Below are 226,680 nucleotides of genomic sequence, written 5' to 3' on the forward strand. Positions count from 1 at the left end.
CACGTCGGGGTCGTTGACGTCGGGGGCCTCCGCCGCTTCGGCGTCGTCGTCGGGCGCTGCGGCCGGGCCGGGGGAGAAGGGCGGAATGATCTGCGCCGAAACCGTCAGCACCGATCCCAAGATCAAAGCGGCCGCCAGCATCGGCAGCCTGGTCCAGCCAAACCCTGTCGCGAATTCCATCGTCCTGCCCGTCAGCCCAGTTCCCGCCGAGGATGCGGAACCATCATTGCGAAATTGTGGCGGTTCCATCAGACGCGAACCAACGGGCCGCGCGAAAGGCGCGCGCCCGATGACGAGCTTCTCCACGATTGCATCGGCGGGGCTGGAGGCCAGGACGCGTCGTGGGGTGCTCAGCCATCGGTCCCGAAGTGCGGGGCCCGTTGGTGTTCCGTTCAGCCGACGCTGGTCATCTTCGGCAGATGAATGGCGCGGCCAAGTGCCTGCTCGACCAGATCAAACGTGTCGATCAGCACGCGCATGCTGGTGAGCTTGCCCGCCCTGAACTGGGCAAACTGCGCCACCCGCAAGCTGATCGGCTTGCTGGAATCCAGTGCGGTCAGCGAATAGCGCAGCATCGAGGCGGCGGAATCGACACCGAGCATGATGCTCTCGCGGTCGAAGCGGCGGACCTGGAAATTGTCGGCGAATTGGCGGATGACGTCGAGCACGGCGTCCTTGCCCTGGCGCGCGCCGAGGAACGGAAACATGTCGATCGGCCCATAGAGCGCCCACTCGACGTCCTCGTCGATCAGGGCCTCGATGTCCTCGAAATGCCGGTCGTTGATCGCGCGGTGCAACGCACGCGAGAAACGCCAGAGGCTGTGCTCTGTCATCTTGGGCAGTCCTGAAGCTGGCTTGCGAAAAAGCGAAAAACAACCCCAAGCGCACAGGAAAGATGCCGCGGGGTCGCTCAACTCATTTGTATACGAACAAAATACGTCAATTCGGCCAAAACGCAATTCACGTTTTCGCAATGCACAATTGATTCCGGCGTGTGAGATTTACAATAGAACCCCGTATTTTCCCGGTCCGGGCCGGTTTGGGAGAGAGCTAGCCCCCGTCCACCCGCTCGCCCACGATCAGGGGGCCGATCTCACGTTCCAGCACCTGCTGCACCAGGTCGTAGGAATCGATGATCTCGCGGATCTGCGCCACCTTGCCGCGGCGAAAAGTGTAGAAGACGGCCATGTCGACCTGAATGATGCGGTCGTTGCTGCGCTTCCTGAAGAACACGCGCAGATAGGCCGCGACCGTGTCCCCCTCGGCGACGATCTGCGGCACCTCGTAGCGGATCTCGGCGTATCGCTCCTGCACGGTGCGCCAGAATTCGCCGAGCTCCTGCTTGCCGTGGCAGGGGCCCATGTGCGGCAGCACATCGATCGGCGCGTGGGTGAGGAAGTCGACGTCGTCGGTGCAGCACGACAGCGCGGCAGCGAGATCGCTGCGCGAGATGGCGTCGAGCAGATGCAGCACGCGCTGGCGATTGAGCTTCTCGACCGTCATTCCGCCCGCCCTCATCGGCCGTGTGGAGTTCGCGCAAGGCTAACGCGCTGCCTCGGACACCGGCAATCCGCAAACCACAGGGGATATTGCTGACGTATGACGCGCCAGCGTAATGCCAGGTTCATGACTGCAATTTATGGTTGAGCAAGCGCGAGCCTTCACGAATTCGTGCAGGCGTTCGGCTGCATGGTCTAGCGAAGCATCGCGTGCGCGCGCGGGAACCGGGACGGGCCCGTGCCTGTTGAGAGTGCGACACCGCATCCGGAGACATTGATCCATGAAATCCCTCGCCGCCATCGCCGTACTTCTCATCTGTGGCGCGACGTCCGCCGCCAACGCCAAGGGCTGCATCAAGGGCGCCGTCGTCGGCGGCGTCGCCGGCCACTATGCTGGCCATCACGGCGTCCTCGGCGCCGCCGCCGGCTGCCTCTACGGCCGCCACCATGCCAAGGAACAGCAAGTGCAGGAGAGACAGCGGCAACAGCAGAGCCAGGTGAACGGGCAGGGCAAGCTGTAACCCCTGGTCATTCGGGGGGCGCGCGCCTTGTTCCCGCAGAGGAAATGGGCGTGACGCATCTCACATCAGGTCCCCCTGATGGCGGCTGGATTCATCCGCATGTCCTCAGGGAGACGTGCCATGGCCGCCATCGCCAGAGTCAGAAAGTCCAGCCTGCATAACGCGCTCGAAGGCCTCGCGCTGACCGCGACGCTGCAGAGCTTCCCGACCTTCGCCGCCGCCGCATTCCTGCTCAAGCTGGTCGGCAATCACGACCTGGTCGGCGATCCCGGCGTCGCCATCTTCGTCGCCATCGCCTCGCTCGCCCATGCGCTGCTTGCGGTGAGCTTCCCGCATTTGTTCAAGACCGTCTACGAACCGAAGTTCTTCGAGGCCCATCTGTCGCTCGCCGACAAGATCACGGCATGGCGCACCCAGCGGTCGCCTCGCTGCAACTGATGACCACCGTGCTGCTGCTGTCGGTGATGGCGGTGGTGACGGCGAGCCTGGGGTGAGTTCGCGTTCTCATGATTCTCCGACGCCGCCATGAACAACCATGGGCGGCGCCGGCGCTCCGCGCCCCCTTACCTCTTCTTCCACCCACCCCTATGCCCCGGCGCCCCACCGCTCGACCTCGGCGATGGCCCGAACTCCGGCCCTGACTGCCTTGAATCCGTCGGCTGGATGATGCGGCTCTCGCCACCGAACGGCTTCGACGGCAGCGCGCGGTCGCCCCGATATGGCAACGATTCCGGGCCGTGCATCTCGTCGAGATGCGGCTTGTGGATTCGCGAGCCCTTGCTGCCGCTGGCCTTGAGCGCTGTGGCGGCGCTCTTGTTCTTCAGCGCGCTGACCGGCAAATTGGCGGCGTCGCCGTATTTCTTCGCGCCCGCATAGGCTCCGGCCTTGCCCTGCACCGTGCGCTGCTTGACGGTGGGATCGTCGACCACCGCGAGCTCGGTGGCGCGCAGGCGCTTGACCTCGTCGCGCAGGCGCGCGGCTTCCTCGAAGTTCAGATCGGCGGCGGCCTCGCGCATCCTCGTCTCGAGATCGCCGAGCACGGCTTCAAAATTGTGGCCGATCGAGATGACGTCGTCGGTCATGTCGTGGCCGCCGATCTCGACCAGCACGTGATCGCGCTCGTAGACGCTGTTCATGATGTCGCCGATCGACTTCTTGATGCTCTCCGGCGTGATGCCATGCGCCGTGTTGTACTCGACCTGCTTCTCGCGGCGGCGGTCGGTTTCGGCGATGGCGCGCTCCATCGATCCCGTCATCTGGTCGGCATAGAGGATCACCTTGCCGTCGACGTTGCGCGCGGCGCGGCCGATGGTCTGGATCAGCGAGGTTTCGCTGCGCAGGAAGCCTTCCTTGTCGGCGTCGAGGATCGCGACCAGCGCGCATTCGGGAATGTCGAGGCCTTCGCGCAGCAAATTGATGCCGACCAGCGCGTCGAACGCGCCGAGCCGCAGATCGCGAATGATCTCGATGCGTTCGATGGTGTCGATATCGCTGTGCATGTAGCGAACGCGAATGCCCTGCTCATGCAGATATTCGGTGAGATCCTCCGCCATGCGCTTTGTCAGCACCGTAATCAGCGAGCGATAGCCGGCCTGCGCCGTGGCCCGGACCTCGCCGACGAGATCGTCGACTTGGGTGCGGGCCGGGCGGATGTGGACCGGCGGATCAATCAGACCGGTCGGGCGAATCACCTGCTCGACGAACACGCCGCCGCTCTCGTTGATCTCCCAGGCGCTGGGCGTCGCGGAGACCGCGATGGTCTGCGGCCGCATCATGTCCCATTCCTCGAAGCGCAGCGGGCGGTTGTCCATGCAAGAGGGCAGCCGGAAGCCATATTCGGCGAGCGTCGCCTTGCGGCGGAAGTCGCCGCGGAACATGCCGCCGATCTGGGGAACGGTGACGTGGCTCTCGTCGGCGAACACCAGCGCGTTGTCGGGCACATATTCGAACAGCGTCGGCGGCGGCTCGCCGGGCAGGCGCCCGGTGAGATAGCGCGAATAGTTCTCGATGCCGGCGCAGCTTCCGGTTGCCTCCATCATCTCGAGGTCGAAGGTGGTGCGTTGCTCCAGTCTTTGCGCTTCCAGCAGGCGGCCCTGGTCGTGGAGCTGGTCCAGCCGCATCTTCAATTCGGATTTGATCGACTTGATCGCCTGCACCAGCGTCGGGCGCGGCGTCACATAGTGCGAGTTGGCGTAGATCTTGATGAATTCGAGCTCGTCCTGCTTGTGGCCGGTGAGCGGGTCGAACTCCTCGATGGTCTCGACGGTGTCGCCGAACAGGTTCACGCGCCAGGCACGGTCTTCATAGTGCGCCGGGAAGATGTCGATGACATCGCCGCGCACGCGAAATGTGCCGCGGGTAAAATCGGCCTGGGTGCGCTTGTACTGCAGCGCGACGAGGTCGGCGATCAGCTGGCGCTGGTCGATGCGCTCGCCCTTCTTCAGGGCAAAGGTCATCGCGGTGTAGGTTTCGACCGAGCCGATACCGTAGATGCAGGACACCGAGGCAACGATGATGACGTCGTCGCGTTCGAGCAGCGCGCGCGTCGCCGAGTGGCGCATGCGGTCGATCTGCTCGTTGATCGAGGAGTCCTTTTCTATGTAGGTGTCGGTGCGAGGGACATACGCTTCCGGCTGGTAATAGTCGTAATAGCTGACGAAATACTCGACCGCGTTGTCGGGGAAGAAGCTCTTGAACTCGCCATAGAGCTGGGCGGCGAGCGTCTTGTTCGGTGCCAGGATGATGGCGGGCCGCTGCGTCGCCTCGATCACCTTGGCCATGGTGTAGGTCTTGCCGGAGCCGGTCACGCCGAGCAGCACCTGCGAGCGGTCGTTGCGGTTGATGCCCTCGACCAGCTCGGCGATCGCGGTTGGCTGGTCGCCGCGCGGCTCATAATGCGACTTGATCTCGAAGCGCACGCCGCCTTCGGACTTTTCCGGGCGCGGCGGCCGATGCGGGGTCCACACCCTGGTGGAGCCGTCGTCCTTGCGGAACTCCGGCCGGCCCTCGCGGATCAGCGATTCCAGCGCGTCGGCGGTGGCCTTGACGCCGAGCGCCTCCATCTTGCTGCGCGGCGGACGAGCCAGGGCTTCGGCATCGTCCTCTTCCGTCGGGAGGCCGAGCTGACGCGCCAGTTCCGGATCGAGCGTCGGTATCGTGGCCGCGGTTCCGTAATTGGCCTGCGGCGCCTCGTCGAAGCCCGCGTCGCGGGCGCCGGGCGGCTGCGGATTGGGCCGCAGCGGCATTGGCCTCGTATTGTCCTGCGGAAACTCTTTCGGCGTCGAGGCCCGCGCGCGATGCGCGGCGGCCTCGCCTCCGGAGCGGCGATCGCGCGAATTGTCCGGCGGCGGCTGCAGTCCGGTGCCCGATCCGAGCCCGGCACCGCCGCGATTGATCGCGGGATTGAGCAACTCGGCCAACGCCGGCCCGATCGGCTGCACGTCGGGGCGAGACGCCTTGGAATTCGGCGCCTTCGCGTTCGGAGCCTTGGCCTTGGGGGATTTGCCGGATTTTTCGGAGGATGCAGGTTTCTTCGCCATGCTCCGAATATGGGGCGAGTCCGCCTCGCAATAAAGAGCGAATGCCCGGCAATGCTCAGACTGCTGACAGCAGGTTGGCAGCAGGCCTTGGGATCTTGCGATCAGGCCGCCGGCAGCGGTCCCTCATCGTCCCCGGCTGCCTGACGCGGCTCGAGGATGTCGAGATGGATGCCGCCGCAATCGGTGCAGCGCATGGTCCAATACTCGCATCCGGCACGGCCGCCGATCACGCGGAGCACCGTGAGATCGCCCTCGCATTCCGGGCAGCTGGACAACACATTGCGGGTGTAAATCCTCGGCCGCGTCGTGTCTTCGAATTCGATGACTGACATGACCGATTTCCCCCTTTGACCCTGCGCCGTTCCTTGGTTCGCCTGCAGTCCCGCTCGCTTATTCGTCGTCGCTGTCGTCGGCCCGCCGGCGGAAGCGATCGATGTGGTGCTTGGCATGGGCAATCGCGGCATCGGGATCAGGCCAGGCGAAGCCGACTTCCATGGCCGGAAACAGCACGCCGTCGATGGCAACCGGGCTGAAATCGGCACGCCGGATCCGGGCGTGCCACAGCCCCTGGCCAGCTTCGAAGGATTCGATGTCAAAGCCGTCGTAAAGGGTCGTCATTGCAGTCCCCAAAATGTTTTATTCGAGCGCCTTGTTGGAGGGTCAGGGGACCACGTTTGCGGATTCTGGGATGTGAAGCCGTTCACAAGCGGCGGGCTTTTTTGCCAAAGTCCGATAGCAGCGTCAGTTCCGCGCGCTGGTGCGGCCGGGCCGCCGGACGGGACGGGCGGCGGGTTCCGACGCCGCGCGCATGATCCACCGGCGGAACGCGGCAAAGTCGCGCTGCTCGGTCTGGAAGCTGCGATAGAGCAGGTACCAGCGCATGCCCTTGGGCACCGAGAGCTCGAATGGCGCCACCAGCCGGCCGGCGGCGAGGTCGTCGTCGATATAGGGTCGGATGCCCATGGCGATTCCGAGCCCGTCGGCGGCAGCCTGAAGCGCCTGGCCGTAGAACTGGAACTCCGGTCCCCGCGCGTTGACGCGCGCGAGGTTTGCGGCCTTGAGCCAGATCGGCCAGTCCTCGGGCGAATGCGCGACGCGGATCAGGCTCGGTGCCTTGAGATCGGCCGGGCGCTTCAGCGAGGAGGCGAGGCGGGGCACGCAGACCGGCGTGAGGTCGCCGGCGAACAGCGGCTCGGCCACCAGCCCCGGCCAGTCGCCGGTGCCGAGCTGGATGCCGCAGCTCCAGTCCTCGCCGAACGGCACCGACGCGCCGCCGGTGGTGAAGCGCACCTCGATGTCGGGCTCTTCGCTGCGAAACTCCGACAGGCGCGGGATCAGCCAGCGCATCGCAAAGGTGTGGCCGATGCCGATGGTGAGCACGCGGACGCTCGAGGGCGCCGTCACCTGCGCGGTGAGGCTTGCGAGCGCATCGAAGATCGGCGTCAGCCCGCTCTGATAGGCGCGGCCCGCCTGCGTCAGCAGCAGCTTGTTGGCCTTGCGCTCGAACAGCGCGACGCCGAGCCGTTCTTCCAGGATGTGCACCATGCGGCTCACGGCGGCTGCCGATACGCTCAGCTCGAGGCCGGCCGCGGCAAAGCTGCCGGCCCGCGCCGCGGCCTCGAATGCCTTGATGCCGTTGAGAAACAGCAAGCGCCGCAAATGACCGACCCTCAGGAAAGCTGATGCCAGGCCAAGATAACTCAGTTTGCGTAGACGGGGCAAGCGGGGCACGTTTCCTTCGCTTCGCGCCGCGAGCGGGGAGAAGGTCGGGAGATTTTTACGTGACGCCCATCATGATCGCTGCCCTTGGATTGCTGATGGTCGGCACCGCGTTCCTGTCGGGGCTGTTCGGCATGGCGGGCGGGCTGATCCTGATCGGCGTGCTGCTGGCCTTGATGCCGCTGCCGACCGCGATGGTGCTGCATGCGATCACGCAGATGACCTCGAACGGCTGGCGCGCCTTTCTCTGGCGGACGCATATCCGCTGGCGCCCGGTAGCGAACTATATGGTCGGCGCGGCCGTCGCGCTCGCGGCGTGGTCGCTCACGCGCTACGTACCGGACAAGCCGGTCGCGCTGCTGCTGCTCGGGATCACGCCGTTCATGGCCCGGCTGCTGCCCGCCAACATCAAGCCGGATCCCGACCGTCTCTGGCAGGGCACCGTCTACGGCACGATCTGCATGGGCCTCATGCTGATGACCGGCGTGTCGGGGCCGCTGCTCGACACCTTCTTCCTCGGCGGCGATTTCGGCCGGCGCGAGAAGGTGGCGACCAAGGCGATGTGCCAGCTCGTCAGCCATTTCAGCAAGCTGATCTATTTCGGCGGCGTGATCGACCAGGCGGCGACGCTCGATCCCGTGCTCGCGGCCGTCGCGATCGCAGCATCCATGCTCGGCACCACGCTGGCGCGGCGCATCCTCGAAGCCATGACCGATCAGCAATTCGTGGCCTGGTCGATGAAGCTGATCACCACCATCGCCTGCTACTATATCGCCTATGGCAGCTGGCTGCTGGTCCGCACGCCGGTGCTGGCAGCCTTCGACAAGGGAGGTTTGCAATGAGCGAGACTGCCGACCCGCTGGTGCTGGACTTCGTCGAGTGGGTTGCGCGCGAGCCCCGCGCCTATGCCGAGGTGATCGCGACCTGGAAGACGTCGTGCCCGCGCCTCACCATCTGGGAAGACGCCGCCGACCGCGGCTATGTCGCGCGCGAGACGCTGCCCGGAATGGGGCTGGTGATCGCGGTGACGGAGGACGGCGAGAGGCTGCTGCGCACGAACGGGCGCTAGCTCTCCACATCCGTCGTTGCGAGCGCAAGCGAAGCAATCCAGAATGCTTCCGCGGCGGCAGTCCTGGATTGCTTCGCTTCGCGTGCAATGACGGAATACCGGGAGACCCTTTCATGTCGCTCAAACTCTTCGAACTCGTCGGCACAGACGCCTCGCGACCGTTCAGCCCGTTCTGCTGGCGCACGCGAATGGCGCTGGCGCACAAGGGCCTTTCGGCGGAAACGTTGCCCTGGCGCTTCACCGAGAAGAGCGCGATCGCGCCACATGGCTCGGAGAAGGTTCCGGTGCTGCTGCATCACGACCAGCCGGTGGTCGATTCCTGGACGATCGCGATCTATCTCGAAGACAAGTTTCCGGATCGTCCGTCGCTGTTTGGCGGCGAGGGCGGGCGCGCCATGGCACGCATGCTCAATGTCTGGGGCGACATCGCCATCGTCGGCGGCATCTTTCCATTGATCATCGCCGACATTCCCAACAATCTGGATGAGGTCGACGCCGCCTATTTCCGCCAGTCGCGCGAGGCCCGTTTCGGCGGCAAGAGGCTGGAAGAGATCATGGCCAGCCGCGATGCCGGCGTGGTCGCCTTCCGCAAATCGCTCGAGGTGATGCGGCAGACCCTCAAGAAGCAGCCCTTCATCGGCGGCGCCGCACCGAACTATGCCGACTACATCGTGTTCGGCGGTTTTCAGTGGGCGCGCGCGACGAGCCCGTTCAAGCTGCTGGAAGCGGACGACCCGGTTTACGCCTGGCGCGAAAAGCTGCTGGATGCGTTCGACGGCATGGCACGGAAGTCCCCGGGGCATCCAGTGTAGTTGTCGCGAGCCGTCTCTCCTCAACGTCGTCCTGGCGAAAGCTAGGACCCATACCGCGGACGCGGAGGGTTATGTTGCCTCCGCCGCCGCACGCAAGCACGCCCGGCACAAGCAATCCTCGCCCTTGACCGGCATCGGCAGCCGCGCCGTTTCTTCCGCGCACCAGCAGGTGCCGGAGAGGTCGCAGCCGAACTCGGCGCCGCAACGAGAGCAGGCGAGGCGGCGGGGTTGCTGCGCCGGAATGTCTTGCCGATTTGTCATGATTTGCGCAAAAGCCGGGCTGTCGTTTTCATGCCGGGTTCATCTCCCGCTGCGGTATATTAGGCCTCGCGCACGTATCGGGAAAGCGGTTGGCAGCGCGCGAAGGACATATCGATGGCCCGCGATTCGCAAGCCGCGCTCGTCGCGCTCAACCGTTTCGGCTTCGGCGCCCGCGGCGGCGCATCCGGCGATCTCATCAACGCGGCCTCCGATCCTCGCGGCTTTGTGAAGGCGGAACTCACTCGTCCCAACGGTGTGCTGCTGGAGGCGCCGGGCCTGCAATCCGCGCCGCAGCTCGGGCAGGCCGTGTTCGCCTATCAGGATCAGGTCAAGCAGGCGCGCGAGGCCGCCGCGAAGGCCGGCGCGCCGACTGAAGCGCCGTTGCAAGCGCCGGCCGATCAGAGGCCCGGACCGCGCCGCAATCTCTCGCTGAACGCCGTGGCAACCGAGATCGCCGGCCAGATGGCCGAGGCCAAGCCCGGTAACAATAAGCCGGCTGACAACAAGCCGGCGGACAATATGGCCAAGCCGGACACTATGCAGCCCAACGCGGCCGCGCCGCCTGCCGCAAAACCCGCCCCGCAGCCGCTCAACGTCATCCAAAAAACCTTTCGCGCCGAGGCACTGGCGCGGTTGCAGCGCGCGACGCTGGTCGAGTGCGGCTTCACCGAACGGCTGGTCGTGTTCTGGTCCAACCATTTCTGCATCTCCGCCAGCAAGGGCGAGCTGGCGCGGATCTGGGCCGGTGCGTTCGAGCGCGAGGCGATCAGGCCGCATGTGCTCGGACGTTTCGCCGACATGCTGAAAGCGGTGGAGCAGCATCCGGCGATGCTGTTCTTCCTCGACAACCAGCAATCGCTCGGACCGGACTCGCGCGCGGGCCAGAACCGCAAGCGCGGGCTGAACGAAAATCTCGCGCGCGAGATCATGGAGCTGCATACGCTCGGCGTCGGCGGCGGCTATACGCAGGACGACGTCACCTCGCTCGCGCGCATCATCACCGGCTGGACCTTTGCTGGCCGGCAGGGACAGCTGGGAGCGCCCGGTTCGTTCGTGTTCAACGTCAATGCGCACCAGCCCGGGCCGCAAATGCTGCTCGGCAAGACCTACGAGCCGACCGGCCTTGCGCAAGGCGAAGCCGCCCTCGCGGACATCGCACGCCATCCCTCGACCGCGAGCTTCATCGCCACCAAATTCGTCCGCCACTTCGTCGCCGACGATCCGCCGCCGGCGCTGGTGGCGCGACTGCGCGATGTCTTCATCAAGACCGACGGGGATCTCAAAGCGCTGGCAACCGCACTGGTCGATTCCGACGAGGCGTGGAAGGCGCCACTGACGAAGATGCGCAGCCCTTATGATTTCCTGGTCGCGAGCGGCCGGCTGCTCGCGCGCGTGCCGGAGGATCCCGGCGCCTATCTCAACAACCTCAATCTGCTGGGCCAGCCGCTGTGGTCGCCGGCCGGCCCGAATGGTTTCGCCGACACCAATGCCGCCTGGGCTGCGCCGGAAGGCATCAAGCTCCGGCTCGACATTGCCGCGCAAATGGGCGCGCGGCTTGGGCCCAACATCGACCCGCTCGATTTGTTGGAATTTGCCGCCGCGGATGCGGCCTCGATCGAAACGCGGCGGACCATCGAGCGCGCGGAGTCGCGGCAGCAGGCGCTGGCGCTGCTGTTGATGTCGCCCGAAATGCAGAGGAGATGATGATGATCGACTGCGTCGAGAACCGGCTCCTCACCTCGCGGCGCGGCCTCCTGCTTGGCGGCGCCTCGTTCGCGGCCTGGGCTTACTTGCCGAAATTCGCGCGCGCCGCGGATGGCCGCGATCCTCGCCTGATCGTGGTGATCCTGCGCGGCGCGCTTGATGGGCTTTCGACCGTCGCGCCCGTCGGCGATCCCGATTATGCCGGCCTGCACGGGGCGATCGCGCTCACGGCGGACGGTGCGCATCCCGCGATCATGCTCGATACTTTCTTTGCGCTGCATCCGGCGATGCCTGAGTTCGCACGCATGTATCGCGACAGGCACGCCGCGGTGATCCACGCGGTCGCGACGCCCTATCGCGACCGCTCGCATTTCGACGGCCAGGACGTGCTCGAAAGCGGCTATGCCGGCCCGGGGCGCGTGCAATCCGGTTGGCTCAACCGCGCGCTGGAAGCGCTGCCGCGCGGCGAGCGGGTGTCGAGTGCTCTTGCCGTCGGCCCGACCACGCCGCTGCTGCTGCGCGGCAATGCGCCGACCGTCGGCTGGGCGCCGGTGGCGCTGCCGCAAGCCGATGACGACACCGCAATGCGTCTGGTCGAGCTCTATCGTCACCGCGATCCCGCGCTGGCGGCTGTGCTGTCGCAGGGCCTTGCGCTGGAAAAGGCCGCGAGCGGCGACGACATGAAGCCGAAGCCGGGCAACGCGGTCGCGCAGATGCGGCAGGTCGCGCGCGGCGCCGCAAAACTGATGGCGTCCGACGACGGCCCGCGCATCGCGGCGCTCGCGTTCGATGGCTGGGACACGCACGCCAATGAAGGCGGCCCTGTCGGTCGCCTCGCATTCCTGCTCGGCGGGCTCGACGGTGCGCTCGCCGAGTTCGAAAGCGGCTTAGGGGAACGCTGGCGCGACACCGTCGTCGTGGTCGCCACCGAATTCGGCCGCACCGCGCGCATCAACGGCACAGACGGCACCGATCACGGCACGGGAACGATCGCGCTGCTCGCCGGCGGCGCGGTGAAGGGCGGCCGCGTCATCGCCGACTGGCCCGGCCTCAAGCCCGCCAACCTTTTCGAGGCCCGCGACCTCAAGCCCACCACCGATCTGCGCTCCGTGATCAAGGGCGTGCTGCAGGGCCAGTTCGGCCTGTCGGATCGCGTGCTGGCCGAGACGGTGTTTCCAGATAGCGCAAGCGCACGTCCGATGAAGGGGTTGGTTGCTTAACCTACGATTCCGGGGCCCGCACCTTGCGGCGCGTCCCGGAATGACGACATGATCGGCCGAACGTCAGGAGACCATCACCCATGTACATCGCCATGAACCGCTTCCGCGTCGCCAAGGGCTCCGAGGCTGCTTTCGAACAGGTCTGGCTTTCGCGCGATACTCATTTGGACAAGGTGCCGGGCTTCGTCGAGTTTCATCTGCTGCGTGGCCCCGAGCTCGAGGATCACACGCTGTACGCCTCGCACACGGTGTGGGCGAACCATGCGGCGTTCGAGGCCTGGACCAAATCGGATGCCTTTCGTGCCGCGCACGCGCGGGCCGGCGACACCAAGCCGACCTATCTCGGCCATCCCCAGTTCGAGGGCTTCGAGGTGATGCAGACGGTGGGGCGCGGCGCCAAGTAGCGCGCGCCGCCGCAAAGATCAGCCCAGCGTGATCTTGTCGATCTCCGCCATCTCCTCCGCACCGAGTTTCCACGCAATCGCCTTCACGTTCTCCTCGACCTGCGCGACGCGGGTGGCGCCGGCAATCACGCTCGACACTTGCGGGCGCGCGGCGAGCCAGGAGAAGGCGAGCTCGAGCATGCTGTGCCCGCGCGCTTTCGCAAATGCCGTGAGCTTCTCGACGATGTCCTCGTTGCGCGGCGTGACATAGCGGTCGCGTAATGCCGGTACCTTGCCGAAGCGCGTATCGGTCGGGGCGGCCGCGCCGCGCTGGTACTTGCCGGTGAGCAGCCCGCTTGCGAGCGGGAAGAACGGCAGCAGGCCGAGCTTGTACTCTTGTGCCGCCGGCAGCAGATCCTTTTCGATGTCGCGCACCAGCAGGCTGTATTCGTCCTGGCAAGAGACGAAGCGGCTGACATTCATCGCGCGCGCGGTGAACTCGGCCTCCGCTAGGCGCCAGGCCGGAAAATTGGAATTGCCGATGTAGCGCACCTTGCCTTGACGGACGAGATCGTCGAGCGCGCGCAGCGTCTCCTCCATCGGAGTCAGCGGGTCGTAATCGTGCTGCTGATAGAGATCGATGTAGTCGGTCTTGAGCCGCGTCAGGCTCGCCTCGACTGCGTTCATGATGTAGCGGCGCGAAGCGCCCTGCTTGGTTCCGTCGGCCGCCATCGGCTTGGAGAATTTGGTGGCGAGCACGATCTCCTTGCGGCGGTCGCCGAGCACGGTGCCGAGCACCGTTTCCGAACCGCCCATGCCGGCATAGATGTCGGCGGTGTCGAACAGCGTGATGCCGAGATCGAGCGCGCCGTGGATCACCTTGCGCGAGGTCTCCAGGTCCGTGCGCTGGCCGAAATTGTTGCAGCCAAGCCCGACCGCAGACACGCGCAGGCCGGAGGCGCCGAGATTGCGAATTTCCATGGGAGATCCCCGTCGGAGATGGGCAGGGGCGCATTGTGACCGCGGTGCCCCGCCGCAGCAAGCCGTGCGCCGCGTTGCTGCCATGCTGACAAGGCTGCCGACAAGGACTGCCGACAAAAAAATGCGGCCCCTGTCAGACGCGGCGACTGACGGGGACCGCTTTGGGGCGCTTGATCGGTGACGGGGGGCTGACCAGACGCAGCTGCAGCCTAGTCCCGCTATGTTACGCGCAGGTGACAGACAGAGTTATCCACAGGCGGCGCGATCGCGAGGATCAGAAGATCTTGCGATAGACGATGAACCCGGAACGCTCGGCGACCTTGTCGTACAGGCGCTGCGCCGTCACGTTGGTCTCGTGCGTCTGCCAGTACACGCGCGGCGATCCCATGAGCTTTGCGCGCTCGTAGACGCCGTGGATCAGCGCCGAGCCGACGCCCTTGCCGCGCGCGGCCTCGGTCGTGAACAGGTCCTGCAGATAGCAGGACGGCTCGATCGCGGTGGTGCTGCGGTGAAACAGGTAATTCGTCATCCCGAGCAGGCGGCCGTCACTCTCGGCGACCAATCCGTGCACCGGCTCATAGGCATCGAAAAAGCGCTGCCATGTCACGCGCGTGATTTCGGGCGAGAGCGCGGTCGGACCGGAGCGGCCGTAGAAGGCGTTGTAGCCGTCCCACAGCGGCAGCCATTGATCGTAGTCCTGCCTGGTGACGGGGCGAATGGTGAGCGACATATGAAATTCCCGCGATCGATGAGGCGTCCTTCATACGTGATGATGGACGTGCTGATCAATCGCGCATCACTCCGCGACGCGCAGATACCGGATCAGCTTGCGGCCCGCGGGATCGCGCAGCGAGCGGTAGTAGTCGGCGCGGGACGGCGCATCGGTGTGGCGCACGAGGTCGGTCACCGGCGTGTAGCTCAGCATGCGGCCGCCGTCGGGCAGCGCGGCACAGACGAAGCGCAACACCTCGCCATTGCGCAAGGCGATGTTGATCGGCGTGGCATCGCCGATCCGGACCATCTCCATGCGCTGAGCGATGAAGGTGCCGAGTTCGTCCTCGGGCAATTCGAACGCGCCGGTGTCGCGGCCGTGATACATCAGCGCGACGAACGGCGGCTTGCCGTCGGCGATGTCGTCCGGCACCGCAAAATAATCGCGGAACGCGCGGTTGATGAATTCGGCGCGCGTCTCGGCATCGAGCAGCACGATGCCGATATCGACCTGGTCGAGCGCGGCCGACAGCCGCGCGGCGATGGCGTGACTCCGACGCTCGGCGGCAAACGTGCCGAGCAGCCGCTGGCGCATCAGGCCGGTGATGCCTGCGGTGCCCGCGGCCGTCGCGGCCAGGAGGCCGAGCTGGATCATATCCGCCGTGGTAAGGCCTGCAACGCCGTGCCGGCTGAGGAGCAGCAGTGCCGCGCCGATGACGGCGATGGCTGCGCTGGCGACGGCGGAAGCGGGACCCGAGAGCGCGCCGGCGAGCGCCACGATGCAGACGAGCAGCGGCGCGGGCCAGGGAGTGGGGACGAAGCGATCGAAAAACACCGTCAGCAGCAAAGTCGCTGCCGTCAGCGCCGGACCGGAGATCGCACGCCATCCCAACCGCATGGGGCTGTCTCGCTCCTTCCTGAACGAGGTAAGGCGGCAACACTGACCGAACATTGCGCCATTGCGATGCGGTTTCGCGCGGTGTGCTTAAGGTGCGCTTTGGGTCTCGCGCAAAGCTTTCGGATGATTTTAGACCAAGTGCGCGTGCTTGAGACGTTGTTGCAGCGCGGGCGCATTCAGCTTCGACGTCCCCTGGCCCTTGCGCGTGCCGACGAAGATCAACAGCGATGCCGCGACCAGGATGGCCGCGGTCAGGGTGATTGCAACGATGACCACAGGTGATTTCATCGACGTCCTGTCGCGATGCCGGTCGGCGCGGGCCATGCGGCGCCTTGAAGGCGGGTCCAGGATGAAGCGGGAATCAGACCGGCAGGCCCATCGCCATGGTCGCCTTGGTCGACAGCACCGTCAGGGTGACGATCAGGCACAACGAGAGCGCGGCGACGGCGAGCGAGGCCGCGACCGCGTTGGTCAGCCGGGAAGACGAAACGGTAGCGGGTGGGCCCTGAAAGCCTGCCGTGCCGGACGCCCGAATCATGGTCTAAATCCTTCAACGCGCGAGCGAATCACCCGCGACATCGAACAATTTCACTGTTGCAATCGGCAATATTGCGGCGGCCAATCGAGCGAAAATGGCGAGATTGCGGCAATGGTGACCTTTATGCCCGCTATTTGCCAGAGCTCGCCCCTCAGGCACCAGCGGCGATGCTGGCGGGGTCCTCGATGTCGGCCGGCCGCCAGTCCATTGCGACGTAGCCAGGCGCCGCTTCCACGCGCTTCAGCCAGTCCCGGATCGCCGGGAAGGTCGAGAGGTCGAAGTCGCAGCGGTCGGCGAGGTGGGTATAGCCGTACAGCGCGATGTCGGCGACCGTGAGCTGGCGGGCGGCGAAATAGGCGTTGGTCCTGAGATGATTCTCCATCACCTGGAGCGCGCCATAGCCGCGCTCCATCCAGTCCTCCAGCGAATGAGTCTGGAGGTCGCGGCCGCCCCTCACCAGCGACAGCCAGAAATAGGCCGCGCCGATGTTCGGCTCCAGCGCGTGCTGCTCGAAGAACATCCATTGCAGCGCGTCGGCGCGATCGATGCGGTTCTCCGGCGCGAGCGGCGTGCCGACGGCGACGTACCAGAGAATGGCGTTGGACTCGGCGAGATAGCGATCGTCGCCGACCTCGAGCAGCGGCACCTGGCCGGATGGGTTCTTGGCCAGGAAGTCCGGGGTGCGGCTCTCGCCGCGCAGAATGTCCACCTCGACCGCTTCGTACGGCAAGTTCAGCAGCGCCAGCGCAAGGCGGACCTTGTAGCTGTTGCCCGAGCGCTGCATCGAATAGAGCTTGTACATTCTGGGGATGATTCCGGACGACGGGAGGGCGCGGCGCTTGTTGCCCCGCAACGCGGCTAAACAATGATGCCGATGCGAATCCGCCGCAAGACCCGGCCAATAGAAAAACTCGAAAACCCTACCGCATTGCAATGCGGCGGAAGATCATTTCCGTGCGACCATCCAACTCAGTTCACGCTTGCGTCAACGCGCAAGTGCGTTGCTCGACGCGATCGTGTGCGAGCACCGCGGTCGCGTCTTGGGCACTGAAGCTTCCGCATCGTCATGGCCCGCAAAATTGCTCCGAGGGCACGCGTTGTCGGATATAAGGGGTTTGCGCGGCAAAGTTACGGAATATTGCGGGAAATCGCGGCTCGAAACGCCAGACACGTAAACTTTTGCGGGATCGGACCGAAGTTTCTTGCGGTGCAACGGCACTCGTTTTAGGGTGGTTCATTCCCACAATCGGAGTCGTGAAGCCAAAGGGCTCACGACGCTTGTCAGGAGATGACGATGTCCTTCCTTGCCGCTGCGCTCGACCGTGTGAAGCCGTCCGCGACCATCGCGGTCACGGATAAAGCACGTGCGCTGAAAGCGGCGGGCCGCAACGTCATCGGTCTCGGCGCCGGCGAGCCCGACTTCGACACGCCCGCGAACATCAAGCTGGCCGCGATCCACGCCATCGAAGCCGGCAAGACCAAGTACACCGCGGTCGACGGCATTCCCGAGTTGAAGGAAGCCATTATCGCCAAGTTTCAGCGCGAGAACGGCGTCGTCTACAAGGCGAACCAGATCATCGTCGGCACCGGCGGCAAGCAGGTGCTCTACAACGCGCTGATGGCAACCATCAATCCGGGCGACGAGGTGATCATCCCCGCGCCGTACTGGGTCAGCTATCCCGAGATGGTGGCGCTCGCCGGCGGCGAGCCGGTGCCGGTGGTCTGCACCGCCGCGACCGGCTTCAAGCTCCAGGCCGAGGCACTCGAGCGCGCGATCACGCCGAAGACCAAATGGGTGATCCTGTGCTCGCCGTCGAACCCGACGGGAGCTGCCTACACCAGGACCGAGCTGAAGGCGCTCACCGACGTGCTGGTCAAGCATCCGCATGTGTGGGTGATGACCGACGACATGTACGAGCACCTCGTCTATGACGACTTCCAGTTCACCACGGTCGCGCAGGTCGAGCCGAAACTCTACGACCGCACGCTCACCGTGAACGGCGTGTCGAAGGCCTATTGCATGACCGGCTGGCGCATCGGCTATGCCGGCGGTCCGGCGCAGCTCATCAAGGCGATGTCGACGATCCAGTCGCAGTCGACCTCGAACCCGTCGTCGATCGCGCAATGGGCCGCGGTTGAGGCGCTGAACGGTCCGCAGGACTTCATCCCCGCCAACAACAAGGTCTTCAAGGAGCGCCGCGATCTCGTCGTCTCCATGCTGAACCAGGCCAAGGGCATCGAGTGCCCGCGGCCCGAGGGCGCCTTCTACGTCTATCCGTCCTGCGCCGGCACCATCGGCAAGACCGCGCCGTCGGGCAAGGTGATCGACAATGACGAGACGTTCGTCACCGAACTGCTGGAGACCGAAGGCGTCGCCGTGGTGCAGGGTTCGGCCTTCGGCCTCGGCCCCGCGTTCCGCATCTCCTACGCGACCAAGACCTCGGACCTCGAAGACGCCTGCAAGCGCATCCAGCGCTTCTGCGGCAATCTGCGCTGAACTCACAGACATGAAGTGACATCAAAGGGCCCGCGCAATGCGGGCCCTTTTTCTTTCAAGTCTGCACGATCTGGCGCCACCGGAACTGTTGTGGCATAGACCATCGCGCGGCGTGTGCCGCGCCTCCATGCTCGCATCACATTCATCGCCGGAGATATTCATGCGCCGTTCACTCCTCCTCGCCGGGCTTGCCGTTGCGAGCCTCGTCGCCTCCGTTACGGGCGCCAGCGCGCAATCGCGGATGGTGCAGGTGGGCGTGCTCGAATGCCGCGGCGGCGCCAGCGTGGGCTTCATCGTGGGATCGGTGACCCATCTCGGTTGCGTGCTGCGCGTCGATGGTTTGCCGGACGACCGTTACGTTGCGACGATCCGCAAGGTCGGTCTGGATATCGGCATCACACAGGAGACGGCTTTGGCGTGGGGCGTGTTCGCGCCGGTGAACCGGCTCGGCCCGGGCGACCTCGCCGGCAACTACGCCGGTGCGCAGGGCAGCGCCTCGGTCGGTGTCGGTCTCGGCGGCAACGTGCTGGTCGGCGGCTCCAACAATTCGATCGCGCTCCAGCCGCTCAGCGTGCAGGGCCAGGTCGGCCTCAACGTCGCCGCCGGCCTCGAGAGCCTGGAACTCCGCCCGGGACGTTGAGACTCGGCGCCAGCCGAAGCGCTCCTCCTCAACCTCTCTCCGGGAGAGGAGGAAATACCGACGACGCACCGCAGCGATTTTTGATGCTTGCCAAATCTCGGGGACGGGCAGAGCATCAGCGTTTGCCGACCCAATCATGGGCCGAGCTCCACACCAAGGAGGCGGCGAATGGGACAAGACGTCAGAAGTCCCCGAGGTCCACGGTGCATCGCGCTGGTGGGCCCTTTCCAAAGCGGTAAAACCACACTTCTCGAAGCCATCCTGGCGCGAACGGGCGCAATCCCGCGCGCCGGCAGCGTCGATGCCGGAACCTCCGTCGGCGACGCCACGCCAGAGGCCCGTCATCACAAGATGACCGTCGGGCTGACTGCCGTCACCACGAGTTTCATGGGCGACAGCTACACCTTCCTCGATTGTCCCGGTTCCGTCGAATTTGCCCACGACATGCGCGCCGCGCTGCCTGCGGTCGATGCCGCAATCGTGGTCTGCGAAGCCGACGAGAAGAAGCTGCCGCAGCTTCAGATCATCCTGCGCGAGCTGGAGGAGCTGGAGATCCCGCGTTTCCTGTTCCTCAACAAGATCGACCGCGCCAACAAGCGCATCCGCGAGACGCTCGAGATGCTCCAGCCCGCCTCGCGCGTACCGCTGGTGCTGCGCCAGATCCCGATCTGGAAGGACGAACTGATCGAGGGCTTCGTCGATCTCGCGCTGGAGCGTGCGTTCATTTACCGCGAGCACAAGGCCTCCGAAGTGGTCGCGCTCCAAGGCGGCGATCTCGATCGCGAGAAGGAGGCCCGCTTTTCGATGCTGGAGAAGCTCGCCGATCACGACGATGCGCTGATGGAGCAGCTGCTCGAGGACATCCAGCCGCCGCGCGATGCCGTGTTCGACGATCTCGCCCGCGAATTGCGCGACGGGCTGATCTGCCCCGTGCTGCTGGGCGCCGCCGCACGCGAAAACGGCGTGCTGCGTTTGATGAAAGCGTTGCGCCACGAGGCGCCCGGTATCGCGGAAACGGCAAAACGTCTCGGCGTTCCCGAAACGAGGGACGCCCTCGGCTTCGTCTTCAAGACGTTGCATTCGCAGCACGGCGGCAAGCTGTCGCTGACGCGCATGCTCGCTGGCCATCTCGACGACGGTGCCACGCTGCAAGCCTCCTCCGGAGGGGCCAGCCGCATCTCCGGCATCCTCGCCGTCACCGGGGCCTACGACACCAAGCGTACCGCGGCGGAAGCCGGCGATACGGTGGCGCTCGCCAAGCTCGACCCGATCAAGACCGGCGACACGGTCTCGAGCGGCAAGATCCAGCCGGCAGCGCTAACCGCCGTAGAACCCACTCCGCCGGTGCTCGCGATCTCGGTTGCGGCCACCGACCGCAAGGACGACGTCAAGCTCGGCCAGGCGCTGATGCGGCTGCACGAGGAGGACCCCTCGCTCGTCTTCGTGATGAACGCGCAGACCCACGACACCGTGCTGTGGGGTCAGGGCGAGATGCACTTGCGCGTCGCGAGCGAGCGGCTGCGCGATCGTTTCGGCGTCAAGGTCGCTTCGCATCCCCCCGCGATCGGCTATCAGGAAACCATCCGCAAGCCGATCGTCCAGCGCGGCCGCCACAAGAAACAGTCTGGCGGGCATGGCCAGTTCGGCGATGTCGTGCTCGACATCAGGCCGCTGCCGCGCGGCGAGGGCTTCAAGTTCGCCGAGAAGGTGGTCGGCGGCGCGGTCCCGCGCAACTACATCGGCGCGGTGGAAGAGGGGGTCATCGACGGGCTCGCCCGCGGCCCGCTCGGTTTCCCGGTCACCGATTTGCAGGTGACGCTGACCGACGGCTCCTATCATAGCGTCGATTCCTCCGACCTCGCCTTCCGCACGGCGGCGCGGGTCGGGCTCACCGAGGGCCTGCCGCAATGCCAGTCGGTGCTGCTGGAGCCGATCCATGTGGTCGAGATCGTCTGCCCGACCGACGCCACCGCCAAGATCAATGCGATTCTGTCGGCACGGCGCGGCCAGATCCTCGGCTTTGACACCCGCGACGGCTGGAGCGGATGGGACTGCGTCCGCGCCATGATGCCGGAAGCCGAGATCGGCGAATTGATCGTTGAGTTGCGCTCGGCCACGGCAGGCGCCGGCAGCTTCACCCGCCAGTTCGACCACATGGCCGAAGTCACGGGGCGCGCCGCCGACCAGATCATCGCAGCGCATCAGCACGCGGCGTGATCGGTCTGCCGAAGTAAGGGACGCATCACTGTCTCACTCCCTCTCGCCGTTCTTACGGGGAGAGGGGTGGGGTGACGGGCTTCACAATGGGCGTGGCGAAGGTTGGACTCACGCTGCTCCTCCCAACCGTCAGTGTGAGCGCAGCGACTTGTCCGCCGAAGCTTTAGCGAAGGCGGAAGCAATCCAGTCTTTCCGCGGAGGAATTCTGGATTGCTTCGTCGCTTCGCTCCTCGCAATGACGGTGGAGACGGATGGCTCGCATGGCGAGCTTCCCCTTGCGTTCGGTCGTTTATGATGTATTTTACATCATTGTGCATGCTCCAGACATCATTTATAATCTTTCATACGTGAGGCCAAGGTGATCACGTCGTTCCAGATGCGGGCAGCGCGTGCGCTGCTCGGCATTGACCAGAGGGCCTTGGCGGAGCTCGCAGGCGTTTCGCTGCCGACCATTCAGCGGATGGAGGCGAGCACCGGCAATGTCCGCGGCGTGGTCGAGACCTTGATGAAAGTGGTCGAAGCCTTTGATCGCGCCGGCGTCGAGCTGATCGGCGAACAGGCGCGCAGCGAAGGCGGCGGACGCGGCGTTCGGCTCAAGGAGCCGGGGCCGCCGCGTCGGGTGGGAGCATGATCCCGCAATGATCATGCTCGGGAGCAGTCTTAACTAACGCACCGTCGCGCCCCGATACGCGGCCGCACGATGCATCGGAGCGTTGTGGGCAGCGGAGCATTTTGCTGAAATGAGCATCACAGGCGAACACGCAGGCAAGCTGCACCAGCCTCGTCGGCCGACCTTTACCGAACTCTATCTGCCAAAGCTCGTCACCGTATGGCGCGAGGGCTATGGCTTATCGGATTTCCGTGCCGATGTGTTCGCGGGCCTCACGGTCGCGATCGTCGCGTTGCCGTTGTCGATGGCGATCGCGATCGCTTCGGGCGTGACGCCGGACCGCGGACTCTACACCGCTGTTGTCGGCGGCTTCATTGCGTCACTGCTCGGCGGCAGCCGATTCCAGATCGGCGGTCCGGCCGGCGCCTTCATTGTGCTGGTTGCGGCGACCGCCGACCGTCACGGGGTTGACGGCGTGGTCCTGGCCACGCTGATGGCGGGCCTGTTCCTGATCGCTGCGGGCTTCCTGCGGATCGGCACCTATATCAAGTTCATTCCATATCCTGTGACGGTTGGCTTCACGGCCGGCATCGCCGTCATCATCTTCGCCAGCCAGCTGCGCGATCTCGGCGGGATCACGCTCCTCGCGAAGGAGCCCAGCGAATTCGTCCCGAAACTCGTCGCGCTTGCCGGGGGCCTGCACACCGTCAATCCGTCGGCCGTCGCGGTTGCGATCGTCAGCATTGCCATCATCGCCGGCCTGCGACGCTGGCTGCCGTCCTGGCCCGGTATCCTGATCGCGGTCGTGCTCGCGGCGGTCGCATGTGCCGTGCTGTCGCTGCCGGTCGAGACCGTCGGATCGCGCTTCGGCGGCATTCCGCGGGAACTGCCCTCGCCAGCCTTGCCTGCATTCTCGCTCGCGAAGGCGACCGCCGTGCTGCCCGATGCGATCTCCTTCGCACTGCTCGCCGCCATCGAATCGCTGCTGTCGGCGGTGGTGGCCGACGGCATGACCGGACGCCGTCACCGCTCCAATTGCGAGCTGGTGGCGCAAGGTGCCGCCAATGTCGGCGCGGCGGTGTTCGGCGGCATCTGTGTCACGGGGCTGATCGCGCGCACGGCGACCAACATCCGCGCCGGCGCGCGGGGGCCGCTCGCGGGCATGCTGCATTCGGTTTTCCTGCTGCTGTTCATGCTGATCGCAGCGCCGCTCGCGAGCTACATCCCGCTGGCCGCGCTCGCCGCCGTGCTCGTCGTGGTGGCCTGGACCATGGCGGAGAAGCACGAATTCGCGACGCTCCTTCGCTCGTCATGGGGCGATGCCGTCGTGCTGCTCGCAACCTTCCTGCTCACCATCTTCCGCGATCTGACCGAGGGCATTCTGGTTGGCTTCGCGCTTGGCGCGGTCCTGTTCATCCATCGCATGGCGGAAATGACGGGCATCGAGGAACGATCGCCACTGGTGGCCGCCGATCGTCCCGATGACGATAATGGCGGGCGCGTGCCTTACGACCCCGCACTCGCGGTCGATCGCGACGTGCTGGTCTATCGCATCACCGGCGCGTTCTTCTTCGGCGCGGCCTCGGCGATCGGCAGTGTGCTCGACGGCATCGCCGACAAGCGCAAGGGTTTTGTGGTCGATTTCGCCGACGTGCCGTTCCTGGATTCGACCGCGGCCAACGTGCTCGGCCGCGTCGCCGCCAAGGCCCACCGCCAGGGCATCCGGCTGTTCATCACAGGGGCGTCGCCTGCGGTCCGCCGTGCGCTGCTCACCCATGGCGTCACGCCGCCACGCGCGCGCTATCGCGAGACCATCGCGCGTGCGGTCGCCGACATCAAGGGCGGCGCGGCGCTGCCCGCGGGTGGTGAGGCGGGCACGACCTGACGTCGAGCCTCTCCCGAGACGCCCCGCGCGCTTGACAGCGCCTGCGGGACACGAAATGGATCGCCTCCGAAACGACCCTAGGGGAGGACGACCGTGACCAAGGCTCCCGCAGCCTGTCTGATCGGATGGCCGGCCGCGCATTCGCGCTCGCCGCTGATCCATCGATACTGGCTGCGCACGCTCGGGATCGAGGGCGGCTATGTCATCGAGGCGGTTCCACCCGATAATTTGCGTGACTTCGTCCTGCGGCTGTCGTTGCGCGGGTTCGTCGGCGCCAACGTCACCATCCCGCACAAGGAAGGCGTGCTCGAGCTGTCGACGCCCGATGCCCGCGCGCGCGCGGTCGGTGCGGCCAACACGCTGTGGTTTGCGGACGGCGAGCTGCGCTCGACCAACACTGACGTCGAGGGCTTTATCGGCAATCTCGATGCCAGCGCGCCCGGCTGGGACGCAGCCGAAGAGGCGCTGGTGCTCGGCGCCGGCGGCTCCTCGCGCGCCATCGTGTTCGGGTTGCTTGAACGCGGCATCAAGCGCCTCCATCTCGCCAATCGCACCGTCGGCCGGGCCGAGATGCTTGCAAGGCAGTTCGGGCCGAAGGTGCATCCTGTTGCGTGGGACGGCATCGACCACATTCTGCCGCGTGCAAAACTTCTCGTGAACACAACCTCGCTCGGCATGCACGGCCAGCCTTCACTCGACCTTGAAGTGGCGCGCCTGCCGGATGGCGCCGTGATCGCCGATCTCGTCTATGTCCCGCTGGTGACGCCGCTGCTGGCGGCCGCACAGGCGCGCGGACTGAAGACCGCCGACGGGCTCGGCATGCTGCTGCATCAGGCGGTCCGCGGCTTCGAGCTGTGGTTCGGCCAGCGGCCGCAGGTCACGGCCGAGCTGCGTGCGCTGGTCGAGGCCGATCTCACAAAGACTTGAGAGAATAGCGCGTAATCTCCGGAGTTCTATGTCCGTAGGGACAATAGGGCGCAATCGGAGACCATCATGTCTGTTCAACGTGCAACTTTCACACGTCCGCTCATCGCCGTCGCGATGGTGGCCGTCTCGACCCTCTCGGCCCTTGCGCAAAGGGCGCCGGTGCCGACGCGCGTGCGAGGCACGATCGAAAGCGTCAATGGCGACACGATGCAGGTCAAGGCGCGCAGCGGCGAGGATGTCAAGCTGCACATCGCCTCCGACGTGAACGTGTCGGGCATTACGAAGATTTCACTTGCCGACATCAAGCCCGGCTCCTTCGTCGGCGCCACCACCGTGCCGGGACCGGACGGCGGCGCGAACGCGGTCGAGGTGCACGTGTTTCCGGAGAGCATGCGCGGCACCGGCGAGGGCTCGCGACCCTATGACCTCAAGCCCAATTCCAGCATGACCAATGCGACCGTGTCGGAGAGCGTGGTCGGCAATGACGGTCATACGCTGCTGGTCAAGTACAAGGACGGCGAGAAGAAGGTGTTCGTCGCCGACAATACGCCGGTGGTGACCTTTGTCCCCGGCGACAGATCCGATCTGAAGGCCGGCGCCAAGGTGATCGCCTTCATGAAGCAGCTGCCGGACGGCTCATTCGAAACCAACCGCGTCAGCGTCGGCCGCGACGGCCTGACGCCGCCGATGTAAATGGAGAATAACAACATGTCGAAGAGAACCTGGATATCACGCCTCGGCGTGGCCGCGTTCGCCGCCTGCATCGTCACGTCATCCGCCCTGGCGCAGCAGACGCCGACGGTCCGCATCCGCGGCACCATCGAGAGCGTCGACGGCAACACGCTCGGCATCAAGACCCGCGAAGGAACCGACGTGAAGGTGCGCATGACCGACAACGTCGCCGTCTTCGCGGTGGTGAAGACGTCGTTGTCGGAGATCAAGGACGGCTCCTATATCGGCGTCACCGGCCTGCCCGAGCCCGACGGCACCCAGAAGGCGATCGCGGTGCACATCTTCCCCGAAAACCAGCGCGGCGCGGCCGAAGGTTTTCGTCCCTGGGACGCGCGCGCCAACTCGACCATGACCAACGCCACCGTGGCGCAGACGGTGAAGGGCACCGACGGCCAGAACATCACGGTCAAGTACAAGGACGGCGAGAAGAAAGTCGTGGTGCCGCCGGACACGCCGATCGTCACCTTCGTCGCCAGCGACAAATCCGAGCTCAAGCCCGGCGCCAAGCTGATCATTTTCGGCGCGGTGAAGAAGGACGATGGTTCGCTTGAGGCCAACCGGGTGAATGTCGGCCGCGATGGGGTGACGCCGCCGATGTGAGGGCGAACGCTGAAATCTTAGGGTGGGCAAAGGCGCGAAGCGCCGTGCCCACCCTACGATTTGCGAATTGGTGGGCACGCTTCGCTTTGCCCGCCCTACGGCACTGCCGCTGCGGTTCACATCGCGATGATATGTTCGTCGATCTCGTCAATCCTGTTGACGCCGCACAGGCCCATGGTGGTGAGCAGCTCCTTCTGGATGATGTCGATCGCCTTGGCGACGCCGGCCTGACCGCCGGCGCCAAGGCCATAGGCGTAGGCACGGCCGATCATGCAGGACTTCGCGCCGAGCGCGAGTGCGCGCATCACGTCCTGGCCGGAGCGGATGCCGCCGTCGAACATGATCTCCATCCTGTCACCGACCGCCTCGGCGATCTCGGGCAGCACCTCGATCGATGACGGCGCGCCGTCGAGCTGACGGCCGCCATGGTTCGAGACGACGAGAGCCTGCGCGCCGGTCTTGGCGGCTTCCTCGGCGTCCTCGACGTCCAGAATGCCCTTGATGATCAGCTTGCCAGGCCAGATGCTGCGGACCCACTCGACGTCCTTCCAGTTCAACGACGTGTCGAACTGCGAGGCGGTCCATTCGGCGAGGCGATTGAGGTCCTCGGTGTTCTTCACGTGGCCGGCGATGTTGCCGAAGGTACGGCGCTTGCCCCGCAGCACGCCGGAGACCCACGCGGGCTTTGTGGCGAAATCCAGAAATTTAGACATCGTCCACTCGGGGGGGATCGTCATGCCGTTCTTGATGTCCTGGTGGCGCTGGCCGATGACCTGGAGATCGACGGTCAGCACCAGCGCGGAGCATTTCGCCGCGATCGCGCGCTGGATCAACTCCTTGATGAAGCCGCGGTCCTTCATCACATAGAGCTGGAACCAGAACGGCTTCTCGACATTGGCCGCGATGTCCTCGATCGAGCAGATCGACATCGTCGACTGCGTGAACGGGATACCGGCCGCTTGCGCGGCACGGCAGGCATGGATCTCGCCATCGCCATGCTGCATGCCGAGCAGGCCCACCGGCGCGAGGATCAGCGGCATGGTCGAGGGCTCGCCGAGGATCGTGGTCGCGGTGTCGCGTTTGGAGACGTCGACCAGAATGCGCTGGCGGAACTTGATCGCCTGCATGTCTTCGCGGTTGGCTCGCAGCGTTTCCTCGGCGTAGGAGCCGCGGTCGCAATAATCGAAGAACGCCTTCGGCACGCGGCGCTGATGCAGTGTGCGAAGATCGTCGATACAGGTGATGTGCTTCATGAACGTTTCCCGGCCCGTCTTGTCGGAAGAGTCTTGTATGGGAAGACTCTTGCATCGGAAGATCGAGGGGTCATCTAGCATGGTTGGATGCACAGCCAAATCGTTTGCAAATCCTTTGTGGAGAGGAGGGCGCCATGACCAGGCCGCACACCGGACCGACGCCGGAGGAGATCAAGGAGAAGCATGATCTCGAGGAAGCGCTGGAGGAGGGTCTGGAAGAGACCTTTCCGGGCTCCGATCCCGTCAGTGTCACCCAGCCGGCGCCGAGCCGCGCGGACGGCCATGTGAAGCGTTCGGACTAGGTGCCGGTTCCGCCCTGTTCCAGTATCTTCAACGGAAATATAATGTTAACAAGACGTTATCGGGGCCGGGAGCCGCCCGGTTCCGTAATGATTCATCATATTTTTTGAAGCCAAGTTAGCCGTGATGGCTCTATAAGACCTCAGCAAATCAGGGATGCGGGTCCCGCTTGGGCACCCGGAGGTTGCGCTGGGGATCCCTGGTTGTTGCGTGGGGGACGATATGAGCCGCAAATATTTCGGGACGGACGGGATCCGGGGCCGCGCCAACGGACTGATCACGCCGGAGCTCGCGCTCAAGGTCGGCCAGGCCGCAGGCCTGGCGTTTCAGCGCGGTGACCACCGCCACAGGGTCGTGATCGGCAAGGACACCCGCCTGTCCGGCTACATGATCGAATACGCGATGGTCGCGGGCTTCACTTCGGTCGGCATGGACGTGCTGCTGGTCGGCCCGATGCCGACGCCCGCGGTCGCGATGCTGACCAAGTCGATGCGCGCCGATCTCGGCGTGATGATCTCCGCCTCGCATAATCTGTTCGAGGACAACGGCATCAAGCTGTTCGGGCCGCAGGGCTTCAAGCTCTCCGACGACGTCGAGAAGCAGATCGAGCAGCTGCTCGATGAGCCCATCGACAAGCGTCTCGCCCAGAGCGCCAGTCTCGGCCGCGCCCGCCGCATCGACGGCGTGCATGACCGCTACATCGAATTCGCCAAGCGCACGCTGCCGCGCGATCTGTCGCTCGACGGCCTGCGCGTCGTGGTCGATTGCGCCAATGGCGCCGCCTACAAGGTGGTGCCGGAAGCGCTATGGGAGCTGGGCGCCGACGTGATCCCGATCGGGGTCGAGCCCGACGGTTTCAACATCAACAAGGAATGCGGCTCCACCTCGCCGGAAGCGCTGTCGAAGAAGGTGCGCGAGATGCGCGCCGACATCGGTATCGCGCTCGACGGTGACGCCGATCGCGTCATCCTGGCCGACGAGCGCGGCCACATCGTCGACGGCGACCAGCTGCTCGCGGTGATCGCGCAGAGCTGGAAGGAAGACGGCCGGCTGTCGCGATCGGGCATCGTCGCCACCGTGATGTCGAACCTCGGGCTCGAGCGCTTCCTTAATGCGCAGGGGCTCGATCTCGTGCGCACGCCGGTCGGCGATCGCTACGTGCTCGAGCAGATGCTGAACGGCGGCTACAATCTCGGTGGCGAGCAGTCCGGCCACATCATCCTGTCCGACTACGCCACCACCGGCGACGGCTTCGTTGCCGCATTGCAGGTGCTTGCCGTCGTGCAGAAGCTGCGCCGGCCGGTGTCGGAAGTCTGCCACCGCTTCGATCCGCTGCCGCAGATCCTGAAGAACGTCCGTCACAAGGGCGGCAAGCCGCTCGACAATTCCGACGTCAAATCGGCGATCTCCGACGGCGAGCAGCGGCTCAACGGCCATGGCCGCCTGCTGATCCGCTCCTCCGGCACCGAGCCGGTGATCCGCGTCATGGGCGAGGGCGAGGATCGCATCCTGGTCGAGGACGTCGTCGATACCATCGTCTCGGCGCTCGGGAACGCCGCGGCCTGAACTCGCAGCCATCCTTCGAGATGCCCGCTGTCGCGGGCTCCTCAGGATGAGGTTTTGTTTCCAGGTGAAGACGTAGACCCTCAGGGTGAGGAGCCCGCCACAGGCGGGCGTCTCGAACCATGCAGGCCGCAGTTTGGCCGCGAAATCTGGCGAAGCGCATTCCAGCCATGGGCGTTTGGCGGTGGATCGGTCGCCGCGCGCATCGTAACTAGCTTGTCGCGGCAATCTGCCGCGCCCGTCGGGATGCTCCAGTGAACAAGCCTGTCGTCGTCTCAGAGGAAACACTGACGGAGCCCGTCCTCGTCAGCGACGTCGCACCCGGCGCCAAAAGTGCCGCGGGGCCGGCCTATGTCGTGCTGGCCGGCATCAGCTTCTCGCACTTCCTCAACGACACCATGCAGTCGCTGATCGCTTCGGTGTATCCGATCCTGAAGGACACCTACGCGCTCGACTTCGCGCAGATCGGCATGATCACGCTGGCCTTCCAGTTCACGGCCTCGCTGCTCCAGCCGGTGGTCGGCCACTACACCGACAAGAAGGCGCAGCCCTATTCGCTGTCGATCGGCATGGCCTCGACCTTCTTCGGTCTGTTGCTGCTCAGCGCCGCCCACCAATATCTCGTCATCCTCGTCGCCGCCGCTCTGGTCGGCCTCGGCTCGGCGGTGTTTCACCCGGAGTCGGCGCGCATCGCGCGGCTCGCCTCCGGCGGCCGCTACGGTTTTGCGCAATCGGTGTTCCAGCTCGGCGGCAGTTTTGGCACCTCGATGGGACCGGTGCTCGCCGCGCTCATCGTCGTGCCGTTCGGGCAGGGCAGCATCGCCTGGTTCTCCTCGATCGCCTTCCTTGCGATCCTCATCCTCTGGCGCATCGGCCGCTGGTACGAACCGCAGATCAAGGCGAAGAAGACGGCGGTGGATCAAGCCCATCCCGACGCGCCGAATTCGCGTCGCGTCGTCGTTGCGCTCCTCGTGCTGGTCGCGCTGCTGTTCTCGAAGCAGCTCTACGTCTCGAGCCTGTCGAGCTACTACATCTTCTATCTGATCGACCGCTTCGGCGTGTCGACGCAAGCCGCGCAGATGTATCTCTTCATTTTCCTCGCAGCGAACGCGGTCGGCGCTTTTCTCGGTGGTCCCCTGGGCGATCGCTTCGGCCGCAAGATCGTGATCTGGATCTCGATCCTGGGGGCGCTGCCGTTCACGCTGGCGCTGCCCTATGCCGGGCTCTATGCGAGCACGGTGCTGTCCGTGCTCATCGGCCTGATCATCTCCTCGACGACGTCGTCGATCATCGTGTTCGCGCAGGAGCTGGTCCCGCACCGCTTCGGCATGATCTCCGGCGTGTTCTTCGGTGTCGCCTTCGGCATCGGCGGCCTGGGCGCCGCCGTGCTCGGCAAGCTCGCGGACCACACCTCGATCGCGTTCGTCTACCAGGTTTGCGCCTATCTGCCGGCGATCGGCCTGCTTGCGGTGTTCCTGCCCAAGCTGCCGCGGCACGCGCGTTAACATATCCTGACTTGCTGCAACGCGGCTTCATACATCGTTAGGAAATGCGGCGACGGCGTCGCATTTGGCGCTGCATTTTTGCAACGCTCGCGCCGCCCGCGCGTCCGAGTTGAGAAAAAATCAACCTTAAAAATTAGGGTTAAGTGGCGCTTAAACATTTGCTGGCATCGTCCGGGCCGTGAGTTTCCAGAACGTGAGGCGCCGTATTGCCTCACCGGCCAAAAGGACGAAGCCAATGCGTAGCGTTAAGTCTCTCCTTGCCGCGGGTGCGGCAACCCTGATCTCCTCGATGGCGTTCGCCGCCGACATGCCGATCGCGGCGCCCCCTCCGATGTACGCGCCCCCGGCTCCGCCCGCCGACTTCGGTGGCTGGTACCTGCGCGGCGACGTCGGCATGACCAACCAGAGCGCCAAGCGCATCGACGGCGCGGTAGCGCCTGGGTTTACTAAAACGACGGAGGGGCTTGGCTTCGACTCGTCACCGCTGTTCGACCTCGGCGTCGGCTATCGCTTCAACAACTGGTTTCGCACCGACGTGATCGGCCAATACCGGGGCAAGGCCAACCTGCACGGTGCTGATAACGTCATTGGGACGGGCTTCGTTGGCTCGGACAATTATAGCGGCAGCAAGTCGGAGTGGGTCGTCATGGCCAACGCCTATGTCGATCTCGGCACCTGGTGGTGCATCACGCCGTTCATCGGCGCCGGTGTCGGCGGCTCCTACAACAAAATTAGCGGTTTCCGTGACGACGGCGTTGCATATCTCGCCGCGCTGACCCCGACCCCGAGCGCCAGCGTCGCCTACTTCGCCGACAGCGGAAAGTGGAACCTGGCTTGGGCCGCACACGCCGGTCTCGCTTACAAGGTCAACCCCGGCTTCACGGTCGAACTGGCCTACAGCTACATGAACCTCGGCGATGCTGCGCCCGGCAACTACCGCTTGTTCGACAACAGCGCCTCGGGTCCGTCCACAATCAAGATCAAGGAGCTCACCTCGCATGACGTCAAGCTCGGTGTGCGCTGGGATCTCAACAGCCCGCCGGCCTACATGCCGCCGCTCGTCACCAAGGGCTGATCGTCAGCCTCATCGCTTAATCTCTCTTAACGGCGCGGGATCATCCCGCGCCGTTTTGCTTTGCGTATTTTTCATGGCGGGCGGCGACGAAAGCCTCCGGCGCAACCATTGGTTAAGGTTAACGGGCCATGATCACGAGCGAAAGTTCGAGTTCGATGGAGCGTTCGATGCGTAGGCTTTTGTTGGCGGTGGCGATGTTGGGGACGGTCTCTGCGGCGCACGCGGCCGATCTCTCCGATCTTCCCATCCTCCGAGGCAGCTTCACCGACGGGCTGTCAAAGAGGTCCCACAACTGGGACGGTTTTTATGTTGGCGGCCAGTTCGGGTTTGCCACGACCGATGTTGATTTCAGTCATGCTCCGAAGACGATGACCGACTTCATGCTTCGCAACAGCATCCTTGAGGCGCCAGTCGGCGGCTGGTCGCTGCTGCCGAGTAACCACGTGCAGTCGACCGGGTTTGGCGCCTATGTCGGCCGCAATTGGCAGCTCTACGATGCAGTGTTCGGCGTCGAGGCCAATTACAGCTACATGAAGAATATATCGAGCTCGGCAAGTGATTCCATGACACGCATTCTCGACGGTGAGACGGCGCCAACGGGCCATACCTATACCTACGTCACTTCACTCGGTGGTGGTGCTGCGCTAAAGCTGAAGGATTACGCCACCTTCCGCGGTCGGGTCGGTTGGGACGGCGGCGACTTCATGCCCTATGCCTTCGCCGGTCTGGCGATTGGGCGCGCTGAAGTTTCGCGATTCGCGACGGTGTCCTACATCAAGCATGACGACTATGACGAGTCGATTGTCCTGGGCGGTGTTACGGCGACGATCCATCGACAGGACACGATTGACACGGGTACGTTTAACAAGACTGAGCTGCGCACCAACAGCTTCATGTACGGATGGACGGCCGGTATCGGTGTCGAGTACGCGATCTGCAACAACATCCTGGTTCGCGGCGAATGGGAGCATGTCGGCTTCTCGGACGTGAAGGACATCACTGTCGGCCTGAATAACTTCCGCGTCGGCATTGGCTACCAGTTCTGAGTCGCCCGCTTCCTGTTGACAGATTCCTTCCGTCCTGATGCTCTGTCGCCGAATGCGCGGGGGCACCGATGCGGATCTACGGCGATAGCAATTCCGGCAATTGTCTGAAGGTGAAGTGGGTCTGCGACAAGCTCGCGGTGCTCTACGAGTGGATCGAGATCGACACCCGCAAGGGCGAGACCCGTACGCCGCAATTCCTCCAGATGAACGGTGCCGGCCAGGTGCCCACCGTCGCTTTCGACGACGGTCGCACGCTGGCGCAGTCCAATGCCATCATCCGCTATCTCGCGCGCGACAGTGCGCTCATTCCGGGCGACGCCTTCACTGCCGCCAAGATGGACGAATGGCTGTTCTGGGAACAATACAGCCACGAGCCCTATATCGCAGTGTGCCGCTTCCAGCTCGTCTATCTCGGCAAGGACGCCTCCGAGCTCGATCCTGAAAAGGTCAAGCGCGGCTACGCGGCGCTCGATCGCATGGAGCAGCATCTGGCGGCAAACCGCTTCTTCGCCGGTGATGACGTTTCGCTTGCCGACGTCTCGCTGCTTGCCTATACGCGCGTCGCGCATGAAGGCGGCTTCGATCTCGGTCGCTATGCCGCCATCCGCCGCTGGATCGGCGAAGCCGAGACCTTTCTCGGGCTACCCAAGGTGCGTTAGGCGCGCTTGAGGCAGGAGTAACTTTATGAACGCCGAATCTGTCTCCATTCGTCCCGCGCGCCGCGAAGATGTTGCTGCGATCGTGACGATGCTCGCCGACGATCATCTCGGGAGCGCACGCGAGCGCGTGGAAGACCCGTTGCATGCGTCCTATTACGAGGCATTCGCGCGGGTCGAGCGCGATCAAAATATCCAGCTTGTGGTTGTCGAGAGTGAGGGCAGGGTGGTCGGCTGCCTGCAGCTCGCGATCCTGCCGGGTCTCAGCTCGCAAGGCGGCTTGCGCGGTCTGCTCGAAGACGTCCGCGTCGCTTCCGATTGCCGCAGCCGCGGCATCGGCGAGCAATTGGTGCAATGGGCGGTGACGGAAGCGAAAGCGCGCGGTTGCAATCTCGTCGAACTGCTGACGCATCAGACGCGAACAGATGCGCAGCGCTTCTACAAGCGGCTTGGGTTCACGGCGAGTCACGTCGGCATGACTGTCCGCTTTTGACGCAGCACGCTATGAGCCTTGCGCGATCAGCGAAATCGGATCGCGCGTACGTTCATATTAAGAGCTGATAAACCACCGTCACGGCGTTCACGTTGGTGAAGGAACGAACGGTGCTACGGGACGTCGAAACCGGGCTCGATCGGTTCGGGGATTTCGATGACAAGCTATTCGATGATCAAGGTCGGCAACGACTACGTCGTGCAGGCCAATGACAAATGCATTTTGAAAGTCGGCAGCCGCCGCCGCGCCGCGCAATTGATCAGCGATGCCACGGGCTTGCTGAACGCGCTGGCGGTGGTCGATTCCCCCAAGATCGCACCGGAGGCGCCATCACCCGCGCGTGAACCGCCGGAACTTCCTTGACGACTCTTCCCGTTTCCCGTATCAGCCGCGGCGGGACACCTCCCCCCAACGGGAGGCTTACTATCTGGAAGGGTAGACGATGACTGTAGCGAAGCCCGCTTCGCGGCCGAACGTGCCGCATTTTTCCTCCGGCCCCTGCGCCAAGCGCCCCGGATGGAATGCCCAAAATCTCAAGGACGCAGCGCTCGGCCGTTCGCATCGCGCGAAGGTCGGCAAGACCAAGCTCAAGCTCGCGATCGATTTGACGCGCGAAGTGCTCGAAGTGCCCGCTGATTATCGCATCGGCATCGTGCCGGCCTCCGATACCGGCGCGGTCGAGATGGCGCTGTGGTCGATGCTGGGTGCGCGGCCCGTCACCACGCTCGCCTGGGAATCCTTTGGCGAGGGCTGGGTCAGCGACATCGTCAAGGAATTGAAGCTCAAGGACGTCACCAAGCTCAACGCGGCTTACGGTGAGATCCCCGACCTCTCCAAGGTCGATCCGAAGTCCGACGTCGTCTTCACCTGGAACGGCACCACCTCGGGCGTGCGCGTGCCGAACGCCGACTGGATCAGCGCGACCCGCGAAGGCCTGACCATCTGCGACGCCACCTCGGCCGCGTTCGCGCAACCCCTCGACTGGGCCAAGCTCGACGTCGTCACCTTCTCCTGGCAGAAGGCGCTCGGCGGCGAAGCCGCGCATGGCATGCTGATCCTGTCGCCCCGCGCGGTGGAGCGGCTCGAAACCTACAAGCCGGCCTGGCCGCTGCCGAAGATTTTCCGCATGACCAAGGGCGGCAAGATCAACGAAGGCATTTTCGTCGGCGAGACCATCAACACGCCGTCGATGCTCTGCGTCGAGGATTATCTCGACGCACTGAACTGGGCCAAGTCGATCGGCGGCCTGAAGGCGTTGATCGCGCGCGCCGACGCCAACACCAAGGTGCTCGCCGACTGGAAGGCTAAGACGCCTTGGATCGACTTCCTCGCCAAGGACGCCGCAATCCGCTCCAACACTTCGGTGTGCCTGAAGTTCACCGATCCCGCGATCACCTCACTCTCCGAGGACGTGCAGGCCGAGTTCAGCAAGAAGCTGGTGGCGCTGGTCGAGAAAGAGGGCGCGGGCTACGACTTCGCCTACTATCGCGATGCGCCCGCCGGCCTGCGTATCTGGTGCGGCGCCACCGTCGAGGCCAGTGATGTCGCGCTGCTGACCCAGTGGATCGACTGGGCCTTCGCCGAGACCAAGGCCACGCTCGCCAAGGCGGCGTAGTTTTTTACCTCTCCCCGTTCTTACGGGGAGAGGTCGGGTCGCCCCCGGCGATGCGAAGCATCGTCCGGTGCGATCCGGGTGAGGGGCCTCTCTCGGCTTGCTCCTCGCTTGTGGCTGCCCCTCACCCCGACCCTCTCCCCGTAAGAACCGGGAGAGGGAGAAGTGCTCCGAGACATTCACCCAATCCGGTCTAAGGCCCTTCCCTTAGGAAGGCAGAGGACACATTCCCATGACCAAACCCAAAGTTCTCATTTCCGACGCGCTCTCTCCCGCCGCCGTACAGATCTTCAAGGACCGCGGTGTCGAGGTCGACTTCCAGCCCAACCTCGGCAAGGACAAGGACAAGCTCGCCGAGATCATCGGCAATTACGACGGCCTCGCGATCCGCTCGGCGACCAAGGCGACCGCGAAGATCCTCGAGAAGGCGACCAATCTCAAGGTGATCGGCCGCGCCGGCATCGGCGTCGACAACGTCGAGATTCCCGCCGCCACGGCCAAGGGCATCATCGTGATGAACACGCCGTTCGGCAATTCGATCACGACCGCCGAGCACGCCATCACCCTGATGCTGGCGCTGGCGCGCGAGATTCCGCAGGCGGACGCTTCGACCCAGGCCGGCAAGTGGGAGAAGAACCGCTTCATGGGCGTCGAGATCACCGGCAAGGTGCTCGGCGTCGTCGGCTGCGGCAACATCGGCTCGATCGTCGCCGACCGTGCGCTCGGCCTGCGCATGAAGGTGATCGCGTTCGATCCGTTCCTGTCGCCGGAGCGCGCCAGGGACATCGGTGTCGAGAAGGTCGAGCTCGACGACCTGCTCAAGCGCGCCGACTTCATCACCCTGCATACGCCGCTCACCGAGAAGACCAGGAACATCATCGACGCAGCCGCGATCGCCAAGATGAAGAAGGGCGTGCGCCTGATCAACTGCGCCCGCGGCGGTCTCGTCGACGAGCAGGCCGTGGTCAACGCTTTGAATTCCAAGCACATCGCCGGCGCCGCTTTCGACGTCTTTGTCGAGGAGCCCGCCACCGCGAATGTGCTGTTCGGTCATCCCAACGTGATCTGCACGCCGCATCTCGGCGCGTCCACCACCGAGGCGCAGGAGAACGTCGCGCTCCAGGTTGCCGAGCAGATGTCGGATTACCTGCTCACCGGTGCGATCTCGAATGCCGTCAACTTCCCCTCCATCACGGCGGAAGAGGCGCCGAAGCTGAAGCCGTTCATCGCGCTCGCTGAAAAGCTCGGTTCGTTCGCGGGACAGCTCACCGAGAGCGGCATCCTTAAGGTCGAGATCACCTATGAGGGCCACGTCGCCGAGATGAAGATCAAGGCGATCACCTCCGCCGTGCTATCCGGCCTGCTGCGGCCGATGCTGGGCGAGGTCAACGTCGTCTCCGCGCCCGTCGTCGCCAAGGAGCGCGGCATGGTGGTCGACGAGATCGTCCGCGCCGCTCAGAGCGACTATGAAAGCTTGATCACCGTCACCGTCACCACCGAGCGGCAGGGGCGGTCGGTCTCGGGCACGGTCTATGCCGACGGCAAGCCGCGCCTGGTCGACATCAAGGGCATCCGCGTCGACGCTGAATTTGGCAAGTCGATGATCTACGTGACCAACGAGGACAAGCCGGGTTTCATAGGCAAGTTCGCGAGCCTGCTCGGCGATGCCAAGATCAACATCGCGACCTTCCATCTTGGCCGCGTTGCGCCGGGCTCCGATGCCATCGCGCTGATCGAGGTCGACGGCGCGGTGCCGGCCGATCTGCTTGCCAAGGTGCAGGCCCTGCCGCAGGTCAAGCAGGTCAAGGCGCTGACGTTCTGATCCCCCGACATATTCCGACCCGCGGAACAACGCCGCCCTCTCGCGAGGGCGGCGTTTTTATTTCTCCCGCGACCGCCGGACATTGTGTACCAATGGCGCCGAGAAACCTCGACCGATGCTCCGGTCAAAATCGTTCGAAAGGGAGAAAACAATGCGTGAAGCCGTCATCGTTTCCTATGCACGCACGGGCCTCGCGAAATCCGGCCGCGGCGGGTTCAACATCACCCCGCCGATGTCGCTCGCGGCCCACGCCATTCACCACGCAGTCGACCGCGCCGGCGTCGAGAAGGACTATGTCGAGGATTGCTATCTCGGCAATTGCGCTCATGGCGCGCCGAACATCGGCCGCCAGGCCGCGCTGCTGGCGGGAATGCCGAAATCGACCGGGGGCGTCTCGGTGAACCGGTTCTGCTCGTCCGGTCTCCAGACCATCGCGATGGCCGCCAATTCGATCCGCTCGGACGGTTCCGACTGCATCGTCGCAGGCGGCGTCGAGAGCATCTCGATGCCGGGCGGCGGCACGCCGAAGGAATCGATCGATCCCGAACTGCTCAAGACGGCGCCGGCGATCTTCATGGCGATGATCGACACCGCCGACATCGTCGCCGAGCGCTACAATCTCAGCCGTGAATATCAGGACGAGTATTCGCTGGAGTCGCAGCGCCGCATGGCTGCCGCGCAGCAGGCCGGCAAGTTCAAGGACGAGATCGTCCCGATGAAGACCAAGATGAAGGTGGTCGACAAGGCGACCAAGGCCGAGTCGATCGTCGATTACGTCGTCGACCGCGACGAGTGCAACCGGCCCGAGACCACGCTGGAAGGTCTCGCCAAGCTCGAGCCCGTCAGGGGCCCCGGCAAGTTCGTCACGGCCGGCAACGCCAGCCAGCTGTCGGACGGCGCCGCGGCCGTGGTGTTGATGGAAGCCAAGGACGCGGAGAAGCGCGGCCTCAATCCCATGGGCCGCTTCGTCGCCTGGGCGGCCGCGGGTTGCGAGCCGGACGAGATGGGCATCGGCCCGATCTTTGCCGTGCCGAAGCTGTTGAAGCGTCATGGCCTGAAGATCGACGACATCGACCTCTGGGAGCTCAATGAAGCCTTCGCCAGCCAGTGTCTCTATTCGCGCGACAAGCTCGGCATCGATCCCGCCAAGTACAATGTCAACGGCGGATCGATCGCGATCGGCCATCCGTTCGGCATGACCGGCGCGCGGCTCACCGGCCACATCCTCCAGGAGGGCAAGCGCCGCAAGGCGAAGTGGGGCGTCGTGACGATGTGCATCGGCGGCGGCCAGGGCGGCGCGGGACTGTTCGAAATCTACAGCTGAGATCGAGCTTCATGAATGCGGAAGGCACGGCGTCGCAAGCGCCGTGCCTTGTTGTTTGAGCACCAGGTCAGGCGTGTACTCTTTGGGTCATCGGTTTTGTGGGATGAAGCGGCTGAAGGATGGTAGTCTAAGACAAAGCTTGATGATGAGGGGAAGCGCGAGGACCGGGATGACGCACGCAGCGACATAACCTTCCGCCAGCGACGGCAGACCGAAGCTCGCCGCTGCCCACACGAGCGTGACGTTGCGGTTTCCGCTCACGAGACCGATGGTACCGGCGGTTTGCCACCCCAGTCTCGCGAACGTCATGGCAGCGAGGACGCACAGACCGAAATTGAACACGATCGCCGCGGCGAGCATCACGTCGAAACGCAGGGCGTTGCTGGTCCATTGCGCCCGTATGCCTTGCGAGGTGGCAAGCCCCACGATCATGAGCCCGACAACGGCGATCCCGGTGGCGGCGCTTTGATCGGGCAGAACAGGAATCACATGACGACGAAACCTCATGGCTAAGAAGGCCACCAGGCCTGCAGCGCCGATAATGCTGAAGAGCCGGATCGCCAGCCTGCCCATGTCGAATGCAATTCCAAGTCCGAGCACCGTGGCAAAACTCGGAATCGAGATCGGCGTGAGCAAGGTCAGTGCGATGGAAACGAGCAGTGCGAGACGTGGTCGCAAACCGAGCATTCCGGCGATCGCAGCGGCGCTTCCGACCGGCGGCGCCAGCAATGAAAGCAGAACGCCGGCCCGCAGCGCAGGATCAAGCGGAGCAAAGGACAGCAGAATCGCAGCAGCGAATGGCAGCACCAGGCCAACCCAGGCAAGCACCACGCCCATCAGGAGCGGACGAATGCTGGCTTCAGAGGGGGCAAGACCCGCCGTAAGAAACGAGCCCAGCGTCAGAAGAAATGCCGAAAAAGGCAAAAGATCGTAGCCGAGATGAGCGAAGGGAGTGATCACCAGCCCTGCGCAAAGCGAGATCACCAGGAGCATGGGTCCTTGTCCGCCAAGCGTGGACAATATCCGGCCAACGTACATATCAGCTCCTCTGGACTTACGCATCGACGACGATGCGTCTTCAGATTTCAGTCATGTCGGCCGCCATTGCGAACGTCAGAAGAATCCGGCGCTCAAATCCAGGCCGTAGGTTCGTGAGAGCACGAACACAAAGGCGCACGCTGCGCACAACAGGAGGGCGTGCTTCGCCAATTCGGCACCGATGACCGAGAGGACCGTGCGGGAAATCGTGCGTATGATTGCTGGCATGTTGCCTCCTGGTTTTTCAAATCCCATGAACCGGCTGCATGTGGCGGCCGTCAGTCGGTGTGCGAAGCGAGGATCAGGGGCGGATCACCTCGCTCGGTCGACGCGCGCTGAATCAGGATCGCGCCGATCACGTGAACGAGGCCGAATCCCAGCAGAACGAGAATCATCAGGCGCGTCTCGCCGCCTGTTCGCTTTCTGTGGTGCGATGCCGGAGATCTGGCCCGAATTGGAGACGCAGCACGGTTGTGATTGTTCACGATTGTCCTCATATGCTTTGCTGTCGCTCGTCCCGATCGCCTACGGCGCCGGCGGGTTCGAAATGTAGTGGGTAACGAAATCGTCGGAGGCCAGGTTGGCTTGGCGCTCTCGGGGCGCCTTGCTCATTGCCGCGAAGGCAATCACCAGCGCCAGGAGCGAGCCATAGAAGGCGACCACTCCAAGTCTCCACATCGCAACCAATCGCTGTTCTTGATCGGACGCGAGAAACCTCTGCGATTGTCTTCCCTGCTGTGCGATGTCGGTCAATGCGACCTCCTGTTTGATGGCTGTTGTGATGCCGGCGTGCGATCAGTCGCCTCCGAAAAGGAGCGGTGCGACGGGCGGCGCCGACTGCGAAGCGGCCCTGAGTGTCGGGTGTGCAAAGGTCGTCAACGCTGCGTCGAATCCGGCGAGGACCACGAACAAGCCAACGACGATCATGATGAGGTGATGCGCGCGCACGCTGACTTCCGGATGAAATTGCTCCGCGTCGATCAACCAACCGGCATCTCGTCGCGATGCGATCTGAACCCACTGTCGTCGTCGCCGGCGTCACTCGGCCGTCACTGCAGCGTTAATATTGTTCGCTAAGGCGGCAATTCGTGTAGGATGTATATCCGTGAGCGCATCTGCTTATTTTTGAGGCGGAATGACCGAAACTGCACCCGCTCCCAGCCCAAGTTTTACTCTCGCACTTCTTGGACGTTTTGAACTGATCGGGCCGGACGGTGCCGTCAGCTTACCGAACAAGAAGCTCGCGGGATTGCTGGCCTATCTGGCCTGCACGGCACCTCAGCCTCAGCACCGTGAAAAACTCTCGACCTTGCTGTGGGGATCGCACTTCGAAGCGCAGGCGAAGCAAAACCTGCGACAGGCGCTGTTCAAGCTGCGTCAAGTTCTTGGTCAGAGTGCTCTCAGGAGTGACGGCGAATTCATTTCGTTGAATGCCGTTGTGATCACCTGCGATGTGCCGCAATTCGAGCGGCTTGTCAGAAAGGGCAGCCGTGACGCGCTGACCGCGGCGGCAGATCTCTATCGCGGGCGCCTCGTCGATGACATCGCGGTCAACGCTGAGGGCTGGAGCGAGTGGCTGGCCGGCGAACGCGAGCGGTTATCGGAGCTGGCTGTCGGCGCGATGGTAGCGCTCGGCGACCAGGAACTGTCCGACGGACGTGCCGGCGATGCCCTGCTCGCCGGCCAGCGCGCCAATGCACTCAACAGCATGCGCGAGGATGCGCACCGCCTGATCATGCGCGCGTTGTCCGCGGCCGGCCGCAACGCCGAGGCGCTCAAATATTATCAGGCCGTCGTTGCCTTGCTGAAGCAAGAGCTCGGCACCGCGCCCGATGCCACAACCAGCGCGCTGGCTGCGGAATTGCGCAAGGTCCAGGAGCATAAGATCGTTCTGCCGGCAGCGGAGCCGACGGCAGACCTTTCGCACCAGGCGGAGCACGTGTTCGGCAACGACAGGCCCTCCGTGGCGGTGCTTCCGTTCCGCAACATGGGTGATGAAACCGAACAGGACTACTTCGCCGATGGCGTCACTGCAGACATCATCACCGCTCTATCGCGCTTTCGCGAGCTGGTGGTGATCGCGGCCGGATCGAGCTTTGCCCTTCGGGACAAGGGAATGACCAGCCGGCAGAATGCGCAGCAACTCGGTGCGCAATACGTCCTGAGCGGTCATATTCGCAAGGCGGGCAACCGCATTCGCGTCTCGGCCGAGCTCACTCATACCGGAAGCGAGGCCCAGGTCTGGTCCAATCGCTACGACCGCCCCCTGGTCGACATCTTCGACCTGCAGGACGACGTCAGCAGCAGTGTTGCCGCAGTCGTCGATCCCGCCGTTCGTAGCGCCGAGATCGAACGCGCACGCCGCAAGCCGCCAACTGATCTTTCGGCCTATGATCTGTATTTGCGCGGCCTTCACCATTTATGGGGCGGCACCCGCGAAGGTATCGTCAAGGCCATCGATCTGCTTCGGCGGTCTCTGAGCCTCGATCAGGAGCGAACGGCGACGCTGGCGGCGCTGGCTTGGGGACTCGTGATGGCTCCGCCGCTCGGCGCCAACATGTCTGCGGATGCCGCGTCCGAGGCGGTCGGTCTGGCGCGCCGCGCCGTCGAGCAGGATAGTGGGGACGCTTTCGCCCACGCTGTCTATGGCTTCACGCTGTTTGGGCCCGCCGGCGACAACGATCAGGGGCGCATTCACGCCAGCGAAGCCGCAAGGCTCAATCCGAGTTCGGCTTTCGCATGGGGTGTACTCGGAATGATCGACAGCATGGGAGGCGATTATGCCAACGCACTCGCATGCCTGCATCGGTCTCTCGTCCTCAGCCCCGAGGACAGCATGCTCCATATGTGGATGACGGGATTGACCGCGTCCTACTTTGCCCTCGGGCAGTACGAGGAGGGCGTTGCCTGGGCGCGCAAGTCGGTTCGGCACAATCCGAGCAACGGCACCGGACATCGCATGCTCGCGGCCAACCTGGTCGGGGTCGGCCGGCTGGAGGAAGCCCGCGAGGTCACCCGGGTTCGCGATGCGGCACAAAAAACGACGATCCGCGATCTGCGCGCCATGCGCTTTTTCAAGCAGCACGAGGCGCTTGAACGCTACCTTTCGGCCCAGCAGATCGCCGGCGTGGCCGACTGAGCCTCAAGCGCCGAGTGCAACGAGCAGCGTGCGCACGGTCATGAAGACCAGGATGACCGAGCCGACGGTCCACAGCATTGCGCGAATGTCGTGAATTTGCCCGGTGAGATAGGCGAGAAAATGCAGCAGGCGTGAGGCAACGTAGCCGTAGAGCAGGCATTGCGCGAGAAGCAGCGACGGCTTTGTGAGAACATAAAGAAAGCCCGCGACCAGGAAATACGGCAGGCTCTCGAGATCGTTCATCTGGATCCGGCGGATCCGCTCCACATCTTCGTTGGGAAGAAGCTGCGCCGGATCGGGTGCGGGATTCAGTGGCGTCTTCTTGATGTCCTCCGGCGAACGGTAGCCGCCCTGGGCCCTCACCATCCGGACCACGGTGAGCCACGACATCGCCACGGCCTTGAGGATGATCAAGCTGGCGGCAACGACATAGGTGGCGAAGAGGGGATCGTGAAGATTGATTCCGTCCAATTTGGTACCCCGCTCCGGCAGGGCCATACTACATGTCCGAGCGGGTTGCGCCACTACGTAAAGGCAGCCGCCAGTCCAGTCCCAGCCTGATCTCGCCTTATGCCTTCGCCAGCGCCGATCGGCCATCCGTTCGGCATGACCGGCGCGCGGCTCACCGGCCACATCCTCCAGGAGGGCAAGCGCCGCAAGGCGAAGTGGGGCGTCGTGACGATGTGCATCGGCGGCGGCCAGGGCGGCGCGGGACTGTTCGAAATCTACAGCTGAGATCGAGCCTCATGAATGCGGAAGGCACGGCGTCGCAAGCGCCGTGCCTTTTGCTTTCTGGCGTGTGCTTGGGGATACGCCCGCGGCAACTCAACCGTTCTTCTCGGGCGCGACAGGTCGGAACACCCACTCGCGCCAGACCACCAGCAACGCCGACATGATCACCGGGCCGAGAAACAAGCCCAGAAGGCCGAAGGCAGCCAAGCCTCCGAAGATCCCGACGAACGCGAACAGAAACGGCAGCCGCGCGGAGTCGCCGACCAGGGTCGGCCAGACGAAATGATCGCCGGCCAACATGACGATCGCGCCCCAGAAGAAGACGCCCGCGGCTGCGAAGCCGCTGCCTCCGCCAGAGACCAGCACCACCGCCGCAGCGGTGAAAGCGAGCCAGGCGCCGAACGGAAGCATGGCGAAGGCCGTGGTCAATATCGTGAATACGATGGCATGCGGCACGCCCGCGACGAAATAGGCCACGCCGATCAATAATCCCTCGCCTGCGGCGACCAGCACCGTACCGTTCACGGTGCCGCGGATCGCATCGACCATTTGCTCGGCGAGACCCTCTCCCGCCTCACCGAAAAGCCGATCGCAGGTTTCCAGCACGCGGTCCGAGATCGACCGGCCGTTGCGCAGCAAGACGAACAAGGCGATCAGCGAAAAGAACAGAAGAAACAGGCGATGAAGCAGCTGTCCGCCGAACGTTCGAAACAGTTCCGATGCGTTGTCTGCGTTGACGCTTTTCAGCCATGCGGTCGCGGCTTTGGGATCGGAAAGATTGCTGCGCCACCACTGCTCGATGCTCTCTGCGGCGATCGGAAGGCGGGCGAGCCAATCAGGCACTTCGATCCCGCTCTCTCCGGCCTGTTTCATCCAGCCCACGAGCAGATCGCCTTGCTGCGCGATCTGATAGACGGCAAGCGACATCGGCGTAAACAGGATGAGGGCGACGACGAGCGTGAAGACCAGCGGGGCCAGGCTGGAGCGGCCGGAGGTCACGCGTGCCGCAAACTTGGTGTAGAGCGGCCACAGGCTGGTTGCGAGTATCGCGGCCCAGATCACTGCGGGCAGAAAGCCCGCCGCCGTCCACAACGCGAGTGCGACCAGCGCAAGGGCAAGCACGACCCGTGCGTTCATGCGCGCGCCCGCGCCGGTAGGCAGCGGCTTTCGCTCAGTCGTGGTCGGGCCGCCCTCGCTCCGCGCCGCCTCGCTCCGCTTGGGCGGACGCTGCTTCGATGCCACGGATTTCGCTCGTTCGGTCATTTGAAGTCGCTGGGTGCGGGAGCTGCAGTGTCGAACTGATCAGCAGGAGAAACGCTGGGTCCAGGCTTCAAGCCGCAACGAGGGGCTTCGGTTCCGCTCGGGAAGAAGTCGCAATGGCGCCCTTCGTCGGGCGCGGCTCGGCCGAAGCCGCCCGTGCACCGCGGGCAGGAAATCGCGTTCGCCGCTTACGCCTGCGCCAGTGCCGGTGCGAACACCACCTCGATCAGCGAGCCGGAGTTCGCCGCGCTCTTGATGTTGAAGCGGGCGCGGTTGGCTTCGACCAGGGCCTTGGTCAGCGACAAGCTCAGCGCCGAACTGTCTTCGGCGTCGCCGGGCGGCGGCGTGCGGAACGGCTCCATCGCGGCGGCGACTTCGCGCTCGCTGAGGCCGTGACCGGTGTCGCGGATGCGAAGTGCGACCTCGCCGCGCTCGGTGAGCGCGGTCGAGACGATGACCTGGCCGCCGGCGCTGGCGAGCCGGATCGAGTTCGAGATCAGGTTCATGGTGATCTGCCGCATCGCGCGCGCATCCGCGCTCACCTGCGGCAGGGCATGGCCGAGCGAGGTGCGGATGATGATGCGCTCGCGATTGGCCTGCGGCTGCATCACCACCACGCAGGCCTCGACGAGATCGTTTAGGTTGAGGTTGGCGAAGTTGAGGTCGAGCTTGCCGGTCTCGATCCGCGACAGCTCGAGCAGGTCGTCGATGATGGCGATGACGCGCTCGCCGGAGGCGCGGATGTCCTTCATGTACTCGCCGTAGCGCTCGTTGCCGAGCGTGCCGAAGCGCTCCGAGATCATCACCTCCGAAAAGCCGATGATGGCGTTGAGCGGCGTGCGGATCTCGTGGCTGATCCGCGCCAGCATGTCGGCCTTGGCGTTCGCCGTGCCTTCGACCAGGCGTCGCGCCTGCGTCAGCTCGCTCTCGCCCTGCTTGCTGTGCGAGAGGTCGCGGAACACGGCGAAGAAGTTCGGGCCGTCGGGCCGGGTGCGGCCCATGATCATGGCGAGCGGAATGACGCCGCCTTTCTTCTCGCGTCCCAGCACCTCGCGGCCGTGGTCGAGCAGGCTCGCGATGTCCTGGCTCTTGAGGTTTTCCAGATAGTCGATGACCACATGCTGGCTCTCCGGCGCGAACAGCGTCACCAGATTCTGCTGCATGAGCGTCTCGCCGTCATAGCCGAACAGCGCCTCGGCGCTGCGGTTGCAGGCGTGGATGTTGCCTTCGGCGTCGAACATGACGATGCCTTCGGCCGTGGTGTCGAGGATCGCGGCGAGATCTTCCGCGGCCGCCTCGCCGGCGTCGGGCTCCGGCGCGGTGGGGAAGGTCTCGGGGACAATGGTCTCCGGGACAACGGCCTCGGCGACCATGGTCTCCGCGATGACGGGCGCAGCCTGCGGCAGCGCGCAGATCAGCGCATGCGCGCTCTCGCCGTTCCAGTCGATCGCGTGCAGATGCGCTTCGGTGGTCGGCAGCGGCGCTTCGCCATTGGCGAGCGTCGCGCTGATCGTGACAGGCGTGCCTGCCTGCGACGTGCTGCTGGCCGCGGACACGCCAGGCTCGACATAGAGCGCGTCCAGCCCGCCGGCATTCTCCAGTGCGCTCAGGCTGGCATAGCCCATGCGCGCGAGGAACGCGGGGTTGGCGTAGAGCAGGCGGTCGAGCCGGTAGATCAGGATGCCGCTCGGCAGCAGGTCGAGCAGCGCGCGGTCGCGCCTGCTGTGGCCGTGCGCGGGCGGCGCGGGCGCGGTCAGCCATTCGGCGGGCGCGTGCGGCGTCTCAGGCTCCGGCGTGGGCGTCGGCGCTTCAGGCGTGATCTCGGCATCCGGCGGCTCGGACGATGCCGCGATGGTTTCCTTGTCGCGTTCGAGGCGCTCGGACAATTGGCGGGCGAGCTCGTTGAACGCGCTGTTCTCGACCGGCGTCAGCGTCGGCGATCGCGTGTCGCCGGGCGCTCGGAACGGCAGGACATTGGGAGGCGTTTCCACTGGCGTTTCCGGATCGGTTGGATGTGAATTCGCGTCGGTTGTGGGGTCGGTCAGTTCGGCTTCAGGCTCGGGCTCAGGCGCGGGCGGCTCGATCGGCGGAGGCGGCGGCTCGGGCTCTGGCTCGGGTTCGACCACATTGGCGGACAGGCTTTGCGGCGCCGCCGGTTCGGCCAGCAGCTCAAAACGCCTGAGCGCATCGAGGCGGTTGAGGCCGTCGAGATCGCGGCAGACGCCAAATCCCCTGAAGCCCGCGAAATTGCGGTCGCCGTCATAAACCGGAAGCCCGGCAAGCTCGACCGGCAGATGCTCGCCGCCATCGGCCGGCCAGTTCAAGGTGATCCCGGCCCAGGTGTCCTTGCTGGCAAGCGCCTGCGCCACGCGGCCTTCAGGGTCGAGCGCGAAGGCGTCGGCGATCTCGCGCCAGGGGCGGTCGAAGCCGGCGGCCGTGCGCGGCCCGATCAGGTGGATGAATTCGTCGGAGAGAAGCACAAAGCGGCCCTCTGCATCCACCTTCCAGAGGAAGCGCAGCGGATGCTGACGCGGTGCGGGCGGCTCTTCGTGGCCCGACGGCGGCTCGACCATGCCGGTTACGGTCGGCGCGGCCTGCGGCGACACCATGGCTTCGGCCGAGTTTTCAACCGGAGTCTTCGGTTCGACCTCGGCGCGCGCTTCGGCCGCTTGCTCGACGGCTTGCTGGATCGAGACGATCTCGGTCGCCGGCTCGCTTGCAGGCGGTTCGTGCGCGATCGTTGCTTGCGGCGCGTCGACCGGCTCGGCAAAGGCGTCGAACAGCGCGATCTCTGATGGCGCCTCGTGCGACGGCGCGGCTTGCACATCCTGCGGCACGGCGGCTGGAGCAGCGGGCGGCGCAGCCTCATGCTGAGCGATGTCTTCTCGGGCGATCTCTTCGCGCGCGACCTCTTCAGCGGCCTCGGACTCGACCTCATCAGTCACAGCCGCCGCCTGCTGCACGGCAGGCTCGATCAGCGCGACCAGGCCGACATCGGCCCCGCTGCCGACCCGCTGCAGCACCATCTGCCCGATGCCGATCGGCGTCTCGGCGCGGCCAAGGCTGAGCGCATCGCTGCGCGCCTGTTCGAGGCCGCCCTCGGTGAGATCGCGGAAGCCGAGCAGGGTGCGGGCCGTTTCGCTGGCGCCGACGAACAGGCCGTCGGGTGCGAACGCCGCCATCGGCGTCTTGGCGCCGTCGACCAGACGAAGCAGCCGCTCGACCAGCGGCATGGTGCGCAAGCCGGGGTCCATCGCGGTGACGAGCACGGCGCGGCCGCCATCGGCGAAGTCGAGCCGGCCGCAGGCGCAGGTCATCAGCATGCCCAACCGCGCGCCGAAGCCGCGCAGCCGTTCGAGCCGGATCGCGCCGTTCGGAGGCAGCCGGCCGGCAAGCCGGATGATCTGGCGGCGGTGGCTGTCGGCGGGGCCAAAGGTCTTGTCCGCGAGCGCCGTGGCATGGGCCGCGCCGAACAGTCTTGCCCCGACCGGATTGGCCCAGAGCACGCGCGTGCCGTCGATCGACCAGAGCCAGACGGGCAGCGGCGAGGTCGCGTGCACGGCCAGCCGGGGATCGCCCACGCCTCGCAACTGGAAATCCGAACTCGTCATCCGACCGGCTTCGCGTCTCGCTTGTGCGCATCAGGCTGCCGGGAATGACAGCCTTAAGAAAGGGTTAGTATCGCCCGCGTGCGCGGGCAGGTCCACGGCCGAAGCCTAGGCGCCAAGGCCTAAAGCCGCGATAACCTTAATGTCCCCGACCCCGCAAGCCGTAGCCCGTTCGCATCCCCATCCTTCGAGATCCCCGCGTCCGCAGATACCCATGCCGCCCAGCCTCATCCTGAGACCGCGCAGCGGTCGTCTTGAAGGACGAGGCGCGGGCTCAGGCACCACCTGATTACCTCAACCACCGGTTCCCCATCCCGGGAACCTCATCCTCCCCGCGATTAAATTTGCGCAATGCACCCCAAAACCCGTTGCGTTGCACAATGTTGACATCTTAGGCAGGCATGGTCTCCGCGCTGGGCGAGCCATCATTCGTTTTGTGTTTCCAGTCTTCGCACCCGTCACCCGGTTGGCCGGCGGGCGCGCCTGAAGGCTCACTCCGTTTTTTCATTAGTGTGAGGGACAAAGCATGACAGGTACGACTGATCCATTCTCCGCCTCCGTCATTCCGTTCGAGGTTCCGGAGCAGATGCGTGCGTTCGCCGAAAAGGGTGTGTCGCAGGCCCGCGAGAACTACGCCAAGTTCAAGGACGCCGCCGAGACCCACAACGGCACCGTCGAGGCCGTGTTCGCGTCCGCCCACAAGGGCGTGAGCGAATACACCGCCAAGCTGATGGAGTTCGCGAAGGCCAACACCAAGGCCCATCTCGACTTCACCCAGGAGCTGTTCAGCGTGAAGGCGCCGCAGGATGCGTTCGCGCTGTGGACCAACCATTCCAAGACGCAGCTCGAAACCTTCCAGGCCCAGGCCCGGGAGCTCGCCGAGATCACCCAGCGCGCTGCCACTGCCGCCGCCGAGCCGATCAAGGCCTCCGCCGCGAAGCTCTACCCCGCCGCCTGATCTGGCGCAGCCGTCTCGATTAAGAAACCCGGGCCTAGAGCCCGGGTTTTGCTTTGGAAATAACCTCGTTTGCGGGGCGATTTGACGGTGTTGCGGCCTTGCCAAAAACGCCCGTTGCACCTAGTTTCCGCCCCGTCCAGCCCCCCTCGATACCGGCCCTTCCAGGGCGACCAGAGGCGCGGCTCGCAAGGATGCAGTTGTAGCTCAGTTGGTTAGAGCGCCTGTCTGTGGAACAGGAGGTCGGTGGTTCGAGCCCACCCAACTGTACCAGCGGCGCGGACGGCCCTCATTGTCAGAATCTCATTGATAGACACTTCTATTTGCGTCGTCTGAGAGGGCGAAACATGTCAGCGCAAGTGGAATGTACACTGAATCTCCAAGATTTCCCCTTGCATAACTGCGCCTCCTGCGCGTCTCCCCCGTCCCAAATAAACTCCCGCGTGTACCATTCTCGAAATCACCCGCGGGGAAGAGCTGTGGCCATCGACCTTCATCCAAACGCAAAAGCTAGAATTGCGGAGATTGTCGCGCGTGCGCTCCCGTTGATCGAGATGGATCACGGCAAATTCCTTAGACGAGCATCAGGAGGCGTCATGTTGCTTTTAATGGCGGACGAGGCGCTGCCTCAACGTGGGCCGATCCACGACGCCCTGCTGGCGTATGTCGACGACTATCCATTGGTCGAGTTCATCTTGGACACGCTCGCGATCGAGCTACAAAGCGCCGAATATGAGAAAGAGCCGGCTCGAAAGAAACTAGTTGAAGTCGCTGGCTATGAAAATTCCGCTGCGGTCACAGCGCGGCTTATTGGTCAATTTGAAACTCTACCCAACCAATACAGGACAACGTGCCCGTTACCGAAGGCGCTATGGGGATGTCTGCCCGACGAGAGAAATCAATGGACGTTCGAGACGACTTCCTCACGCTTGGTGCGTACCTCGAAAGACTTGTCTGATTTACTTCCGCTGCACGTGCAGGAAGATGCGGAGAAAGCGCAGCGCTTCGGAGGCGGGTTACTGTCTTCGCTTCTTACGGGGCCGCTGACTTGGGAAGAAAATGCAGTGCACATCCAGCGGGACGTCGAAGGATTTATTGGTCCGTATGGAGGTTCAGCCCCTGACCTAATCGCACGAGCCGGACGCGGTCTGGAAGTCCCCGGTAATCTCGAAGCTCTCCTCCGGGAAAAGAATAGAGCGATCGCCTAGGCACTTGCATAGAATGCCCGAAAATACAGCCCAACTAGATGGCATCACGCGATTCTTAAGCAGGATTGATGATCGCGCACCTGACTAAATCATGATGCGTCAACCTTAAACGGCTAACAGAGATTTAGATCGAATTGGCTTTTCGCAAATTGCTTAAATTCATCCATCGTTTCCGCTGGCAGCTTACGGCATGGTTCCGTATCTCCAGCAATCATAACGAACCCAACTTTGCCTGCAACGTAGTAGATACCAACTCCGCGCTTCCCTGAATTGGATGCTAAGAGCGAATAGCCCGCCTTTCCCTCTGCCTGCGTAATACTCGCTTCGTGCGTCCGTAGGTATTCCAGCTTACGAGAGTTTCTCGCGTCCACGACTCGGATGATATTCCCGGCAATCGCGCCGATTCCCTCACCTCGTCGCTGCTCCACCAGCGCTTGAAGGGCCAATCCGATTTCTACGAATTCTACTAGTCCTGCACTGTTCACGATGGGTTCGATTGTTGTTGTGCCGTCTAAGTGCACTGTCGTCTGCTGTTTCGGGCCGACGTATGGCTTCTTCAGCTCTAAAAGTCTCCTATATTGGGCAGGGTCGCCAATATAGGCTCGTTCAACATATTTGAGGACGCCGTCTGTGATGTGTGCAAGGCGTTTGCGATCACCATCAATCCGGAGCACGAGAAACTCACAGTCTGGTGGATCGCTTTTTTTTGAGGCTAAGAGTTCGGCGTGACGCTCAGCCAGTTGGGTCGCCGGGTCGAATTTTGCGTTCTGCACGAGTTCTTGTGCAAGCTGGCCAATCAGTGTGAGTGCCGCATCAGCTGCATTTGATGATGCAAACGCAACGGCCGTGTTATCGTCGATGATCTGTATCTTTAGGCCGTGAAACTCGCCACTCACTGGCCCGATCGGATTACTTTCACCTCCATAGAGGAGTTAAAAGAGTCTCCCCCACTAGAAAGCCGATTTCTTCATTCGCATAGCCCACGATCAACGTCATGAATTCCGTCCTATAGAAATGAAGGAAGCAAAAGCAAATTATCCGGTTTGCGGCGACAGCACGATCTAGGCCGGCCGCGACCTGAGCCAAACCGAGCAGCTTGGCTAGCACGAACCAGCCGCCGGCATCGCCGGCAGTTCTAACGCGCATATCACGGATGCCCGGGCGTCTATCCCTGCGCGAGGACGATACAATCCAACCTCATCCCCCTCAGGAGATCATCGCCTTGATCTGCGCAGTGTCCGCGAACTCAATCAATTCAACGATCTTGCCGCCCTGAAATCTGAACAGGTCCAGGATCTCGGTGCCGGAAGCCTGCCCGGTCGGACGGTATCGAACGTTCACGCGGGAATGGACAGCAACACGATCTCCGTCGACCAACTCGGCCAGGATTTCGCGACCTTCGAAACCGAACTCATCAATCAATTTACTGAAGGCTCCACGCAGGGTGGGGTGCCCCTGCATACTCCCTGTCAGTTCGAGCGCGCTCTTGTCGCCCATCAAGGTGAACAGACCCTCGGGATGAAAGGCGGTCACCAAGCCCTCGGCGTCACCGCCGTCGCGTGCGGCGTAAGCGCTTCTGATCAATGCCAGCATCTCTTCACGCTGTCCCATGTCACCCTCCCTGCAGGACGTATCAAGGCAGCCTAGCGACCTTTGCGTGTAAACGCAAAATCATCGAGCTGAGGGGGCAAGGGCTCAGCACGCCACGAAGCAGGGTCGTTCGCTTTCGTTCCCCGAGTTCAGGAGAAAACGGTGTCAGGCTACGCCGAACCTTTTCACGACCTTGGGTGTTTGTGTTGCGGCAGGACTGACAACGCTGAGGAGCTGAGACATGAATGGCATTATCTATCTGGTCGGACTCGTCGTCGTGATTGGCGTGGTGCTCTCGTTCCTGGGGCTGCGCTGATTGGATATTTGGCAGGTGGTGCGGCGCACTCTCCACCATTACGGTGACAATGCAAAAAACTCTCGACGCGGGGAGTGCCCGCAACTCTGCTCAAACCAATTCTGGCCGCGGTCGCCGTAGCTCCTCGGTCCGCAATGCGCTATCGGTAGCTTGCCAAAGTCATTCATGCACAAGCAGGCCGGGCAGACAAGATCGTGAGTTTCTTCGAGCGTCTCAAGACAGAAGCGTCCGTCGAGTGGCGGGCTTACACCGAGCATCCCTTCACGAACGGATTGGCGGACGCCTCGCTCCCCGAAGCGGCGTTCCGTCACTATCTCGTTCAGGACTATTTGTTCCTCATCGAGTTTGCTCGCGCCTACGCGCTCGCGGTCTACAAGTCGCCCCGACTTGCCGACATGCGTGAAGCCGCGGCCGGCCTTTCGGCCATCCTCGATGTCGAGATGAACCTGCATGTGAAGCTCTGTGCCGATTGGGGCCTGTCCCCGACCGACCTTGAACAGGCCCCTCCGGCGGCCGAGATGCTGGCCTATACACGCTACGTGCTCGACGCGGGAATGCGCGGCGATCTGCTGGCTCTCAAGGTGGCGCTTGCCCCCTGCGTGATCGGGTACGCGGAGATCGCAACGCGGCTCGCCTCGCGTCCCCTCGCGGGCGCCGCGACGAATGCCTATCGCGTCTGGATCGCCGAGTACGCCGGCGCCCCGTACCAGGAGGTCGCCGCCAAAGCGCGGGAGCACATGGAGCATCTCGCCGATCTCTACGCCACGCCGGCGCGCGAGACAGAGCTGATTGCGATCTTCAAGGAAGCCACCCGACTCGAGGCAGACTTCTGGGAGATGGCCTGGCGCGAGGGCCAGCGTGTTCAATAATTCTTTCGGCCGGCCAGCAGCGTGCCCGGAGCCACCGCAACTGACACCGGGTTCACCCGCCGCTGATACTGCACCGTGAAGATGTACGTTTTCGCGCAGGTCGGCACCTGCAGTGGCTCGAGCGCGCATACCACCGGGATGCTCGGCTTCTCGCCCCCTTGAAGCACGAAGCCACAGCTTCGTCGGGAAATCAGTCTGCCAGCTACCCGCCCCATCACGGCGTCGGGGCGACCACATCCTTGAAGTCAGACAAAGCGCGAATGGCTGCCGTTCTGTTCAACACAAATCGCTTCACTTCCTCTTGCTGGCTCGAACTCAAATCCGTCCAGTGATGTTTTTCAGTTGGGAAGCTGATCAGAAGGCCTTCGCTGCGGTGCTGTGCGACTTGGACAGGAACGACGTCATCAGGTGTGTCGACGAGATACTGGTCTGACGGATGATTTTCGGCTTTGAGTGTTCCGGATTGCACCTGATTGGATACCTCGGGAATACCCAACGAGAAACCGAGCGCCTTCAGATCGAAGACCAATGAGCCGGGATGAGTATCGACGCTGACGAACTGGAGAAAGCTGGTCTGCGACTTGGTCACGCCGGTTTTAAGATGACCGTGAACGACCCGCACGAGCTGGCCTTCCGATCCGTTGATCCAGTCTTCGAAGTCCATGAGCGGCGTCGTGAACACGACCGGTTTGCCCACTTGCGCATCCCGCAATTGTTTGGGATCGAACTTGTCGAAGCTCACGGGCGACACCTTGGGCACCTTCTTGAACATGCCGGCACCGATGGTCAGATCACCGCCGATAATCGGCCCAAAAAGCGAAAGTTCGCGCCCTGTACTCAAGTTCTTGATCTTCACGCGGAGCAAGCTCGATTTGACGCCGATACCCGAGGCGCCAAAGAGCGCTGCGATTTTCATCTCCCAGAAGGTGCTCGGCGCATAAACAAGCCGAGGCGGACGGTGCACCTTCTTGTAACCGCCCGTACCTGTCCAAACCAGGTCGACCATGAGGACGACACTGCGATCGATGGCGGCGTTATCTTCGCCGGCCGTCGGAAACGGTTCCGTGCTCCCGACTGCCTTTTGGCCAAGCGCGACGGGCAATCCCGGCAGCTGCATTTTGACGATGGGATCGACCTGGTCGAAGATCGTTTTCGCCCTGAATTCCGACAGGCGTTGATTCAGTGCGGATGCCGCCGCCTTCGTGCGGGCACCTCTCCAACGTCGGCTGGCGTGACCAACGCATGTGATGCGGACCGAAACCGTCCCATCTTTGGGAATGCCCATGGAACTGCTCCTATATTGCAGATCTCTTTTTGGTCAGTTGAGCGTTCGGACCGGTTCAATGCGCCGAAATGGATTTATCACGCGTGTGCTGTCAGGGGTTCCACGCAGATCACACAGCTTTGGACAGCGACGACAAGGTGTCGCCACGAACGCTGATGTGCGGATTGCGTTCGGTGCCAAACAGCTGGACGACATCAAAGAAGTTTTTGCTCCAAAGCGAGTTATCGCGCACAGCCTGCCTCACCTCGCCACCACCCACACCACCACCGGCAACGTCACCGCCGCCAGCAGCGTGCCCAGCGCCACCGCGCCCGACACCGGATTCACCAGCCGCTGACATTGTACCGCGAAGATGTACGCATTGGCGCCGGTCGGCATCGCCGCGAACAGCACGACGACGCCGGCTGCGAGCGGCGGCAGGTCGAGCAGCTTTGCCAGCACGAAGGCGGCCGCCGGCATCGCCAGCAGTTTGAGCGCGCTCATCACGACCACGCTCAACATCTCGCCCTTGACCTCGAACCTGAACAGATTGATGCCGAGCGCGATCAGCGCCGCCGGTGATCCCGCCTGCGCCAATAGCTCGACGGTCCGGTCGACGACGGGATGAAGGCCGAGGCCGGTGAGGCGCCAGACGAGGCCGAAGCCGATCGCGAGCATGATCGGGTTACGGGAAAGATCCAGCAGCACCGGCACGATCAGCGACGCGGCCGAGGCGGTCTGCTTGCGGTCGACCAGCTCCATCTGCAGCGTGCCGCAGAGCCAGAGCAGCGGCGTGTTCACCGACAGGATCAGCGCCATCGGGCCTGCCGCCTCATTGCCGAGCGCCGAGAGCGTGAGGGGAATGCCGAGCATCACGATGTTGCCGTAGACCGAGCCGATCGCGAACACGACGCCGTCCTCGCGATCCTCGCGCCGTTGCCGCAGCAGCGCCGAGAGGATGAGCGCCGCGATCCAGGTCAGCGCGAGCGCGCCATAATAGGCGCCCCACATCCGCCAGGGGCTGACGCCGGAAAATTCCGAGACGACGATGGTGCGGAACAGCAGCGCGGGAATCGCGATGCTGAAGGCGAATTCGGAGATGCCCTTGTGCGCGGTCTCGGAGACGAAGCGAAACAGCACCGCGGCATAGCCGGCCGCGATCAGCGCAAACACCGGCGCGACGATCAGCACGGTCGCCATGCGCCGCTACGACCCCATCTCGATGATCCGGCGCGCCATCCGCACATTGGCATAGTCGATCATCTTGCCGTCGAGCGTCACCGCGCCCTGGCCCTGCGCCTCGGCCTGCTCCATGGCTTCGACGACCCGCCGCGCGTGCGCGAGCTCGGTGTCGGACGGGACGAACGCCCGCAGCGTCGGCTCGATCTGGTCGGGATGGATCACCTGCTTGCCGTCAAAACCCATCGCAGCCGCCTTGAGCGCGCTGCTTTCCGTCAGTCTGCCATCCCGGAACGCGCCGCACGGACCGTCGATGGCGCGCAGGCCGAACGCGCGCGCGGCCACCAGCAGGCGCATCATCGGATAGGCGAACAGATCGAGCGGGGCGGAGGCATAGCCGCTCTGGGCGGAGCCCACGTGGCGGTAGCCGTCCGGCGACGCGCCGATTTCCGAGGAGCGGGCGCCGATCGACGCCGCGAAATCACCGACGCCGAGATGAAGGGCGGCGACGCTGTCGCGCGCGGCCGCGAGCGCGTCGACATTGACGAGACCGAGCGCAGTCTCGATCAGCAGTTCGAGCGCAACAGGCGAGGGGCGATCGGGCGCGGCGGCACGCAGCTGATCGGCAATGGCGGCGATGTCGCTCGGGCGCTCCGCCTTCGGTACGATCACCGAATCCAGCCGGGGCAGTGCGGCGAGCTTGCGGATTTCCTGCGCGATGAAGGGGCTGTCGACGGCGTTGAGCCTGACCGCGACGACCTTGCTGCCCCAATCCAGCGAGGACAGCGCCCGCGCAGCTTCCTCCAGCGCCGCGCCCTTCTCGGACGGCGGCACGGCGTCCTCGAGATCCATGAACACCGCATCCGCGGCCGAGGCAGCCGCCTTGGCGACGAGACGGGAGCGATGCGCGGGAACGGCCAGATAGACCCGCGTCGGCCGCTGAGGGGCCATCGTCATGTCTCCTTTGCGAGACCGAGCTCGCTGAGGATGGATTGGTTGTGCTGCCCGACGTCAGGCACCGGATCCATCCGGGGCGACAGGCCGGGAATGGTGAGAGCCGGCAGGAAGCTCATCACCGGGCCGCACGGAGATCCCACCGTTTGCACCCGGGAGCGGGCGCGGAGCTGCTCGTGCTCCAGGAAAGCCTCGACCGAATTCAGATGCGCGTTGGCGATCGAGGCCTCGTCGAGCAGCCGCAGCACCTCGTCGCTGGTCATCGCTGCAAAACGCTGCTCGATATGGACCTGCAAATCGTCCCTGTTCTGCATGCGCAGCGGATTGCTGCGGAAGCGGGGATGGTCGGCAAAGTCCGCGTCGCCAAGCACGATGGCGCACAGCGATCGCCATTCCCGATCGTTCTGGATGCCGAAGAAGATCGTGTTGCCGTCGCCGACGCGGAAAGGGCCATACGGTGCTATCGTTGCGTGCCGTGCCCCGGTGCGCGGCAGCGGCCGGCCCGTGCTCTGCGTGTAGAAGGCGGGATAGCTCATCCAGTCCGTGATGGAATCGAACAGCGAGGCCTGGAAGGCGGTGCCCTTGCCGGTTCGCTCGCGGCGATACAGCGCCATCAGCACGCCGTTGAGGATGTACATGCCGGTGGCGATATCGACCACCGACAGCCCAACCTTGGCGGGCTCCGCCTCGGTGCCGTTGATGGCGAGAACGCCGGCCTCGCACTGCACGAGGAGATCGTAGGCCTTCTTGTCGCTGTAGGGACCGCCCGCGCCATAGCCCGACACGTCGCAGGCGATGATCCGGGGAAACTTCTGCAGGAGCGAAGCGGCATCGAGGCCCAGCCGCTCCGCCGCACCGGGCGCCAGGTTCTGGATGAAGACGTCGGCCTGCGGCAGCAGGGCCTCGAGCACCTTCTGGCCATCAGGGCTCTTGATGTCGATGGCGAGGCTTTCCTTCGACCTGTTGGTCCAGACGAACTGGCTCGACATCCCGTTCATCACGTGATCGTAGTCGCGGCAGAAATCGCCATCGCCCGGCCGCTCGATCTTGATGACGCGCGCGCCCCAGTCCGCAAGATGCCGGCTGGCCAGAGGAGCCGCGATCGCCTGCTCGAGCGAGACCACCGGCACGCCCGACAGCGGCAGCTCCGCCTCATGTCGCTCCATGCAATCGTCTCCGCTCCCGCTCACGCTTTTGTCCAGCGCAGGAGACAAGCCGACCACCCCACGCACGTTCTGTGATGATGGCATCATGCTCCTGTTTTGCCCGACGAGTCAAACCTCATTTCGTAAAATCCGCAGAAATGCGATCCGCAAAGTTCAATCGCCACATGGACTTGGCTACTGTGCATGGGGTTGTTTTCGCGGTTTTTGTTTTTAGGGGGCCCTGTTGCCGAGACCGCACACGTCGCGGCTTTCGCATCTCCCCTCGTTGCCAACGAACGCCCGTTCACCCACTATCGTCTCCGACTCGACATTTGGGGGGATCGATGCCGGCGTTCCGTTTCAAGAAAACCTTGGCTGCCGCGATCACGGGGATCGCCCTGGCCGTCCTGATCCAGCCGGGTGAAGCCTTTGCCTACTCCCAGGAGGAGCAGCAGGCCTGCACGCCGGATGCGATGCGGCTGTGCGGCGAGTTCGTTCCGAACGTCGATGCCATCACCGCCTGCATGATCCAGAAGAAGTCGCAGCTCTCGCCGCAGTGCCGGGCCTTCTTCCGGCCGGGACCGGAGCCGGGCATGGCGGCCGCGCCCCGCGCCGGCAAGCCGACCAGCATCGCGCCCAGGAGTTCGGCCCGGACGGCGAAGAAGAGCACCAAGCCGGCCAAGAAGAAGAAAGCCAGCGAAGGCTGAGCGCGGGCGCCGCGTTCCCTTTTTGGATCATGCCCGGGCCACAGCGCGCAGTGCGTTTGAAGTCCCGGGCATTTGCGTGTCTGACTCCTCGCTCGCTGTCTTCTGAGTCAAACTGACCCAGGCATCAGCCCCACACCAGCCCCCCGGACTCCTTTTGTTCGCCTCCGCGTGCGGACGCTTGCGATAAGGCGGGATGGAAACGGCTAGCGAAACGGATTGCGCGGCGAGGTTGCATTCCGCTTCGTCCTGCCAAGGCTGCTCAAAAAACGCACGATTGCTGGCGCGAAAGGTGTTGCGATGCAGCTCGCAGCCGTCGTCGCACGCAGTAGTGTGACTCAAAAGCCAACGCGCTTTGTTATTTCATGGCGCCAGCATAACTTATGATAAATTTTTCTTTCCCGAATCACCGCGGTGATTCATTTTCGCCGCCTGGGGTCAATCTGGAGGCAGAGGTATGAACGTTATTGTTTTTGCATCGCGTAAAGGTGGCTCAGGCAAGAGTACCCTGGCCGCGCATCTCGCCGCGCAGATCAAGGCGACCAAGCCGATCCTGCTCGTCGATGCCGATCCGCAAGGCTCGCTCACGCTGTGGCACAAGCTGCGTGGCACCAACGAGCCGCCGATCAAGTCCGCGGTGAACTCGGTCAGCGGCATCGTCTCCGCGGCCAAGCGCGACGGTTATGAATGGGTGTTGATCGACACGCCGCCAAACCTGTCGGCCGTCGTCGACGACGCCATCCGCAATGCCACCATGGTGGTGATTCCTGCCCGTCCCGGCGTGTTCGACGTCAACGCGGTGCAGGAAACCATCCAGATGTGCCGTGCGGCGCGCAAGCCCTACGCGGTCGTGCTCAACGGTGCGCCGGCGCGCCGCGACGAGTCCGAAAGCCCGATCGTCACCATCGCCCGCGAGGCGTTGGCGAAGTTCCGTGCTCCGGTGTGGGGCGGCCAGATCACCAACCGTTCGGATCTGCTGATGGCGCTGAGCCACGGCGAGGGCGCGCGGGAATATCAGGCCGAGAGCCGTGCGGCGCAGGAAATCGCAAGGCTGTGGGCGGCGATCGAACGTTCGGTGAAGGCTATTCGCGGCACGGCGTCGGCGTCCGGCGCAATGCACAAGCAGGCGGCGTAATTTTCATAAATCATTCCCCGGACGAAAAACGCGCGGACCTCCGCGCGTTTTGCGTTTTCGGGCGAGCACGATCCGGAAAAGTGTGAAGCGGTTTTCCGATAAGATCGTGCTCAAGAAAGTGGATGGAAGTTACGCCACCATCAGCATGTAGAACACGATCACCGGCGACAGAGTGAGGATCACCGACCAGATGCCGGCGGCCCAGAGAATGTCCTCGGTGGTAAAGCCCTGCTGTCCAGCGTCGTAATGCGACGCCATCTCGTTATGACTATTCACAAACGCCCCCGCGATTTCTTCGCTTATGGGCATGAACGCTACACGGGATATTTTAAAATTCCGGGTCGCAGTTTCGCGCGCTTTTGAACACAGCTGCTACCACGAGTCAACCATCGCGACGCGCTGGCATCATGCCAGCCAGACCCGAAACACCAGCACCGGCATCAGGCCGAGCATCACCGCCCAGAAGCCGAACGACGACACCACCACAATTCCCCGCAAGAAATCAGCCGACGCGAACATGTCTGCCGCCGTCGGGCGGATGCGTTGCCCCATGATCATTCCCCCATTTGAAAAGACTTTGAATGAAGACGATAGGCGCGTTTGCGTAAACGAGCCGTGGATGCGCCATGCGGCAGCAGCGAAGGCCGTTGGGGCGGGGTTAACCACGGGCACGCTCTATCAATCCCTCTCCCCCTGCTTACGGGGAGAGGGTGGGGTGAGGGCTATCAGCTAAGCCGCGACTTGCATCCGCCGTTCGATCTCGCAATCGAGCTGCACGGCGAGTTCGCTGCCGATCTCGACCATCGGCAGGCGCACTTCGGGGCTGTCGATCAAACCCGTGCGCCACAGCCAGTATTTTGCCGGCGCGGGACTGGGCTCGGTGAACAACAGGCGCGTCAGGTCCGCGACCTCCTGCCAGCGCGCCAGCGCTGCATCGTGATTGCCGCGCTTCAGCTCGGCATGGACAGCCGCGAACGTCGCGGTCTCGAGATGGGCTGACAGCACGATGCCGCCATCGGCGCCGTCGCTGAGCGCCTCGAAATAATTCGCATCCTCGCCGGTCAGCACGCGAAAGTCCGCAGGCCTGTCGCGCAGCAGCGCGATGGATTGCTCGCGGCTTGCGCCGCAATCCTTCAGGCCGATGATGTTCGGATGCCCGGCAAGCCGCAGCAGCGTCTGGTTGGTGATGTTGACCGAGGTGCGATAGGGGATGTTGTAGAGCGCGAGCGGCCAGGCGGCGTGATCGGCGAGCGCCTCGAAATGCGCCAGCAACCCGCGCTGCGACGGCCGCACGTAATACGGACTCGCGATCAGATAACCGTCGATCGGCCAGTCCGCGGTCTCGTCGAGACGCTCCTTCAGCCGCGAGGTGTCCGCGCCTGAAAGTCCGAGGCAGATCGGAAGCTTGCTGTGGCCGGTGGTCAGCTCGTCGCGCACGATGGCGACGAGGCGTTCGAGTTCGGCTTCGCGCAGAGTCATGCCTTCACCGGAGGTCGCCCCCAGGATGAAGCCGTCGACGGCCTGCCCGCTGTAATGCCGTGTCAGCCGGCGCAGCGACCTCTCGTCGAGGGCACCGTCGCGAAACGGCGTGATCAGCGGCAGCCAGAGCCCGTGCAAATGTTCCTGTAGTCCGGTCATGTTCCATCTCCTTCTCGGGAAAAATCCTGAGACGGGGCACATGAAAAAACCCCGTCCAGGCGGCGGGGTTTTCGAAGTTTCGGCTCGCGATGACGAAGGCTGTTAGCGCGCGCAAAAATCCGAGGTCCCCGAATGGGGGCCTTTTTTCGAGGCGATTGCCTGCGACGAGATTGCGCACGACTTCGTGATCATTCGCAAATGATGCGGGGTAAGCATGGAACTGTCAATACACGTGGAGGGCGAAGGCCGGATTTGCCAAAAAAAAGCCGGGCTCGATCGAGCCCGGCTTAAGGTATTGGCCACGTGAGGCCGACACAATCACCTTCCAAGAGGGATTACTGAACTCCCGCGCCACTGGAGGAGGGGGACAAATGCGCAACGCGAAGGCTCAGCGTAGAAACATTATGGGCTAGCCTCGCGCCATGCATCAAGCGTCCAAGCCGCATGTCAGACATGCGGAAATCAGGACGGCCAGCGCTGCGCTTTGCTCACCACGAAGTCGCGGAACACTTGCACGCGCGCGACCGTCTTCAGCTCTTCCGGATAAACAAAATACGTATCGAGCTGGATCGAATCCGATTCGCCGAACAGCTGCACGAGGCGGCTCTGTTCTTCGATCAGATAGTCCGGCAGCGCCGCGATGCCGAGGCCCTGCTGACAGGCGCGGACGAGGCCGAGAATGTTGTTGACCCTGAAATAGGCTTCGCGCGGACCCGAGCCGTTGCGCCCCGCTTCGACCAGCCAGTTGCGGTTCTGAAGATGCGGGGCGAAGTTGCCGTCAGAGAGCGTGATGATGCGGTGGGAGTCGAGCTCCTCCAGCGTGCGCGGCGTGCCGAAGCGCTTGATGTAATCAGGCGAGCAATAGGCGTGGAAGCCCATCGCGAACAGCTTGCGCTGAATGAGATCCGGCTGCGTCGGCTTGCGGGTGCGGATCGCGACGTCGGCCTCCCGCATCGACAGGTCGAGCTCCTCGTCGGTGACGATCAGCGAGATCCGGATTTCCGGATAGAGCGCGGTGAATTCGCCGAGCCTGGGGATCAGCCAGTTGATGCCGACGCCGGGCGTGGTGGTGATCTTGAGATCGCCGCTCGGCCGCTCGCGGCTGTCGGTCAGTTTCGCGCGCGCCGCCTGCAGCTGCATGAAGACGTCATGGGCGGTGCGGAACAGGAGGTCGCCCTGTTCGGTGAGGATCAGGCCGCGGGCGTGGCGGTGGAACAGCGAGACCGAGAGCTCCTGCTCCAGTGCCGAGACCTGGCGTGACACCGCCGATTGCGACAGGCCGAGCTGCTCGCCCGCGTGCGTGAAGCTGCCCGCTTCCGCCGCGGCGTGAAACACCTTCAGCTTGTCCCAGTCCATATCCGTAAATCCGTCGCGTGTTCTTGCCATGATGTCTATTCCGCTGCCGCGCGCTCGCTGGCGCGCAGGGCCAAAAATCGTTCCGCCTCGAGCGCCGCCATGCAGCCGAGGCCGGCCGCCGTGACCGCTTGACGATAGGTCTCGTCGGCGACGTCGCCGGCGGCGAACAGGCCGGGGACCGAGGTCGCGGTCGAGTTCGGGGCGACCTCGACATAGCCCGACGGTTTCAGCTTGACCTGCCCAGCCACGAGCTCGGTCGCCGGGGCATGCCCGATGGCGATGAAGACGCCGTCGGTCGGCACATCGGTCAACGCGCCGGACTTGACGTTCTTCAGTCGCACATGGGTGACCTTGTTCGGGTTCTCGGTGCCGCAGATCTCGTCGACGGCTGAGTCCCAGACCACCTTGATCTTCGGGTGCTTGAACAGACGCTCCTGCAGGATGCGTTCGGCGCGGAAGTGATCGCGACGATGCACGATGGTGACCTGCGAGGCATGGTTGGTGAGATACAGGGCTTCTTCGACCGCGGTATTGCCGCCGCCGACCACCACGACTTGCTTGTTGCGGTAGAAGAAGCCGTCACAGGTGGCACAGGCCGACACGCCGCCGCCCTGGAATTTCGCTTCGGACGGCAGCCCGAGCCAGCGCGCCTGGGCGCCGGTGGCGAGGATCACGGTGTCGGCGAGATAGACGTCACCGCTATCGCAGGTGAGGCGAAAGGGTCGCTGCGAGGTGTCGAGCTTCGTCACCAGATCGGTCTTGATCTGGGTGCCCACATGCAGCGCCTGCTTCTCCATCTGCTCCATCAGCCAGGGGCCCTGGATCACGTCGGCGAAGCCGGGATAGTTCTCGACGTCGGTGGTGATGGTGAGCTGGCCGCCTGCCTGGATGCCCTGGATCAGGATCGGCTCGAGCATCGCGCGCGCGGCGTAGATCGCCGCCGTGTAGCCTGCGGGGCCGGAGCCGATGATGACGACCTTTGCATGGACAGCGGCGGACATTTCGACAGATGCCTTTCACGGGGGACTGCAGCGCGGGCGCGGAACGTGCCGGGAGGCCTCGCGGAGGCGCTGAAATATCAGAGGTAATCTAAGCCTTCTGGTGAGCTATGCAAGAATTGCATTCCCTATCGGCGGATTTTTCCAATAGGGAACAAAAGTCGATTGCGCTGCACGCGCAATAAAATTGCGCCGGTCGTGCGGTCTGGGCTATGAGGATTGCGACAAAGCCACCGATACCGCCGCAAGACCAGGAGTTCCAATCACGTGTCGCGGAACCTAGACGAGATCGACCTGAAGATTCTCACCGAGATTCAGGCCGACGGTCGAATCACGAATGTCGAGCTGGCCAAGCGCGTCGGCATTTCGCCCCCGCCCTGCCTGCGCCGCGTGCGGGCGCTGGAGGAGGAGGGGTATATCCACGGCTATCGCGGGCTTCTGGATGCACGCAAGCTCGGCTTCGACGTCACGGTGTTTGCCGCAGTGCACCTCTCCAGCCAGGCGGAGGCCGATTTGCGCGCCTTCGAGGAGTTCGTCCGCGCCGAGCCGCTGGTGCGCGAGTGCTGGATGCTGTCGGGCGAAGTCGATTTCATCCTGAAATGCGTCGCACCCGACATGGCCACCTTCCAGGATTTCGTCACCCACCTGACCGCCGCCCCGCACGTCCGCAACGTGCGGACCTCGCTGGTGCTGCACAATTCGAAATACGAGGCGGCCGTGCCGCTCGACGTGAGAGGAAGAAGGTAGTTCGTCCTCTCCCCGCAGGCGGAGCGAGGTGGAGTAAGCCGCACCCCCTCGGCAACACTAGATACAAAAGGCCGCGCATCGCGCGGCCTTTTCAAATCACGCGCGACGGCAAATCGTTACCGCCACTCCACCTTGGTGATCTCATAAGCCTTGGCGCCGCCGGGTGCGTTGACCTCGACTGTTGAGCCCTTCTTCTTGCCGATCAGCGCGCGCGCGAGCGGCGAGGTGATGGAGATGCGGCCCTTCTTGGCGTCGGCCTCGACCTCGCCGACGATCTGCCACACCGTCTTCTTTTCGGTGTCCTCGTCGACCAGTGTCACGGTCGCGCCGAACTTGATGGTGTCGCCGGACAGCTTCGAGATGTCGATGATGTCGGCGCGCGCCAGCTTGTCCTCGAGCTCGGCGATGCGGCCTTCATTGTGGGACTGCTCTTCCTTCGCGGCGTGGTATTCCGCGTTCTCCGAAAGGTCTCCGTGCGAGCGCGCCTCGGCGATATGCTCGATGATCCGCGGACGGTCCTCCGACTGGCGCTTCTTCAGTTCTTCCCCGAGTGCGGCAAAGCCGCCCGCTGTCATCGGTACCTTTTCCATCTCTTCTCTCGTCCTTCGGTCGCGCGCGCCCTGAAAAGTCAGCGCGCACGCAACTTGATTCGTCAGTCTGTCCGGGGGCTCAACGCGCGTGCCGCCGAACGTTCATATGGGCTTGGCACCGGAACAGAACAACCATATGGCCGGACAGTTCCTCCGGCCATAGTGGCTTCACCGCCAATCACTTAACAGAAGGTTGGGCCTTCCGCTCGCGATCAGGTTTCCGAAAAGTAGCTCTGCAGGGTCCGAACCTCAAGGTCCCCGCCCAGATAGGCGCGGATGCCCTGCGCGGCCGCCACGGCCCCGGAAAGAGTGGTGTAATACGGCACTTTATGCAAGAGGGCCGCGCGCCGCAGAGAACGGCTGTCGGCGAGCGCCTGCGGGCCTTCGGTGGTGTTGAAGACGAGCTGGACGTCGCCATTGGTGATGGCATCGACGATGTGCGGCCGGCCCTCCAGCACCTTGTTCACCTTCTCGGTCGGGATCCCCTGGTCGGTCAGGAAGCGGGCCGTGCCCGACGTCGCCAGCACCTTGAAGCCGAGCGAATGCAGCTCGCGAACGGCCTCGGTGATGCGCGTCTTGTCGCTCTCGCGAACCGAAACGAACACCGTGCCCTTGCGCGGCACCCGCGTGCCGCCGCCGAGCTGGCTCTTGGCGAACGCCACCGCAAAGGAGCGGTCGATGCCCATGACCTCGCCGGTCGAGCGCATCTCGGGGCCGAGCACGGTATCGACCCCGGGGAAGCGGGCGAACGGAAACACCGATTCCTTCACGCCGACATGATCGAGGTTCGCCTTCTTCAGGTTGAAATCGGCGAGCTTCTCGCCGGCCATGATGCGCGCCGCGATCTTCGCCACCGGCGTACCGACCACCTTGGCGACAAAGGGCACCGTGCGAGAGGCCCGCGGATTGACTTCGAGCACGTAGATCTCGCCGTCCTTGATGGCGTATTGCACATTCATGAGGCCGACGACGTCGAGGCCGAGTGCCAGCTCGCGGGTCTGCCGCTCCAGCTCCTCGATCATCTTGTCGTCCAGCGAGTGCGGCGGCAGCGAGCAGGCGCTGTCGCCGGAATGGATGCCGGCTTCCTCGATGTGCTCCATGATGCCGACGATGAAGGTGTCCTTGCCGTCGCAGAGGCAGTCGACGTCGATCTCGGTCGCATCGGACAGATAGCGGTCGAACAGCAGCGGATTCTTGCCGAGCACGGTGTTGATCTGGCCGGTCTTGTCGTTCGGGTAGCGCGCCTTGACGTCGCCCGGCACCAGCTCCGGCAGCGTGCCGAGCAGGTAATCGCTGAGCTGGTTTTCCTCGCGGATGATTTGCATCGCGCGGCCGCCGAGCACGTAGGACGGGCGCACCACCAGCGGCAGCCCGAGATCGGTTGCGACCAGGCGCGCTTGCTCCACCGAATAGGCGATGCCGTTCTTGGGCTGCTTCAGCCGCAGCTTGTCGAGCACCCGCTTGAAGCGGTCGCGGTCTTCCGCAAGGTCGATGGCGTCGGGCGAGGTGCCGAGGATCGGCACTTCGGCGGCTTCCAGCGCACGCGCGAGCTTGAGCGGGGTCTGGCCGCCGAACTGCACGATGACGCCGTGCAGCGTGCCGTTGGTGCGTTCCTTCGCGATGATCTCCAGCACGTCCTCGGCGGTGAGCGGCTCGAAATAGAGCCGATCGGCGGTGTCGTAGTCGGTCGACACCGTCTCCGGGTTGCAGTTGACCATGATGGATTCGTAGCCGGCGTCGTGCAGCGCGAAGCAGGCGTGACAGCAGCAATAGTCGAACTCGATGCCCTGGCCGATGCGGTTCGGTCCGCCGCCGAGGATGATGACCTTCTTCTTGTCGGACGGCGAGCTCTCGTCCGCAGGCGTGCCCGCGAACGGCGCCTCATAGGTCGAGTACATGTAGGCGGTGGGCGAAGCGAACTCGGCCGCGCAGGTGTCGATGCGCTTGTAGACCGGGCGAACGCCGAGCGCGTGGCGCTTCGCCGTGACCTCGGCCTCCGTCGTCTCCGCGATCACCGCGAGCCGGGCATCGGAGAAGCCCATGGCCTTGAGCGTGCGCATGCCGAAGGCGTTGCCCGGCAGGCCGTTCTTGCGGACCTTCGCTTCCATCTCGACGATGCCGCGCATCTCGCTGAGGAACCACGGATCGATCTTGCAGGAATTGAAGATCTCCTCGTCCGACCAGCCGAGCCGCATCGCCTGCGCGACCTGGAGCAGCCGGTTCGGTGTCGGCGTGCCCAGCGCAGCGCGGATCGCATTCTTGTCGTCGTCGCGGCCGAGGCCTTCGATCTCGATCTCGTCAAGTCCGGTGAGGCCGGTCTCGAGCCCGCGCAATGCTTTCTGAAGGCTTTCCTTGAAGGTGCGGCCGATCGCCATGACTTCGCCGACCGACTTCATCGACGTAGTCAGCGTGGTGGAGGCACCGGGGAATTTCTCGAAAGCGAAACGCGGCACCTTGGTGACGACATAGTCGATCGTCGGCTCGAACGAGGCCGGCGTGGCGCCGCCGGTGATGTCGTTGGCGATTTCGTCGAGCGTGTAGCCGACCGCAAGCTTGGCGGCGACCTTTGCGATCGGAAAGCCGGTAGCTTTCGAAGCCAGTGCGGAAGAGCGCGACACGCGCGGGTTCATCTCGATGACGACCATGCGGCCGTCCTCGGGATTGACGCCGAACTGCACGTTGGAGCCGCCGGTCTCGACGCCGATCTCGCGCAGCACCGCCAGCGAGGCGTCGCGCATGATCTGGTATTCCTTGTCGGTCAGCGTCAGCGCCGGCGCCACCGTGATGGAATCGCCGGTGTGCACGCCCATCGGATCGAGGTTCTCGATCGAGCACACGATGATGCAATTGTCGTTCTTGTCGCGCACCACCTCCATCTCGTACTCTTTCCAGCCGAGCACGGATTCTTCGATCAGCACTTCGTTGGTGGGAGACGCATCCAGGCCGCGCTCGATGATGTCGAGGAACTCTTCCTTGTTGTAGGCAATGCCGCCGCCGGTGCCGCCCATGGTGAAGGAGGGGCGGATGATCGCGGGCAGGCCGATCTCGGACAGCGCCATCAGCGCCTGGCCAAGCGCATATTCCTGGTAGCGCTTGCGGCGGTCGCTTTCGCCGAGTGCCCATTGCCGCTCGAGCTCTTCGAGTGCAGCGCCCGATGCCTTGGCGCGTTCGGCCTGGTACTTGTCGCGGAAGGACTTCTTCAGGGCGGAGGCGTTGGCGAGCCGCGACTTCGGCGTCTCGAGCCCGATCTTGGTCATGGCCTCGCGGAACAGCTGGCGGTCCTCGGCCTTGTCGATCGCGTCCGCGGTGGCGCCGATCATCTCGACGTCATACTTTTCCAGCGTGCCTTGCTGGCGCAGCGAGAGCGCGCAGTTCAGCGCGGTCTGTCCGCCCATGGTCGGCAGCAGCGCGAAGCCGCCCGGAATGACGTGACGTTCCTTCTCGATGATTTTCGCGACGATCTCGGGCGTGATCGGCTCGATATAGGTCGCATCGGCCAATTCGGGGTCGGTCATGATGGTGGCCGGATTGGAATTGACGAGGACGATGCGATAGCCCTCTTCCTTCAGCGTCTTCACCGCCTGGGTGCCCGAATAGTCGAACTCGCAGGCCTGGCCGATCACGATGGGACCGGCGCCGATGATCAGGATGGTGGTGATGTCTGTACGTTTGGGCATCAACTCTCGCCGAAGTGGAATTTGGGCACAAAAAAAGGGCGCGCCTGCTGCGCGTCCCTTTGGCCGAGAGCGCGGTGGTCCCCCCTCGCGCGCGGGGTGGGTCTTAGACCAGTTTTCGGGGCGGCGAAACCCCGAAAAACGCCCATCAACCGGCAATTTTGACCGGTTTTGGCCGGGCCTGCCAACCGCGGGCGAGATGGACCAGAAGAGCGGCCGAAACGCTCAATCCGCCGACCCAGCCGAGATCGGCGGGGCTCCACGCCGCAAGCACGGCGCCGCCCAAGGCTCCGCCGATCGCAAAGCCGAGATACATGGCCGAGGCGTTGAGTGAGAGCGCGATCATCGAGGCGTGCGGCTCGATCCGGATGATGCTGGCAACCTGGGCCGGGTAGAACGCCCATCCCGAGATGCCCCAGAGGAAGATCGCACCCAGCACCGCGTAATGCGTCTGTCCCGGCATCAGCTTCAGGACCAGCGAATGCAGGATCAGCGCGCTGGCCATGCCGGCAAGTCCGAGACCTGCTGTGGCAAGCGTGCCGAGCCGGTCGGCCAGGACGCCACCGAGCATATTCCCGATCGCGGCGGCGCCGCCGAACACCAGCAGCGCCAGGCTGATCTGCGACGCATCGAATCCAAGGCCGCGCAGCGGGACCGCGAAATAGGTGAAGACGGTGAAGCCACCGAGCGCCCATAAAATCGTGATCAGAAGCGCCGTCAGGACATTGCGGTGACGCGCCACTGCCAGCCGATCGCTGAGCGAGGCCGTGTTGCGTGACAGGCCGCGGGGCAGACCGAGCAGGAGGCCGGCGAGCGCAACGGCACCGATCAGGGCGACCATGGCAAAGGTCGCGCGCCAGCCGAGCAGGCTGCCGACGAGATTGCCGAGGGGAACGCCGATGACGGTCGCAACCGTGAGGCCCGAGGTAACCAGCGCCACCGCGCGGCCGCGTCGCTCCGGCGCGGCGACGGCCACGGATACGGCCAGCGCGGTCGGCATGCACAGCCCTGAGCCCAGCGCCATCAGCATGCGCGAGGCCAGCAGCAGGGCGTAATTCGACGCCACCATCGCCGCGAGGTTTCCGGCGATGAAGGTCGATAGCGCCAAGGCCAGCACGGTGCGGCGGTCGATATTGTTCAGTGTCACCGCCAGGATCGGCGAGCCGACCGCATAGGTGAGAGCGTAGGCCGTCACCAACTGTCCGGCGGCGGGGACGGAAATCGCCAGGTCCGTGGCGATCGACGGCAAAAGCCCAGCAATGACAAAGCCTTCCGTGCCGATCGCAAAGGCTGCCAGGGCCAACCAGAATACGCTCATCCGAGAAATCCCTATGTTCAACGTTTATTGAACTATTGATGGGGCCGGGTCAGGAGTCAATTGGTTCAAGAACTATTGAACATCCAGGCCATTTCGCTATGATCTTCGGACCATGAGCCGCACCCCACCCCACCCCACCCGCGAGCAGATCGAGCTGCCGATGGTTCTGGATTGCCTCAGCGATCCGATCAGATTGGCGATCGTGTACCAGCTCGCGCAGCAGGAACGTGTCAGCGGCGAGCTGTGCTGTGGGGATTTCAACGGGCTCAGCGGCAAGTCGAATCTTGCCTATCACTTCGCCAAGCTGCGCGAATGCGGCCTGATGCAGACCCGCGTCGCCGGCACCAACCGATTCGTGCGCCTGCGCCGCGAGGATCTGGACGCACGCTTTCCGGGCCTGCTCGATGCCGTCATCATCTCTGCGGCAAAGGATGCAGACCGGCTGCGGCTTGTGTCGGAATGTGAAGTGGTTGAGGTTGATTGAGGATTGGGCGGCCAGTCCCTCTACGCTTGCGCTTCGCTCCAGCTAGGCCGGACACGCTTCGCCCCTGCGGGTCTTGCGTGGCTGCGCCACGCGTAGCCCCGTGAGGGGCGAAGCGTGGAGACCCGGCCTGGATTTGAACCAGGATAAAGAGCGATGCATCGCCCTCGCGTAGACACTTCCGCCACCGGGCCGCGGCGATCATTACCGATCGGGGTGCGACAAGCCACCTCAGGCAGACGTTATGCTTAACGGATCCACCAAGCTCAACGTACCAGCGGCGGCCGCGCGACGAACGTCATGCGCCAGCTATTGTGGCCGATATTGCGGTGAGCGCGCTGGACCGCGAAGCCGGCTGCCTTGAGCTTGGCGGTGATCTCCTCCTCGCTGTAGCGCTGTAGCCCGATGCGCGTGCGCAGCTGGCGGTAATCCGACAGTGCGGTGCTGATCAGCCCGATCAGCGCATCTTTCAAAAAGCCGTGACGCAGGCCGAAGCTGAGCAGCGCTGTGACGTCCCTGAACATGCCGACATTGGGCTGGAGGATATCGCCCAGCACGAGCTTGCCCGAGGGCTTCAGGATACGGGAGAAGTTGAGGAGCGCGGCGTCGAGCTCGTCCGGCGTCATGTATTGCGCGACCGAGTTCATCACGACGAGATCGATCGACTGCTCCTGCATCTTGCGGACGTCGTCGAGCGAGCGGACGCGGATTTTCGTGTTCGGGGCAAACCGCGCGATCAACCGGCCGCGCACGCCCGGCGCGGGCTCGGCGAGGATCAGCTTGCCGCAGGCCGCCGCGACCTGGCTCGCCGACAGCGCCTCGCCGCAGGCATAGTCGAGCACGGCCGCCTCGGGCGAAGAGATGTAGCCGATGATGTCCCGCGCGATGATCTGGAAGTGCAAGTCGCGATGCAGCTTGCTGACATAGATCGTGTGCGTCGAGTCGTAATAATCGATCCAATCGTCCATGGTCGTCGAGGGCCCCGGCCAAACGGTTCCGCTGCAGGAACCGGCGCTGCCCGCCTGCGTTAGGGGTGCGGCGGCGCGCCGTCAATGTCTGCGTCCTAACAGGAAGGTTTCCCGTGAGCAAAGCTCCACAAAAGGTCTCGCCCGACCTCGACACGCCCACCGATCTGTCGTCCCAGGCGGTCAACAAGGTTTCGGAGGCACTGAACGTGCTTCTGGCCGACGCGTTCGCGCTGTATCTGAAGACCAAGAATTTCCACTGGCACATCAGCGGCCGGCATTTCCGCGACTATCATCTGCTGCTCGACGAGCAGTCCGACCAGATCTTCGCCACCACCGACCAGCTCGCCGAGCGCGTCCGCAAGATCGGCGGCACCACGCTGAAGTCGATCGGGCAGGTCGCGAAACTCCAGACTATCAAGGACAACAACGAAGACTACGTCCCGCCGCGCGAGATGCTGCGCGAATTGATGCAGGACAACAAGCATGTCGCCGCCGCTATGCGCAAGGCGCACGACGTGTGCGACGAGGCCGGTGATGTCGCCAGCGCCAGCATCCTCGAGAACTTCATCGACGAGACCGAGCGCCGCACCTGGTTCCTGTTCGAAGCCACACGACAGGAAGGTGCGAACGAGGCGTAACCGGACCGCATCAACACCCTCGTCCCGGCCTAGTGCGCAATTGCGCACTAGGCCGGGACGACGCCGTAGTGCGCAGCTAGCGTTCGCGACTCATGGCTGCCACAACCGCATCAACGCGCCATTCTTGCCAGTCACCGGATCGGCGGGCGGCCGCGCGACGTTTGGAATCGTCTTCAGCGCCTTGGCGTGGTTCTCCGGTGTTGCGCGGGTGACCTCCATCTTCGCGCCCGGCGGATAGGCGCCGATCACGCAGAAATCCGCGCTGGCCTTGATGCGTTGGTGACCTGTGCCGGCGGGCAGGATCGCGACGTCGCCGGCCTTGATCTCCAGCTCCTGGCCGTGGTCGCCGCCGAAGCGGACGCGCGCGCTGCCACGCGCAACGCCGAGCACCTCGTGCACCGTTGCGTGATAATGCAGATAATCGAACACGCCATTGCGCCACGTGCCGCCCCAGCCGTTCGCTTCGAACAAGCGTTCGATCGTCTCTTCCGGCTGTCTGGAATCGAGCTTCACCGCGGCCTGGTAGACCAGGAAGGGGAGGATATTGTTGGGCACGAGCCCGTCATCCTCAAATACGATGGCGAGCGGCTCGGCATTGTCGCGGACGACAGACATAAGAGGCTCCTGCGTGAGCGTAGCAGTGATCAACGAAGGGAGTTAAGCGGCGTTCCTCGTTCCGCTGTCATTCCGGGTTCGCGCTGCGCTGCGCCCGGAACGACAAGAGCCCGGGCGAAGGCCCGGGCTCGATGTCGTCAAAGCAGTTGCAGGAGAGCGCGCGCCCTACACGCTCTTGTTCTGCCGCATCAGATCGGCAAAGCGCTGGAACAGATAGTGCGAGTCGCGCGGACCCGGTGAGGCCTCGGGGTGGTACTGCACCGAGAACACCGGCTTGCCGTCGAGCTGGATGCCGCAATTGGAGCCGTCGAACAGCGAGATGTGGGTCTGCGTCGCGCCCGTCGGCAGGGTGCTCTCGTCGACGGCAAAGCCGTGGTTCATCGAGGTGATCTCGACCTTGCCGGTGGTCTCGTCCTTCACGGGATGATTGGCGCCGTGATGGCCCTGGTGCATCTTCTTGGTCTTGGCGCCGACGGCGAGGCCGAGCATCTGATGGCCAAGGCAAATTCCGAATGTCGGCGTGCCCGACTTGATCACGTCCTGGATCACGGGCACGGCATATTTGCCGGTCGCGGCCGGATCGCCGGGACCGTTCGACAGGAACACGCCATCCGGCTTCATCGCCAGGATATCCTCGGACGACGTCGTTGCCGGCACCACCGTTACCTTGCAGCCGACGCCGGCGAGCAGGCGCAGAATGTTGCGCTTGATGCCGTAATCGATGGCGACCACGTTGAACTCAGGCTTGTCCTGGCGGCCAAAGCCCTTGTCCCAGAGCCAGGGCGTCTCGTCCCAGGTGAAGCGCTGGCCTGAGGTGACCATTGGCACCAGGTCCATGCCCTCGAGGCCGGGCCATTCGCGCGCTTCTTCCTTCAAGCCGTGCAGGTCGAACTCGCCGTCCCTGGCGTGCGCGATTACGGCGTTGGGCATGCCCTTGTTGCGGATCAGCGCGGTCAGCGCACGGGTGTCGATGCCGGAGAGGCCGATGATGCCGCGCGCCTTCAGCCACTGGTCGAGGTGCTTGGTGGCGCGATAGTTCGAGGGATCGGTGATCGCGGTGCGCAGGATCACGCCGCGCGCGCCGGGCGTCGCTGCCATGTTCACCGTCTCGATGTCGTCGTCGTTAGTGCCGACATTGCCGATATGCGGGAACGTGAAGGTGATGAGCTGGCCGGCATAGGAGGGATCGGTGAGGATCTCCTCATAGCCGGTCATCGCGGTGTTGAAGCAGACCTCGCCGACGGCTTGGCCTTCGGCGCCGAGGCCAAAGCCTTCGAGCACCGTGCCGTCGGCAAGCACCAACAGCGCGGTCGGTTTGTGGTCCGGCCAAGCGTGATCGTTATCATGTTGTGTCATGAGCCCGGTTCATAGTCCCCGCGGGCGCTGCCGTCAAAGCGGAGATGCGCCGATTCACATGCGTTTTTGCATATTTGACAGGTCGGCTTGGGCCCCTAAGCTCCGCAGCATAATTTCCGGTAAATTCCGGGGCTCGGGAGGCAATAATGGACCAGACGACGCCGATTCTGCTGGTTCCGGGATTAGCCTCCTCGGCCCGGATCTATGCACCGGTGATCCCGTCGCTGTGGCGGTTCGGCCCGGTGATGGTCGCCAACCATATTCGCGATGACAGCATGGCGGCGATCGCCCGGCGGGTGCTGAGCGAGGCGCCGCCGCGCTTCGCGCTCACCGGCCATTCCATGGGCGGCTACATCGCGCTCGAGATCATGCGCCAGGCGCCCGAGCGGGTGGCCAGGCTCGCGCTGATCAACACTCAGGCGCGGCCCGACACGGAGGAGGCGACCGCACGCCGCCGCGGCCTGATGGAGCTGGCCCGGCGCGGGGAGCTGCGTGCCGCGCGCGAGGAGATGTTTCCCGAACTGGTGCATCCGTCGCGCCGCGACGATGCAGGCATTCGCCAGCTCGTACACGAGCAGGGCGATGACGTCGGCGTCGAAGGCTATCTGCGGCAGCAGACCGCGATCATCGCGCGGGTGGATTCACGGCCGACGCTTGCGACGATCAAATGCCCGACATTGGTGCTGACGGGCGATCAGGACAACACGATTCCCAACGCATTCTCGAAGGAGATGGCGGAGGGCATTGCCGGCGCAAGGCTCGTCGTTCTGGAGAATTGCGGACACCTGCCGCAACCGGAGCAGCCTGCGGCGACGGTGCAGGCGCTGGTCGAATGGCTGGGAACCCCGGTTGTCTCCGGGCTGCGAACGGCCTAGATCAGGCGTCGGATAGTCTAGGGGATCACGATCATGCTGCGCGACGACATCAACAATGCGGTCAAGGAGGCCATGAAGGCCAAGGAAGAGCGCAAGCTGTCCACGCTGCGCATGGTCAACTCGACCATCAAGAACGCCGACATCGAGGCGCGCGGCAACGGCAAGCCGCCGCTCTCGGACGCGGACTTGCTCGGCGTGTTTCAGAAGATGATCAAGCAGCGCCAGGAATCGGTTGAGCTCTACGAGAAGGGCGGCCGTGCCGAACTCGCCGCGCAGGAGCGCGACGAGATCGCGGTGATCTCCGCGTACTTGCCGAAGCAGATGTCGGATGACGACGTCAAGAAGGTGATCTCGGACGCGATCGCCGAGACCGGCGCCGCCGGCATGAAGGACATGGGCAAGGTGATCGCCGTGTTGAAGACCAAGTACGCCGGCCAGATGGATTTCGGCAAGGCCTCTGGTTTGGTGAAGGCTGCTCTGACGGGCTAGGCGGCCGCGCCGAAGGTTTGCCAGGAGCTGACAGACTATCATCCTGGTCATGCCCGGCCTTGTGCCGGGCATCCACGTTCTTCAAAATGGAGAGAAAGAACGTGGATGGCCGGGACGAGCCCGGCCATGACGAGAACCTCCGATGAGCAGGGCCTCTCCCATGACCGCCATCAAGCCGTTCCGCATCGCCATCAGCGACGACGTCCTCACCGACCTCAAGTCGCGCCTCGCCCGCACGCGCTGGCCGGAGGCGGAGCTGGTCGATGATTGGAGCCAGGGCGCGCCGCTGGCATGGATCCAGGAAATCTGCACCTATTGGGCTGATGGCTACGACTGGCGCGCGCGCGAAGCGAAACTCAACTGCTTCGAGCAGTTCACCACCGAGATCGACGGGCTCGACATCCACTTCCTGCATGCGCGCTCGAAGGAGCCGTCGGCACTGCCGCTGATCATCACCCATGGCTGGCCCGGCTCGATCGTCGAATTCCAGAAGGTGATCGCGCCCTTGGTCGATCCTGTCGCGCATGGCGGCAATCCTGCCGATGCCTTCCACGTTGTCTGCCCGTCGCTGCCGGGCTTTGGCTTTTCCGGCAAACCCAAGACCACCGGCTGGGGCGTCGATCGTATCGCCGCGACCTGGGCCCAGCTGATGGACCGGCTCGGCTATACCAGGTACGGCGCGCAGGGCGGCGACTGGGGCTCGGCAGTGACGACCTCGCTTGGCATGCAGGACGCCGAGCATTGCGCCGGCATCCACATCACGCTCGCCTTCAACGCCGCGCCGAAAGTCGAGGGCGAACCGACGCCGGAAGAGAAGCGCGCGCTCGCCGGCCTCAAGCATTACGTCGACCTCGACTCCGGCTATTCGAAGCAGCAATCGACGCGGCCGCAGACACTCGGCTACGGCTTGACGGATTCGCCGAGCGGGCAGGCGGCCTGGATTCTGGAAAAATTCTGGGCCTGGACCGATTGCAACGGTCATCCCGAGAACATCTTCACCAAGGACGAGCTGCTCGACAACGTCATGCTCTACTGGGCGACGGAGACCGCGACCTCGTCGGCGCGGCTCTATTGGGAAAGCTTCGGCAAGCGCCGGACCACGCCGGTCGTCAAGGTGCCGACGGGCGTGGCTGTCTTTCCCAGGGAGATCATCACGCCGGTGCGGCGCTGGATGGAGCCGAACTTCCGCAACATCACGCATTGGAGCGAGATGGAGAAGGGCGGCCATTTCGCCGCATTCGAGCAGCCGGAGCTGTATGTCGGCGAGGTCAGAAAGTTCTTCCGGACGGTGCGCTGAGACGCATTCTCCGTCAGGCCCGGACTTGTCCCGGGCATCCGCGCCCTTAAACTCAGGTCAAACAAGAACGTGGTGGCCGGGACAAGTCCGGTCAGACGACGCTGCCGGGAAACGACCATGCTCACCGAAGCCAGCACCTATGACGAACTCTACGGCAATTTCCGCTGGGAGATCCCGGCGCGCTTCAACCTGGCGGAGGCCTGCTGCGATCGCCACGCCGACGGCACCGGCCGGCTGGCGCTGGTCTATCTCGACGAGAACGGCGCCATCACGCGCACATCCTTCGACGATGTCGCGGAGATGTCGCGCCGCTTCGCCAATGTGCTGAGGGCGGATGGCCTTGTCCGCGGCGACCGCGTCGCGGTGTTCCTGTCGCAGTCGCTGGAGCTGCCGATCGCGCACATGGCCGCGTTCCGTTCGGCGATGATCTCCATTCCGCTGTTCGCATTGTTCGGCGAAGACGCGCTGGAATTCCGCCTGTCGAACTCGCAAGCCAGGGCGATCGTCACCGACGAGGGTGGCTGGGAGAAGCTTTCGAAGATTCGCGACCGTCTGCCGGAGCTGAAGAAGGTCTACATCGTTGGCGAACGAACGCCGGCGGGTACGACATCGTTCTGGAATTCGGTCAAGGCTGCATCGCCCGACTTCAGGCTGGTGGACACGTCTGCTGACGATCCCGCGCTGATCATCTACACCTCGGGCACGACGGGCAATCCGAAGGGCGCGCTGCACGCCCACCGCGTCGTGCTCGGACATCTCCCCAATGTCGAGATGTGCCACAACTTCCTGCCGCGCCCCGGCGATCTGATGTGGACGCCAGCGGACTGGGCCTGGATCGGCGGCCTCATCAACGGCCTGTTCGCGTTCTGGTACCACGGCATTCCCCTGGTCGGTCACCGCGCGCGAAAGTTCGAGCCGCAAGCGGCGATGCAGATGATGGCCGATCTCGGCGTGAGTAATGTGTTCCTGCCGCCGACCGCGCTGAAGCTGATGCGGCAGGCCGGCGTGACGCATTCCGGCGTCAAGCTGCGCAGCATCTTTACCGGCGGCGAGTCCCTCGGCGGCGAGCTGCTCGGCTGGGTGCGCGAGATCTTCGGCGTCGACGCGCACGAGGTGTTTGGCCAGACCGAATGCAATCTCGTGATCGGCAGCAACGCGAATCTGTTTCCGATCCGCCCCGGTTCGATGGGCAAGGCGACGCCGGGTTTCGACGTCCGCATCGTCAATGACAGAGGCGAGGAGCAGCCACGTGGCCAGCGCGGCATCATCGGGGTGCGCCAACCCTGTCCTTGCACGATGCTCGAATACTGGCGCAATCCGGAGGCAACGTCGAAGAAATATGCCGGCGAGTTCCTGCTCAGCGGCGATCTCGGGGTGCAGGACGAGGACGGTTACTTCTGGTACGTCAGCCGCGAGGACGACGTCATCACCACCGCCGGCTATCGTGTCGGCCCGTCCGAAATCGAGCACACGCTGATGAAGCACCCGGCGGTGGCGATGGCGGCGGTGGTCGGCATTCCCGATCCGATCCGCACTGAATCGATCAAGGCCTGGATCGTGCTGCGCGCGGGCTTTGCCGCCAGCGACGCACTCGCGCGCGAGATCCAGGAGTTCGTCAAGGTGCAACTCGCCGCCCACGAATACCCACGGTTCGTGGAGTTCGCGGAGACACTTCCAATGACCGCCACCGGAAAGGTGCTGCGGCGCGAGCTGCGGACGAGGGGTTAGCTTCCTGCAATGGCAAAGACGTCTCAAGCCGCGGGGCTTCACCGCGCTTCACTTGCGAAGCTGAGCGAACTCGATGCGGCGCTGGAGCTCATGTATTACGGCTGGCGCGGGATGACACTCGAAGCCGACGCATATCTCGCCAAGCAAGGACTGTCGCGCCCGCACCATCGCATCCTCTACGTGGTGGCGCGCCGGCCCGATATCGCGATCGGCTCGCTGATCGAGATCCTCGGCATTTCCAAGCAGGCCCTGAACCGGCCGCTCAATTTGTTGCTTGAGCGCAAGCTCCTGACCTCAAAACGCTCGCCCGAGCAGCATCGCTCGAAGCTGCTGCGCCTGACGGCCGCGGGGCAGCGCATCGAGCAGCGCGCATCGGACCACGAGCGCAAGGTGCTGCGCGAGGCGTTCGATCGCGTCGGAGCGACAGGTGCGGCTGCGTGGATGGGCGTGATGGAGGCGATCGCCGACACCAACTGACGATTCCTGAAGTCAACATGGTTGACATGAGGAGCAGGCTTTGCCACTTTCCTGGCCAACGAGCCGTGGGAGGGCTCCGCCATGCGTCTTTCGGATATCGTGCTGCTCCTCAACGCGCTCTGGTTCGGCGGCGCCTTCATTCAGTTCAGCATTGCGCAAGCCAATACACTGAAGATTCTCCTGCCGCGGGAAGAGCGCACCAATCCGATCGCGCCGACATTGTCGGCCAGCGTGGCATTCCTTGGCGGCATCAATCTGCCGATCGGCCTTCTGTCGCTCTACCTTCTGGCAGCCCGTCCGGTCTTCTTCCAGCCGGTCGAAGCGCAGCTGGTGCTGTTCCTGTTCTTTGCCGCCTGCCATTTCAGCCAGTTCGCCTACAACCTTCCGGTCCTGCTGCGCGGAGGACGCGTCGGGGTCGCTTATTGGCCCGTGTTGAAAGGCCCGATGCTCAGGATCTTCGTCATCGACGCGGCCTTGTTCGTGGCCAATCTGGGTGCGGCGCTTCTCCTCGCGTCGCGCTCCTGACTACCGCGACGGCGTCGACAGCGCAGATCGCAGCATGGCGGCGAGGTCTCGCCGCCGGAACGGCTTGGTCAGGATGCGGGCATCGCCGATTGCGTCGGGCGCCGAGACCGGATTTTGGCTGTAGCCGGAGGTGAAGAGCACCTTGAGCCCGGGTCGCAGCTGGATTGCTTGCCGGGCAAGCTCCGGCCCGAACATGCCGCCGGGCATCACGACGTCGGTGAACAGCAGGTCGATATCCCCGGACTGGCGCAACAAGTCGAGCGCCGCCGGGCCGCTCGCGGCCGTGATGACGCGATAGCCGAGCGTCTTCAGCTCGCTTTCGACATAAGTCCGAACCATGTCGTTGTCTTCGACGACGAGAATGGTCTCGCTTCCTTCGCGCGTGACGATCCCTTCGGCGGGTGAGGCGTCCTCGTTTGGCGGTGTTGCCAGGCGGGGAAAGAACAGCCTGACGGTGCTGCCTTGTCTCGGTGCGGACTGCATCTGCACCAGCCCGCCGGACTGCCGCACAAAACCGTAGACCATGCTCAGGCCGAGCCCGGTTCCCTTGCCGACCTCCTTGGTGGTGAAAAACGGCTCGAACGCCCGGCTCGCCACCTCGGCGGTCATGCCGCTGCCGGTGTCGATCACGGCCACCATGACATAGTCGCCTGGTCGCGGTTCGCCATTGATGTCCAAGTCGGATTCACCGAGCGAGACGTTGCGCGCCTCGATGGTCAGCCTGCCGCCCAACTGCATGACATCGCGCGCGTTGAGCACGAGATTGAGCAGCGCAGTCGTGAGCTGGCCGGGATCGACGCTGATCAACCACAGGTCCGGTGCGAGCGCGAAGGTGCATTCGATGTGCTCGCCCAAGGGGCGGCGCAACAAGTGCTCCACCTCCTTAATCTTTTCGCCGATGTCGATGTCTCGCGGCCTCAGGGGCTGCTTGCGCGCGAAGGCGAGCAGGCTCCGCGTCAGGTCGGAGCCGCGTTCGGCAGCTGTCGCGATGTCGCCGGCGATCCGGTGCAACTCCTTGTTCCCCGCCAGCCTGTCGGCAAGGTGCTCCGAATTGCCGAGAATGACGGTGAGGAGATTGTTGAAGTCATGCGCCACACCGCCGGTGAGCTGGCCCATGGCCTCCATCTTCTGGGATTGGCTGAGCTTCTGGTTGAGGTCCGCGATGGCCGCCCGTTGCTGCTCAAGCGACTCGGCGGTGCCGTTGAGCAGAGTCATCAGTCCGCCCAGCTCGCCGCGCGGATGGGGAGGAGGAATTCGCGCGCTGAGATCGCCGAGCCCGAGTCTCTTCGCCATGTTGGCGAGCCGCCCGACCTGGCGCCCGACGCTCACGGTCGCGAGGATCCATACGCCGGCCAGCAGCAGCAGCAAGGCCACCGCGAGGATCGCCATATCCTCATAGAGCCGGCGATTCGCCGCCGCGACCAATCCGTCCTTGGACCGTCCGACCAGGATGTAGAGGCCGGCATCACGGATCGAAGGTGAGTGGGCGACGGCCCAGACCTGCGTGCGGCCGTCGCGATCGGTCACTTCCTGAAATGCCTTTTGATCGGGAGCCGTCGCGAAGCCGAGCAGGTCGGATCCCGCGATCGACGCGCCCACGGGCGCGGTCCAGCCGGCTCCCGAGGGAGCGACGAGAACGGTGCCCTTGCCGTCAATGAGCAGAATATCCTTCTCGGCGAGCAGCCGCTTGTGGTGATACTCGGCGAATTTGCGCAGGTTGAACGAGGCAAGCAGCACCAGCTTCAGCGCGCCCGCCTCCGATCGCACCGGATATGCGATCTGGAGCACCGATATTCCGGTCAGCCGGCCGAATACCGGCTCAACCACGACGTTGCGCGAGACCAGGGCCTGCTTGAAATAGGCGCGATCCCTCAGATCGAGGGTGCGGTTGGTCCGTAGCGAGTCGCAGAACAGGCTGCCGTCCGGATCGATGGTCAGGATTCCCGTGAACTGAGGATATTCCTCGCGCACGTCCGACAGAAACGCCGAGCACGCCGCCTTGTCGCGCGTGTCGAGGTCGCGCGCGCGGGCCAGACCATAGTGAAGCTGAGCGGTGCCCTGAATCTTCCCACCCAGATCGCTCGCAATGTCGTCGGCCGAGGCCGCCAGATTGGCCAGGGCGGCGTTGACTTCACTGCTCCGGTTCTGCACGAAACGCAGCCCGACGAGGCTCGCCGGCACCAGCATGGCCGCGATGACGAGTATCAGTAGCCGGGTACGCAAGCTCATCGGTCGGACGGTCCATTCGGGTCATCGCGCGCTCGTTCAAAGACCCAATTTGCGGCACCACCCGCCGCTCAGTCCATAGGCATCGGGTCGAAAAAGTCCCCGACGGGGAAAGATTTCGAGCCGCGGGCAGGACGGATGAGCTTCCCGAAGGACGCGCGCCGTCGGCGCGGTGGTTTTCCCGGGTTTGCGCCGGCGGCTTCGGGATACTGTCGTCCAGCCAACAACTCGCGCGTGCGCACCTGCCGCGGGGACGCTAAGATCGAGGTCAATCCGCGTGCGACGGAGATCGCGCCGGCGAACGAGGAGGAAGCTGATGTCCATTTCGGGCAAGGTCGATCCGGTGGTGCGTCCTGTCGCGGCGACCGATATCGCCGAGGCGCTGGTCGAAGGCCTGCGGGATTTCCAGGCGCTGCCGCTTTACGGCCTCTGCTTCGGTACGCTCTACGCCGCCGGCGGCATCGCCATCATGCTGTGCTTCACTGCGTTCGGCATGGTCTATCTGGTCTATCCGCTGGCCGCCGGCTTCGCGCTGCTCGGGCCATTCGTGGCGATCGGGCTCTATGAAGTCAGCCGCCGTCGCGAGCGCGGCGAGCCCGTCTCGCTCGGCGCGATCTGGTCGGCTGTGCGCGCGCGCAGCGAGATCGGCTGGATGGCCTTCGTCACGCTGTTCGTGTTCGTGGTCTGGATGTATCAGGTGCGGCTTCTGATCGCGCTGCTGCTTGGCCTGCATGCCTCGTTCTCGAGCCTGCAGGAGTTCATGACGGTGGTGCTGACCACGAACGAGGGCCTGCTGTTCCTCGGCATCGGCAACGCGGTCGGCGCGGTGCTGTCGCTGATCCTGTTTTCGCTGACGGTCGTGTCGTTTCCGCTGCTGCTCGACCGCGAGGTCGATTTCGTCACGGCGATGGTGACAAGCGTGCGCGCGGTCGTGGCCAGCCCGCTGCCGATGATTGGCTGGGCCGCGGTGATCGTGATGGTCCTGATCGTCTCGGCGCTGCCGTATTTTCTGGGGCTGGTGGTGACGCTGCCCGTGCTCGGGCACGCGACCTGGCATCTTTATCGGCGGATCGTGGTGCCGGTGGCGTAGCGGGAAGCCGGACGCAACGGCAGCGAGCTATTCGCCGGTTGCCAGCCGGCGTTCGCCGGATGAGGTCAGTTCGAGTTCGCCGAGGCGCCTGATTGCATAACCGAGGTTGGTCAGGCGCTCGCCGTGCGCTTGCGGGATTTCGCCTTGCGCCTTGCCCTTGCCGATCTCGGCCAAGGACGCAAATTCATCGGCGCTGAGTGCAACGCTGCTGTCTGTCATCAGGCAACCTCGTCGGTCCATACCTTGAAATTGACAAGGGTATTCGGACCGAAGGTTTGGGTGATCGGGACATCCGCGGCATCGCGTCCTTGTGCGATCAACACGCGACCGATCCGCGGCGTGTTGTTGCGCGGATCGAACATGTGCCAGCTTCCGCCGAGATAAGCCTCAAACCAGCCGGCGAAATCTCCCACGGCCCAGGGCTTCGGCGTGCCGATGTCGCTGAGATAGCCGGTGCAGTAACGCGCGGGGATGTTCATGCAGCGGCAGAACGCGATGGCAAGATGAGCATAGTCGCGGCACACGCCCTTGCCTTCGTCGTAGGCTTCCCGCGCCGTCTTGGTCGCGCGCGCGTGCTCATAGCCGAAGGCGATGTGACGATGAACGAAATCGCAGATGGCCTGGACCCGCGCCCAGCCGGGCGGCGTGTGCTCGAACAACTTCCATGCGATATCCGACAGGCGATCGGTCTCGCAGTAGCGACTGCCGAGCAGATAGACGAGCGTGTCGGTCGGCAGCGCCTCGACGGCGTGTTGAGCCGCGTTCGGGAACACTGGGTCGGGCAGGCCGCTGTCGCTCACGACGCCGTCGCCGGCAAGGCGAAAGGCGCCAGCCGGCGCCACGATGCGGCTGCACCAATTGCCGAAGAGGTCGCGATAGGGAGTGATCGGCACCGAGGGTCTGGTGGTCAGCAGGTCGGGCACGATGACATCGGAGGCGCGGGTGAAGTGCGTGCCCAGCACCATGATCATAGGCGTGGGCTGCGGGAATTCGTACAGCATCTCAAACCCGACGCGGAGCTTCATACGATTTTCCCTTGGCTAAGCTCGTAACATGGCTACGAAGCGGCCGATCACAAGGCTTTGACGGCTTATTCGGTCGCGGGCGGCAATTGGCGCCTCAAAAGTGCGGCACGGGCGAGAAAATGATAGCTAATTGCGGCGATTGCGCGCACGGTGCGGGAATGTCGAAAGATCTGTCGTTTCTGCGCCTATGCAGCGCCACGACTATTCGCGCGACGTGAAGCGCCTCATTCCCTCGCACCGGCGGAGCCGACTCGTAGCGACGTCGTAACAGCGGTCGTCGCGCATATTGCCCACTCCAGCGGTGAGTTGGACGCGGCAGGCGCGTGCCGCGGACACCTGAAGGTTTCACCGCGATCGATCATGAGATCGAACGCCAACCGAAAGCACCCGATGCAAACTCAACCGATGCAAGCTCTCTCGCCACGGCACGTCAAGACAGAAGAAGCGCTCCGGCTCGGCGTCGAGTCGGGCTGGTACGCGATCAAGGTCAGCGGGACCTTTGTCTCGGGCCCGCACGACTCGGAAGCGGATTGCAGTCGCAAGATCGACGAAATCAATCCGCCTCCGGTGAAGAAGAAGCGATGACGACACGGAGTTCGCCCGCTACGGCGTCTTGATACCCATCGCCTTCAACGCTTCCAGCATCTGCGCCGGCGGCGCCATCTTGATCTGCGGCGCCTTGCCCGTTTCCAGCAGGCTCTTCAGCCCCGACAGGATTGCGGGCCAGCCGGTGCGGCCGCCGGAAAGGATGTCGTCGCTGAGCGGGCGGTCGTGGCGTTCGCTCATGGTGAGGCGGACGGCCTCGCCGGCTTGTTCAATCTCGTAAGTGACAAGCGTCGCGCCGAGCTTTGCGACGAGGTCGGGCCAGTTGACGTTCCACGTCACCGTCAGCTTGTTCGGCGGATCGTATTCGAACACATCTCCCGAAATGTGTTCCGAGCCATCAGGCGCGCGCACGACGAATTTGCCGCCGAGTCTTGGCTCCATCTCGACCGCAAAGCCGGAAAAGTATTTGCGGCTGAACTCGGTGGAGGTCAGCGCCTCCCACACCTGGTCCGGCGTCGCGGCGATGTAAATCGTGTAGACGGTGAGCGGTTTGAACTGATCGAGGTTCATCTTGCATCGAATCCCTTGTTGAGGGCTGCGTGCGGAATGGCCAGCACCTTGCCGCTTTCCAGCAGGCTCTTGAGCCCGGACAGGATCGCCGGCCACCCGTTGGAAACGGCGTCGAAATATTTGCCGCCTTCGACGAAGCCGTCATGCAGCACCGTCAAACGCACGAGCGAGCCGAACGGTTCGATGGTAAAGACCACCCGCGAGATCGGCTCACCGCGCAGCTCCTCGTATTTTTGGTGCTTGAAGCTGTAAGACAGCCGCCGCGGCGGATCGGCTTCGAGGATCTCGCCGGAATCGGTGGTCTCGCCGTCCAGCAGCAGCGCGAAAGGGGAGCCGATTTTCCAGTCGGACCTGACCTCGGCGCCGAACCAGTATTGCTTGGTGAATTCGCTCGATGTCAGCGCCTCCCACAGCCTCGTTGGCCTTGTCTCGATGTAGGTGACATAGACGAATTGCGGCTTACTCATCGCGCTTCTCCAACTGGCGTTTCAACTCGCCGAGTGCGGCGAGCTTGCCGCGCTCGAATTTTTTGATCCAGCGTTCGCCGATCTGATGGATCGGAACCGGATTGAGATAGTGCAGCTTCTCGCGGCCGTGCCTGATGGTCGTGACCAGATTGGCCTCTTCCAGAATGGCAAGGTGCTTGGTCACGGCCTGGCGCGTCATCGCGAGGCCTTCGCAGAGCTCGTTCAGCGTCTGGCCGTTTCTGGCGTGAAGCCTGTCGAGCAGCGACCGTCGTGACGCATCGGCGAGCGCTTTGAAGACCTCATCCATGGCGGCGATAATAGGCAACCAAATGGTTGCATGTCAAGGGCAAGGTCGTGACTTCCGTTCCCGCCCTCGCCATGCATTAATGCCGCAAACCGCTCCCAGCGAGTCCTCCCCATGATGTCTCTGCAAGCCTATCTCGCCTTCCTTGCCGCCTGCATCGCGCTCGCGCTGTTGCCGGGGCCGATCGTCACCCTCGTCATCGCCAACGCGCTGCGCCACGGCACGCGCGCGGCGCTGACCAATGTGGCCGGTGCGCAGGCCGGCCTCGCCATCGTCATCGGCATCGTCGCGGTCGGACTGACCTCGCTGATGGCGACCATGGGGTATTGGTTCGACTGGGTGCGCTTTGCCGGCGCCGCCTATCTGGTCTGGCTCGGCATCAAGCTGATCTGGGCGCCGGTCGAGGGCGTCAATGTGGATGAGCCGCCGGCGCCGCCGCGCGGCGGATTCTTCCTGCAAGGTTTCCTGGTGCTGCTGTCGAACCCGAAGGTGCTGGTGTTCTTCGGCGCCTTCATCCCGCAGTTCATGGACATGAACCGCGACCACTTCCCGCAGGTCGCGCTGCTGGGAGCCACCTTCATGGTCACTGCGGTGATGACGGACGCGCTCTACGCCATCGCCGCGGGGCGGGCCCGGAAGTTCTTCTCGGCTCGCCGCACCCGCATGATGTCGCGCATCTCCGGCGGCTTCATGATCGGCGGCGGCATCTGGCTGGCGCTGACCAGGGCGAAATAACCGCCGTCGGGCTAATCGACCAGCCTTTCCGCCCGCAGCTCAACCTCGATCTCTGCAAAAATCCGCGCCAGCCGCTCGGCCCATTGTTGCTGGCCAGACTGGTCGGCGATCAGATCCTGGCGGATCTCGATGCCGGTATTGACGAGGCCGCGAGCTTCGCCGTGCACGGGGATGGTGTAGTCGGTGAGGTCGTTCACCGCATAGGGCTCGTTGTCGCCCACGACGAGATCGCCCTCGCTGCGGAGATGCCTGAGCAGCAGCTGCGGCAGCACGGTGTCGCGATTGTAGAGCGCGCCGATGTGCCAGGGACGCGCGACGCCGGCGTAAACGGGGGTGAAGCTGTGCAGCGACACCAGCACCGTCGGCCGCTTGTCGTGCACGCGGCGGTCGATCGCGGCATGGATATGCCGGTGATAGGGCTCGAAAATCTCGCGGCGGCGCGCTTTGCGCTCCTGCTCCGAAATTCCCTCGTTGCGCGGGATCGCGGTTGCTTCGGAAATCAGGGGAATCGAGCTCACGGCGGCGGGCGGGCGGTTGCAGTCGATCACCAGCCGCGAATAGCGCTGGGCGATCAGATGTGCGCCCAGCATCTCTGCCAGCCGGTCGGCGACACCCCCAATGCCGATGTCCCAGGCGATATGCCGCGTCAGCTCGTTCTCGGCGACGCCAAGATCGCCAAGCGCAGCCGGCAGGACCCGTCCGTAGTGGTCCGAGGTGAGCAAAAAAGGCGATGTCCCTTGCGCATTCACCTCGTGCACCGGGGGGACGTCACCCTCGCTGAGGAGTTGATTGGTCGCCCCGATTGTGTCTAAAGCCATCCTGATTGCCTAATGAAACAGCAGTCACCCCGAAGAATCGGGCGGGATTGCTATAGATTGGTCCGCCCGACATCACCATGATTGCCTGACGATGCCGTTGCTGACGATTCATCACAAGACCGAATATCGCTACACCCGCCCCGTGGCGTTCGGCGAACACAGGATCATGCTGCGGCCGCGCGACGGGCATGATCTGCGCGTGCTCGACTCCAGGCTCGAGATATCGCCCGAGCCGATGTCGCTGCACTGGATCCACGACGTGTTCGGCAATTCCGTCGCGATCGCGAATTTCGACGAGCGCGCGGACGCGCTGATCTTCGACTGGCACGTCACCGTCGAGCACAATCCGGTCGAGGAGTTCGCGCTGACGCCGGACGACTCGGCCTATTTCTATCCTTTCGCGTATGACGATGAGGAGTTTCCCGACCTCGTCCACTACATCACGCCGCAATATACCGATCCCGATGGCGAGATCGCGGAATGGGCGCGCGGCTTTCTCGACGAGGACGCGCCGACGCCGACCTTCAAGATCCTGAGCGGCATGACCCACGGTATCCGCGAGCGGTTCAAGTACCGCAAGCGCCACGAGCTGGGCACGCAGCATCCGCTCGACACCTTGCAGTCCGGTAGCGGAACCTGCCGCGACTACGCGCTGTTCATGATCGAGGCGCTGCGTCATCTCGGCATCGCCGCACGATTCGTCTCCGGCTACATCTTCCTGCCGGAGGATATCGAGCAGCGCCATGTCGGCGGCGGTTCGACGCATGCCTGGGTCCAGGTCTACCTGCCCAGCGCGGGCTGGATCGAGTTCGATCCGACCAACGGCATCGTCGGCACCCGCGACCTCATCCGCGTCGCGGTCGCCCGCGATCCGCGCCAGGCAATCCCGCTGCACGGCGTCTATATCGGCCCTGCCGGCGCGTTCGACGCCATGGACGTGACCATCAGGGTGGTGTCGGACGAGCAATGCAGCGGCGAGACACTCGAGGCGGAGGTTTTGTAGATCCGCTGCGATTTGCACGCTGCCGATTGATGGTTATAGAAGGCCATGACCTCCAATCGTCTCTTCGTCTACGGCACGCTGATGCGCGGCTTCGACCATCCGATGGCGCGGTTGCTTGCGGGCCACGCGGATTTTCTGGGTGAAGCGACCTGCCGCGGCCGGCTCGTTCTGGTGAAGCATTATCCGGGGCTGCTGCTCTCCGATGTGCCGTCCGACCGCGTCCACGGCGAACTCTTTCACCTGCGCGTGCCCGACGAACTCTTGCGCGAGCTCGACATGTACGAGGCCTGCGGCGAGGGCTTTCCGGAGCCGACCGAATATCTGCGCCAGCTGGTCGACGTGACAGGTGCAGACGGGGTGACGGCACCGGCCTGGACTTACATCTACAACTGGCCCGTCACCGATCTGCCGCGCATCGAATCCGGCCGCTTTCTTGGGCTCTAGCCCGACAGCACTTCCTTCACTGCGCGCACGTCGACCTCGCGCTCGACATAGCTCCACTCCTCGGTTCGCCTGAGCATCGCGACCAGCTCCTCGAACAGCGAGGCGTGCGCAGGCGCGAATTCGAACCAGGTCAGGAAGTCGAAGGGCCCGCCGAGGTCGCGGCAATGATAGAGCTGCCGCGCAATCGCAGGCAGGAAGCGCAGGCTGTTCGCGATGTGATGCGACTTGTCCTCGAAGATCCTGCGGCGCTCTTCCTGGGTCAGATCCCACCAGGCCTGCGACTTGCGGATCGGGATCAGCGCCCCACTGGTTGCTTCCAGCCGGCCGAGGCCGGCCTGCACGGCAGTGAGCTGCTGCTTCTCCGGGCGCTCGGTGTAGCGCAAGCTGCTCGCGACACCGACCAGGCGCCAGGCATTGCGCGAGGGCACCAGCGGCAACGCGATGGCCTCGCTGTCGGTGACCGACAGCGTTGGCATGAAGGCGAGGGGCTCGCCCGTCACCGGCGAAATCGAGGTGATGCGCCAACCCCCGCTCTGGCCGCCTCGGAAGGTCCTGAACATGGCCCCCATGGAAGCGTGGAACCGGGGCGGGTTCAAGCTTTCCGTCGAATCTTCGACCTGTGAATAGCCGGGAGAAGCCCTAAGTGCATCGTATTTCCCGGGGGCATCCTTATATGCCTATTCGTTGGCAAAACGCCCGACTCACCCCAGAAATCAACCTGATGCGCTTCACGCCCCAATTCCTCGACGAGCTTCGGGCCCGGCTTTCGGTCTCCGAAGTCGTGGGCAAGCGCGTCAAACTGAAGAAGGCGGGGCGAGAGTGGAAGGGGCTGTCGCCGTTCCAGCAGGAAAAGACGCCGTCCTTCTACGTCAACGACCAGAAGGGCTTTTACCACGACTTCTCCTCCGGCAAGCACGGCGACATCATCAGCTTCATGATGGAGACCGACGGCCTGCCGTTCGCGGAGGCCGTGGAGCGGCTCGCCAATATGGCGGGCCTGCCGCTGCCAGCGGTGACGCCGGATGCGGCGCGTCAGGAGCAGCGGCGCCGCTCGCTGCATGACGTCATGGATCTCGCCGCCAAGTTCTTTGCCGAGACGCTGGCCTCTCGCGTCGGCGCCAAGGCGCGCGGCTATCTCGCCGACCGCGCGATCTCGCCGGCGACGCAATTGCAGTTTCGGCTGGGCTATGCGCCACCTGATCGCTTTGCGCTGAAAGAGCATCTCGGCAAGCTCGGCGTCTCCGTCGACGACATGGTCGAAACCGGCATGCTGGTGGCCGGCAACGACATCCCGGTGCCCTATGATCGCTTCCGCGATCGCGTGATGTTTCCGATCACGGATCTGCGCGGCCGCGTCATCGCCTTCGGCGGGCGCGCGCTGGAGAAGGACGTTCCGGCCAAGTACCTGAACTCGCCGGAGACGCCGCTCTTCCACAAGGGCGACAATCTGTACAACCACCAGACCGCGCGCAAAGCCACCCATGACGGCAGCCCCCTCATCGTGGTCGAAGGCTATGTCGACGTCATCGCCATGGTCACCGCGGGCTTTGCCGGCAGCGTGGCGCCACTCGGCACCGCGCTCACTGAAAACCAGCTCGCGCTGCTCTGGAAAATGGCGGACGAGCCGATCCTCTGCTTCGACGGCGACCGCGCCGGCCAGAAAGCCGCTTATCGTGCCGCGGATCTCGCCTTACCCTTCCTCGCGCCCGGCAAGAGTCTGCGCTTCGCCCTGCTGCCGGAAGGGCAGGACCCCGACGACCTCGTGCGCTCCGGCGGTCGCGGCGCGATCGAGGAGGTGATCGCGGCGGCGCGTCCGCTCGCCGAGATGATCTGGTCGCGCGAGCTCGAAGGCGGCAATTTCGCCACTCCCGAGCGCCGCGCCGCGCTGGAGGCGCGCATCAAGGAGCTCTCCAACGGCATCCGCGACGAGGTGGTGCGGCGCTATTATCGGCAGGATCTTGCCGAGCGGCTCCAGCGTGCCTTTGCCCCCGAAGGCGGGCGCGGCGGCTTTGGCGCCGGCCGTGGCAATTTCCGCCCCGGGCCCGGCGGTCGCCAGTTCCAGCCCCGCGGTGGGGGAGGCGCGAATCGATTCGGCGGTCAGGGATTTGGTGGCCGCCGCGGCCCGCCCGGCCCGATCCAGCTGCCCTCCGGGCCCTATCAGGCGGCGAGCGCGCAGCTGGCGGCAAGCCCGATCATGCGCGGCCAACGCAGCGCCATCTCCCGCCGGGAGGCCCTGATCCTGCAAATCCTGATCAACCACCCCTGGCTCCTCCACGATCATCTCGAGGAAGTCGCGGCCCTGGAGCTGGCCCATCCCGAGGTCCATAAGCTCCGGGCCGGCATCATCGCCGCCTTCGCCAACGACCATCACCATTCGCCGGACCCCGGCGAGCTCGCCGAGAAGATGCGCAGCGACCTCGAGAAGGGTGGATTTTCTCAGGCCCTTCAAAGGGTTGAGGGCGGCATCACGACCGCGGCGGTGTGGGGCGCCCGCGAGGGCGCCGCACGGGACGACGTTCTCTCCACCTGGCATCAGCTGGTCGCCTTGCATCGGCAGTACCATTCACTACTTAGAGAGCTGAAAGACGCCGAGCTGGCCTTGGGGGAAGATCCCAGCGAGGCCAACATGGCGTGGCTGCGCGACGTCAAGGCTCGGATAGGCGAAGTCGACGGCACCGAGGCCCTGATCGAGGGTTTTGGCGAGCTGTCGGGCCGGTTCCAGAAGAGCGTGTGATGAAAGAATCATGCGGACGGCCGGGACCGGAACCGCTAAAAGACTCGCCAAATCCGAGGTTTGGCGGCAAAAACAGGGTTAATCGAGGCTTAACGGTCTTGTAGCACTTTGGCCACCAGGCGGCCGCAGGCAGAACAGACGCGTCAGGAATGAATCCGCGCAATTGCTGTTGGCACTACACCTGCATCCGCTGCGACAAAGAGGCTCTACGAAGCGTTAGGCAAATCCGGCGAGTGAAAGGTCGGGGGTGGCGACAAGAGGTCCGCGCCGCCCTTTCCGTGTCGAGATCTGACGAAGCGAGAGCATCGAGCAACAGGTTCAAGTGATTTCACGCGGGCGCGGCGAACGTCTGTGTGAAACGCGTTTAGGAGCAATGGATGGCCACCAAGGCAAAGACGCTGCAGGCGAAGGACAAGGAAAAAGACGACAAGGCAGCGGACGCGCCGGAGAAGGACTCCCAGGACGCGCCCTCGCCGTTGCTCGATCTGTCCGACGCGGCCGTGAAGAAGATGATCAAGCAGGCCAAGAAGCGCGGCTTCGTGACCTTCGATCAGCTCAACGAAGTTTTGCCGTCCGACCAGACCTCTCCCGAGCAGATCGAGGACATCATGTCCATGCTCTCGGACATGGGCATCAACGTCACCGAAGCCGACGATAGCGAAGGCGAGGAGGACAAGGACGAGAGCGGCGAGGACGAGACCGACAACGAACTGGTCGAAGTCACCCAGAAGGCCGTCACCGAGGTCAAGAAGAGCGAGCCGGGCGAGCGCACCGATGATCCCGTGCGCATGTATCTGCGCGAGATGGGCACCGTCGAGCTGCTGTCGCGCGAAGGCGAAATCGCGATTGCGAAGCGCATCGAGGCCGGCCGCGAGGCGATGATCGCAGGGCTGTGCGAAAGCCCGCTGACCTTCCAGGCCATCATCATCTGGCGCGACGAGCTCAACGAAGGAAAAATCTTCCTTCGTGACATCATCGATCTCGAAGCCACCTATGCCGGGCCCGATGCCAAGGCCGGCATGAACAATGCGATGATCGCCGGTCCGAACGGCGAGACCGGTGAAGCGACGGCCGAAGGCGGCCAGGCCACCGGCGCCGCGCCCGCGCATGTCGCGCCGCCGGCCGCACCGCCGGCGCCGACCCCGTTCCGCGCCGCGCCTGCGCCCGGCAATGCCGGCGACGCCGCGAAGGATCCGGCGGAATCCGCCGCCGAAGCCGACATGGACGAGGACGACGAGTTCGAGAACCAGATGTCGCTTGCGGCGATCGAGGCCGAGCTCAAGCCGAAGGTCGTCGAGATCTTCGACAAGATCGCCGACAGCTACAAGAAGCTGCGCAAGCTGCAAGAGCAGGACATCCAGAACCAGCTCGAGAGCACCTCGCACGGGCCCTCGCTCTCGCCGCACCAGGAGCGCAAATACCGCAAGCTCAAGGACGAGATCATCGTCGAGGTGAAGTCGCTGCGCCTGAACCAGGCGCGTATCGACAGTCTCGTCGAGCAGCTCTACGACATCAACAAGCGCCTCGTCTCCCATGAGGGCCGCCTGATGCGCCTTGCCGACAGCCATGGCGTCGCGCGCGAAGACTTCCTGCGCAACTACACCGGCTCGGAGCTCGATCCGCGCTGGCTCAACCGTGTCTCGAAGCTGTCGGCCAAGGGCTGGAAGAACTTCGTCCATCACGAGAAGGACCGCATCAAGGACCTCCGCCACGAGGTGCATCAGTTAGCTGCGCTGACCGGCCTGGAGATCATCGAGTTCCGCAAGATCGTGCACTCGGTGCAGAAGGGCGAGCGCGAAGCCCGCCAGGCCAAGAAGGAGATGGTGGAAGCCAACCTCCGTCTCGTGATCTCGATCGCCAAGAAATACACCAACCGCGGCCTGCAGTTCCTCGACCTGATCCAGGAAGGCAACATCGGTCTGATGAAGGCGGTCGACAAGTTCGAGTATCGCCGCGGCTACAAGTTCTCGACCTACGCCACGTGGTGGATCCGGCAGGCGATCACCCGCTCGATCGCCGACCAGGCGCGCACCATCCGCATCCCCGTGCACATGATCGAGACGATCAACAAGATCGTGCGCACCTCGCGGCAGATGCTCAACGAGATCGGCCGCGAGCCCACTCCTGAGGAATTGGCCGAAAAGCTCGGCATGCCGCTGGAGAAAGTGCGAAAAGTCCTCAAGATCGCCAAGGAGCCGTTGTCGCTGGAGACGCCCGTCGGTGACGAAGAGGATTCACACCTCGGCGATTTCATCGAGGACAAGAACGCGATCCTGCCGATCGACGCCGCGATCCAGTCGAACCTGCGCGAAACCACCACGCGCGTGCTGGCCTCGCTCACCCCGCGCGAAGAGCGCGTGCTGCGCATGCGCTTCGGCATCGGCATGAACACCGACCATACGCTGGAAGAAGTCGGCCAGCAGTTCTCGGTGACGAGAGAGCGTATTCGTCAGATCGAAGCGAAGGCGCTGCGCAAGCTGAAGCACCCGTCAAGGTCGCGGAAGCTGCGGTCGTTCCTGGATAACTAGTTCAAACGCCGCCACTTGGCTGTTGAAACAAGAACGGCGGGCGAAAGCCCGCCGGTTTCGTTCACGCCTAGTTCGACAGCGTTCAGCCCAAAGAGGCTCATGCTTTTCCAATCGAATATACACCCGACGAGAGAGGCGCATCGATTCTGGAATTCCGGGTGGATGGCTCCAGCCTCGACGTCGCAAGGATCGACATCTATGCTTCGATGATGCCGGCTCACCTCACCGTCTGGTACAACACCCGCTGCCCCGTCTGCGATGCCGGCATCGGCTGGCAGCGCAACAAGCTGTTGGCGTTGGTCGCGCGGGCACAATCGAATTCAGGGATATCAACGAGCAACCCGATGCGCTGGCGCGCTTTGGCGCCACACTCGACGACATCAGGCGCCGCCTGCATGCCACCGACGAGGCCGGCCAACTCATCGTCGGTGCGGATGTCGCGATTGCGCTGTGGACGCTGACCCCGGGGGAGGGGTGGCTTGCGGGGTTGTTCGGCAATCGCGTGGCGCTGCCGTTCACCCGGTTCTTCTATGATCGGTTTGCCGATCTGCTGTTTGCCTGGAACAGGCGGAGCGGGCGCTGGTGAGCGCCTGCCTGGGTCGACCTATTTCTTCTTCGCGCCGACCCGCTCGAGGTTCTTGATCTCAAGCGCCGGGCGGCCGGATTTTTCGGCGATCTCGCGGTCCTGCTCCATGATATAGGCGCGGGCCGGCTCGTCGCCGTCGAGGCCGCCGAGCAATTCGGCGGGCACGCGCCGGTTGGAGCGTTGTGAGCCGTCTTCATAGAAGACGTTGAAAAAGGCGAATTCGCCCTTGGGATTGGTTCCGGGTTTTTTGGCCATGGCCGGCTTTTCGTCGATCAGGGGGCCATAGTCAAATGACTTTGGCAGGTTTCCGGTGGCTGGGCGCGGGGCCCTGCAGCGGCAGAACCAGCTGCGCGATCGATCGACGAACCCATTTACGAGGCGCCTCGATGTCGGGCGGAAGCGTCCAACGCTTCGTAAAACCCGATGCGCTCCTTAGGAGATCCTTGCCTCACCCTTGCCTCAACAAACGGCGGGCCGCGAAGCCCGCCGTTTATTTTGGTCTTCAGCGTCGCCCGGGGCTGGCGGGGCGACAACCTAGAATAGAATATTATATCGGCGCCATGCCGTGGCAAGGCAAATCGTTGGCGCTGCGATGCCGCAGCGAGCGCATGAGATATGCAGTGGTCGCGACATCGGACTTCATTCGTCGAGCCAGGATGCGATTGGTTCTGGTGAGGATTTGCCGCTTTGACGCGAATCTGGTTCCCGGGCATGATCGCGCGCCGCTCTCCCGCCCATTCCCTGTAGGATTCATCCGAATGTCGAAATACGCCTTGGCCATCGCCTTCATCGCCTGTCTGGCCGGCGGATCGGCGCAAGCCGCGCGCTGCGGCGGCGACTTCAACAGCTTTGTCGCCAGCATGGCCTCGGAAGCGCAGGCCGCCGGCGTCTCGGCGAGCGTGACCAGCGCGGCGCTCAGCGGCGTGCAGCAGGACGGCGCGGTGCTCGCCTTCGACCGGCGCCAGCGCTACACCTTCAACAAGAGCTTCGAGCAGTATGTCTCGACCCGCGTCGGCCCCGGCCGCATCAATGGCGGCAAGGCGCTGTTGCAGCGCCATGCCGCGCTGCTCTCACGCATCGAGCAGCAGTTCGGCGTGCCCCGCTATATCCTGGTTGCGATCTGGGGGCTGGAGAGCGATTTCGGCAAGGGCGACATCGGCAAGCTGCCGGTGGTCCGCACGCTGGCGACGCTCGCGCATGACTGCCGCCGCACCGAGCTATTCCAGGGCGAGCTCCTCGCGGCGCTGAAGATCGTGCAGCGCGGTGACCTGCCGCTGCGCGACCTGATCGGCGCCTATGCCGGCGAGATCGGCCAGACCCAGTTCCTGCCCTCCTCCTACATCAAGTACGGCGTCGATTTCGACGGCGACGGCCACGTCGATCTCCGCCACAGCGTCCCCGACGTGCTCGCCTCGACCGCGAACCTGCTCCACACCAGCGGCTTCAAGATGGGCCAGCCCTACAGCGAAGGCACCGCCAATTTCGAGGCCATGCGCGAATGGAACAGGGCGGTGATCTATCGCAAGACGATCGGGTATTTTGCCGATCGGCTGGCGGGGCAGTGAGGGGAGCCAAAGAGACGGAGCACTCGCGCACATACTTGGTGTCATCGCCCGCGAAGGCGGGCGATCCAGTATTCCAGAGACCGCGCGAGAATACGGAGAGGCTGCGGCGTACTGGATTCCCCGCCTTCGCGGGGAATGACAACGGAGAGGTCCGTGAACGCTCGCCAGGACGACGGTTTAATTCGACGGCGCCCCTCACTCCGTCCCCTTCGCCATCCTCTCCAGCTTGCGCTGCAACGGCGCCCAGTACGTTGCCGGGCGGAAGCGCTGCAGGAGATCCATGAAGCGGGCGTCGTTGCCGATCAGGATGCGCGGCTCGTTTCTCTCGATGCCCTTGATGATGCGCAGCGCGGCGTCTCGGGGCGTGGTCCTTGCCGCGTTCTCGAACCGCTCGATCGATTGCGACCGGCGTGCGTTGTCGGTGACGCCGACCCCGGTGCGCGAGTTGCGGGCGATGGCGGTGGCGACGCCGCCAGGATGCACGACCGACAGCCTGACAGGGCTGCCCGCCATGGCCAGCTCATGCCGCACGCTCTCGGAAAAGCCGCGCACCGCGAATTTCGCCGCGGCATAGGCCGACTGTCCCGGCGGGGCGATGATGCCGAAGATCGAGGACAAATTGACGATGTGCGCCTCTGGCCTCGTCCTCAGATGCGGCAGGAAGGCGCGCGTGCCGTGCACCACGCCCCAGAAATTGATGTCGAACAGCCAGTCCATCTGCGCCTGGTCGATCTCCTCGAACGATCCCATCAGTGCAACGCCGGCATTGTTGATGACGATGCCAAGTGCGGGATGCGCGGTGGCCGCCTCACGCGCGAATTGCGCGATGTCGTCGGGCTCGCTGACATCGACGCGATGCAAGCTGAGCTTGCTTGCGGCGCCGATCTCGGCCGCGAGCGTCTTCAGCCCGGGCTCGTCGGGATCGGCGAGCGCGAGATCGCAGCCGCGCCGTGCAAGTTCGATCGCCAGTGCGCGGCCGATGCCGCTTGCCGCTCCGGTGATAGCGGCGGCGCCGCGGATTGCAGTCAAGATGATCCCCCCGTCGAGCCACTTGAGCGGAACTATGATTTACATTTTTTCATATTGGAACCGAACCGCATGGCGGTTCCCACCTTAACCTACGTTACTTGATGAAGACAGGCAGCATTGGGAGCCGCCGATGGGACAAGCAAAGCCGTTTCGAGCCACCGCACTGATCGTGGAAGACGACCTCATGCAGAGGGAGATGCTCAGTCTTCTTCTCGAAGAAAGCGGCTACGACGTCATTCAATGCGAGAGCGCCGAGGCGGCCGAGCTTGTGCTGGAGAAGAGCGCCGGCGCGCTCTGCCTGATGATGACCGACGTTCAGCTTGCCGGCCGCATGAACGGCGTCGAGCTCGCGCATGTCGCCAAGGACCGCAACCCGAAGCTCGACGTCGTCGTCACCTCCGGCCGGCCCTTGATGCAGGCCTTGCCGAACGGCGCGAAGTTCTGGGCCAAGCCATGGGCGCCGCTCGACGTGCTCCGCGAGGCCGAGATCGCGCAGCTGTCCTGAGGGTCGATCCGGCAGGCCGGCTTTCGTGGTCCGCGGCGCGGTGATAAGGTCGGTCCATGACCTTGTCCTTCCTGCTCACCTCGCTGATCGTCGTCGCCTCGCCCGGCACCGGCGTGCTCTACACGCTGGCGGCCGCGCTGACCCGCGGCTCGCGCGCGAGCATCGCCGCTGCCTTCGGCTGCACCCTCGGAATCGTGCCGCACATGACGGCCGCGATGCTGGGGCTCGCCGCCGTGCTCCACACCAGCGCGCTCGCCTTCGCCGCGCTGAAATGGTGCGGTGTCGCCTATCTGCTCTACATGTCCTGGCAGGCGCTGCGCGAGACCGGGGCGCTGGCAGTCGACGGCGAGATCCGCGAGCGTTCGGTCGGTCGGTCGGGTGATCGTGACCGGCTTCCTGATCAACATCCTCAATCCAAAACTGTCGATCTTCTTCCTGGCTTTCCTGCCGCAGTTCATCGCCGCGGACGAAGCCCCTGTGCTGGCGCGAATGCTGGAATTGAGCGGCGCCTTCATGGCGATGACGTTTGCGGTGTTCGTGGTCTACGGCCTCTGTGCGGCATCGGTGCGCGAGCGCGTCATCTCCCGCCCGCGTGTCATGGCCTGGCTGCGCCGGAGTTTTGCCGCCGGCTTCGCCGCGCTCGGCGCCAAGCTGGCGTTCGCGGAGCGATAGCTTCTCCAGCCAACAAAAAAGCGGGCCTTGCGCCCGCCATCTTCCAACTCAGAACTCCCACCCGACGCCCGGGCGGAGCGTGCTCCACCCGGGCAAAGAATAAGAAGCCTCGCTACTTCTTCTTCGCTGCCTTCTTGGCCTTCTTCTTCGTCGCCTTCTTCGCCTTCTTCGCTTTCTTAGCCATAGGATCCTCTTCAGGGTTAATGGTGAAACGCGACACGAGGGATGCTCGGCGGAGGGCCAGCCTCGCAACATCCTCGATGACAAGCTCAGCAGATTCGCGCGCTTCTGCCCCGCGCTGTCACATCCGTGTCATCGCGTTATCCACAGCTCAGATGCATTTTCGGGTGATTTTAGCTCACGAATCCGCATCGCCGGCATGCCTAACGATCCGACAATGCGCCAGCCGTTCATGAATCCAAAACCAAAGTCATGCTTTCGCGGATCGCAGTGAGACTCCGTTAAGCGCGGCGGCGGCATTGTCCCCCCAAAGAAAACGGGGACGGGATCATGGACGGTCAGCTGGCAGGGACGGAGGGCGCGACGCTGCGCGCGCCGCGTGCGCCATGCTGAACGTGCCGACACTCTGGACCGTGTTCGTCGTCAACTTCCTGGCGCTCGGCCTGATCTGGGCCTACGTGATGCGCACCTATCCGAAATTCGCGGCCGCGCGGTTCTGGATGGCATCGTCCTTTATCGGCGCGACCGGCGCGATGACGGCCCTGCTGCGCCTGTTCGTCGCGTCTCCATTGCCGCTCCTGCTTGGCGCCGCCGGCGTCATCGCGGCGAGCTGCCTTGCCGCCATGGGCATTCAACGCTTCTATCACCGGCCGGTCTCATGGCGCGTCATGATCGCAACAGCAGGCTTAAGCCTCGCCGGCGTCGTGTTCTTCCTGGTCGGCTTCGACAACATGCAGCTGCGCATGCTCTGCTACACGCTCGGTCAGGCCGTGCCGCTGGTGCTGGCGCTGCGTCTGTTGCTGTCGCCGCCGGAAGGCCGCGTCAGTCCGGGCGCCCGGCTGTCCGGCATCGTCATCCTCGCCATTATCGCGATCCTCGTCGTCCGCACGGTGGGCAATCTGCTCGGCGGCGATTTCTCGGCAAGCGCCGGCGGCCAGGCTCATGGCGTCATGGTGCTGGGTCTCCTGTTCCTGTCCATGACGCTCAATTTCGGCTTCCTGCTGATGGCGATGGACAGCTTGCGCAACGAGGTCGCCGACCTCGCGCTACTCGACGATCTCACCGGCGTCGCCAACCGGCGGCATCTGTTGCAGCGGCTGAGCGAAGAATGCGCCCGCTCGGAGCGCAGCAGCGAGCCGTTCTCGCTGCTGGTCATCGATCTCGACGGCTTCAAGACCATCAACGACACCCATGGCCATGCCGCGGGCGATGCCTGCCTCCAGCACTTCACCCTGATGGCGCAGACGCGCTTGAGGCCCGGCGACATGCTCGCCCGCACCGGCGGCGACGAATTCTGCGTCGTGCTGCCGTCGTCGACCTTGCGCGAGGCGGCTGCGATCGCCCGCCGCGTGCTCGAGGTCTGCCGCCAGGATGCCGTCAGCTGCACCGGCATCGACATTCCGATTGCGATCTCGATCGGGGTGGCGCAGTGGGACCGCGGCGTCGGCCAGTTTCCGGACCGCCTGATCGCGCATGCCGACCACGCCCTCTATGCGGCCAAGAAGAACGGCAAGAACGACTTTGCCGTCCACGATCCAGCGCCACCGCTGATGCCTGACCCGATCGGTTCAGGCGAGGCCTTGCGCAAATTCGCGTAAGGGCGTGCTAACGTCAGGTCCGCATTGGACCCGCATGATGATCTCTCGCCTGCTCGCGGCCGTTCTCGCCGCCCTCATTCTGATCGCACCTGCCGCTGCGACCGACGCCGAGCTCGCAAAGCTCGCGCGCGCCTCCGGCACGCCCGACATTCCCGGCCTGAAGATGGTGTGGCTGGCGCCATGGGGCGATGTCGGCAACGCAAAAGCCTGGCGCAACATCATCGTGCACCAGACCGAGGGACCGGCAGGCTCGGCGCGCGGCGGCGCCGAGATGCAAACGAAGAATCCCACGCGTCGCGGCGTCACATTGTGGGTCGAGACCGACGGCACCGTCTATTGGGCGGTCGCGGAAAACCTGGTGCCGACCCATGGCGACGGCGCCAACCGCAACGACAACAAGTACATCGACAACAAACCGACCTACCGCCAGGTGGTGCGCGACAATTCGATCGGCGTCGAGTTCGCCGGCAACTATCCCGACGTCACCACGGGACCGACCGCGGCGCAGGTCGCGGCGTGGAAGATCCTCGTCCAAATCCTGCGCGCGCGCTACGGCATCCCGCTCGACCACGTCTATGCGCACAACTGGATCGACTACAAGGATGCCCGCTATTGCGAAGGCTGCTGGCTCGCGACGCTGGCGCGGACATGGGAGGAGTGAGCGAAGCGCCGACGATGCGCTCTTCCCTTCTCCCCTTGCGGGAGAAGGTGGCGCGAAGCGCCGGATGAGGGGTTGTCTCCGCGAATGACGATGTGAGAGACGTGCTCGCGGAGACAACCCCTCACCCGTCTCGCCGCTATCGCGGCGAGCCACCCTCTCCCGCAAGGGGAGAGGGGAAGATCAATCACACCGGCTCCGACATCCACCCGAACAGCCGCCGGATCAAGCCCGGTCGCCGCGGCAGTTCCGGCGGGCCGTCCGCGGCCAGCACGCGCTTGAAGAAGTAGTCCAGGAACACCATGTCGTTCGGCTCGGTGACGGTGAATGTCTCCTCGCCGAAATAGACGCTGTAATTGAAGAAGAACGGGCCCATGAGCGGGATCGTCGCGGTCGAGGCATAGTCCTTCGAGATCACGAACTCCGACGGCTCGAGCCCGTGCTCGCGCATCGCCTGCTCGACCAGCGGCAGCTTGCGCATGAACTGGGCGGAGAAGCCGCCCACGGTGGATTGCAGGATGATCGACACGGCGCGTGTCCGTTCTCTTGATGCTGTCGGCCCGATCCCTTTGGTCGGTCAACCGGCAGCGCGGGTTCAAGATGCCTGGTCCGCGTCCCCGCGAACATGCTGCGCCTCACACGCAAACAAAAAGCCGGCGTCGCCGCCGGCTTTCTGTCTCTTGTCGATCCGCCAATCTCTGGCGCCAAAACCTCGCGCTTAGAGCGCGGCTTCCAGCGCGGCCTGTTCGGCCTTTGCGATCGTGCCCTTGACCGCAGACTGCACCTTCTCGAAGGCGCGGACCTCGATCTGGCGGACGCGCTCGCGCGACACGCCGAACTCGGCGGCAAGGTCTTCCAGGGTCATCGGCTCGTCGGCGAGGCGGCGGGCCTCGAAGATGCGGCGTTCGCGCGGGTTGAGCACGCCCATGGCGCCGTTCAGGGCGTCACGACGGTGATCATACTCCTCGTGCTCGGCCAGCATCGCTTCCTGGTTGGGCGAATTGTCGACCAGCCAGTCCTGCCATTCGCCGGCTTCGCCGTCGTCGCGGATCGGAGCGTTGAGCGACGCGTCGCCACCGAGGCGGCGGTTCATGTCGACCACGTCCTGAGCCGTGACGCCGAGACGCTTTGCGATTATGGCCACCTGGTCGGGGCGAAGATCGCCTTCGTCCAGAGCGGAAATCTTGCTCTTCGCCTTGCGCAGGTTGAAGAACAGCTTCTTCTGGTTCGCGGTGGTGCCCATCTTCACGAGCGACCACGAACGCAGGATGTACTCTTGAATCGACGCCTTGATCCACCACATCGCGTAGGTTGCGAGACGGAAGCCCTTCTCGGGCTCGAACCGCTTCACCGCCTGCATCAGGCCGACATTGCCTTCCGAGACGACCTCGGAGATCGGCAGGCCGTAGCCGCGATAGCCCATGGCGATCTTGGCCACGAGACGGAGATGGCTGGTGACGAGTTGGTGCGCGGCGTCGCGATCATCGTGCTCGCGCCAACGCTTGGCGAGCATGTATTCCTGCTGGGGTTCCAGCATCGGAAACTTGCGGATTTCGCCGAGGTAACGGGAAAGGCCGGATTCGCCATTAAGGACCGGCAGGGTAGCTGTACGGGCCATAGTGCGCCCTCCAAACAGGTTCAGGCCCCCGATAGCGGCGGGCCAGGCAGACGACCGCTTGGTTAAAGCCGATCGGTGCTGCGATGTTCCGCGTTGGTCTTCAACGCAAGCGCAATATACTCCATCGGAAGGCAAAAAGGGAAGGATTGCTGACGTCACGTCCCCGTGTGGCAGCTATAACTTTTTGTAATGTAAAGCATTTCTGAAGCGGCCTGCGTCATAGCGCCGCTTTGAGGGCCCCCTGAAGGAGAAGCAAATCCTCCGGCAGAGGCGTCTCCCAGTGAAGTAATTCTCCAGTCCTCGGGTGCTCCAATACCAGCAGGTAGGCGTGCAGCGCCTGCCGCCCCAGCGCGGCGAGGGCGGCCTGCGACTCGGGGCCCAGCTGGTTCGCCTTGGTCTTGAAATGCGGGCCGTAGACGGCGTCGCCCATCAGGGGGTGGCCGATATGGGCGAGGTGGACGCGGATCTGATGGGTGCGTCCGGTCTCGAGTTCGCAGGCGAGCAGCGTCGCGATCGGCTTGCCGTCGCGTCCGGCAAAACTCTCCAGAAGCTCCCAATGCGTCACGGCCTCGCGGCCGCCTTGGCGCACCGCCATTTTCTCGCGCGCATGCGGGTGACGGTCGATCGGCGCGTCCACGGTGCCGCGATGGCGGCCCGGCAGCCCCCAGGCGAAGGCCATGTAGCCGCGCCGCATCGGCCCGGTACGGCCGTGATCGGCGAATTGCGCGGTGAGCGAGGCATGCGCGAGGTCGTTCTTGGCGACCACCATCAACCCGGTGGTGTCCTTGTCCAGCCGGTGCACGATGCCGGGCCGGCGCACCCCGCCGATGCCGGAGAGCGAGCCGCCGCAATGGGCGATCAGCGCATTGACCAGCGTACCGGTCTCGTGGCCCGCCGCGGGATGCACCACCAGCCCCTTCGGCTTGTTGAGGACGACGATGTCGTCGTCCTCGAACACGATGTCGAGGGCGATATCCTCGCCTTTCGGCTCCGGCGCGGCCGCTTCCGGCACGTCGATTGTGATCGTATCGCCGGAGGCGACGTGATAAGCGGGGTCCCGGATCGCGGCGTCCCTGAGGCTCACCGCGCCCCCCAGAATCAGGGCTTTCAGCCTCGATCGCGATAGCTCGGCAAGGTGCAGCGCCAGCACGCGGTCGAGCCGGGTCGAGCCCTCGGAGCCTTCGACGACAACCTCCAACCTTTGCGCAGAGCCAGAATTTTCCATGACGACGTCTGATACCGTTGTTCCCGAACCGAGCCCCGAGCAGGCCGCGCTGTTCGCGCGGGTGCGGCGGATGATGCTGATCGCGGGGTTGACCACGGCGCTGGCAATCTGCGCCGTGCTGATCGCGGTGGGCTACCGCCTTTTCAAGTCCGAGGGAAGGGCGCCCGAGCCGGCAGGCGACGTCACCGCGACTCTCCCGAAGGGCGCCAAAATCGTCTCGAGCGGCGTCGCCGGCGACCGGCTCGTGATCACGCTCGACATCGGCGGCGTCACCGAGATCCGCACCTTCGATGCCCACACGTTGAAGCCGGCTGGAAAGCTGAAATTCGCCAATGAGCCGTGAGTACGGCCTCGGAACTCGCCGCCATCGTCGTCTTGGCGAAGGCCAGGACCCATAACCACCGAATCCGGTTGCACGAACGAGATCGTCGTTCAGATATGCCTTAACCATCCGCATACGGGGTAATGGGTCCTGGCCTTCGCCAAGACGACGATGGCGGCGTTTGAAACCCCGCGATCCCCGCTTGCCGCCGGCAAAATTCGAGGCTATGTCCTCTCCCTCAACGCTCCCTTCGTCTAGCGGTTAGGACGCGGCCCTCTCAAGGCTGAAACAGGGGTTCGATTCCCCTAGGGAGCGCCATTTTTCGAATTTTGCATTGATTTCCTTCGATTTTTTCAAGCCATCGTGCCACCCCGAATAGAGTGGGACAGCGTACGTTCTCCGTTCATCCCCTGCCGGATTTTGCCGAGTGGAAATCGAGCGAGTAATTTTCGAACTACGCAACCTGATCGATACCATGCCGAACTTTCACGGTTCGGCATCCAATACCCCGGAAGGGCGAATGTGGCTCGGTCGAGCCGCGGCTATGGTTGAAGCCGCCGGATCGTCGCTCGATGCAGCGGGGTTCGTACTCGCGATGGATGCGGTTATCGGGGAATCGAACTCCTATAGGCACGGACAAGCGGTCTCTAAAGTGGCTAGCATTCTCTTTCGAGCGTTTGCGCGTGTAGAGTCACAATCGCCTCCTAACTTACAAGGGGCCTATATTCCCGCCGGCAACGCGTTTGATGCACTCGCGGCCATCGCTCGAGTTTTCAGCTCAGCGACGACTGAGTTATTCATTGTCGATCCTTATTCTGACGAGAAGCTGTTGCGTGATTTTGCACCGCTCGCGGCGGAAAATGTTCTGCTTAAGGTTCTCGCCGATCCGTTCTATGTGAAGGCGTCCCTCAAGCCGGCCGTCGAGCGTTGGCAGAGCCAATTTCAAAATCGGCCGCTAGAGGCGCGCCTAACATCGCCTCGCCAACTCCACGATCGCCTGATCATTGTTGACAACAAAGAAGTCTGGATCGTTACTCAGTCGTTCGCTCATTTGGCTGAACGGGCGCCGGCCTCCGTAAGCCGGTTCGAGTCAGAGGCGGCCGATCTAAAATTGAACAGCTACCGCACCATGTGGGCTGCCGGCACAGCCGATATAAACCAACCAGGGTGCGCCATTCGCGTGCGACACTGCAAAACCCAACCGTTTCGTGCGCACGAGCAAGCTTCTAGCGAGACCTGGCGCAGGCGCTCTCCTAAGCGATCGTGCCGTCGATCGAGCGGCGGATCACCCGCTGCACTTCCGCATTCGATAGAAACAGATCGTGGTTGATGATGCCCCAGCCTTCCGCTGACGCATCGACCACGCGTACGCCGAGCCGCGCGATGACGGCTTTTTCGGCGGCGCCGACCCTGGTCATTCCACCTGCGATCTGTCCCGACAGCGCCAGTGCGCGATCGTTCGTCGCGGCGATCACGGTGATTTTGCCCGCAAGCGGACCGATGCGCTGGATCGCTGACGAGAACACGTCCATGTCGATATCGGGCGCGGCAAACACCACGGCGCCGATCTTGCTCGTCACTGTGTCGCCGTATCGCGCATAGAGCTGACGCAGGCTTTCGAGCGACAGCATGGTTCCCATGCTGTGCGCAACGATGTTCACGCGGCCGGTGCCTGGCGCCGACACGAGTGCGGAGAGCACGCGCTCGAACTCGTCGCGGGACCACATCGCACTGTCGCGGTCATAGGCATAGTCGAACAGTCCTGCCTTGGAAGGCCAGGAGAACGCCAAGGTCCGGCCGCGGAACTTGATCCCATCGGAGAGATGAGCAGCATCCAGTATCGCTGTCTCGAATGTCTGCTTGAAGCCGTGCACATAGATAAGCACGTCTCCTCCGCCGGCCTGCGCAACCAGATCGCCAACGTCTGCCGATACCGGTTCGAGCCGATCAAGGCGCCAATCGCCAAATCCGACCGAGGCGAGAGAAAGTCGGCTCTCGTCCGGCGCTACCAGCTTCGCCCGCGCGACCGTCATGTTGGTTGCGCGCTCCGGCCCGAACCAGGGTTTCGTGCGACCACCGTTGACGGGCTTGCGCGTAGTAGCGACGAGCAATGTGGGGTCAAGGGATAGCGATGACGCGTCGAAACGCGCCCCGGTCGCACCCAAGCCGGCGCATCCGCCAAGCGCGAGGGCGGTCCCCGCCGACATAAATCCGCCGAGGAGAGCGCGGCGCGAAATAGAATGACAGGGGTCGCGTTGCAGAAGAGGTCGAGCGATCACACGAAACCTTTGGGAACTTTGTCCACCGTAGCGCCCCATCTAACTTCCTGAATGACAATGGGGGCAAGAAGACGGCGAAGCAGCTTCGCGGGTCCCTTGTATGGTCGTGACGTCCGTCGTCTCCGAGGGTCGGGCGAAACAGGCGCAAACGCAAGTCAATCCCTCTCCGCAAAAATATTCCAGTTTACCGAAATTCGGAAATATCGTATGTGTCGGCCATCCCAGCCCACAAAAGGGGCGGTCGTACGTCGTCACGAACGCGGGTTGGGAGTGGCGGTGGACGCGGGCGGCGTTAAAGGCGGGCTTGTGCGTGCAGGGCGAGATGAACCTCGTGAGCATGGCACGAACCGCATCGACGGACGGCGCTCAAACCTCGCGAAGCCTCTGGCGAAGCAGGGCCATGTCCTGCGAAGCTTGGGCGAAGCAGGGTCAGCCTGCGTACGGCGAAACCGTGTGGTCCTGGCCGTCGTTGCTACGGTCAAGCCTTTGCGAAGGCGTCAGCGCGTCAACCGGCGCGGTGCCGTGCATTTCGCGGGGGTGACGGAGACAAAAAGGAACTCGTCTCCGGGGAGAGCGCGGCATAGGCCGTCAAACCATCGCGCAGGGAAGGCCTGGTCTCGGCTGCCCTGTGTCTCCCCTATGCATTGCGTGTGCAATCAGTTCGCATGGGGGTTTTTATGGGTGCCAGCCTGCGCCCGGTCTTCCCTGCGCCCTTTCTTTTCGAGGGGGTGAAGCGAGAAGCATAGCTCGGGCAAAACATGCCGCGAGGCTGTGAGCGCGTGTCCGCAACCCGCATGCAAACTGACCTCCCTTTCGAGCCTCCCTTTCGAGCCTTCCTTGCGAGCATGATGCGTCAGCATCGGTGGAGGTGGTCGTCCCTCCCGGAATCTGCCTTGATGCGAATTCAGCGCGGAGGAATTTTGACATGAGCGGCTTGGTGATCTCTGGCGGCCGGGTGGTGGATCCCGCCAGCGGAATGGACGCGATTGGGGATGTGGCGGTGGTGGACGGCAAGGTCGCCGCGGTTGGCGCTTCGCTCGGCAGCGCCGAGCGGACGATCGACGCGACGGGGCTAGTGGTCGCCCCCGGCTTCATCGACCTGCACGCGCATGGCCAGTCGCTCCCCGCCGATCGCATGCAGGCGTTCGACGGCGTCACGACGACGCTCGATCTCGAAGCGGGCGTGCTGCCGGTCGGGTCCTGGTATGAGCGCCAGGCGCGGAAGGGGCGCGTGTTGAACTACGGCGCGGCCACCAATTGGGCTTTCGCGCGTATTGGCGCGATGACGGGCTCCAATGCGGAGAGCTCGCTGGAGGCGTTCGGCAACGTCATGCGCGATCGCCGCTGGATGGACAACGTGGCGAGCGATGCGGAGGTTGCCGGCATCCTCGAGCGCCTTTCGCGCGGCCTGAACGAGGGCGGTATCGGCATCGGGATCTTGAACGCCTATGCGCCGGGCGCCGGCGTGCAGGAGCTGACCGCGGTCTGCCAGCTCGCGGCCGCGCAGGACGTGCCGACCTTCACCCATGTCGCCTACATGTCGCGCATCGATCCCGAGAGCGCGGCGGAAGCCTATATCCGCCTGATCGGCTATGCCGGAGCCACCGGCGCGCACATGCACATCTGCCATTTCAACTCGTCGAGCAAGACCGACGTCGAGCGCTGCCGCGTGCTGATCGCGAAAGCGCAGGCGCAGGCCCTGCCCATCACGGTCGAGGCCTATCCCTACGGCACCGGCTCGACCGTGCTGGCGGCCGCCTTCTTCAGCGACCCCGAATTCGTCGAGCGCAACGGCACCGGTTACGATTCCGTGCAGCGGGTCACCGACGGCCATCGCTTCAGCGATCGCGAGGAGCTCCTGAAGGCGCAGGCGGAAGAGCCGTCCTCGCTGGTGCTGTGGCACATCCTCGACACCGAGAACAATGCGCATCACCGCGACCTCCTCGACATGTCGGTGCTCTATCCCGGCGGCGCGATCGCCTCCGACGCGATGCCGTGGACGACGTCGGACGGCAAGACCTACACCGGCGATGCCTGGCCGCTGCCGGATGACGCCACCTCGCATCCGCGCTCGGCGGGCTGCTTCACGAAATTCATCTGCGAATGGGTGCGCGAGCGCAAGACCGTGTCGCTGCTCGAGGGCGTGCGCAAATGCGCGCTGATCCCGGCGGAGATCCTGTCGCAGAGCACGCCCGCGATGCGCGCAAAAGGTCGGCTCGCGAAGGATGCCGATGCCGACATCGTCGTGTTCGACTACGAGAAGCTCTCGGACCGCGCGACCTTCACGGCGATGAACCGTCCCTCCGAAGGCGTGCGGCATCTGATCGTCAGCGGCCAGCCGTTAATCACAGATGGTGTGCTGGACGTCGCGGTGCGGCCCGGCCGTCCCGTGCGCCGTCCCGTCGTCGGGAGCTGAGACATGCCGGTCCCCATTCTCCTGGTGACGGGCTTTCTGGGGGCCGGCAAGACCACTGTCGTGAACCATCTGCTGGCGCATGCGGAGGGGCGGCGGATCGCCGCTGTGGTCAACGATTTCGGTGCGATCAACATCGATGCCGAGCTGATCGCGGGCGCGAGCGACGGCGTGGTCAGCCTCGCCAATGGCTGCATCTGCTGCTCGCTCGAAGGCGACCTGCTGCGCACGCTTGCGACGCTGCTGCGGCGTGATCCGAAGCCGGAATACATCGTCATCGAGACCAGCGGCGTCGCCGATCCCGCCGAGATCGTCCGCAATTTGATGGATCCCGTGATCCTGCGCGAAGCGCCGTTGGAAACGGTGCTCTGCGTGATGGACACGGCGACACCGCCGGCCGCTCTCGACGACGCGCTGCACCGTTCGCAGCTGCGCGTCGCCGACATCGTGGCGCTGAGCAAGCTGGATCTGGCGGATGAGGGTGCGGGCGCGCGTATCCGCGAGGCCATCCGCGCGCAGCGCGTTCCTGCCGTGGTGGTCGAGGCGCAGCACGGCGAGATTCCGTCCGCGCTGCTGTTTCCCGCGACCGTCGATCGTGCGCCCGCGCCGCGCAAATCCGGACCGAAACGTCCGGCAGAGCAACGCTTCGAAACGCTGAGCTGGACCTCGAACCAGCCACTTTCGCTGGCCCGCCTGCAGCAGGCGATCGGCCGACTGGCGCCAAAACTCGCGCGGGCAAAAGGCCTGTTCGAGACCGTCGAGCAGCCGGGGCGCCAGATGGTGTTTCAATTCGCCGCCGGCCGCGCCACGCTGGCCCCAGGCGAAGCGCCGACGCCGGGCGTGCCGTGCGCGCGGATTGTCTTCATCGTCGAGCTAGGCGTGCTCTCGAAGGCGGAGCTCGACGGGATCATGGAGACCTGCGTTGCGGATCGTTGAAGCTGCCGCTTCAGGCGAATTGTGCGATGCCGTTTCCAACGGACCAATTCTCCGCGGGCGCATCGAGGACGTTGACGAACACGTCCTCGGGGCGGAGGCCCGGTTTTTCGCCGAGCAGGTCCGCGATCCGCCGGTACAGGGCCTTCTTCTGCTCGGGGGTGCGCGAGGCGAACACGGTGATCTGGATCAGCACGGCATCGTCGCTGCGCGTGACGCCGTAGGCATTGCCGCAGCGGAAGTTCGCGGGCGAAAGCTCGCTGATGGTCATGAACTCGTCGCCTTCAGGGACGTTCAGCGCTTCGCGCATGGCGCGGTAGAGGCCGTCGAGGATCGCCTGCCGGTAGACTTCCGGCTTTCCGGCGCGCATCGAAATGTGGAGGAGAGGCATCGCGAAATCCTCATTGACGAAAGGGCGCATCGGCCCCAGTTTGTTTTTGACGCGGCGTCAAGAAATCATGTTTTTGACATCGTGTCAAATATGCTTGCTAGGAGCAAAGCTTGAGGCCGCGCGAGTTCGACCACGACGATGTCCTGCGTATCGCCTTCGACCAGTTCTGGCGCAAGGGCGTCCGCGGCACCTCGCTGTCGGATATCGCGCGCGACGCCGGTGTCCAGCGCGGTAGCCTCTACAACGCCTTCGGCAGCAAGGAGGCGCTGTTCCTCCAGGCCTACGAGCGCTACGCGGGCGATTATCTCGTCGCCCTGCAAAAGGCGCTGGGTGCGGGCTCATTGCGAAAACGCCTCACCGCGTTCTTCGACCTGACCATCAGCAACTTCCGCGCCGGCACGCCCCCGCGCGGATGTCCGACGACGCGCGGGCTGATGGAGCTCGGCGCGGCCGAAGGCGAGGGGCTCGACGAGGAGGCGCGGCAGGCCTTCGCGAACCTCATCTCGCGCATCACCGTTCTGGTTCAGGAGACGTTGTCGGCGGGTGCGGCGCGCGGTGAATTCAACGGCAATTCCGCGTCCGCAGCGCTGCACATCATCACGGTGACGCGCGGCCTCGCCGTGCTCGAACGTGCCTTCGGCGACGAGCCCCAGCTGCGCAAGATCGCGTCCCACACCATCGATCTCGTGCTCGGCAGGAAGGGCGGCTAGGGGTCAGCAGACCGCGAGCGCGTTGACCGCCCGCGTCGTCACGGTCTCGTTCTCGTTGCCGACGAACTGGCAGACGACAGTTTGGAGCTCGCCCGGCTGCTTGCCGCGTGCGACCGCCAGCAGCCGCATCAATTCCGCCTCGTCCTTCGACAGGCGCCGGCACGATGGCGGCATGAAGCACAATTGGCAAGGCCGGCCGCTGCGCAGGATTCTGACCAGCGCGGCAACGCGTGCGACCAGCAGCGGACTGTCGGTGATGCCAGGCGCCTCGTCGGCAAAGCGATAGGCCGCCTCCCAGCAATCGGACGCGCCGGTCGCATAGGCGGCAGCGATGAACCGGAACAGCGAGAGCGTGACGCGGCCAAAATCATCGTAACTCTCGACGTCAGGCCGCGTCGCAAGCGCGGCCTGAAGCGGACAGAGCCGCGCCTGGCCGGCTTCCGTGACAGGCACAGAGCCGCAACTATCCTGCATCATGCGCGATCCCGGTCAGTGCAACGTGGGGCTTCCGACCAGCCAGCTCTTCATCGCCATCGTCTGGTCATGGTCCAAAGACGGAACGTGCCGGTCGGGCAGGATGAGACCCGCCATGCGGAAGATCGTTGCAAGCCCCCGCACGGGTGCGAGAGCCCAATCGGCGCCGACCGGCGGCAGCCAGCATTCGAACTGCTCGCGCGCGATATCGTCGCGCTCTTTCTGCGCGGCCGCGATCGCCCGTAACATGCTGTGCTCGCTGTCGGACATGCGGGGGCAGGTCGGGCAGTGCACCGCGATGGCCGTATGCGCCGTGCAGGCAAAGATCTCGATGATGGATTCCAGCGAAGGCACGGCGTCGCCCACGCCAAAATGGTCGTCACTTGCTGGATGTCGGCCGCGGTCGGAACGGCGCTTCCGCTGCGCGCCTTGGCCCGAAATCCCCAAATGAAGAGCCGCTCCGCTGCGCTCAGCGCCGGAAGGTCGAGAGACCCTGTCGATGTCGATTGGTGCATTGAGCCTCTGGCCTCCGGCTGCGCCCATGCCCCGGCTGGCGCCGATGATCTGCGCCGATCGTTCCGTCAGAGCCCCCTGCAAGTCAACGCTCGGAGGGGCGATGTCGAGGTCTTCTAGTTTTGAAGAGTTCGCATCTCGGATGCAGCCAGCCTCGCGAGCCTGCGAGCAGTCTGCGGCATGCCGGTAGGATGCATGGAGTTTTGCGGGGTGGGGGAACCCGAATGCTTAAAGCTTTGCTAAGGGGCGCGGGATAAACTGGCATATCAGCCTTCCAAATCTTGCGAGCACCAATGTTTTTCTCCCGCATCAGTTTCAAGCTGGTCCTGATTGTCGGCATCAGCCTCCTTGGCATGATCGCGCTGGCGCCGATCGCGCTTTCGACCTTGCGCGCGCAGATGATCGCCGATCGTCAGGCCAAGACGCAGCACTTGGTCGACGTCGGCTACGGCATCCTGGCGCACTACCAGAAGCTCGAGAGCGAAGGAAAACTCCCGCGCGAGCAGGCCCAGGCCGGCGCGATCGCGGAGATCAAGAGCCTGCGCTACGACAAGGTCGAGTATTTCTGGCTGAACGACATGACCCCCAAGATGGTCATGCATCCGATCAAGCCCGAACTCGACGGCAAGGATCTCTCCGGGATGAAGGATCCGTCCGGCAACGCGCTGTTCGTCGGCTTCGTCGACGTCGTCAAAAAGCAGGGCGCGGGCTTCTACAGCTACCTCTGGCCGAAGCCCGGCTTCGACCAGCCGGTCGGGAAAATCTCCTATGTGAAGGGCTTTGCGCCCTGGGGCTGGATCATCGGCACCGGGATCTATCTCGACGACGTCGACGCCGTTTTCCGCCAGAATGCGATGACCTTCGCCCTGGTGTGCCTGGTCGTGTTCGTGCTCGTGCTCGGCGCCTCCTTCGTGATCGGCCGCAGCGTGACCCGGCCGCTGGCGAAGATCACGGCACTGACCGACCGCCTCGCCGCCGGCGACAGCGCGTTCGACGTGCCCCATACCGATCGTCGCGACGAGATAGGCGGGCTCGCCAAGGCGCTCGCCGTGTTCAAGGACAATGCGTCGGCGGTCGGCCGCATGCACGCCGAACAGCAGGAGACGAAGCAGAAGGCCGACGAGGAGAAGCGCAAGACGATGACCGACCTCGCCGGCAAGTTCGAAGCGAACGTTCAAGCCGTCGTCCGCGACGTGTTCAAGGAGGCGCGCGCGATGCAGCAGGCCGCGCAGGGCATGTCCGAGACCGCCGACAAGGCGACCGACCGTGCGAGCCTCGTCGCCACCGCCTGCCAGCAGGCCTCGAGCAACGTGCAGACGGTGGCCTCCGCCGCCGGGCAGCTGTCGTCCTCGATCGCCGAGATCAGCCAGCGCGTCGCGCAGGCTGCAAGCGTGGCCGACAAGGCCGCCGCCGACGGTCAACGCACCAACGACACCGTGCAGGGACTTGCTGCAGCCGCGCACAAGATCGGCGAGGTCATCGACCTCATCAACCAGATCGCCTCGCAGACCAATCTGCTCGCGCTCAACGCCACCATCGAGGCGGCGCGCGCCGGCGAGGCCGGCAAGGGTTTTGCAGTGGTGGCAAGCGAAGTGAAGTCGCTGGCGAGCCAGACCGCGAAGGCGACCGACGAGATCGGCGCGCAGATATCGGCGATCCAGGCCGAGACCAACCAGGTGGTCGGCAACATCGACAGCATTCGCAAGACCATCATGGAGGTCAACGAAATTTCCTCGTCGATCGCCGCAGCCGTCGAGGAGCAGGGTGCCGCGACGGCGGCGATCGCGCACAGCGTACGGGAGGCCGCCTCCGGCACCGACCAGGTTTCGCAGAACATCTCGGGTGTGACCGACGCGACGGCGGAGACCGGCCAGGCCGCCGGCCTCGTGCTGCAATCGAGCGGCCGGCTGTCGCAGAAGCTGCAATCGCTGGAAGACGAGGTCAGTGCTTTCGTTGCGGGGGTACGGGCGGCCTAGTATAGCAGGAGAATGAGCGCGCGCATTCTCCTGATCAATCCGAACAGTTCTGTGGCGACCACTGAGATGATGGTCGCCATCGCGAGGTCGGCCGCCGTGGACGGCTTCGACATCGACGGCGCGACCGCAACGCGCGCGCCGCAAATGATCGTGACGCCGGATGCGCTGGATGCAGCTTCCATCGAAGTTCTGGAGATCGCGCAGTCGAACCGGCATGCATGCGACGGCATCATCGTCGCGGCGTTCGGCGATCCTGGGTTGGCCGGGATCAAAGCCGCGGTTAAACGGCCCGCGGTCGGTATCGGTCAGTCCTCCATGCTGGCAGCCGCCCAGAACGGCCGTCGCTTCGGCGTGGCGACCACGACGCTGCTGCTGGAATCGAAGATCGACGCCGTGCCGGACGCGCTGGGGTTGCGATCGCGTTATACCGGCGCCCGCTTCGCCAAAGGCGATCCGCAAGACCTGATGGGCGATCCGGCGCGATTGCGTGCGGCGCTTGCCGGCGCGGTCGAGGCCTGCATCGCACAGGATGGCGCGGAGGCGGTCATCATCGGTGGCGGCCCGCTGGGCGAAGCTGCGTGCGAGCTTCAGCCGATGTTCACCGTGCCGATCATCGCGCCGATCCCGTCTGCCGTGGCGCGGATTATTCGCCTCATCACGGCGCGCGCGACCGACTGAAATTCCGGCCCGCGGGAACGGTCGTCGGGACCGCGTTCTTGCCCTTGACGGCCTCGGTTAAAGTGACGAAGCAGAACCATGGCACCTGCCGACCCGCGCTTGGGCACGCGGGCATGGAGACGCTGCATGTCGTTCAAGAAGCTCCTGATCGCCAATCGCGGCGAGATCGCCATCCGCATCGCGCGCGCCGCCGCCGATTCCGGCATCGCGACGGTCGCTATCCATCCCGCGGACGATGCGATGTCGCTGCATGTGCGGGTTGCCGACGAGGCCGTCGAAATCCCCGGTCGCGGCGCGCGGGCCTATCTCGACATCGAGGCCGTGGTCAAGGCGGCGAAGAGCGCAGGCTGCGACGCCGTGCATCCCGGCTACGGCTTCCTCAGCGAGAACGCTGCGTTCGCGAAGGCCTGCGCCGATGCAGGCATCGCCTTCGTCGGGCCCCAGGCCGCGGCGCTCGAGTTGTTCGGCGACAAGGTGGCGGCACGGCAACTGGCAAAGCGCTGCGGCGTCCCGATCATCGCCGGCACCAGCGGGCCGTCCTCGCTGGAGGACATCGCGGCGTTCTTCACCTCGCTCGGCAGCAACGCGGCGATCGTGATCAAGGCAATGGCCGGCGGCGGCGGGCGCGGCATGCGCGTGGTCGAGCGCGCTGCCGATCTCGCGGAGGCCTATGCGCGCTGCCAGTCCGAGGCCAAGGCCGCGTTCGGCTTCGACGGCGTCTATGCCGAGCGGTTGATCCGGCAGGCGCGCCATATCGAGGTGCAGATCATCGGCGATCGCGACGGCGCGATCTCCCACCTCTGGGAGCGCGAATGCACCATTCAGCGCCGACACCAGAAGCTGATCGAGGTGGCGCCGAGCCCGTCGCTCAGCGACGGCTTGCGTGGCCGTATCATCGCGGCGGCGAAGCAACTCGCCGTGGCCGCGTCGTACGACAATCTCGGCACGTTCGAGTTCCTGGTCGACGGTGCCGCCGAAGACAGTTTTGCCTTCATCGAGGCCAACCCGCGGCTTCAGGTCGAGCACACCGTGACGGAAGAGGTGCTCGGCCTCGACCTCGTCCGCGCCCAGCTCGCGGTTGCTGCCGGCGCCTCGCTTGCCTCGATCGGCCTGGCGCAAGGCTCGATCCCGAAACCGCGCGGCTATGCCATGCAGTTGCGCGTCAACATGGAGACGCTGGACGAGCTGGGGGCGACGCACCCGACCGGCGGCGTGCTCGCCGTGTTCGAACCGCCGTCGGGTCCCGGCGTCCGCGTCGATAGTTTCGGGTATGCCGGCTACAAGACCAGCGCCGCCTTCGACTCGCTGCTGGCAAAGGTCATCGTGCATACGCCCGGTGAAGCCTGGCACGACGTGGTCGCCAAGGCTTCGCGCGCCTTGCGCGAGTTTCGGATCGACGGCGTCATCACCAACATCGCCTTCCTCCAGGCGGTGCTGGCGCATCCCGACTTCAGGTCCAACCGCATCGCGACCGACTTCATCGATTGCAACATGGGCAAGCTCGTCGAAGCCGCGGATGGCGCGGCCAAACCACTTTATTTTGCAGCGACGGAGCGAAACGGCGGTCCCGGCACCGAGGCGCATACGGCACAGACCGTGCCCGAAGGCACAGTGATGGTCGCGGCACCCTTGCAGGGGACCATTGTCACTATTCAGGTGAAGGAAGGCGAGGTCGTGCGCCCGGGCCAGCAGCTCGCCGTGATCGAATCCATGAAAATGGAACATCTGGTCATGGCCGAGCAGGGCGGCCGCGTCACGAAGCTACTCGCCGGCGACGGTATCACGCTGATGCATGGCGAGCCGATCATGTATCTGGAGCCGCTCGACGTTGCGGCGGACGCGTCGGCAACGGAAACCGATGTCGATCTCGACCACATCCGTCCTGATCTCGCCGAACTGATCGCCCGCCAGGCCAACACGCTCGACGAAAATCGCCCTGCCTCGGTCGAGCGCCGCCGCAACACCAATCAGCGCACCGCGCGCGAGAATGTCGCGCAGCTCGTCGACGACGGCTCGTTCATGGAGTACGGCAGCCTTGCGATTGCGGCGCAGCGGCGCCGCCGCAAGCTCGACGATCTCGTCAAGAACACGCCGGCCGACGGCCTCGTCATGGGCGTCGCGACCGTGAACGCCGAGAAGTTCGGTCCCGAAGGCGGGCGCTGCATCGTCGTGGCCTACGACTACACCGTGCTCGCGGGCACGCAAGGCCACATGAACCACAAGAAGATCGACCGCATGCTGACGCTCGCGGAAGACTGGTGCGTGCCGCTGGTGTTCTATGCCGAAGGCGGCGGCGGCCGGCCCGGCGATACCGACCGGCTCGGCATGACCGGGCTTGATGGTCCGTCCTTCGTGCAGTTCGCAAGGCTCTCGGGTCTGGTGCCGGTTATCGGCATCGTCTCCGGCTATTGCTTCGCCGGTAATGCCGCGATGCTCGGCTGCTGCGATGTCATCATCGCGACCAAGAACGCCTCGATCGGCATGGGGGGCCCCGCGATGATCGAAGGCGGCGGGCTCGGCGTCTATCACCCGGCCGAGGTCGGTCCTGTTACGTTCCAGTCGCGGAACGGCGTGATCGACATCCTCGTCGAAGACGAAGAGGAGGCAACATCCGTTGCGCAAAAATACCTATCCTATTTCCAGGGCGCGGTGACGGAGTGGCAGGCCGCCGACCAGCGCCTGCTGCGCCGCGCGATCCCCGAGAACCGACTGCGCGTCTACGACATCCGCAGCGTGATCGACCTCGTCGCGGATAAGGAGGCCGTGCTGGAGCTGCGCCGCGACTACGGTGTCGGCATGATCACAGCGTTGATTCGCATCGAAGGGAAACCGTTCGGCCTGATCGCCAACAATCCGCGCCATCTCGGCGGCGCGATCGACGCCGATGCCGGCGACAAGGCCGCGCGCTTCCTCCAGCTCTGCGACGCCTTCGATCTGCCGATCGTCTCGCTGTGCGACACGCCCGGCTTCATGGTCGGCCCGGAAGCCGAGAAGACGGCGATCGTGCGTCACGTCTCGCGCATGTTCGTGACAGGCGCGAGCCTGACTGTGCCGTTGTTCGGCATCGTGCTGCGCAAGGGCTATGGGCTGGGTGCACAGTCGATGATTGGCGGTGGCTTCCACGCCTCATTCTTCACCGCGGCGTGGCCGACCGGCGAGTTCGGCGGCATGGGCCTGGAGGGTTACGTCCGCCTCGGCTTCCGCAAGGAGATGGAGGCGATCGCCGACCCCGTCGAGCGCGAGACTTACTATCGCAACAAGGTCGCCGAGCTCTATGCCAACGGCAAGGCGGTCTCGATGGCCTCCGTGTTCGAGATCGACAACGTCATCGACCCCGCCGAGACCAGGCGCTGGATCATGGCGGGCCTGCGCTCGGTGCCGAAGCCGCCGGCGCGGACTGGGAAGAAGCGGCCCTGTATTGATACGTGGTGAGGGCGGTGCAGCAATTCTGATTGCGCTTCGCCGCGTTCCCGGTTCCCGATTGACATCCCCGCCTGCGGTGCCAGACTTTGCACAATAATGCAGGGTGGAGACGTCCGCGATGGCCAGCCTTTCGGCCTCGAACCATGTCGCCCGTGTCTTGTCCGTCGCCAATCAGGTTACAGACCGCTTGGCCGACGTCGATGCCTCTTCGCGCATTGCCAATTCCTGGCGGCGCTGCCTGGTCAGCCACAAGCTCGATCCCGGCCGTCAGGGGCCGCCGCAGACGCTCACCGAAGCCGAGATCCGTCACGTCGCCGAACCCATGGAGGAGACGATCCGGCTTGCAACACCGGAGCTCGACGACCTCGCCCGGGTACTGCGCGGTGCCGGTTATTGCGTCAACCTGGCAGACGTGAACGCAACCATGCTGTTCAGCCGCCTGCCCGGCGAGGCCGACGCACGACTATTCATGGACTGGAAGATCTACACAGGCTCGAATTTTTCCGAGGCCTCCGAAGGCACCAATGGGCTCGGCACCGCGCTCGCCGAGCAGAAGCCGATCCTGGTGCATCGCGACGAGCATTTTCGCGCGCAGTGGCACATGTTTTCCTGCGCCGTGACGCCGCTGTTTGACCAGGCGGGACGGCTCGCAGGCGCCGTGAACATCACCTCCTGCCGCGAGGACCTCGAACGCACCGCGCATCAGCTTGCGCTCGCGGTGACGATGGAGGCAACGCGGCGCATGGAGGGCGCGATCTTCCGCAGTCATTTCCGCAACGCCTGGATCGCGACCGTGCCGGGCGACGGCGGCAGCGGCCTGCTCGCCTATGACGACGATCGCCGCATCGTCGGCGCCTGCCGTTCGGCGCGCGCACTGCTGGGTCTCACCGACGGCTTGATCGCAGCCGGCATCGATCTGTCGCGCTATGTCAAATTCGACCATCCCGCCGCGCGCGACGCAGACGATCTCGTCGAGCTGCGCCGGGCCGATGGCAGTTCACTAGGGCACGGCCATGTCGCGCCGCCGCTGCGGGCGAGGGCCTCGACCCGTCCGCTCGCGCCGCGCCGCGATGCACCGGTCGATCGCTTCGATGCGCTGCAGCGGCTCGCCGGACGCGATCCCAGCCTGATCAGGAGCGTGAAGCGACTTAGAAGCATCGGCGATCGCAATCTGCCGGTGCTGCTGCATGGCGAGACCGGCGTCGGCAAGGATGTGTTCGCCCGTGCCATTCACGCAGCCGGCAATCGCGCACGCCACAACTATGTCGCGCTTAACTGCGCGGCGATGCCGGAAAGCCTGATCGATGCCGAGCTGTTCGGCTACGAGGCCGGCGCCTTCACCGGCGCACGCCGCGACGGTTCGAAGGGCCTGATCGTGCAGGCAGACGGCGGCACGCTGTTCCTCGACGAGATCGGCGACATGCCGATCGCGCTGCAGACGCGGCTGCTACGGGTGCTGGAGAACCGCGAAGTCTGGCCGCTCGGCGCGCTGAAGCCCGTGCCGGTCGACATTCGCCTGATCAGCGCCACCCATCGCGATCTCGGCCGCATGGCCGAGGAGGGCGCCTTCCGCACCGACCTCTATTTCCGTCTGCGCGGCATGGAGGTGCGGCTGCCGGCCTTGCGCGAGCGCGCCGACCGCGACGACGTCATCCGCCAGATCGCTCACGAGGAGGCGCCGAATTGCTCGCTCTCGGACCAGGCCTGGGCGCGGCTCGCGGCCTATCCCTATCCCGGCAACATGCGCCAGCTTCGGCATGTGCTGCGGCTCGCCGGCTGCACGGCGGAGGACGACGTCATCACCGATGCCGACCTCGATCTGCCGCCGTTTGGTGGAAGGGCGGAGCCGGATCTCGCAGCGGCGGAGCGCGCGGCGATCGTCGAAGCCTTGCGCAAGCATGGCGGCCGCGTGACGGAAACAGCGCGCGCGCTGAAGCTGAGCCGCGCCACGCTGTATCGCAAGATCAAGCAGTTGAAGATCGAGACGACGCAGTAGCGATCTTTCTTCCCTCTCCCCTTGCGGGAGAGGGCGGCTCGCCGCGAACGCGGCGAGACGGGCGAGGGGTATCTCTCCGCACTTGACTCTCTTGCTTCTGAGTCCGCGGAGAGATACCCCTCATCCGGGGCTTCGCGCCACCTTCTCCCGCAAGGGGAGACGGGAGCGGCAGCGAGCCTGCTGGCGCTCTCTACGAAAAATCGCTCCAGCTCAGATGTCGCGAGTCGAGGTCGCCGACTGTCACGGTGCCGCGGATTTCGCGCGGGGCGTGGAAGCTGCTGCGCAGATACACGAGCGGCGCCGCGCCGTCGGAATGCGATGCGCCGCGCACCTCACCGACGAAGATCGAATGCGTCGTGGTCTCGAATTCCTGCGCCAGCACGCAGTCGAACGCAGCGACTGCGTCCGTCAGCACCGGCGCGCCGGTCACCCCGCGCGTCCATTCCCCGAACGCAAAACGGTCGTCGCCATTGACGCCCTTCTGGCCACTGAAGGTAAGCGCCAGGAGGGCGTGGTCCTCGTGCAGGAAGTTGATCGCGAACGCGCCTTCCTCGCGGATGCGCGCGTGCGCACTGGCGTTGCGGTTGACGCACACGATCAGGGATGGTGGCGAGTCCGACAGTGAGCAGGCCGAGGTCACCGTCAGCCCCGTGCGCTTGCCGTGCTCGGCGCCGACCGTCACCAGCGCGACCGCGCCGGCGCACTGGCGCATCGCCTGCTTGAAATCCTTAGCGTCGAAAGCACTGGCGTCCACCGTCACGCGGAAATCTCCGAAATGGATGCGGGTGCGGCACGATCGCGCTGCACCCGCGTCGGGTCAAGCCGCCTTCTTCGCGGAGCCGAGATGCTTCAGGCGCGGCATCACCTCGTTCTTCAGCAGCGACAGCGAGTGATGCCAGGCTTCAGCCTTGTGCTTGTAGTCGAAGCCGAACACCAGCAGCACGCCGAAGCCGCCGACCTCCTCGTAGATCTTCTCGATTTTCTCGGCGACGGTCGCTGGCGAGCCGACGATCCAGTTCCGCTTGGCGCAATATTCGACGGTGACGTCGCTATCGGGCACGTCGGGCGCGTGCTTCAGATAGTCCTTGAAGCCGAAATGGCCGAGCAGCGGCAGGAAGTACTCGCCCATCATCCGGCCCATCATGTCGCCGGTCGAGAGCCGCCACGCTTCCTCGTCGGTATCGGCGACGAACACCTCGCGCACCAGCCGCCAATCGGCCCGGTCCGGCTTGCGCCCGGTCTTGGCGGCACCGGCTACAACCGAATCCCAATGACTGCCGACATAGGCCGGGTTCAGGTTGAGGCTCATTGGAATGAAGCCGCGCTCGCCGGCGAGCTTCAGCGTGTCCGAGTTCTTCGAGAGCCCAGCGACGCCGATCGGCGGGTGCGGCGTCTGCAACGGCTTGATGTGGGGTTTCAAGAAGTCGAACATCGTGTCCGGCTTGGTCACCGTCCAGAATTTGCCCTTGTAGGTCCAGGGCGCGGGATCGCTCCACATCTTCAGAATGATCTCCAGCGCCTCGCGCGTCATGTCGCGGTTCTGTCCGCTCATGCCGTCGACATTGAACATGGCCCAGTCGCTCGGCAGGCCGCTCGCCGCGACGCCGAAATTGAGCCGACCTCCCGAGAGGTGATCGAGCATGGCGACGCGGTTGGCGAGCTCGGCCGGGTGGTGATAGGGCAGCAGGAAGCCGCCCGGCCCGATACGGATATTCTTGGTCTGCATCAGCGCCTGCGCGATCAGCAGATCGGGCGTGGGATTGGGTTCCCAGGGCGCGGTATGGTGCTCGCCGACCCAGGCCTCCTGATAGCCGAGCTCGTCGAGCCAGCGCATGACCTGCAGGTCCCAGTCGTTCCCTTCCTTCAGGCCGCACTCCGGCGGGTGCGAAGGCATCGTGAAATAGCCGATCTCCATGGGTTTCCTCATCTGATGTTGACGCGTCTTATTGCGCGGTTCACGGACGTGAGCAGGGTTGCTTGAGCAAGCGGTGTGCCACCGCTCCGCAAGCGGTGTGCCAGCGCTACAGCGGCTCAGTCCCGCGAGAAAACGCTGGTTTGCGGCGGCAATAGCCGATATCCCGTGGCGAATTTGCGGGCCGTCGTCTCATTGTCGCGAGACGGCGTCTTGCCGGTGAGACGAGGACGAGAACCGAGATGACCGAACCCGCTTACGTCGCGGTGGACTGGGGCACCAGCAGCTTCCGGCTCTGGTTGATCGATCGTACCGGCGTAGTGCTGGCCGAACGCCGCAGCGGCGAGGGCATGCTGGCGGCGGCAAAGACCGGCTTCGCGGCCGTGCTGCAATCCCATCTTGCCGCCGTCGAAGCACCAGCTCATCTGCCGGTTCTGGTCTGCGGCATGGCCGGCGCCAAGACGGGCTGGGTCGAAGCCGGATATGTCGATACACCCGCGCCGCTCGCGGCCGTCCTGGAGCAGGCCGCGCACGTGCCGGGCGAAGCACGCGATATCCGCATCCTGCCGGGTATCGCGCAGCGCGATACAAGAGCGCCGGACGTGATGCGCGGCGAGGAGACGCAGCTGCTCGGCGCGCTTGGTCTCGATGCCGCAGGTGAGGCGCTGGTCTGCATGCCCGGCACGCATTCGAAATGGGTACGCCTGAAGGACGATACGATCGCGCATTTCTCCACCTTCATGACCGGCGAGCTCTTCAGCGTTGTGTCGCGCGAGACGATCTTGTCGCTTGCGGTCGCAGGCGCCGAAGACGCCGAGGACGTCGCGAGCTTCAAGGCGGCGGTGAGAGCTGCGTATGAGGCGCCGTCGTTCGCGGCCAATTTTCTGTTCGGCGCGCGCTCGCGTCAGCTTCTGTTCGGGAGCACACCGGCCGCGGCGCGCGAAACGCTGTCGGGCACTTTGATCGGCATCGAGCTGGCCGCCGGGCTCTCCGGCGCCGTGCCGAAAGCAGGCATTACGTTGATTGCCTCGGGGCGGCTCGCGATGCTGTACACGTTGGCTTTCGATGCGTTGTCGGTCACCGTGAACCCCGTCGATGCCGATGAAGCGGTCCGCCGCGGTCTGTCGATGGCGGCTGCCGCGATCTGGACGAAATGAGAGGACTGTTGAAATGTGCGTTCCCTTTCCGGCGATGAAGCGGCCACTGCTTGCGATCCTGCGCGGCGTGAAGCCCGAGGAAACGCAGGCCATCGTCGGCGTGCTGATCGAGGCCGGCATGACCGCGATCGAGATCCCGCTAAACTCGCCCGATCCGTTCCGCTCCATCGCCACCGCCGTCAAGCTCGCGCCGGCCGGCGTGCTGATCGGCGCCGGCACGGTGCTGACCACAGCGGATGTCGATCGGCTCAACGATGTCGGCGGCAAGCTGATGGTCTCGCCGAATGTCGATACGCAGGTGCTCACGCGTGCGCACCAATACGCCATGGTCACGTTGCCGGGCGTGTTTTCGCCGACCGAGGCGCTGCTGGCCGCGCGCTCCGGCGCCTCTGGCCTGAAGTTCTTTCCGGCAAGCGTGCTCGGCGCGTCCGGCATCGCCGCGATCCGCGCCGTGCTGCCGGCCGGCGTGATGATCGCCGCCGTCGGCGGCGTCTCCGACCAGAATTTCGCGGAGTACATCGAGGGTGGCGTGACGGCGTTCGGGCTGGGCTCCAACCTCTACAAGCCCGGCATGACGGTAACGGACGTTGCCGCTCGCGCAAAATTGACGATCGCGGCCTACGATCGGGCGATTGCAAAAGACTGAAGCAGCAATAAACAAGCCGTGATGCCGTCACGGTTGCGCGTTATCCTATCTTGCCGCAGAGGCGAGATCAGGAGACCGACATGGCAATCAACAATGTAGCCGATCTGTTCGTGGCAACGCTCGAACAGGCTGGCGTCAAGCGCATCTACGGCATCGTCGGCGACAGTCTGAATGCGCTGACCGAAGCGCTGCGGCGGCGCGGCACGATCAAATGGATCCATGTCCGGCACGAGGAGGTCGCGGCCTTCGCCGCCTCCGGGGAAGCGGAAATGACGGGCAGCCTTGCGGTGTGCGCGGGCTCGTGTGGTCCCGGCAATCTGCATCTGATCAACGGCCTGTTCGACGCCCATCGCAGCCGCGTTCCCGTGCTGGCGATCGCCGCGCAAATTCCGACCGCCGAGATCGGCAGCGGCTATTTCCAGGAGACGCATCCGCAAAACCTGTTCCGCGAGTGCAGCCATTATTGCGAGCTGGTCTCGGATCCGAGTCAGCTTCCCTACGTGCTGGAAAACGCGATCCGCGCGGCGGTCGGCATGCGCGGCGTCGCCGTTGTCGCCATGCCGGGCGACGTCGCGTTCCGCAGCCCACCCAAGCGCGCGCTGTCGACGGCGCGTGGCCTTGCGCTGTCGGCGCCGAAGGTTATGCCGCAGGCCGATGAACTGAAGGCACTCGCGGACCTCTTGAACGGCGCCGAGCGCATCACCCTGTTTTGCGGTCGCGGCTGCACCGGCGCGCATGCGCCGCTGATGCAGCTTGCGGAAGCCTTGAAGAGCCCGATCGTGCATGCGCTGGGCGGAAAGGAGCATGTCGAATACGACAATCCCTACGACGTCGGCATGACCGGCTTCATCGGCTTCTCCTCCGGCTATGCTGCCATGCACGCCTGCGACGCGCTGGTGATGCTCGGGACCGATTTTCCCTACAAGCAGTTCTTCCCGACCGATGCCAAGATCGCGCAGATCGACATCCGTCCGGAAAATCTCGGGCGCCGCTGCAAGATCGATCTCGGCCTCGTCGGCGACGTCAAGCTCACCCTCGAGGCGCTGCTGCCGCTTCTGAAATCCAAGACGCAGCGCAAGCACCTCGACGATGCGATCGCGCATTACAAGAAGGCGCGCGAAGGCCTCGACTCGCTCGCCAAGGGCACGCCGGGCAGCAAACCAATCCATCCGCAATACCTGGCAAAGGTCATCAGCGACCATGCGAGCGATGATGCGGTGTTCACCGCCGATGTCGGCACGCCGACGGTGTGGGCCGCGCGCTATCTCGAGATGAACGGACGCCGCCGGCTGATCGGCTCGTTCGTGCACGGCTCGATGGCCAACGCCATGCCGCAGGCGATCGGCGCGCAGGCCGCGCAGCCCGGCCGCCAGGTGATCTCGCTCTCCGGCGACGGCGGCTTCACCATGCTGATGGGCGATCTGATCACGCTGACGCAGATGAAGCTGCCGGTGAAGGTGGTCATCTTCAACAACGGCGTGCTCGGCTTCGTCGCACTGGAGATGAAGGCGGCCGGTTTCGTCGACACCAATGTCGATCTGGAGAATCCGGACTTCGCGGCGATGGCGCGCGCGATGGGTATCTTCGCAAGGCGGGTCGAGGATCCCGGCGAGCTCCCGGGCGCGGTGAAGGACATGCTGGCTCACAACGGACCGGCGCTGCTCGATGTGGTCACCGCCAAGCAGGAGCTGTCGATGCCGCCGACCATCACGCCCGAACAGATCAAGGGCTTCAGCCTCTGGGTCTTGCGCGCCGTGATGAACGGACGCGGCGACGAGGTCGTCGATCTCGCCAAGACCAATTTGCTGCCGCGCTAACCCCGCTTGACCGACGGCACGGGCAGCCGCTCATGGCGGCGCTGGAAGCGTTGCCAGTGCAGCACGATGCCGATCAGCAGCGCCGGTACGAAGCCGAGCGCGATCACGAAATGCGGCAGCTGCGCCGGCGAGATGAACGCAATGCCGATGTCGGAGATCAGCCAGAGCGCGGCGAACATCACGGCGAAATCGGTGCGCGGGCAGCGCAGATAGTAGAACACGGCTGTGATGACGACGGCGGGTCCGATGGCGATGCCAATCATCACCGTCGTCAGCTCCTTCGGCGTCAGCGCGTCGAGCACCATCGCGGCCAGCAGCCAGAGCGCGGCGAACATGGCGATGATGTCGAGCGGATGCCGCAACCCAATACCTCTCGCGGGAACATGCTATCGTTGTGGCCCAGACCTTGGCCGTCAAGGGAAAATGCGCCTATTCCTCGTCGTTTCCGGGCGTCGGCCGCAGCATGAAATGGCCAAAGGCCGTGGCGATCGGCTTGTTCGCATCGTCCTGCCAGGCCCGTGCCTCGAAGGCGACGATGCGCCGGCCCTGTTTCACGATCGAGACGTTGGCGAACGTGTCGAGCGCGCGGCCGGAGCGCAGATAGTTGACGGTCAGTCCGATCGGCTTGGGCAGTGCGGTGGCGCCGAGTTCACGGGCCACTCCGAAGATCGCGGTGGTTTCGAGAAACGCGCCGGTCATGCCGCCATGGATCGCAGGCAGAATCGGGTTGCCGATGATCTTTGGCGAGAACGGCATCGTCAGTGTGCCGTCGTCGTTGACGCGAATGCCGAGGCAGCGCGCGAACGGACTGTTGGCGAACGGGCCTTCCGGATCGTCCGGCGTCTCCAGCGTCGGAATGTTGCGCGAGTCCATCCTGCGGTCCGCGAGCATGTTGGTGCGGTTGGCGCCGATCATGAAACATGCTGTCGCGGTTGCGACCGGATCGTCCTCGGACTCCTGATAGGCGGTGGAGCGCACGAAGGCGATCGATCGCGTGGTGCGGTAGCAGACCGAATGCGCCTTGATGTCGAGGCCCGGCGTTGCCGGCTTCTGATAGTCGATGCGCAGATCGAGCGTCGCGATCGCGCTTGTGCCGTCCAACGCGAGTTGCACGGCCATGCCGCAACTCTCGTCCAGCATCGCGGTGACGACCCCGCCATGCAGGACGCCGGTCTCGGTGTCACCGACAAAGACCGGCCGGTAGGGCAGGCTGGACCAGGCTTCGCGCGGTGCGAAGCGGTCGAGCTGGAGCCCGCTGATCTGGCCGTAATCGGAGCGGCGACCCTTGATCGCCTCGGCGAGGTCCTCGAACGAAAGTGTGGTCGGTGAGCTGGACATGAGGACGTTCTAGACCAGTGGCGGGCGCGGCGCAAAACCCCGGATGCGCGTCCCACGGCGGGTGCCGGGGGCGGTTTGGCCTCGACAGGGCGGGCCGAAGCAACGATGGTGGGCGCCTCATTCGTTCGACCAGCCGTAAGGAGTGCCCATGGCCGATCCCGAAACGCCCGCCACCAGCCAGGGGCCCGTCATCATTTCGACATCGAGCTCGGAGCGGGCGCCGATCATCTATTTCGACGGTGCATCCTGCTTCGGCCACCACAACGGCGCGATTCAAATCGAGCTTGCGGCGAACCTTCTGATGCCGGTCGGCGCCGCCGTCAGGGTTGACGTGGTCCAGACCGCGCATCTGCGTTGCAGCGTGGCCGCGGCGCTGGCTCTGCGCGAAGCGCTCGAAAAGGCGCTGGCAATGTACCAGCAGGGCCAGCAGCAGCCCCGGTCGGAGGAAATTCCCTCGGTGAAGAACTGAGGCCGTTCGCGGATCGCAAGTTAATGCGATCAACTCGCTCAGCTCACATGCACCTTCGGCTTCCTGCCGTCGTTCCACTTGCCGTCGAGCGCGCGCTCGATCTGGGCGGCGAGTTGCAGCAGGAGGCCGTCATTGGCCTGTTTCGCAATCGCCTGGATGCCGAGCGGCAGGCCGTGGTCCTGCGTGGCCATCGGCATCGAGATCGCCGGCATGCCGCAGAGATTGGCGAGCGGCGTGAAGGCGAAGAAGCGCCAAAGATTGCCGAACCAGTCGAGCACGTCGGGGTTGTCGGAGATGGTGAGATATTCCCGGGTGCCGACCTTCGGCGTCGGCAGCGCCGTGACCGGGGTCAGGATCACGTCCCACTGCTCGAAGAAGGCGCCGAAGGCGCGCGAGGTCGTGTTGAACACGCCTTGCATCTTCGCCCGCTCGGCGAAGCTCGTATGCCGGCCGGCTTCCCAGATCCGGATATTCATGGGTTCGATGAGATCTTCCGGCGGCCGTTCCAGTCCGCGCGCGGCGAGCATGTTGGAGATCACCACGGCAAAATTCGAGATGTAGCAGGTGGTCTGCGCCTCGAACGCGGCGCGGAAGTCGAGTTCGGGCAGGGCGTAGTCGACGTGATGGCCGAGGCCTTCGAGGAAGCGGCCGGCCTTCGCCAGCTCGGCCGCGATCTCGGGCGTCGCGGTGTAGTCGCCCCAGGTGTGCGACAGCGCGATACGAAGCTTTGACGGATCGCGCTTGATCATCTCGGAATAGGGCTGCGCTGTGGTCCAGAACGGCATGAATTCGCCGGGCGCCGCTCCCCTTGCATGATCGACGAAGGCGGCGGTGTCGCGCACCGAGCGCGACTGGCAGCCCTGGATCGAGACGAGGCCGGTGAGATCGGACATGTGCGGTGCGAGCGAGAACACGCCGCGCGAGACTTTCAAGCCGATATTGCCGTTGACGCCGGCGGGAATGCGGATCGAGCCGCCGCCGTCAGTCGCGTGTGCGATCGGCACCACGCCGGCCGCGACCATTGCGGCGCTGCCGGCCGACGAGCCGCAGGTGGTGTAGTCGGTGTCCCAGGGATTGCGCGTGACATAGACGGCCGGATTGTCGGCCGAGCTGCAGACGCCGAACTCCGGTGTCGTGGTGCGTCCGATCAGGTTCAGTCCGGCCTGGCGGAATTTGCCGGTCAGGAACGTGTCGGCGCTGGCGCGATTGCCGCGCATTAACAGCGAGCCCATCTCCTGGAGCCGGCCCTTCATGGTCGGGCCGAGGTCCTTCACCAGGAAGGGCAGGCCTGCGAACGGGCCGGCGAGATTGGCGCCGTCCTTGGCCGGATCGGCGATCACGTCATCGAACAGCTCGACCACGCCCGACAGTGCCGGATTGACCTTGGCGACGCCCGCGGCGGCCTGGCGCGCCAACTCCTTTGCCGTGAGCTCGCCCTTGCGGACGCGCGCGGCCAGCCCCACGCCATCGTGCTGCGCCCATTCGTTCCAGCTCATCGGGAAAGTCATGCGATCCAAACCTCTTCGTGCGCCGCCATCTTAGTTTCGCACAGGAACACTTTAATCAACTGAGCGGCGCGAAGGGCAGGGTTGCGCCGGATGGAGAGGTAATCCCGAATTGCATGCGCGCGCATCAATTGGAGAACTTTGCGATCACCGCGACCGGCCCGCCGCCGGCTGGGCCCTGATGCTCGGCGCCGCCGGAGACGTAGACCGCACCGGTGCCGGCGAGGCCGGCAATCAGGCCGCCAACGGCAGCCCGGGCGTGGCGTGTCGAGCTGATATCGGTATCTTCCAGCATGGTGTGGCGGAAGCCGCGCACGCTGCCATCAGGGGAGGCCTCGGCCTTGGCGAAGATGTTGACAAGCTTGCTGCCGGTCGTCGTCTGTTGCCCGGCACGGAGCCCAACGCTCTCCAGCGCCGCAAGCACCGCGGCGGCGTCGATCGCATCGCTCATCACGGCATGTCCGATCTTCAATTCGCTCGTCGAGGACATCGAATTGCCGAGCACGATGACGACGTTGTGCATCAGCTCGATCCCGGACGACGTCGAGGCGACGTTCGAAAACAGATCGTAGCGCCGCAGCACGTCCTCGTCGTGTATGTCACATGCGATCTCGCCGAGCGCGACCGCAACGCCGAGCGCGGAAGCGCCGCGCGAATAGGCCATCGAACTGTAGGCGCTGGTCGTCGCTGTCTTGTGACCGCGCGCATTCGCCGCTTCGACGCGCTCGCTGGTGAGCAGCGGGCATTTGATCTGCACGAAGTGGACGTCGGTGGGATCGGCGATGCCGGCATCCGCCATCGCGGCCTTCACGGCCTTGGCTGTCTCCGTGATCTGAGCGGAGCGGCCGAGCTCTTCAGGGAGAAAATCCCGCGTGTGCGCCATGCCGATGCTCAGGCGCTTGCCGGAGATGCCTGGCGGGCGCTGTAGAATGTCCTGGCGCGTGAACACGGTGATGTGCGGGCTGAGCACGCCCTCGGTGCCGCCCGACATCACGAAAGCGATGCGTTGCTCGACCTCCTGCGGCGACAGCCCGAGCTGCGGCGCCAGCGCCGTGCACAGCGCGGCAACGGCATATTCCCGCGTAAAGTCGTTGACGCCGCCGTTGCCTTCGGTCTTGCCGAGGATCGCCAGGATGGATGCCGGATCGATCGCGCCGGAGCCGATCATGCTCATCAATCCGGAGACGTCGCCGGGGCCTCTGGTGGCGACCTTGAAGACGCCGACCGATGTCGTCCGCATTATAATCCTCACATGAAGTTCAGGAGTCCGGCGGACAAAACAGCCGCTGAACCGGGGCGCCTGTCAAGGTGTCGAGGCAATCCCCGTCGTCGTCCTGGCGAAAGCCAGGACGACAGCAGGACGTGCGCCGTCTGCGTAGCACCCACGATTGTGGCGAGATCGCATCGCTTCGACAAAAAATCCCTTGTCGACGGTCGTCCGCCGCACCTTGATGAATCAACCCTGATTGGTCCATAAGCGGCGTCCCGCAGCCGGTGGTTCGCCTCCGCGATGCGTGCTTGGATAGAGGGGTTCTCGCGTGGTAAATATCAACCAGAAAATTGCGCAGGAGCTTGGGGTTCGGGCGGAGCAGGTCGAGGCGACAGTGGCGCTGCTCGACGGCGGCGCCACGGTTCCCTTCATCGCCCGCTACCGGAAGGAAGCGACCGGTGCGCTCGACGACGCACAATTGCGCACGCTGGAGGAGCGCCTGGGTTACCTGCGCGAGCTCGAGGATCGCCGCAAGGCCATCCTCGAATCGGTCCGCGAGCAGGGCAAGCTCGATGCGGCGCTGGAAGCCTCCATTCTCGCCGCCGACAGCAAGGCGCGCCTCGAAGACATCTATCTGCCGTTCAAGCCGAAGCGCCGCACCAAGGCCGAGATCGCCAAGGAAGCCGGCCTCGAGCCGCTCGCCAATCAGCTCATGGCCGAGCCCACCAACGATCCGAAGGTGGTCGCCGAAGCCTTCGTCAATGCCGAGAAGGGCGTTGCCGATGCCGCTGCGGCACTCGACGGCGCCCGCGCCATCCTGGTCGAGCGTTTCGACGAAGACGCCGACCTGATCGGTGCGCTTCGCGAGGAGGTGTGGACCAATGCGCGCATGACCTCCAAGGTGCGCGACGGCAAGAAAACCGAGGGCGAAAAGTTTGCCGACTATTTCGAGTTCTCCGAGCCGCTTACGAAGCTGCCCTCGCACCGAATCCTCGCAATGTTCCGCGGCGAGAAAGAAGAAATCCTCGATCTCCAGATCCAGGCCGAGGCCGAACCATCGCCCCCGGGCGTGCCGAGTGTGTATGAGCTGAAGATCATGAAGCGGTTCGGCATCGCCGACCTTAAGCGCGCCGGCGACCGCTGGATGATCGATACCGTGCGTTGGGCCTGGCGCACCAAGATCCAGGTGCATCTCAACATCGACCTGCGCATGCGGCTGTGGAATGCGGCCGAGACAGAGGCCGTGCGCGTGTTCGCCTCGAACCTGCGCGACTTGCTGCTCGCGGCGCCCGCCGGCACCCGCGTCACCATGGGTCTCGATCCCGGCTTCCGCACCGGGGTCAAGGTCGCCGTCACCGACGCGACCGGCAAGGTGGTGGATACCGCCGTGATCTATCCGCACGAGCCGCAGCGGCAGTGGAACGAGGCGCTTGCGATCCTCGGCAAGCTCGCGCTGAAACATCGTGTCGAGCTGATCGCGATCGGCAACGGCACCGCCTCGCGCGAGACCGACAAGCTCGCGGCCGACCTCGTCAAGGGCCTGCCCGACTTGAAGATGACCAAGATCGTGGTGTCGGAAGCCGGCGCGTCGGTTTATTCGGCCTCGGCGTTCGCCTCGGAGGAGTTGCCGGGCCTCGACGTCACCCTGCGCGGCGCGGTGTCAATCGCGCGGCGGCTCCAGGATCCGCTCGCCGAGCTCGTCAAGATCGAACCCAAGGCGATCGGCGTCGGCCAGTACCAGCACGACCTCGGCCAGGCCAAGCTCGCCAAATCCCTCGACGCCGTGGTCGAAGACTGCGTGAACGCCGTCGGCGTCGACGTCAACACCGCGTCCGCTCCGCTGCTCGCGCGCGTGTCGGGCGTCGGCTCCGGCCTCGCCTCGAGCATCGTGGCACACCGCGACGCCAACGGGCCGTTCAAGTCGCGCAAGGCGTTGAAGGACGTGCCGCGGCTCGGCCCCAAGGCGTTCGAGCAGTGCGCGGGCTTCCTGCGCATCCTCGGCGGCGAGGACCCGCTCGACGCCTCCGGTGTGCATCCGGAAGCCTATCCGGTGGTGCGCCGGATTCTCAGCGCCACCAAGAGCGACATCAAGGCGCTGATCGGCAGCAGCGACATCGTTCGCACGCTGAAGCCGAAAGACTTCGTGGACGAGACGTTTGGTCTGCCGACCGTCACCGACATCCTGCGCGAGCTCGAGAAGCCCGGTCGCGACCCGCGTCCGGCCTTCAAGGCAGCTGTGTTCATGGACGGCGTCGAGGAGATCAAGCACCTCAAGAAGGGCATGATCCTCGAGGGCACCGTAACCAACGTCGCGGCGTTCGGCGCCTTCGTCGATATCGGCGTGCACCAGGACGGCCTCGTGCACATCTCGGCGATGTCCAAGACCTACATCAAGGATCCGCGTGAAGTGGTGAAGCCCGGCGACATCGTCAAAGTGAAGGTGCTAGACTTCGAGGTCGCGCGCAAGCGTATCTCGTTGACACTACGGCTCGACGACGAGGTCGGCGCCAAGAAGGACGCGCCCGGCATGCAGCGGGATAACAGCTCACGTAACCCGTCCCGCATGACGTCGTCGGCCCCGCGCCAGCAGGAGTCTTCCGGCGGCGGTGCGCTCGCCGAAGCGCTGCGCCGCGCGGCCGAGAAAAACGGCGGCAAGCGGGCGTAGCTTCTAACCTCTCCCCGCTCTCACCCCACCCTCTTCCCGCAAGAACGGGGCGAGGGAGTGAGAGAGCAGCGTCTCCCTAACTTCCGCGTCAGAATCTGGCGCGTTTGTAAGTTGAAGGCGCCTGTCCCTTCCTCTCATCTGATCCTCCTCGCGCGGCAGAATATTGTCGCGCAGCACGGAGGATGCTTCGATGGACAACAGGATTCTCAAAGGCCTCACCGCGGTGACGATCGCAGCGGTGATGGCGCTCGCTTCACCGGTGCTTGCCAGAGGCGGTGGCGGTGGCGGTGGCGGTCATGGCGGATTCGGCGGTGGTGGGCATTTCGGTGGCGGCGGCATGCACACCGGTGGCTTCGGTGGTATGCGCGTCGGCGGCATGGGCGGCGCCCGTTTCGGCGGCCCGGGCTCTGGCGGTGCACGTTTCGCGCATGCGGCGATCGGGCCGCGCTTCGCTGGCTCCGGCTGGCACGGCAGGCCCTTCATCGGCCGCCATGCCTTCTTCCGGCACCACCATCGCTTCTTCTTCGGAGCACCTTTCATCTATGCCGGCTACTATGACGGCTGCTGGCGCAGGAGCTTGACGCCCTATGGGTGGCAATGGGTCAATGTGTGCGGAGACTCTTGGTACTAGCATCGCCGTACCGCACCATTGTCGCGATCGTCATCGGACGGTTCCGCTCAGCCCCGGAACGGGATAGTCTGGTGGCGATCGTCGCGCGGAGTTTGTCATGACCGGAGCTCACCGCCGCATTCTGGTCGTCGAGGACGACGCGGAAACCGCAGGCCAGCTCGTCGAGGAGCTGACGACTTCCGGCTACGACGTCGATCTCGCCGCCACCGGGCGCGAAGCGCTCAGCCACGGCGCCGCGCGCGACTATGCCGTGATCACCATCGACCGCATGCTGCCCGATATCGACGGCATCAGCGTGATGCGCCAGTTGCGCGACGACGGCATCGCCGCGCCGTTCCTAATCATTTCCGCACTTGGCGAGGTCGACGACCGCGTGCGCGGCTTGCGGGCCGGCGGCGACGATTATCTCGTCAAGCCGTTCTCCTTCACCGAATTGCTGGCGCGGCTGGAGGCACTCGGCCGGCGCAGCGACACCGTCGCCAAGGAGACGATCCTGCGGGTCGGCGATCTCGCCATCGACCTGATCGCACGCAGCGCGAGCCGCCGCGGCCGGAAGATTCCGCTGTTGCCGCGGGAATTCCAATTACTCCAATATCTGGTCCGCAACGAGGGCCGCGTCGTCTCGCGTGCGATGCTGCTCCAGCATGTCTGGGATCTGCATTTCGATCCCTCCACCAACATCATCGACGTCTATGTCGGACGCGTCCGTCGCAAGGTCGATGATGCCCAGGCCTATCCGCTGATCCACACCATCCGCGGCATCGGATATTGTCTCCGTGCTCCTGGCTAAAACGCTCCGCTCCTCGACCTTCCGCCTTGCGCTGATCGCGATCGCGGCGTTCGGGCTGATCGTCGCGGCGATCATGGCCTATGTCTATTTCGGCACGATCGCCTATGTGCAGAGCCGTGTCGGCGATGCCGGCGACCACAGCGGCTTCACCGCGATGATCGAGCTCGCAATGGCCGCTGTCGCCGTGCTGATGCTGGTGCTCGCCGGGCTCGCCGCGGTGCTGGTGACGCGCCGCACGGTCGGGCGGATCGAGGAGATCAACGCCACCAGCCGCGCCATCATGATGTCGGGCCTCGACCAGCGCATTCCCTTGCGCGGCAGTCACGACGAATGGGACCGGGTCGCCGAAAACCTCAACCAGATGCTCGACCGCATCGAGACTTTGATGGGAGAGGTCAAGCAGGTCAGCGACAACGTCGCCCATGATTTGCGTACGCCGCTGACGCGCATGCGGGGTCGGCTGGAAAAGGCTTATCACGCCTCGCGCAATGGCGAGGCCGACGCGGCGCTGATCGGTGACACCATCGCCGATCTCGACGCCGTGCTCGGCATGTTCGCCTCCATCACGCGCATCTCGGAGATCGAGACCCGCGCCCGCCGTAGTGCGTTTCGCACCCTCAATCTCGCCGAAATCGCCGGCGAGGTCGTCGAGCTCTACGATGCCGCCGCCGAACAGGTTGCGACGCGGCTCAGCCTCGGCGGCGATCGCGAGGTGGCGATTATTGGCGATCGCGACCTGCTGTTCGACGCTATCGCCAATCTCGTCGACAACGCGATCAAGCACGGCTGCAAAGGCGGGCAGGTGACCGTCACCTGCAGCAGCACCGACGGCGGTGCGACGATCGCGATCGCCGACGACGGCCCGGGCATTCCGGCGGATCAGCGCGATCACGTGTTCAAACGCTTCTACCGGCTCGAGCAGAGCCGCTACACCCCGGGTAACGGCCTTGGCTTAAGCCTGGTCGCCGCGGTCGCTCGCCTCCATGGTGCCGAGATTGCCCTGCACGACAACGCGCCGGGCCTGACGGTCCAGCTCAGCTTCCCGCCGCACCCGACCTAGAGCTCGATCACGCCGCGGCGGGCCGCATGTGCCACCGCATCGGTGCGGCCGGTAGCGTCAAGCTTGTCGAGCAGCGAGCCGACATGGAATTTCACCGTGTGGACGGAAATGCCGAGCTGACGCGCGATCATCTTGTTGGAGCCGCCTTCCGCCATCAACGCCAGCACGTCGAGCTCACGCTGCGTCAGCGCAATGTCCTCAGGCATGATGCGCGGATCGCGAGTGACAATCGTCGCGACGGCTTTCTCGCCGGGTTCGGCGAGGCGAAGCCCGGCGATATTGCCGAGCAGAGCAGCCAGGCGATCGGCGAGGGCGGGATCGTCGATCTCCAAAGCCAACACGATCTCGGGCGCGATGTCCTCGCTCACGCCGCCGGCCTCTCGCCGATCGTGACCTTGAAGCTGACCGGCTCGCCGCCGCGGCGCGCCGCGATATCGACCACCGCGCCCACGCTCGCCGGACCCAGCGTCCGCGACAGCGCGCGCACGCCGGACAGCTTCTGGTCGTTGACCGCGACGATGACGTCGCCCTGGCGGATGCCGGCCGCCGCCGAAGGGCCGGCCTTGTCGACATTCATCACCATCGCGCCGACGCCGTCGTCGAGCCGGACCGGCTGCAGCCCGAGGCCGAGATATCCGCGTGCGATGCGGCCGCGCGCCTCTAACTGGGCCGCGACCCGCTCGATCGTCGCTGTCGGGATCACTAGCACACGCCTCGGGCCGAGCACGGCCATGCCGAAGGCTTCGCCCGATGCGTCGAGCGCGAGGCCGCCCTGCTGGCTGGAGCGCAAGCGGACGTCGAGCTCGATCCGCGCGTCGATGTCGCCGCCGCGCAGGGAGCGCCAGCTCTTGCCGGACTGCGACACCATCGCGAGCGCGGCGCTCGGCGTATCGCGGTTGGTGGCGACGACGACCGACAACGCGCCAAGGGGCGGCACAATTGTGGCCAGCTTGACCGGGGCAATCGCCGTATCGGCGCGCAGCAGTGCGATATCCGTCGTATGGTCGCGGCCGGCGATCGTGGCGGCCGCGGTGCTGCCGTCGGGGAGGCCGATCTCGACGTCGCCCTCGTCGGCCAGCGCCTCGTCGGCGGTGACGATCAGGCCGGGTTTCCAGACGAAGCCGGTGGCGCGGGAACGATGCGAATGGACGGCGACGACGGACGGCGCGGTGCGGGACACCATATCCGCGAGCGCGGACGACAGCGAAGTCAGGGGAGTTGAGTCGGTCATGGCAGGCTCCTGTAAAGCTGTCCTCAATCTGGGATGTCGCGGGCGATCGCGTAACTGGCCGCATGGCCAGGAAATAAGCAGGGAAGCTGGTCCGTAAGAGCACGGCCGACGAACATGTGATTGGAGCCGCTCACGGGAACGTGTAGCAATCGGCTCGACCTTGTGCCGTACGGCCTCAAGCCTTTTTGCGAGCCCTGATTGATGACCATCGACCTTACCCGCCGCACCCTGCTTCAACTCGCCGGCGCCAGCTCGCTCGCAATGGCGGCTGCGGGCGCGGCGCGCGCCGAGGGCACACCGCAGGGCGGCGGTCCGACCTATGCCAGCCGCACGCCGATGCGCGTCGGCATGGTGACGCTCCGGGTGAAGAATCTCGACAAGGTTGCGAACTACTACCGCGACGTGATCGGGCTCACCGTGATGGAACGCTCGGCGAGCGCCGCCAAGCTCGGCACGGCCGGCATCGCGCTGCTGGTGCTGGAGGCCCGTCCTGATGCCGAGATCGAGCCGCGCAACGCCGCCGGCCTCTATCACACCGCCTTCCTGATGCCGACCCGCAAGGACTTGGCCCGCTGGCTGGTAGCAGCCGCTTCGCATCGCGTGCCGCTGTCGGGCTTTGCCGATCATCTCGTCAGCGAATCCGTCTATCTCGACGATCCCGAAGGCAACGGCATCGAGGTCTATGCCGACCGCGATCCCTCGCAATGGCAGTGGAGCGAAGGCAACGTGAAGATGGCGGCCGACGAGCTCGACATTCCCGACCTGCTGTCGCTGACCAATACGCGCGTGCCTGATTATGCCAAGGCACCGGACGGAATGCGCATCGGCCACATGCATCTGCGCGTCGGCGACCTCGCGCAGGCGCAGAATTTCTACCACGGCACGATCGGACTCGACCCGACCCGCAGCCGCAACGGCGCCGCGTTCCTGTCGTCGGGACGCTACCATCATCACCTCGGCATGAACGTCTGGCAGAGCCAGGGCGCCGGCCAACGCGACGATCAGGCAACGGGGCTCGCCTGGTTCTCGCTGGTGACAGCTAAGCAGGATCTGCTCGCCGCGCAGGAAGAGCGCCTGCGCAAGGGCGGCGCGAAAGTCACGGCGCTAGCGGACGGCGTTGAGGCGATCGATCCCTGGGGCACGCGGGTGCGGCTGATCAGGATTTGATCGCCGGCACGAGCGTTGGTAAGACCGTCAGGCGCTAGCCAGTTTCCGGGATTCACACCTGACATGTCCGATTTTCGCGGCGTCTTCCCTTATCTCGTCTCTCCCGTCGCTGCCGATGGCGCGGTGCGGACGAACGTCCTCGCAAAGCTCTGCGACGATCTGATCGGCGCGGGCGTCCACGGTCTGACCCCGCTCGGCTCGACCGGCGAGTTCGCCTATCTCAACGCCGCCCAACGCACCGCGGTCGTGCAGACCACGATCGAGGCGGCAAGGGGACGTGTGCCTGTTGTCGCGGGCGTCGCCTCCACCTCGACGGCAGATGCGGTGGCGCAGGCGAAGGCGTATCAGAAGCTCGGCGCCGACGGCATTCTGGCGATCCTGGAAGCGTATTTCCCGCTCGCCGACGCCCAGATCGAATCCTATTTCCGCGCCATCGCGGATGCCGTGGACATCCCCGTCGTCATCTATACCAATCCGCAATTCCAGCGCTCCGATCTCACCCTCGAAATCATCGCGCGCCTCGCCGAACATCCGCGCATCGGCTACATCAAGGACGCCTCGACCAACACCGGCCGGCTGCTCTCGATCATGAACCGCTGCGGCGATGCCTTGCGGGTGTTCTCCGCCTCCGCCCATATCCCGGCCGCGGTGATGCTGATCGGCGGCCTCGGCTGGATGGCGGGCCCCGCCTGCATCATTCCGCGCCAGAGCGTCGCGCTCTACGACCTCTGCAAGGCCGGCCGCTGGGACGAGGCGATGGCGCTCCAGCGCAGGCTGTGGCGCATCAACGAAGCTTTTGCCCGCTTCAACCTGGCGGCCTGCATCAAGGCCGGCTTGGCCATCCAGGGGTACGACGTCGGCGATCCTGTCCCGCCGCAGGCCGCTCTCACCGCCGATGCGCGCAAGGTCGTAGAAGCGGCATTGCGGGAGCTGGCGTAGCGGTTTGTCACGCGGCAATGGGCCCCGGCACGGGCAGCGGAACCGTCCTTAGCTGCCCGATTCGAGAAACTTCCATTCATTTTCGACGTTGCTGCGTGAGCTGGCTCTGTCACCTCCCGGCATGTGCATTCGAGAGATCGTCTTCAGCATACGACACGGTGATCACTGATGAATCGTCGCTACGCAATCATTGCGGCGGCTTTTGCCGCCCTGCTGCTCGTGGTAACTGCCGTGAAGGTCCAGCATGCGCCATGGACAACCCCCTCCGCGCGCGCCGTCGAGCAACGTGGTCCGCTGTCCGAGGCCGAAAGGGCCACCATCGACATCTTCGAACGAGTGTCGCCCTCGGTTGTCCAGGTTGCGGTGAGATCGGCCGCTACTCCTGTCATGGGAGAGGAGGGGCAGGGCGGCGCTTCCGGCACGGGATTTGTCTGGGACCGCGACGGGCATCTCGTCACGAACAACCATGTCGTGGCCAATGGCGGCGAGATCGCGGTGCGCTTTGCGTCGGGAGAGGTGGCTCGGGTTGATCTGATCGGCACCGCCCCCAATTACGATCTTGCGGTCCTGCGGATCCGCAGCGTGCGCGAGCTTCCACCGCAGGTGGCTCTCGGCAGCTCGACCGACCTGAAAGTCGGGCAATCCGCGTTTGCGATCGGCAATCCTTTCGGGCTAGATCAGTCGATGACGAGCGGCATCATCAGTGCCCTCAAGCGGAGGCTTCCGACCCATGGCGGCCGGGAGATTGCCAATGTCATCCAGACGGATGCCGCAATCAACCCGGGCAATTCAGGCGGGCCGCTGCTGGACTCCGCCGGCCGGCTGATCGGCGTCACGACTGCGATCATATCGCCGTCCGGCTCGAATGCGGGCATCGGTTTCGCGGTGCCGGTGGACGTCGTGAACCGGATTGTCCCCGAGCTCATTCGCAATGGCCGCGTGCCGACGCCCGGCATCGGCATCGTCGCCGCCAGCGAGGATGTGTCGACGCGGCTTGGCGTCCAAGGGGTGATCGTGGTCCGGACAGCCCCCGGCAGCCCTGCGGAACAGGCGGGGATTCGCGGTGTCAACTTGTCGACTGGAACGGTCGGAGACATCATCACCGCGGTGGAAGGCAAGCCGGTGCGGCGGCTCTCCGACCTGACTGATGCGCTCGAGCAGGCCGGTGCCGGTAAGACCGTTCGCCTCACGGTAAAGCGGGATTCGGACACCCGTGATATCAATGTGGGCATCATCGACATAGAGCGCTCCTGACCCGGCAATCTGCGGCCAAAGCGGGCGTGACACGCAATGCAGATGTGCCGCGGCTCGGTTGTATCGACCGCAAAATCGGCTAAAACCCCCGCGGTCGTTTTCTGGGTTTCAAGGACATGGTGGAATGAACATTCTTCCCGGCAATTTGCGTTTCGGAGCGGGGCAGCCCGTCAAGCGTTTGGAAGATCAGCGACTGCTCACCGGGAAGGGGCAGTTCATCGACGACAAGCCGGAAGATGGCGCGCTGTGGTTGTACCTGCTGCGCTCGCCGCATGCCCACGCGAAGATCGTCTCGATCGACACCGGCGCCGCCACTGCGATGCCCGGCGTGACCGCGGTGTACACCGGCGCCGACCTCGTCAAGGACGACATCGGCGTCATCCCGACCTTGAGCATCTTCAAGCGTCCCGACGGCAAGCCGATGACGGTGCCGCCACGCCGCCTGCTGGCGCACGACATCGTGCGCTATGCCGGCGAGGCGGTGGCCGCCGTGGTGGCCTCCTCGCGTGCTGACGCGCAGAGCGCAGCCGAAGCGATCGTGGTCGAATATGACGTGCAGCCGGCGGTGGTCGATCCGGTCGAGGCGGTCAAGCCCGGCGCGCCCGTGGTGTGGCCGGAGGCACCCGACAACATCGTCGGCGCGATGGCTTACGGCGATGCCGCCAAGGTGGACGAGGCTTTTGCCAGCGCGGCGCATACCGTCGTGCTAGATCTCGTCAGCCAGCGCCTCGTGCCGTCGGCCATGGAGCCGCGCTCGACCATTGCCGAGATCGACAAGACGTCCGGCCGCCTTCTGCTGCATGTGCAGTCGCAGACGCCCGCCTCGACCCGCGACGTGCTGGCCGAGGCCGTGCTGAAGCGTCCCAAGGACAGCGTTCGCGTGCTGGTCGGCGATATCGGCGGCGGCTTTGGCCAGAAGACCAACCTCTATCCCGAGGACGGCATAGTCGCCTATGCCGCGACCAAGCTGAACAGGAAGATCCGCTGGCGCGGCGACCGCACCGACGAATTCGTCGGTGGCACCCACGGCCGCGATCTTACCTCGACAGCTTCCTTCGCGCTCGACGAGAAGGGCAAGGTGCTGGCCTACCGCGTCAGCTCGATCGGCTGCACCGGCGCGTATTCCTCAGGCGCGGCCAACATCATCCCGCTGGTGCTGGGGCCGTTCGTGCAGACCGGCGTCTACGATTTGCCGCTGGTACATTTCGAGGTGAAGTCGGTGATGACCCACACCGCGCCGGTCGGCGCTTATCGCGGTGCAGGCCGCCCGGAGGCCGTGTTCATCGTCGAGCGCCTGTTCGACGCGGCTGCACGAAAAATCGGCATGGATCCGCGCGCGATCCGGAAAGCGAATTACATCAAGCCGGCGCAACTGCCCTATACGAATGCTGCGGGGCAGGTTTACGATTCCGGCGCCTTCGCGCACATGCTCGATCGCGCCGTGAAGCTTGCGGATTGGGACGGCTTTGCCGCGCGCAAGAAGGCGGCGAAGAAGAAGGGCCTGCTCTACGGCCGCGGGCTCACCTCCTATATCGAGTGGACCGGCGGCCGCGCCCACACCGAGAAGGTCAGCCTGCACGCGACCGCGCAGGGCCGCGTCGTCCTGCATTCCGGCACCATGGCGATGGGGCAGGGGTTGCAGACCACTTACACGCAGATGATCTCCGACACGCTCGGCATTGCCATGGACAAGATCGACGTGGTCCAGGGCGATACCGATCTGGCGACGGGCTTCGGCAGCGTCGGGTCGCGTTCGCTGTTCGTCGGCGGCACGGCGGTCGCTGTCTCCTCCAACGATCTGATTCAGAAGGCGCGTGAGAAGGCGGCGAACGTGCTGGAGACCTCGATCGAGGACATCGAATACCAGGGCGGCATGCTCACGGTGGTCGGCACCGACCGCCGCATCAGCCTGTTCGATCTGGCCGAGAAGGAAGGCGGCGCAAAGCTCAGCGTCGATTCCGAAGGCGAGGTCGATGGTCCGAGCTGGCCGAACGGCACCCATATCTGCGAGGTCGAGATCGATCCCGAGACCGGCGTCTCCAAGGTCGTGCGCTACACCACCGTGGACGACGTCGGTGTCGCCGTAAACCCGATGCTGGTCACCGGCCAGATCCATGGCGGCGTGGCGCAGGGTATCGGCCAGGCGCTGTATGAGGGGGTGTCCTATGATGCCGACGGCCAGCTGCTCACCGCGAGCTACCAGGACTATTGCATCCCGCGCGCCGACGACGTTCCGCCGATCGTGGTGACGCTCGACGATTCCGCGCCCTGTCGCACCAATCCGCTCGGCGCCAAGGGCTGCGGCGAATCCGGCGCCATCGGTGGCCCCCCTTGCGTCACCAACGGCGTGATGGATGCGCTCGCCGAGCTCGGCATCACCCAGCTCAACACGCCCCTGACGCCGCAGAAGATCTGGCAGGCGATCCGGGATGCGAAGGTGGGCGGTTAGCGGCCATTGTCGTGCTGGCTGTCGCCACAAATCCAACTCGTCGTCCCGGCCTTCGCCGGGACGACAGTGAGACCGGGACGACAGTGAGAATGTAGCGCCAGTGCCCCTCAGATCCCCAACATCATCTTCGCAATAATATCGCGCTGGATCTCCGAGGTGCCGCCGAAGATCGTATAGGCGCGGCCGTTGAGATATTCCGGCATCACCGTCAGCATCTCCTCCGGCATCGCCGGCTCGTGGTTGAGCTTGTAGAGCGGGCGCATCGGCTCGACCGCGAGGGCGTCATGGCCGATGACGTCGGCGCCGAGCCGGGTCACGGCCTGACGGATCTCGCTGTTGCGCAGCTTCAGGATCGACGACACCGCACCGGGATTCTGTCCGGTCTGCAGCGCCGACAGCACGCGCAGCTCGGTCATCTCCAGCGCGTCGATATCGACCTCGACCTCCGAGATGCGCGTCGCGATGTCAGGACTGTCGATCGCGCGGCCCGTCAAGTCGGACTCGGCGAGCTCCGCGATCGCCTTCAGCCCTTCGCGCAATTTTGCCGACGCAATGCCGGAGCCGCGCTCGAACTCGAGCAGATACTTGCCGTAGGTCCAGCCCTTGCCTTCCTCACCGACGCGGTTTGCCACGGGAACGCGCACATCGTCGAAGAATACCTGGTTGACCTCGTGGTCGCCGCCGATGGTGAGGATCGGGCGCGTCGTGATGCCCGGCGTCTTCATGTCGATCAGGATGAAGCTGATGCCGTCCTGCTGCCGCGGGCCGTCGCTGGTGCGCACCAGCGCGAACATGCGGTTGGCGTGGTGGGCATGCGTGGTCCAGATCTTGGTGCCGTTGATGACGTAGTCGTCGCCATCGCGCACCGCGCGCGTCTTCAGCGAGGAGAGGTCGGAGCCGGAGCCTGGCTCGGAATAGCCTTGGCACCAATAATCCTCACCGGACAGAATGCGCGGCAGGTAGAAGTTCTTCTGCTCGGGCGAGCCGAAACCGATGATGACGGGCCCGACCATCTTCACGCCCATCACATTGACATTGGGCACGCCGGCCCGCGCGCTTTCAGTCTCGAAGATCCAGCGCTGCGCCGGGGTCCAATCCGGCCCGCCATGCTCGACCGGCCAGCCCGGCGCGCCCCAGCCTTGCTTGTGCAGCGTGCGCTGCCAGGCCATGCCGATATCGGGGTCGGAGAACACCGACGGCGTCAGCGCGGTCGCGCGCTTCATCTCCTCGGTGAGGTTTCTGGCAATGAAGTCGCGCACCTCGTCCTGGAAGGCGCGCTCCTCGGCATTGAACGACAGGTCCATGATGCGCTCCTTGTGTCAGGCCGGCACGGTGGGGCGGCCAAGCAGGGCGTGGCGGCCATAATGGTGCGCGCTGCCGCCGAACAACGTGTCGAACGCGACCAGCCGCTTGAAATAAGCGCCGACCTCGAGCTCCTCGGTGACGCCCGTGCCGCCGTGAAGCTGGATCGACTGCTCGCCGACGAAGCGCGCAGATCTGCCGATCTTCGCCTTCGCCCCCGACGCGGCCCGCGCGCGCTCGACCGGATCGGCGTCGAGCTTCAGCGCGGCGCGCAACGCCATCGAGCGCGCTTCGTCGACCTGGACCGCCATGTCGGCGAGGCGGTGGCGGATCACCTGGTTGGCGGCGAGCGGCCGGCCGAATTGCTTCCGGATTTTTGTGTACTCCAGCGTGGTATCCAGCAGTACCTGCATGATGCCGACGGCCTCGGCGCCAAGCGCAGCCATGGCGCGATCAACAGCCCATTCGATTGCCGGCAGCGCGTCATGCCCGTTGCCGAGCAAGGCATCCTCCGGCAGTTGCACGTCCGACAGCTCGATGTTGCAGGCCCGCCCGCCGCCGAGGCGCTCGTAGTCGGAGATCGCAACACTCGGAGTTGTCGCCGGCACCAGGAACAGGCCAATGCGGCCGGAGGAGCCCTGATGATCATGGATATGCGCGGAGACGATGATCTCGTCGGCGGCGTGGCCATCGAGCACGGCAATCTTGCTACCGGCCAGGCGCCAGCCTTGCGCCGTGCTGTGGGCGGTGGTTGCGACCTTGGCAAGATCGAACCGCGCCGCGCGCTCGGAATGCGCGAGCGCGAGCTTCAACGATCCGTCCGCGATCTTCGGCAGGATGGCCTGCTTCTGCGCCATGCTGCCGCATCGCTCGATCAACGCGGCGCCAAGCACGACCGACGCGATATACGGCTCCGACACAAGCCCGCGGCCGAAGGCTTCCATCAAAATGCCGATCTCGACCGCGCTGCCGCCGAGCCCGCCACACTCCTCCGCGATCGGCAGCGCCAGCCAGCCCAGTTCTGCGAATTGTTTCCACACCGCCGGACTGAAGCCGAGCGGATCGTTCGCCATCTTGCGGCGGTGATCGGCATCGTAGCTTTCGGCCACGAAGCGCTCCGCGCTTTCGCGCAGCAGGCGTTGCTCGTCGCTGAGATTGAGATCCATCCTGTCTACTCCGCGGCGGCCGGCGGCTTGCGGACGGAGGGGTGTAGGCCCGATGGATCGACGATCATGCCGAATTCCTGAAGATTATGCGCGTGACAGAGCTGATGCAGCGCAAAGGCCTGGTCGATTGCAGCCGGTTGGCCCATCACGTCAACCGAACGATTCACGGCTTCCTTGGTCAGCTTCAGCGCAAAGGACGGTTTTGACGCGATTTTGCGCGCCAGCGCCAGCACGGCGGATGACAGCTCTGCGCGCGGCACGACCCGGTTGACCATCCCGAGTTGATGCGCCTCCTGCGCGCTCCATGCGTCGGCCGTGAACAGAAATTCCTTGGCCTTGCGCGGGCCGAGCTCCCAGGGATGCACGAACCATTCGACGCCGCAGACACCCATGGTGACCACGGGATCGCAGAACTGCGCATCGTCACTCGCGATGATGAGATCGCAGGCCCAGGCCAGCATCAGGCCGCCGGCGATGCACTTGCCGTGAACCTCTGCAATGGTCGGCTTGGCGAGGTTGCGCCAGCGCCGGGTGATCTGGAGATAGATCTCCTGCTCGCGCGCGAAGCGGCCATGGGCGTTTGCTTCGGCGAAGCCGCCCCAATTTCCGATCGGCGGAAAATCCACGCCCGCTTCATTCTTGCTGCCGGGTCGCAGGTCATGGCCTGAGGAGAAGTGCGGACCATTGCCGGCGAGAATGATCACCTTGACCGCGTCGTCCTGCACCGCCTCGTCGAAGGCGGCGTTGAGATCGTAGGTCATTTGCAGGTTCTGCGCGTTGCGCGCGTCGGGCCGGTTCATCACGACCCGGGCAATCGCCGGCTCCGGCCTCTCCACGAGGATGGTCTCGAACGAGCTCATCGCGTTCCCCTGGCGTTCCCGACCTGGCATTATTGTTCCCTCAAGTTGACTATTACAGCCAGGATTAAGCAAGAGGCTTGCGTACATCGGCTGCTTTTCACAGGCCACGGCCGGGACGCAAGATGTCTGGCATCTCGCGCGCGCAATCTGGTAGCTTGCGCCCGATTCCACCGGGAGAAATTTGATGCGCAAGATCCTGACCGTGCTGGCGGCGCTGGCCTCGTTGAGCCTCACCAATTGCGGCTATAACGCGATCCAGAGCGAGGACGAGCAGATCAAGGCCAATTGGTCCGAGGTCGTGAACCAGTATCAGCGTCGCGCCGATCTCGTGCCCAACCTCGTCAACTCGGTGAAGGGTTTTGCGCAGCAGGAGAAGGACGTGCTGCTCGGCGTCACCAATGCCCGCGCCAAGGTCGGCAGCATCCAGGCGACGCCCGAGGTGCTGAACGATCCCGCCGCATTCCAGAAATTCCAGGCCGCCCAGGGCGAACTCTCCGGCGCGCTGTCGCGGCTGCTCGTGGTCACCGAGAACTACCCCCAGCTCAAGTCGGATGCGCTGTTCAAGGATTTGATGTCGCAGCTCGAAGGCACCGAGAACCGCATCACGGTGGCGCGCAACCGCTACATCAAGGCGGTGCAGGACTATAACGTCACCATCCGTTCGTTCCCGAGCAACGTCACGGCGATGATGTTCGGCTACAAGGAAAAGCCGAACTTCACGGTCGCGAACGAGAAGGAAATCTCGACCGCGCCGAAGGTCGATTTCAATCCGGCGCCCGCGCCGTCGAAGTAAGTGCCTTCGACCCCGATGCATGCCCCACCCACCACCGTCATTCCCCGCGAAAGCGGGGAATCCAGTACGCCGCGGCTTCACGGTTCAATCACTGCTGCCTCTGGAATACTGGATCGCCCGCCTTCGCGGGCGATGACAACGATGTTGTGGCGTGCCGTTTTGGGCTTCTCAGCATTCGTCCTCGTCTTCGCGCTCCTGTTCACCTTTGCGCTCCCCGCCTCAGCCGATGTCGCCGTGCCGCAACTGACCGGCCGCGTGGTCGATCAGACCGGCACGCTCTCCAGCGGCGACATCGCCGCGCTGTCGCAAAAGCTGCAGGACTTCGAGATGCGCAAGGGCAGCCAGATCGCCGTCCTGATCGTGCCGACGACGGACCCGGAGACCATCGAGCAATTCGCGATCCGCGTCGCGGAGGCCTGGAAGATCGGACGCAAGAAGGTCGACGACGGCGCCATCCTCGTTGTGGCCAAGAACGACCGGCATTTGCGCATCGAGGTCGGTTACGGCCTCGAGGGCGCGCTCACCGACGTCACGTCGCGGCGCATCATCGATGAAGCCATCACGCCGAAATTCAGGAGCGGCGATTTCGCCGGCGGCATCACGGCGGGCGTCGACCGCATGATCCGCGTCATCGACGGCGAGCCGCTGCCGACGCCCTCGCGCAGCGTGAATTTCGGCGATTGGAACGACGTCGAGCCGCTTTTCTACTTCCTGCTGTTCGGCCCGCTGGTGATCGGAGGCATCCTGCGCTCCATGTTCGGGCGGCTGTTCGGTTCGGGAATAACGGGAGCGATCGTTGGTGTCCTCGCCTGGTTCGTGATCGGCTCAGCGATCATCGGACTGGGCGTCGGTGTGCTCGGCGCTGTCCTGACGTTTATCGCCGATCTGTTTGGGGCGGGATCGGGCACGGGGTCCTCGCGTCGTGGCTCGTGGTCGAGCGGCTCGTCATCCGGCGGCTGGAGCAGCGGGTCGTCGTCGAGCGGCGGCTTCAGCGGTGGTGGCGGCAGTTTTGGCGGCGGCGGCGCCTCGGGGAGCTGGTAGGTCATGAGCATCAGGCGCATCACCCGGCATCTGCTCCAGCACCATTGGCGTGCCAAGCAGGTGTTCCCGAAGGGCGTGCTCGGCCGCATCGAGCAGGCGATCAAGCGCGGCGAAGCCAGCCATTCCGGCCAGCTCCGCTTCGTGGTGGAAGGCGCGCTCGACGGCGGCCCGCTGTTTCGCAACCAGCCGGCGCGCGAGCGCGCGCTTGACGTGTTCTCGCAACTGCGCATCTGGGACACCGCGCACAACAATGGTGTCCTGATCTATCTCCTGCTCGCCGACCGCGATGTCGAGATCATCGCCGACCGCGGTATCGATGCGAAGGTTGGTGGCGAGCGTTGGGAGAGCATCTGCCGCGCCATGGAAGTCGAGTTCAGGTCGGGGCAGTTCGAGCGCGGCGTGATCGGCGGCATCGAGGCGGTGTCCCGGGAGCTGACAAAGCACTTTCCGTCAAGCGGCCCGCACCCCAACGAGCTGCCGGATGCACCGGTGCTGATGTGACGGACAGTGATGTGGACAGAGCGGGCGTCATCCACGCCCGTCGTTGACCACGTGGGGGCGGCAGACCCTGTCCGTTGCGCGGCCGTTCATCTTCGCCCGGTTACAAATTGCTTCATACCCGCCACACCGGTTCCACGTTCCCGGCCCAATTCGGCCCCGGATGACTCCCTAAAATTTCGGTAAGCGGGTCCCGAAGTAAGGATTTCGCAAGCAATGAAAGTTACCAAAAGGTCAATCCAGAGTGGAGTATTTGAGCTGTGAGCGAACCAATGGCTGAGCAGGCTGCCCAAACGACCGGTGAGCAGACGAGCGTCGTCGAAGCCGCCGCGACCGCGCCGCAGGCCGTCGAGTCTGCGGGAATCGAGGCCCCTTCGATTGCCCCTGACCACGAGGCGCCGCCCAAGCCTGATCCGATCGAGATTGAGCCGCCGCGGATCGAGGTGCCGAAGTTCGAGGCCCAGGTTGAGCCCAAAGCCGAGACCAAGTCCGAGCCAAAGCCCGGCAAGCTCATCGTCATGGCACCCGCAGAGCGGTCCTGGGACCGTGAGGAGTTTGCGCCGCATGTGAAGGCGGACGAGCCGCGCGAGAGCGGCGGCGCGCGCCGCCTGTCGGCGATGGCCGCGGTAGTGGCGATTGCAGCCAGTGTCGGCGCCATCAGCGGCGCGCTCGCGACCGCAGGGATGATGCACTTCGCAAGCTCCGCGCCGGCACAGGTTGCCGACACCAGCGCGCTGGAATCCTCGGTCGCCCGGATTGATGCCGATGTCGTCGCGCTCAAAGCCAACGTCGAGCATACCTCCAAGACCGGCCTCGGCCAGTTCAACCGGACCAACGACCGCCTCGACAAGCTCGAGAAGGCGCAGGCCGAGCCAATGGCCAAGATCGCAAAGCTGTCCGAGACGGTCGACAAGCTCCGCGCCACCCCGCCCGCGGCGCCCGTCCAGGCCGCAGCCGCCGTGCCCGCCAAGGAGACCACTGGTTCGATCGCACCGACCCAGGTTGCAACCGCCGCAGCTGCGCCGGCTCCCGTCGCACCCAAGACCGAGGTCGGCCGGTTGCCGACGGTCGAAGGCTGGGTGCTGCGCGACGTCTCCAACGGCGGCGCACTGGTCGAGGGCCGCGGTGGCCTCTACGAGGTGTATGCCGGTGACCCCATCCCAGGGGTTGGCCGTGTCGATGCGATCCGCCGTCAGGACGGCCGCTGGGTCGTCGTCACCAGCAAGGGGCTGATCGTCGCGCGCTGAGCGGCCCATATCCGATTTCCGAAAAGGCGCTTCACCACGATGTGAAGCGCCTTTTTGCTTGAATAGCCGTCCCTGCGCGGTGTTACCTGAGGCATGAGCCGCGCCTTGCGAATTCTCGTTGCCGCCGCCGTATTTTTCGGCGGCATCGTGTCGTTGTTGGCCGCGGAGAACGCGCAACTGGCACGCGGCACGGCGATCACCGATCCCGATCTCCTGCGCGAGCTCGACCAGCACGATGCGCTCACGATCTCGCGCCTGTTGTGGCCGGAGCGGAACGCGAACTTTCCGCTGACGACCGATCTGATGTTTTCGTGGTTGTCGCAGCTCAAGGAGATTCCTCCCGCGATCGAGGCGGAGATCGATCGCTACGTCGCCCAGCAGAAGGCGGCATATCCGACCGAGACCATCGGCGTCGGCGAGGGCTTCGACGTACAATTGTTCGATCGCGCCAATCTGAAATCCCGCGACACCCGTTTCGTGCTGGCCGGCATCGTCAACCGCATGGACCGGGCCTATGTCTCGGAAGACTCCTGCGGCGAGATCAGGCTGATCTATCGTCTTGTGCGTTTCGAGACCAAACCGGATGGCGGCAGGACAGCCACGCGGCTGCCGATGACGCTCAATCTGGTGATGAAGGCGCGCGACGTGCGCCAGATGGACGGGAACGGCAAGCCGATCACCTGCGCCGAGGTCGCGCGACGCTGGCTCGGCAATGGCGACTGGCAGGGGCTGATCGGCAGCGACTTCTTCCCTTACGATGCGATGCTCGATCGCATCGAGACCAACATTCAGATCTCAGTTGCGGCGAAATCGGCGCTGCACGATTTCCGCTCCGACTATCTGCTCAAGGTGTTCAAGTACGACGCCGCCTCGAAGACGTTCGAGGAATCGACGCTGGAGAACCAGATCGACCGCGACCGCATTCTCGCTGACAATGATCTCCGGCGCGACTTCAGGGATTGGCTGCTCGCGCCCGATCATCTTCGCGACTTCGATCGCGGTACGGTGCTGATCCCCGAGAAATTCCTGGCCAAGGCTGCAATCGTGCCGACGCCAGCCGGCCTCGATGCTTCTCCGTTGCAGCCGGAGTTCGGGATGGTGCAAGGGGAGGGCAACGGAGAGGGACAGGGCGAGCCGGTCTTCTCCGACAACGACGTGGTTGGTGCGTTGAAGCAAGCTGCCGCGCGCGGGGACATGCAGAACGTCCGCTCGGTCGCGGGCTTCCAGCGCCGCCTCAATGACGTCACCTGCGCCGGCTGCCACCAGACCCGCGGCATCGGCGGCTTTCACTTCCCGGGCGTTGATTGGCTTGCGGACAAGCCGTCCAACTCGACCATCGTGCCGGCCTCGCCGCATTTTCTTGGCGACCAGGTCCGCCGCCGTGACATCCTGACCGCGATGGCCGCAGGCAAACGTCCTGATTTCTCACGTGGATTTGCCAGCCGGCCGCAGACCCGCGGCAGCACTGAGCTGGCGGGGACCGAATATCAGGACGGCTGGGGCGCGCATTGTTCCCTGGAAAATGCGGGATCGCGATCGACCGACAGGAGTTTTACGTCATGGAGCTGTGCTAAAGGATTGACCTGTCAGGCTGCCGCGGCTTCGCGCCGCATCGGCATGTGCTTCATCAAGACGCGTTAGGCTGTCTCGAACCGGTTTGGATGACCCATGACGGACTCCAGCGAAGCCAACAAGGAGCGCAATCGCGAGATCGCGCAGAATGAAGAGGCCAAGCAGGTTACCGGCAGCATCCGCGTCAGCACCTGGGCGGTCGCGGTCGTCGTCATCATCGGCGGAATCCTGTTCACGCTCGGCTGGCTGGCGCTGAAGTAGCCGCGCCCTCACTTCGCGTAATTCGTCATCCGCTTGCCGGGCAGCAGCTCGTAGGCCGGCTGCCAGCCGGGCAGTGTGGCCATGCGGCCAAGCCAGGCGTGAATGGCGGGATAGCTTTCCGCGAAGTCGAAGCCGTGCTCGTCGCTCGGATAATGCAGATAGGCCATCATCGAGATATCGGCGACGGTCGGCCTGGTTCCGATCGCGAATTCGTTGTGCTGGAGATGACCGTCGAGAATGCCGAGAAAGTCTTCGAGCCGCCTGCGAAAATGTTTCAGCACCTGCGGATCGTTGCTTTGCGTGAAGGCGCGCATGAAGCGGTAGGTCGCCATGTAGCCGGTGAGCTTGTGGTTGTCCCAGAACAGCCAGCGCAGCAGCTCGAACTTTTCCTCCTCGGTCTCGGCGCCGAAACGCCCGTGCTGCTCGGCAAGCTTGAGCAGGAGAGGCGCGGTCTGCGTCATCTTCACACCGTCGACTTCGAGCACGGGAATCTCACCCATCTCGTTCACGCTCTTGCGCCATTCCGGCGTGCGCGTGACGCCGCCGCCAAAATCGGTCCAGACCGGCTCGAACCTCTCGCCGCAAAGCGTCAGCATCAGCCCCAGCTTGTAGCTGTTGCCGGATTCGGGGAAGTAGTGCAGGCGGTAGCTGGGCATGGGACCTCGCGATGACTGTGATTGTTGAAGCGATCTACGTCGTCGTCCCGGCGAAGGCCGGGACCCATAACCACCGAACGCAGTTTGGCGAAGATTTGGAGTTATCAGCTTCGTTCGACCTCTTCCTCTCTGGGATATGGGTCCCGGCCTTCGCCGGGACGACAGCGTGGATGTATGACCGCTGTCGGCTCCTTACCCCACAGCCCCCTGCGACCGCAGCTGCTTGATCGCGGCGTCATCGTATCCCGCGCCGCGCAAAATTTCGTCACTGTGCTCGCCGACGTCGGGCGGCTTGCGCGGCTGCACTTTCTTGGCGCCGTCGATCCAGATCGGGCTGGAGATGGTGAGCATGGTGTCGTTTTCGAATGGCACTAGAACTTCGTTGTCAAGCATCTGCTTGTCGTTCGGGATGTCGTCCAGGATGCCGACGATGCCGAACACGAGACCGTTGCCGTCGAGGATCTTGCGCCATTCGGCGAGATCCTTGGTCGCAAAGGTCTCGTCAAAGATCTTGATCAGCTCGACGGAGCGGGCGTGGCGGTCGGGCTTGGTGGCAAAGCGCGGGTCGGTGATGAGATCTTCGCGGCCGAGACACCTGGCCAGCGTCGGAAACTGTTTCTCTTCGCTCAGCAGTGACAGGATCAGCCAGCGGCCGTCCTTGCACTGGTAGTGGTTGGCGACCGCGTTCAACGCGCGTTCGCGCGGCCGCCGCTCGGCGAACTTGGCGCCGCAGAGCTTTGCCTGCGCCAGCACGCTCGCAGCCCACACGCCGTTCGCCATCAGATTGGAGGCGACGTGCGAGCCCTTGCCGGTCTTCTCGCGCTGGTACAGCGCGGTGACGATCGCGCCGTAGAATGCCATGGCGCAGGGATGGTCGCCCATGCCGGCGACCGAGCGGGCTGGCGTCGTGTCGGTGTCGGCGCGGACGAGGTCCATCAGGCCGGAGCGCGCCCAATAGGCGTTGCTGTCGAAGCCGGGCTTGTTGGCCTCTTCGCCTTTCTCGCCATAACCGGTGAACGAGGCGTAGATCAGGCGATCATTGAGATGGGCGAGATGGTCATAGGTGATGCCGAGCTTGGTGCGCACCGGCGGCGGCATGTTGGTGATGAAGACGTCGGCCTCTTCGACCAGCTTGTAGAGCACGGCCTGCGCCTCGGGCTTTGCGAGGTCGAGCGCGATGCTCTTCTTGTTGCGGGCCTCCAGCAGCCAGGCGAAATTGTGCTCGCTGGTCGGATAGCCCGGAATGTTGGGCAGATTGCGGTAGGGATCGCCGGCGCCGGGCGGCTCGATCTTGACGACTTCGGCGCCGAAATCCGACAGCACGGTCGCGGCCGCTGGTGCTGCGATGAAACTCGCGCAATCCAGCACCTTGAGCCCTGCAAAAATGCCCTTTTCCATTGCGGCGTTGCTCCCTCACTCGTGTTGTATCCCGCGCGCTGGAATTGGCGAGGGCCACGTCACGGCAGCATTAGACCGATGTTTCGGCGGGATGCAACGCTCCTCGCCGCGCCTCACTCATCCCCTGCGAGCAGGGCAGCATTGCCGCCGGCTGCTGCGGTGTTGATCGTCACGGTCTGCTCGGTCGCAAAGCGCGCGAGGTAGTGCGGGCCGCCGGCTTTCGGGCCGGTTCCGGACAGGCCGTTGCCGCCGAACGGCTGCACGCCAACCACGGCACCGATCATGTTGCGGTTGACGTAGATGTTGCCGATCTGGACGCGGTCGACGATCGCCTCGATCGTATCGTCAATGCGGGAGTGGATGCCGAGCGTCAGCCCGTAGCCGGTGCGCTCGATCGCTTGCAGGACGCGTTCGAGATTTTCCGCACGATAGCGCACGACGTGGAGGATCGGGCCGAACACCTCCTCGGTGAGCTGGCCGGCATCCCCAAGCTCGAAGATGTGCGGCGCCACGAAGCAGCCCTCCGGCGCGGTGCCGGCAAAGTGCAGCCGCGCCTCTCTCTTCATGCGTGCGATGTGCGCATCGAGGCGCTGCTTGGCCTCGACATCGATCACCGGCCCGATATGGGTCGCGACGTCGCTTGGATCGCCGATCTTCAACTCGCGCGCCGCGCCCGCGATCATCTCGATCATGCGGTCGGCTACGTCCTCCTGCACGAACAGCAGCCGCAGCGCCGAGCAGCGCTGGCCGGCGGAACGAAACGCCGAGGTGACGACGTCGTCCGCGACCTGCTCTGGCAACGCGGTCGCATCCGCGATCATGGTGTTGATGCCGCCGGTCTCCGCGATCAGCGGCACGATCGGCCCGTCCTTGGCTGCCAGCGCCCGGTTGATGCTGCGCGCGACCTCGGTCGATCCGGTGAAGACGATTCCACCGATATCGGGGTGCGCGGCCAGTGCGGCGCCGATGCGGCCGTCGCCAGTGACGAGGTGCAATGCGCTTGCGGGGATGCCGGCCTCGTGCAGCAGCCGCACCGCCTCGACCGCGATGCGCGGGGTCTGCTCTGCGGGCTTGGCCACCACGCTGTTGCCGGCCATCAGCGCCGCCGTGACCTGGCCGAGGAAGATCGCCAGCGGAAAATTCCATGGCGAGATTGCCACGAAGACGCCGCGGCCGCGCATGGCCAGCGCATTGCTCTCGCCGGTCGGGCCCGGCATCGCCACATCGTTGCCGAACAGCTTGCGACCCTGCGCGGCATAATAGCGGCAGAAGTCGGTGGCCTCGCGCAGCTCCGACAGCGCATCGTCGAGCGTCTTGCCGCCCTCGCGTTGCAGCAGCGCTATGAAATGGGGCGCGCGGTTCTCCAGAAGATGCGCGGCCTGCTCCAGCGCCGCCGCGCGCGTGGCTGCGGGTGTCCGGCTCCAGGCGGCAAAGCCGGCGCGCGCCGCAGCCACTGCCGCATTGGCCTGATCCGGCGTTGCGTCCGCGATCGGCTTGAGGTCGATCGTCTCGGCTTTGACCTCCGTCAGCAACCGGTCGAGCGCGGCGCGCGCGCCGAATTCGACGCCGCGCGAATTGCGCCGCTCGGGCGCGAACAGGTCGCCCGGCAACGGAATCTTGGGATGGGCCGCGTGCTGCGGCCGGACGATGGCATCCGCCGGGCGCTGCAACAGCGCCGTAACCGGCACGCGATAATCGGACGCTTGCGCCACGAAGGAGGAGTTGGCGCCGTTCTCCAACAGTCGCCGCACCAGATAGGCGAGCAGGTCGCGATGGCTGCCGACCGGGGCGTAGGTGCGGTAGGCGATGTCCGGGTGATCCTTGGCGAGCTGCTCGTAGAGCGCCTCGCCCATGCCGTGCAGGCGCTGGAATTCGAAGCCGCCGTTCGCACCGGCAAGCTCCAGCACGGTCGCGACGCTCAGCGCGTTATGGGTGGCGAATTGCGGGAAGATGCGTGGCCGCAGACTCAACAGCTTTTGAGCGCAGGCGACGTAGTTCAGATCCGTCATCGCCTTGCGGGTGAACACGGGATAGCCGTCGAGCCCGCGCTCCTGCGCGCGCTTGATCTCGGTGTCCCAATAGGCGCCCTTGACCAGCCGCACCATCAGCTTGCGGTCGTGCGCCCGGGCGAGCGCATCGACATAGTCGATCACGTCGCCGGCGCGCTTCTGATAGGCCTGGATCGCGAGGCCAAATCCGTCCCAACCGGCAAGCGAGGGATCGGCGAGCGTTGCCGCAATCACGTCGAGGGACAATTCCAGCCGGTCGGCTTCCTCGGCGTCGACGGTGAAGTTGAGATCATGGACCTTGGCGCGCTGCGCCAGGTCCAGCAGTTGCGGCACCAGCTCGGCCATCACACCGTCGCGGCTGATTGCCTCGAAGCGCGGATGCAGCGCCGACAGCTTGACGGAGATGCCGGGCCGATCGGGCAGGGGATGGCTGCCCGCCGCCTTGCCGATAGTCAGAATCGCGCTGGCATAGGCGTCGAAATATCGCCTTGCGTCGGTGGCGGTGCGGGCGCCTTCGCCGAGCATGTCGAAGGAATAGCGCTGCCTCTCGCCGGAGCGCGGCCGGGCCCGCTCCAGGGCCTGCGCGATGGTCTCCCCCAGCACGAAATGATTTCCCATCAGCCGCATCGCCTGGCGCGTGGCGGTGCGCACGGCGGGTGCGCCCAGCCGCTTCACCAGCCGGCCGATGGTGCCATCGGGCGTCTCGCCGGGCTGGATCACCCGCGCCGAGAGGCCCAATGCCCAGGCCGAGGCGTTGACCAGGAAGGCGGTGGACTTGGTCTCGTGGTGGATGAAGTCGCCCTCGCCGAGCTTGTCCTCGATGAACTGGTCGGCGGTGCGCGCGTCCGGCACGCGCAACAGGGCCTCGGCCAGCACCATCAAGGCCAGCCCTTCCTTGGTCGAGAGCGCAAATTCCCGCAGCATATCCTCGACTCCACCAAGCCGGTCGTCGCGCTTGCGGATGGCTTCGATCAGCCGCGTCGCGGTGCGATCGATCCGCGCCTCCTGCGGCGGGCCGAGATGCACAGATGGCAAAAGGCGCGCGGCGATATCGGCGTCATCGGGCGCGTAGGCGGCGGAGAAGGGAGGCGGAATGTTCGGCATGGCGTGTCCTGTGGCTTCAATTCAGGATAATGCCCACGCTACCTTAGCTCGATAGACAATTTAGCTCATTCGGCTTAGAAAATGAAGTCGCCCAGTCATTTGACCTTACGGAATATGGAATTAGATCGAACCGACCGGAAGATCCTCTCGATTTTGCAGCAGGACGGGCGAATCGCCAATGTCGAGCTCGCGGAGCGCATTGGGCTGTCGCCGACCTCGATCGGCGAACGGCTGAAGCGTTTGCAGCGAGAGGGCTTTATCGAGGGCTATGGCGCGCGGCTAAACCCGCACCGGCTCGGCCTCGGCCTCCTGGTGTTTGTCGAAGTGCTGCTCGACAAGACCACGCCCGACAATTTCGAGCGTTTTGCCCGCGCGGTGAAGCTGGCGCCCGAGGTGCTGGAGTGTCACATGGTCGCCGGCGGCTTCGACTATCTTGTGAAGGCGCGGCTGGCAGACATGGCTGCGTATCGGCGCTTCCTCGGCGAGACCTTGCTGTCGATGCCCGGCGTGCGCGAAACGCGAACCTATGCGGTGATGGAGGAGATCAAGCGCGACGCACCATTGCCGGTGGACTAACGAAGTGCCGTCGCGATTGTCATTGCTGTGGCGTCCAATGGGCGGTCTTCGCGGGCAAATAGTTCTCCCTGTGCAATCGCAACGCCTGTCGTCGAGTGCACTGACCGTTTCTAAAATTTCTTGGCCCGGCTCCCGGATCGATCCGGGAGTTAGCAAAAGCCGGCGGGCTTATACTTTGAGGTTCTCTGCGGAGCTTTTGCCTCGGTTTGCGATCTCTTCATATTCAACCGTCTGTCCTTCGTTCAGGGACGACAGACCGGCTTTCTGCACTGCCGAGATATGCACGAACACATCCTTGCCGCCCGACGCAGGCTGGATAAATCCATAACCCTTCGTCGGGTTGAACCACTTGACCGTACCTTTAGCCATCACGACTTCTCCGCGGGTCTTCCTCCGAGATCTCGAACCGCCAGTCCCCGCCAACCGGCCGGTTCGGTCCTAATACGATACGCGGAATGTGGCTGGCTTGGTAGCTCAAACCACATCGGCATTTCGGCGAATTCCGCTCAACTTCGCGGCGTTTTTGCCGGATTTGCCCTTTTCGCGGTCACTTGGTCGGCGCGCCGCGCGCCATCCGTCAATAAGTCGCGGCCAGATAATCGACGATCTTGCTGACATCGGCATCGTCGATGGGGGCGCCATAGACCTTGATCATCTTGGTCACCTCGGCCTGCCAGAAACCTTTCTTGTCCTTCATCGGCGGCTGCGTGTTGATGTAGTCGGCGGAGTGGCAGGCGCTGCAATTGCCCTGCACGACTTCGAGATTGGGCCCGAGCTTGAACGCCGCGACCTCATCGGGGGTCTTGTAATTGACCGGTGCTGCAAGTGCCGAACCCACCACGGCGGCGAGGGCGAGCGTGATGGCGAGGAAAACGGTGCGCTGCATGATCATTCCCCTCAAGCCACGGTAACGCGGACGGTTTCGACGACGTTGCGCAAGTAACCCGCCGGATTCCAGCGCGGCGTATCCGGCTGGGTTTCGCCGCCATTGCCGGTGGCGCGCACCTTGAGCTCGTGGGAGCCCGCCGCGAGCTTCACCGGCAGCGTCCATTCACGGAATGAGTATTTGCCGAGATCCTTGCCGAGCCTGGCGTTGGTCCAGGTCTTCCCGCCGTCGGTGGAGACCGCGACCTCCTTGATACCCTTGCCGCCGTCGAAGGCGATGCCGCGCAGCGTCGTGCCGCCTGCTTTCAGCTTGGCTCCGTCCGGGACGCTGGTGATGAAGGAACGGATGGTGAAGCGGTTGATCGGGATCGTCGCCTTCGGCGCGGTGCCCGGCTCGACCGCATTGTTCGGCGTGTCCGGAATGCGATAGGCCGACTTCATCCAGAACCCGTCATAGACATTGTCGACGACGGTGATCTCGTTGAGGTGCTTGACCCAATAGGTGCCGAAATAGCCGGGCACGATCAGGCGCAGCGGAAAGCCGTTGAGGAACGGCAGGTCTTCGCCGTTCATGCCATAGGCCAGCATCACCTCACCGTCGTTGGCGTGATCGATATCGAGCGCCTTGACGAAATCGGGCGTTTTGTCGCTGACCGGACCGTCCATGCCGTTGAAGGTGACCTGCTTGGCGCCGCTCTGCACGCCCGCCATCGCCAGCACGGCCTTCAGCGGCACGCCGCGCCAGCGCGCATTGCCCATCGCGCCGTTGGCGAGCTGACCGCCGGCCACGCGCGGATCCAGGAAGCCGCGGCTGTTGCCGGAGCACTGGTTGACGGCGACGATCTCGGTCGCCTTCATCTTCCTTATATCCTTCAGCGACAGCTTGAGCGGCTTGTCGACCTTGCCCTTGACCTCGAGCGTGAACTTGTCGGGGTCGAGACTGTAGGGCAGGTCGGAAAGGTGATAGCGCACGAAGAACGCGTTATTCGGCGTGATCGGGCCGTCGTTGAACACCGCGAACGGCGTCTCGAGCTGCGGCGGGCGGCTGGTCAGGCCGATCATCGGCCGCTTCTGCGGATATTTCACCAAAGGCCGTTCGCCATTGGCAAAGGGCAGGGCGACGGTGTCGAGTGCCAGCGCTTTGGTCGAGTTCAGTGCAGTCGCAACAGCGGCAAGGCCCGCTCCTTTGAGCAGGTCGCGTCGATCGAACATGTGGTCTCCTCCCGGAGCTTTTCGTTGGATCACGGTCATCACCGCGATCTCTCACTCATCTGTCGCAACGACTCAGATGAAGTCAATTCGTGCTTTCGCAGCAGGCCCATGCCGCTGCGTTGCAGCAAGCCGGTGTTACGCCGCGACGCGTTCGCCGGGATCGACGAGCGCCGACAGCTCCCTCGCGTCCGCAACCACACGCACGGCCATCGGTTCGTCGCGGCCGCGGATCGCGACCTCCTGCTGCGGCAGCGCATCGTCGGCAAGGCCGGCGGTCCGGCGGACTTCCTCCGAGACGATCGCTTCGCAGGCCAGCGTCTTGGTCATGTCCTGGAGGCGGGCCGCGACGTTGACAGCATCGCCCAGCGCCGTGAAGACGATGTGATCGCGATACCCGATGTCACCGATGATGACCTCGCCGCCATGGATGCCGATGCCGAAGCGGATCGGCTGGCGTAGATCGTGGGACAGGAGCTCGTTGAGCTCATCGATATGCCTGGCGATGCCGGCGGCGGCCTTCAGCGCCTGCCGGCAGGCGGTTTGCGGATCGGCGCTCAGTCCGAACAGCGCCAGCATGCCGTCGCCGACAAATTGGTTCGGCTGGCCGCCATTCTCGATCACAGCCTGCGAGACGGCGCCGAGGAAGCGGTTGACGATGAACACGGTGTCGAACGGCAGCCGCTTCTCGGCCAGCTGCGTCGAGCCGCGCATATCCACGAACAGGCTGACGAGATAGCGCTCCTGGCCGATTCTGGCAGGCGTCGAGGCCTGTGTGTTCGCCGAAAGCGTATGCGCGGTGAAGAGCTGGAAGAAGGAGAGATCCGACGTCGGCCGCAGCTGGCAGGCCAGCCTGATCGAGGGGTCACTGGTGCCGACACGGGTGAGCACGAACGCCTCGCGCTGCGACGGCTCGGGCAGGGCGCCATGATCGCCGATGATGCGGATGCGGCAGGTCGAGCAGCGGGCGCGGCCGCCGCAGACGCTGGCATGCGGCACATTGTGGCGCAGGCTCGCTTCCAGCACGGAGAGGCCCTTGGGGACGCGCACCGTCTTGCCGTTGCCGTAGGACAGCGCGATCATGCCGCCGCGCCGCTCGCACAGGGCGCGCGCGCCACGCGCCAGCAGCGCCAAAGCGAGCAGTCCGAGATAGCCGGCGGTGAGGCCGCCGGTGATGCGGTCGAGCATCGCGGCCTCTGCCGTGGTGCCCAGCTGGCGGCGCGTGAGATTGTGCGTCCGCCATTCCCCGTCGTCGGCCTCGACCTCGACGCTGCGGCCACCCTGGTAGACACCCAGCAGCGACAGCGTCGGGATCAGCACGGCAGCCGCGAGCAGATAGGGCGCCGCGCGCGTGAAGAACGGTTTGAGGCGAAGCCAGAAATAGATGCCGATGCAGCCGTGCACCCAGGCGATGAGAAGCAGGATCGTCATGGTCCAGATACGGTTCGACGCGACGAAGAACAGATAGAGTTCCTGCGGATAGAGTTTTTGGTGTCCGTAAAGCGTCTGACCGAGCCGCACCCCGATCACATGCGCCATGACCAGCGCGGGGATGCTCAAGCCCAGCACGAGCTGCAGCGGCTCGACCGTCCGCCAACGGAACTGCCGGCGCTGATACAACGCGTAGATGCCGAGCCCCATATGCGTGAGCGCCGCCGTGTAGAACACGATCGCAACCGGCAGGAACTGCCAGAACAGCATGTGGTAGTAGACCCCGATCTCCATGGCATCGACCGAGATGTTGCCGAGCGCATGGTTGAGGAAATGGCTGACCACATAGGCGAACAGGATGACACCGCAAACCAGCCGCACCTGGCGTACGCTGATGGCGCGGGAAAGATCGGAAAATCGTGTGGATGCGGTTGCGGCCATGATTCTGTTGTATCAGTTCATGAAGGAGAACAGCCAGCGTCGCGTTTAATTCCGGGGGTGGATAGCGCGCCCGATCACATGCGCGGCAAGCGGCCGCAATCTCCGTGTCGTCCTGGACAAGCACCCCCGGGGGCGCACGCGGATCCGGGACGACGGTACCCAACATTGACTCCCCCTCCCAGGTTGGCGAAAAGCGCCGCCGTGAGGACAGCTCCCGACATCACGATGCTCCCCGCCGGCGCGGCGCGCCGGCCGCTCGTCATGGCCGCGGCGATCATCGCCGCGATGACGCTGCTGCGCATCGTCTACGCCTCGGTCATCGAGCTGCGCACGGACGAGGCCTATTACTGGACCTGGTCGCAGGAGACGGCGCTCAGCTTCCTGGATCATCCCCCCGGCATCGCCTGGCTGATCCGGTTCGGTACTGCGATCTTCGGCGACACCACACTCGGTGTGCGCTTCGGCGGCATCGTCGCGATGCTGGTGACGCAGCTCCTGCTCGCGGACATCGTCCGCCGCCTCACTCATGATGTGCGCGCCGTCGTGCTCGCGGTGCTGATGCCGGAGGCCGCGCTCTATTACGGACTGCTGATGGCCAAGGTCGCGCCCGATGTCGCCATGATCCCGTTTGCGGTGGCAATGATGTGGTGCCTGGTGCGGCTCGCGCAGGGCGGCGACGGCCGCTGGTGGCTCGCGGCCGGCCTGTTCGCCGGGCTCGCGATGCTGTCGAAATTTACCGTGATCATGTTCGCACCGGCGGTTGCCGCCTTTCTGCTGGTGCCGGATTGGCGCTGGCGCTGGTTGCGCAGCCCCTATCCTTATCTCGCGGTCCTGATCGCAATCGCCGTGTTCTCGCCGGTCCTGATCTGGAACGTGCAGCACGACTGGGCCGCGATTCGCTTCCAGGGTGTGCGCGCCACCACCAGCTACGGCATCTCGCTCCGCACATTCGGCGACTACATCGGCCTGCAATTCGGACTGGTCGGCTTCGTCATGCTGCCGGTGGTACTGACGGGGGTGGTGCTGACGGCGTGGCGCGGCTATAGCACGCGCGAGCCGGTCGCGATTTTGCTGTCGACCGCGGTCCTGGTGCCGTTTCTCTATTTCCTGGCGAAATCGCTGACCCTCCGCGTCGGCGACACCTGGCCGATGTTCATGTGGCCGGTCGGTTTCGCCGCCGCCGCTGTCAACCTCACCATGCTGTCGCGTGAAAAATGGTCGGCGCGGATGATCAGATCGTCGCTGTTCTGGGTCAACACGGCGGTGGTCTCCGGCACCGCCTTTGTCGTCATCGTGTTCCTCTACTACGTCGCCGCGCCCTGGAATTTACTTGGCAAGATCGATCCGATCGGTGCCGAGTCCGGTTACGAGCAGGTCGCCGCGCGCGCACAGGCCGCATTGGACGAGACTGGCGCGACCTGGATCGCCACCACGGACTACCGCACCTATGCCATGATGCGCTGGCTGTTCAGGGGCCGGGTGCCGGTGATCGAGATCAACGAGCGCGGCCGCTTCCAGGACTTTCGCGATCCGGGCATGGACCGGATCAAGGGCCACGTCGGCATCTATGTCGGGCGCGAGCCGGACAATCGCTCATCACTGTGGGAGAACATCCCCGCCAAGCGCGAGCCGCTCGGTCAGGTCGAGCGCCGCTGGCGCGGTCTCGTGATGGACACGTACACGCTGGAAAAGCTCACCGGCTGGACCCCAGAGCTGTCGCCGCCGAAAGACTCGCCGCTGTTCCGGTGGCGCGTGCTGGCGGGCGAGTTTGAGCGGCGTACGCTCGCCTAGCAAGGCGGCCTTCTTCCTTCTCCCCTTGCGGGAGAAGGTGGCGCGAAGCGCCGGATGAGGGGTCTCTATCCGCTAAGACGACTGCGAGAGGCGCGCGCGGAGAGAACCCCTCACCCGTCTCGCCGCTCTGCGGCGAGCCACCCTCTCCCGCAAGGGGAGAGGGGAAAACGAGTCCGCCGCGCAAGATGGCGTTCTACTCTTCCTCGTCCTTCTTCCGCAGCAGATCCGTCGCGAGGTCCGACAGCTTCGGCGGCGGCAGTGCGGCGAACGGCAACGGCCGTGTGACGTCGATTGCGGCGAGGCCGAGCCGCGCCGTCAGTAATCCATTCAGCATGCCTTCGCCCAGCCGCTGCGACAGCTTCGCCGCAATGCCGTGGCCGAGCATCTGCTGCACCAGGCTGTCGCTCGCCGCCATGCCGCCGGTGATGGCGAGATGGGCGATGACATGGCGGAGCAGGCGGATCATGCCCAGCGTGCCAGGCCGGCCGCCATAGAGGAAAGCGAGCTGGCGGATCAGGCGCAGCGACACGATGAACACAAACATCACGTCGATCGCCGCTCGCGGGCTCACCGCCGTGACGATTGAGACTTTTTGCGCGGCTGACGACACCAGCCGCCGCGCCTCGATGTCCAGCGGCGACATCAATTCGCGCTCGGCGAGCCGGATCATGTCGGCGCCGTCGATGATCTCGCCGGCGTGGCTCTCCAGGGCGGCACGGGCGCGCGCGAGCTGCGGGTTCTGATGCGCTATCTTGAGCAGATCCTGCACGATGATGCGGCTCTCCTTGCGATCGTCGCTGGCAAGAACAGCGGCTGCGCGCTGATGCAGCTTTTCGATGGTTGCTAGCCGCGCCAGCCCGAAAGCCTCGCGTCCGGTCACCACCGCGAGCGCAAGCGCGGTGATGAAGGCAAGGGCCACTCCGACGAAGCCGAGGCTGTCGCTGCGCGCAAACAGATCCTCGATCAGACGGACGACGCCGAGTCCGACCCCGAGCAGCGTCAGCCCGGCAACGCCGGACCAGAACATTGGGCCCCAGGGAAAGCCGCGCCGCGCCGGAAGCGTCGCTGCGATTGGCACCGGCAAATTCGCCGGATCGGGCTCCGGCGTGATCTGGATGGTGGTACGGCCGAGCCGGGTCGTCTCGTCGGCCTCGGTGACGACGACGCCGGGGTCGTCGAGCCGGAACGTCGCCGGTCGCCGTGGCTTCGATCGGTCGTTCATGACAATTTGTCTCCGATCAGGAACTGCAAGGCACGGTCGAGGCGGATGTGAGGCAGCGCCGGGTGGTCGGCCCCCTCACGTTCGAGCTTCGGCGGACGGAAGCGCAGGAAGCGAAAATCGCTCTTCCCGGCGGCCTCGGTCGAGAGGCCGCGGAATGCGTCGGTGCCGTTGAACAACGGCTCGGGATCCAAGGGCAGGTCGCCCGGAAAGGTTGCCACCTCGGTGCTGCCGTCGAAGAATTCGCCGCCGGCGCTTTCTCCCGCGGCGGGCGTTCCCAAGATCGACGGCAATTTGTCACGGCCATGCGCGACCTGCGCCTCGCGCGTGGCGCGGACGGCGGCGAGCGCGACGACGTCGATCGCCGCACCGGTATTTTCCGCGCGCGCAACGGCGCGGGTGACCGCGCGGCGCAGCACGGCCTCCAGCCGGTCATGGCTGGAATGATGCAGATGATCCGCCTTGGTCGCCGCGAACAGCACGCGGTCGATCCGCGGCCGGAACAGGCCGGAGAGGAATGTGCTGCGGCCGATGTTGAAGCAGTCGAGAATGCCCGCGAGTGCGGCTTCGAGATCGTGCAGCGCTTCGGGGCCGGCGTTGAACGCGGCGAGCGCGTCGGCCAGTACGATCTGGCGATCGAGCCGAGCAAAATGATCGCGGAAGAACGGCCGCACCACGACGTCCTTGTAGGCCTCATAGCGGCGCACCATCATCGCCCACAGCGATCCCTCCGGCGCCTGGCCACCCGCGGGTACGTCGAGCGGCGCAAAGGTCAGCGCCGGTGTGTCGGCGAGATTGCCCGGCATCAGGAAGCGGCCGGGCGGCAGCAGGCTCATCGCAAACCGCTCGTCGCGGCAGCCTTGCAAATAGCCCCTGAAGAGCTTTGCGGCCGTCAGCGTCGCCTGCTCGTCCTCGCGCGCCTCGGGCTTGAGCGTTGCGAGATGCGCGTGCCAATCCGCGGCAAGATGGACGCGCGGCGCCTCGCGTGACAAGGCGAGACTTTCGGCCGACCATTGCTCAAAACTCTTCTGAAGCAGCGGCAGGTCGAGCAGCCACTCGCCGGGATAGTCGACGATGTCGAGCGTCAGCGTGCGGTCGGCGCCGTTCTGGCGCTGGTAGTCGATGACGAGCCTGAGCTCGCTGATGTCGACAGTCGAGTTCGGCCAGCGCCGCTCCTCGATCAGCGCGCGCAGATGGCTCTCATAGGCAAAGCGCGGCACCGCGTCGTCCGGCTGCGGCGCCAGATGCGCCCGCGCGATCCGCCCGGATGAATAGGCCTCGAACACCGGAAACCGGCCGCCACGGGTGAGGCCGTGGATCAGCGCGGTAATGAACACCGTCTTGCCGGCCCGGGACAGGCCGGTAACCCCCAATCGTACCGTCGGATTGAAGAAATGCTCGCCGTAGTCGATCAGCGCCCGAGCCGACAGGCGCGCCTCCTCGATCATATCCTGGAAACTAAATGCCATATGAACGTTGGGAATCCCGGGCGAGGGCGGATAGGCAAAAAGGACTAATCACAAAAGTGGCAACTGCCTGAGGAAAATCAAGCTTCATACTTCCACCGTCTTTGTCGGCAAATCAGCCGTTTGAACGACGCGCCGATCCCGAAACACCCATACAAGAGGGTATTAACTCACCTTGCGGATTGCCATGACCGTCTTCCAATTGAAACAGCTCGCATCCTCCTCCGTCCACGCAGCCGCCGACGCGGTCGGCTGGCATTACGACCGCGCCGAGTTGATCGCCGACGGCGTGATCCACGCGATCGGCGTGCTCTGCGGCATCATTGCCGCGACCGTGCTGGTGGTGCTGACGGTGCTCTTTGCCGACGCGACCGACATCGTCGGCGTCTCGATCTACGTCGCCGGCCTGCTTTCGATGCTGGTGTTGTCGGCGACCTATAATCTGTGGCCAGTCTCGCCGGCCAAATGGCTGCTGCGGCGCTTCGACCATTCGGCGATCTATCTCCTGATCGCGGCGACCTACACGCCGTTCATCCTGGAGGTGAAGGACAGTGGGTTCGCGCTGGTGCTGCTCGCCGGCGTCTGGTGCGTGGCGCTCCTCGGCATCGTGCTGAAACTTCTCTACCCCGGCCGGTTCGACCGCGTTGCGGTCGGGATCTACCTAGCGATGGGCTGGAGCGGCATCATGCTCTACGATTCCGTGGTCAAGGCGCTGCCTGCGCTGGTGCTGGGCTTCGTCCTTGCGGGTGGACTGCTCTACAGCTTCGGCGTGATCTTTCATGCCTGGCGGCGGCTGCGCTTCCAGAATGCGATCTGGCACGGCTTTGTCTTGGCCGGCGCGGCGTGCCATTATACCGCGGTGCTCGACCTCGTGTTGAGCTGAGCAAGCTCCGCGAAGCGCAATAAGCCAAAACGGTACAAGACAAGAGGAGACGTCGCATGCAGGTGACCGGCAAGGTCGTGGTCGTCACGGGCGGCGCCAACGGCATCGGCAAGGCGCTGTGCGAAGCCTTTCACAAGGCGGGTGCGGCCAAGGTCGTCGTCGCCGACATGGACGCGGACAACGCGCGGGCGGTCGCGGCCACGGTGGATGGCGCGGCCTTCAAATGCGATGTCGCGCAGGAAAAGGATATTTCCCACGTCATCGAGGAGACCGAGCGTCAGTTCGGCCCGATCGAATTGTTCTGCTCCAATGCCGGCATCGGCGGCGGCTTCGACCCGATGTCGGTCAATGCCGGCGGCGCCTCGGATGAGCCCTGGCAGCGCAGCTGGGCGATCCACGTCATGGCGCATGTCTATGCGGCGCGGCATCTGATCCCGCGCATGAAGGCGCGCGGCGGCGGCTATTTCCTTAACACGATCTCGGCCGCCGGCCTGCTGTCGCAGGTCGGCAGCCCGGCTTACTCCACCACCAAGCATGCCGCGGTCGGCTTTGCCGAAAATCTCGCGATCTCGCACAAGGCGCACAACATCCGTGTCTCGATCCTCTGCCCGCAGGGCGTGGACACCAACATGCTGCGTTCGATCCCCAAAGGCCCGCAATCCGGCGACGGCGACCTCTCGCCCGAGCAGGTCGCCAAGGACGTGCTCGCCGGTCTCGATCAGGAGACGTTCCTGATCCTGCCGCACCCGCAGGTGCTCGGCTACATGCGCAAGAAGACCGAGAATTACGACCGTTGGATCGGCGGCATGGCCAAGATCCAGGCTAAGATGCGGGAAGATTTCGGGACGTAGGAAGGGGCCTGCCACGACCTCCGGTGTCGTCCTGGCTTTCGCCAGGACGACGGTCGGCCCTCAATGCTTCTGCCCGTACAGCACCGGCACCGCCGAATCCACGACCACCTCCACCAGGCTCGTCCCTTCGAATGCCATCCCGCGCTTGAGCGCCTCGCCCAGTTCGGCCGCCTTGCTCACCCGCACCGCATGGCAGCCCATGCCCTCGGCCAGCCGCACGAAATCGATCCCCGGCAACTCGAGTCCCGGCACGTTCCTCACCTGCATCACCTGGCTGAACGAGCGCATCGCGCCGTAGCCGGAATTGTTGATGACGATGATGGTGAGCGGCAGCTTGCGCTGCGCGGCGGTCCACAGCGCCTGGATCGAATACATCGCCGAGCCGTCACCGATCAGGCACACCGTGCGGCTCGTCGGCTTGCCGAGCGCCATGCCGACCGCGGCCGGCAGCGAGTAGCCGAGGCCTCCGCTCGCCATGGTGTAAAAACTGTCCTGGCCGCGCATCGGCATGAACTTTTGCATGGCCGGCCGGTGCGAGGGGATTTCCTCGACCAGCGACGCGCCGTCCGGCATCGCCTGCGACAGCGAATGCAGCAGGAATTCGACCGGCAACGGATCGCCGGCTAGCAGGGCCGGCGGCAGCGTTCGCCCCTTCGGTGCCGCGCGCTTGCTCTCCGGCAAGAGGTCGAGCAGCATTGCGAGCGCCGGCTTCATCGTCGCGATGATGCTGGTGCCGACCGGCGTCACCGCCGCGGCATCCGGGTCATCGGTGATCTGGAAGATCGTCGCGCCGCCGTCGAAGATCGCGGCATGGCCCTCGACGTGGAAGGTGAACACCGGCGCGCCGATCACGACGACGAGGTCGTGCTCGCGCAGCGCGTCCGACAATTGCGCCGGCGAGGCATGCAGGAAACCCGCGAATTGGGGATGACGTTCCGGGAACGAGCAGCGCGCCGAAAACGGGCTGACCCAGACGCTGGCCCTGGCCTTCTCGGCCACGCGCACCATCAGGTCGACCGCGCCGGCGCGATCGACGCCGGGGCCGACGACGAGGGCAGGGTGCTTGGCTGAATTGAATGCGGTGACCAGCGCCTTCATCGCGTCAGCTTCGGGCCCGATCTCGCGGCTGACCTTGCGTGCTTCGATGGGAGCGGCCGCATGCGCCCAGTCGTCGACCGGGATCGAGACGAAGGTCGGCCCGCATGGCGGCTGCATCGCGGTGTAATAGGCGCGCGCGATGGCGGCCGGAACGTCCTCGGGCCGCGCCGGCTCCACGCTGTACTTCACATAAGGCCGCGGGAATTCGGACGCACGCTCGGCATAGAGGAACGCCTGCAAGGGGAGGATCGAGCGTGCCTGCTGGCCCGCGGTGATCACCAGCGGCGTCTGGTTGCGATGCGCGGTATAGATGTTGCCGAGCGCGTTGCCGACGCCGGCGGCCGAATGCAGATTGACGAAGCCGGCATTGCGCGTCGCCTGCGCATAGCCGTCGGCCATGCCGACGGCGGAGGCTTCCTGAAGCGCGAGCACGTAGTCGATGTCGTCGGGCCAGTCGCTCAGGAACGGCAGCTCGGTCGAGCCGGGATTGCCGAATACCTTCTTGATGCCGAAGGAGCGTAGCAGGTCGAGCGTCGCCTGCTTGACGGTGACGGATTTGGTTGTGGCTTTGCCGTTCTTCACCATGGTTGCCGTTCCCTGTTGTCCATCGGCGCTGCTACCTCACCCGTCATTGCGAGCGCAGCGAAGCAATCCAGAATGCCGCCGCGGCGACAGTCTGGATTGCTTCGTCGCTTCGCTCCTCGCAATGACGAGGAGAGACCATCACCACACCGCGGTCCCCTTCATCGTCGGCTGCCCCTCCGCGTTCGCGGTCCACAGCTCCATGCCATCAGCGGTCTCGTTGGCGTTGATGGAGAACTCCGAGCCCTCGAACAGCGGCTGGAGGCCGCGATAGGTGAACTTCTTCGGCGGCTTGCCGCCGCGCAGCTTCGCCGCCATCTCGATGATGAAGGTTGCCTGCAACGGCCCGTGGAAGATCAGGCCCGGATATCCCTCGACCTTGGTGACGTAGTCGCGGTCGTAATGGATGCGGTGGCCGTTGAAGGTCAGCGCGGAATAACGAAACAGCAGCACGGGATCGGAGACATGCGTCTGGCGATGCTGCGCCTTCGGCGGCGGAGGCGGCGCCTTTGCCGGCGCGGACGTCGTCGTCATCTCGCGATAGACGATGTCCTGCCGCTCGCGGATGGCGATGCCGCGCGGCGAGGAGATGCTGTGCTCGACCGAGACGAAGCACAGCGTGCCGGTCGAGCCGGTCTTCACCTGTACGTCCGCGATGCGCGAGCTCCGCGTCGATTCGTCGCCGACGCGCAGCGGCTGCAGGAACTCGATCTCGCCGCCGGCCCACATCCGGCGCGGCAGCGGCACCGGAGGCAGGAAGCCGCCGCGGGTGGGGTGGCCGTCGGGGCCGAGCATCGACATCGGAAACACCGGCTGCGCCAGGCACCAATGCACCGTGAACGGCGCCGCGTCGCCCGGCTTGGGCGCGCCGACCTCCTGGAACAGCGTCGCACGCAGGCCCTTCACGAGCTGCGCGGTGACGGTGTCGGTGGCCTCTTCGCTGCGGCCGATCCATTGCCTGAGATGATCGATGTCGAGCTTCTCGGTCATGACGCCTCGCTCTTGTTATTTCTTGGATTGGGGATTTTCGCCGATCGCCGGTACAGCACCATAGCTGCGCGTCTCGCCGACAATGATCGGCGCCGGCGCGGGATAGCTGACGCGTCCCTGCGGCGTGTCCACCTCGATGCGGCGCAGATGCGGATGCTTGGTGAGGTCCGCCATGGTGTTGACCTCGGCAAAGGCGATGTCGGCCTCGGACAGCCGCTTCAATAGCTCATCGCGCGTCATCTTGCCGAAGGCATCCGCGACCGTCTTGTCGGTGAAGTCGCGGTTGCGCACGCGCTCGACCATGTTGGCCACGCGCGGATCGGCGGGCAGATCGGGCTGGTCCAGCACTTTTGCGCAAAGCGTCTTCCACTCGCGCTCGCTTTGGATCGAAATCAGGATGTCCTTGCCGTCGCTAGACGTGAACACGCCATAGGGCGCGATCGAGGGATGGCGCAGCCCCATGCGCTTGGGCGGATTACCGGCTTCGGAATTGAGCAGCGGCACGGTGCACCAGTCCGCCATCACGTCGAACATAGAGATGCGGATGTCGGCGCCCTTGCCGGTGCGTCCGCGCCCGATCAGCGCCTCCAGGATCGCCGCATGCGCGGTGGCACCGGTCGCGACGTCGACGATGGACATGCCGACGCGCGAGGCGCCGTCGGGATTGCCGGTGATCGAGGCAAGGCCGCTCTCGGCCTGGATCAGGAGATCATAGGCCTTGCGGTGCGCATAGGGGCCGTCGTCGCCATAGCCGGTGATCGTGCATGAAATCAGCCTGGGATAATCCTTCAAGAGCCGCTCCCGCGAAAAGCCGAGCTTGTCCATCGAGCCGGGCTTGAGATTCTGGATCAGCACGTCGGCGCTCGCGATCAGTCGCTCCAGTTCGGCGCAGCCTTCCCTGGTGGCGAGATCGACCACCGCCGATTGCTTGCCGCGGTTGAGCCACACGAAGTAGCTGCTCTGGCCCTTGGCCGCCGCGTCATAGCCGCGGGCAAAATCGCCCTCGGGCCGCTCGATCTTGATGACTTCCGCGCCGGCATCCGCCAGCCGCGACGAGCAGAACGGTGCCGCCACCGCCTGCTCGACCGCAATCACCCTGATCCCGTCAAGTGCTCCCATGATGGCTGCCTCAGTACGAGCGGGGCATGCCGAGGACGTGCTCGGCGATGAAGGACAGCACGAGGTTGGTCGAGATCGGCGCGACCTGATAGAGCCGCGTCTCACGGAATTTGCGCTCGACGTCGTACTCCTCGGCGAAGCCGAAGCCGCCATGGGTCTGGACGCAGGCATTCGCCGCTTCCCACGACGCATCGGCCGCGAGCATCTTGGCCATGTTGGCCTCCGCGCCGCAGTCGAGCCCGGCCTCGTATTTGCGCGTCGCTTCCTTCACCATCAGTTCGGCCGCGCGCATCGCGGCGTAGGCCTTGGCGATCGGGAACTGGATGCCTTGGTTCTGGCCGATCGGCCGGCCGAAAACGCTGCGCTCCTTGGCGTAGCTGGTGGCCTTGGCGATGAACCATTTGGCGTCGCCGACGCATTCGGCAGCAATCAAAATGCGCTCGGCATTCATGCCGGAGAGGATGTAGCGAAAGCCCTTGCCCTCTTCGCCGATCAGATTTTCCGCCGGCACCTTCATGTCGGTAAAGAACACTTCGGTGGTGGCATGGTTCATCATGGTGCGGATCGGGCGGATCTCGAGGCCCTTGTTCTTGGCCTCGCGCATGTCGACGATGAACACCGAAAGTCCATCCGTGCGCTTCTTGACCTGGTCCTTCGGCGTGGTGCGCGCCAGCAGGAGCATCAGGTCGGAATGTTCGGCGCGGCTGGTCCAGATCTTCTGGCCGTTGACGACGTAGCCGGCGTTGCCGTCCTTGCGCGCGAAGGTCTTCAGCGAAGTGGTGTCGGTGCCGCTGGTCGGCTCGGTGACGCCGAAGGCCTGCAGCCGTAATTCGCCGCTCGCGACCTTCGGCAGATATTTTGCCTTCTGCTCGTCATTGCCGTGCCGCAGCACGGTGCCCATCGTGTACATCTGGGCGTGGCAGCCGCCGCCGTTGCAGCCCGCGCGCTGGATCTCTTCGAGGATCGCCGCGGCCGCTGAAAGCTTCAAGCCCGCGCCGCCATATTCCTCGGGGATCAGCACCGAGAGATAGCCGGCCTCGGTCAGCGCGTCGACGAAGGCCTTCGGGTAGGCCATCTCACGGTCGAGCTTGCGCCAGTATTCGCCGGGAAACTGCGCGCAGAGCTTTGCGACGGCTTCGCGGATGTCGGCGTGATCTTCGGTGTGGTGTTCTTCACTCATGGGGTTTCCCGTATGTGCGGCAGTTAAGATAACGCCGGCCGATCCTCTGGCGTTGTGAAAACACTGCCAGCCCCCTATGCTCATTTGCTATAGCGTATGGAGTAGCCTTCCAGGATTGGCAAGCATGGATTTCCGTCAGCTCAGGACCTTCAGTTGCGTGGCGGAGCTCGGCAGCCTCTCCAAGGCGTCCGATACGTTGCGCGTGGCGCAGCCGGCGCTCTCCAGGCAGATCAAGCTCCTGGAACACGAGCTGCGCACGGAATTGTTCACCCGCAACGGCCGCGGCATGGTGCTCACGGATGCCGGCCGCCTCTTGCTGGCGCGCACCTCCGGTATCGTGCGGCAGATCGACCAGATCCGCGACGACATCCAGTCGTCCAAGGGGCCGCCATCGGGCCAGGTCGTGCTCGGCCTGGTCCCGACCGTGAGCTGCGTGCTGTCGGCGCGCTTCGCGCGGCGCTGCGTCGAAAAATTTCCCGGCATTTCGCTGCGCATCGTCGAGAGCTACAGCGGCCATCTCGTCGAATGGCTGCATCGCGGCGAGATGGATCTCGCCATCCTCTACGGCCGCTCCGCCGATCTGCATCTCAACGTGGAGAGCTTGGGGCGCGACAACATCGTCGCGGTTGGTCCGCGCGGTTGTGGCCTCGCGCGCAAGAAGAGCGTCGATGTCGGCTGGCTGCTGCGGCAACGGCTGGTGCTGCCCAGTCATTCCCACGGTCTCCGTGCGCTGATCGAGCATGCGGCGGCCCAGCGCAAGATCAAGCTCAACGTCCAGCTCGAGGCGGATTCGTTCCGCGTGCTCACGAGCCTCGTCGAGGAAGGCCTCGGCTTCGCGCTGCTGCCGCCCTCGTCGGTCCACGGCGAGGTCGCGGACGGGCGGCTGGAAACGGCTGTCGTCTCGAAGCCGATGACGCGCGAACTCATATTCGCCTCTCCGATCGACCGTCCGGTCTCGACGGCCTCGCTTGCCGTCACCGCCCTCCTGCGCGAGGAAGTCGCCGCCTGCCGCAAGGACGGCGTGTGGGACATCAAGTTGAGTTAGATGTGGCGGTGCGGTTTAGGACAGAAGGCCGTATGCGACCCATCGCATGTTGCGCGAGCTGTCATGCCGGAATTTTATAGCTGGGGTGGAGTCGCCCGCTCTCAATCCACCCCCGCGTGTCATTGCCCGCGAAGGTGGGCAAATCCAGTATTCCAGAGCCCGCAGTGCTTGAGCCGAGAAGCCGCGGCATACTGGATGCCCCGCTTGCCGCCTACGCTAAAGCTTCGGCGCCCCTGGACCTCAGCCCGGCGAAGCCTTGGCGTAGCCGGGTCGCGGAGCATGACAGCTGAGGTTGAGAAACACCTGCCGTATAGCGAGCACTCTACCCCGGAATCCTCACCGGCAGCGACTCGTACCCCTTGATGAAGCTCGAATAGATCCGCTTGGGCTCGCCGACTACCTCGATGCGGTCGAAGCGCTTCAGCATCTCTTCCCAGACGATCTTGAGCTGGAGTTCGGCGAGGCGCATGCCGACGCAGCGGTGGATGCCGAAGCCGAAGGAGAGATGGGTCCGCGGCCGCGGGCGGTCGATGATGAACTCGTTCGGCTTTTCGAACATCTCCTCGTCGCGATTGCCGGAGACGTACCACATCACGACGCGGTCGCCCTTCTTGATGTGCTTGCCGCCAACTTCAGTGTCCTGCAGCGCGGTGCGCCGCATATGCGCGAGCGGGGTCTGCCAGCGGATCACTTCGGGCACCATGGAATCGATCAGTTCCGGGTTGGCGCGCAGCCTGTCGTACTGCTCCGGATTCTCGTTCAATGCCAGCACCGAGCCGGTCATGGTGTTGCGCGTGGTGTCGTTGCCGCCGACGATGAGCAGGATGATGTTGCCCATGAGATTATCGGGGTCCATGAAGCGCGTGGCGTCGTTGTGCGCCATCAGCGACAGCAGGTCGTTGCGCGGCGCGGAGTTGACGCGCTCGTTCCAGAGCTTGGACATGTAGGCGTAGCATTCGTCCATCTCGCGGCGGCGCTCTTCGGCCGAGGCCACGATGCCGCTCTTGGGCAGCGCGGTCGCGACATCGGACCAGCGCGTCAGCTTGCGCCGTTCTTCCCAGGGGAAGTCGAACAGGGTGGCTAGCATCTGCGTCGTCAGCTCGATCGAGACGCGCTCGACGAAATTGAAGGTCTCGTTGCGCGGCAGATTGTCGAGCACGGTCTGCGAGCGCTGGCGGATCAGTTTTGCCAGTTCGTCCAGATGCGTCGGCGTGAACATCGGCGACACCGTCTTGCGCTGCGACGAATGACGCGGCTGGTCCATGGCGATGAAGCTCGGCCAGTCATAGCCTTCCGGCACGTCGCGGATCCCGATGCCGCCGAGCGTTGAATCCGAGGAGAACAGGCCGTGATTGGTGTCGACATGCATGATGTCGTTGTACTTCACCACCGACCAATACGGCTCGATCGGCGCATTGGTGCAGTAATGCACCGGCTCTTCCTTGCGCAGCCGCTCGAACCACGGCCACAGGGTGTCGTCCTGGAACAGCCTGGGCGCGCCCGGGTGGAATTGCGCCAGCGGCGTCGCATAGGCCTCCTCGCGCGCCCTGCGCATGCGTTCGGCCTTGTCCACTTGAACCGGCGCTTGGATGTTCATGGTGGTTTGCTCCAGTTGCTTGCTTGACCTCTCCCGCGTGCGGGAGAGGGGGCACAGCTTCCTTGTGGACGTGTCGAACTCATCTTTGCGAATCTAAGCCGCGATCTTCACCGGCAAGGTTTCAAGACCCTTCACGAAACTCGAATAGACCCGCTTGGGTTCGCCGACCACCTCGATATGGTCGAATCGCTTGAGGATCTCTTCCCAGATAATCTTGAGCTGGAGTTCGGCAAGCCGCAAGCCGACGCAGCGGTGGATGCCGAAGCCGAACGAGAGATGCGTGCGCGGCCGCGCGCGGTCAATGATGAATTCGTAAGGCTTTTCGATCGCATCGGCGTCGCGGTTGCCCGAGACGTACCACATCACGACCTTGTCACCTTTCTTGATCTGCTTGCCGCGGAACTCGAAGTCCGCAAGCGCTGTGCGCCGCATATGGGCCAGCGGCGTCTGCCAGCGGATCACTTCCGGCACGAAGCTGTCGAGAAGCGCTGGGTTTTCGCGCAGCTTGCGATATTGCTCCGGGTGCTGGCTCAGCGCGTGGAGCGAGCCCGACATGGTGTTGCGGGTGGTGTCGTTGCCGCCGACGATCAGAAGGATGAGATTGCCGAGGAAGTTCTTCGCGTCCATGTCGCGCGTCGCGGCGCCATGCGCCATCATCGACAACAGGTCGCTCTTCGGCGGCTGTTCGATGCGTTCCTTCCACAGTCGCGTGAAATAGCCCGCGCATTCCGTCAGCTCGGCCTGACGCTCGTCTTCGGTGGCGACGAGGCCGTCGGGGCCGGGAATGGTGGTCGCGATGTCCGACCAGCGCGTCAGCTTGCGGCGATCCTCCCAGGGAAAGTCGAACAGCACCGCGAGCATCTGCGTGGTGAGCTCGATCGAGACATGGTCGACCCAGTCGAACACCTCGCCGCGGGGCAGATTGTCCAGGCACTCGGCCGAGCGCTGGCGGATGCTGAGCGCGAGATTGTCCAGATGCGTCGGCGTGAACATCGGCGCCACGGTCTTGCGCTGCGCCGCATGGCGCGGCGGGTCCATCGAGATGAAGCTCTCGCGGCGCAGTTCCGGATCGATGTCGCGGATGGTGATGCCGCCGAGCGAGGAGGCCGAGGAGAATACCGAATGATTGGTCTCGATCTCCATGATGTCGTTGTAGCGCGTCACCGACCAATACGGCCCGAACATCGAGTCCTTGCAATAGTGCACGGGATCTTCGCGGCGCAGGCGATCGAAATAGGGCCAGAACGTATCGGTCCTGAACAGCTCTGGGTCGCCCGGATCGAACTGCTCCAGCGGCAGTGACGTAGCGCGTGCGCGTAACGCGTCGAGCTTCGCCGCGTTTTCGATGGTCCCATGCATGACCGCTCTCCCTGACATCAACCGCGCGTTCTCGTTGAATTCTGCGCTGCGGTATTTGATTTGCAATTACAGCCGGTTGTCTGCGCCGGAGCAAGGGCGAGTTTTGCCACATGGGTGTGATGTAGCCCGGATGGAGCGGAGCGAAATCCGGGATTCGGTCCGCCACTGCCGCTGTCCCGGATTGCACTGCGCTCCATCCGGACTACGAGGCCATTGATCCAACAACGTGATCTCGCGCACGCCCTCGGCCGTGGAATCGTGCCAGAAATCGACCGGAATCGAGCTAAATCGAACCCGCCCATCTTGGGGATCGACTAATCTCTGATCTATAAGTTTGATCGAACCAGGTCCGCACCCCGAGGTTGCCGCCGTGAACGACATGCAATGGGCCCCCATCGGCTCCGAACCCTTACCCCCGCCGCTGCCGCCCACGCGGGTCGATTTCACCGGCAACCGTACCGAGTTTCGCAAATTGGTCACCAAGGGTGCCCTGCTCGAGCTCGTCACCTTCGGCTTCTACCGGTTCTGGCTCGTCACCGACATCCGCCGTCATCTGTGGGCGAACACCGCGGTTGATGGCGACGCCGCCGAATATACCGGGCGGGCCAAGGAGCTGCTGGTCGGCTTCCTGTTCGCGCTCGCGATCCTGGTGCCGATCTACCTCGCTTACTTCCTTGTCGGTATCGAGTTCGAACGCTGGCAGGGCTTTGCCTCGACGCCGCTGTTCATCAGCTTCTACGCCTTTGGTCAGTTTGCGATCTTTCGCGCGCGGCGCTATCGCCTGACGCGCACGGTCTGGCGCGGCGTGCGGTTCTGGATGGACGGATCGGGCTGGGCCTATTCGTTCCGCGCCATGCTGTGGGGCTTGCTCGTGTTCCTGACGCTCGGGCTCGCATTGCCGTGGCGCGAGGCCTCGCTCGAACGCTACAAGATGCGGCACACCCATTACGGCGATTTACGCGGCGATTTCGAAGGCGACGGCTGGACATTCTTCAAGCGCGGCTGGTGGCTGTGGCTGCTGAGCCCGATCGCGATGGTGATCTTCCCGCTCGCGCCGTTCTTCTATGCCGAGTTCAAGGCGCGCGAGTGGCGCTGGTGGCTCGACGGTATCCGCATCGGCGACGTCAGCGTGTCCTCGCAATTGCCGCACAACGCATTCTACGCGTTGTACTGGAAAGTGATCGGCTGGTGGATGCTGCTCTCGGCCATCTTCGCCGCCTATATCGGCGGAGCGACCATGCTCGTCGTCAAGCTGAGCGGTCTTTCGGTCGAGCAGGCGTTGGTGCGGGGCAATGCCGCCAAGAGCATCCCGACGCTGGTGATGATGGTGATCGGCTACTTCGCACTCGCTCTCGCCCTCAACATCGTCATGCGGGTCTATCTCCAGCGCGATCTCTGGGCCAAGGTGCTGGAAACTGTCGAGGTGCACAACATCGGAGCCGCGGCGGATGTGCGCGGCAGCGCCGAGCTCGCCAGCGCGCTCGGCGAAGGCTTTGCCGATGGACTCGATGTCGCGGGATTCTGAGCTGTGAGTGAGTTGTCCACAGAGGTCCCGGCGCAATCCGCAAAGCCGACGATCTTCTTCGACGGCGTGTCGAGCCGCAGGCGGCAGGTGGCGCTGACGCTCGGTGACGCGCTCGAGATCCTCGAAGAGGGTGCGACGCCCGTTCGCTGGGCCTATGCCGACATCCGCCGCGCCGATAGCCCGCCCGGCATCTTGCGGCTCGCCTGCGCTTCCGCTCCGCCGCTGGCCCGGCTGGAAATCCGCGACGCTCTGCTCGCGTCAGACGTGACCGCGCGCTGCATGCGGCTCGACGAGCACCAGACCTCGCGCCGCGGGGGCGCAAAAATCGTCGGCTGGTCGATGGCTGCCGCCGTCTCCATTGTCTGCGTCGTGCTGTTCGGCGTGCCGCTCGCTGCCGACCGCCTCGCGCCGCTGGTGCCGAAACCGATCGAGCGGCGCATTGGAGATGCGGCGGAGGTTCAGGTGAAGACGATCTTCGGGCGCAGCGAGTGCCAGGATGGGGCGGGGAAAGCCGCCTTCGTCAAGCTCGTCAATCGGCTGCGCGATGCCGCCGGCCTCGACGACGATTCCATGACCGCGGGCGTGCTGCCGACCCCGGTGCCGAACGCGTTCGCGCTGCCGGGCGGCAAGGTGTTCGTGCTGAAGGGCCTGCTCGACAAGGCCGAAAATGCCGACGAGATCGCCGGCATCCTCGCCCACGAGCTCGGTCATCTCAAGCATTACGACAACATGCGCGGCCTGATCTACAACGGCGGCACCTCGTTCCTGATCGGCCTGTTGTTCGGCGACGTCACTGGCTCGAGCGCCGTGATCTTCGCCTCGCGCAGCGTGGTTGAGGCTTCCTATTCGCGCGAGGCCGAGACCGCTGCGGATACGTTTGCCATCGAGATCATGCACAAGCTCGGCCGTTCGCCTAAGCCTGCAGCCGAATTGATGTTCCGCATCACCGGCAAGGAAGGCGGCGGCCTCACGTCGATCCTGGCGAGCCATCCGCTGACCGAGGACCGCCTCGCGCGCATGACGAAAGAAGACCGCCCCGCCAGCGGCCCGCCGCTGCTCACGGATGCGGAGTGGCAGGCGCTGAAGGGGATCTGCGGCAGCGGCAAGGTGTGACGGCCCGCCCTCAGCGCATCACTTCGCGGGCGCAGCAGGTGGATTCGATCCGGTGGTGACGCTCGGCGCGTTGTTCGGATTGGAGGTCGTGGTCTGCGGGCCGACGTCGCGTCCATTGTAGAAGAAGACGGCAGCGACCACGGCGATCACGAAGATCGCGCCGATCGCCCAGCCCACCGGGCTGTTGCGGCGTGCTCTGTCTGCCCTGCGGTCATCCTGATAGGTCATCGTGCTCTCCATCGTAGAGCAGGAAAACCTTGCGCGAGCGAACCTGTTCCTAACGTGACGCGGTTTGCAAGCCGGCGCCTATCTCGTCCCGTAGGCGCGGTCGCCGGCGTCGCCGAGGCCCGGCAGGATAAAGCCGTTCTCGTCGAGACCTTCATCGACTGCGGCCGTCCAGATCGGCACGTCAGGATGCAGTCCGCGCAGCCGTTCGAGCCCTTCGGGGGCGGCGATCAGGCAGGCGAGGCGAATATCCTTGGCGCCGCGCTCCTTCAGCCGGTCGATTGCGGCCACAGCCGTGTTGGCGGTCGCAACCACGGGCGTCACCACGATCGCCAGGCGCTCGCTGAGATCGGACGGCGATTTGAAGAAGTACTCGACCGCGGCAAAGCTGTGCGGCTCGCGGTAGAGGCCAATATGGGCGACGCGCGCGGTCGGCACCAAATCCATCATGCCGTCGACGAAAGTGGTGCCGGCGCGCAGCATCGGCACGAACACCAGCTTCTTGCCCGCGATCTTGGCCGAATGCATCGTCGCCAGCGGCGTTTCGATAACGGTATCGGCGAGCGGCAGGTCGCGCGTCACCTCGTAGCACAGCAGCATGCCGATCTCCTTGATCAGCTCCCGAAACGATTTGGTCGAGATCGATTTGTCCCGCACCAGGGTCAGCTTGTGCTGCACCAACGGATGATCGACGATCGTGACGCCTTGCATGATCGGATGCCTTTCTTCCTTCTCCCCTTGTGGGAGAAGGTGGCGCGAAGCGCCGGATGAAGGATCTGTTTCCGCGAACTCGAACGAGAGACTAGAACACCGTACCGTCGCTGATCACCTTGAGCGGCGGCGAACCATCGGGCCGGCGCGCGAAGGCGATGGCGCGGCCCGCGGCCCAGGTGCCGCCTTCGAGAATGCTGGCGAGCGGCAATGTCTCAGGAGTGCGCCCGAGTTTGGCGCGGACCAGTTCGGCGAGCCGGTCCAGCAGCGCCACGGTCAGCGCGCGCCACTCGACGACGAGCAGGGAATCCACCGCATGCGCGCGCTCGGCATCGGCGGCGTCGCGCAGGCGCAGCACCTCGTGATCGACGAACAGCCCGCCATTGCGATATTCGGCAAGCCCGGTCAGGCCGTCGATGTCGGTGACGTCGAATCCGGCGCGCTGCAGCGGCTCGATCAACGAATAGCTCAGCCATTGCGACAGCTTGTGCAGGGGCACAAGGCCCGCGGTAGCGTCATCGGCCTTGATCGCCGGGTGGCGCCAGCAATCGCCGAGCGGAATCCCGGCAAGCTCCAGCCGCGACGGCCAGATCGGTCCGAGCTGATTCAGCACCGCCGAGAGAATCGCGGGCGCGGGAACCGCGCCGCCCTTCGCCTGCGCCGCGATGTGATCGAACAGCCCGCCCGGCCGCGGGGTGTCGTGCGCGCCGAACACGTCCGCCCGCTCCGCCACCAGCTTGCCCAAGCGGCGCAGCAGATCGGTCCGCCCCTCGACCCCGAGCAGCGGATTGGCATCGCTCACCTGAAAGGCCGAAGTGAGCGCGGCGAGTGGCAGTCGCGCGAGCACGTCGGCATCGGTCCTGAAGGGCGCGCGGGGATCGTGGGAAAAAAGGCCGCTTGCGAACATGTCGAGGCTCGCAATCGCGAGTCCCTCGGATCGGCCGATGCTCTGTCCCGTCACCGCGTCGCGGTATCGCCACGCGGCACCCGCGCCGGCGTCGAGCAGCACGCTGACGATGGCAAGGTCGAACTCCGCGCGCGCCCGTGCCGCGCGGTCGGGCCATGACGTCGCGTCCGCGAGCCGCGCCCAACGGTCGACGCCATCAAGCACGAAATGCCGCCAGCGCGCATGGAACGGAATCTCCAGCGTCGGATAGGCCTCGCGCGTCACGGCGAGAACGGCGTCGGCAACGCCATCCATGCGATCGAGATCGATGGTGAAATGCGTCAGCCCGCCGTTCAGACCGATCCCAAACATCTCGCCGGCACGCGCGCGAACCGCTGCTGCGCTAAGCAGCGAACGGGCCTGCAATTCCAAAGCGTCTGCCATCAATCGATCAGTATTTTTCCAGCGAACGCCCGACCACGCCGTCGACGTCCTTCTCCGGCGCAATGTCGGTGGAGTAATAGCCGGCGGCCTTCTTCGCGGCGATCTCGACATAGGCGTCGGCGGGAATGAGCTCGGGCGGGATCGGCACGCGCTCGACGATGTCGATGCCCTGCGAGGTCAAAGCGTCATGCTTCATGTCGCTCATCGAGAGGAAGCGGTCGATGCGCTTCAGGCCCAGCCAGTGGATGGTGTCGGGCATCAATTGCTGGAAGCGCGCGTCCTGGACGCCGGCGACGCATTCGGTGCGCTCGAAATAGGCGGCGGCCGCATCGCCGTCCTCCTGGCGCTTGCGCGCATTGTAGACCAGGAACTTCGTGACCTCGCCGAGCGCGCGGCCTTCCTTGCGGTTGTAGATCACGAGCCCGAGTCCGCCCTCCTGCGCGCCGCGCGCGGATTCCTCGATGCCGTGAATGAGGTAGGGCCGGCAGGTGCAGATATCGGAGCCGAACACGTCGGAGCCGTTGCACTCGTCATGCACGCGGCAGGTGATCTTGGTGCGATGGTCCGGCAGCTTGGTGACGTCGCCGAACATGTAGACGGTGGTGCCGCCGATCGGCGGCAGAAACACCTTCATGTCCGGCCGGGTCACGAGCTCAGGGAACATGCCGGCGGTCTGCTCGAACAGCGTGCGCCGCAGCTCGGTCTCGTTGGTCGCAAAGCGCTCCGCAAGGCCTGGCAGATACCAGACCGGATCAATCGCGATCTTCACCACCGACACGCTGCCATTGGCGTGCACGACGTCGCCGTCGGCGCGCAGGCGCTTGGCGGCGAGCGCCTCGCGGATCTCCGGCAGGTCCAGCCGCGCGCGCGTCACCGCGATGCTCGGCCTGATGTCGATGCCCTCGGCGATGTCCTTGCCGAAATTCTCGGCGACGAGATGCCCCCAGGGATCGAGCGCGACGATCTTGGCGGGATCGCTCCATTGCGGGAACGGCCCGATGGTCGCCGCGGGAAACGTGTTGGTGAGGTCGGGCCTACGAATCGGATCGAGCGCGCCGGCGGACACCGCGAGCGCGCGGTACATCGCATAGGAGCCGCCATGGCTGCCGATCACGTTGCGATCTCCCGCGCGCGACACCGTGCCGATGATCGGACCGCGGGTGCGTGCGTCGGCGGCGCCCCAGTGGATCGGGAAGGCGGCTGTCCTGCCCGGCTCCGGATGGGAGGTGAGGCGGATGTGGTCGGTACGGTTCGCGCGGCTCATGACCAAACTCCTAAAAAGCCAACGGCCCGCCGCTCGGACGGGCCTTGGCTCGTCGCGCTGCCGATGCGGAACACCGGCGGCGCGAGCTCAATCCAACATATTGTAGCGGGCAGTCGCGACAGACAAGTTAATCGTGCTGCGCGGGGGCGGGGCGGTTCGCGGCCAAATTCCTGTCGTCCCGCGACCCGGCAGCGCTTGCCCGAGTCCCACGCTACCGCACTGGCGGAGCTCTCCGCCACCGCAGTAAGATGATGAAGTAATTATGGTTTTCACGTTTTCAAGAGGCGCCACACGGTTGGCGTGCCGGGCGTCGAGTTTCCGGACAAAACGTGTCATCAAACCAAAACGTACAGATCGCCTTTGCCGCATCGCCTTCCTTGGAGACCGCCATGCCCGCCCCCGCCTACATCGACCCCCGCAACGGTAAGCTCTATCCGCTGGACCAGCCGCGCTGGTGCTCGGACGAGCGCACGCCGCTGCTGGTGACGCCCGGGGCAGGGATGTCGCGGGAGGAGATCGAGCCGCGCACGCGTTCGCTCTGGCGCTACCGGGCGGCGCTGCCGGTCGAGATCAAGACTCCGATCACGCTCGGCGAAGGCTGCACGCCACTGGTGCAGCAGGCCTGGGGCGAGCTGCGCCCGTTCTTCAAGCTCGAATGGTTCAACCCGACCGGCAGTTTCAAGGACCGGGGCTCCGCCGTGATGCTGTCCTTCCTTCGGCAGATCGGCGTCGACGCCATTCTGGAGGACTCGTCCGGCAATGGCGGCTCGTCGATGGCGGGTCTCGGCGCCGCCGGCGGCATGCGCGTGAAGATTCTCGCGCCGGCCTCGACATCGCCGGCCAAGATCGCGCAGGTCCGCGCCTATGGCGCGGCGGTGCAGCTGGTCGAGGGCCCGCGCGAGGAATCGGAGGCCGAGGCAATCCGGCAGTCGAGCCAGACCTTCTATGCCAGCCACAATTGGCAACCGTTCTTCCTCGAAGGCACCAAGTCGCTCGCCTATGAGATATGGGAGGACCTCGGCTTCCGCGTCCCCGACAACGTCATCGTGCCCGTCGGCGCCGGCAGCAGCCTTTTGGGTTGCGCCCTTGGTTTCCGTGAGCTGTTGAAAGCCGGCCAGATCACCAGGCTGCCGCGCCTGTTCGCGGCGCAGCCGCTCAACTGCTCGCCGATCGATGCAAGCTTCAAGGCCGGCGTCGACACCCCTGTCGCGCGCGAGGTGAACAAGACCATCGCCGAAGGCACCGCGATCAAGCATCCGCTGCGCCTGCGCGAGATCATCGGCGCGTTGCGCGAGAGCGGTGGCGGCACTGTCGCGCTGACCGAGGACGAGATCGTCGCCGCGCTGCGGCGTCTTGCGCGGCAGGGCCTGTTCGCCGAGCCGACCAGCGCAAGTGCTGCCGCCGCGCTGGAGAAACTATCCGTCACCGGTAGCATCAAGGCGACCGAGACCACGGTCGCGGTCCTCACCGGCACCGGCCTCAAGGCCGCGACCATCGTTGCCGATCTCGTGCAATAGGACCGCCAGGGAGGCGAAGCCGTCGCCGTCATGGGCTTGCGTTGAACCTTTGGCATCCGTCGTCAGCCTCATGAAAAACTGACATTGAGCGAAGGGAGAGTTCCATGGCCGACCAAGACCCGTTTGCTGGTTTCAAGGCAGTCCAGAAGGAAGCCTGGTCGCTGTTCACGCCGATGGAAGTGTTCACCACGCCCTCGGCCGCCAAGCTCGTGAGCTTCGCCGGGGTCGCGACCGGCCAAATGCTGCTCGACGTCGGATGCGGCACCGGCGTTGCCGCGATCACGGCGGCGCGCCGCGGTGCGAAGGTCAGGGGTCTCGACCTGTCGCCGGTCCTGCTCGAGCGCGCCCGCGAGCACGCGCAGCTGGCGAATCTCGATGTCGACTTCGCCGAAGGCGACGCCGAAAGCCTGCCCTATGGCGACAACGAGTTCGACGTGGTGCTCAGCCAGTTCGGCCACATGTTCGCGCCGCGTCCCAAGGTCGCCATCGGCGAGATGCTGCGCGTGCTGAAGCCCGGCGGCACCATCGCCTTCTCCACCTGGCCGCCGCATCTCTATGTCGGCCGGATGTTCGCGCTGATCGGCCGCCATCTGCCGCCGCCCGAGGGCGTGGCCTCACCGGTGTCGTGGGGCGATCCGAAGATCGTCGCCGAACGTCTCGCAGGGAAAGCGAAGGATATCACCTTCGAGATGGACATCATGACGCCGTCCGCACTCAGCCCGCAGCATTTCCGCCGCACCATGGAAACGACGATCGGGCCTTTGATCAAGCTCGTCGCCCAGTACAAGGACGAGCCGGACAGGCTGCGGAGTTTTCGCAGCGAGTTCGAGGCGCTGATCTCCGAATATTACGACGGAAGCAACAACGTGATGCGTCAGCAATTTTTGATGTCGAAGGCGAAGAAGGCGTAAAGCCGCGCCACGGTGCTTTCCTTCTCCCCTTGCGATCTCACTCCTTCAGATCGTTCACGCGCCTTACCCAAATGCGTACATCGGTGAGCACGTCGGGCAGCGCCGCCTTGACCTCAGCCACGGTCATGCCGGCCTTGATGCGGGGATCGTAGAGCAGGTTGAGGATGTACTGGTCATAGACGTCGAAATAGCCCATCGAGACGTTGTCGTTGAACATGGTCCAGGGCACGCTGGCGGTGTCGTTGATCGGGCCGAGCGATTGCAGCAGCTCCTCATAGGCGCAGTCGAGGAAGGTGAAATCGCCGTTGTCGACGGTGAGGATGACGTCGGAATGCTCGATCTCGAAATTGTCGTTCTTGCGGAAGCCGGACAGGCATTGCGGATCGAGCGAGGTGCGGATCTCGCGGGCCTTCTCCGCACCGTAGAAGCTCGAGATGGTGCGGAACAGATCGCGGTCGCGCACGAGCTTCACGCGCACATTCGCCGCTTCGCTGGAGTCGATCATGGCGATGTCGAGATGCTGCACGCGCTTGCCGATGTCGGCTACGACTTTCGCGAGCTGCGCCTTGCGGTCGGCGCGATCGCTCTCGGCGAACACGCGCACCGGTCCGTCGAACTTGCGGATGCGATCGACACGGCCGGCAAGGTGGTATTCGGCGCCGAACGCCGTCTTCAGAAAGCCGTCGACGATCTCGCCGTCGGTAAAGCTCTTCTTCTCGGCGCGCTGGCGCGAAGCGATCGCGGGCAATTCGCCCGCGACGGCGATGGTAGCGGTGTCAGGCGCGAACGCGACGGTGGCGAGCGCCAGCAGCACGATGCGAAAGCCGGACGGAGACGGGGCCAATGCGCTCATTGCCAGGCGACGCTGCCGTATTCGGAACCGACGCACAAGGCCGCATATCCACGCGCCGCCGATTCTTGCTAGTTGTTCAGCACGACCACCGTGGTGCCGACCCCGACGCGGCCGTAGAGGTCGGTGACGTCGTCATTGGTCATGCGGAAGCAGCCCGAGGACACCGCCTGGCCGATCGTCTCCGGCTCGTTGGAGCCGTGGATGCGATAGAGTGTCGAGCCCAGATACATCGCGCGCGCACCGAGCGGATTTTCGACGCCGCCCTTCATGTGACGCGGCAGGTCCGGCCGGCGCGCCAGCATCTGTGACGGCGGCGTCCAGTCCGGCCATTCCTTCTTGGCGGTGATCCGGTGCACGCCGCCCCAGCGGAAGCCGTCGCGGCCGACACCGATGCCGTAGCGCAGGGCCTGGCCGTTCTGGAGCACCAGATAGAGCCGGCGCTCCGAGGTGTTCACCACGATCGTGCCCGGGGCGTAGTTGCCGTTATACATGACGGTGGTGCGGGGAACTGGGCTCGAGCCGCCGCGGAAGAAATTCGGGCCGCCGCCCATGATGTCGCGCGAGTCGAACTCCTCGGCGAAGGCGCCGCCGGCGGTCGCCGACAGCAGTGCGATGGCGGCAATCGGCGCGGCAAAATACCGGATCATTGTTCCCCCAGCAAAAAATCGATTCAACTGAAGTTACAGGCCATATTTGCGGGCTTTCCGCAAGCCACGGCCTCGTGAGACGGGGCATCCTTAACGGTTGGCGTTACCAAACCGGCAACCGCGCCAATTTGCCGGAAAGTATTAGCCAAACCAGCGCATCGCCGCGCGGGGCAGGGCGGCGACGCCGGCTATTGCTTTGACGAGACGAGCGAACAATGATTGATCGGATGGATTGTTGGAACATTGCCGGTTGCGGGAGCTGACGGATGAACGGTGCGGAAAGTCTGGTGCGGACGATGGTCAAGGGCGGGGTCGACGTCTGCTTCTCCAACCCCGGCACCTCCGAGATGCATTTTGTCGCAGCGCTCGACCGCGTGCCCGGCATGCGTTGCGTGCTCGGCCTGTTCGAAGGCGTGGTGACCGGCGCCGCCGACGGCTATTTCCGCATGAAGGGCACGCCGGCCTCGACGCTGCTGCATCTCGGCCCCGGTCTTGCCAACGGCCTTGCCAATCTGCACAACGCCAAGAAGGCGAATTCCGGCATCGTCAACATCGTCGGCCAGCACGCCGTCTACCACATCGACTACAACGCGCCGCTGACCTCCGACATCGAGGGCCTGGCCCGGCCGATGTCGTCCTGGGTCCGCACTTCGCCGGACTCCAAATCGGTCGCCGCCGACGGTGCCGCGGCGATCGCCGCCGCCAAGAGCGCGCCGCCGCAGATCGCGACCCTGATCCTGCCCGCCGACACCGCCTGGAACGAAGCGGACGGCATCGCCGAGGTTCCGGCCGAGCAGCAGCGCGCGAGCTATTCGCCGCAGGCGGTCGATCAGGCCGCAAAGATCCTGCACGGCGACGGCGAGGGCACGCTGCTGCTGATGACCGGCAGTGCGCTGAGCGAGCAGGGCCTGGCGCTGGCCGAGCGCATCGCCGCCAAGACCGGTTGCACCGTGATGGGCCCGACCTTCCGTCCCAGGATGGCGCGCGGCCGCGGCCGCTTCTCGATCGACCGCATCCATTACGTGATCGACAACGCGCTGCAGATGCTGGCCAGGTTCCGCCATATCGTGCTGGTCGAGTCCGACGATCCCGTGGCGTTCTTTGCCTATCCGAACAAGCCGAGCATCCTCAAGCCCGAGGGCTGCGAGGTGCATCGCATGACCTCCTGGGGGGAGAATTCGGTCGCTGCACTGGAAGCGCTCGCCGGCGCGGTGAAGGCCAGCGCGAAGGACGTCAAGCCGCAGGCCGCGGCTGAGCTGCTCAAGCCGACCGGCGCACTGACCCACGCCTCGATCGCGCAATCGATCGCCTATGCGATTCCGGAGAACGCGATCCTGGTCGACGAATCCCTCACCACCGGCCGCGCCTTCTTCCCGCCGACAGCGGCGGCTGCTCCGCACGACTGGCTCCAGAACATGGGCGGCTCGATCGGCTTCTCGACGCCGCTCTCGATCGGTGCCGCGATCGCCTGCCCGGACCGCAAGGTGATCTGCATGGTCGGCGACGGCAGCGCGATGTACACGATCCAGTCGCTGTGGACGCAGGCGAGAGAAAACCTCAACATCGTCACCATCGTGTTCGCCAACCGCATCTACCAGATCCTGCGCGGCGAGTTCGACAATGTCGGCGCCGGCGAGCCCGGACAGCGCGCCAACGACATGCTGCGGCTCGACCGGCCGACGCTGGATTTCGTGGCACTGGCCAAGGGCATGGGCGTGCCCGGCCGCGCCGTCACCAACGCGGACGAGTTCAACAAGGCGCTGGCCGAGGCCGTCGCCGAGCCCGGACCGCGGCTGATCGAAGTCCAGATGTAGGGCACCGCATCAGGAGCGCCGAGGGCCGGGGGCAAGATGCAGACCGAGCTGAACAAGGTGATCGCGGCACTCCGGGACTTCTACGCACACGAAACATTCCTGTTCGAGAAGGACATCGGCGAGCGTGCCATCACGCACCGCTTCGCCGTGCATCTGGAGAAGCAGTTCTGCGGCTGGTCGGTCGATTGCAACTACGACCGGCTAGGCGAGCGTACGCTGCATCTGCCGCACGGCACCATCATCTCGACCGACGATCATCTGGGCAAGTCGATCTACCCTGACGTCGTGGTGCATCAGCGCGAGATCCCGAACAATTTGCTCACCATGGAGATCCGCAAGGCCAGCAATCACACCGCGCTCGACCACGACCAGCACAAGCTGATGGCGTTGACCGATGCGCATGTCTGGTTCGCCTTTTGGATCGGCGTGCTGCTGGTGCTGGACAAGGACAACGTGACGATCTCGGAAGTCTATGTCAGCGGCGTCCTCGATCAGCCGCTGTCGCGCTGGTTCGCCACGCGGCTGGAGGAGGTCGGCCTCGGGATGGCGCGTTAAGGCGTGTGCCGAATTGTCGCCTTTAATTCAGCTATTCCCTTGAGTCATAGCCCAAGCGCGATCTCGGCCCATTTCAGCATGCGGTCGCTATTGAGGAACGCCAGCACCGCCGGCTCGAGCGACGCGGTGGCGCCCGGTGCGAGCAAAGCCGTCGCGGCCACCATGTCGCAGCGTTGATTGAAGGCGAGTGAGAGCGCGGCCTTGGCGTTCCCCTCGACGCGATATGCCCGGCTGCGGCCGCGCATTGGACCGACAAGGATCTCTCGGCCGGCGGCCGTCGGCGTTGCCTTCCCAATCAGCGCCAGGTCGCCCATCTGCTCGAGGTCGCCGTCATCGGCAATGCCGGTGGCGCAATTGCAAAAGCCGAGCTTGGCGCGAACGTAGAGCTGGACTTCGCCGCCGCAATCCGCGGCCTTGCAGCGGAACGCTTTTCCTTTCCCCCAGGGATCCGCACCGAAAGGCCAGTCGATTTCCGTCCACACTGGGCGAACCTCGCCGGAGGTCGCTGCTGCGCGTGCCGGTTCACCGGATCGCAATATCCAGAGCGCTGTGGCTGAGCAGAACAGTGCGATGGCTGCGCTGGTTGCAACGAGCTTGCTTGTCAGGCGCATGGAAGTTGCCGCGACATCTTTGCTAATTCTGAGCCATCAACTTTCGTGCGGCCGCGAGGTCCTCTCGCGATGAGTCGCCATTTCTCGCGGTTTCGACGACTTTCGCGTAGTACTGGCGGGCCTTCACAGGATCCCCCGCTTTCTCGGCCGCGTGAGCGGCGCCGATCGTCGCGCCAAATCGGTTCGGCTCCTTGCGCATGGTGCTTTCGAACGCGACCAATGCCTCCGTCGCCATGCCGCGTTCGAGCAGCATGGTCCCGTAAAGCTCGCGTGCGGGGGCAAGTGGACCCGGCGTCACGATGGATTTTTCGGTCTTGTCTTCGGCATCGGCGGCAAGGCGCATCGCTTCCAACGCATCCGCCTGCTTCCCCAGGGCGTTGAGCTGCCAGGCTGTAGCGACCTGCCGCTGAATGTCCACGATTTCGGCCCAATAGGCGTCCTTGTCCTGCTGCAGCTTGTCCCGCAACTCCGCCAGCTTGGCGATGTCCGCCGTTGCCGCGTCTGCATTGCCGGAGCGCGCGGCGCCAAGGGCGCGGGCGAAATAGGTGATCGCATCGACATAGGCAAACCGGCTCGGCTCGACCTTCAGCGCGGCGGCGCCCTGCCAATCACCGCGCTCGACCATATAGCGCGCTTGGCTGGCTGCTATCGCGTAGGGACCGGCGCGGACAGCCGGCACATAGCCAGTGGTCGCAATCATGTCCGCGATGACCTCGCTGGCTCGGCTGTCCTGCGCAAGCTGGAGCAGCGCGTAGACCATATAATCGTCGGCATGCAGCTGCTCGCTGGGGTCTTTGCCCTCCTTGGCAGCCTTCGCGGAACGGCTATTGGCGTCGATGGATTCGTTCCAGTAGCCGACGCGCGTGAAGATGTGCGACGGCATATGCAAGGCGTGCGGTGCCGCCGGCGCGATCTCGGAATAACGCTTAGCAGCGTCGAGTCCTTGCTCTGCGATCGCCGGATAGTCATAGAGATGGATCAGGTAATGTGCGACGCCGGGATGCCGCGGCTGGCGCTTGAAGATCGGCTCCAGGATAGCGGCGCCCTTGAGCTGGTTGGCATAGGACTTGTCGTTTGGTGACGCCGTGACGTTCAGCGTAATGGCGTAGGCGATCTGCGCCTCGTCATCATCGGGATAGCGCGCGGCGACGGCTTCGGTTGCCCTGAGATAGGCCTGCGCACGCTGTCCAAACGTCGTCTTTTCGTCGCCCGAATAGAAGGCCAGCAGCGCATCGATATAGTCGCGTTCGCGTTCGCTCTTGGCGCCGAGTGCCTTCGCCTTCTGCAGCGCGGCGAGCCCTCCGGTGAGGTTTTCCTTCGGCGCGGCAAAATGCGGATTGTACAGCAGGCTCAGCGCAATGCCCCAATAGGCGATCGCGCATTCCGGATCGGCCTGCAGCGTCTCCTCGAAAATTTCCTTTGCGGGCCGGTACCAGAACGAGTGCTGATAACGCATCCCGCGATCAAAGCGGCGCTGCGCCACCTCGTTGCAGGAAGTCTGGAAGTGCACCTTGCCAAATTGCTCATCGGCCCCGTCTTCCGCGCGTGCGGCGGGCGTGCCGGAAATCGAGCCTAAGGTAGCGAGGGCGAGAAGAGAGACGGTTCTCAAGGCGAGCGCGCGCATCGGCCCCTCCGTTTCTGTTCAGAATAAATCTGGTCAGATGGCGCCGATAAAACCGAGGGCGCCGAAGTTCGTACTGCTGAGATCGGCAATGGCAATTGCGTTGTTGAAGGATTTCTCCATTCGCGATGCGAGTCAACAGGAAGCGGACGGATTTGCGTTAGGGAAGCACGCCTGCCAGGATCCATCCGCCCGCGCGTCGAGGCGAGTGGGTCACAAGGCCGCTCGCACGACGAGCGGCCTTGCATCATCGACCGTCATCCCCTCAATGCAGCGGATCGCCCTGGCCGAGCGCGTAGGCGACGAGGTCCTTCAGCGCGAAGCTGGAGCCGGTCACCGGCGTCCATTGCGGGTCGAGCGACAGCACGGAGGAATTATCTCCGAACATCATGCCGAGGAAGACTTCGGCGACGATGCGACCGCCCACCGGTCCGAGCTGCGGTGTCTTGACCGTGGCGGGCCCACCAGTCGCGGAGATTGGCACGTCGGTCATGTTTTGCCGCGCCTCGGCCAGGATGTAAGCCCACAGCGGACAGTTGCCGGCGAACGCGCCGTTCGCGATGCTCGCGATCTTGACTTGCGGATCGCCCGTCCCGGGCTCGTCGACGGCCTTGCCGATGATGATCTCGTCGTCGCTCAGCGGCGTCAGGTTCATCGCCCTGGCGACGGCCTGGCCCGACGGCAGTCCGAGCCGCCAGCTGCGCTCGAGATTGCGCAGCGCCAGCGACGCCGGATTGGACGCGACTTCCGGCGGCAGCTTGCGCAGCGGGTCCACCAGCGAGGCATCGATGCGATAGGCAAACTGCAGCCGCCTCTTGTTGTCGGGATTGGTGTCGACGTCCTCGACCCCGTAGGGGCGCGTGTCGAGATCGATGAAGCGGCCCCAGTCCATGGCGCGTCCCGGTCCCATGGCGCGGAAGCCGGTCAGTGCGTTGTGGTCGGGATTGTTGGGATCGGGGAAGATCTGCAGCAGCATGTTGGCCGCGTCGTTCAGCCGGTATCCAGGGCGGATCATGGAGTGCCCGAGCCGGTAGGCCGCGACCGAGAACTCGACCGGCATGAACGGATAGGTCTTCCAATGGTAGTAAGCGAGCTTGCTGCGATCGTAGTGACCCGCGGTCTTCAGCTGGTCCAGCACGCTGGCGTGGACGATGCGCGGCAGGAAGTCGTTCAGCACCACATACTGATAGTGGAATCGAACGCGCTGCTGCACGTCTTCGAACGACAGGCTGTCATTGTCGTCGACCATGCGGTTGTGAAAGCGCAGCATCAAGGCCTGGAATTGCGAGACGATGCTGTTCTCGTCGTTGCGGGGTCGCCGATCAGCGCGCGGCCCTTGAAGCGCGGCAAATCGACCGCATCGGGCACGCCCGCGCCGGTGACCTTTTCGCCGAGGCGGAACTTGATGCCGTCATACATGTAGGGCTGGTCGTTCGGACCGCGGCCGTAGACATTGTCCATGTCGAGCGACGGCGTGCGGAAATCGACGAGACCGTCGGGGTCCTGCTGCTTGGTCAGCGAGCTGACCGGATCGAAGGTGATGTCGTGGTCGATGAACTGGCCGAAATAAGTGTAGAGCGAGGGAATGCCGCTCTCTTCCGCGTCCGGTCCGTCCTTCGGCCCGTCGAAGCCGGCGACCATCTTGTCGGCGAGCGCCGACAGGTTTGCGATCGTGTTGGAATCGTTCGGGCCGAATTTGGCCGGTGCGAGCTTGCGGAACATGCGGCCGAAGCGGCCTTGCGAAAGCGGCGAACGCGTTGCGTTCAGACCGCGCGGAACAATTGCGTGGCGGCTGCTCATTGAAACACCTTCCTGAAAAGTCGAATGGAAAGATCGGGCTAAGGTTTCTCGCGCTGGAGTTTGCAGCCTAGGCGCGATCACGCCTGCCACGAGCGAGATGGATCACAATTGCCCGGTATCGAAATTTTCGGAAGGTGCGCCTTGGCCCGCAAGCCACGGCTGCGCATCGTGAATTTCTCGGTGCTGATGACGGATAACATTCTCGTCATCGACGGACGCAAGCGGCTTCGCACAGTTTCAATTCGCCGGCACGTCGGCGAAGCGGGTCGTCTTCACGCAAAAATTGTGGCGGCGCGCGCGTCATACGCGCACGCCGCCAATTCGTCAGTAGTCGCGCTGCTGCGAGAACGCGTAGCGCGGGTTGATGCCGCAATAGGACGACGTGCCGGAGGCGGTAGCGAGGCACTGCTGATAGCTGGCGAACTGGCAATTGCCGGGATAGCCCCACGAGCGGCCCTGGATGCAATATCGATCGTTCGCAGGATGTGCCTGGGCTGCCGGGGATGCTACGGCGAGCAGGGCCGCGAGCGATGCGAGAGTGAGGATCGTGCGACGCATGTCAGTCTCCTTCGAGAGCGAGTGGGTGGGAATGTCAGCGAGCCTGGCTCGTCTGTTGCGCAGTCATGCCTGTATTGGTGTCGCCAGAATGCTTTGCGTTCGCGACAAGGCGCATCATGACGCAGCCTGCTGCCGGCAATGTGATCTCGGCCACAGTTCACCATGGGGTTCGAGCCCATCGTGAACGGACTTGCACGCGTCGATCCCGCAGAAATACGCTTGCCTTATTCGGATCAGGTATTTTGGAGGTTCTAATGCAGAAATCATACTTGCTGGCTGCGACAGCAGCGCTGGCGCTTCTCATGCAGACACCGCTCGCGTTGGCGCAGGGCGCACCAGCCGCCGCCGGAACCGCGGCGCCTGCGGCGACAACCGCCGCGCCGGCAGCGACGCCGGCAGCGCCGGGCGCAACCAACGACACCTCCAGCCAGCCGACCGACTCCAAGAAGAGTGCGTCGAAGAAGCCGGCGAAGAAGAAGATGACGCGGCAGCAGGAGATCGATCACTCGGTCGACAGCGGCACGGTGCCCGCGCGCTACCGCAGCTCGGTGCCGAAGCAATACCAACAATACATTCCGTTCGATAAGCAGTGACGGATCGCACGGCAGCGCGGCGTGATCGGGCATCGCCCCGCCAATGCCATCACGTGAAATAGGATCTTGGCCGGACGGAATCCGGCCATACATCCCCAGTGGCGGTCCGCGCGAGCGGTGCTAGAGTAGGTCGAAGCCTGGGGGGAGTAATGAGTGACGACGTGAAGGATGCTGGCCTCGTGGCCATGATCAGCAGCATCCTGGGAGGCAACAGGCGCGCCGCAGAAAGCATTGCGCCGCCGCCGCTCATCGAGGTTCCGCCGCCGACCGCGCCGACGAACGGATTTGAGCTGGTCGAGCCGCCCGCCGCCGATACGCCGCCGGCCAACCTCGAGGGCAAGCCCGAAACAAATTCCGAGAACGCGCCCGATGCGGCGCTGGCCCCCGCGAAGCCAGTCGAGCCGCCAGCGAAGATCGCCACGACACCTGATGGCAAGCAGTTGCTGCCTGCTGAAGCGATCGCCGATCTCGTCCTGGGTGAGTTGCGCAAGCTCGAGAATTTTCCGGCGACCGGCGCCTCCGTCACGGTCTACGGCTACAGGCACTGGAACGCGATGATCACCTTCGCGCCGTTCTCGACCACGTTCCGGGATGCCACGCGGTTCCGGCAGGCCATGCCGGACATCGTTTTCAAGCTGCGCCGTTTCGTCGTACTTGAGATATGATCCGGGATGATCGCCAGCTTCTGCCCGCCGCGATTGCTTGCGGCGCGAAGGCGCGGGCCGTGAGCCCGAACAGTTCGACAGGATTTTCGACTTGAGCGTTGCCTTTACCAAGGAAGAGAGCGCGGAAACCGCCGCCGAGACGCTGTTGCCGGATCGGCCGATCTCGCCGCATCCAAACCTCGTGACGGAAGCAGGCTTGCAGGCATTGCAAAAGCAGCTTCAGGACGCGCGCGAGGCCTATGAAGCCGCGCAAGCCATCGAGGACGTCAACGAAAAGCGCCGGCAGTCGGCGGTGCCCTTGCGTGACGCCCGCTATCTCACCGAACGGCTGCGCACGGCGCAGGTCATTCCCGCCCCGGCCTCGACCGATGTCGTCGCCTTCGGCAGCACGGTGACCTTCAGCCGCGCCGATGGCCGCGTGCAAACCTATCGCATCGTCGGCGAGGACGAAGCCGATCCCAAGGCCGGCACGATCTCATTCGTGGCACCGGTGGCGAAGTCGTTGATGGGGAAGGCGGTCGGGGATGTCGTGGGGTCCGGTGCGCAGGAGATCGAGATTTTGTCGATTGGGTAGGGGGCGTTTATCGATGGTTTCCGCTGTGTCCGCGCAACAAGGCGCGATAGCTGGATGAGGCGGTTTCTATCGGGAGCATTGCCGTTTTACGCGCTGGCCGGGTTGGCCATGTGCATGTACCTCGTCCTGTACAGGACAAACCTCTTCGACCTGAACGCCATCGTCCAGGATGCGACCGGTTCGGCGTGGTTTCCGGCTTTCATATTCGTCTGCGTGCTGCTGGAGGCGGTCTTCCCGTATTTTGGCTATTTCCCCGGAACCGCTCTCATCCTGATGTCCGTGGCGCTCAATCCAAAGCCCGCGGACGTCTCCGTTTTCATCGTGGCGTGGTTGGCCATCATCCTGGGCGCCGTTCTGAGCTACGGACAGGCTCGTTTTTTCAGACCGCTGTTGCAGCGGATTGCCTCAAAGGCGGCACTGAACCGGTGTGAGTCCCTCCTCGACGCCTACGGTCCTTACGCGCGAATTGCGCTGTTCGTTCATCCCAACGCCTGCGCGATGTATTTCACGGCACTCGGACTCCTCGGCCGCAACCTGACGCGCGAGCTCGCCTATCTCGGCGTGGGCGCAGCAGCCTCTGTGGGCATTCTGTTCGTCGTGGTGACCAGACTTGTGTCGTCCGTAGGCACCACGGACGATGGAGAATTGCAGCTGCTGCTGGCCGCAGCGCTGGTTACTATCGGCACCCTGGTCGGTTTGTACGCAGCCTGGCGACCGGCGCGGGTTGCGTGAAGCTTGATGCGATCGCGCTTCAGGTCCCCCGCGATGATGCCATCATGCCGGTGTTTTGCCCGACGAGTCAAATTATATTTCGGAAAAGTCGCAATCCTGTAACTCATTGATCCGACTGAGGTCGGCTACTGTGCCAGCCAAGCGGGATATTGCTTCTGTGGATCGATCTTGGCTGTGTCGTTGTTGCGAGCAGGATTGACCTTATAGAGCGCTTCAAGAAACGACGTTTTCCCCGACTCGTTTTTACCAACGAGGCACGTCACGGATTCATCTATTTCGACGCTACTCTCTATTACGTTCTTGTAGTGGTTAACCTCTACGCCAATTAGACGCGCCATTCCGCCCCCCCCTGCGTGCAAACTCACGCAATAGGCAGGGAAGCTACTCGACGCTACTTCTTGGTGTAAGCCCTTTTGCTACCTTACCAACAGCTCGCGGGACTCCGCGATTGGGCTGAAAGCGCTTCCCGCTCGCTTCCCCGAAAAACGGTGTCAAACCGGCTATCGAGTAACTGATTGTTTTCTTGAAGTGAAATGGTGGGCGCACAAGGGATCGAACCTTGGACCTCTCCCGTGTGAACCACAACTGGTGGACTGTAGCCAACCTAATCCAGCCATAGTTTTATTGCAAAAGTCCTTGTAAGGTAAGGACTTGTGGCCATATTGGACCATCCGTGGCCTCGGTTGGCCTTACCACATGTTGTATGTCCCTGCTGTGCCCTTCAGAGGATTTCCCTTAGGGCACATTAACTGGGAACGCGAAGGCAATGGCTTGTGGTCCATTTCTTCTAGGATCGCCGCGACCCGTCTCAGGGCGCAAGGAGCGAGAGCACAAACGATGGAAAAGAGTAAAGAATCTCTCAGAGCTGAAGGAACGACGAACTACCTGAGACTCACTGACGCGGCCATCCGTGCGGCGACGCTGCCGCCGGGCAAATCGCAGCACTATCTGCACGACACAGAGCAGCCGGGGCTCGCGATCAGGATGCGCGCGACGGGTGGCAGGACCTGGGTCTTCATGTTCACAAAGCCTGGGACGAAAGGCACCCAACGCAAGACGCTGGGTGCATGGCCCAAATTCAATGAGAAGGCCGCGCGCAGGGCCGCCACCGTCGTCGCTGGGGAGGTGGTCATTGGGATCGATCCCAATGAGGGCAAGCGCGAGGCGAAGCGGCAACCGCTGGCCGAGCGGCAGTGCACGACACTGGCGACCTTGATCGTTGAAGATGGCCCCTACGAAATGTCCCTGACCGGGCGCCAGGTCGTCAACTGGAAACCGGCTATGTCGGCACTCCGACGCGGTCTGAAAGATCATTTCGACCTCGCCATCGCCGAGCTCACGCGACGGCAAATCATGGCGGCGGTGGACAGGATCGGCAAGACCGGCAAGCGCGGCGCAGCAAAGGACTTGCGCAAGCACACGCACACGTTCCTCGAATGGTGCGTCGGCGAAGGCTACGTCGAGCACAACGTGCTCGCCGGCTATCGCGTGCCCAAGGAGACGCGCGCGCAGCGGGTCGGGCGCCGAACGAAGGGCCGGGCGCTGCCCGACGAGGAGATCATCAAAGTCTGGCACGCATCCGGCAAGCTTGGGACGTTTGGGCTATTGACACGAATGTGCCTACTTGGCGGCCCGCGCCGCAGCGAGCCAGCCATGATCGAGTGGCAAAATCACGTCATGGATGACCGCATCACTTTCGAGGCAGCATGGACCAAGATGGGCGTTTACCACGACGTGCCGCGTACCCACCTCGTTGACGAGGTGCTTACGGCCGCAAAACATTTCCAGCGTGCGACGTCGGACTATGTCTTCCCGTCACCGAAGACCGGCGGCCAGATATCGGGCTTCACAAACTTGGTCGACCGCCTGGTCAAGGAAGCGGGTGTCGCCAAGTTCACAATGCATGACTTAAGGCGCAGCTTGCGAACCATCATGTCACGCTGCGGCTATGACAACGAAATCCAGCGGTTGTGTGTCGGGCAAAAGCCGCGCGGGATCGATCAGGTCTACAATCACGACGAACAGTGGATCATCCGCAAGATGGCGTTCGAAGCTGCTCATGACTACATCGCGGAGTTGGTCGGCGCTAAACGGGGAGGCAAGGTCGTGCGCCTGCAGCGGACGAATCCGCTCGATCCCATCAAGGCCGAATTGCTTGGCCGTCTTCGCGAGCATTATGCGGCTGCGACGACTTAGTTGTCTCATCGCGTCCGGCCAGATAGTCGCGCACCGCATCAACTCGGTAAAGCGGGCGGCCATCGATGTAGCGCCATTTCAGCGGGTGGTTCGGATTGCGCCGCCATAGCTCCAGGGCTCCAGGCGTGCGCCGGATCACGGCGGCCGTTTCTAATGCCGTTAAGTTTGAGCTGCCCGGCAGCGAATCGATATCGAACGTCGCGGGCGGCGGCATGCCGCGATTCTTCCGAGGTCGCTTCATGGTGCGGAGCGTCTCCTTCAAGTGGCCCATCGTCAACTCTCACGATTGAAGCGAGCGAGGCTCTTGTGTATTCGCCTGGTCGCTTCTTGGGCGGGGACGTCAAGAGAATCAACGCAGTCGTCGAACTTTCCCTGTCGAGTGCCGCCGATTTGACCATCATGCTCCGGTTGATGTTGCATAGGAACACGTTAATTGCGCGTCGTAGGATTGGATATCAACGCGAATAGAAGAAAAGTTGCTGGTACTAGCCGAGACCACTCCGCTCGCATTGCGGCCCTGCGAGTGGCCACGTCAGCGGCCCGGTCACGCCCGCAGGCTATTGGCTGTCGTGGGAAGCATGTCGAAGAATGAAAAACGAATTGATAGGTAGTTCGACGCTTCGTAGCTACATCGAGGCGGGCCGGCGGACATCGGAATTGATTTGGCAATACGGACTTGCTTGGCGCCAAAGGCGCCTCACGGAAACGACTCGGCACGACGCCACTAGGACGGCGCGTCATGGAAGAACTTCGATGATCCATCTACCGACCGCTTTCAACTGGCGTTCCATAAAAGCGACGCACCGCGTTCCAGGATCCGGTTCGTTCGCTGGCGGCCATTCCTATGCGCCCAATGCACGCGAGCGCCATGGGAATCTGTGTCAACCTGGCGATAAGATCTGGCTCCTTCATCGCGTCAGGCGCATTAGCCCCAAGGGCCATTCTGGCAGCAGGGTCAACAGTTCAGACGACATTGCCGCTGGAACAAGATATGTTTAAGCATCATTGTCGATAAGAAGATCTGTTTACGTTTCGCTTGACTGCGATGTGTGATCTGTTTACATATCATTTCGGTGTTAATGATCCGAGAACATATCATGGCTTCGGCTCCAAACCCGCTGCTCGAGGAACTTGGCCTACACTTTCGCAGAGCGCGAAGGGCTGCTGGCCTCTCCCAGGAGCAAGTCGCCCTCCGGGCGAACATTAGCAGGCCCCGCTATCGCGACATTGAAACGGGTGCCGCTGCAGCGCGCGCAACGACACTCGTCAACGTTGCTCGCGCCCTTGGCATGGAAATGATGCTGATTCCGCAAGCAATGGTACCGGCTATTCAATCAATGCTGCAGCCAGCTACGGGCGATGATGACCATCCTGCGTTCACGTCAGATGTTGAGGAGGAGCATGAATAAGCCTGTCCTCGCGGCTGAACGTATCCAATCGCTCGACATCTCATTAAACGATCTTGCCGTCGGCACGCTCGTGCGGACGCCGGGCGACTACAGCGCATTCAATCTCTTGCCCGCGTATCGGAGCTTGAACGACCCTCCGATCTTCAGCCTGTCGCTTCGCTCGGCGGATGGCAGCCTCCGCCGGGATCCCAAACCCATACGCGGCGCGCTGCCGCCGTTCTTCGCGAACTTGCTGCCCGAAGAGAAACTGCGCGAAGCAATGGAAAAGCACCACGCAGCGTCAGTAAGACCTGGAAACGACTTCGATCTCTTGGCAGCACTGGGGACAAATCTACCGGGAGCGGTACGAGCGTTGCCGAGCGACGGCGTTCCCGTTCCGGCCGGGCCAGAATCAGAAGGCAAGAAGAAGGCGCGCTTTTCGCTCGCCGGTGTCCAGATGAAGCTCTCCGTCATCAAAAATACCGGAAAAGAAGGGGGGATCACGCTCGCCGTCGACGATGAGCAAGGGCAGTACATCGCGAAATTTCCCTCCCTCACCCACATTGGGCTTTCGGAAAACGAATTCGCGATCCTAGCCTTAGCGGAAGCGCTAGGGATGGAAGTGCCTGCACGTGAGCTCGTCGAAAAGACGGATTTCGCCAGCATTCCGGAAGAGTTTAACACCATGTCCACGGGCAAAGTGCTTCTTGTCCGTCGCTTCGATCGCGGTGGCGATGCAGCGCGCGTGCATATGGAGGACTTTGCACAGGTCTTCGGCCGCTATCCGTCCGAGAAATATACCGGTGCGGCGTATCACAATATCGCGGCCGCGCTGAACAGCGGTGTCTCGTTCGATTCCGCGATCGAATTTGTCCGTCGTCTTGCGCTCACCGCGATCACGGGCAATGGCGACATGCATCTCAAGAATTGGTCGTTACTGTATCCTGGAGACGGACGGAGGCCTACGTTGGCGCCAATCTACGACGTGCTCTCAACAATTTCGTATATCCCGAAAGATGGTCTAGCATTGAGCCTTGCGGGCGAAAAGTCATTCAAGCCCCTGACTCCAGAGCGCTGGCGCAATTTCGCGAACCGCAGCCGTCTTCCAGAGGGGGCAGTGGTGACGGCTGTAGCTGAGACCGCGGCGGCCGTGCGCGACAAGTGGTCAGTTCTTCCAGAACGCGACGTCGTGCCTGGGCAGGTTCTCGAACGGATCGATGCACATATCGACGAAATGGTATCCATCCTTGACCCTTAGGCGCGGCACTGATTGCAGCGCCACCTGGGCTGATCAAGAAGCAAGAATAGGAGGATTTCTGGATGCGAAACAATTCAGCATCACATGGATTGTGGGCTCTCACCGCGCCATCGGCGCCAGACACTGTTCCCCTCGCCAGTGACACCGCAGCGGATGTGATCGTGATTGGCGCTGGATATACCGGGCTGTCGTCTGCACTTCATCTCGCCGAAGGAGGGGCGCGCGTCGCGGTGTTGGAGGCGTCCGAAATTGGGTTCGGCGGTTCGGGCCGGAACGTCGGTCTGGTTAACGCGGGCATGTGGGTGATGCCTGACACCCTTCCGGATACGCTCGGTGCCCCCTTCGGCGAACGGTTGATTGAACAACTCGGCCGTGGACCGCAAAAGGTGTTCGACCTCATCCAAAAGCATGGCATCGAATGTGAAGTGGAACGTGCCGGTACCCTGCATTGTGCCGTCGGACGTAAGGGCTTGCAAGAGATCGAGGCCCGCGCCGAACAGTGGCAGAAGCGTGGCGCCCCTGTCGTAGTGCTAAATGCAGAGGAGACACGCAGGAAAGTGGGCGGTGGCGAATACAGCGGGGCGCTGCTCGATAAGCGCGCCGGGACGATACAGCCGCTGGCCTATGTGCACGGTCTAGCGAGAGCCGCGCTTGCAGCGGGCGCCAGGATATTCACACAGAGCGAGGCTGTTACTGCGCAACACAACGGCCTGCGCTGGAGGATTAGCACAGAAAGCGGATCGGTAGATGCGGAATGGGTGATCGTTGCGACGGATGCCTATGGTAAAGGACTTTGGTCGCAGGTACGGCAGGAGCAGATCCATCTGCCCTACTTCAACTTTGCTACAGGTTCTCTGCCGGATGGTCTGAGGAAGTCGATCCTGCCTGAACGGCAGGGAGCGTGGGACACTCGAGAGGTCCTCTCTTCATTTCGCTTGGATCGCTCCGGGCGCCTCGTGTTTGGCAGTGTTGGTGCCCTTGAGGGTATTGGCGCATCCGTTCACCGGGCATGGGCTCAGAGATCGTTGCGCAAGCTGTTTCCGGGACTTCAGGATGTCGAGTTTGAAACCGGCTGGTTCGGCATGATTGGAATGACCTCGAACAACCTGCCGCGCTTTCACGAGCTCGACCGCAACGTCGTTGCTTTCAGCGGTTATAACGGTCGCGGCATCGCACCTGGCACAGTCTTTGGCAGTGTGTTGGCTTCGTACGTTCTGGGGCAGATCGCGGAGAACGATCTTCCGCTGCCGGTCACTGCCGTTGAACGGCAACGCTTTCGTGCCGCGCGGGAAGCCTTCTACATCGCGGGGTCCCAACTTGTTCACCTAATGGAGACCCGGTTCTGATTACCCAAGCGAGTTCGCCAAGTATGGGACTGTCATCGGCATGCTCATGACTCAACTTCGCGCTCTGACGGCCATTGACCTCGATCTGTTGCTACGAGGCGAGCGATTTTTGTGTTCTGTACGTTCGGTCGAGCTTCACACGGAATTCTAAACGCTGGCGACGGCCTCTCTTTGGCAGCGGTATAGACCGTGCTGTCATCGGAGCGACGGGTGCTAAACTCGTCCGAACTTCGCATAAAACGAGGAAATCATGTCGCGTTATTTCTCCGTCCCAGAGGTAGATGCCGGCCTCAACTATCCGAGGTTGATGGATGCCTTAAGCGGCGCGGCGGAGAAGCGATGCCGGTGCGGCAGAGCTATAATGTTGGTACCGCTGCAAGCCCAGGTCGTCTCCTGACAATGCCGGCTTGGGAGCGGGGCAAGGCACTCGGCGCGAAGCTGGTGACCGTGTTTCCGAAGAGCGGGGCATGCGGTCTCCCGCCTTTTCCTCGCTTTACATGCTGTTCGACGGCAACCGGTCGGCCGCGCGCAATGATCGATGGCGAAACACTCACTAATCGGCGTAGGGCCGCCGCCTCCGCGCTCGCATGACGACATCTCTCACGCCCCGACAGCCGCACGCTGCTGCTGATTGTAACCGGCCGGCTCGCCTCCTATTTGGCCGTTGCCCATCGCGCAGTTAGGCCGATTGAAGCCGTGCTGGTCTCGGGGCGCAATGCGCAACGTGTCTAAGCTCGCGGACACACTTGAGCATCAGGTCTCAAGGCCAAACCGGCTGCTGATCAGACGGACGCTCTCTCGTTGGCGGACATCGTTAGCTGCGCCACCACGTCACGTGAGCCGCTGATCGTAGGCCAGCACCTCAGGCCAGGAACACATCTCGATCTCGTCGGCGCATTCACACCAGAAATGCGTGAGACCGACGACGATGCTGTTTGCCGCAGCCGCGTGTTCGTAGATACTATGCGTGCCCTCAAAGAAGCCGGTGATCTGCTCCAGCCGATTGCGGGTGGCCGGTGGGACGCCTCAATGATTTGTGGGGATCTTCATGAGTTAACCAATGGTTTGAAGTCTGGCCGCCTTTCGCAGCAAGAGATCACTCTCTTCAAGTCTGTTGGGGCCGCAACCGAAGATCTTGTGGCTGCGAATCTTCTTGCCTGAGAAATACAATGGTTTTGAAAAAAACGAGATCGCGTATTGACACTGATGTGCGCCTTCAGGCGAGGTTGCCGACTCTGAAGTGTTTCGCCGAAGTCAGATCGAGGCATGTAAGCGCGAAGAATGCTGACACCCTAGGCGAATCACTGTTGACGCGTCACGTAGCTGATAGCGCGAATGATCCTGTACGCAGATTTTCTGCGGATACCTTGCCTGAGCTGCCAGTCTTGATCTCTAACCTGATCAAGGCCCCCTCTGCAAGATCGGTATAGCCGGCCTTCTCGACCGCCCTGTGTGCACGAAAACGTCGGCTCCGCCATTAATCCAGCTTGATAAAACTATAGCCTGGGTCGCGTTAAACCACTTTGCGATGCCAGTCGTCACTAAGTATCTCTAATTCCAAATGAGGGCGATCTACCTAATGCTAGAGAGGGATCAAGTCCGTACTCGTTGCCAACGTGCGATCTTGTCGCCGCGCAATGAACCGGCAATAGCAAGCAGCTTCGCGGAACGGTTAGACCGAGCGCGCCCTTGGCTACTTCCGGCGGCGAAGCCTGCGAATCGCGCTGCGTGAGAATTCTAGGTATCGAGAGCTGAAAATTCACGTCGTCAACCAAACTCAGGCAACGCGACCGCCGCAGATGTTAGCGGCATCTGCCGGAGCCCGCGCTCGGCTTCAAAACAAGGACCTGAAAAGTAACGGTAGTGCACGGATCGTCCCGCGATTCGGACGCAAATTCAGAATGTCCTTTCGGATTTCGGGAGAGGCCCTTTGATGTTTTTCCCGGGCCGTTCGGCACGACTTGCCGGCTGTCCAGCATCGAAGCTGATCCTGGACAGGCCAGTGCTCCACGAAGGCGAGCCCACATTTCCCGAAGAGACGCAGCCAAAAACTCGCGAGAGTGAGTTTCCAATCAAAGGTCACGACAGAGCAAGAAGATTGAAAACTACCATACGCGCGTGAATGTATCGGCACCCTTCAACTTGCCGGGCTTGCCGTTCTTGTCAACGTAGAACAGCGTCCATGAGGTCGGCATTTGAGACCCGTTGAGCTTTCCAACCCACCGGGTGAAGGAATTGCACTGGGCAAAGGTAACAACAAAATACAAGCCAGCAGGGCTAACGGCTCCCGATGCAGGATATGGAATGCCCTGGCACGCAAACCCTTGAGCATGGTTTGTGAAAGTCCCTTGTATTGCCCCGCTATTGGCGGACCAAACAAAAAGTTCTGAACCTCGTTCATTCTTCCAGTACGAGGGGGCAGGAAGCCCCTGTGCGATGGCCTCGGCGGAAAGGAAGAAGGAATGGGCGAGCAGCAAGAGTCCCAGAAGTCTCTTCATATTTAAGCCCCAAAAGAGGTCACTTAAAGGTCGCAACGTGGATCATCTAGCGTGATACAACTTGAGGTCATATTCACTGCCATTATCTCGCGTTCGGCATAGGAATGCGGCGCATATACCCGAAATCACGCTGGATCGCGGCGTAGCCGACCCTGTCGAGCCCTCGGCGCTTCTCATCCTCGAATCGGTTCGCCTGGGCGGCCGAGCGCCGAGCCGGTGCTCGGTTATTTTGATGTGCCACGCCTGTGGTCGTCGGAGGAGATGCGGAGAGTAGAGGTCATTGTCCACGAGCTGTATCGGATCGGGCAATCCGCGCCAGGACTCCGACGCGATCGAATGAGCTGCGCCGGGCAATGGGGAACCCACGGCCGTCGACAGCGCGGGCGGACCCAGGCCGATCGAGCAGAAAGACGGCGCCTAACAAGGACAAACGCTGCTAATCGCCATGGTTGCAATGGTAAAGTTCCCACTGACTGGGGGCAACATGGTTAAGGCATTTCGCAATACGGTCATGGCACTTACTTTTGTGGGAGTTGCCGGCTGCAACATGTTTTGGAATTTCATGAATGACTATATGGTCTGCGGCCTTGCGTTGGCGGCTTCAGTGACAACCGGCTTTTGCGTTGAGCGCATCTTCATCGAGCGGTCCCGTCGGGAGATGATCCGCCTCTACGGCGCGGACTGGCATTCGGCGGAGAACCGACAGCTCGACTCATGAACGTAACCCGTCGCCCGCCGTCATTTTCATCATCCAATTGTTCGCATTCGACCCGAGGAGCCTGGCCCGATGATTAAACCGGTCCATCCATTCCGGTTCGCTCGCATCGAGCGCCTGCGAGAGCTGCTTGAACGAGACTACCGAATGGCAGTTGACCCGAATACGGGCGTGAGCACCACGAAGCTGGTGAGACCCGATCCGCAGCTGCTTGATGCAGGTTTGGTGCTCGATCGTGATCCAGAAGGGTGCGAGCTGGGTCCTTGGTTGAGAGCCTGCGAGCGCTACGGCACGCAACCGGTCGATACGCCCGAGTAGCATCACGATCTGGAAGGGCGACCACCACAAGCTGGTAGGGGGCGATTGGACGCGCCCGTGCATCCACCACCCCGCATCGCCAAGAGCGGACTTTTGGATTCCATACGCAACAGAATGTTGCGGTTGAATCGAGGTGGATTTGTATGCCGGCTGGCAAGGCTCACGTCGCGAGCCCACGACACTCCAGAGCGTCTTCGCCTATCCGCCGCTGGCGCACCGTATCAGCTCTCGTTTTGAATGCAACGCTGGCTCGGCCAGACGTGAGTTTGTGCGTGCGTTCGAGGCCTATCGGTCGCGAAACCTTCACGTCCTTGTCAGCTACAGTGACACGATTCATTCCGATCGCAGATCTCGCGAAGCTTAATGAGAAAGTTCTCGCGGATGATACGGTTTTATCTGAGCGCATTCCACGTCATTCCCAAGGAGCGAGATTGGGCATTTCGGCTAGTCAGGGGGCAAGTGATTGAATTTGTGCTCGTTGCGCGTCCGTAGAGCTTCACTGGATTGTCCGGTCTCACAACCTCATTTGCTCAGCGGGGGTCATTCCTGGCCAAATGAGCCGCTTCTCGTAGAAGATCACTGCATATCCGTGCAACATCCCTTCCCTGCGGCGAACATAGCCAGCGCTCTCATAAAGTCTTTGGGCCCCTACTTGGATCGTTGTTGTATCGAGCATTATCCACTTGAAACCGAGAGCAACAGCTCGCGACTCCAATTCACGAAGAACCCTCCTTCCAAACCCTCGTCGCTGAAAGACGGGGTCGACCCGCATACGTTTTAGTTCTGCGACATCATCATCAAAAGGTTTCAGCCCACCCATGGCAGCGAACCGGGGACCAATATGCGCAACTACGAAGTCACCGCCCGAGGCGATGTATACTTCCCCGATATTGCGTAAATCATCCTCCCAAGCCCCTTCCGGGCCACACACACCAACATCCTGCGATGCGCTTCTGTGCAGATGCCATGCATCATCGCTATCCCCGGACTCGAACCGACGAAGGATCAGTTCGTCTTGAGACATCGACTATTACCTCTCGACCGGTGGCGGACGCCTGCGCCTTTGTTTTTAGCCACGCAGAGACCACCGTCGGCTTACGGGCGCGCCTCTGTCAACAGCCGCTGAGAAAGGACAGCCTCAACACTTTCCGATACCTCAACTCCGACAACTGGACGACCCGGCTCAACCGTATATTTTAAGGCCGTACTACGATGCATCCGGGTAAACCGATCCAGTGCACAAACACAGGACGTGCGCAGCGTTCCGATTTCGCCGCCGTGATGCTCCACGACTGGCGAAATGGTCGCAACCCTGGGAAAGTCCGCTTTCCCCTTTAGCCAACCTGGCTTGAGCGGTGCACTCCCTTTGCCTGACGACAGCCAGCGGAATACCTCGTGAATGCATCTCTGCGGATAATATTCGGACAGCCGGTACAGATCCCTATAAAATTGCGGTTTGTGGTGGAAGAGTTCTTCACCGACCAGTAGCACCGAGACCGCCACGATACGGGCCGAGAAGCGGCCGCTTGGACCAAGCGTATTCTTATAAGGATTCTTTCCGTAAAACACACGAAATTGGCCAAATAAGTCCGGCGACATATGTTCATAAAAGCGCGTCAGAACATTGTTTGCTGACTCAAGGCGCTCCAGGCATGTCGCAAGACATTGCCCCGCATCCACGTCGGCCACATCACGCAACTTGAGCAGAGCGTCCATTGCTGACTGCAATTCGCTCTCGATGATCTGGTGGCCCAAGCAAAAATCTCGCTCCTCGACGCCGGCCGCGCCGAGGCAGTATACGCGTGGATCGTTCTGCAGCGGATTCGTAAGGATCATATCTTCATAGGAGAGGACCTCAATGCCAGGCCGCCGTTGACAAGTCGAGCGCGCAAGGCGGATCAGTACATCTCCCACCGTCAGCTCGGCGTCCACGGGATGAAGGCCGGCAAACGCAGACATCTGATAAGCACAATTTACGAGATATTGGATGTCTGTCTTAGCGATCTCGAATTCCGACTGCGGCAGACTTAGCAGCTGCGCTTCATAGTCCGCCTCCGCAATCATCGCGTTGATATTACGCCCAAGAGCCTTAACCGCTTCATCTGGTCGTTCACTGCATTTGATCTCCGCAATGCAGTGCGGCAGTTGATCGGCGACAAAATTGCTGACAAGCCCAAGCGGGCGTTCTCGGTGCCGGCGATCAATGCTATCGGACAGATGCGAAAATATGTCCTCCGCCTGGGAGGGCGAGCCTTGCGGGGTGGAAACGGAAAAAGGAGCGACCATAAATGAGCGCGCACGCGACTTCATCGAAACGCAACTTGCATTTCGGCACTTGACCCGTATCGTGCGGCCGGTGAGTAATCGTGCTTTTCGAGCAGATCAGTTCGTTTGTCTATTATCCTACTGTCGTTGTACGCGACCCGCTCGAGTATATTGTTCGAGAAAAATAGCAGCGATACGGCGCCCGAATTGATAGTGCCGGCGGCAGTTAGCGAAAGCAGGCCGTTCGAAATGCAGATGAGTCCTGCCTCATTCAAGAGTTCAAGCTCGCGGCCAAAGCATTTCTCAATGGAAACCCCAAACTCCCGCTCGAAGCGGGAGAGCAACACCCCACTGCTACGCAGGGCAAACATTACCGTTCTGCGCATGAGATCATCTTGCGACAGGACAACACCCTTCCACACAGGCTTCTCGCCCGCCTCAACCCTATATAGGTAGCGATCTAAATCTGCCTCGTTATAGAACTGGCACTGGCTCATGTAACCAAACCCGGCAACCCCAAACGGGACCAGATTATTGTCGTTCCAGGAATCGTATTTGCGGCTCTGTTGAATTGAGTGCGGCTGCGACTGCTTACTCCAATAGAAAATCGGCCCATGGCGATAGCCGAGTTTCGTGAGGATGTGCTCGGCCATAAAATGCATGATAATGCGCTCCTTAGCCCCGGCAAATTGATATCGTCCCCTAGCCAAATGGCGGGCTACGGGGTCTGTAGATTTAAACATCAATGGGAATACATTGAACTTCTCTATTCCCATATCCAGTAAGCCGATAAGTGAGTCGTACCAGCTCCGGAGCGTTTGCTGCGGCAACCCATACATGAGATCAAGCGACAGATTCTGAACGCCCATCTCATTCAGTAACTTTACTAGTTGTACTACCTCGTCCACGTGGTGCCCGCGGTTCAATATGCGTAAAATGCTCGGATCTAGACTCTGAACGCCCAATACGAAGCGGTTTACGCCGGCTCTAAGCAGTGTGGATATGCGATCTGCAGCGTCCGCTTGCTTTGCAAGAGAGGGATGCAATTCGAAACTCACTTCCGACTTAGACAAGTCAAAGCGCCGGCTAATCATGCCAAATAGCGTTTCGAGTTGACGGTTGGTTAAGAACGAGGGAGTGCCGCCTCCAAAAAAAGCAGTCTCAACAGCTCTGCCACCGAGCGCTGCGTCCGACCAACTCATCTCTTTATCTAAAGCCGCCAGATAGCGCTCCACTCGCCCGGAAGATGGATTGATTTCCTTGGCGAAGTGGCAAAAGGTACAATACTGATCACAGAAGGGGATGTGAAAATAGAGATCAATTGACGACGAAACCTGAAGCAACAACTTTTCGGCATTCAGGTCGCCCATTGCCTTGAGAGGCGGATATGTGCCGACAAGATAATCGTTGTGCATGTCAAGGTGCAAATTCCGTGACCTCAACATGTCAAGGTTAATGTCGTACGAGCGGTCGATCGCGAATTCCAAGGCCTCGGAATAGGACGGCGCACGCATTTTTTTAAACTCCTCTAGCTTTCTTGTGAAGGCAAGGCCCGATGGCAGCTTCGTTGCTCGTGTCACATCGCGCTCTTAAGCTCGGGCTCGATACTGAAGTCGTGCAATTCGATCAGACGCGGATTTGTCGGCTCCTACTCGACGCAACCACCGTAGAGCAGACCGAGTGTCGCCATCCGCTCGGGGACACGCGGGATGATTATGGTTCGGCGAGGAAGACAGATGCCGTGGCCGAATGTCCTTCGGGCGTTGCGAAACGGCACCGAGAAAGACTTCAGGGGCTGAGGAGTGCGAATACTGCTGGAGAAAATGGTGCTCCACCTTCGAGTGTGACCCGCGCCGGGTCGGGCGCCGAGCTCGATCTGCTCCAGCGTGCCATTGAACAACTTCTGTCCGCTCCCCTCTTCGACAGGAAGCCGCCATTGCTCGAGACCAAGCTTGATTTGGTTTCCTCCCGGTCCGACGCCAACATTCGCATGCCGCTGCATGCATTCGACACAGAGCCGCCCAAACGTGTCACACTGGTTCGGATTTGCTCGGGAGTAAGCGCGCTCAATGCTAGTCGTGTCTGGTGGTCTTGAGAGTTACCCGACGCGAAGAACGACAGCGGCACCCGCGAGGGACGCGGCAAAGCTTTAGGCGGGACCGCACTCAATAGCGCAGGTCCAAGGCATTGAGTCGAGCAAGTTTCATTTGAACTCCTGGGCCGGCGAATGCGAGATCGTCATGGTCGTGCGGATCCATTTACGGTGTCCCAGCAATACACGTGCCACTAAAGACATTTGCGAGCCTGGCTTGAAGAGGGCAAAACCATGTGCTTCGTGTCCACCGACGGAATACTCGCGCCTCAGTGTCTGGTCCCGGACATTAACGTCTTCAGCCGGACACGGCTGAACACGACAACGCGGAATGTTGAATGACGTTGGCGGCCTCTCATGCCGAACTCGAACATCTGCTCCAACGGCCACCTTACGACCGAATCGCCCGGCTCATGAAGGCAGCGTCCCGGCACGTGACGGATATGCAAATGAACTCGTCGCTTTCTTGCGGCGCGGTGGCCACGGAGCGACTTCGATCTATTGGCAGCGCTCGGCGCGGACTTGCCAGGCGCGGTGCGTGTCGTACCGAGCGACGAGCTCGGGCGCAGAGCATCGGCGCGGCCGACTCTTCGGTCAAGGTACCGTGGATCATTCTGCCCGGTTTCATCGATCTCCATGACCATCTCACCTGGAATATCCAGCCGCGATGGCTGACCGGCCGGAATTTAACAATTGCTAAGAATGGTAGGATTCGCGGAATAGGACTGCTTGCTGAACAATCCGCACTGCCGGGCAATCCCGACTTTTTCCTGCGAAGCGGAGATGTACGCGGAGATCAAGGCGCTTGCCAGTGGGGCGACCTCGGTCCTCGGGGATTGCTGAGCAGCGATAAGAGCTCTGCAAACCATCCGTGCGTGCGGGACTTGCCCGAAATCTGGATAGGGGGTGCCGGCTTCTCGCAAAGCAACCGGTCTCCGACCGGCCTTGCGCCGGGCAGCCTCAACCTGCACGCACCAAACCCATTGGCACTTGCTGCGGAACGCGCCTCTGTGCAAGACAATTTGTCCCAGAACGGCAGTAAGGAAACCGCACTGTGACAGCTTCTCTTGATGGCGAAATTCGCGACGGCGGCCATCATATGCAGGTCCGCGTCTATTTCGAAGATACTGACTCCGGTCAGATTGTTTATCACGCAAATTTTTTGCGCTTCATGGAACGCGGTAGAACGAACTACTTGCGCCTGCTCGGAACCACTCAGCAAGCGCTACTCAGAGAAGCCAAGAAAGATGCGCCCGGCTTTGCCTTCGTTGTCCGCTCCATGACGATCGATTTTCTAAAACCGGCGGTCTTGGATGACCTGCTTGACGTCGTCACAGTCCCGCAAGAGGTGAGGGGAGCGTCGATTGCGTTGCTGCAGGAATGCAGGCGCGGAGACGATCTCCTAGTCACGGCGCGTGTACGCGTGGCGTTTATTTCAGCCGGAAAGGCGCAGCGCATCCCGAAGTCGCTGCGGCTCGCTATGGAAGGGCTTCGATAGATCTGCCGCTTAGTTCAAGCTTTTGGCTTCCAGCGCCCCACTGAAATCAAGTCATTAAGCTTCTGTTGCGACCTAGTCAAACCAGTGTTCGGCCAAATTGTGTATCACTCGAACTTTTTGCGCTTCATGGAACGCAGCAGGACGAATTACTTGCGCCTGCTCGGAACCAGTCAGCACGCGCTGCTCCAAGAAGCGCAGAACGATGCGCCGGGCTTTACCTTTGTCGTCCGGTTGATGACAATCGATTTTCTAAAGCCGGCGGTCTTGGACGACGAGCTTGACGTCGTTACTCTCCCGCAAGAGGTGAGAGGCGCGTCAATTACCTTATTGCAGGAATGCAGGCGCGCAGAGGATATCTTGGTCACGGCGCGTAGCGCGGAGGCGCGCGCCATGCCGTTCCGGTCTCCACAATCGCCTCGACCGGAATCGAACCCTGCTCTGACTCGAAATCACGGCCGAGATCGACCTATCGTAATGTCGCGAGGTCAAAGGAGGGTCTTGTCATGCGTATCGGCGAACGATCCGCACCTAGTAAGGACGCCCGATTGCTTGCTTTTGAGCGTGCCGGCTTATTCAGCCTCGTGGCACATCCGAACCCATGGCGTGGGCCCGACTCGCAATAGCTCTGTCCCGTTCAGTCGGCCGAGCAATAAGTCGGTGGATGAGGCGGGCGAACGATTTCGGGCGACGTCACATTCTTAACCGCGTCCTTGCCGCGAGCGGAAGGTGCGCTTGCCAAAAAGGTGTTGGCCAGCGGTGTGCGGCTGCTTGGTAAATCGAAAAAAGCTGCCGCACAGAATGGTGCCATGTTTCAGCAGTCCGTACGGCGAAGGCCTCCATAGCGACGCAATCGCCGAGGAGTTGGCGGCCGATTGCCTCTGCACCGTCCACCGCCGATGCTAACGCGTTCGCAAGGCCTTGAGATGCGATCGGATCGAAGCTTGCGGCGGCGTCGCCGATTGCCAGCCAACCCTCACCGGCAGGATGTTCGAGCAGCGACGGCGAGGCGTCGACGCTCTTCACATGGCCGCTACGAACCAGTTCCCTTGTCCAGCGAGGAAGCGAGTTTGTGTCGTCAAGCGCAGCGAGAAGGGCTGACCGCGCGGCGTCGCTTCGGGCGCTGGCGGGATCACCGGTGAACAGGGCGCAGGTAAGCGTCCGCCCCGGGCCGCACACCGCGTACCACCATCCGACCCCAGTGGCTTCGACGGTCAGTGACGCCGGTTCGCTCTGCCTTTCTGTGTCGGGCGCGGACTGGACGTGAACGGCGAGGAGGCGAAAGAGACTCTTGCGTTTCGCACCGAGCCGGCGAGCTAATGTCGACGTAGGCCCGCTTGCATCGACCACGAACGCCGCACGCAGGGAAGCTAGACCATTCCTCGAACGGCTCTGCACAGACCAATAGCGATTGCGGCGGCTTAGACCGCGAACGTGATGGCCGGGAAACACATGGGCGCCGGCCCTCATGGCTCGGCTCACGAGCAATTGTTCGAGGGCGCCGCGGTCGATCACCCAAGCGCGCCCGCCCGGGTGACCGAGAAAATGCTCGCGGTTCGGCCGAGCCATCGACCATGCGCGATCGATGCATGCGAGGGGACATGCCAGATTGCCATTCGCTTCGATAAGGTCGAGGAGACCGAGATGAGACAGAATAGGAATGGCGTTCGGCGTCAGTACCTCGCCGGGCTTGCCCTTAGGCTGCAGTTCTTTCTCCAGGAGTGCGACGAGCAGACCCCGCTCCGCCAGAGCCGCGGCGGCGACTGCTCCCGCCGGGCCCGCGCCGACCACGAGAACGTCCCAGACGCGGTCGTCGTCCACGCCGTTCACACCTCACCCTGACGGAACTGATGGCGCGGCGGCGTGATCGGTTCGGGCGGCGCTTCGAGGCCCGCTTGGGACGGAGTCGGCTCCGGTGTCCGCTCCCGCAGCGACTCGATCCGGGCAATCAAGGCAATTTTTTCGTCGGTGCCGGCATTCGCGCAATCGCGGCCAGTCTCCACGTGGACTGTTTCGGGGAAGCCAACGTCGCGCAGCGCCTGCGGCGTTTGGCGTGGTTCGACCATCCCGAGCGTTGCCCACAGCTGAACCATCTTGTCAATGCGCTCGTAATAGGTGCGGCCGCGCACGTCGCGCAGCCAGTCCTCCCGCAGCAACGCGTGCTTGAGACGTTGCAGCTTTGGGTCATCAAACGGATCGGTGATGTTAGCGCTTGCTCGCTCGAAAGCGGCGGAGCTCAGCACTTGGTCGGGCACGCGCGCGCCCCAGAAGCTCGGGAATGACAAATAAGTGCTTGGGGAGTAATCGGCGCTGGAGTTGCACGATGCTTCGTCCGTCTGCCAGGGCAGACCGAGCCAGCGCGTGAGCGCACCGGGGCCCGCGGCTGTGATCGGGCCTGCGGGTCCGAGGCATGTGTCCCGCGTCAGTTGTGAACCGAAATCCTGGCGCACAGCTTCGCCCTCGGGCAAAAGGTTCAATCTGTACAGCAGGCGATCGTCGCGTTGGGCCGCGTGATGCAACGCCCACAGCTCAGGCCGCCGCATCGGCCATGTAAGCTCGATGCCTGGGTGGAACGGTCCGCCGAGGCACTCGGTCAGGCCCGCGCGCATCAGCTGAGATACTTGCGCATCGGCGGAGAGGGCCGCGAAGTCCGGTAGCGACGGTGGTCCGTGCCAATCGGACACGAACGTGCCCGCGGCCCACCGATCGAGGTGTGCGAACATCGTAGGCGTGACCGACAGAAAGGTCAGATCGACGTCGCGGGCCTCACCAAAAAGGTCCCCGTATATGTAGGGTATCTGCCGTTGCGAGCCGGGGCCGGGAGATATCGGGCGGAACAAGGCAAATACCTGTTGGCGCCATGACTTGTTCTCGGGACTGGCGTCGGCCAAGCGTGAGATCACCGAGACGGCCCGCGCATCGAGCGGCGACCCCACGCCGTGCGCGACAAGGAATCCGTGATTGATCCACTGCAGCGCGGTTAGACGGTCGAAGATCGGCCAAATGTCGTGCGAGAAACTTGTCGTCGTCGGTCGGGCGAGCCAGCCGGCTGCCATGAACGCCTCCCGGACGGTGTCGTCCATCGTCACGAGACCGTTAAGGCCGGGCGCGAAATTGGGCGGCGTGACGACCACATAACCGGGATCAGCTTCGAATTCCGTGGTGCCCACGGTTATTCGCGCGCGCACCGGCCCGTCGCATGTGTCGTCATACCAACGATCGTTGTTGGCGAAGGTGACGGGGCGCATACTGGTGTAGAACGGCGCCGACTTGCCAAAACCGCCCAAGAAAATGAGCCGCCCGGCGTCGTCAGTTCGTAGCTCGCCAAGCGTGACGAAGAAATTGAGAATCTGCCCATCGTCGAAACGGAATTCGGGCCCGGACAGGTTCAGACCGCTGATCTGCCGCGCTGCCGGGCGAATGTCGAGCTCAAGCCGCCGAGTATAGTCCACGTTGCGCCGCGTCGCTGGAACCACGAACTGCGCCGGCAGGTCCATGGCCTGGTTGAACTGGTACCAGCCGGCTTTGAGATTGGCGACTTCAACGCGCCAGGAGATCTTCACGTCCGGGCCCTGGACGAGTTCGATAGTCTCGCCTGACTTCAGCCGCGCATAGACGTGGAAGCGCACCCCTTGGCGTTTGATCTCGCCGGCCGCAGTCTGAAATCCGCCGCGCGCATCGGGCGTTCCGCCGATCACCTCGGGCGCCAGCGTGTAGTCGTCCTGCCCATGCGCGTTGCCCAGGCGAGCAATGCCGATCGGCGGATAAACGCCTATCCAGGCAATCTCGGATGCACTCACGCCCGCCATGTCGTCCCCCCCTGTACGCTGCCGCCTATTCCTTGAATCGAAGGTCCATCTCGTCTTCAGCGATGATGCTGTCGTCAAAACCGGTCGAGCGCAGTACACGAACGGTGGCACGCTCCGCAGCAGGAAACTGGTTGCGGTCAAGCACGACCTTCGGGCTCTTCTGGCCAACGGCGATCGTTTGCCATATTTTCTCGCCGTCAGGCCGCACCTGGATCGTGTAACTGACGCCCGGTTCATCGGGGGCGGCCATGGACATCGATCGCTTTTCGGGATGTCCAGGCGGCCCCGCGCCCATTTCCAATCCTTGAGACCGGGCTGTCACGGTGGGTTCGGGAGAGCCTGCCTCGAACGTGTTCACGACCTTGCCATCATGCAGCAGCACGAGACGGGCCATGCCCGCCGCATACGATACGTTCTGGTCGATCAGCCCGGTCTTCGATGCATGGTCGTCGCTGGGAAGGAGAATGGTTGGCCGCACGCGGCTCAGCTCCTTCCCATCCGCCGCTTCCACGACGAGTTCGAACCCGGTGCCTTGCGGCGGCTGGTTGGCGGGTGGAGCCGCGCCTGCCGTTGCTGATTGGCTTGCCGCCGCGGTGGCCGGATTGACATAAAGGAATTCACCCGTACCTGATCCGATGTCGACTGATCCGACGATGTGAATAACTTTGTTCTCGTATGACATCATTCGCCTCCTGATCGTCCGCCGGTATCACGCGTTCGGCGGAGCGAGCGCCATATCCTCATGGACCAAGTGATCGTGAATGGCCTCATAAGTATACGCCGAGAGCCACTGGCTGTCGGCATAGGTCATCACATCGTGATGGATGTTACCCGGCAGAGCCCGCATCTGCAGGCCAAGGGCGGGGTCACCGAAATCGAAGCCCACGAATTCCTGCGCTGGTGAGCTAATCAAGCCACCGGCATAGGGAAAGGTCGTTTCGAGGTTGTCTCGGGGCTGGCCCGTCCCCTGAACAGGATCAAAGGTCGGGAAGCCCGGGTGCCGGCGCTGGAACGTGTGGCCAAGCTCGTGCGCGCCGTACCAGTCCGCAAAACTCGCGTCGCTGTCGCCGGTCCAGCCGTTAGGCACGCCGCAGGGGCCGCATGCCACCGCGCCGAAGATGGTGGTCGCCTCATCGTAAAGGGCGCTGCCGCGCATGAAGCTATTGCCCGCCTCATTGTCCACCAGGCCATAATAATGGGTCCGTGGATCCATTCCGGATGAAATCTCTCGCGTGCGCAGGGCCGATAGTTGGGCGTTGACCAGGATCGACTGATTGCCCCCGAATGGCGGCCTGAGGCGGTCGCCATCGATGACAATCTGCGACCATGCGAGCGCGGCAACCGGGTAGGCCCGTGTCAGATAGGACCGAAGGTAATCGAAATGGATTGCGCCGGGCGTGATCGTCGCCGTCGGGGCGTTCGTGCTGCGATAGCGAAGCCCGATCGCCCGGATGCGCAACACCGGCGCTGTGACGAAATTGGCGGTCATCGCCGGTTGCGCCGCGAGTGGCAGCTTCTCTCCTCCCGGCACATTGAGGTGGTCGAGACGGAGTTCGATCGATCCGGCGCCGAGCGCGTCGGCCGGAAGAACAAAATTCAGGCTTTCGGCGACATCGAAGCGTTGTCCCATGAGATCGGGCGTGCGCGCCGGATCTAGCTTCACGCGGTTCATCGCCGCGAGATAGAAAGCGCCGCCGTTGGCGCGTCGCCACGTAATCTCGCCAGTCACCAGTGTCGAGGCAGCGACCGTGGCGGGGTCAAGATAGACGCGCACGATTGTGGGTTTGCCGGCAATGAGCCGCACACGATTGTCGAGTGCCTGGATGACCTGCACGATCTCGACGCCGCGCACGCCGACATTGGCCGCTGAGCCTATCCCCGCTGCAGCCGAAGCCGCTGCCGCCATTCGCGCCCGGCGCGGCCTCCTGATGGTTGGCTGTTCGTAGGGCGAGGACCCCACCGAATCATATTTAGGCGCCGCCCTGCCGCTGGAGCTCGGCGCCTCCGCCGCTGACTTTCCTGGCCGTCGCGCACGTGGTTTTATGGTCAAGGCGCCCTCCCTTCTCTTCTGCACCAGCCACGCTTGGAGTTGCGCATGGCTACCGTGCGATGTTCCCTCAACTTTGGCAGCGCGCTCGATGATGAAATGGTCACGCGTAATACGTTGCGCTAAATTGCCAATCGTTTCACAGGCCTGATGCCATTCGGCGAATATTTCGGCACTGAGCGGCAGCGGATGCTTGTTGGGCTGAAACGTCGTCCCGAGCGGATAAAGCTCGCCGTGCGTCCTTGTCATCTCGATATGGTTTCCGAGCACGAGTGAAACCGGGTGCTCGGATGCGAACACCGCAAGGCGCGCCGCGCTGCGTCGATAAGCTGCCCAGTCGGCAACAGTCAGCAGGCCATGGTAGAGCGTGTCCCCGGTCAGCAGAGCCTGCATGCGAGGGTCATAGACGGCGATGTGATCGGAAACGTGGCCTGGAAGGGGCAACACGACCAGCGCGCGGCTGCCGAGATCGAGCGTGGCTTGCCCGTCCGGCCAGGCGGGGAGATTGAACGCGTGCTGAACCGCGCCTACGCCGCGGCCGATAATTCTCGTCTGGGGCCGCCCGGCAAACTGCCTGTCCCAGAAGACATGATCGCCGTGGCCATGTGTGTGCGCTATAATAAGCTCGCTGATGGCGCGACCTTCTTCGGCACGCCGTGACAGCAGCGTATCGACGGCCTCGCGGATCGGCAGGATTTTCCGTGGATCGCCGTCGTCGGGACTGGCCCCCGTATCGAACAGCACGGCCTTCTCGCTGCCCATAAGCAGGTACATGAACGGTGCTTCGAAACTGAAGCACTTGCTCTGCCGGAGCACATGGGTGTCGTCATCGACCGACACCACTTGCAGCGGCGGGTCGGTGCTCGCCGCGCAATCAGCGGAGCCGTGGATCCAACTGACCTCGTCAAGACGGAGCGGCATGGCTTGCCTAGAGCCGTCCGCGCGTGTCGCCGGCCGAAAGCACCGCGCTCACCGAAAGCGGCCCGCCAGGACCGCCGGCGGCACCCGCTCCGTCGCCGACGCAGCCGCGAACCGGCTGCGCCGTACTCTGGCCGATGCGCGTTGCGAGCGCCCGGATCGTCATTTGAATCCGGTCTGCGATCTGGCCACCGAACTGGATCGCTCTTCCGTCGATTAGTACATCGCCCAGCACGTAACCGCGGTCGCTCGGCACTTCGATGACGGCTCGGACCGGACGTTCTGGAGTTCCGCGCGTATACTTCCAGAAGGAGGCAGGATCGCTGCCGTCGGGGGTTTCCCATTCCTGCGTGTCCAGGCCGCCGAAATAGATGCCGACAGGGTTGGCGACAGTAACGTCTGCCTTGCTACGCGCATGAAAGTTCACGCGCGCGCCGATGAATGGGTCGCTGTGTCGCTGTTCGGCGCCGTATCGGCCACACCGGATCAATTCCAGGGTATCGACCATCGGCGAACCATCGGCGCGCAGCCGCGAAACCGTTGCCGCGCCCGCGATCTCGATCTCGGCGCCCAGTGTGTTGTTTCTCTGCACGAGGTGCATGGCCCCGTTGGAGGTCGAATTGTTGAAGCGGTTGCGCAAGATGTAGGCCCCCGATGGGGTGAAGAGGTCTGCCTGTGTTGCCGAGGCGTCGACATGTTGCTTGTAGAGTGCGAGCGTTTGGGTCGGATCGGTTGCGGCGAGAAAGCGCCAGTACTCCGGCCCTTCGCAGGTAAACGTGACCCGCGTCATCTTGTTCGTGCCGGATTGCCGGGTCACGCTCCACTCGCAGTACTCGTCCTGAACGTCGCGTGAGGCATCGGCAGAGCGCCAGCGCTCCATGTCCGAGCCGCTGCTGATCTGCACAATGCGGGGAAACGCTGTCCATTTCACATCTTCGAACGCCGGGTTGGGTCCCGCCTCGACTTTGGCGGCATTGAAGAACTGCGCCCGGGGCGAGTCGAACGGATCGCCGCTACCCTCTTGAGCGGAGTTCATCGCGTCGGAGATGAACTGATGCCAGGCATCGCGTTGGGCCGGTCCGAAATCGTCGAGAAAACCCGGTGGGTCAAACCGTTGAAACGCCATATTCACCTCCCTGATGACTGCGCGACAGGACCGGAAATCTCATCGTTCGACCACCTCGGCATCCCTGCTTACTGCCAGGGGCGGCGCGTTCTCGTCGATATTGCTGAACGGCAGCGTCAGGCCGAATTCAGCTATCCTGCGCTTGCGGAAAGCGCGCCTGCGCCAATCGGCGACACGCATGAAATCGAGAACGCCTTGCGACGTCGCGAGACGCGCGCGCACTTTGGCAACGAACGCGTCAAGCTCCGCGGCGGCCCGTGTGCGCATCGCTCCCTCGTCGAGCGTCAGGTAGTCAGCTGCGATGCGTTCCGGTGCCTCTGGAGGTAGGCCGGCCGCGGCATCGTTGATGTTCCTGCGCGTTTCGGCCTCGATCTGGCCTGCTGGCGTTGTCCCCGCGGGGACGTACTGCAGCAGACTTTCACGCGTGGCCGAGTCAGTCGGATTCCAGGCGTCCACCATCAGGAGCCCAAGCGCAAAGCCGGGAGAAAGGATGCCTCGTCGCGTGAGCTCGCCCACGACTACGCAGTCCTCGAATGCCCGCTCCGAAACAGGCCAGGCAAAGAAAGCATCGCCGGCCTGCTGGAAGCCCGCATCCGAGTGCTTCAGCACGAGCCCGAGTGCGGCGACGGCGCTCTCGTAGTCCGGTCGTCGCACCTGAAACGCTTGGCCGAGTCCGGAGATATCGAGCGCGAGCTGGTTGACGATGCTCTCCACGTCGAAGAAGAAAGTGGCCGGCAGTCCGAACTCCGGCTTGCTCCCGCGGCTTCGCTCCTCGCTTGAGACGATATTGACGGATGTGGCCGCGAGCAGGTGGCGCAACAGCTCCCTGGGCGCCGCGACACCGCCTGGCGCGCCGAGCAGGCGATCAAGGCGCGCGCGGGTCCAGCGTTGAACGGCCGGGCGGACCACCCGCCGCTCCAGGATGTCCGCGCTCTCGCGGGCAGCGAAAAGCGGATCGGTCCTCACCGGGTGATCGGGCGGAAAGGACTCGAGTGGGATCTCCTGCGCCGTGCTGTTCCAGTGCAGCCAGGGCAAGCGCAGTTCTTTCATGACCAGCGTGCCATTCACGTGGCTATCGAATGGCCCTTTGCCCCGCGCTGCATCATCGAACGCTTGCCAGGAGGAGCCTTCCCACAACCATGCGTCTCCTGCGCGCTCGTAGAAATGAAACACCTTGTTGCGACTGTCCCAGCCCGCGACCTGCAGAAAAGCGGTCGGATCGGTCGCGGGCGGTCGCGTGCTGACCAGAACCGTTGGTCCACTGGCGGGGCGGCCGCGGGTGACGACGTAGCGGACACTCCTCGGCAGCCGCGCGCTTGCACTGTTGAATGGAATCTGGCCGGCTTCCGCGACGACGAAGACCATTTGCTCAGGCAGGCCTTCGGGGGCGCCATTCGTCTCGTTCAGGACGGCGAGAAGTTCGGCAGCCGTCCCTGGGAAGCGTCCGCGCGCCAGTACGAGCTCGAAGAAGGGGTCGCCCAGGGACGCGCGTTCGCCGTCTGTCATGGGTCGGCCTCCATTGGGATCTATACCGACCACTCTCGCGCGAAGGCTGGATGGAGATGAGCCCACGGAGTCGGAGGGACGATCGAGTCCCGCCGCTGCATACGATAAAGGATGGGTGCGTGTAGGATTAAGCGGATCTTGGCCGAGACTCATGGTGAGCCTCCCTTCCGACGCCTCTGGTGCTTGCCCTCCCAACCATCAGCGTCCCCAATCTCAGTAAGTATTCTTGTCACAATCTAATATAGTATCTACTATCTGATGATGCCTCGGGTTGTGCAACAATTTTCTTGCTGATTGCCACGCGCGGAATGTCGCAGAACCGCTTGCGATGCGGCAGCGCGAACAATTGCGGATCTCGCTCTCGCCACATTGCGATTCTTTGCGCGGCCAAGAGATCGAAATCGCTGCTGATGCGCGGTGGCTGCCTTTCGAAAGGTCAGCCGCTAGACCGAGCCCGCATCCCGGCGCGAAAGCCGAACGAAATCGTGGAAGTCGCAATTGGAAACGGGACACACGACGCTTGGATGCACCGCGGCGTCGGCGTCGAAAAGCGAATTATTTCCGACAGCGGATGGGAGTGTATATAACTAATTGAAATAACGCCGAAAATCGGCCTTACGAGATTGCTATTTTTCAGAAGTTTACATTTTTCGACACGCCCAAGCGCGTCGAGAAACGTCGCATCGTCATTTCGCGGGGTGACAATGCCATCTGGTCCTAAACATGCGGGGCTTGAATTGGACCTTCTGGTCCTGCTACGGCATTCGAATATTGAAATTGAATGGGCACCGTTCGAGTGCCAATGGTGAGATTCACCTCCTTCATCACGCGGCTCAGATTCGCACCAGCTTCGGTTATCGGGAAGTCGCCGCACTCTTCACCCTGCGCGGACGTCCATCCGAGAAACTTGACCGCATTGGGGCTGCTGCCGGCCCGAATGGCATCCTCCACGTCGGGGTCCGTCCGAGCCTCGTTCAGCTCGTGATAAAGCGTCGCAACGATGTTTTTCCATGGCTGATCGAACGCGACGATCCCGTTATCGGATCCGCTCGGCCGCGTTTCGGAGAAGACGCCGATAGCGTAGTAGATCGTGACCTTGCTGGTCGGATGGATTGAGCCATGATAGCCGCCCAACCCTCGCAGCGAGCTCGCTTCATCCTCGACGGGAATAGCAGCAGCGGCGGCGGCATTGCCGACGCTGATTGCAGCCGTCGGATCCTCATCGGTCGTCAAGATCGTTCCGCTCGGCAGCAGGAAATTGAAGACGGTCGAGCCGAAATCGAAACCCTGCAGCGCGCCCTGCTGGAAAAGGCTGTTGACCAGCTGTTCGACGTCGCCTTGCGAGAACTGGGATGGTCTTGCGCCAGGCAGTATGTGCGAGGGCTCGAACGTTGTGGTGATCGGCTTGTTCTTGAAATACTGCATCATGACGTTGTTCAAGTTGGTGTCCGCCATCGCGGCTGCCAAAGCATCGTCGATATTCTTGATGTCGCTTGCCGCCCATGACGATGCGCCACCGATATAGAAATTGGTATAGACGAGGTCCTGGATGATATTTCCACCGTGATTGATCAGATTGTGCGCGGGAGTTGGCGCGAATTTCGACGCGGTCGCTGCTACAATGGCGGCCATCGGCGCGGCCATCCCCCGGTAATACTTTTCAGCCGGCGAACCCGGGGAGGTAACAACGTTCATCGGACGAAATTTGACCGCTCTCTTGGTGGTTGATTTCTTGGCCTTGCCCGATTTCGCTTTCGTAACTGACTTCTTCTTTGTAACCGACTTCTTCGTCTTTGCCTTGGCCATGAGACTTTCCCCTCCTTGAGCAACCCGACATCCGGGCCATCAATATCGTTGCGCGCGTTCGCCGCCACGACGCACGAAATGCGAGAACGTCGATGGCAGCTCAATTCGTGAGCCCACCGGGAAGATCGCAGCCGCGATGGGACTTTCCCTCATTCTCCCCGTCGCTCCGCACGAGCATGCGAAGTGCTTCGGGGCGAGCGACAAGGGGCGCGTGCGAGCGCTGCCGATCTTACGGCGCGAGCTTGAGCACTCCCGGCATGAGGCCCTTGTGGATCACACAAAAGAAGTCGACCGGATCCTTGAACTTGTCCGTGACTTCCAGCCGAAGGCTTCCAGTGAACCCGACGCCGAACTTACTGGTGGTCCCGTTGCAATCGAGTTCGCGGAGCGCGGCGTTGGGTTTGGCCGTCGTGTCGTCGCAGGCAAGCACGGGACTCTTGTCCTCGGCCGGAGACCCGCCATCGGTTCGCTTGATGGTGACAAATCCGTGATGGACGGGGCCGCTGGGGATCTGAACCTCGACGATGTCGCCGACCTTCAGATCATCGACGGCGAGAGGTGTGGAAGCCGTCGATTTCTTGTCCTTGTAGGTCCAAGCGAGCCCCTGGACACCGATCACATGGGTGTCGGCCGCAGATGCAGCACCCGCAAATGCCAGAGTTGCACCGACAATGATGCTCGCCGTCGGAAGCGGCATTGACAACGTCCTCATTGGTCTCCTCCTCACTTGGCGTTTTGACGCTATTGCGCTGCCAGCCCGGGACCCCAGACCTCGATAGGAGCCATCAACCCTTTGTCCTCGTGCTTGAGGATATGGCAATGGAAAACGAATCGTCCGAGCTGCTGGCTTGTATCGAAGCTCATCACCACAAACACCGACTGCCCCGGAGGCAGCGGAATCGTATCGTGCCAGCGTCGCGTCGCGCCGGGATCCAGGTCGCTGTTTTGTTGATCGTCATAGAGATCATAGTTTGGCGTATTCGCCGGGCATGCGCCCTGGCCGCAAGTGCGCGCCGAAGCGGGAGGCTTTATGAAATAGCTGTTGAGTTCATTGCCTGTCGCCAAACGAAATTTCATCTGGTGAATGTGGAAATTATGCAGAGTGCCGGTTGCATTGGTCAGAACCCAAAGCTGTTTGTGGCTGCCCGCATGAGCTTTCTTGTCGATGAAGACACACACATGCTTCTTCGTCCAATCGACCAGCTCATCGCTTCCGACATATTCCTCGAATGGGATGCCCCCTCCGTTGAGCCCGACCGTGTTTTTGTCGGGATCTTCATCCGGTGGCGGGTTGTGCATCGGTTCGTCCTGCGGGTCCGGTCCCGTCGGGCGTATAATCTGGGTGAAAACGCTCCAATCCGTCATTTTCCCGTTGCTCGTCGTGACGCCATCCAGAAACATGACACGGCGATATTCGCGAAATGCCGGGGCCAGATCGCGAATGCATCCCGGGGGTAGCTCCGTCGTCTCAATCGCCAATGCGGCACTCGGAGTTTGGGGTGGACCGGGAGTGGCGACGGCAGCATTCAATGCGATCCGCACGTTGCTGGTCGTCGCATTTGGCTCCAGCACGATACGGGCCAGCTGGATCTCCGGCCATTCGTCCGTCCCCGCTTCGACCGTGTGCTGCTTGGTCTTGAGAATATAGACCCGCTGGCGCTCGTGCTTGTCGTCGTTGCGCACGTAAATCTCCGCACGCGTGGCCGGCATCATCAGCACATCGTCATAGTCGACGGCCTGCACCGGTTTCTGTGCCTGCCCGGGCGCAATCGGTATCGCCGGGACGACTCCATCGAGGCTGAGGATCGTCATCCGCAGAGGCTTCGTGTCCGTCGCGTCCTCGTTCCGCAGCTCCAGCCAGTACGGGATGTTGGCGCTGAGATTGCCCAGCCGGAGGAGGAGATTCTTGCCGCCCTCCACAGTGATCGTCGGGTATCGCTGCCCGTTCACAGTAAAAAGCAGTGCCTTCTTCTGCTCGCGCTGACAGAAGCCGGTTCGCAGCTTCGGATCGAGGTCCGGTCCGGAACCGTCCGGCTTCCACACCCCGCATGGCTTGCCTGGGGTAAAATCCCGCGCGGCCGGATCGGGATCCCACGTCGCGGCATCGCCGTTCGCCTCGCCGGGGAGCTTGGCGATGTTCATCACCGGCATGTCGCGGAGCAGCGCATAGCGCACCATGGTGATGCGCTTCAAGTCGCTTGTGTCCTTCGCGATGTCGTTGGAGCACTTCTCCTTGTCGTTCGGATCCGGCAGACAGCCCGCCTTGACGTTGGCCGTTGCTTCGCCGACCGAAAGCAGTCCCGACATTCCACCCATCACCTGATCCGACGAGGTGCCGTGCAGATGCGAGTGATACCAATTCAGCCCAAGAGGGTGCGGGATGAGTCCCGTGCTTTCGAGAACGCGTGCGTCGATCATGTCATTGCCGGGGATCGGCGTCTTTCCCGGGATCGGCACCTTGTAATCGAAACGCAGGCCGGACTTGAGATGGACATAGACGTTGTCACCCGTGCCAAGCTCCGCGGGCGCGGGTCGCGCGTTGTTCGGCGATACGATTCCGCCATGAAAATAATGAAGGTTCGTCGAACCGTCATTATGGTCGTGCATGCTGCCGTTGGCGCTGGGGGTGAGCGCGTTGATCAGGTGCGCCGAAACGGTATCGCCCGGCATCGCTTCAACGATTGGGGTCAGATAGTTGTAATTGTAGTTTCCGGAGGTGACCTTGTAGCCACCCATGACGATCTCGGCGCTGGCTGCCCTCAGAGTGATCTTCACCTCGTTTTGGCCAATGCCGAGCGGCGTAATGGAGCAGATGGCGGCGAGATCAGGCTGTCCTGCCGTTGCTTCAGAGCAGATTGGCGGCTGAACGAGCTCTGCTGCGATTGCCGGCTGAAGCAGGAAACCCACGGCGACCCCGGTCACCCATGCAGCCTGGCCAAACCGGATCGGAAGCCGCGCTTCCCACGGATTTAAGCGTTGCATCACCTGACTACCCAAATGACGGTGCGCACATGACGCCGCGCACGAAAGCGCGGACCAAATTCAATCGATTCAAAAAATAGTTCGAACTAAATAAAAAGACGTGAGCCACCTCACGTTGCCGTTGATACTACATGCACCTTTCTGATGTAGTCAATCCATTCCACGCAGCCAGCGACGAAGACCCCAGATGCGGCCATTGATTGAAATGGCTGGTCTGAGGACATTTCCGGCTCCGCGAGGGCGGCCGGTAACATAGGGACGATCAAACAGCCATTCGGAGGCAGCCGCGCCGGCTGATCCGCAGACTGTTTCAGCTCCTTCTGCGGGCGGTCGCCGGAGCTTCCAGTCCGGCCGTGACGATGCCGTTCCGCCAAAGCCAACCCAGAACCGCCAGGGCCTTCTCCATGCGGTTTGCCAGATTGCGATCAGTTCGGAGCGCGGTGGACAATGTCGATATCGATGCGAGGACCGCATGAAGCGGTACGCCGTCCACGAAGGCGACGGCTTCCTGCAAATTCGGATGGAACAGGAAGGTGGTGCGGACAACTTGGGCGCCGATCAGGCTGGGTGACTGCACGAGCTCGGCTGCTGCACTCAGGGCCAGTATCTGGTCCGGCGGCGGCAATGGTGTTGCTGGCAGGGCGTTTTCGACACGCGGCGGCATGGGCGTCGCCCGAACACGCCAAAACTCAGTCGCGTGGACATGGTACGCCTCGGCGTATCGGTCCGATGACCAGCTGCGATGTGTCGCGGCTTGCGCGGATCGGCGCGCCTTCCAGTATTCGCTTGCGGCGTCCTTGTCGGACGACGGCGCGAGCATGGTGTTGACGACCGGGCCCGCGCGGAGCGCAGATTGAATTGCGGCTTGGACGCCGCTAGACGACAGCGGATCGAGGGCTGTGTCGGCATCGCCAATCCGCGACACGCCCGGCTCGTCATTGTCTGTTTGATAGGGCGCGGCGTCGCAAACCCGCGGCTCGCCTTCAAGATCGAGGCCGGGTCCGAGCACGCCGGCTTCTTCTAATAGGCGCAAATAACGGTCGCCCAGCGAGCCCGCCATTTCCCGGAGGGGGTGCGCTGCCGCGAACGCGATGGCAAGGCGTCGACGACCTGCAATTGGCGCTGCCCAGCTCCAGGACGACGCGGCGGCGCCGATGCGCACGCTGGCCTGCGTGTTGCCGCTCCACGTGCCGCGTAGCGCCAGAGTGCGGGGACCCATTCAGGTTCGCCGCTACCGAGCGCGCGAAGTTCTGCCGCGCGCATCGATGATATAACGGTCCCGTATTGGCGGCCCGACGGTTCGGTGACATCGGCTTGCCATCCAGACCCATCGCGTGCCAGTCGATCTATCCCGGCGGGTTGGAGAACCCGAACGCCGCAATCTGCTCCCGCACTGAGCAGGTCCGCGTCAAACCGACCTCTGTCCGCGATCAACGTGGGGACCGGTGCCGGCTGGAAACCTGACGATCCCCAACGCAATTGCACAGTGGGCCGGATCGTCCAAGATGTGCCGGATGCCCAGGAAGCCGAGTTGGTGGATGACACCGGGACTGAGGCAGACGCCGACATGTTCGCGCGGGAAGCTTCAACAGCGGACGCACGCGCTCGATGATGCGCTCGAAGCTGCCTCGGCCTCCCTTGGAGGGACGAAGGCGATCATGGACATCGGCCGGCCCATCGAGGCCGACCGTGACGGCAAAGCCATAGGCGTCGAA

General features: G+C 63.8%; 212 protein-coding genes, 2 tRNA genes and 5 pseudogenes (1 of these 219 only partly in view). 111 read left to right on the forward strand and 108 right to left on the reverse strand.

The features are described 5' to 3' along the window. The 3 genes from IVA93_RS05290 to IVA93_RS05300 form a co-directional block, all read right to left on the reverse strand. Window positions 1-180 carry the 5' end (the start) of a hypothetical protein gene (locus IVA93_RS05290; RefSeq protein WP_026232548.1) on the reverse strand. Its footprint begins 738 nt before the window's first position, so 180 of the gene's 918 nt are visible here — the first part of the coding sequence; the start codon lies at window positions 178-180; its stop codon lies off the left edge, out of view. Window positions 181-392: 212 nt separating this feature from the next. Further along, the gene (locus IVA93_RS05295; protein WP_018453530.1) at window positions 393-833 is read right to left on the reverse strand and encodes a nuclear transport factor 2 family protein; all 441 of its coding nucleotides are present in this window, start codon (window positions 831-833) and stop codon (window positions 393-395) included. Window positions 834-1,050: 217 nt separating this feature from the next. Then, window positions 1,051-1,503, reverse strand: coding sequence for a nuclear transport factor 2 family protein (locus IVA93_RS05300; protein WP_247299169.1), 453 nt, complete (start codon window positions 1,501-1,503; stop codon window positions 1,051-1,053). A 277-nt stretch (window positions 1,504-1,780) separates the two neighbouring features. On the opposite strand from IVA93_RS05300, the gene IVA93_RS05305 reads away from it, so the two are divergent. Both IVA93_RS05305 and IVA93_RS05310 read left to right on the forward strand, forming a co-directional pair. After that, complete coding sequence (locus tag IVA93_RS05305; RefSeq protein ID WP_247539326.1) at window positions 1,781-2,020, forward strand: hypothetical protein; 240 nt, start codon at window positions 1,781-1,783, stop codon at window positions 2,018-2,020. Between the two features lie 120 nt (window positions 2,021-2,140). Then, window positions 2,141-2,458: a hypothetical protein gene (locus IVA93_RS05310; RefSeq protein ID WP_245288369.1), complete on the forward strand. Its 318-nt coding sequence runs from the start codon at window positions 2,141-2,143 to the stop codon at window positions 2,456-2,458. Window positions 2,459-2,583: 125 nt separating this feature from the next. Here the strand turns inward: IVA93_RS05310 and uvrB are convergent, their stop codons facing one another. The 4 genes from uvrB to IVA93_RS05330 all read right to left on the reverse strand — a co-directional run bounded on the left by uvrB (window position 2,584) and on the right by IVA93_RS05330 (window position 7,218). Further along, window positions 2,584-5,559, reverse strand: coding sequence for an excinuclease ABC subunit UvrB (gene uvrB, locus IVA93_RS05315; RefSeq protein ID WP_018453533.1), 2,976 nt, complete (start codon window positions 5,557-5,559; stop codon window positions 2,584-2,586). Window positions 5,560-5,660: 101 nt separating this feature from the next. Continuing rightward, on the reverse strand, window positions 5,661-5,891 hold the full coding sequence (locus IVA93_RS05320) for a hypothetical protein (protein WP_247789706.1): 231 nt from the start codon (window positions 5,889-5,891) through the stop codon (window positions 5,661-5,663). A 58-nt stretch (window positions 5,892-5,949) separates the two neighbouring features. Further along, window positions 5,950-6,177 carry a hypothetical protein gene (locus tag IVA93_RS05325; RefSeq protein WP_007596778.1) on the reverse strand — a complete coding sequence of 76 codons (228 nt, stop codon included), beginning with the start codon at window positions 6,175-6,177 and terminating at the stop codon, window positions 5,950-5,952. 123 nt (window positions 6,178-6,300) lie between these two features. After that, window positions 6,301-7,218 carry a LysR substrate-binding domain-containing protein gene (locus IVA93_RS05330; protein ID WP_018453535.1) on the reverse strand — a complete coding sequence of 306 codons (918 nt, stop codon included), beginning with the start codon at window positions 7,216-7,218 and terminating at the stop codon, window positions 6,301-6,303. A gap of 122 nt (window positions 7,219-7,340) precedes the next feature. On the opposite strand from IVA93_RS05330, the gene IVA93_RS05335 reads away from it, so the two are divergent. From IVA93_RS05335 to IVA93_RS05345, 3 genes are all read left to right on the forward strand, one after another. After that, entirely contained in the window at window positions 7,341-8,120 is a 780-nt protein-coding gene (locus IVA93_RS05335) for a sulfite exporter TauE/SafE family protein (protein WP_026232549.1), read from the forward strand. Then, entirely contained in the window at window positions 8,117-8,347 is a 231-nt protein-coding gene (locus tag IVA93_RS05340; protein ID WP_018453537.1) for a hypothetical protein, read from the forward strand. The genes IVA93_RS05335 and IVA93_RS05340 overlap by 4 nt, the downstream gene beginning before the upstream one ends. Window positions 8,348-8,460: 113 nt before the next feature. Continuing rightward, window positions 8,461-9,159: a glutathione S-transferase family protein gene (locus IVA93_RS05345; protein WP_018453538.1), complete on the forward strand. Its 699-nt coding sequence runs from the start codon at window positions 8,461-8,463 to the stop codon at window positions 9,157-9,159. Between the two features lie 69 nt (window positions 9,160-9,228). Here IVA93_RS05345 and IVA93_RS05350 read toward each other — a convergent pair whose 3' ends face one another. Beyond that, window positions 9,229-9,420, reverse strand: a complete 192-nt coding sequence (locus IVA93_RS05350; RefSeq protein WP_083926324.1) for a cysteine-rich CWC family protein — start codon at window positions 9,418-9,420, stop codon at window positions 9,229-9,231. Window positions 9,421-9,534: 114 nt separating this feature from the next. Here IVA93_RS05350 and IVA93_RS05355 point away from each other — a divergent pair, with 114 nt between their 5' ends. The 3 genes from IVA93_RS05355 to hmuQ all read left to right on the forward strand — a co-directional run bounded on the left by IVA93_RS05355 (window position 9,535) and on the right by hmuQ (window position 12,748). After that, the gene (locus tag IVA93_RS05355) at window positions 9,535-11,124 is read left to right on the forward strand and encodes a DUF1800 domain-containing protein (RefSeq protein ID WP_018453539.1); all 1,590 of its coding nucleotides are present in this window, start codon (window positions 9,535-9,537) and stop codon (window positions 11,122-11,124) included. 2 nt (window positions 11,125-11,126) lie between these two features. Beyond that, complete coding sequence (locus IVA93_RS05360) at window positions 11,127-12,344, forward strand: DUF1501 domain-containing protein (protein WP_247539330.1); 1,218 nt, start codon at window positions 11,127-11,129, stop codon at window positions 12,342-12,344. 80 nt (window positions 12,345-12,424) lie between these two features. Further along, a complete protein-coding gene (hmuQ, locus tag IVA93_RS05365; protein ID WP_007596764.1) occupies window positions 12,425-12,748 on the forward strand; it encodes a heme-degrading protein HmuQ in 324 nt (107 codons plus the stop codon). A gap of 18 nt (window positions 12,749-12,766) precedes the next feature. Here hmuQ and IVA93_RS05370 read toward each other — a convergent pair whose 3' ends face one another. From IVA93_RS05370 to IVA93_RS05395, 6 genes are all read right to left on the reverse strand, one after another. Further along, complete coding sequence (locus IVA93_RS05370) at window positions 12,767-13,708, reverse strand: aldo/keto reductase (protein ID WP_018453541.1); 942 nt, start codon at window positions 13,706-13,708, stop codon at window positions 12,767-12,769. Between the two features lie 274 nt (window positions 13,709-13,982). Next, entirely contained in the window at window positions 13,983-14,438 is a 456-nt protein-coding gene (locus tag IVA93_RS05375) for a GNAT family N-acetyltransferase (protein WP_018453542.1), read from the reverse strand. A gap of 66 nt (window positions 14,439-14,504) precedes the next feature. Next, on the reverse strand, window positions 14,505-15,317 hold the full coding sequence (locus IVA93_RS05380) for a PAS-domain containing protein (protein WP_018453543.1): 813 nt from the start codon (window positions 15,315-15,317) through the stop codon (window positions 14,505-14,507). A 129-nt stretch (window positions 15,318-15,446) separates the two neighbouring features. After that, window positions 15,447-15,641, reverse strand: coding sequence for a hypothetical protein (locus IVA93_RS05385; protein ID WP_018453544.1), 195 nt, complete (start codon window positions 15,639-15,641; stop codon window positions 15,447-15,449). Window positions 15,642-15,678: 37 nt separating this feature from the next. Further along, window positions 15,679-15,855 carry a hypothetical protein gene (locus IVA93_RS05390; protein WP_007614766.1) on the reverse strand — a complete coding sequence of 59 codons (177 nt, stop codon included), beginning with the start codon at window positions 15,853-15,855 and terminating at the stop codon, window positions 15,679-15,681. A 151-nt stretch (window positions 15,856-16,006) separates the two neighbouring features. Further along, complete coding sequence (locus tag IVA93_RS05395; protein ID WP_018453545.1) at window positions 16,007-16,657, reverse strand: glutathione S-transferase family protein; 651 nt, start codon at window positions 16,655-16,657, stop codon at window positions 16,007-16,009. 492 nt (window positions 16,658-17,149) lie between these two features. On the opposite strand from IVA93_RS05395, the gene IVA93_RS05400 reads away from it, so the two are divergent. From IVA93_RS05400 to IVA93_RS05435, 8 genes are all read left to right on the forward strand, one after another. Continuing rightward, entirely contained in the window at window positions 17,150-18,352 is a 1,203-nt protein-coding gene (locus IVA93_RS05400; RefSeq protein ID WP_007596745.1) for a pyridoxal phosphate-dependent aminotransferase, read from the forward strand. Window positions 18,353-18,512: 160 nt separating this feature from the next. After that, on the forward strand, window positions 18,513-18,992 hold the full coding sequence (locus IVA93_RS05405) for a DUF992 domain-containing protein (RefSeq protein WP_026232551.1): 480 nt from the start codon (window positions 18,513-18,515) through the stop codon (window positions 18,990-18,992). A 168-nt stretch (window positions 18,993-19,160) separates the two neighbouring features. Next, window positions 19,161-21,209: an elongation factor G gene (locus IVA93_RS05410; protein WP_026232552.1), complete on the forward strand. Its 2,049-nt coding sequence runs from the start codon at window positions 19,161-19,163 to the stop codon at window positions 21,207-21,209. Window positions 21,210-21,567: 358 nt separating this feature from the next. Beyond that, complete coding sequence (locus IVA93_RS05415; protein WP_007614761.1) at window positions 21,568-21,840, forward strand: helix-turn-helix domain-containing protein; 273 nt, start codon at window positions 21,568-21,570, stop codon at window positions 21,838-21,840. Between the two features lie 109 nt (window positions 21,841-21,949). Beyond that, window positions 21,950-23,704 carry a SulP family inorganic anion transporter gene (locus tag IVA93_RS05420; RefSeq protein ID WP_018453548.1) on the forward strand — a complete coding sequence of 585 codons (1,755 nt, stop codon included), beginning with the start codon at window positions 21,950-21,952 and terminating at the stop codon, window positions 23,702-23,704. A gap of 93 nt (window positions 23,705-23,797) precedes the next feature. Continuing rightward, the gene (locus IVA93_RS05425; RefSeq protein ID WP_018453549.1) at window positions 23,798-24,631 is read left to right on the forward strand and encodes a shikimate dehydrogenase; all 834 of its coding nucleotides are present in this window, start codon (window positions 23,798-23,800) and stop codon (window positions 24,629-24,631) included. Between the two features lie 66 nt (window positions 24,632-24,697). Next, the gene (locus tag IVA93_RS05430) at window positions 24,698-25,324 is read left to right on the forward strand and encodes a hypothetical protein (RefSeq protein ID WP_018453550.1); all 627 of its coding nucleotides are present in this window, start codon (window positions 24,698-24,700) and stop codon (window positions 25,322-25,324) included. A 15-nt stretch (window positions 25,325-25,339) separates the two neighbouring features. After that, window positions 25,340-25,963, forward strand: a complete 624-nt coding sequence (locus tag IVA93_RS05435) for a single stranded DNA-binding domain-containing protein (RefSeq protein WP_026232553.1) — start codon at window positions 25,340-25,342, stop codon at window positions 25,961-25,963. A 116-nt stretch (window positions 25,964-26,079) separates the two neighbouring features. Here the strand turns inward: IVA93_RS05435 and IVA93_RS05440 are convergent, their stop codons facing one another. Continuing rightward, a complete protein-coding gene (locus tag IVA93_RS05440) occupies window positions 26,080-27,216 on the reverse strand; it encodes an alpha-hydroxy acid oxidase (RefSeq protein WP_018453552.1) in 1,137 nt (378 codons plus the stop codon). Window positions 27,217-27,350: 134 nt separating this feature from the next. On the opposite strand from IVA93_RS05440, the gene IVA93_RS05445 reads away from it, so the two are divergent. The 11 genes from IVA93_RS05445 to IVA93_RS05495 all read left to right on the forward strand — a co-directional run bounded on the left by IVA93_RS05445 (window position 27,351) and on the right by IVA93_RS05495 (window position 38,612). Then, window positions 27,351-27,518: a hypothetical protein gene (locus IVA93_RS05445; protein ID WP_018453553.1), complete on the forward strand. Its 168-nt coding sequence runs from the start codon at window positions 27,351-27,353 to the stop codon at window positions 27,516-27,518. 220 nt (window positions 27,519-27,738) lie between these two features. After that, window positions 27,739-29,082 (forward strand): phosphoglucosamine mutase, encoded by a 1,344-nt coding sequence (gene glmM / locus IVA93_RS05450; protein WP_247789707.1) that lies wholly within the window; start codon window positions 27,739-27,741, stop codon window positions 29,080-29,082. A gap of 251 nt (window positions 29,083-29,333) precedes the next feature. After that, window positions 29,334-30,584, forward strand: a complete 1,251-nt coding sequence (locus tag IVA93_RS05455; RefSeq protein WP_247477710.1) for an MFS transporter — start codon at window positions 29,334-29,336, stop codon at window positions 30,582-30,584. Window positions 30,585-30,819: 235 nt separating this feature from the next. Continuing rightward, window positions 30,820-31,659 (forward strand): outer membrane protein, encoded by an 840-nt coding sequence (locus tag IVA93_RS05460; RefSeq protein ID WP_026232554.1) that lies wholly within the window; start codon window positions 30,820-30,822, stop codon window positions 31,657-31,659. A 128-nt stretch (window positions 31,660-31,787) separates the two neighbouring features. Beyond that, window positions 31,788-32,705 carry an outer membrane protein gene (locus tag IVA93_RS05465; RefSeq protein WP_018453557.1) on the forward strand — a complete coding sequence of 306 codons (918 nt, stop codon included), beginning with the start codon at window positions 31,788-31,790 and terminating at the stop codon, window positions 32,703-32,705. A gap of 68 nt (window positions 32,706-32,773) precedes the next feature. Further along, window positions 32,774-33,364, forward strand: coding sequence for a glutathione S-transferase family protein (locus IVA93_RS05470; RefSeq protein WP_018453558.1), 591 nt, complete (start codon window positions 32,774-32,776; stop codon window positions 33,362-33,364). Window positions 33,365-33,389: 25 nt separating this feature from the next. After that, window positions 33,390-33,854, forward strand: coding sequence for a GNAT family N-acetyltransferase (locus tag IVA93_RS05475; RefSeq protein WP_018453559.1), 465 nt, complete (start codon window positions 33,390-33,392; stop codon window positions 33,852-33,854). 171 nt (window positions 33,855-34,025) lie between these two features. Then, window positions 34,026-34,217 carry a hypothetical protein gene (locus IVA93_RS05480; RefSeq protein WP_231190264.1) on the forward strand — a complete coding sequence of 64 codons (192 nt, stop codon included), beginning with the start codon at window positions 34,026-34,028 and terminating at the stop codon, window positions 34,215-34,217. Between the two features lie 79 nt (window positions 34,218-34,296). Next, on the forward strand, window positions 34,297-35,469 hold the full coding sequence (locus tag IVA93_RS05485; protein ID WP_018453561.1) for a phosphoserine transaminase: 1,173 nt from the start codon (window positions 34,297-34,299) through the stop codon (window positions 35,467-35,469). A 229-nt stretch (window positions 35,470-35,698) separates the two neighbouring features. Then, window positions 35,699-37,288: a phosphoglycerate dehydrogenase gene (serA, locus tag IVA93_RS05490; protein ID WP_018453562.1), complete on the forward strand. Its 1,590-nt coding sequence runs from the start codon at window positions 35,699-35,701 to the stop codon at window positions 37,286-37,288. A gap of 151 nt (window positions 37,289-37,439) precedes the next feature. Beyond that, entirely contained in the window at window positions 37,440-38,612 is a 1,173-nt protein-coding gene (locus IVA93_RS05495) for a thiolase family protein (RefSeq protein ID WP_007596708.1), read from the forward strand. A gap of 87 nt (window positions 38,613-38,699) precedes the next feature. On the opposite strand, the gene IVA93_RS05500 is transcribed toward IVA93_RS05495, so the two are convergent. From IVA93_RS05500 to IVA93_RS05515, 4 genes are all read right to left on the reverse strand, one after another. Then, on the reverse strand, window positions 38,700-39,605 hold the full coding sequence (locus IVA93_RS05500) for a bile acid:sodium symporter family protein (protein ID WP_018453563.1): 906 nt from the start codon (window positions 39,603-39,605) through the stop codon (window positions 38,700-38,702). 120 nt (window positions 39,606-39,725) lie between these two features. Then, the gene (locus tag IVA93_RS05505; protein WP_018453564.1) at window positions 39,726-39,878 is read right to left on the reverse strand and encodes a hypothetical protein; all 153 of its coding nucleotides are present in this window, start codon (window positions 39,876-39,878) and stop codon (window positions 39,726-39,728) included. A gap of 297 nt (window positions 39,879-40,175) precedes the next feature. Continuing rightward, the gene (locus IVA93_RS05510) at window positions 40,176-40,403 is read right to left on the reverse strand and encodes a hypothetical protein (protein ID WP_085348786.1); all 228 of its coding nucleotides are present in this window, start codon (window positions 40,401-40,403) and stop codon (window positions 40,176-40,178) included. A 42-nt stretch (window positions 40,404-40,445) separates the two neighbouring features. Continuing rightward, window positions 40,446-40,634, reverse strand: a complete 189-nt coding sequence (locus IVA93_RS05515; protein ID WP_018453567.1) for a hypothetical protein — start codon at window positions 40,632-40,634, stop codon at window positions 40,446-40,448. A 151-nt stretch (window positions 40,635-40,785) separates the two neighbouring features. On the opposite strand from IVA93_RS05515, the gene IVA93_RS05520 reads away from it, so the two are divergent. Then, entirely contained in the window at window positions 40,786-42,789 is a 2,004-nt protein-coding gene (locus IVA93_RS05520; RefSeq protein WP_026232557.1) for a BTAD domain-containing putative transcriptional regulator, read from the forward strand. Between the two features lie 3 nt (window positions 42,790-42,792). On the opposite strand, the gene IVA93_RS05525 is transcribed toward IVA93_RS05520, so the two are convergent. Then, window positions 42,793-43,260 carry an MAPEG family protein gene (locus tag IVA93_RS05525; protein WP_026232558.1) on the reverse strand — a complete coding sequence of 156 codons (468 nt, stop codon included), beginning with the start codon at window positions 43,258-43,260 and terminating at the stop codon, window positions 42,793-42,795. 117 nt (window positions 43,261-43,377) lie between these two features. Here IVA93_RS05525 and IVA93_RS05530 point away from each other — a divergent pair. After that, a pseudogene (locus IVA93_RS05530) lies at window positions 43,378-43,524 on the forward strand (acetyl-CoA C-acyltransferase); the annotation flags it as partial. 90 nt (window positions 43,525-43,614) lie between these two features. Here IVA93_RS05530 and IVA93_RS05535 read toward each other — a convergent pair. Beyond that, window positions 43,615-44,784 carry an AI-2E family transporter gene (locus IVA93_RS05535; protein WP_018453571.1) on the reverse strand — a complete coding sequence of 390 codons (1,170 nt, stop codon included), beginning with the start codon at window positions 44,782-44,784 and terminating at the stop codon, window positions 43,615-43,617. A gap of 185 nt (window positions 44,785-44,969) precedes the next feature. Next, entirely contained in the window at window positions 44,970-48,392 is a 3,423-nt protein-coding gene (locus tag IVA93_RS05540; protein ID WP_247789708.1) for a PAS domain-containing sensor histidine kinase, read from the reverse strand. 523 nt (window positions 48,393-48,915) lie between these two features. Here IVA93_RS05540 and IVA93_RS05545 point away from each other — a divergent pair. From IVA93_RS05545 to IVA93_RS05555, 3 genes are all read left to right on the forward strand, one after another. Continuing rightward, the gene (locus IVA93_RS05545; RefSeq protein WP_018453573.1) at window positions 48,916-49,347 is read left to right on the forward strand and encodes a phasin; all 432 of its coding nucleotides are present in this window, start codon (window positions 48,916-48,918) and stop codon (window positions 49,345-49,347) included. 193 nt (window positions 49,348-49,540) lie between these two features. Next, window positions 49,541-49,617 (forward strand) — tRNA-His (locus IVA93_RS05550). Between the two features lie 206 nt (window positions 49,618-49,823). Then, window positions 49,824-50,552 (forward strand): hypothetical protein, encoded by a 729-nt coding sequence (locus IVA93_RS05555; RefSeq protein WP_247454638.1) that lies wholly within the window; start codon window positions 49,824-49,826, stop codon window positions 50,550-50,552. A gap of 113 nt (window positions 50,553-50,665) precedes the next feature. Here IVA93_RS05555 and IVA93_RS05560 read toward each other — a convergent pair whose 3' ends face one another. Together IVA93_RS05560 and IVA93_RS05565 are read right to left on the reverse strand one after the other, a co-directional pair. After that, entirely contained in the window at window positions 50,666-51,448 is a 783-nt protein-coding gene (locus IVA93_RS05560) for a hypothetical protein (protein ID WP_018453575.1), read from the reverse strand. A 310-nt stretch (window positions 51,449-51,758) separates the two neighbouring features. Further along, the gene (locus tag IVA93_RS05565) at window positions 51,759-52,163 is read right to left on the reverse strand and encodes a nuclear transport factor 2 family protein (protein ID WP_247371582.1); all 405 of its coding nucleotides are present in this window, start codon (window positions 52,161-52,163) and stop codon (window positions 51,759-51,761) included. 489 nt (window positions 52,164-52,652) lie between these two features. Between IVA93_RS05565 and tenA the strand changes: the two genes are divergently transcribed. Then, entirely contained in the window at window positions 52,653-53,327 is a 675-nt protein-coding gene (gene tenA, locus IVA93_RS05570; RefSeq protein WP_018453578.1) for a thiaminase II, read from the forward strand. A 214-nt stretch (window positions 53,328-53,541) separates the two neighbouring features. Here tenA and IVA93_RS05575 read toward each other — a convergent pair whose 3' ends face one another. The 4 genes from IVA93_RS05575 to IVA93_RS05590 all read right to left on the reverse strand — a co-directional run bounded on the left by IVA93_RS05575 (window position 53,542) and on the right by IVA93_RS05590 (window position 57,890). Next, the gene (locus IVA93_RS05575; protein ID WP_204512338.1) at window positions 53,542-54,612 is read right to left on the reverse strand and encodes a hypothetical protein; all 1,071 of its coding nucleotides are present in this window, start codon (window positions 54,610-54,612) and stop codon (window positions 53,542-53,544) included. Between the two features lie 240 nt (window positions 54,613-54,852). Next, entirely contained in the window at window positions 54,853-55,791 is a 939-nt protein-coding gene (locus IVA93_RS05580; protein ID WP_018453581.1) for an AEC family transporter, read from the reverse strand. A gap of 6 nt (window positions 55,792-55,797) precedes the next feature. After that, window positions 55,798-56,721, reverse strand: coding sequence for an HpcH/HpaI aldolase/citrate lyase family protein (locus tag IVA93_RS05585; RefSeq protein WP_026232560.1), 924 nt, complete (start codon window positions 56,719-56,721; stop codon window positions 55,798-55,800). 2 nt (window positions 56,722-56,723) lie between these two features. Next, window positions 56,724-57,890 carry a CaiB/BaiF CoA transferase family protein gene (locus IVA93_RS05590; protein WP_018453583.1) on the reverse strand — a complete coding sequence of 389 codons (1,167 nt, stop codon included), beginning with the start codon at window positions 57,888-57,890 and terminating at the stop codon, window positions 56,724-56,726. A gap of 323 nt (window positions 57,891-58,213) precedes the next feature. Here IVA93_RS05590 and IVA93_RS05595 point away from each other — a divergent pair, with 323 nt between their 5' ends. Both IVA93_RS05595 and IVA93_RS05600 read left to right on the forward strand, forming a co-directional pair. Continuing rightward, complete coding sequence (locus IVA93_RS05595) at window positions 58,214-58,576, forward strand: hypothetical protein (RefSeq protein WP_018453584.1); 363 nt, start codon at window positions 58,214-58,216, stop codon at window positions 58,574-58,576. 454 nt (window positions 58,577-59,030) lie between these two features. After that, window positions 59,031-59,708: an AAA family ATPase gene (locus IVA93_RS05600; protein ID WP_007596685.1), complete on the forward strand. Its 678-nt coding sequence runs from the start codon at window positions 59,031-59,033 to the stop codon at window positions 59,706-59,708. A gap of 129 nt (window positions 59,709-59,837) precedes the next feature. Here IVA93_RS05600 and IVA93_RS05605 read toward each other — a convergent pair whose 3' ends face one another. The 5 genes from IVA93_RS05605 to trxB form a co-directional block, all read right to left on the reverse strand. After that, entirely contained in the window at window positions 59,838-60,017 is a 180-nt protein-coding gene (locus IVA93_RS05605) for a hypothetical protein (RefSeq protein WP_007596684.1), read from the reverse strand. 96 nt (window positions 60,018-60,113) lie between these two features. Further along, a complete protein-coding gene (locus IVA93_RS05610) occupies window positions 60,114-60,260 on the reverse strand; it encodes a hypothetical protein (RefSeq protein ID WP_166517545.1) in 147 nt (48 codons plus the stop codon). Window positions 60,261-60,437: 177 nt separating this feature from the next. After that, window positions 60,438-61,346 carry a 4-hydroxy-tetrahydrodipicolinate synthase family protein gene (locus IVA93_RS05615; protein WP_018453587.1) on the reverse strand — a complete coding sequence of 303 codons (909 nt, stop codon included), beginning with the start codon at window positions 61,344-61,346 and terminating at the stop codon, window positions 60,438-60,440. A 462-nt stretch (window positions 61,347-61,808) separates the two neighbouring features. Beyond that, window positions 61,809-62,732 carry a LysR family transcriptional regulator gene (locus tag IVA93_RS05620; protein WP_007614700.1) on the reverse strand — a complete coding sequence of 308 codons (924 nt, stop codon included), beginning with the start codon at window positions 62,730-62,732 and terminating at the stop codon, window positions 61,809-61,811. Between the two features lie 5 nt (window positions 62,733-62,737). Next, window positions 62,738-63,703, reverse strand: coding sequence for a thioredoxin-disulfide reductase (gene trxB / locus IVA93_RS05625; RefSeq protein ID WP_018453588.1), 966 nt, complete (start codon window positions 63,701-63,703; stop codon window positions 62,738-62,740). A gap of 264 nt (window positions 63,704-63,967) precedes the next feature. Here trxB and IVA93_RS05630 point away from each other — a divergent pair, with 264 nt between their 5' ends. Continuing rightward, window positions 63,968-64,447, forward strand: coding sequence for an Lrp/AsnC family transcriptional regulator (locus tag IVA93_RS05630; RefSeq protein ID WP_007596676.1), 480 nt, complete (start codon window positions 63,968-63,970; stop codon window positions 64,445-64,447). 116 nt (window positions 64,448-64,563) lie between these two features. Here the strand turns inward: IVA93_RS05630 and greA (IVA93_RS05635) are convergent, their stop codons facing one another. The 3 genes from greA (IVA93_RS05635) to IVA93_RS05645 form a co-directional block, all read right to left on the reverse strand. Beyond that, window positions 64,564-65,037 (reverse strand): transcription elongation factor GreA, encoded by a 474-nt coding sequence (greA, locus tag IVA93_RS05635; protein ID WP_007596674.1) that lies wholly within the window; start codon window positions 65,035-65,037, stop codon window positions 64,564-64,566. Window positions 65,038-65,249: 212 nt separating this feature from the next. Continuing rightward, the gene (carB, locus tag IVA93_RS05640) at window positions 65,250-68,714 is read right to left on the reverse strand and encodes a carbamoyl-phosphate synthase large subunit (RefSeq protein WP_018453589.1); all 3,465 of its coding nucleotides are present in this window, start codon (window positions 68,712-68,714) and stop codon (window positions 65,250-65,252) included. Between the two features lie 145 nt (window positions 68,715-68,859). Beyond that, complete coding sequence (locus IVA93_RS05645; RefSeq protein WP_018453590.1) at window positions 68,860-70,029, reverse strand: MFS transporter; 1,170 nt, start codon at window positions 70,027-70,029, stop codon at window positions 68,860-68,862. A gap of 112 nt (window positions 70,030-70,141) precedes the next feature. Here IVA93_RS05645 and IVA93_RS05650 point away from each other — a divergent pair, with 112 nt between their 5' ends. After that, window positions 70,142-70,513: an ArsR/SmtB family transcription factor gene (locus IVA93_RS05650; RefSeq protein ID WP_247454640.1), complete on the forward strand. Its 372-nt coding sequence runs from the start codon at window positions 70,142-70,144 to the stop codon at window positions 70,511-70,513. A 263-nt stretch (window positions 70,514-70,776) separates the two neighbouring features. On the opposite strand, the gene IVA93_RS05655 is transcribed toward IVA93_RS05650, so the two are convergent. Beyond that, a complete protein-coding gene (locus IVA93_RS05655; RefSeq protein ID WP_018453592.1) occupies window positions 70,777-71,478 on the reverse strand; it encodes a class I SAM-dependent methyltransferase in 702 nt (233 codons plus the stop codon). A 113-nt stretch (window positions 71,479-71,591) separates the two neighbouring features. Here IVA93_RS05655 and IVA93_RS05660 point away from each other — a divergent pair, with 113 nt between their 5' ends. Further along, window positions 71,592-72,116, forward strand: coding sequence for a Dps family protein (locus tag IVA93_RS05660; protein WP_018453593.1), 525 nt, complete (start codon window positions 71,592-71,594; stop codon window positions 72,114-72,116). Between the two features lie 90 nt (window positions 72,117-72,206). Here IVA93_RS05660 and IVA93_RS05665 read toward each other — a convergent pair whose 3' ends face one another. Then, window positions 72,207-72,731, reverse strand: coding sequence for a hypothetical protein (locus tag IVA93_RS05665; protein ID WP_018453594.1), 525 nt, complete (start codon window positions 72,729-72,731; stop codon window positions 72,207-72,209). A 165-nt stretch (window positions 72,732-72,896) separates the two neighbouring features. Continuing rightward, the gene (gene carA, locus IVA93_RS05670; RefSeq protein ID WP_026232561.1) at window positions 72,897-74,087 is read right to left on the reverse strand and encodes a glutamine-hydrolyzing carbamoyl-phosphate synthase small subunit; all 1,191 of its coding nucleotides are present in this window, start codon (window positions 74,085-74,087) and stop codon (window positions 72,897-72,899) included. A 146-nt stretch (window positions 74,088-74,233) separates the two neighbouring features. Between carA and IVA93_RS05675 the strand changes: the two genes are divergently transcribed. The 6 genes from IVA93_RS05675 to IVA93_RS05700 all read left to right on the forward strand — a co-directional run bounded on the left by IVA93_RS05675 (window position 74,234) and on the right by IVA93_RS05700 (window position 79,478). Then, window positions 74,234-74,962, forward strand: a complete 729-nt coding sequence (locus tag IVA93_RS05675; protein ID WP_018453596.1) for an alpha/beta fold hydrolase — start codon at window positions 74,234-74,236, stop codon at window positions 74,960-74,962. Between the two features lie 33 nt (window positions 74,963-74,995). Further along, window positions 74,996-75,451, forward strand: coding sequence for a GatB/YqeY domain-containing protein (locus IVA93_RS05680; RefSeq protein WP_018453597.1), 456 nt, complete (start codon window positions 74,996-74,998; stop codon window positions 75,449-75,451). A gap of 160 nt (window positions 75,452-75,611) precedes the next feature. Beyond that, on the forward strand, window positions 75,612-76,748 hold the full coding sequence (locus tag IVA93_RS05685; protein WP_018453598.1) for an epoxide hydrolase family protein: 1,137 nt from the start codon (window positions 75,612-75,614) through the stop codon (window positions 76,746-76,748). Window positions 76,749-76,865: 117 nt separating this feature from the next. Beyond that, the gene (locus tag IVA93_RS05690) at window positions 76,866-78,476 is read left to right on the forward strand and encodes an acyl-CoA synthetase (RefSeq protein ID WP_018453599.1); all 1,611 of its coding nucleotides are present in this window, start codon (window positions 76,866-76,868) and stop codon (window positions 78,474-78,476) included. Window positions 78,477-78,485: 9 nt separating this feature from the next. Then, window positions 78,486-78,953, forward strand: a complete 468-nt coding sequence (locus IVA93_RS05695) for a MarR family winged helix-turn-helix transcriptional regulator (RefSeq protein ID WP_018453600.1) — start codon at window positions 78,486-78,488, stop codon at window positions 78,951-78,953. An 81-nt stretch (window positions 78,954-79,034) separates the two neighbouring features. Next, a complete protein-coding gene (locus IVA93_RS05700; protein WP_018453601.1) occupies window positions 79,035-79,478 on the forward strand; it encodes a hypothetical protein in 444 nt (147 codons plus the stop codon). Here the strand turns inward: IVA93_RS05700 and IVA93_RS05705 are convergent, their stop codons facing one another. Then, window positions 79,479-81,707 (reverse strand): ATP-binding protein, encoded by a 2,229-nt coding sequence (locus IVA93_RS05705; RefSeq protein WP_247371585.1) that lies wholly within the window; start codon window positions 81,705-81,707, stop codon window positions 79,479-79,481. It lies immediately after the preceding gene. A gap of 313 nt (window positions 81,708-82,020) precedes the next feature. Between IVA93_RS05705 and IVA93_RS05710 the strand changes: the two genes are divergently transcribed. Then, window positions 82,021-82,794 carry a DUF2189 domain-containing protein gene (locus tag IVA93_RS05710; RefSeq protein ID WP_018453603.1) on the forward strand — a complete coding sequence of 258 codons (774 nt, stop codon included), beginning with the start codon at window positions 82,021-82,023 and terminating at the stop codon, window positions 82,792-82,794. A gap of 27 nt (window positions 82,795-82,821) precedes the next feature. On the opposite strand, the gene IVA93_RS05715 is transcribed toward IVA93_RS05710, so the two are convergent. Continuing rightward, window positions 82,822-83,013: a hypothetical protein gene (locus IVA93_RS05715; RefSeq protein ID WP_018453604.1), complete on the reverse strand. Its 192-nt coding sequence runs from the start codon at window positions 83,011-83,013 to the stop codon at window positions 82,822-82,824. Then, entirely contained in the window at window positions 83,013-83,819 is an 807-nt protein-coding gene (locus IVA93_RS05720; RefSeq protein WP_018453605.1) for a transglutaminase-like domain-containing protein, read from the reverse strand. The genes IVA93_RS05715 and IVA93_RS05720 overlap by 1 nt, the downstream gene beginning before the upstream one ends. Window positions 83,820-84,224: 405 nt before the next feature. Here IVA93_RS05720 and IVA93_RS05725 point away from each other — a divergent pair, with 405 nt between their 5' ends. After that, window positions 84,225-84,404: a hypothetical protein gene (locus IVA93_RS05725; RefSeq protein ID WP_018453606.1), complete on the forward strand. Its 180-nt coding sequence runs from the start codon at window positions 84,225-84,227 to the stop codon at window positions 84,402-84,404. 18 nt (window positions 84,405-84,422) lie between these two features. On the opposite strand, the gene IVA93_RS05730 is transcribed toward IVA93_RS05725, so the two are convergent. Genes IVA93_RS05730 through IVA93_RS05740 form a run of 3 tightly spaced genes read right to left on the reverse strand, consistent with a single transcriptional unit; the run spans window position 84,423 to window position 85,709 of the window. Then, window positions 84,423-84,935, reverse strand: a complete 513-nt coding sequence (locus tag IVA93_RS05730) for an SRPBCC family protein (protein ID WP_247371588.1) — start codon at window positions 84,933-84,935, stop codon at window positions 84,423-84,425. Beyond that, window positions 84,932-85,402, reverse strand: a complete 471-nt coding sequence (locus IVA93_RS05735) for an SRPBCC family protein (protein ID WP_018453608.1) — start codon at window positions 85,400-85,402, stop codon at window positions 84,932-84,934. Before IVA93_RS05735 ends, IVA93_RS05730 begins: the two co-directional genes overlap by 4 nt. Continuing rightward, entirely contained in the window at window positions 85,395-85,709 is a 315-nt protein-coding gene (locus IVA93_RS05740) for an ArsR/SmtB family transcription factor (RefSeq protein ID WP_007614659.1), read from the reverse strand. Before IVA93_RS05740 ends, IVA93_RS05735 begins: the two co-directional genes overlap by 8 nt. A gap of 111 nt (window positions 85,710-85,820) precedes the next feature. Here IVA93_RS05740 and IVA93_RS05745 point away from each other — a divergent pair, with 111 nt between their 5' ends. Then, window positions 85,821-86,441, forward strand: a complete 621-nt coding sequence (locus tag IVA93_RS05745) for a LysE family translocator (RefSeq protein WP_018453609.1) — start codon at window positions 85,821-85,823, stop codon at window positions 86,439-86,441. 11 nt (window positions 86,442-86,452) lie between these two features. Here IVA93_RS05745 and IVA93_RS05750 read toward each other — a convergent pair whose 3' ends face one another. Further along, a complete protein-coding gene (locus IVA93_RS05750) occupies window positions 86,453-87,259 on the reverse strand; it encodes an N-formylglutamate amidohydrolase (RefSeq protein ID WP_026232564.1) in 807 nt (268 codons plus the stop codon). A gap of 91 nt (window positions 87,260-87,350) precedes the next feature. Between IVA93_RS05750 and IVA93_RS05755 the strand changes: the two genes are divergently transcribed. Next, window positions 87,351-88,262 (forward strand): transglutaminase family protein, encoded by a 912-nt coding sequence (locus tag IVA93_RS05755; protein WP_018453611.1) that lies wholly within the window; start codon window positions 87,351-87,353, stop codon window positions 88,260-88,262. A gap of 45 nt (window positions 88,263-88,307) precedes the next feature. Next, window positions 88,308-88,706 (forward strand): gamma-glutamylcyclotransferase family protein, encoded by a 399-nt coding sequence (locus IVA93_RS05760; RefSeq protein WP_018453612.1) that lies wholly within the window; start codon window positions 88,308-88,310, stop codon window positions 88,704-88,706. Here the strand turns inward: IVA93_RS05760 and IVA93_RS05765 are convergent. Next, window positions 88,703-89,266 (reverse strand): chlorite dismutase family protein, encoded by a 564-nt coding sequence (locus tag IVA93_RS05765; protein WP_018453613.1) that lies wholly within the window; start codon window positions 89,264-89,266, stop codon window positions 88,703-88,705. The two genes, IVA93_RS05760 and IVA93_RS05765, sit on opposite strands and share 4 nt — an antisense overlap. A 161-nt stretch (window positions 89,267-89,427) precedes the next feature. On the opposite strand from IVA93_RS05765, the gene dnaG reads away from it, so the two are divergent. The 3 genes and pseudogenes from dnaG (at window position 89,428) to IVA93_RS05780 (ending at window position 94,554) form a co-directional block, all read left to right on the forward strand. Further along, on the forward strand, window positions 89,428-91,440 hold the full coding sequence (gene dnaG / locus IVA93_RS05770; protein ID WP_018453614.1) for a DNA primase: 2,013 nt from the start codon (window positions 89,428-89,430) through the stop codon (window positions 91,438-91,440). 377 nt (window positions 91,441-91,817) lie between these two features. Beyond that, the gene (gene rpoD, locus IVA93_RS05775; protein ID WP_018453615.1) at window positions 91,818-93,968 is read left to right on the forward strand and encodes an RNA polymerase sigma factor RpoD; all 2,151 of its coding nucleotides are present in this window, start codon (window positions 91,818-91,820) and stop codon (window positions 93,966-93,968) included. Between the two features lie 206 nt (window positions 93,969-94,174). Beyond that, window positions 94,175-94,554, forward strand: a pseudogene (locus IVA93_RS05780) (thiol-disulfide oxidoreductase DCC family protein). Between the two features lie 18 nt (window positions 94,555-94,572). Here the strand turns inward: IVA93_RS05780 and IVA93_RS05785 are convergent. Then, the gene (locus IVA93_RS05785; protein ID WP_007614643.1) at window positions 94,573-94,809 is read right to left on the reverse strand and encodes a hypothetical protein; all 237 of its coding nucleotides are present in this window, start codon (window positions 94,807-94,809) and stop codon (window positions 94,573-94,575) included. Between the two features lie 503 nt (window positions 94,810-95,312). On the opposite strand from IVA93_RS05785, the gene IVA93_RS05790 reads away from it, so the two are divergent. After that, window positions 95,313-96,119, forward strand: a complete 807-nt coding sequence (locus IVA93_RS05790) for a lytic murein transglycosylase (RefSeq protein WP_018453618.1) — start codon at window positions 95,313-95,315, stop codon at window positions 96,117-96,119. 195 nt (window positions 96,120-96,314) lie between these two features. On the opposite strand, the gene IVA93_RS05795 is transcribed toward IVA93_RS05790, so the two are convergent. Beyond that, complete coding sequence (locus IVA93_RS05795; protein WP_018453619.1) at window positions 96,315-97,148, reverse strand: SDR family NAD(P)-dependent oxidoreductase; 834 nt, start codon at window positions 97,146-97,148, stop codon at window positions 96,315-96,317. A 130-nt stretch (window positions 97,149-97,278) separates the two neighbouring features. On the opposite strand from IVA93_RS05795, the gene IVA93_RS05800 reads away from it, so the two are divergent. The 4 genes and pseudogenes from IVA93_RS05800 to IVA93_RS05815 all read left to right on the forward strand — a co-directional run bounded on the left by IVA93_RS05800 (window position 97,279) and on the right by IVA93_RS05815 (window position 100,764). Then, on the forward strand, window positions 97,279-97,653 hold the full coding sequence (locus IVA93_RS05800) for a response regulator (RefSeq protein WP_018453620.1): 375 nt from the start codon (window positions 97,279-97,281) through the stop codon (window positions 97,651-97,653). Window positions 97,654-97,709: 56 nt separating this feature from the next. Further along, window positions 97,710-98,325: pseudogene (locus IVA93_RS05805) on the forward strand (LysE family translocator). A 566-nt stretch (window positions 98,326-98,891) separates the two neighbouring features. After that, window positions 98,892-100,103 carry a GGDEF domain-containing protein gene (locus tag IVA93_RS05810; RefSeq protein ID WP_018453623.1) on the forward strand — a complete coding sequence of 404 codons (1,212 nt, stop codon included), beginning with the start codon at window positions 98,892-98,894 and terminating at the stop codon, window positions 100,101-100,103. 34 nt (window positions 100,104-100,137) lie between these two features. Further along, window positions 100,138-100,764, forward strand: coding sequence for a peptidoglycan recognition protein family protein (locus IVA93_RS05815; RefSeq protein ID WP_018453624.1), 627 nt, complete (start codon window positions 100,138-100,140; stop codon window positions 100,762-100,764). Between the two features lie 184 nt (window positions 100,765-100,948). On the opposite strand, the gene IVA93_RS05820 is transcribed toward IVA93_RS05815, so the two are convergent. From IVA93_RS05820 to IVA93_RS05830, 3 genes are all read right to left on the reverse strand, one after another. Then, window positions 100,949-101,290, reverse strand: coding sequence for a hypothetical protein (locus IVA93_RS05820; RefSeq protein WP_018453625.1), 342 nt, complete (start codon window positions 101,288-101,290; stop codon window positions 100,949-100,951). A gap of 189 nt (window positions 101,291-101,479) precedes the next feature. Then, window positions 101,480-102,379, reverse strand: coding sequence for an RNA polymerase sigma factor RpoH (gene rpoH, locus IVA93_RS05825; protein ID WP_007596598.1), 900 nt, complete (start codon window positions 102,377-102,379; stop codon window positions 101,480-101,482). Between the two features lie 217 nt (window positions 102,380-102,596). Then, a complete protein-coding gene (locus tag IVA93_RS05830) occupies window positions 102,597-103,604 on the reverse strand; it encodes an RluA family pseudouridine synthase (RefSeq protein ID WP_026232566.1) in 1,008 nt (335 codons plus the stop codon). On the opposite strand from IVA93_RS05830, the gene IVA93_RS05835 reads away from it, so the two are divergent. The 3 genes from IVA93_RS05835 (at window position 103,603) to IVA93_RS05845 (ending at window position 105,256) form a co-directional block, all read left to right on the forward strand. Further along, on the forward strand, window positions 103,603-103,947 hold the full coding sequence (locus tag IVA93_RS05835) for a hypothetical protein (protein ID WP_018453628.1): 345 nt from the start codon (window positions 103,603-103,605) through the stop codon (window positions 103,945-103,947). The genes IVA93_RS05830 and IVA93_RS05835 overlap by 2 nt on opposite strands. A gap of 222 nt (window positions 103,948-104,169) precedes the next feature. Further along, window positions 104,170-104,244: transfer RNA gene (locus IVA93_RS05840), tRNA-Glu, on the forward strand. A 109-nt stretch (window positions 104,245-104,353) separates the two neighbouring features. Next, window positions 104,354-105,256, forward strand: a complete 903-nt coding sequence (locus IVA93_RS05845) for a hypothetical protein (protein ID WP_157642890.1) — start codon at window positions 104,354-104,356, stop codon at window positions 105,254-105,256. Here the strand turns inward: IVA93_RS05845 and IVA93_RS05850 are convergent. Continuing rightward, window positions 105,180-106,133 (reverse strand): alpha/beta hydrolase, encoded by a 954-nt coding sequence (locus IVA93_RS05850; RefSeq protein ID WP_039798688.1) that lies wholly within the window; start codon window positions 106,131-106,133, stop codon window positions 105,180-105,182. The genes IVA93_RS05845 and IVA93_RS05850 overlap by 77 nt on opposite strands. A gap of 997 nt (window positions 106,134-107,130) precedes the next feature. Between IVA93_RS05850 and IVA93_RS05855 the strand changes: the two genes are divergently transcribed. Together IVA93_RS05855 and IVA93_RS05860 are read left to right on the forward strand one after the other, a co-directional pair. After that, complete coding sequence (locus IVA93_RS05855; RefSeq protein WP_247540867.1) at window positions 107,131-108,621, forward strand: amidohydrolase family protein; 1,491 nt, start codon at window positions 107,131-107,133, stop codon at window positions 108,619-108,621. 3 nt (window positions 108,622-108,624) lie between these two features. Further along, entirely contained in the window at window positions 108,625-109,554 is a 930-nt protein-coding gene (locus tag IVA93_RS05860) for a CobW family GTP-binding protein (RefSeq protein WP_247540869.1), read from the forward strand. 10 nt (window positions 109,555-109,564) lie between these two features. On the opposite strand, the gene IVA93_RS05865 is transcribed toward IVA93_RS05860, so the two are convergent. Next, window positions 109,565-109,942, reverse strand: coding sequence for a tautomerase family protein (locus IVA93_RS05865; protein ID WP_026232569.1), 378 nt, complete (start codon window positions 109,940-109,942; stop codon window positions 109,565-109,567). Between the two features lie 110 nt (window positions 109,943-110,052). Between IVA93_RS05865 and IVA93_RS05870 the strand changes: the two genes are divergently transcribed. After that, window positions 110,053-110,652, forward strand: coding sequence for a TetR/AcrR family transcriptional regulator (locus tag IVA93_RS05870; protein ID WP_094183489.1), 600 nt, complete (start codon window positions 110,053-110,055; stop codon window positions 110,650-110,652). A gap of 3 nt (window positions 110,653-110,655) precedes the next feature. Here the strand turns inward: IVA93_RS05870 and IVA93_RS05875 are convergent, their stop codons facing one another. Further along, window positions 110,656-111,129 carry a hypothetical protein gene (locus IVA93_RS05875; protein WP_018453635.1) on the reverse strand — a complete coding sequence of 158 codons (474 nt, stop codon included), beginning with the start codon at window positions 111,127-111,129 and terminating at the stop codon, window positions 110,656-110,658. Between the two features lie 12 nt (window positions 111,130-111,141). Then, window positions 111,142-111,492: a hypothetical protein gene (locus IVA93_RS05880; protein WP_018453636.1), complete on the reverse strand. Its 351-nt coding sequence runs from the start codon at window positions 111,490-111,492 to the stop codon at window positions 111,142-111,144. Window positions 111,493-111,932: 440 nt separating this feature from the next. Between IVA93_RS05880 and IVA93_RS05885 the strand changes: the two genes are divergently transcribed. The 4 genes from IVA93_RS05885 to IVA93_RS05900 all read left to right on the forward strand — a co-directional run bounded on the left by IVA93_RS05885 (window position 111,933) and on the right by IVA93_RS05900 (window position 119,712). After that, window positions 111,933-113,615, forward strand: coding sequence for a methyl-accepting chemotaxis protein (locus IVA93_RS05885; protein WP_018453637.1), 1,683 nt, complete (start codon window positions 111,933-111,935; stop codon window positions 113,613-113,615). A 12-nt stretch (window positions 113,616-113,627) separates the two neighbouring features. Then, window positions 113,628-114,293, forward strand: a complete 666-nt coding sequence (locus tag IVA93_RS05890) for an aspartate/glutamate racemase family protein (protein WP_018453638.1) — start codon at window positions 113,628-113,630, stop codon at window positions 114,291-114,293. A 126-nt stretch (window positions 114,294-114,419) separates the two neighbouring features. Next, the gene (locus IVA93_RS05895; RefSeq protein WP_247540871.1) at window positions 114,420-117,725 is read left to right on the forward strand and encodes an acetyl-CoA carboxylase family protein; all 3,306 of its coding nucleotides are present in this window, start codon (window positions 114,420-114,422) and stop codon (window positions 117,723-117,725) included. Between the two features lie 109 nt (window positions 117,726-117,834). After that, window positions 117,835-119,712, forward strand: a complete 1,878-nt coding sequence (locus tag IVA93_RS05900; protein WP_247540872.1) for a sigma-54-dependent Fis family transcriptional regulator — start codon at window positions 117,835-117,837, stop codon at window positions 119,710-119,712. A 190-nt stretch (window positions 119,713-119,902) separates the two neighbouring features. On the opposite strand, the gene IVA93_RS05905 is transcribed toward IVA93_RS05900, so the two are convergent. Continuing rightward, window positions 119,903-120,472: a flavin reductase family protein gene (locus tag IVA93_RS05905; protein ID WP_018453641.1), complete on the reverse strand. Its 570-nt coding sequence runs from the start codon at window positions 120,470-120,472 to the stop codon at window positions 119,903-119,905. Between the two features lie 57 nt (window positions 120,473-120,529). Further along, complete coding sequence (locus tag IVA93_RS05910) at window positions 120,530-121,627, reverse strand: LLM class flavin-dependent oxidoreductase (RefSeq protein WP_018453642.1); 1,098 nt, start codon at window positions 121,625-121,627, stop codon at window positions 120,530-120,532. A gap of 239 nt (window positions 121,628-121,866) precedes the next feature. Between IVA93_RS05910 and IVA93_RS05915 the strand changes: the two genes are divergently transcribed. The 3 genes from IVA93_RS05915 to poxB all read left to right on the forward strand — a co-directional run bounded on the left by IVA93_RS05915 (window position 121,867) and on the right by poxB (window position 125,244). Further along, window positions 121,867-122,781 carry a 2-dehydro-3-deoxygalactonokinase gene (locus IVA93_RS05915; RefSeq protein ID WP_018453643.1) on the forward strand — a complete coding sequence of 305 codons (915 nt, stop codon included), beginning with the start codon at window positions 121,867-121,869 and terminating at the stop codon, window positions 122,779-122,781. 13 nt (window positions 122,782-122,794) lie between these two features. Next, window positions 122,795-123,427, forward strand: coding sequence for a 2-dehydro-3-deoxy-6-phosphogalactonate aldolase (locus IVA93_RS05920; protein ID WP_018453644.1), 633 nt, complete (start codon window positions 122,795-122,797; stop codon window positions 123,425-123,427). An 80-nt stretch (window positions 123,428-123,507) separates the two neighbouring features. Then, window positions 123,508-125,244 (forward strand): ubiquinone-dependent pyruvate dehydrogenase, encoded by a 1,737-nt coding sequence (gene poxB / locus IVA93_RS05925; RefSeq protein WP_247371595.1) that lies wholly within the window; start codon window positions 123,508-123,510, stop codon window positions 125,242-125,244. Here poxB and IVA93_RS05930 read toward each other — a convergent pair. Then, on the reverse strand, window positions 125,241-125,606 hold the full coding sequence (locus tag IVA93_RS05930; RefSeq protein WP_018453646.1) for a hypothetical protein: 366 nt from the start codon (window positions 125,604-125,606) through the stop codon (window positions 125,241-125,243). The two genes, poxB and IVA93_RS05930, sit on opposite strands and share 4 nt — an antisense overlap. Before the next feature lie 67 nt (window positions 125,607-125,673). Then, window positions 125,674-126,582: a PaaI family thioesterase gene (locus tag IVA93_RS05935; protein WP_018453647.1), complete on the reverse strand. Its 909-nt coding sequence runs from the start codon at window positions 126,580-126,582 to the stop codon at window positions 125,674-125,676. Window positions 126,583-126,730: 148 nt separating this feature from the next. On the opposite strand from IVA93_RS05935, the gene IVA93_RS05940 reads away from it, so the two are divergent. After that, a complete protein-coding gene (locus IVA93_RS05940; protein ID WP_018453648.1) occupies window positions 126,731-127,051 on the forward strand; it encodes a hypothetical protein in 321 nt (106 codons plus the stop codon). A gap of 38 nt (window positions 127,052-127,089) precedes the next feature. Here IVA93_RS05940 and IVA93_RS05945 read toward each other — a convergent pair whose 3' ends face one another. Together IVA93_RS05945 and atzD are read right to left on the reverse strand one after the other, a co-directional pair. Continuing rightward, window positions 127,090-128,559: an amidase gene (locus IVA93_RS05945; protein WP_018453649.1), complete on the reverse strand. Its 1,470-nt coding sequence runs from the start codon at window positions 128,557-128,559 to the stop codon at window positions 127,090-127,092. Window positions 128,560-128,683: 124 nt separating this feature from the next. Then, window positions 128,684-129,796, reverse strand: coding sequence for a cyanuric acid amidohydrolase (gene atzD, locus IVA93_RS05950; protein WP_018453651.1), 1,113 nt, complete (start codon window positions 129,794-129,796; stop codon window positions 128,684-128,686). A gap of 298 nt (window positions 129,797-130,094) precedes the next feature. Between atzD and IVA93_RS05955 the strand changes: the two genes are divergently transcribed. From IVA93_RS05955 to IVA93_RS05970, 4 genes are all read left to right on the forward strand, one after another. After that, window positions 130,095-132,431, forward strand: a complete 2,337-nt coding sequence (locus IVA93_RS05955; RefSeq protein WP_018453652.1) for a Tex family protein — start codon at window positions 130,095-130,097, stop codon at window positions 132,429-132,431. A 190-nt stretch (window positions 132,432-132,621) separates the two neighbouring features. Next, complete coding sequence (locus IVA93_RS05960; RefSeq protein WP_247789709.1) at window positions 132,622-133,062, forward strand: hypothetical protein; 441 nt, start codon at window positions 132,622-132,624, stop codon at window positions 133,060-133,062. A 97-nt stretch (window positions 133,063-133,159) separates the two neighbouring features. Continuing rightward, the gene (locus IVA93_RS05965) at window positions 133,160-133,852 is read left to right on the forward strand and encodes a response regulator transcription factor (RefSeq protein ID WP_247789710.1); all 693 of its coding nucleotides are present in this window, start codon (window positions 133,160-133,162) and stop codon (window positions 133,850-133,852) included. Further along, window positions 133,839-134,912, forward strand: a complete 1,074-nt coding sequence (locus tag IVA93_RS05970; RefSeq protein WP_018453655.1) for a sensor histidine kinase — start codon at window positions 133,839-133,841, stop codon at window positions 134,910-134,912. The genes IVA93_RS05965 and IVA93_RS05970 overlap by 14 nt, the downstream gene beginning before the upstream one ends. Here the strand turns inward: IVA93_RS05970 and IVA93_RS05975 are convergent. Beyond that, complete coding sequence (locus IVA93_RS05975; protein WP_018453656.1) at window positions 134,909-135,280, reverse strand: response regulator transcription factor; 372 nt, start codon at window positions 135,278-135,280, stop codon at window positions 134,909-134,911. The genes IVA93_RS05970 and IVA93_RS05975 overlap by 4 nt on opposite strands. Continuing rightward, a complete protein-coding gene (locus tag IVA93_RS05980; RefSeq protein WP_018453657.1) occupies window positions 135,277-136,143 on the reverse strand; it encodes a S1C family serine protease in 867 nt (288 codons plus the stop codon). Before IVA93_RS05980 ends, IVA93_RS05975 begins: the two co-directional genes overlap by 4 nt. A 201-nt stretch (window positions 136,144-136,344) precedes the next feature. Between IVA93_RS05980 and IVA93_RS05985 the strand changes: the two genes are divergently transcribed. The 4 genes from IVA93_RS05985 (at window position 136,345) to IVA93_RS06000 (ending at window position 141,952) form a co-directional block, all read left to right on the forward strand. Further along, on the forward strand, window positions 136,345-137,310 hold the full coding sequence (locus tag IVA93_RS05985) for a VOC family protein (RefSeq protein ID WP_018453658.1): 966 nt from the start codon (window positions 136,345-136,347) through the stop codon (window positions 137,308-137,310). A 63-nt stretch (window positions 137,311-137,373) separates the two neighbouring features. Then, window positions 137,374-138,249 carry a dihydrodipicolinate synthase family protein gene (locus IVA93_RS05990; protein WP_018453659.1) on the forward strand — a complete coding sequence of 292 codons (876 nt, stop codon included), beginning with the start codon at window positions 137,374-137,376 and terminating at the stop codon, window positions 138,247-138,249. 168 nt (window positions 138,250-138,417) lie between these two features. Next, complete coding sequence (locus tag IVA93_RS05995) at window positions 138,418-139,503, forward strand: S1C family serine protease (RefSeq protein ID WP_018453660.1); 1,086 nt, start codon at window positions 138,418-138,420, stop codon at window positions 139,501-139,503. 124 nt (window positions 139,504-139,627) lie between these two features. Next, window positions 139,628-141,952: a xanthine dehydrogenase family protein molybdopterin-binding subunit gene (locus tag IVA93_RS06000; protein ID WP_018453661.1), complete on the forward strand. Its 2,325-nt coding sequence runs from the start codon at window positions 139,628-139,630 to the stop codon at window positions 141,950-141,952. 107 nt (window positions 141,953-142,059) lie between these two features. Here the strand turns inward: IVA93_RS06000 and IVA93_RS06005 are convergent, their stop codons facing one another. The 3 genes from IVA93_RS06005 to IVA93_RS06015 are packed head-to-tail and all read right to left on the reverse strand — an operon-like array spanning window position 142,060 to window position 145,280. Next, the gene (locus tag IVA93_RS06005) at window positions 142,060-143,256 is read right to left on the reverse strand and encodes an acyl-CoA dehydrogenase family protein (RefSeq protein ID WP_018453662.1); all 1,197 of its coding nucleotides are present in this window, start codon (window positions 143,254-143,256) and stop codon (window positions 142,060-142,062) included. Window positions 143,257-143,271: 15 nt separating this feature from the next. After that, on the reverse strand, window positions 143,272-144,420 hold the full coding sequence (locus IVA93_RS06010; RefSeq protein WP_018453663.1) for an acyl-CoA dehydrogenase family protein: 1,149 nt from the start codon (window positions 144,418-144,420) through the stop codon (window positions 143,272-143,274). Window positions 144,421-144,425: 5 nt separating this feature from the next. Then, window positions 144,426-145,280, reverse strand: a complete 855-nt coding sequence (locus IVA93_RS06015; RefSeq protein ID WP_018453664.1) for an enoyl-CoA hydratase — start codon at window positions 145,278-145,280, stop codon at window positions 144,426-144,428. A gap of 184 nt (window positions 145,281-145,464) precedes the next feature. On the opposite strand from IVA93_RS06015, the gene IVA93_RS06020 reads away from it, so the two are divergent. From IVA93_RS06020 to IVA93_RS06045, 6 genes are all read left to right on the forward strand, one after another. Further along, window positions 145,465-146,073, forward strand: a complete 609-nt coding sequence (locus tag IVA93_RS06020; RefSeq protein WP_018453665.1) for a LemA family protein — start codon at window positions 145,465-145,467, stop codon at window positions 146,071-146,073. Window positions 146,074-146,205: 132 nt separating this feature from the next. Next, complete coding sequence (locus tag IVA93_RS06025) at window positions 146,206-147,114, forward strand: TPM domain-containing protein (protein ID WP_018453666.1); 909 nt, start codon at window positions 146,206-146,208, stop codon at window positions 147,112-147,114. Between the two features lie 3 nt (window positions 147,115-147,117). Beyond that, window positions 147,118-147,615 (forward strand): TPM domain-containing protein, encoded by a 498-nt coding sequence (locus IVA93_RS06030; RefSeq protein WP_018453667.1) that lies wholly within the window; start codon window positions 147,118-147,120, stop codon window positions 147,613-147,615. Window positions 147,616-147,884: 269 nt separating this feature from the next. Continuing rightward, window positions 147,885-148,859, forward strand: a complete 975-nt coding sequence (locus IVA93_RS06035) for a hypothetical protein (protein ID WP_018453668.1) — start codon at window positions 147,885-147,887, stop codon at window positions 148,857-148,859. 93 nt (window positions 148,860-148,952) lie between these two features. Further along, entirely contained in the window at window positions 148,953-150,500 is a 1,548-nt protein-coding gene (locus tag IVA93_RS06040; protein WP_204512294.1) for a hypothetical protein, read from the forward strand. A 27-nt stretch (window positions 150,501-150,527) separates the two neighbouring features. Next, window positions 150,528-150,692, forward strand: a complete 165-nt coding sequence (locus IVA93_RS06045) for a hypothetical protein (protein ID WP_007596528.1) — start codon at window positions 150,528-150,530, stop codon at window positions 150,690-150,692. Window positions 150,693-150,700: 8 nt separating this feature from the next. Here the strand turns inward: IVA93_RS06045 and IVA93_RS06050 are convergent, their stop codons facing one another. The 3 genes from IVA93_RS06050 to putA form a co-directional block, all read right to left on the reverse strand. After that, the gene (locus tag IVA93_RS06050) at window positions 150,701-151,348 is read right to left on the reverse strand and encodes a glutathione S-transferase family protein (RefSeq protein ID WP_018453670.1); all 648 of its coding nucleotides are present in this window, start codon (window positions 151,346-151,348) and stop codon (window positions 150,701-150,703) included. A 192-nt stretch (window positions 151,349-151,540) separates the two neighbouring features. Further along, window positions 151,541-152,746: a CaiB/BaiF CoA transferase family protein gene (locus tag IVA93_RS06055; protein ID WP_018453671.1), complete on the reverse strand. Its 1,206-nt coding sequence runs from the start codon at window positions 152,744-152,746 to the stop codon at window positions 151,541-151,543. Between the two features lie 113 nt (window positions 152,747-152,859). Next, window positions 152,860-155,859 carry a bifunctional proline dehydrogenase/L-glutamate gamma-semialdehyde dehydrogenase PutA gene (gene putA / locus IVA93_RS06060; protein ID WP_018453672.1) on the reverse strand — a complete coding sequence of 1,000 codons (3,000 nt, stop codon included), beginning with the start codon at window positions 155,857-155,859 and terminating at the stop codon, window positions 152,860-152,862. Between the two features lie 114 nt (window positions 155,860-155,973). On the opposite strand from putA, the gene IVA93_RS06065 reads away from it, so the two are divergent. Then, on the forward strand, window positions 155,974-156,435 hold the full coding sequence (locus tag IVA93_RS06065) for an Lrp/AsnC ligand binding domain-containing protein (protein ID WP_018453673.1): 462 nt from the start codon (window positions 155,974-155,976) through the stop codon (window positions 156,433-156,435). Window positions 156,436-156,603: 168 nt separating this feature from the next. Here IVA93_RS06065 and IVA93_RS06070 read toward each other — a convergent pair whose 3' ends face one another. The 4 genes from IVA93_RS06070 to IVA93_RS06085 all read right to left on the reverse strand — a co-directional run bounded on the left by IVA93_RS06070 (window position 156,604) and on the right by IVA93_RS06085 (window position 160,401). After that, a complete protein-coding gene (locus tag IVA93_RS06070; protein ID WP_007596519.1) occupies window positions 156,604-156,804 on the reverse strand; it encodes a cold-shock protein in 201 nt (66 codons plus the stop codon). 208 nt (window positions 156,805-157,012) lie between these two features. Continuing rightward, window positions 157,013-157,321 (reverse strand): SorB family sulfite dehydrogenase c-type cytochrome subunit, encoded by a 309-nt coding sequence (gene sorB, locus IVA93_RS06075; protein ID WP_026232570.1) that lies wholly within the window; start codon window positions 157,319-157,321, stop codon window positions 157,013-157,015. Window positions 157,322-157,332: 11 nt separating this feature from the next. Continuing rightward, complete coding sequence (gene sorA / locus IVA93_RS06080; RefSeq protein ID WP_018453675.1) at window positions 157,333-158,532, reverse strand: SorA family sulfite dehydrogenase catalytic subunit; 1,200 nt, start codon at window positions 158,530-158,532, stop codon at window positions 157,333-157,335. Window positions 158,533-158,667: 135 nt separating this feature from the next. Then, window positions 158,668-160,401, reverse strand: a complete 1,734-nt coding sequence (locus IVA93_RS06085; protein ID WP_018453676.1) for an adenylate/guanylate cyclase domain-containing protein — start codon at window positions 160,399-160,401, stop codon at window positions 158,668-158,670. A gap of 225 nt (window positions 160,402-160,626) precedes the next feature. On the opposite strand from IVA93_RS06085, the gene IVA93_RS06090 reads away from it, so the two are divergent. Beyond that, complete coding sequence (locus IVA93_RS06090; protein WP_018453677.1) at window positions 160,627-162,192, forward strand: glycosyltransferase family 39 protein; 1,566 nt, start codon at window positions 160,627-160,629, stop codon at window positions 162,190-162,192. Between the two features lie 193 nt (window positions 162,193-162,385). Here the strand turns inward: IVA93_RS06090 and IVA93_RS06095 are convergent, their stop codons facing one another. Further along, entirely contained in the window at window positions 162,386-163,414 is a 1,029-nt protein-coding gene (locus IVA93_RS06095; protein WP_247789711.1) for a YcjF family protein, read from the reverse strand. Continuing rightward, window positions 163,411-164,880, reverse strand: a complete 1,470-nt coding sequence (locus IVA93_RS06100) for a YcjX family GTP-binding protein (protein ID WP_026232571.1) — start codon at window positions 164,878-164,880, stop codon at window positions 163,411-163,413. The genes IVA93_RS06095 and IVA93_RS06100 overlap by 4 nt, the downstream gene beginning before the upstream one ends. 184 nt (window positions 164,881-165,064) lie before the next feature. On the opposite strand from IVA93_RS06100, the gene trhA reads away from it, so the two are divergent. Next, complete coding sequence (gene trhA / locus IVA93_RS06105) at window positions 165,065-165,760, forward strand: PAQR family membrane homeostasis protein TrhA (protein ID WP_018453680.1); 696 nt, start codon at window positions 165,065-165,067, stop codon at window positions 165,758-165,760. A gap of 56 nt (window positions 165,761-165,816) precedes the next feature. Further along, window positions 165,817-166,611, forward strand: coding sequence for an SDR family oxidoreductase (locus tag IVA93_RS06110; RefSeq protein WP_018453681.1), 795 nt, complete (start codon window positions 165,817-165,819; stop codon window positions 166,609-166,611). A 60-nt stretch (window positions 166,612-166,671) separates the two neighbouring features. Here IVA93_RS06110 and mdlC read toward each other — a convergent pair whose 3' ends face one another. The 4 genes from mdlC to IVA93_RS06130 form a co-directional block, all read right to left on the reverse strand. Beyond that, entirely contained in the window at window positions 166,672-168,294 is a 1,623-nt protein-coding gene (gene mdlC / locus IVA93_RS06115) for a benzoylformate decarboxylase (protein WP_247296115.1), read from the reverse strand. 138 nt (window positions 168,295-168,432) lie between these two features. Then, a complete protein-coding gene (locus IVA93_RS06120; RefSeq protein WP_018453683.1) occupies window positions 168,433-169,281 on the reverse strand; it encodes an HTD2 family dehydratase in 849 nt (282 codons plus the stop codon). A gap of 15 nt (window positions 169,282-169,296) precedes the next feature. Continuing rightward, window positions 169,297-170,400, reverse strand: coding sequence for a CaiB/BaiF CoA transferase family protein (locus IVA93_RS06125; protein WP_026232572.1), 1,104 nt, complete (start codon window positions 170,398-170,400; stop codon window positions 169,297-169,299). 10 nt (window positions 170,401-170,410) lie between these two features. Next, complete coding sequence (locus IVA93_RS06130; RefSeq protein WP_018453685.1) at window positions 170,411-171,580, reverse strand: acyl-CoA dehydrogenase family protein; 1,170 nt, start codon at window positions 171,578-171,580, stop codon at window positions 170,411-170,413. A gap of 124 nt (window positions 171,581-171,704) precedes the next feature. On the opposite strand from IVA93_RS06130, the gene IVA93_RS06135 reads away from it, so the two are divergent. Then, complete coding sequence (locus tag IVA93_RS06135; protein ID WP_085349559.1) at window positions 171,705-172,625, forward strand: LysR substrate-binding domain-containing protein; 921 nt, start codon at window positions 171,705-171,707, stop codon at window positions 172,623-172,625. 322 nt (window positions 172,626-172,947) lie between these two features. Here IVA93_RS06135 and IVA93_RS06140 read toward each other — a convergent pair whose 3' ends face one another. Further along, window positions 172,948-174,222: a cytochrome P450 gene (locus IVA93_RS06140; protein WP_018453687.1), complete on the reverse strand. Its 1,275-nt coding sequence runs from the start codon at window positions 174,220-174,222 to the stop codon at window positions 172,948-172,950. Between the two features lie 93 nt (window positions 174,223-174,315). Continuing rightward, complete coding sequence (locus IVA93_RS06145) at window positions 174,316-175,581, reverse strand: cytochrome P450 (RefSeq protein WP_018453688.1); 1,266 nt, start codon at window positions 175,579-175,581, stop codon at window positions 174,316-174,318. A gap of 379 nt (window positions 175,582-175,960) precedes the next feature. On the opposite strand from IVA93_RS06145, the gene IVA93_RS06150 reads away from it, so the two are divergent. Together IVA93_RS06150 and IVA93_RS06155 are read left to right on the forward strand one after the other, a co-directional pair. After that, window positions 175,961-177,106 carry a YjgN family protein gene (locus IVA93_RS06150; RefSeq protein ID WP_026232573.1) on the forward strand — a complete coding sequence of 382 codons (1,146 nt, stop codon included), beginning with the start codon at window positions 175,961-175,963 and terminating at the stop codon, window positions 177,104-177,106. Between the two features lie 3 nt (window positions 177,107-177,109). Then, window positions 177,110-178,219, forward strand: coding sequence for a M48 family metallopeptidase (locus tag IVA93_RS06155; RefSeq protein WP_247789712.1), 1,110 nt, complete (start codon window positions 177,110-177,112; stop codon window positions 178,217-178,219). 18 nt (window positions 178,220-178,237) lie between these two features. Here the strand turns inward: IVA93_RS06155 and IVA93_RS06160 are convergent, their stop codons facing one another. The 4 genes from IVA93_RS06160 to IVA93_RS06175 form a co-directional block, all read right to left on the reverse strand. Continuing rightward, the gene (locus IVA93_RS06160) at window positions 178,238-178,447 is read right to left on the reverse strand and encodes a hypothetical protein (protein WP_026232575.1); all 210 of its coding nucleotides are present in this window, start codon (window positions 178,445-178,447) and stop codon (window positions 178,238-178,240) included. 78 nt (window positions 178,448-178,525) lie between these two features. Continuing rightward, on the reverse strand, window positions 178,526-179,155 hold the full coding sequence (gene upp / locus IVA93_RS06165; RefSeq protein ID WP_007614501.1) for a uracil phosphoribosyltransferase: 630 nt from the start codon (window positions 179,153-179,155) through the stop codon (window positions 178,526-178,528). Between the two features lie 91 nt (window positions 179,156-179,246). Further along, entirely contained in the window at window positions 179,247-180,485 is a 1,239-nt protein-coding gene (locus IVA93_RS06170; RefSeq protein ID WP_247296112.1) for a URC4/urg3 family protein, read from the reverse strand. A gap of 7 nt (window positions 180,486-180,492) precedes the next feature. Continuing rightward, the gene (locus tag IVA93_RS06175) at window positions 180,493-181,749 is read right to left on the reverse strand and encodes a GTP cyclohydrolase II (protein WP_018453693.1); all 1,257 of its coding nucleotides are present in this window, start codon (window positions 181,747-181,749) and stop codon (window positions 180,493-180,495) included. A 389-nt stretch (window positions 181,750-182,138) separates the two neighbouring features. On the opposite strand from IVA93_RS06175, the gene IVA93_RS06180 reads away from it, so the two are divergent. After that, a complete protein-coding gene (locus tag IVA93_RS06180) occupies window positions 182,139-183,266 on the forward strand; it encodes a threonine synthase (RefSeq protein ID WP_026232576.1) in 1,128 nt (375 codons plus the stop codon). A gap of 104 nt (window positions 183,267-183,370) precedes the next feature. After that, on the forward strand, window positions 183,371-184,177 hold the full coding sequence (locus IVA93_RS06185) for a class I SAM-dependent methyltransferase (protein WP_018453695.1): 807 nt from the start codon (window positions 183,371-183,373) through the stop codon (window positions 184,175-184,177). A gap of 37 nt (window positions 184,178-184,214) precedes the next feature. Here the strand turns inward: IVA93_RS06185 and IVA93_RS06190 are convergent, their stop codons facing one another. Then, a complete protein-coding gene (locus IVA93_RS06190) occupies window positions 184,215-185,030 on the reverse strand; it encodes a DUF2927 domain-containing protein (protein ID WP_018453696.1) in 816 nt (271 codons plus the stop codon). A gap of 68 nt (window positions 185,031-185,098) precedes the next feature. After that, window positions 185,099-185,677 (reverse strand): L,D-transpeptidase, encoded by a 579-nt coding sequence (locus IVA93_RS06195; RefSeq protein WP_007596474.1) that lies wholly within the window; start codon window positions 185,675-185,677, stop codon window positions 185,099-185,101. A gap of 266 nt (window positions 185,678-185,943) precedes the next feature. Between IVA93_RS06195 and IVA93_RS06200 the strand changes: the two genes are divergently transcribed. Both IVA93_RS06200 and IVA93_RS06205 read left to right on the forward strand, forming a co-directional pair. Further along, entirely contained in the window at window positions 185,944-187,491 is a 1,548-nt protein-coding gene (locus tag IVA93_RS06200) for an acetolactate synthase large subunit (RefSeq protein WP_018453697.1), read from the forward strand. 36 nt (window positions 187,492-187,527) lie between these two features. Further along, window positions 187,528-188,046 (forward strand): hypothetical protein, encoded by a 519-nt coding sequence (locus IVA93_RS06205; protein ID WP_018453698.1) that lies wholly within the window; start codon window positions 187,528-187,530, stop codon window positions 188,044-188,046. A gap of 44 nt (window positions 188,047-188,090) precedes the next feature. Here IVA93_RS06205 and IVA93_RS06210 read toward each other — a convergent pair whose 3' ends face one another. The 4 genes and pseudogenes from IVA93_RS06210 to IVA93_RS06230 all read right to left on the reverse strand — a co-directional run bounded on the left by IVA93_RS06210 (window position 188,091) and on the right by IVA93_RS06230 (window position 192,636). Next, window positions 188,091-188,657, reverse strand: a complete 567-nt coding sequence (locus tag IVA93_RS06210) for a hypothetical protein (RefSeq protein WP_018453699.1) — start codon at window positions 188,655-188,657, stop codon at window positions 188,091-188,093. A gap of 22 nt (window positions 188,658-188,679) precedes the next feature. After that, window positions 188,680-190,281, reverse strand: a complete 1,602-nt coding sequence (locus IVA93_RS06215; protein ID WP_018453700.1) for a tetratricopeptide repeat protein — start codon at window positions 190,279-190,281, stop codon at window positions 188,680-188,682. A 262-nt stretch (window positions 190,282-190,543) separates the two neighbouring features. Further along, a pseudogene (locus IVA93_RS06220) lies at window positions 190,544-192,078 on the reverse strand (peroxidase family protein). Between the two features lie 324 nt (window positions 192,079-192,402). Then, window positions 192,403-192,636: a DUF3551 domain-containing protein gene (locus tag IVA93_RS06230; protein ID WP_007596464.1), complete on the reverse strand. Its 234-nt coding sequence runs from the start codon at window positions 192,634-192,636 to the stop codon at window positions 192,403-192,405. 254 nt (window positions 192,637-192,890) lie between these two features. Here IVA93_RS06230 and IVA93_RS06235 point away from each other — a divergent pair, with 254 nt between their 5' ends. The 4 genes from IVA93_RS06235 (at window position 192,891) to IVA93_RS06250 (ending at window position 195,200) form a co-directional block, all read left to right on the forward strand. Continuing rightward, window positions 192,891-193,229 (forward strand): hypothetical protein, encoded by a 339-nt coding sequence (locus IVA93_RS06235; protein ID WP_018453701.1) that lies wholly within the window; start codon window positions 192,891-192,893, stop codon window positions 193,227-193,229. Between the two features lie 149 nt (window positions 193,230-193,378). After that, complete coding sequence (locus IVA93_RS06240; protein ID WP_018453702.1) at window positions 193,379-193,894, forward strand: ribosomal eL19 family protein; 516 nt, start codon at window positions 193,379-193,381, stop codon at window positions 193,892-193,894. 91 nt (window positions 193,895-193,985) lie between these two features. After that, complete coding sequence (gene greA, locus IVA93_RS06245; protein ID WP_026232577.1) at window positions 193,986-194,468, forward strand: transcription elongation factor GreA; 483 nt, start codon at window positions 193,986-193,988, stop codon at window positions 194,466-194,468. Between the two features lie 54 nt (window positions 194,469-194,522). After that, on the forward strand, window positions 194,523-195,200 hold the full coding sequence (locus IVA93_RS06250; RefSeq protein ID WP_026232578.1) for an SNARE-associated domain-containing protein: 678 nt from the start codon (window positions 194,523-194,525) through the stop codon (window positions 195,198-195,200). A gap of 125 nt (window positions 195,201-195,325) precedes the next feature. On the opposite strand, the gene IVA93_RS06255 is transcribed toward IVA93_RS06250, so the two are convergent. Further along, complete coding sequence (locus IVA93_RS06255) at window positions 195,326-195,538, reverse strand: AAA family ATPase (protein WP_018453705.1); 213 nt, start codon at window positions 195,536-195,538, stop codon at window positions 195,326-195,328. Window positions 195,539-196,037: 499 nt separating this feature from the next. Between IVA93_RS06255 and IVA93_RS06260 the strand changes: the two genes are divergently transcribed. Next, the gene (locus IVA93_RS06260) at window positions 196,038-197,396 is read left to right on the forward strand and encodes a tyrosine-type recombinase/integrase (RefSeq protein ID WP_247789913.1); all 1,359 of its coding nucleotides are present in this window, start codon (window positions 196,038-196,040) and stop codon (window positions 197,394-197,396) included. On the opposite strand, the gene IVA93_RS06265 is transcribed toward IVA93_RS06260, so the two are convergent. After that, window positions 197,341-197,658 (reverse strand): hypothetical protein, encoded by a 318-nt coding sequence (locus IVA93_RS06265; RefSeq protein WP_245288373.1) that lies wholly within the window; start codon window positions 197,656-197,658, stop codon window positions 197,341-197,343. The two genes, IVA93_RS06260 and IVA93_RS06265, sit on opposite strands and share 56 nt — an antisense overlap. Before the next feature lie 817 nt (window positions 197,659-198,475). Between IVA93_RS06265 and relB the strand changes: the two genes are divergently transcribed. From relB to IVA93_RS06290, 5 genes are all read left to right on the forward strand, one after another. After that, window positions 198,476-198,805 carry a type II toxin-antitoxin system RelB family anti-toxin gene (relB, locus tag IVA93_RS06270; protein ID WP_083926330.1) on the forward strand — a complete coding sequence of 110 codons (330 nt, stop codon included), beginning with the start codon at window positions 198,476-198,478 and terminating at the stop codon, window positions 198,803-198,805. Then, entirely contained in the window at window positions 198,798-200,042 is a 1,245-nt protein-coding gene (locus IVA93_RS06275; protein WP_247371612.1) for a type II toxin-antitoxin system HipA family toxin, read from the forward strand. The genes relB and IVA93_RS06275 overlap by 8 nt, the downstream gene beginning before the upstream one ends. A gap of 62 nt (window positions 200,043-200,104) precedes the next feature. Continuing rightward, entirely contained in the window at window positions 200,105-201,388 is a 1,284-nt protein-coding gene (locus tag IVA93_RS06280; protein WP_247376444.1) for an NAD(P)/FAD-dependent oxidoreductase, read from the forward strand. Window positions 201,389-201,787: 399 nt separating this feature from the next. Then, window positions 201,788-201,979: a hypothetical protein gene (locus IVA93_RS06285; protein WP_247364532.1), complete on the forward strand. Its 192-nt coding sequence runs from the start codon at window positions 201,788-201,790 to the stop codon at window positions 201,977-201,979. A gap of 210 nt (window positions 201,980-202,189) precedes the next feature. Beyond that, a complete protein-coding gene (locus IVA93_RS06290) occupies window positions 202,190-202,549 on the forward strand; it encodes a hypothetical protein (RefSeq protein ID WP_083926331.1) in 360 nt (119 codons plus the stop codon). A gap of 944 nt (window positions 202,550-203,493) precedes the next feature. On the opposite strand, the gene IVA93_RS06300 is transcribed toward IVA93_RS06290, so the two are convergent. Continuing rightward, window positions 203,494-203,886 (reverse strand): avidin/streptavidin family protein, encoded by a 393-nt coding sequence (locus IVA93_RS06300; RefSeq protein ID WP_039798703.1) that lies wholly within the window; start codon window positions 203,884-203,886, stop codon window positions 203,494-203,496. A 484-nt stretch (window positions 203,887-204,370) separates the two neighbouring features. Between IVA93_RS06300 and IVA93_RS06305 the strand changes: the two genes are divergently transcribed. Continuing rightward, window positions 204,371-204,604: a hypothetical protein gene (locus IVA93_RS06305; RefSeq protein WP_026232582.1), complete on the forward strand. Its 234-nt coding sequence runs from the start codon at window positions 204,371-204,373 to the stop codon at window positions 204,602-204,604. A gap of 69 nt (window positions 204,605-204,673) precedes the next feature. After that, window positions 204,674-204,919 carry a hypothetical protein gene (locus IVA93_RS06310; protein WP_247282434.1) on the forward strand — a complete coding sequence of 82 codons (246 nt, stop codon included), beginning with the start codon at window positions 204,674-204,676 and terminating at the stop codon, window positions 204,917-204,919. A gap of 514 nt (window positions 204,920-205,433) precedes the next feature. On the opposite strand, the gene IVA93_RS06315 is transcribed toward IVA93_RS06310, so the two are convergent. The 3 genes from IVA93_RS06315 to IVA93_RS06325 all read right to left on the reverse strand — a co-directional run bounded on the left by IVA93_RS06315 (window position 205,434) and on the right by IVA93_RS06325 (window position 208,698). Then, entirely contained in the window at window positions 205,434-205,943 is a 510-nt protein-coding gene (locus IVA93_RS06315; protein WP_026232583.1) for a GNAT family N-acetyltransferase, read from the reverse strand. 71 nt (window positions 205,944-206,014) lie between these two features. Next, on the reverse strand, window positions 206,015-207,229 hold the full coding sequence (locus IVA93_RS06320) for a hypothetical protein (RefSeq protein ID WP_018453715.1): 1,215 nt from the start codon (window positions 207,227-207,229) through the stop codon (window positions 206,015-206,017). Continuing rightward, complete coding sequence (locus IVA93_RS06325; RefSeq protein WP_247361046.1) at window positions 207,226-208,698, reverse strand: coproporphyrinogen-III oxidase family protein; 1,473 nt, start codon at window positions 208,696-208,698, stop codon at window positions 207,226-207,228. Before IVA93_RS06325 ends, IVA93_RS06320 begins: the two co-directional genes overlap by 4 nt. 916 nt (window positions 208,699-209,614) lie before the next feature. Here IVA93_RS06325 and IVA93_RS06330 point away from each other — a divergent pair. The 3 genes and pseudogenes from IVA93_RS06330 to IVA93_RS41105 form a co-directional block, all read left to right on the forward strand. Then, the gene (locus tag IVA93_RS06330) at window positions 209,615-210,334 is read left to right on the forward strand and encodes a hypothetical protein (RefSeq protein ID WP_247361048.1); all 720 of its coding nucleotides are present in this window, start codon (window positions 209,615-209,617) and stop codon (window positions 210,332-210,334) included. Continuing rightward, complete coding sequence (gene ybgC / locus IVA93_RS06335; RefSeq protein ID WP_026232585.1) at window positions 210,331-210,774, forward strand: tol-pal system-associated acyl-CoA thioesterase; 444 nt, start codon at window positions 210,331-210,333, stop codon at window positions 210,772-210,774. Before IVA93_RS06330 ends, ybgC begins: the two co-directional genes overlap by 4 nt. 126 nt (window positions 210,775-210,900) lie before the next feature. Next, window positions 210,901-211,146, forward strand: a pseudogene (locus IVA93_RS41105) (acyl-CoA thioesterase); the annotation flags it as partial. A gap of 318 nt (window positions 211,147-211,464) precedes the next feature. Here IVA93_RS41105 and IVA93_RS06345 read toward each other — a convergent pair. The 10 genes from IVA93_RS06345 to IVA93_RS06390 all read right to left on the reverse strand — a co-directional run bounded on the left by IVA93_RS06345 (window position 211,465) and on the right by IVA93_RS06390 (window position 226,127). Beyond that, window positions 211,465-212,592, reverse strand: coding sequence for an NAD(P)/FAD-dependent oxidoreductase (locus IVA93_RS06345; RefSeq protein WP_247789713.1), 1,128 nt, complete (start codon window positions 212,590-212,592; stop codon window positions 211,465-211,467). 5 nt (window positions 212,593-212,597) lie between these two features. Further along, window positions 212,598-214,580: a LodA/GoxA family CTQ-dependent oxidase gene (locus tag IVA93_RS06350; protein ID WP_247409495.1), complete on the reverse strand. Its 1,983-nt coding sequence runs from the start codon at window positions 214,578-214,580 to the stop codon at window positions 212,598-212,600. Window positions 214,581-214,605: 25 nt separating this feature from the next. Further along, on the reverse strand, window positions 214,606-215,262 hold the full coding sequence (locus IVA93_RS06355; RefSeq protein WP_157642894.1) for a hypothetical protein: 657 nt from the start codon (window positions 215,260-215,262) through the stop codon (window positions 214,606-214,608). Between the two features lie 27 nt (window positions 215,263-215,289). Further along, window positions 215,290-217,548, reverse strand: coding sequence for an MBL fold metallo-hydrolase (locus IVA93_RS06360; RefSeq protein ID WP_247409494.1), 2,259 nt, complete (start codon window positions 217,546-217,548; stop codon window positions 215,290-215,292). A 7-nt stretch (window positions 217,549-217,555) separates the two neighbouring features. Continuing rightward, window positions 217,556-218,671 (reverse strand): DUF8225 domain-containing protein, encoded by a 1,116-nt coding sequence (locus IVA93_RS06365; protein ID WP_247361056.1) that lies wholly within the window; start codon window positions 218,669-218,671, stop codon window positions 217,556-217,558. A gap of 39 nt (window positions 218,672-218,710) precedes the next feature. Beyond that, on the reverse strand, window positions 218,711-220,177 hold the full coding sequence (locus tag IVA93_RS06370) for a hypothetical protein (protein ID WP_247789714.1): 1,467 nt from the start codon (window positions 220,175-220,177) through the stop codon (window positions 218,711-218,713). Window positions 220,178-220,894: 717 nt separating this feature from the next. Beyond that, a complete protein-coding gene (locus IVA93_RS06375; RefSeq protein ID WP_039798710.1) occupies window positions 220,895-221,983 on the reverse strand; it encodes a hypothetical protein in 1,089 nt (362 codons plus the stop codon). Between the two features lie 229 nt (window positions 221,984-222,212). Further along, window positions 222,213-222,695, reverse strand: coding sequence for a hypothetical protein (locus IVA93_RS06380; RefSeq protein WP_157642895.1), 483 nt, complete (start codon window positions 222,693-222,695; stop codon window positions 222,213-222,215). A gap of 29 nt (window positions 222,696-222,724) precedes the next feature. Then, window positions 222,725-224,965 carry a multicopper oxidase family protein gene (locus tag IVA93_RS06385; protein ID WP_247531406.1) on the reverse strand — a complete coding sequence of 747 codons (2,241 nt, stop codon included), beginning with the start codon at window positions 224,963-224,965 and terminating at the stop codon, window positions 222,725-222,727. Between the two features lie 310 nt (window positions 224,966-225,275). Beyond that, window positions 225,276-226,127, reverse strand: a complete 852-nt coding sequence (locus IVA93_RS06390; RefSeq protein WP_247361060.1) for a hypothetical protein — start codon at window positions 226,125-226,127, stop codon at window positions 225,276-225,278. Between the last annotated feature and the right edge of the window lie 553 nt (window positions 226,128-226,680).

Origin of the sequence: Bradyrhizobium sp. 155, assembly GCF_023101105.1 — a bacterium.
Classification (GTDB): Bacteria; Pseudomonadota; Alphaproteobacteria; order Rhizobiales; family Xanthobacteraceae; genus Bradyrhizobium; species Bradyrhizobium canariense_D.

Bases quoted from the DNA above. Each gene is read 5' to 3' on its own strand.
- IVA93_RS05295 (WP_018453530.1), bottom strand. From the start codon at position 833: ATGACAGAGCACAGCCTCTGGCGTTTCTCGCGTGCGTTGCACCGCGCG.
- IVA93_RS05300 (WP_247299169.1), bottom strand. From the start codon at position 1,503: ATGACGGTCGAGAAGCTCAATCGCCAGCGCGTGCTGCATCTGCTCGAC.
- IVA93_RS05305 (WP_247539326.1), top strand. From the start codon at position 1,781: ATGAAATCCCTCGCCGCCATCGCCGTACTTCTCATCTGTGGCGCGACG.
- IVA93_RS05310 (WP_245288369.1), top strand. From the start codon at position 2,141: ATGGCCGCCATCGCCAGAGTCAGAAAGTCCAGCCTGCATAACGCGCTC.
- uvrB (WP_018453533.1), bottom strand. From the start codon at position 5,559: ATGGCGAAGAAACCTGCATCCTCCGAAAAATCCGGCAAATCCCCCAAG.
- IVA93_RS05320 (WP_247789706.1), bottom strand. From the start codon at position 5,891: ATGTCAGTCATCGAATTCGAAGACACGACGCGGCCGAGGATTTACACC.
- IVA93_RS05325 (WP_007596778.1), bottom strand. From the start codon at position 6,177: ATGACGACCCTTTACGACGGCTTTGACATCGAATCCTTCGAAGCTGGC.
- IVA93_RS05340 (WP_018453537.1), top strand. From the start codon at position 8,117: ATGAGCGAGACTGCCGACCCGCTGGTGCTGGACTTCGTCGAGTGGGTT.
- IVA93_RS05345 (WP_018453538.1), top strand. From the start codon at position 8,461: ATGTCGCTCAAACTCTTCGAACTCGTCGGCACAGACGCCTCGCGACCG.
- IVA93_RS05350 (WP_083926324.1), bottom strand. From the start codon at position 9,420: ATGACAAATCGGCAAGACATTCCGGCGCAGCAACCCCGCCGCCTCGCC.
- IVA93_RS05355 (WP_018453539.1), top strand. From the start codon at position 9,535: ATGGCCCGCGATTCGCAAGCCGCGCTCGTCGCGCTCAACCGTTTCGGC.
- IVA93_RS05360 (WP_247539330.1), top strand. From the start codon at position 11,127: ATGATCGACTGCGTCGAGAACCGGCTCCTCACCTCGCGGCGCGGCCTC.
- hmuQ (WP_007596764.1), top strand. From the start codon at position 12,425: ATGTACATCGCCATGAACCGCTTCCGCGTCGCCAAGGGCTCCGAGGCT.
- IVA93_RS05370 (WP_018453541.1), bottom strand. From the start codon at position 13,708: ATGGAAATTCGCAATCTCGGCGCCTCCGGCCTGCGCGTGTCTGCGGTC.
- IVA93_RS05375 (WP_018453542.1), bottom strand. From the start codon at position 14,438: ATGTCGCTCACCATTCGCCCCGTCACCAGGCAGGACTACGATCAATGG.
- IVA93_RS05380 (WP_018453543.1), bottom strand. From the start codon at position 15,317: ATGCGGTTGGGATGGCGTGCGATCTCCGGTCCGGCGCTGACGGCAGCG.
- IVA93_RS05385 (WP_018453544.1), bottom strand. From the start codon at position 15,641: ATGGCCCGCGCCGACCGGCATCGCGACAGGACGTCGATGAAATCACCT.
- IVA93_RS05390 (WP_007614766.1), bottom strand. From the start codon at position 15,855: ATGATTCGGGCGTCCGGCACGGCAGGCTTTCAGGGCCCACCCGCTACC.
- IVA93_RS05395 (WP_018453545.1), bottom strand. From the start codon at position 16,657: ATGTACAAGCTCTATTCGATGCAGCGCTCGGGCAACAGCTACAAGGTC.
- IVA93_RS05400 (WP_007596745.1), top strand. From the start codon at position 17,150: ATGTCCTTCCTTGCCGCTGCGCTCGACCGTGTGAAGCCGTCCGCGACC.
- IVA93_RS05405 (WP_026232551.1), top strand. From the start codon at position 18,513: ATGCGCCGTTCACTCCTCCTCGCCGGGCTTGCCGTTGCGAGCCTCGTC.
- IVA93_RS05410 (WP_026232552.1), top strand. From the start codon at position 19,161: ATGGGACAAGACGTCAGAAGTCCCCGAGGTCCACGGTGCATCGCGCTG.
- IVA93_RS05420 (WP_018453548.1), top strand. From the start codon at position 21,950: ATGAGCATCACAGGCGAACACGCAGGCAAGCTGCACCAGCCTCGTCGG.
- IVA93_RS05430 (WP_018453550.1), top strand. From the start codon at position 24,698: ATGTCTGTTCAACGTGCAACTTTCACACGTCCGCTCATCGCCGTCGCG.
- IVA93_RS05435 (WP_026232553.1), top strand. From the start codon at position 25,340: ATGTCGAAGAGAACCTGGATATCACGCCTCGGCGTGGCCGCGTTCGCC.
- IVA93_RS05440 (WP_018453552.1), bottom strand. From the start codon at position 27,216: ATGAAGCACATCACCTGTATCGACGATCTTCGCACACTGCATCAGCGC.
- IVA93_RS05445 (WP_018453553.1), top strand. From the start codon at position 27,351: ATGACCAGGCCGCACACCGGACCGACGCCGGAGGAGATCAAGGAGAAG.
- glmM (WP_247789707.1), top strand. From the start codon at position 27,739: ATGAGCCGCAAATATTTCGGGACGGACGGGATCCGGGGCCGCGCCAAC.
- IVA93_RS05460 (WP_026232554.1), top strand. From the start codon at position 30,820: ATGCGTAGCGTTAAGTCTCTCCTTGCCGCGGGTGCGGCAACCCTGATC.
- IVA93_RS05465 (WP_018453557.1), top strand. From the start codon at position 31,788: ATGATCACGAGCGAAAGTTCGAGTTCGATGGAGCGTTCGATGCGTAGG.
- IVA93_RS05470 (WP_018453558.1), top strand. From the start codon at position 32,774: ATGCGGATCTACGGCGATAGCAATTCCGGCAATTGTCTGAAGGTGAAG.
- IVA93_RS05475 (WP_018453559.1), top strand. From the start codon at position 33,390: ATGAACGCCGAATCTGTCTCCATTCGTCCCGCGCGCCGCGAAGATGTT.
- IVA93_RS05480 (WP_231190264.1), top strand. From the start codon at position 34,026: ATGATCAAGGTCGGCAACGACTACGTCGTGCAGGCCAATGACAAATGC.
- IVA93_RS05485 (WP_018453561.1), top strand. From the start codon at position 34,297: ATGACTGTAGCGAAGCCCGCTTCGCGGCCGAACGTGCCGCATTTTTCC.
- serA (WP_018453562.1), top strand. From the start codon at position 35,699: ATGACCAAACCCAAAGTTCTCATTTCCGACGCGCTCTCTCCCGCCGCC.
- IVA93_RS05495 (WP_007596708.1), top strand. From the start codon at position 37,440: ATGCGTGAAGCCGTCATCGTTTCCTATGCACGCACGGGCCTCGCGAAA.
- IVA93_RS05500 (WP_018453563.1), bottom strand. From the start codon at position 39,605: ATGCTCCTGGTGATCTCGCTTTGCGCAGGGCTGGTGATCACTCCCTTC.
- IVA93_RS05505 (WP_018453564.1), bottom strand. From the start codon at position 39,878: ATGCCAGCAATCATACGCACGATTTCCCGCACGGTCCTCTCGGTCATC.
- IVA93_RS05520 (WP_026232557.1), top strand. From the start codon at position 40,786: ATGACCGAAACTGCACCCGCTCCCAGCCCAAGTTTTACTCTCGCACTT.
- IVA93_RS05535 (WP_018453571.1), bottom strand. From the start codon at position 44,784: ATGACCGAACGAGCGAAATCCGTGGCATCGAAGCAGCGTCCGCCCAAG.
- IVA93_RS05540 (WP_247789708.1), bottom strand. From the start codon at position 48,392: ATGACGAGTTCGGATTTCCAGTTGCGAGGCGTGGGCGATCCCCGGCTG.
- IVA93_RS05545 (WP_018453573.1), top strand. From the start codon at position 48,916: ATGACAGGTACGACTGATCCATTCTCCGCCTCCGTCATTCCGTTCGAG.
- IVA93_RS05565 (WP_247371582.1), bottom strand. From the start codon at position 52,163: ATGGGACAGCGTGAAGAGATGCTGGCATTGATCAGAAGCGCTTACGCC.
- IVA93_RS05575 (WP_204512338.1), bottom strand. From the start codon at position 54,612: ATGGGCATTCCCAAAGATGGGACGGTTTCGGTCCGCATCACATGCGTT.
- IVA93_RS05580 (WP_018453581.1), bottom strand. From the start codon at position 55,791: ATGGCGACCGTGCTGATCGTCGCGCCGGTGTTTGCGCTGATCGCGGCC.
- IVA93_RS05585 (WP_026232560.1), bottom strand. From the start codon at position 56,721: ATGGCCCCTCAGCGGCCGACGCGGGTCTATCTGGCCGTTCCCGCGCAT.
- IVA93_RS05590 (WP_018453583.1), bottom strand. From the start codon at position 57,890: ATGGAGCGACATGAGGCGGAGCTGCCGCTGTCGGGCGTGCCGGTGGTC.
- IVA93_RS05595 (WP_018453584.1), top strand. From the start codon at position 58,214: ATGCCGGCGTTCCGTTTCAAGAAAACCTTGGCTGCCGCGATCACGGGG.
- IVA93_RS05600 (WP_007596685.1), top strand. From the start codon at position 59,031: ATGAACGTTATTGTTTTTGCATCGCGTAAAGGTGGCTCAGGCAAGAGT.
- IVA93_RS05605 (WP_007596684.1), bottom strand. From the start codon at position 60,017: ATGCCCATAAGCGAAGAAATCGCGGGGGCGTTTGTGAATAGTCATAAC.
- IVA93_RS05610 (WP_166517545.1), bottom strand. From the start codon at position 60,260: ATGGGGCAACGCATCCGCCCGACGGCGGCAGACATGTTCGCGTCGGCT.
- IVA93_RS05615 (WP_018453587.1), bottom strand. From the start codon at position 61,346: ATGACCGGACTACAGGAACATTTGCACGGGCTCTGGCTGCCGCTGATC.
- IVA93_RS05620 (WP_007614700.1), bottom strand. From the start codon at position 62,732: ATGGCAAGAACACGCGACGGATTTACGGATATGGACTGGGACAAGCTG.
- trxB (WP_018453588.1), bottom strand. From the start codon at position 63,703: ATGTCCGCCGCTGTCCATGCAAAGGTCGTCATCATCGGCTCCGGCCCC.
- greA (WP_007596674.1), bottom strand. From the start codon at position 65,037: ATGGAAAAGGTACCGATGACAGCGGGCGGCTTTGCCGCACTCGGGGAA.
- carB (WP_018453589.1), bottom strand. From the start codon at position 68,714: ATGCCCAAACGTACAGACATCACCACCATCCTGATCATCGGCGCCGGT.
- IVA93_RS05645 (WP_018453590.1), bottom strand. From the start codon at position 70,029: ATGAGCGTATTCTGGTTGGCCCTGGCAGCCTTTGCGATCGGCACGGAA.
- IVA93_RS05650 (WP_247454640.1), top strand. From the start codon at position 70,142: ATGAGCCGCACCCCACCCCACCCCACCCGCGAGCAGATCGAGCTGCCG.
- IVA93_RS05655 (WP_018453592.1), bottom strand. From the start codon at position 71,478: ATGGACGATTGGATCGATTATTACGACTCGACGCACACGATCTATGTC.
- IVA93_RS05665 (WP_018453594.1), bottom strand. From the start codon at position 72,731: ATGTCTGTCGTCCGCGACAATGCCGAGCCGCTCGCCATCGTATTTGAG.
- carA (WP_026232561.1), bottom strand. From the start codon at position 74,087: ATGACACAACATGATAACGATCACGCTTGGCCGGACCACAAACCGACC.
- IVA93_RS05675 (WP_018453596.1), top strand. From the start codon at position 74,234: ATGGACCAGACGACGCCGATTCTGCTGGTTCCGGGATTAGCCTCCTCG.
- IVA93_RS05680 (WP_018453597.1), top strand. From the start codon at position 74,996: ATGCTGCGCGACGACATCAACAATGCGGTCAAGGAGGCCATGAAGGCC.
- IVA93_RS05685 (WP_018453598.1), top strand. From the start codon at position 75,612: ATGACCGCCATCAAGCCGTTCCGCATCGCCATCAGCGACGACGTCCTC.
- IVA93_RS05690 (WP_018453599.1), top strand. From the start codon at position 76,866: ATGCTCACCGAAGCCAGCACCTATGACGAACTCTACGGCAATTTCCGC.
- IVA93_RS05695 (WP_018453600.1), top strand. From the start codon at position 78,486: ATGGCAAAGACGTCTCAAGCCGCGGGGCTTCACCGCGCTTCACTTGCG.
- IVA93_RS05700 (WP_018453601.1), top strand. From the start codon at position 79,035: ATGCGTCTTTCGGATATCGTGCTGCTCCTCAACGCGCTCTGGTTCGGC.
- IVA93_RS05705 (WP_247371585.1), bottom strand. From the start codon at position 81,707: ATGAGCTTGCGTACCCGGCTACTGATACTCGTCATCGCGGCCATGCTG.
- IVA93_RS05710 (WP_018453603.1), top strand. From the start codon at position 82,021: ATGTCCATTTCGGGCAAGGTCGATCCGGTGGTGCGTCCTGTCGCGGCG.
- IVA93_RS05715 (WP_018453604.1), bottom strand. From the start codon at position 83,013: ATGACAGACAGCAGCGTTGCACTCAGCGCCGATGAATTTGCGTCCTTG.
- IVA93_RS05720 (WP_018453605.1), bottom strand. From the start codon at position 83,819: ATGAAGCTCCGCGTCGGGTTTGAGATGCTGTACGAATTCCCGCAGCCC.
- IVA93_RS05725 (WP_018453606.1), top strand. From the start codon at position 84,225: ATGCAAGCTCTCTCGCCACGGCACGTCAAGACAGAAGAAGCGCTCCGG.
- IVA93_RS05730 (WP_247371588.1), bottom strand. From the start codon at position 84,935: ATGAACCTCGATCAGTTCAAACCGCTCACCGTCTACACGATTTACATC.
- IVA93_RS05735 (WP_018453608.1), bottom strand. From the start codon at position 85,402: ATGAGTAAGCCGCAATTCGTCTATGTCACCTACATCGAGACAAGGCCA.
- IVA93_RS05740 (WP_007614659.1), bottom strand. From the start codon at position 85,709: ATGGATGAGGTCTTCAAAGCGCTCGCCGATGCGTCACGACGGTCGCTG.
- IVA93_RS05745 (WP_018453609.1), top strand. From the start codon at position 85,821: ATGATGTCTCTGCAAGCCTATCTCGCCTTCCTTGCCGCCTGCATCGCG.
- IVA93_RS05750 (WP_026232564.1), bottom strand. From the start codon at position 87,259: ATGGCTTTAGACACAATCGGGGCGACCAATCAACTCCTCAGCGAGGGT.
- IVA93_RS05755 (WP_018453611.1), top strand. From the start codon at position 87,351: ATGCCGTTGCTGACGATTCATCACAAGACCGAATATCGCTACACCCGC.
- IVA93_RS05760 (WP_018453612.1), top strand. From the start codon at position 88,308: ATGACCTCCAATCGTCTCTTCGTCTACGGCACGCTGATGCGCGGCTTC.
- IVA93_RS05765 (WP_018453613.1), bottom strand. From the start codon at position 89,266: ATGTTCAGGACCTTCCGAGGCGGCCAGAGCGGGGGTTGGCGCATCACC.
- dnaG (WP_018453614.1), top strand. From the start codon at position 89,428: ATGCGCTTCACGCCCCAATTCCTCGACGAGCTTCGGGCCCGGCTTTCG.
- rpoD (WP_018453615.1), top strand. From the start codon at position 91,818: ATGGCCACCAAGGCAAAGACGCTGCAGGCGAAGGACAAGGAAAAAGAC.
- IVA93_RS05785 (WP_007614643.1), bottom strand. From the start codon at position 94,809: ATGGCCAAAAAACCCGGAACCAATCCCAAGGGCGAATTCGCCTTTTTC.
- IVA93_RS05790 (WP_018453618.1), top strand. From the start codon at position 95,313: ATGTCGAAATACGCCTTGGCCATCGCCTTCATCGCCTGTCTGGCCGGC.
- IVA93_RS05800 (WP_018453620.1), top strand. From the start codon at position 97,279: ATGGGACAAGCAAAGCCGTTTCGAGCCACCGCACTGATCGTGGAAGAC.
- IVA93_RS05810 (WP_018453623.1), top strand. From the start codon at position 98,892: ATGCTGAACGTGCCGACACTCTGGACCGTGTTCGTCGTCAACTTCCTG.
- IVA93_RS05815 (WP_018453624.1), top strand. From the start codon at position 100,138: ATGATGATCTCTCGCCTGCTCGCGGCCGTTCTCGCCGCCCTCATTCTG.
- rpoH (WP_007596598.1), bottom strand. From the start codon at position 102,379: ATGGCCCGTACAGCTACCCTGCCGGTCCTTAATGGCGAATCCGGCCTT.
- IVA93_RS05835 (WP_018453628.1), top strand. From the start codon at position 103,603: ATGACGACGTCTGATACCGTTGTTCCCGAACCGAGCCCCGAGCAGGCC.
- IVA93_RS05830 (WP_026232566.1), bottom strand. From the start codon at position 103,604: ATGGAAAATTCTGGCTCTGCGCAAAGGTTGGAGGTTGTCGTCGAAGGC.
- IVA93_RS05850 (WP_039798688.1), bottom strand. From the start codon at position 106,133: ATGTCGGCGGGGACCGCCCTCGCGCTTGGCGGATGCGCCGGCTTGGGT.
- IVA93_RS05855 (WP_247540867.1), top strand. From the start codon at position 107,131: ATGAGCGGCTTGGTGATCTCTGGCGGCCGGGTGGTGGATCCCGCCAGC.
- IVA93_RS05860 (WP_247540869.1), top strand. From the start codon at position 108,625: ATGCCGGTCCCCATTCTCCTGGTGACGGGCTTTCTGGGGGCCGGCAAG.
- IVA93_RS05865 (WP_026232569.1), bottom strand. From the start codon at position 109,942: ATGCCTCTCCTCCACATTTCGATGCGCGCCGGAAAGCCGGAAGTCTAC.
- IVA93_RS05875 (WP_018453635.1), bottom strand. From the start codon at position 111,129: ATGATGCAGGATAGTTGCGGCTCTGTGCCTGTCACGGAAGCCGGCCAG.
- IVA93_RS05885 (WP_018453637.1), top strand. From the start codon at position 111,933: ATGTTTTTCTCCCGCATCAGTTTCAAGCTGGTCCTGATTGTCGGCATC.
- IVA93_RS05890 (WP_018453638.1), top strand. From the start codon at position 113,628: ATGAGCGCGCGCATTCTCCTGATCAATCCGAACAGTTCTGTGGCGACC.
- IVA93_RS05895 (WP_247540871.1), top strand. From the start codon at position 114,420: ATGTCGTTCAAGAAGCTCCTGATCGCCAATCGCGGCGAGATCGCCATC.
- IVA93_RS05900 (WP_247540872.1), top strand. From the start codon at position 117,835: ATGGCCAGCCTTTCGGCCTCGAACCATGTCGCCCGTGTCTTGTCCGTC.
- IVA93_RS05910 (WP_018453642.1), bottom strand. From the start codon at position 121,627: ATGGAGATCGGCTATTTCACGATGCCTTCGCACCCGCCGGAGTGCGGC.
- IVA93_RS05915 (WP_018453643.1), top strand. From the start codon at position 121,867: ATGACCGAACCCGCTTACGTCGCGGTGGACTGGGGCACCAGCAGCTTC.
- IVA93_RS05920 (WP_018453644.1), top strand. From the start codon at position 122,795: ATGTGCGTTCCCTTTCCGGCGATGAAGCGGCCACTGCTTGCGATCCTG.
- poxB (WP_247371595.1), top strand. From the start codon at position 123,508: ATGGCAATCAACAATGTAGCCGATCTGTTCGTGGCAACGCTCGAACAG.
- IVA93_RS05935 (WP_018453647.1), bottom strand. From the start codon at position 126,582: ATGTCCAGCTCACCGACCACACTTTCGTTCGAGGACCTCGCCGAGGCG.
- IVA93_RS05940 (WP_018453648.1), top strand. From the start codon at position 126,731: ATGGCCGATCCCGAAACGCCCGCCACCAGCCAGGGGCCCGTCATCATT.
- IVA93_RS05945 (WP_018453649.1), bottom strand. From the start codon at position 128,559: ATGACTTTCCCGATGAGCTGGAACGAATGGGCGCAGCACGATGGCGTG.
- atzD (WP_018453651.1), bottom strand. From the start codon at position 129,796: ATGCGGACGACATCGGTCGGCGTCTTCAAGGTCGCCACCAGAGGCCCC.
- IVA93_RS05960 (WP_247789709.1), top strand. From the start codon at position 132,622: ATGGACAACAGGATTCTCAAAGGCCTCACCGCGGTGACGATCGCAGCG.
- IVA93_RS05965 (WP_247789710.1), top strand. From the start codon at position 133,160: ATGACCGGAGCTCACCGCCGCATTCTGGTCGTCGAGGACGACGCGGAA.
- IVA93_RS05980 (WP_018453657.1), bottom strand. From the start codon at position 136,143: ATGACCGACTCAACTCCCCTGACTTCGCTGTCGTCCGCGCTCGCGGAT.
- IVA93_RS05985 (WP_018453658.1), top strand. From the start codon at position 136,345: ATGACCATCGACCTTACCCGCCGCACCCTGCTTCAACTCGCCGGCGCC.
- IVA93_RS05990 (WP_018453659.1), top strand. From the start codon at position 137,374: ATGTCCGATTTTCGCGGCGTCTTCCCTTATCTCGTCTCTCCCGTCGCT.
- IVA93_RS05995 (WP_018453660.1), top strand. From the start codon at position 138,418: ATGAATCGTCGCTACGCAATCATTGCGGCGGCTTTTGCCGCCCTGCTG.
- IVA93_RS06000 (WP_018453661.1), top strand. From the start codon at position 139,628: ATGAACATTCTTCCCGGCAATTTGCGTTTCGGAGCGGGGCAGCCCGTC.
- IVA93_RS06005 (WP_018453662.1), bottom strand. From the start codon at position 143,256: ATGGACCTGTCGTTCAATGCCGAGGAGCGCGCCTTCCAGGACGAGGTG.
- IVA93_RS06010 (WP_018453663.1), bottom strand. From the start codon at position 144,420: ATGGATCTCAATCTCAGCGACGAGCAACGCCTGCTGCGCGAAAGCGCG.
- IVA93_RS06015 (WP_018453664.1), bottom strand. From the start codon at position 145,280: ATGAGCTCGTTCGAGACCATCCTCGTGGAGAGGCCGGAGCCGGCGATT.
- IVA93_RS06020 (WP_018453665.1), top strand. From the start codon at position 145,465: ATGCGCAAGATCCTGACCGTGCTGGCGGCGCTGGCCTCGTTGAGCCTC.
- IVA93_RS06025 (WP_018453666.1), top strand. From the start codon at position 146,206: ATGACAACGATGTTGTGGCGTGCCGTTTTGGGCTTCTCAGCATTCGTC.
- IVA93_RS06030 (WP_018453667.1), top strand. From the start codon at position 147,118: ATGAGCATCAGGCGCATCACCCGGCATCTGCTCCAGCACCATTGGCGT.
- IVA93_RS06035 (WP_018453668.1), top strand. From the start codon at position 147,885: ATGGCTGAGCAGGCTGCCCAAACGACCGGTGAGCAGACGAGCGTCGTC.
- IVA93_RS06040 (WP_204512294.1), top strand. From the start codon at position 148,953: ATGAGCCGCGCCTTGCGAATTCTCGTTGCCGCCGCCGTATTTTTCGGC.
- IVA93_RS06045 (WP_007596528.1), top strand. From the start codon at position 150,528: ATGACGGACTCCAGCGAAGCCAACAAGGAGCGCAATCGCGAGATCGCG.
- IVA93_RS06050 (WP_018453670.1), bottom strand. From the start codon at position 151,348: ATGCCCAGCTACCGCCTGCACTACTTCCCCGAATCCGGCAACAGCTAC.
- IVA93_RS06055 (WP_018453671.1), bottom strand. From the start codon at position 152,746: ATGGAAAAGGGCATTTTTGCAGGGCTCAAGGTGCTGGATTGCGCGAGT.
- putA (WP_018453672.1), bottom strand. From the start codon at position 155,859: ATGCCGAACATTCCGCCTCCCTTCTCCGCCGCCTACGCGCCCGATGAC.
- IVA93_RS06065 (WP_018453673.1), top strand. From the start codon at position 155,974: ATGGAATTAGATCGAACCGACCGGAAGATCCTCTCGATTTTGCAGCAG.
- IVA93_RS06070 (WP_007596519.1), bottom strand. From the start codon at position 156,804: ATGGCTAAAGGTACGGTCAAGTGGTTCAACCCGACGAAGGGTTATGGA.
- sorB (WP_026232570.1), bottom strand. From the start codon at position 157,321: ATGCAGCGCACCGTTTTCCTCGCCATCACGCTCGCCCTCGCCGCCGTG.
- sorA (WP_018453675.1), bottom strand. From the start codon at position 158,532: ATGTTCGATCGACGCGACCTGCTCAAAGGAGCGGGCCTTGCCGCTGTT.
- IVA93_RS06085 (WP_018453676.1), bottom strand. From the start codon at position 160,401: ATGGCCGCAACCGCATCCACACGATTTTCCGATCTTTCCCGCGCCATC.
- IVA93_RS06090 (WP_018453677.1), top strand. From the start codon at position 160,627: ATGCTCCCCGCCGGCGCGGCGCGCCGGCCGCTCGTCATGGCCGCGGCG.
- IVA93_RS06095 (WP_247789711.1), bottom strand. From the start codon at position 163,414: ATGAACGACCGATCGAAGCCACGGCGACCGGCGACGTTCCGGCTCGAC.
- IVA93_RS06100 (WP_026232571.1), bottom strand. From the start codon at position 164,880: ATGGCATTTAGTTTCCAGGATATGATCGAGGAGGCGCGCCTGTCGGCT.
- trhA (WP_018453680.1), top strand. From the start codon at position 165,065: ATGACCGTCTTCCAATTGAAACAGCTCGCATCCTCCTCCGTCCACGCA.
- IVA93_RS06110 (WP_018453681.1), top strand. From the start codon at position 165,817: ATGCAGGTGACCGGCAAGGTCGTGGTCGTCACGGGCGGCGCCAACGGC.
- mdlC (WP_247296115.1), bottom strand. From the start codon at position 168,294: ATGGTGAAGAACGGCAAAGCCACAACCAAATCCGTCACCGTCAAGCAG.
- IVA93_RS06120 (WP_018453683.1), bottom strand. From the start codon at position 169,281: ATGACCGAGAAGCTCGACATCGATCATCTCAGGCAATGGATCGGCCGC.
- IVA93_RS06125 (WP_026232572.1), bottom strand. From the start codon at position 170,400: ATGGGAGCACTTGACGGGATCAGGGTGATTGCGGTCGAGCAGGCGGTG.
- IVA93_RS06130 (WP_018453685.1), bottom strand. From the start codon at position 171,580: ATGAGTGAAGAACACCACACCGAAGATCACGCCGACATCCGCGAAGCC.
- IVA93_RS06135 (WP_085349559.1), top strand. From the start codon at position 171,705: ATGGATTTCCGTCAGCTCAGGACCTTCAGTTGCGTGGCGGAGCTCGGC.
- IVA93_RS06140 (WP_018453687.1), bottom strand. From the start codon at position 174,222: ATGAACATCCAAGCGCCGGTTCAAGTGGACAAGGCCGAACGCATGCGC.
- IVA93_RS06145 (WP_018453688.1), bottom strand. From the start codon at position 175,581: ATGCATGGGACCATCGAAAACGCGGCGAAGCTCGACGCGTTACGCGCA.
- IVA93_RS06150 (WP_026232573.1), top strand. From the start codon at position 175,961: ATGCAATGGGCCCCCATCGGCTCCGAACCCTTACCCCCGCCGCTGCCG.
- IVA93_RS06160 (WP_026232575.1), bottom strand. From the start codon at position 178,447: ATGACCTATCAGGATGACCGCAGGGCAGACAGAGCACGCCGCAACAGC.
- upp (WP_007614501.1), bottom strand. From the start codon at position 179,155: ATGCAAGGCGTCACGATCGTCGATCATCCGTTGGTGCAGCACAAGCTG.
- IVA93_RS06170 (WP_247296112.1), bottom strand. From the start codon at position 180,485: ATGGCAGACGCTTTGGAATTGCAGGCCCGTTCGCTGCTTAGCGCAGCA.
- IVA93_RS06175 (WP_018453693.1), bottom strand. From the start codon at position 181,749: ATGAGCCGCGCGAACCGTACCGACCACATCCGCCTCACCTCCCATCCG.
- IVA93_RS06180 (WP_026232576.1), top strand. From the start codon at position 182,139: ATGCCCGCCCCCGCCTACATCGACCCCCGCAACGGTAAGCTCTATCCG.
- IVA93_RS06185 (WP_018453695.1), top strand. From the start codon at position 183,371: ATGGCCGACCAAGACCCGTTTGCTGGTTTCAAGGCAGTCCAGAAGGAA.
- IVA93_RS06190 (WP_018453696.1), bottom strand. From the start codon at position 185,030: ATGAGCGCATTGGCCCCGTCTCCGTCCGGCTTTCGCATCGTGCTGCTG.
- IVA93_RS06195 (WP_007596474.1), bottom strand. From the start codon at position 185,677: ATGATCCGGTATTTTGCCGCGCCGATTGCCGCCATCGCACTGCTGTCG.
- IVA93_RS06200 (WP_018453697.1), top strand. From the start codon at position 185,944: ATGAACGGTGCGGAAAGTCTGGTGCGGACGATGGTCAAGGGCGGGGTC.
- IVA93_RS06205 (WP_018453698.1), top strand. From the start codon at position 187,528: ATGCAGACCGAGCTGAACAAGGTGATCGCGGCACTCCGGGACTTCTAC.
- IVA93_RS06210 (WP_018453699.1), bottom strand. From the start codon at position 188,657: ATGCGCCTGACAAGCAAGCTCGTTGCAACCAGCGCAGCCATCGCACTG.
- IVA93_RS06215 (WP_018453700.1), bottom strand. From the start codon at position 190,281: ATGCGCGCGCTCGCCTTGAGAACCGTCTCTCTTCTCGCCCTCGCTACC.
- IVA93_RS06230 (WP_007596464.1), bottom strand. From the start codon at position 192,636: ATGCGTCGCACGATCCTCACTCTCGCATCGCTCGCGGCCCTGCTCGCC.
- IVA93_RS06235 (WP_018453701.1), top strand. From the start codon at position 192,891: ATGCAGAAATCATACTTGCTGGCTGCGACAGCAGCGCTGGCGCTTCTC.
- IVA93_RS06240 (WP_018453702.1), top strand. From the start codon at position 193,379: ATGAGTGACGACGTGAAGGATGCTGGCCTCGTGGCCATGATCAGCAGC.
- IVA93_RS06250 (WP_026232578.1), top strand. From the start codon at position 194,523: ATGAGGCGGTTTCTATCGGGAGCATTGCCGTTTTACGCGCTGGCCGGG.
- IVA93_RS06255 (WP_018453705.1), bottom strand. From the start codon at position 195,538: ATGGCGCGTCTAATTGGCGTAGAGGTTAACCACTACAAGAACGTAATA.
- IVA93_RS06260 (WP_247789913.1), top strand. From the start codon at position 196,038: ATGGAAAAGAGTAAAGAATCTCTCAGAGCTGAAGGAACGACGAACTAC.
- relB (WP_083926330.1), top strand. From the start codon at position 198,476: ATGATCCGAGAACATATCATGGCTTCGGCTCCAAACCCGCTGCTCGAG.
- IVA93_RS06275 (WP_247371612.1), top strand. From the start codon at position 198,798: ATGAATAAGCCTGTCCTCGCGGCTGAACGTATCCAATCGCTCGACATC.
- IVA93_RS06280 (WP_247376444.1), top strand. From the start codon at position 200,105: ATGCGAAACAATTCAGCATCACATGGATTGTGGGCTCTCACCGCGCCA.
- IVA93_RS06285 (WP_247364532.1), top strand. From the start codon at position 201,788: ATGCCGGCTTGGGAGCGGGGCAAGGCACTCGGCGCGAAGCTGGTGACC.
- IVA93_RS06300 (WP_039798703.1), bottom strand. From the start codon at position 203,886: ATGAAGAGACTTCTGGGACTCTTGCTGCTCGCCCATTCCTTCTTCCTT.
- IVA93_RS06305 (WP_026232582.1), top strand. From the start codon at position 204,371: ATGGTTAAGGCATTTCGCAATACGGTCATGGCACTTACTTTTGTGGGA.
- IVA93_RS06310 (WP_247282434.1), top strand. From the start codon at position 204,674: ATGATTAAACCGGTCCATCCATTCCGGTTCGCTCGCATCGAGCGCCTG.
- IVA93_RS06315 (WP_026232583.1), bottom strand. From the start codon at position 205,943: ATGTCTCAAGACGAACTGATCCTTCGTCGGTTCGAGTCCGGGGATAGC.
- IVA93_RS06320 (WP_018453715.1), bottom strand. From the start codon at position 207,229: ATGAAGTCGCGTGCGCGCTCATTTATGGTCGCTCCTTTTTCCGTTTCC.
- IVA93_RS06325 (WP_247361046.1), bottom strand. From the start codon at position 208,698: ATGCGTGCGCCGTCCTATTCCGAGGCCTTGGAATTCGCGATCGACCGC.
- IVA93_RS06330 (WP_247361048.1), top strand. From the start codon at position 209,615: ATGACGTTGGCGGCCTCTCATGCCGAACTCGAACATCTGCTCCAACGG.
- IVA93_RS06350 (WP_247409495.1), bottom strand. From the start codon at position 214,580: ATGGCGGGCGTGAGTGCATCCGAGATTGCCTGGATAGGCGTTTATCCG.
- IVA93_RS06355 (WP_157642894.1), bottom strand. From the start codon at position 215,262: ATGTCATACGAGAACAAAGTTATTCACATCGTCGGATCAGTCGACATC.
- IVA93_RS06360 (WP_247409494.1), bottom strand. From the start codon at position 217,548: ATGCCGCTCCGTCTTGACGAGGTCAGTTGGATCCACGGCTCCGCTGAT.
- IVA93_RS06365 (WP_247361056.1), bottom strand. From the start codon at position 218,671: ATGGCGTTTCAACGGTTTGACCCACCGGGTTTTCTCGACGATTTCGGA.
- IVA93_RS06370 (WP_247789714.1), bottom strand. From the start codon at position 220,177: ATGACAGACGGCGAACGCGCGTCCCTGGGCGACCCCTTCTTCGAGCTC.
- IVA93_RS06375 (WP_039798710.1), bottom strand. From the start codon at position 221,983: ATGGCCAAGGCAAAGACGAAGAAGTCGGTTACAAAGAAGAAGTCAGTT.
- IVA93_RS06380 (WP_157642895.1), bottom strand. From the start codon at position 222,695: ATGAGGACGTTGTCAATGCCGCTTCCGACGGCGAGCATCATTGTCGGT.
- IVA93_RS06385 (WP_247531406.1), bottom strand. From the start codon at position 224,965: ATGCAACGCTTAAATCCGTGGGAAGCGCGGCTTCCGATCCGGTTTGGC.